This window comes from Paraburkholderia sp. J10-1 (assembly GCF_905220165.1).
Taxonomy (GTDB): Bacteria; Pseudomonadota; Gammaproteobacteria; order Burkholderiales; family Burkholderiaceae; genus Paraburkholderia.
In genome coordinates this window covers 1,086,148-1,308,596 of record NZ_CAJMYW010000002.1, presented here as the reverse complement: position 1 = coordinate 1,308,596, position 222,449 = coordinate 1,086,148, and the positions used below count along the sequence as shown (strand labels likewise).

Annotated in this window: 198 protein-coding genes and 1 pseudogene (1 of these 199 running past the window's edge); 85 read left to right on the top strand and 114 right to left on the bottom strand. The window is 64.7% G+C overall.

Annotated features, from left to right (window positions below; translation table 11 throughout):
* The first annotated feature begins 645 nt into the window (after positions 1-645).
* Positions 646-1,860 carry a mechanosensitive ion channel family protein gene (locus U5A65_RS12620; protein WP_321916453.1) on the top strand — a complete coding sequence of 405 codons (1,215 nt, stop codon included), beginning with the start codon at positions 646-648 and terminating at the stop codon, positions 1,858-1,860.
* 105 nt (positions 1,861-1,965) lie between these two features.
* Here U5A65_RS12620 and U5A65_RS12615 read toward each other — a convergent pair whose 3' ends face one another.
* Together U5A65_RS12615 and bktB are read right to left on the bottom strand one after the other, a co-directional pair.
* A complete protein-coding gene (locus tag U5A65_RS12615) occupies positions 1,966-2,817 on the bottom strand; it encodes a 3-hydroxybutyryl-CoA dehydrogenase (RefSeq protein WP_321916451.1) in 852 nt (283 codons plus the stop codon).
* 37 nt (positions 2,818-2,854) lie between these two features.
* Positions 2,855-4,042 (bottom strand): beta-ketothiolase BktB, encoded by a 1,188-nt coding sequence (gene bktB / locus U5A65_RS12610; protein ID WP_321946423.1) that lies wholly within the window; start codon positions 4,040-4,042, stop codon positions 2,855-2,857.
* 370 nt (positions 4,043-4,412) lie between these two features.
* Here bktB and U5A65_RS12605 point away from each other — a divergent pair, with 370 nt between their 5' ends.
* Positions 4,413-5,015: a phosphatase PAP2 family protein gene (locus U5A65_RS12605; RefSeq protein WP_321946422.1), complete on the top strand. Its 603-nt coding sequence runs from the start codon at positions 4,413-4,415 to the stop codon at positions 5,013-5,015.
* Positions 5,016-5,064: 49 nt separating this feature from the next.
* Here the strand turns inward: U5A65_RS12605 and U5A65_RS12600 are convergent, their stop codons facing one another.
* Entirely contained in the window at positions 5,065-5,811 is a 747-nt protein-coding gene (locus tag U5A65_RS12600) for a carbonic anhydrase family protein (RefSeq protein ID WP_321916446.1), read from the bottom strand.
* Between the two features lie 331 nt (positions 5,812-6,142).
* Between U5A65_RS12600 and U5A65_RS12595 the strand changes: the two genes are divergently transcribed.
* Positions 6,143-7,849 carry a site-specific integrase gene (locus U5A65_RS12595; protein WP_321946421.1) on the top strand — a complete coding sequence of 569 codons (1,707 nt, stop codon included), beginning with the start codon at positions 6,143-6,145 and terminating at the stop codon, positions 7,847-7,849.
* Between the two features lie 24 nt (positions 7,850-7,873).
* Here the strand turns inward: U5A65_RS12595 and bfr are convergent, their stop codons facing one another.
* Positions 7,874-8,350: a bacterioferritin gene (bfr, locus tag U5A65_RS12590; RefSeq protein WP_254336224.1), complete on the bottom strand. Its 477-nt coding sequence runs from the start codon at positions 8,348-8,350 to the stop codon at positions 7,874-7,876.
* 282 nt (positions 8,351-8,632) lie between these two features.
* Here bfr and chrA point away from each other — a divergent pair, with 282 nt between their 5' ends.
* Entirely contained in the window at positions 8,633-9,868 is a 1,236-nt protein-coding gene (gene chrA, locus U5A65_RS12585) for a chromate efflux transporter (protein WP_321946420.1), read from the top strand.
* 10 nt (positions 9,869-9,878) lie between these two features.
* Here chrA and U5A65_RS12580 read toward each other — a convergent pair whose 3' ends face one another.
* From U5A65_RS12580 to U5A65_RS12535, 10 genes are all read right to left on the bottom strand, one after another.
* Positions 9,879-10,502 carry a DAK2 domain-containing protein gene (locus U5A65_RS12580; RefSeq protein WP_321933252.1) on the bottom strand — a complete coding sequence of 208 codons (624 nt, stop codon included), beginning with the start codon at positions 10,500-10,502 and terminating at the stop codon, positions 9,879-9,881.
* Positions 10,499-11,527 carry a dihydroxyacetone kinase subunit DhaK gene (locus U5A65_RS12575; protein ID WP_321946419.1) on the bottom strand — a complete coding sequence of 343 codons (1,029 nt, stop codon included), beginning with the start codon at positions 11,525-11,527 and terminating at the stop codon, positions 10,499-10,501. Before U5A65_RS12575 ends, U5A65_RS12580 begins: the two co-directional genes overlap by 4 nt.
* A 57-nt stretch (positions 11,528-11,584) precedes the next feature.
* The gene (locus U5A65_RS12570; protein ID WP_233271699.1) at positions 11,585-12,589 is read right to left on the bottom strand and encodes an ABC transporter permease; all 1,005 of its coding nucleotides are present in this window, start codon (positions 12,587-12,589) and stop codon (positions 11,585-11,587) included.
* Positions 12,586-14,124 (bottom strand): sugar ABC transporter ATP-binding protein, encoded by a 1,539-nt coding sequence (locus U5A65_RS12565; protein ID WP_321946458.1) that lies wholly within the window; start codon positions 14,122-14,124, stop codon positions 12,586-12,588. Before U5A65_RS12565 ends, U5A65_RS12570 begins: the two co-directional genes overlap by 4 nt.
* 91 nt (positions 14,125-14,215) lie before the next feature.
* Complete coding sequence (locus U5A65_RS12560) at positions 14,216-15,325, bottom strand: sugar ABC transporter substrate-binding protein (protein ID WP_321946418.1); 1,110 nt, start codon at positions 15,323-15,325, stop codon at positions 14,216-14,218.
* Between the two features lie 135 nt (positions 15,326-15,460).
* The gene (locus U5A65_RS12555; RefSeq protein WP_321946457.1) at positions 15,461-16,096 is read right to left on the bottom strand and encodes a class II aldolase/adducin family protein; all 636 of its coding nucleotides are present in this window, start codon (positions 16,094-16,096) and stop codon (positions 15,461-15,463) included.
* A 71-nt stretch (positions 16,097-16,167) separates the two neighbouring features.
* Entirely contained in the window at positions 16,168-17,244 is a 1,077-nt protein-coding gene (gene mtnA, locus U5A65_RS12550) for an S-methyl-5-thioribose-1-phosphate isomerase (RefSeq protein WP_321946417.1), read from the bottom strand.
* Positions 17,245-17,314: 70 nt separating this feature from the next.
* Positions 17,315-18,574: an S-methyl-5-thioribose kinase gene (mtnK, locus tag U5A65_RS12545; RefSeq protein WP_321946416.1), complete on the bottom strand. Its 1,260-nt coding sequence runs from the start codon at positions 18,572-18,574 to the stop codon at positions 17,315-17,317.
* Between the two features lie 35 nt (positions 18,575-18,609).
* A complete protein-coding gene (locus U5A65_RS12540; RefSeq protein WP_321916428.1) occupies positions 18,610-19,323 on the bottom strand; it encodes a GntR family transcriptional regulator in 714 nt (237 codons plus the stop codon).
* Between the two features lie 126 nt (positions 19,324-19,449).
* Positions 19,450-20,130 carry a MarC family protein gene (locus tag U5A65_RS12535; RefSeq protein ID WP_321916427.1) on the bottom strand — a complete coding sequence of 227 codons (681 nt, stop codon included), beginning with the start codon at positions 20,128-20,130 and terminating at the stop codon, positions 19,450-19,452.
* Positions 20,131-20,481: 351 nt separating this feature from the next.
* On the opposite strand from U5A65_RS12535, the gene U5A65_RS12530 reads away from it, so the two are divergent.
* Entirely contained in the window at positions 20,482-21,417 is a 936-nt protein-coding gene (locus U5A65_RS12530; protein ID WP_321946415.1) for a serine hydrolase, read from the top strand.
* A gap of 20 nt (positions 21,418-21,437) precedes the next feature.
* Here U5A65_RS12530 and U5A65_RS12525 read toward each other — a convergent pair whose 3' ends face one another.
* The 6 genes from U5A65_RS12525 to cyoA all read right to left on the bottom strand — a co-directional run bounded on the left by U5A65_RS12525 (position 21,438) and on the right by cyoA (position 26,517).
* On the bottom strand, positions 21,438-22,055 hold the full coding sequence (locus U5A65_RS12525; protein ID WP_321916425.1) for a histidine phosphatase family protein: 618 nt from the start codon (positions 22,053-22,055) through the stop codon (positions 21,438-21,440).
* A gap of 255 nt (positions 22,056-22,310) precedes the next feature.
* Complete coding sequence (locus U5A65_RS12520; protein ID WP_321916424.1) at positions 22,311-22,508, bottom strand: CsbD family protein; 198 nt, start codon at positions 22,506-22,508, stop codon at positions 22,311-22,313.
* Between the two features lie 136 nt (positions 22,509-22,644).
* A complete protein-coding gene (cyoD, locus tag U5A65_RS12515) occupies positions 22,645-23,019 on the bottom strand; it encodes a cytochrome o ubiquinol oxidase subunit IV (protein ID WP_321916422.1) in 375 nt (124 codons plus the stop codon).
* Positions 23,016-23,615, bottom strand: a complete 600-nt coding sequence (cyoC, locus tag U5A65_RS12510; RefSeq protein WP_321916420.1) for a cytochrome o ubiquinol oxidase subunit III — start codon at positions 23,613-23,615, stop codon at positions 23,016-23,018. The genes cyoD and cyoC overlap by 4 nt, the downstream gene beginning before the upstream one ends.
* Before the next feature lie 3 nt (positions 23,616-23,618).
* A complete protein-coding gene (gene cyoB, locus U5A65_RS12505) occupies positions 23,619-25,628 on the bottom strand; it encodes a cytochrome o ubiquinol oxidase subunit I (protein ID WP_321946414.1) in 2,010 nt (669 codons plus the stop codon).
* A gap of 7 nt (positions 25,629-25,635) precedes the next feature.
* Positions 25,636-26,517 (bottom strand): ubiquinol oxidase subunit II, encoded by an 882-nt coding sequence (cyoA, locus tag U5A65_RS12500; RefSeq protein WP_415764732.1) that lies wholly within the window; start codon positions 26,515-26,517, stop codon positions 25,636-25,638.
* 316 nt (positions 26,518-26,833) lie between these two features.
* Here cyoA and U5A65_RS12495 point away from each other — a divergent pair, with 316 nt between their 5' ends.
* From U5A65_RS12495 to U5A65_RS12480, 4 genes are all read left to right on the top strand, one after another.
* On the top strand, positions 26,834-28,228 hold the full coding sequence (locus tag U5A65_RS12495) for a PLP-dependent aminotransferase family protein (RefSeq protein ID WP_321946412.1): 1,395 nt from the start codon (positions 26,834-26,836) through the stop codon (positions 28,226-28,228).
* 133 nt (positions 28,229-28,361) lie between these two features.
* Positions 28,362-29,480 carry a porin gene (locus tag U5A65_RS12490; protein WP_321916415.1) on the top strand — a complete coding sequence of 373 codons (1,119 nt, stop codon included), beginning with the start codon at positions 28,362-28,364 and terminating at the stop codon, positions 29,478-29,480.
* Between the two features lie 286 nt (positions 29,481-29,766).
* Positions 29,767-30,663 carry a fructose bisphosphate aldolase gene (locus U5A65_RS12485; RefSeq protein WP_321946411.1) on the top strand — a complete coding sequence of 299 codons (897 nt, stop codon included), beginning with the start codon at positions 29,767-29,769 and terminating at the stop codon, positions 30,661-30,663.
* A gap of 150 nt (positions 30,664-30,813) precedes the next feature.
* Positions 30,814-31,518, top strand: a complete 705-nt coding sequence (locus tag U5A65_RS12480) for a transglycosylase SLT domain-containing protein (protein ID WP_321946410.1) — start codon at positions 30,814-30,816, stop codon at positions 31,516-31,518.
* 23 nt (positions 31,519-31,541) lie between these two features.
* On the opposite strand, the gene U5A65_RS12475 is transcribed toward U5A65_RS12480, so the two are convergent.
* From U5A65_RS12475 to U5A65_RS12450, 6 genes are all read right to left on the bottom strand, one after another.
* Positions 31,542-32,903 (bottom strand): DUF1254 domain-containing protein, encoded by a 1,362-nt coding sequence (locus tag U5A65_RS12475; protein WP_321946409.1) that lies wholly within the window; start codon positions 32,901-32,903, stop codon positions 31,542-31,544.
* A gap of 56 nt (positions 32,904-32,959) precedes the next feature.
* Positions 32,960-34,279 (bottom strand): DUF1254 domain-containing protein, encoded by a 1,320-nt coding sequence (locus tag U5A65_RS12470; RefSeq protein WP_321946408.1) that lies wholly within the window; start codon positions 34,277-34,279, stop codon positions 32,960-32,962.
* Between the two features lie 51 nt (positions 34,280-34,330).
* Positions 34,331-36,445 (bottom strand): acetate--CoA ligase family protein, encoded by a 2,115-nt coding sequence (locus tag U5A65_RS12465; protein WP_321946407.1) that lies wholly within the window; start codon positions 36,443-36,445, stop codon positions 34,331-34,333.
* A gap of 32 nt (positions 36,446-36,477) precedes the next feature.
* Positions 36,478-37,818 carry an MFS transporter gene (locus U5A65_RS12460; protein WP_321946406.1) on the bottom strand — a complete coding sequence of 447 codons (1,341 nt, stop codon included), beginning with the start codon at positions 37,816-37,818 and terminating at the stop codon, positions 36,478-36,480.
* A gap of 136 nt (positions 37,819-37,954) precedes the next feature.
* Entirely contained in the window at positions 37,955-38,872 is a 918-nt protein-coding gene (locus U5A65_RS12455) for a LysR family transcriptional regulator (protein WP_321916405.1), read from the bottom strand.
* Between the two features lie 232 nt (positions 38,873-39,104).
* Positions 39,105-40,052, bottom strand: a complete 948-nt coding sequence (locus tag U5A65_RS12450; RefSeq protein ID WP_321916403.1) for a ProQ/FINO family protein — start codon at positions 40,050-40,052, stop codon at positions 39,105-39,107.
* Positions 40,053-40,263: 211 nt separating this feature from the next.
* On the opposite strand from U5A65_RS12450, the gene U5A65_RS12445 reads away from it, so the two are divergent.
* Positions 40,264-41,040 (top strand): SDR family oxidoreductase, encoded by a 777-nt coding sequence (locus U5A65_RS12445; RefSeq protein WP_321916401.1) that lies wholly within the window; start codon positions 40,264-40,266, stop codon positions 41,038-41,040.
* 70 nt (positions 41,041-41,110) lie between these two features.
* Here U5A65_RS12445 and U5A65_RS12440 read toward each other — a convergent pair whose 3' ends face one another.
* Positions 41,111-42,199, bottom strand: a complete 1,089-nt coding sequence (locus U5A65_RS12440; RefSeq protein ID WP_321916400.1) for an OpgC domain-containing protein — start codon at positions 42,197-42,199, stop codon at positions 41,111-41,113.
* Positions 42,200-42,738: 539 nt separating this feature from the next.
* Between U5A65_RS12440 and U5A65_RS12435 the strand changes: the two genes are divergently transcribed.
* The 9 genes from U5A65_RS12435 to U5A65_RS12395 all read left to right on the top strand — a co-directional run bounded on the left by U5A65_RS12435 (position 42,739) and on the right by U5A65_RS12395 (position 52,388).
* Positions 42,739-45,099: a bifunctional salicylyl-CoA 5-hydroxylase/oxidoreductase gene (locus tag U5A65_RS12435; protein ID WP_321933278.1), complete on the top strand. Its 2,361-nt coding sequence runs from the start codon at positions 42,739-42,741 to the stop codon at positions 45,097-45,099.
* A 2-nt stretch (positions 45,100-45,101) separates the two neighbouring features.
* Positions 45,102-45,881: an SDR family NAD(P)-dependent oxidoreductase gene (locus U5A65_RS12430; RefSeq protein ID WP_321946405.1), complete on the top strand. Its 780-nt coding sequence runs from the start codon at positions 45,102-45,104 to the stop codon at positions 45,879-45,881.
* Positions 45,878-46,441, top strand: a complete 564-nt coding sequence (locus tag U5A65_RS12425; protein ID WP_321916394.1) for a MarR family transcriptional regulator — start codon at positions 45,878-45,880, stop codon at positions 46,439-46,441. Before U5A65_RS12430 ends, U5A65_RS12425 begins: the two co-directional genes overlap by 4 nt.
* 35 nt (positions 46,442-46,476) lie before the next feature.
* Positions 46,477-47,331 carry an enoyl-CoA hydratase family protein gene (locus U5A65_RS12420; RefSeq protein ID WP_321946404.1) on the top strand — a complete coding sequence of 285 codons (855 nt, stop codon included), beginning with the start codon at positions 46,477-46,479 and terminating at the stop codon, positions 47,329-47,331.
* A 1-nt stretch (position 47,332) separates the two neighbouring features.
* Complete coding sequence (locus U5A65_RS12415; protein WP_321946403.1) at positions 47,333-48,520, top strand: acyl-CoA dehydrogenase family protein; 1,188 nt, start codon at positions 47,333-47,335, stop codon at positions 48,518-48,520.
* Positions 48,521-48,560: 40 nt separating this feature from the next.
* A complete protein-coding gene (locus U5A65_RS12410; RefSeq protein WP_321916388.1) occupies positions 48,561-48,977 on the top strand; it encodes a RidA family protein in 417 nt (138 codons plus the stop codon).
* Positions 48,978-49,026: 49 nt separating this feature from the next.
* Positions 49,027-50,664: an AMP-binding protein gene (locus U5A65_RS12405; RefSeq protein WP_321946402.1), complete on the top strand. Its 1,638-nt coding sequence runs from the start codon at positions 49,027-49,029 to the stop codon at positions 50,662-50,664.
* A 204-nt stretch (positions 50,665-50,868) separates the two neighbouring features.
* Complete coding sequence (locus tag U5A65_RS12400; RefSeq protein ID WP_321933287.1) at positions 50,869-51,156, top strand: helix-turn-helix domain-containing protein; 288 nt, start codon at positions 50,869-50,871, stop codon at positions 51,154-51,156.
* Positions 51,153-52,388 carry a type II toxin-antitoxin system HipA family toxin gene (locus U5A65_RS12395; protein ID WP_321933289.1) on the top strand — a complete coding sequence of 412 codons (1,236 nt, stop codon included), beginning with the start codon at positions 51,153-51,155 and terminating at the stop codon, positions 52,386-52,388. The genes U5A65_RS12400 and U5A65_RS12395 overlap by 4 nt, the downstream gene beginning before the upstream one ends.
* Before the next feature lie 38 nt (positions 52,389-52,426).
* Here the strand turns inward: U5A65_RS12395 and U5A65_RS12390 are convergent, their stop codons facing one another.
* Positions 52,427-55,117, bottom strand: a complete 2,691-nt coding sequence (locus U5A65_RS12390; protein WP_321916383.1) for an ATP-dependent Clp protease ATP-binding subunit — start codon at positions 55,115-55,117, stop codon at positions 52,427-52,429.
* A 198-nt stretch (positions 55,118-55,315) separates the two neighbouring features.
* Positions 55,316-56,398, bottom strand: a complete 1,083-nt coding sequence (gene ydiK / locus U5A65_RS12385; RefSeq protein WP_321916458.1) for an AI-2E family transporter YdiK — start codon at positions 56,396-56,398, stop codon at positions 55,316-55,318.
* A gap of 174 nt (positions 56,399-56,572) precedes the next feature.
* On the opposite strand from ydiK, the gene surE reads away from it, so the two are divergent.
* On the top strand, positions 56,573-57,361 hold the full coding sequence (gene surE, locus U5A65_RS12380) for a 5'/3'-nucleotidase SurE (protein ID WP_321916381.1): 789 nt from the start codon (positions 56,573-56,575) through the stop codon (positions 57,359-57,361).
* Positions 57,362-57,384: 23 nt separating this feature from the next.
* On the opposite strand, the gene U5A65_RS12375 is transcribed toward surE, so the two are convergent.
* Positions 57,385-57,822, bottom strand: a complete 438-nt coding sequence (locus U5A65_RS12375; protein WP_321916379.1) for a thioesterase family protein — start codon at positions 57,820-57,822, stop codon at positions 57,385-57,387.
* Between the two features lie 35 nt (positions 57,823-57,857).
* The gene (locus U5A65_RS12370; RefSeq protein ID WP_321916377.1) at positions 57,858-58,448 is read right to left on the bottom strand and encodes a YSC84-related protein; all 591 of its coding nucleotides are present in this window, start codon (positions 58,446-58,448) and stop codon (positions 57,858-57,860) included.
* A gap of 445 nt (positions 58,449-58,893) precedes the next feature.
* On the opposite strand from U5A65_RS12370, the gene U5A65_RS12365 reads away from it, so the two are divergent.
* The 3 genes from U5A65_RS12365 to U5A65_RS12355 all read left to right on the top strand — a co-directional run bounded on the left by U5A65_RS12365 (position 58,894) and on the right by U5A65_RS12355 (position 63,479).
* Positions 58,894-59,292, top strand: a complete 399-nt coding sequence (locus U5A65_RS12365) for a hypothetical protein (protein WP_321916376.1) — start codon at positions 58,894-58,896, stop codon at positions 59,290-59,292.
* Positions 59,293-59,475: 183 nt separating this feature from the next.
* Positions 59,476-60,138 (top strand): response regulator transcription factor, encoded by a 663-nt coding sequence (locus U5A65_RS12360; protein ID WP_321916374.1) that lies wholly within the window; start codon positions 59,476-59,478, stop codon positions 60,136-60,138.
* Positions 60,138-63,479 (top strand): hybrid sensor histidine kinase/response regulator, encoded by a 3,342-nt coding sequence (locus U5A65_RS12355; protein ID WP_321946401.1) that lies wholly within the window; start codon positions 60,138-60,140, stop codon positions 63,477-63,479. Before U5A65_RS12360 ends, U5A65_RS12355 begins: the two co-directional genes overlap by 1 nt.
* 23 nt (positions 63,480-63,502) lie before the next feature.
* On the opposite strand, the gene U5A65_RS12350 is transcribed toward U5A65_RS12355, so the two are convergent.
* Complete coding sequence (locus tag U5A65_RS12350) at positions 63,503-63,826, bottom strand: hypothetical protein (protein ID WP_321946400.1); 324 nt, start codon at positions 63,824-63,826, stop codon at positions 63,503-63,505.
* A 210-nt stretch (positions 63,827-64,036) separates the two neighbouring features.
* Between U5A65_RS12350 and U5A65_RS12345 the strand changes: the two genes are divergently transcribed.
* The 4 genes from U5A65_RS12345 (at position 64,037) to U5A65_RS12330 (ending at position 68,935) form a co-directional block, all read left to right on the top strand.
* Positions 64,037-64,408 (top strand): DUF2946 domain-containing protein, encoded by a 372-nt coding sequence (locus tag U5A65_RS12345; protein ID WP_321916370.1) that lies wholly within the window; start codon positions 64,037-64,039, stop codon positions 64,406-64,408.
* 194 nt (positions 64,409-64,602) lie between these two features.
* A complete protein-coding gene (locus tag U5A65_RS12340) occupies positions 64,603-66,903 on the top strand; it encodes a TonB-dependent receptor (RefSeq protein WP_321934141.1) in 2,301 nt (766 codons plus the stop codon).
* A 67-nt stretch (positions 66,904-66,970) separates the two neighbouring features.
* Positions 66,971-68,485, top strand: a complete 1,515-nt coding sequence (locus tag U5A65_RS12335) for a PepSY domain-containing protein (protein WP_321946399.1) — start codon at positions 66,971-66,973, stop codon at positions 68,483-68,485.
* 102 nt (positions 68,486-68,587) lie between these two features.
* Positions 68,588-68,935, top strand: coding sequence for a hypothetical protein (locus U5A65_RS12330; RefSeq protein WP_321916367.1), 348 nt, complete (start codon positions 68,588-68,590; stop codon positions 68,933-68,935).
* A gap of 61 nt (positions 68,936-68,996) precedes the next feature.
* Here the strand turns inward: U5A65_RS12330 and U5A65_RS12325 are convergent, their stop codons facing one another.
* Together U5A65_RS12325 and U5A65_RS12320 are read right to left on the bottom strand one after the other, a co-directional pair.
* On the bottom strand, positions 68,997-69,707 hold the full coding sequence (locus U5A65_RS12325; RefSeq protein ID WP_321933295.1) for an SDR family NAD(P)-dependent oxidoreductase: 711 nt from the start codon (positions 69,705-69,707) through the stop codon (positions 68,997-68,999).
* 116 nt (positions 69,708-69,823) lie between these two features.
* Entirely contained in the window at positions 69,824-70,750 is a 927-nt protein-coding gene (locus U5A65_RS12320) for a sterol desaturase family protein (RefSeq protein WP_321946398.1), read from the bottom strand.
* Positions 70,751-71,084: 334 nt separating this feature from the next.
* On the opposite strand from U5A65_RS12320, the gene U5A65_RS12315 reads away from it, so the two are divergent.
* The 5 genes from U5A65_RS12315 (at position 71,085) to U5A65_RS12295 (ending at position 75,610) form a co-directional block, all read left to right on the top strand.
* On the top strand, positions 71,085-72,089 hold the full coding sequence (locus U5A65_RS12315) for a hypothetical protein (protein WP_321933299.1): 1,005 nt from the start codon (positions 71,085-71,087) through the stop codon (positions 72,087-72,089).
* Between the two features lie 114 nt (positions 72,090-72,203).
* The gene (locus U5A65_RS12310; protein WP_321916360.1) at positions 72,204-72,527 is read left to right on the top strand and encodes an EF-hand domain-containing protein; all 324 of its coding nucleotides are present in this window, start codon (positions 72,204-72,206) and stop codon (positions 72,525-72,527) included.
* Between the two features lie 16 nt (positions 72,528-72,543).
* Entirely contained in the window at positions 72,544-73,257 is a 714-nt protein-coding gene (locus U5A65_RS12305) for a response regulator (protein ID WP_321946397.1), read from the top strand.
* Positions 73,257-74,654, top strand: coding sequence for an ATP-binding protein (locus U5A65_RS12300; protein WP_321946396.1), 1,398 nt, complete (start codon positions 73,257-73,259; stop codon positions 74,652-74,654). The genes U5A65_RS12305 and U5A65_RS12300 overlap by 1 nt, the downstream gene beginning before the upstream one ends.
* A 188-nt stretch (positions 74,655-74,842) precedes the next feature.
* Positions 74,843-75,610, top strand: coding sequence for a DUF4410 domain-containing protein (locus tag U5A65_RS12295; protein WP_321946395.1), 768 nt, complete (start codon positions 74,843-74,845; stop codon positions 75,608-75,610).
* An 82-nt stretch (positions 75,611-75,692) separates the two neighbouring features.
* Here U5A65_RS12295 and dld read toward each other — a convergent pair whose 3' ends face one another.
* The 5 genes from dld to U5A65_RS12270 all read right to left on the bottom strand — a co-directional run bounded on the left by dld (position 75,693) and on the right by U5A65_RS12270 (position 82,720).
* Positions 75,693-77,435 (bottom strand): D-lactate dehydrogenase, encoded by a 1,743-nt coding sequence (gene dld / locus U5A65_RS12290; protein ID WP_321946394.1) that lies wholly within the window; start codon positions 77,433-77,435, stop codon positions 75,693-75,695.
* Positions 77,436-77,560: 125 nt separating this feature from the next.
* Positions 77,561-78,460, bottom strand: a complete 900-nt coding sequence (locus U5A65_RS12285; RefSeq protein WP_321946393.1) for a LysR family transcriptional regulator — start codon at positions 78,458-78,460, stop codon at positions 77,561-77,563.
* Positions 78,461-78,538: 78 nt separating this feature from the next.
* Positions 78,539-80,083, bottom strand: a complete 1,545-nt coding sequence (gene hpnR, locus U5A65_RS12280; RefSeq protein WP_321946392.1) for a hopanoid C-3 methylase HpnR — start codon at positions 80,081-80,083, stop codon at positions 78,539-78,541.
* Positions 80,084-80,174: 91 nt separating this feature from the next.
* On the bottom strand, positions 80,175-81,665 hold the full coding sequence (locus U5A65_RS12275) for a GntP family permease (protein WP_321946391.1): 1,491 nt from the start codon (positions 81,663-81,665) through the stop codon (positions 80,175-80,177).
* Positions 81,662-82,720: a patatin-like phospholipase family protein gene (locus U5A65_RS12270; protein WP_321916347.1), complete on the bottom strand. Its 1,059-nt coding sequence runs from the start codon at positions 82,718-82,720 to the stop codon at positions 81,662-81,664. The genes U5A65_RS12275 and U5A65_RS12270 overlap by 4 nt, the downstream gene beginning before the upstream one ends.
* Before the next feature lie 248 nt (positions 82,721-82,968).
* Between U5A65_RS12270 and U5A65_RS12265 the strand changes: the two are divergent.
* Positions 82,969-83,550 (top strand): annotated as a pseudogene (locus U5A65_RS12265) (uracil-DNA glycosylase family protein); the annotation flags it as partial.
* A gap of 42 nt (positions 83,551-83,592) precedes the next feature.
* Positions 83,593-83,958 carry a DUF488 domain-containing protein gene (locus U5A65_RS12260; protein WP_321916455.1) on the top strand — a complete coding sequence of 122 codons (366 nt, stop codon included), beginning with the start codon at positions 83,593-83,595 and terminating at the stop codon, positions 83,956-83,958.
* Positions 83,959-83,991: 33 nt separating this feature from the next.
* Here the strand turns inward: U5A65_RS12260 and U5A65_RS12255 are convergent, their stop codons facing one another.
* Positions 83,992-85,314 (bottom strand): TIGR00366 family protein, encoded by a 1,323-nt coding sequence (locus U5A65_RS12255; protein WP_321916345.1) that lies wholly within the window; start codon positions 85,312-85,314, stop codon positions 83,992-83,994.
* A 271-nt stretch (positions 85,315-85,585) separates the two neighbouring features.
* On the opposite strand from U5A65_RS12255, the gene U5A65_RS12250 reads away from it, so the two are divergent.
* The gene (locus U5A65_RS12250) at positions 85,586-86,389 is read left to right on the top strand and encodes an SH3 domain-containing protein (RefSeq protein WP_321946390.1); all 804 of its coding nucleotides are present in this window, start codon (positions 85,586-85,588) and stop codon (positions 86,387-86,389) included.
* Between the two features lie 70 nt (positions 86,390-86,459).
* Here U5A65_RS12250 and U5A65_RS12245 read toward each other — a convergent pair whose 3' ends face one another.
* From U5A65_RS12245 to U5A65_RS12210, 8 genes are all read right to left on the bottom strand, one after another.
* Entirely contained in the window at positions 86,460-87,449 is a 990-nt protein-coding gene (locus U5A65_RS12245) for a hypothetical protein (protein ID WP_321946389.1), read from the bottom strand.
* A gap of 244 nt (positions 87,450-87,693) precedes the next feature.
* On the bottom strand, positions 87,694-87,855 hold the full coding sequence (locus U5A65_RS12240; protein ID WP_321917868.1) for a hypothetical protein: 162 nt from the start codon (positions 87,853-87,855) through the stop codon (positions 87,694-87,696).
* Positions 87,856-88,014: 159 nt separating this feature from the next.
* Entirely contained in the window at positions 88,015-88,227 is a 213-nt protein-coding gene (locus tag U5A65_RS12235; protein ID WP_321917866.1) for a hypothetical protein, read from the bottom strand.
* A gap of 248 nt (positions 88,228-88,475) precedes the next feature.
* On the bottom strand, positions 88,476-88,907 hold the full coding sequence (locus U5A65_RS12230; RefSeq protein ID WP_321917864.1) for an Hsp20/alpha crystallin family protein: 432 nt from the start codon (positions 88,905-88,907) through the stop codon (positions 88,476-88,478).
* 251 nt (positions 88,908-89,158) lie between these two features.
* Positions 89,159-89,905, bottom strand: a complete 747-nt coding sequence (gene phbB / locus U5A65_RS12225) for an acetoacetyl-CoA reductase (RefSeq protein ID WP_321917863.1) — start codon at positions 89,903-89,905, stop codon at positions 89,159-89,161.
* Positions 89,895-90,443, bottom strand: coding sequence for a hypothetical protein (locus tag U5A65_RS12220; RefSeq protein WP_321917861.1), 549 nt, complete (start codon positions 90,441-90,443; stop codon positions 89,895-89,897). Before U5A65_RS12220 ends, phbB begins: the two co-directional genes overlap by 11 nt.
* Positions 90,444-90,863: 420 nt before the next feature.
* On the bottom strand, positions 90,864-91,325 hold the full coding sequence (locus U5A65_RS12215) for a universal stress protein (protein ID WP_321917860.1): 462 nt from the start codon (positions 91,323-91,325) through the stop codon (positions 90,864-90,866).
* Positions 91,326-91,483: 158 nt separating this feature from the next.
* The gene (locus U5A65_RS12210; protein WP_321917859.1) at positions 91,484-92,470 is read right to left on the bottom strand and encodes a zinc-dependent alcohol dehydrogenase family protein; all 987 of its coding nucleotides are present in this window, start codon (positions 92,468-92,470) and stop codon (positions 91,484-91,486) included.
* A 343-nt stretch (positions 92,471-92,813) separates the two neighbouring features.
* Between U5A65_RS12210 and U5A65_RS12205 the strand changes: the two genes are divergently transcribed.
* Positions 92,814-95,249 (top strand): phosphoketolase family protein, encoded by a 2,436-nt coding sequence (locus U5A65_RS12205; RefSeq protein WP_321946388.1) that lies wholly within the window; start codon positions 92,814-92,816, stop codon positions 95,247-95,249.
* Between the two features lie 27 nt (positions 95,250-95,276).
* Here U5A65_RS12205 and U5A65_RS12200 read toward each other — a convergent pair whose 3' ends face one another.
* Positions 95,277-96,254, bottom strand: a complete 978-nt coding sequence (locus U5A65_RS12200) for an acetyltransferase (protein ID WP_321917856.1) — start codon at positions 96,252-96,254, stop codon at positions 95,277-95,279.
* A 206-nt stretch (positions 96,255-96,460) separates the two neighbouring features.
* On the opposite strand from U5A65_RS12200, the gene U5A65_RS12195 reads away from it, so the two are divergent.
* Positions 96,461-98,128, top strand: a complete 1,668-nt coding sequence (locus U5A65_RS12195; RefSeq protein ID WP_321946387.1) for an AAA family ATPase — start codon at positions 96,461-96,463, stop codon at positions 98,126-98,128.
* Positions 98,129-98,177: 49 nt separating this feature from the next.
* Here the strand turns inward: U5A65_RS12195 and U5A65_RS12190 are convergent, their stop codons facing one another.
* Positions 98,178-98,582: a transposase gene (locus U5A65_RS12190; RefSeq protein WP_321946386.1), complete on the bottom strand. Its 405-nt coding sequence runs from the start codon at positions 98,580-98,582 to the stop codon at positions 98,178-98,180.
* A 185-nt stretch (positions 98,583-98,767) separates the two neighbouring features.
* On the opposite strand from U5A65_RS12190, the gene U5A65_RS12185 reads away from it, so the two are divergent.
* Both U5A65_RS12185 and U5A65_RS12180 read left to right on the top strand, forming a co-directional pair.
* Positions 98,768-99,595, top strand: coding sequence for a DUF72 domain-containing protein (locus tag U5A65_RS12185; RefSeq protein WP_321946385.1), 828 nt, complete (start codon positions 98,768-98,770; stop codon positions 99,593-99,595).
* 259 nt (positions 99,596-99,854) lie between these two features.
* Positions 99,855-101,156 carry a cation:proton antiporter gene (locus U5A65_RS12180; RefSeq protein WP_321933321.1) on the top strand — a complete coding sequence of 434 codons (1,302 nt, stop codon included), beginning with the start codon at positions 99,855-99,857 and terminating at the stop codon, positions 101,154-101,156.
* A 31-nt stretch (positions 101,157-101,187) separates the two neighbouring features.
* Here U5A65_RS12180 and U5A65_RS12175 read toward each other — a convergent pair whose 3' ends face one another.
* From U5A65_RS12175 to U5A65_RS12165, 3 genes are all read right to left on the bottom strand, one after another.
* Positions 101,188-101,823 carry a TetR/AcrR family transcriptional regulator gene (locus U5A65_RS12175; protein WP_321946384.1) on the bottom strand — a complete coding sequence of 212 codons (636 nt, stop codon included), beginning with the start codon at positions 101,821-101,823 and terminating at the stop codon, positions 101,188-101,190.
* Positions 101,824-102,006: 183 nt separating this feature from the next.
* Positions 102,007-103,551 carry an RNA polymerase factor sigma-54 gene (locus U5A65_RS12170; protein WP_321933324.1) on the bottom strand — a complete coding sequence of 515 codons (1,545 nt, stop codon included), beginning with the start codon at positions 103,549-103,551 and terminating at the stop codon, positions 102,007-102,009.
* A gap of 142 nt (positions 103,552-103,693) precedes the next feature.
* On the bottom strand, positions 103,694-103,891 hold the full coding sequence (locus tag U5A65_RS12165) for a hypothetical protein (RefSeq protein WP_321946383.1): 198 nt from the start codon (positions 103,889-103,891) through the stop codon (positions 103,694-103,696).
* On the opposite strand from U5A65_RS12165, the gene U5A65_RS12160 reads away from it, so the two are divergent.
* On the top strand, positions 103,890-104,237 hold the full coding sequence (locus tag U5A65_RS12160; RefSeq protein WP_321917870.1) for a BON domain-containing protein: 348 nt from the start codon (positions 103,890-103,892) through the stop codon (positions 104,235-104,237). The genes U5A65_RS12165 and U5A65_RS12160 overlap by 2 nt on opposite strands.
* A 94-nt stretch (positions 104,238-104,331) precedes the next feature.
* On the opposite strand, the gene U5A65_RS12155 is transcribed toward U5A65_RS12160, so the two are convergent.
* On the bottom strand, positions 104,332-105,381 hold the full coding sequence (locus U5A65_RS12155) for an aldo/keto reductase (RefSeq protein WP_321946382.1): 1,050 nt from the start codon (positions 105,379-105,381) through the stop codon (positions 104,332-104,334).
* Between the two features lie 176 nt (positions 105,382-105,557).
* Here U5A65_RS12155 and U5A65_RS12150 point away from each other — a divergent pair, with 176 nt between their 5' ends.
* Positions 105,558-110,249, top strand: coding sequence for a DEAD/DEAH box helicase (locus U5A65_RS12150; protein WP_321946381.1), 4,692 nt, complete (start codon positions 105,558-105,560; stop codon positions 110,247-110,249).
* A gap of 33 nt (positions 110,250-110,282) precedes the next feature.
* Here the strand turns inward: U5A65_RS12150 and U5A65_RS12145 are convergent, their stop codons facing one another.
* Entirely contained in the window at positions 110,283-112,484 is a 2,202-nt protein-coding gene (locus tag U5A65_RS12145) for a heavy metal translocating P-type ATPase (protein WP_321946380.1), read from the bottom strand.
* An 81-nt stretch (positions 112,485-112,565) separates the two neighbouring features.
* Here U5A65_RS12145 and U5A65_RS12140 point away from each other — a divergent pair, with 81 nt between their 5' ends.
* A complete protein-coding gene (locus U5A65_RS12140) occupies positions 112,566-112,856 on the top strand; it encodes a hypothetical protein (RefSeq protein WP_321914638.1) in 291 nt (96 codons plus the stop codon).
* A gap of 37 nt (positions 112,857-112,893) precedes the next feature.
* Positions 112,894-113,379, top strand: coding sequence for a Cd(II)/Pb(II)-responsive transcriptional regulator (locus U5A65_RS12135; RefSeq protein ID WP_321914622.1), 486 nt, complete (start codon positions 112,894-112,896; stop codon positions 113,377-113,379).
* A gap of 4 nt (positions 113,380-113,383) precedes the next feature.
* Here the strand turns inward: U5A65_RS12135 and U5A65_RS12130 are convergent, their stop codons facing one another.
* Positions 113,384-114,844, bottom strand: coding sequence for a M20 family metallopeptidase (locus tag U5A65_RS12130; protein ID WP_321933333.1), 1,461 nt, complete (start codon positions 114,842-114,844; stop codon positions 113,384-113,386).
* Positions 114,845-115,015: 171 nt separating this feature from the next.
* Here U5A65_RS12130 and U5A65_RS12125 point away from each other — a divergent pair, with 171 nt between their 5' ends.
* Positions 115,016-115,336: a superinfection immunity protein gene (locus U5A65_RS12125; protein ID WP_321914620.1), complete on the top strand. Its 321-nt coding sequence runs from the start codon at positions 115,016-115,018 to the stop codon at positions 115,334-115,336.
* Between the two features lie 192 nt (positions 115,337-115,528).
* Positions 115,529-116,161, top strand: a complete 633-nt coding sequence (locus U5A65_RS12120) for a LysE family translocator (RefSeq protein WP_321914619.1) — start codon at positions 115,529-115,531, stop codon at positions 116,159-116,161.
* A 98-nt stretch (positions 116,162-116,259) separates the two neighbouring features.
* On the opposite strand, the gene U5A65_RS12115 is transcribed toward U5A65_RS12120, so the two are convergent.
* The 8 genes from U5A65_RS12115 to U5A65_RS12080 form a co-directional block, all read right to left on the bottom strand.
* A complete protein-coding gene (locus U5A65_RS12115) occupies positions 116,260-116,547 on the bottom strand; it encodes a YodC family protein (protein ID WP_321914618.1) in 288 nt (95 codons plus the stop codon).
* Positions 116,548-117,170: 623 nt separating this feature from the next.
* On the bottom strand, positions 117,171-117,737 hold the full coding sequence (locus tag U5A65_RS12110) for a carboxymuconolactone decarboxylase family protein (protein WP_321933336.1): 567 nt from the start codon (positions 117,735-117,737) through the stop codon (positions 117,171-117,173).
* 115 nt (positions 117,738-117,852) lie between these two features.
* The gene (locus U5A65_RS12105) at positions 117,853-119,199 is read right to left on the bottom strand and encodes an aspartate aminotransferase family protein (protein WP_321933338.1); all 1,347 of its coding nucleotides are present in this window, start codon (positions 119,197-119,199) and stop codon (positions 117,853-117,855) included.
* 28 nt (positions 119,200-119,227) lie between these two features.
* Positions 119,228-120,307, bottom strand: coding sequence for a C45 family peptidase (locus U5A65_RS12100; RefSeq protein WP_321933340.1), 1,080 nt, complete (start codon positions 120,305-120,307; stop codon positions 119,228-119,230).
* Positions 120,308-120,506: 199 nt separating this feature from the next.
* Positions 120,507-121,367 (bottom strand): MurR/RpiR family transcriptional regulator, encoded by an 861-nt coding sequence (locus U5A65_RS12095; protein WP_321946379.1) that lies wholly within the window; start codon positions 121,365-121,367, stop codon positions 120,507-120,509.
* Between the two features lie 114 nt (positions 121,368-121,481).
* Entirely contained in the window at positions 121,482-121,997 is a 516-nt protein-coding gene (locus U5A65_RS12090; protein WP_321946378.1) for a gamma-glutamylcyclotransferase family protein, read from the bottom strand.
* A gap of 124 nt (positions 121,998-122,121) precedes the next feature.
* The gene (locus U5A65_RS12085) at positions 122,122-122,772 is read right to left on the bottom strand and encodes a DUF429 domain-containing protein (protein ID WP_321946377.1); all 651 of its coding nucleotides are present in this window, start codon (positions 122,770-122,772) and stop codon (positions 122,122-122,124) included.
* A 67-nt stretch (positions 122,773-122,839) separates the two neighbouring features.
* Positions 122,840-123,583: an H-NS family nucleoid-associated regulatory protein gene (locus U5A65_RS12080; RefSeq protein WP_321934143.1), complete on the bottom strand. Its 744-nt coding sequence runs from the start codon at positions 123,581-123,583 to the stop codon at positions 122,840-122,842.
* Positions 123,584-123,774: 191 nt separating this feature from the next.
* On the opposite strand from U5A65_RS12080, the gene U5A65_RS12075 reads away from it, so the two are divergent.
* The 3 genes from U5A65_RS12075 (at position 123,775) to U5A65_RS12065 (ending at position 126,666) form a co-directional block, all read left to right on the top strand.
* Positions 123,775-123,993 carry a hypothetical protein gene (locus U5A65_RS12075; protein WP_321914636.1) on the top strand — a complete coding sequence of 73 codons (219 nt, stop codon included), beginning with the start codon at positions 123,775-123,777 and terminating at the stop codon, positions 123,991-123,993.
* A gap of 357 nt (positions 123,994-124,350) precedes the next feature.
* The gene (dinB, locus tag U5A65_RS12070) at positions 124,351-125,511 is read left to right on the top strand and encodes a DNA polymerase IV (protein ID WP_321914635.1); all 1,161 of its coding nucleotides are present in this window, start codon (positions 124,351-124,353) and stop codon (positions 125,509-125,511) included.
* Positions 125,512-125,646: 135 nt separating this feature from the next.
* Positions 125,647-126,666: an AraC family transcriptional regulator gene (locus U5A65_RS12065; RefSeq protein WP_321933348.1), complete on the top strand. Its 1,020-nt coding sequence runs from the start codon at positions 125,647-125,649 to the stop codon at positions 126,664-126,666.
* Positions 126,667-126,692: 26 nt separating this feature from the next.
* On the opposite strand, the gene U5A65_RS12060 is transcribed toward U5A65_RS12065, so the two are convergent.
* Together U5A65_RS12060 and U5A65_RS12055 are read right to left on the bottom strand one after the other, a co-directional pair.
* Positions 126,693-127,217 carry a hypothetical protein gene (locus U5A65_RS12060; RefSeq protein ID WP_321946376.1) on the bottom strand — a complete coding sequence of 175 codons (525 nt, stop codon included), beginning with the start codon at positions 127,215-127,217 and terminating at the stop codon, positions 126,693-126,695.
* Positions 127,218-127,301: 84 nt separating this feature from the next.
* Entirely contained in the window at positions 127,302-129,077 is a 1,776-nt protein-coding gene (locus U5A65_RS12055) for a phospholipase D-like domain-containing protein (protein ID WP_321946375.1), read from the bottom strand.
* A 134-nt stretch (positions 129,078-129,211) separates the two neighbouring features.
* Here U5A65_RS12055 and lhpH point away from each other — a divergent pair, with 134 nt between their 5' ends.
* From lhpH to U5A65_RS12040, 3 genes are all read left to right on the top strand, one after another.
* Positions 129,212-130,219, top strand: coding sequence for a trans-3-hydroxy-L-proline dehydratase (gene lhpH / locus U5A65_RS12050; RefSeq protein ID WP_321946374.1), 1,008 nt, complete (start codon positions 129,212-129,214; stop codon positions 130,217-130,219).
* A 147-nt stretch (positions 130,220-130,366) separates the two neighbouring features.
* A complete protein-coding gene (locus tag U5A65_RS12045; RefSeq protein WP_321933353.1) occupies positions 130,367-130,618 on the top strand; it encodes a hypothetical protein in 252 nt (83 codons plus the stop codon).
* Between the two features lie 123 nt (positions 130,619-130,741).
* On the top strand, positions 130,742-131,083 hold the full coding sequence (locus tag U5A65_RS12040) for an H-NS family nucleoid-associated regulatory protein (RefSeq protein ID WP_321914633.1): 342 nt from the start codon (positions 130,742-130,744) through the stop codon (positions 131,081-131,083).
* 6 nt (positions 131,084-131,089) lie between these two features.
* On the opposite strand, the gene U5A65_RS12035 is transcribed toward U5A65_RS12040, so the two are convergent.
* The 3 genes from U5A65_RS12035 to U5A65_RS12025 all read right to left on the bottom strand — a co-directional run bounded on the left by U5A65_RS12035 (position 131,090) and on the right by U5A65_RS12025 (position 133,735).
* On the bottom strand, positions 131,090-131,728 hold the full coding sequence (locus U5A65_RS12035; protein WP_321914605.1) for an NUDIX hydrolase: 639 nt from the start codon (positions 131,726-131,728) through the stop codon (positions 131,090-131,092).
* 38 nt (positions 131,729-131,766) lie between these two features.
* Positions 131,767-132,492 carry a haloacid dehalogenase type II gene (locus U5A65_RS12030; protein WP_321946373.1) on the bottom strand — a complete coding sequence of 242 codons (726 nt, stop codon included), beginning with the start codon at positions 132,490-132,492 and terminating at the stop codon, positions 131,767-131,769.
* Between the two features lie 67 nt (positions 132,493-132,559).
* On the bottom strand, positions 132,560-133,735 hold the full coding sequence (locus tag U5A65_RS12025) for an MFS transporter (RefSeq protein WP_321946372.1): 1,176 nt from the start codon (positions 133,733-133,735) through the stop codon (positions 132,560-132,562).
* A gap of 95 nt (positions 133,736-133,830) precedes the next feature.
* Here U5A65_RS12025 and U5A65_RS12020 point away from each other — a divergent pair, with 95 nt between their 5' ends.
* Positions 133,831-134,739: a LysR substrate-binding domain-containing protein gene (locus tag U5A65_RS12020; RefSeq protein WP_321946371.1), complete on the top strand. Its 909-nt coding sequence runs from the start codon at positions 133,831-133,833 to the stop codon at positions 134,737-134,739.
* 23 nt (positions 134,740-134,762) lie between these two features.
* Here the strand turns inward: U5A65_RS12020 and U5A65_RS12015 are convergent, their stop codons facing one another.
* The 4 genes from U5A65_RS12015 to U5A65_RS12000 form a co-directional block, all read right to left on the bottom strand.
* On the bottom strand, positions 134,763-135,983 hold the full coding sequence (locus U5A65_RS12015) for a PLP-dependent aminotransferase family protein (RefSeq protein WP_321946370.1): 1,221 nt from the start codon (positions 135,981-135,983) through the stop codon (positions 134,763-134,765).
* Positions 135,984-136,162: 179 nt separating this feature from the next.
* Positions 136,163-137,335 (bottom strand): FAD-binding oxidoreductase, encoded by a 1,173-nt coding sequence (locus U5A65_RS12010; protein WP_321946369.1) that lies wholly within the window; start codon positions 137,333-137,335, stop codon positions 136,163-136,165.
* A gap of 116 nt (positions 137,336-137,451) precedes the next feature.
* Positions 137,452-138,951 (bottom strand): aldehyde dehydrogenase family protein, encoded by a 1,500-nt coding sequence (locus U5A65_RS12005; protein WP_321946368.1) that lies wholly within the window; start codon positions 138,949-138,951, stop codon positions 137,452-137,454.
* Between the two features lie 250 nt (positions 138,952-139,201).
* A complete protein-coding gene (locus U5A65_RS12000) occupies positions 139,202-140,299 on the bottom strand; it encodes a branched-chain amino acid ABC transporter substrate-binding protein (RefSeq protein ID WP_321934144.1) in 1,098 nt (365 codons plus the stop codon).
* A gap of 536 nt (positions 140,300-140,835) precedes the next feature.
* Between U5A65_RS12000 and U5A65_RS11995 the strand changes: the two genes are divergently transcribed.
* A complete protein-coding gene (locus U5A65_RS11995) occupies positions 140,836-141,459 on the top strand; it encodes an XRE family transcriptional regulator (protein ID WP_321914598.1) in 624 nt (207 codons plus the stop codon).
* Between the two features lie 10 nt (positions 141,460-141,469).
* Here the strand turns inward: U5A65_RS11995 and U5A65_RS11990 are convergent, their stop codons facing one another.
* A complete protein-coding gene (locus U5A65_RS11990; protein WP_321946367.1) occupies positions 141,470-142,495 on the bottom strand; it encodes a DUF1338 domain-containing protein in 1,026 nt (341 codons plus the stop codon).
* A 162-nt stretch (positions 142,496-142,657) separates the two neighbouring features.
* Between U5A65_RS11990 and U5A65_RS11985 the strand changes: the two genes are divergently transcribed.
* The 4 genes from U5A65_RS11985 to U5A65_RS11970 all read left to right on the top strand — a co-directional run bounded on the left by U5A65_RS11985 (position 142,658) and on the right by U5A65_RS11970 (position 147,043).
* Positions 142,658-143,569: a LysR family transcriptional regulator gene (locus tag U5A65_RS11985; RefSeq protein WP_321946366.1), complete on the top strand. Its 912-nt coding sequence runs from the start codon at positions 142,658-142,660 to the stop codon at positions 143,567-143,569.
* A 103-nt stretch (positions 143,570-143,672) separates the two neighbouring features.
* Positions 143,673-144,914 carry an FAD-binding oxidoreductase gene (locus tag U5A65_RS11980; RefSeq protein ID WP_321946365.1) on the top strand — a complete coding sequence of 414 codons (1,242 nt, stop codon included), beginning with the start codon at positions 143,673-143,675 and terminating at the stop codon, positions 144,912-144,914.
* A gap of 60 nt (positions 144,915-144,974) precedes the next feature.
* The gene (lhpI, locus tag U5A65_RS11975) at positions 144,975-145,883 is read left to right on the top strand and encodes a bifunctional Delta(1)-pyrroline-2-carboxylate/Delta(1)-piperideine-2-carboxylate reductase (protein WP_321946364.1); all 909 of its coding nucleotides are present in this window, start codon (positions 144,975-144,977) and stop codon (positions 145,881-145,883) included.
* A gap of 80 nt (positions 145,884-145,963) precedes the next feature.
* Positions 145,964-147,043, top strand: coding sequence for an asparaginase (locus U5A65_RS11970; RefSeq protein WP_321946363.1), 1,080 nt, complete (start codon positions 145,964-145,966; stop codon positions 147,041-147,043).
* 47 nt (positions 147,044-147,090) lie between these two features.
* Here U5A65_RS11970 and U5A65_RS11965 read toward each other — a convergent pair whose 3' ends face one another.
* Positions 147,091-149,361 carry an amylo-alpha-1,6-glucosidase gene (locus U5A65_RS11965; RefSeq protein WP_321914592.1) on the bottom strand — a complete coding sequence of 757 codons (2,271 nt, stop codon included), beginning with the start codon at positions 149,359-149,361 and terminating at the stop codon, positions 147,091-147,093.
* Between the two features lie 249 nt (positions 149,362-149,610).
* Positions 149,611-150,912: a citrate synthase gene (gene gltA, locus U5A65_RS11960; protein WP_321914591.1), complete on the bottom strand. Its 1,302-nt coding sequence runs from the start codon at positions 150,910-150,912 to the stop codon at positions 149,611-149,613.
* Positions 150,913-151,294: 382 nt separating this feature from the next.
* Here gltA and U5A65_RS11955 point away from each other — a divergent pair, with 382 nt between their 5' ends.
* Complete coding sequence (locus tag U5A65_RS11955; RefSeq protein WP_321914590.1) at positions 151,295-151,696, top strand: hypothetical protein; 402 nt, start codon at positions 151,295-151,297, stop codon at positions 151,694-151,696.
* 115 nt (positions 151,697-151,811) lie between these two features.
* On the opposite strand, the gene U5A65_RS11950 is transcribed toward U5A65_RS11955, so the two are convergent.
* From U5A65_RS11950 to U5A65_RS11940, 3 genes are all read right to left on the bottom strand, one after another.
* Positions 151,812-152,597 (bottom strand): alpha/beta hydrolase, encoded by a 786-nt coding sequence (locus tag U5A65_RS11950; RefSeq protein WP_321946456.1) that lies wholly within the window; start codon positions 152,595-152,597, stop codon positions 151,812-151,814.
* Between the two features lie 237 nt (positions 152,598-152,834).
* Positions 152,835-153,890 carry a rod shape-determining protein gene (locus tag U5A65_RS11945; RefSeq protein ID WP_321914589.1) on the bottom strand — a complete coding sequence of 352 codons (1,056 nt, stop codon included), beginning with the start codon at positions 153,888-153,890 and terminating at the stop codon, positions 152,835-152,837.
* Between the two features lie 348 nt (positions 153,891-154,238).
* Positions 154,239-154,889 (bottom strand): alpha/beta hydrolase, encoded by a 651-nt coding sequence (locus tag U5A65_RS11940; RefSeq protein WP_321946362.1) that lies wholly within the window; start codon positions 154,887-154,889, stop codon positions 154,239-154,241.
* Positions 154,890-155,158: 269 nt separating this feature from the next.
* Here U5A65_RS11940 and U5A65_RS11935 point away from each other — a divergent pair, with 269 nt between their 5' ends.
* A complete protein-coding gene (locus U5A65_RS11935) occupies positions 155,159-156,730 on the top strand; it encodes a DHA2 family efflux MFS transporter permease subunit (RefSeq protein WP_321946361.1) in 1,572 nt (523 codons plus the stop codon).
* A gap of 10 nt (positions 156,731-156,740) precedes the next feature.
* Here the strand turns inward: U5A65_RS11935 and U5A65_RS11930 are convergent, their stop codons facing one another.
* Positions 156,741-157,985, bottom strand: a complete 1,245-nt coding sequence (locus tag U5A65_RS11930; protein ID WP_321946360.1) for an FAD-binding oxidoreductase — start codon at positions 157,983-157,985, stop codon at positions 156,741-156,743.
* Positions 157,986-158,016: 31 nt separating this feature from the next.
* Positions 158,017-158,814, bottom strand: a complete 798-nt coding sequence (locus U5A65_RS11925; RefSeq protein ID WP_321946359.1) for an ABC transporter substrate-binding protein — start codon at positions 158,812-158,814, stop codon at positions 158,017-158,019.
* A 166-nt stretch (positions 158,815-158,980) separates the two neighbouring features.
* On the opposite strand from U5A65_RS11925, the gene U5A65_RS11920 reads away from it, so the two are divergent.
* The 4 genes from U5A65_RS11920 to U5A65_RS11905 all read left to right on the top strand — a co-directional run bounded on the left by U5A65_RS11920 (position 158,981) and on the right by U5A65_RS11905 (position 162,228).
* Positions 158,981-159,952: an ornithine cyclodeaminase family protein gene (locus tag U5A65_RS11920; protein WP_321946455.1), complete on the top strand. Its 972-nt coding sequence runs from the start codon at positions 158,981-158,983 to the stop codon at positions 159,950-159,952.
* Between the two features lie 64 nt (positions 159,953-160,016).
* Positions 160,017-160,694, top strand: a complete 678-nt coding sequence (locus tag U5A65_RS11915) for a transcriptional regulator (protein ID WP_321934146.1) — start codon at positions 160,017-160,019, stop codon at positions 160,692-160,694.
* Positions 160,695-160,781: 87 nt separating this feature from the next.
* The gene (locus U5A65_RS11910; protein ID WP_321946358.1) at positions 160,782-161,708 is read left to right on the top strand and encodes a glutaminase; all 927 of its coding nucleotides are present in this window, start codon (positions 160,782-160,784) and stop codon (positions 161,706-161,708) included.
* A 16-nt stretch (positions 161,709-161,724) separates the two neighbouring features.
* The gene (locus U5A65_RS11905; RefSeq protein ID WP_321946357.1) at positions 161,725-162,228 is read left to right on the top strand and encodes an N-acetyltransferase; all 504 of its coding nucleotides are present in this window, start codon (positions 161,725-161,727) and stop codon (positions 162,226-162,228) included.
* 8 nt (positions 162,229-162,236) lie between these two features.
* Here the strand turns inward: U5A65_RS11905 and yfcF are convergent, their stop codons facing one another.
* Positions 162,237-162,869, bottom strand: coding sequence for a glutathione transferase (yfcF, locus tag U5A65_RS11900; RefSeq protein WP_321933374.1), 633 nt, complete (start codon positions 162,867-162,869; stop codon positions 162,237-162,239).
* Between the two features lie 76 nt (positions 162,870-162,945).
* A complete protein-coding gene (locus U5A65_RS11895; protein ID WP_321933376.1) occupies positions 162,946-163,173 on the bottom strand; it encodes a hypothetical protein in 228 nt (75 codons plus the stop codon).
* 28 nt (positions 163,174-163,201) lie between these two features.
* On the opposite strand from U5A65_RS11895, the gene U5A65_RS11890 reads away from it, so the two are divergent.
* On the top strand, positions 163,202-163,495 hold the full coding sequence (locus U5A65_RS11890) for a hypothetical protein (protein ID WP_321946356.1): 294 nt from the start codon (positions 163,202-163,204) through the stop codon (positions 163,493-163,495).
* Positions 163,496-163,757: 262 nt separating this feature from the next.
* Here U5A65_RS11890 and U5A65_RS11885 read toward each other — a convergent pair whose 3' ends face one another.
* The 3 genes from U5A65_RS11885 to U5A65_RS11875 form a co-directional block, all read right to left on the bottom strand.
* Positions 163,758-164,753, bottom strand: a complete 996-nt coding sequence (locus U5A65_RS11885) for an AraC family transcriptional regulator (protein WP_321946355.1) — start codon at positions 164,751-164,753, stop codon at positions 163,758-163,760.
* Positions 164,754-164,780: 27 nt separating this feature from the next.
* On the bottom strand, positions 164,781-165,566 hold the full coding sequence (locus tag U5A65_RS11880) for an SDR family oxidoreductase (protein ID WP_321914577.1): 786 nt from the start codon (positions 165,564-165,566) through the stop codon (positions 164,781-164,783).
* Between the two features lie 132 nt (positions 165,567-165,698).
* Positions 165,699-167,165, bottom strand: coding sequence for a PLP-dependent aminotransferase family protein (locus tag U5A65_RS11875; RefSeq protein WP_321946354.1), 1,467 nt, complete (start codon positions 167,163-167,165; stop codon positions 165,699-165,701).
* 150 nt (positions 167,166-167,315) lie between these two features.
* On the opposite strand from U5A65_RS11875, the gene U5A65_RS11870 reads away from it, so the two are divergent.
* The 4 genes from U5A65_RS11870 to U5A65_RS11855 all read left to right on the top strand — a co-directional run bounded on the left by U5A65_RS11870 (position 167,316) and on the right by U5A65_RS11855 (position 171,282).
* Positions 167,316-168,722 carry an APC family permease gene (locus tag U5A65_RS11870; RefSeq protein WP_321946353.1) on the top strand — a complete coding sequence of 469 codons (1,407 nt, stop codon included), beginning with the start codon at positions 167,316-167,318 and terminating at the stop codon, positions 168,720-168,722.
* Between the two features lie 2 nt (positions 168,723-168,724).
* A complete protein-coding gene (locus tag U5A65_RS11865) occupies positions 168,725-169,759 on the top strand; it encodes a flavin reductase family protein (RefSeq protein ID WP_321946352.1) in 1,035 nt (344 codons plus the stop codon).
* Complete coding sequence (locus U5A65_RS11860) at positions 169,756-170,445, top strand: M24 family metallopeptidase (RefSeq protein WP_321946351.1); 690 nt, start codon at positions 169,756-169,758, stop codon at positions 170,443-170,445. Before U5A65_RS11865 ends, U5A65_RS11860 begins: the two co-directional genes overlap by 4 nt.
* 93 nt (positions 170,446-170,538) lie before the next feature.
* Positions 170,539-171,282, top strand: coding sequence for a glutamine amidotransferase (locus U5A65_RS11855; protein ID WP_321946350.1), 744 nt, complete (start codon positions 170,539-170,541; stop codon positions 171,280-171,282).
* Positions 171,283-171,295: 13 nt separating this feature from the next.
* Here the strand turns inward: U5A65_RS11855 and U5A65_RS11850 are convergent, their stop codons facing one another.
* The 3 genes from U5A65_RS11850 to ligD all read right to left on the bottom strand — a co-directional run bounded on the left by U5A65_RS11850 (position 171,296) and on the right by ligD (position 175,653).
* Complete coding sequence (locus tag U5A65_RS11850; protein WP_415764726.1) at positions 171,296-172,102, bottom strand: tetratricopeptide repeat protein; 807 nt, start codon at positions 172,100-172,102, stop codon at positions 171,296-171,298.
* 29 nt (positions 172,103-172,131) lie between these two features.
* Complete coding sequence (locus tag U5A65_RS11845; protein WP_321946348.1) at positions 172,132-173,058, bottom strand: Ku protein; 927 nt, start codon at positions 173,056-173,058, stop codon at positions 172,132-172,134.
* 78 nt (positions 173,059-173,136) lie between these two features.
* The gene (gene ligD, locus U5A65_RS11840; RefSeq protein WP_321946347.1) at positions 173,137-175,653 is read right to left on the bottom strand and encodes a DNA ligase D; all 2,517 of its coding nucleotides are present in this window, start codon (positions 175,651-175,653) and stop codon (positions 173,137-173,139) included.
* A gap of 238 nt (positions 175,654-175,891) precedes the next feature.
* On the opposite strand from ligD, the gene U5A65_RS11835 reads away from it, so the two are divergent.
* Together U5A65_RS11835 and U5A65_RS11830 are read left to right on the top strand one after the other, a co-directional pair.
* A complete protein-coding gene (locus U5A65_RS11835) occupies positions 175,892-177,682 on the top strand; it encodes a nitrite/sulfite reductase (protein ID WP_321946346.1) in 1,791 nt (596 codons plus the stop codon).
* Positions 177,679-178,074 (top strand): DUF934 domain-containing protein, encoded by a 396-nt coding sequence (locus tag U5A65_RS11830; RefSeq protein WP_321946345.1) that lies wholly within the window; start codon positions 177,679-177,681, stop codon positions 178,072-178,074. Before U5A65_RS11835 ends, U5A65_RS11830 begins: the two co-directional genes overlap by 4 nt.
* Before the next feature lie 8 nt (positions 178,075-178,082).
* Here U5A65_RS11830 and scpA read toward each other — a convergent pair whose 3' ends face one another.
* Genes scpA through U5A65_RS11785 form a run of 9 tightly spaced genes read right to left on the bottom strand, consistent with a single transcriptional unit; the run spans position 178,083 to position 186,761 of the window.
* A complete protein-coding gene (gene scpA, locus U5A65_RS11825; RefSeq protein ID WP_321946344.1) occupies positions 178,083-180,161 on the bottom strand; it encodes a methylmalonyl-CoA mutase in 2,079 nt (692 codons plus the stop codon).
* The gene (locus U5A65_RS11820; RefSeq protein WP_321946343.1) at positions 180,154-181,017 is read right to left on the bottom strand and encodes a Pnap_2097 family protein; all 864 of its coding nucleotides are present in this window, start codon (positions 181,015-181,017) and stop codon (positions 180,154-180,156) included. Before U5A65_RS11820 ends, scpA begins: the two co-directional genes overlap by 8 nt.
* Complete coding sequence (locus U5A65_RS11815) at positions 181,001-182,284, bottom strand: MSMEG_0569 family flavin-dependent oxidoreductase (RefSeq protein WP_321933400.1); 1,284 nt, start codon at positions 182,282-182,284, stop codon at positions 181,001-181,003. Before U5A65_RS11815 ends, U5A65_RS11820 begins: the two co-directional genes overlap by 17 nt.
* Before the next feature lie 19 nt (positions 182,285-182,303).
* Entirely contained in the window at positions 182,304-182,585 is a 282-nt protein-coding gene (locus tag U5A65_RS11810) for an MSMEG_0570 family nitrogen starvation response protein (RefSeq protein ID WP_321914563.1), read from the bottom strand.
* Between the two features lie 22 nt (positions 182,586-182,607).
* On the bottom strand, positions 182,608-183,624 hold the full coding sequence (locus U5A65_RS11805; RefSeq protein ID WP_321933404.1) for a sll0787 family AIR synthase-like protein: 1,017 nt from the start codon (positions 183,622-183,624) through the stop codon (positions 182,608-182,610).
* Positions 183,621-184,166 (bottom strand): MSMEG_0567/Sll0786 family nitrogen starvation N-acetyltransferase, encoded by a 546-nt coding sequence (locus U5A65_RS11800; RefSeq protein WP_415764642.1) that lies wholly within the window; start codon positions 184,164-184,166, stop codon positions 183,621-183,623. The genes U5A65_RS11805 and U5A65_RS11800 overlap by 4 nt, the downstream gene beginning before the upstream one ends.
* Positions 184,163-185,284: an MSMEG_0568 family radical SAM protein gene (locus U5A65_RS11795; RefSeq protein WP_321946342.1), complete on the bottom strand. Its 1,122-nt coding sequence runs from the start codon at positions 185,282-185,284 to the stop codon at positions 184,163-184,165. The genes U5A65_RS11800 and U5A65_RS11795 overlap by 4 nt, the downstream gene beginning before the upstream one ends.
* Positions 185,235-186,260 carry a Nit6803 family nitrilase gene (locus U5A65_RS11790; RefSeq protein ID WP_321914560.1) on the bottom strand — a complete coding sequence of 342 codons (1,026 nt, stop codon included), beginning with the start codon at positions 186,258-186,260 and terminating at the stop codon, positions 185,235-185,237. The genes U5A65_RS11795 and U5A65_RS11790 overlap by 50 nt, the downstream gene beginning before the upstream one ends.
* A gap of 18 nt (positions 186,261-186,278) precedes the next feature.
* Positions 186,279-186,761: an MSMEG_0572/Sll0783 family nitrogen starvation response protein gene (locus tag U5A65_RS11785; protein ID WP_321946341.1), complete on the bottom strand. Its 483-nt coding sequence runs from the start codon at positions 186,759-186,761 to the stop codon at positions 186,279-186,281.
* A gap of 367 nt (positions 186,762-187,128) precedes the next feature.
* Between U5A65_RS11785 and U5A65_RS11780 the strand changes: the two genes are divergently transcribed.
* On the top strand, positions 187,129-188,520 hold the full coding sequence (locus U5A65_RS11780; RefSeq protein ID WP_321934148.1) for a PLP-dependent aminotransferase family protein: 1,392 nt from the start codon (positions 187,129-187,131) through the stop codon (positions 188,518-188,520).
* Positions 188,521-188,608: 88 nt separating this feature from the next.
* Here U5A65_RS11780 and U5A65_RS11775 read toward each other — a convergent pair whose 3' ends face one another.
* The 12 genes from U5A65_RS11775 to U5A65_RS11720 all read right to left on the bottom strand — a co-directional run bounded on the left by U5A65_RS11775 (position 188,609) and on the right by U5A65_RS11720 (position 204,138).
* A complete protein-coding gene (locus U5A65_RS11775; RefSeq protein WP_321914558.1) occupies positions 188,609-189,247 on the bottom strand; it encodes a hypothetical protein in 639 nt (212 codons plus the stop codon).
* Between the two features lie 129 nt (positions 189,248-189,376).
* Positions 189,377-190,336 (bottom strand): universal stress protein, encoded by a 960-nt coding sequence (locus U5A65_RS11770; protein WP_321914557.1) that lies wholly within the window; start codon positions 190,334-190,336, stop codon positions 189,377-189,379.
* Between the two features lie 261 nt (positions 190,337-190,597).
* Positions 190,598-191,926, bottom strand: coding sequence for a cytochrome c (locus tag U5A65_RS11765; protein WP_321946340.1), 1,329 nt, complete (start codon positions 191,924-191,926; stop codon positions 190,598-190,600).
* Positions 191,927-191,942: 16 nt separating this feature from the next.
* Complete coding sequence (locus U5A65_RS11760) at positions 191,943-193,718, bottom strand: GMC family oxidoreductase (protein WP_321933413.1); 1,776 nt, start codon at positions 193,716-193,718, stop codon at positions 191,943-191,945.
* Between the two features lie 3 nt (positions 193,719-193,721).
* Positions 193,722-194,444, bottom strand: coding sequence for a gluconate 2-dehydrogenase subunit 3 family protein (locus tag U5A65_RS11755; RefSeq protein ID WP_321914554.1), 723 nt, complete (start codon positions 194,442-194,444; stop codon positions 193,722-193,724).
* Between the two features lie 97 nt (positions 194,445-194,541).
* The gene (locus U5A65_RS11750) at positions 194,542-196,095 is read right to left on the bottom strand and encodes a methyl-accepting chemotaxis protein (protein WP_321914553.1); all 1,554 of its coding nucleotides are present in this window, start codon (positions 196,093-196,095) and stop codon (positions 194,542-194,544) included.
* 334 nt (positions 196,096-196,429) lie between these two features.
* A complete protein-coding gene (locus U5A65_RS11745; protein ID WP_321914552.1) occupies positions 196,430-197,902 on the bottom strand; it encodes an NAD-dependent succinate-semialdehyde dehydrogenase in 1,473 nt (490 codons plus the stop codon).
* A gap of 105 nt (positions 197,903-198,007) precedes the next feature.
* Entirely contained in the window at positions 198,008-199,060 is a 1,053-nt protein-coding gene (locus U5A65_RS11740) for a cyclase family protein (RefSeq protein WP_321946339.1), read from the bottom strand.
* Positions 199,061-199,082: 22 nt separating this feature from the next.
* Positions 199,083-200,384 (bottom strand): MFS transporter, encoded by a 1,302-nt coding sequence (locus U5A65_RS11735; RefSeq protein WP_321914550.1) that lies wholly within the window; start codon positions 200,382-200,384, stop codon positions 199,083-199,085.
* Positions 200,385-200,432: 48 nt separating this feature from the next.
* Positions 200,433-201,224 (bottom strand): 4-hydroxy-2-oxoheptanedioate aldolase, encoded by a 792-nt coding sequence (hpaI, locus tag U5A65_RS11730; RefSeq protein ID WP_321946338.1) that lies wholly within the window; start codon positions 201,222-201,224, stop codon positions 200,433-200,435.
* Positions 201,199-202,533 (bottom strand): MFS transporter, encoded by a 1,335-nt coding sequence (locus U5A65_RS11725; RefSeq protein ID WP_321946337.1) that lies wholly within the window; start codon positions 202,531-202,533, stop codon positions 201,199-201,201. Before U5A65_RS11725 ends, hpaI begins: the two co-directional genes overlap by 26 nt.
* Positions 202,534-202,590: 57 nt before the next feature.
* The gene (locus U5A65_RS11720) at positions 202,591-204,138 is read right to left on the bottom strand and encodes an altronate dehydratase family protein (protein WP_321914547.1); all 1,548 of its coding nucleotides are present in this window, start codon (positions 204,136-204,138) and stop codon (positions 202,591-202,593) included.
* A 203-nt stretch (positions 204,139-204,341) separates the two neighbouring features.
* Here U5A65_RS11720 and U5A65_RS11715 point away from each other — a divergent pair, with 203 nt between their 5' ends.
* On the top strand, positions 204,342-205,394 hold the full coding sequence (locus U5A65_RS11715; RefSeq protein WP_321914546.1) for a LacI family DNA-binding transcriptional regulator: 1,053 nt from the start codon (positions 204,342-204,344) through the stop codon (positions 205,392-205,394).
* A gap of 81 nt (positions 205,395-205,475) precedes the next feature.
* Here the strand turns inward: U5A65_RS11715 and U5A65_RS11710 are convergent, their stop codons facing one another.
* The 3 genes from U5A65_RS11710 to U5A65_RS11700 all read right to left on the bottom strand — a co-directional run bounded on the left by U5A65_RS11710 (position 205,476) and on the right by U5A65_RS11700 (position 209,199).
* Positions 205,476-206,663, bottom strand: a complete 1,188-nt coding sequence (locus tag U5A65_RS11710) for a porin (protein WP_321914545.1) — start codon at positions 206,661-206,663, stop codon at positions 205,476-205,478.
* A gap of 108 nt (positions 206,664-206,771) precedes the next feature.
* Positions 206,772-208,103 carry an MFS transporter gene (locus tag U5A65_RS11705; protein WP_321914544.1) on the bottom strand — a complete coding sequence of 444 codons (1,332 nt, stop codon included), beginning with the start codon at positions 208,101-208,103 and terminating at the stop codon, positions 206,772-206,774.
* 226 nt (positions 208,104-208,329) lie between these two features.
* On the bottom strand, positions 208,330-209,199 hold the full coding sequence (locus U5A65_RS11700; protein ID WP_321946336.1) for a LysR substrate-binding domain-containing protein: 870 nt from the start codon (positions 209,197-209,199) through the stop codon (positions 208,330-208,332).
* A gap of 227 nt (positions 209,200-209,426) precedes the next feature.
* Here U5A65_RS11700 and U5A65_RS11695 point away from each other — a divergent pair, with 227 nt between their 5' ends.
* From U5A65_RS11695 to metC, 7 genes are all read left to right on the top strand, one after another.
* Positions 209,427-210,251, top strand: a complete 825-nt coding sequence (locus U5A65_RS11695) for a transporter substrate-binding domain-containing protein (protein ID WP_321946335.1) — start codon at positions 209,427-209,429, stop codon at positions 210,249-210,251.
* 99 nt (positions 210,252-210,350) lie between these two features.
* Complete coding sequence (locus tag U5A65_RS11690; protein ID WP_321914541.1) at positions 210,351-211,043, top strand: amino acid ABC transporter permease; 693 nt, start codon at positions 210,351-210,353, stop codon at positions 211,041-211,043.
* Between the two features lie 3 nt (positions 211,044-211,046).
* Positions 211,047-211,739: an amino acid ABC transporter permease gene (locus U5A65_RS11685; protein WP_321914540.1), complete on the top strand. Its 693-nt coding sequence runs from the start codon at positions 211,047-211,049 to the stop codon at positions 211,737-211,739.
* Between the two features lie 28 nt (positions 211,740-211,767).
* A complete protein-coding gene (locus tag U5A65_RS11680; protein ID WP_321914626.1) occupies positions 211,768-212,529 on the top strand; it encodes an amino acid ABC transporter ATP-binding protein in 762 nt (253 codons plus the stop codon).
* Positions 212,530-212,556: 27 nt separating this feature from the next.
* Complete coding sequence (locus tag U5A65_RS11675; RefSeq protein ID WP_321946334.1) at positions 212,557-213,153, top strand: cysteine dioxygenase family protein; 597 nt, start codon at positions 212,557-212,559, stop codon at positions 213,151-213,153.
* Positions 213,154-213,302: 149 nt separating this feature from the next.
* A complete protein-coding gene (locus U5A65_RS11670; RefSeq protein ID WP_321946333.1) occupies positions 213,303-214,913 on the top strand; it encodes a rhodanese-like domain-containing protein in 1,611 nt (536 codons plus the stop codon).
* Positions 214,914-214,997: 84 nt separating this feature from the next.
* Positions 214,998-216,191 (top strand): cystathionine beta-lyase, encoded by a 1,194-nt coding sequence (metC, locus tag U5A65_RS11665; RefSeq protein WP_321946332.1) that lies wholly within the window; start codon positions 214,998-215,000, stop codon positions 216,189-216,191.
* Here the strand turns inward: metC and U5A65_RS11660 are convergent.
* Positions 216,175-216,375 carry a hypothetical protein gene (locus U5A65_RS11660; protein WP_321914536.1) on the bottom strand — a complete coding sequence of 67 codons (201 nt, stop codon included), beginning with the start codon at positions 216,373-216,375 and terminating at the stop codon, positions 216,175-216,177. The two genes, metC and U5A65_RS11660, sit on opposite strands and share 17 nt — an antisense overlap.
* A gap of 2 nt (positions 216,376-216,377) precedes the next feature.
* Here U5A65_RS11660 and U5A65_RS11655 point away from each other — a divergent pair, with 2 nt between their 5' ends.
* The 6 genes from U5A65_RS11655 to U5A65_RS11630 all read left to right on the top strand — a co-directional run.
* Complete coding sequence (locus tag U5A65_RS11655; RefSeq protein ID WP_321946331.1) at positions 216,378-217,370, top strand: hypothetical protein; 993 nt, start codon at positions 216,378-216,380, stop codon at positions 217,368-217,370.
* Positions 217,371-217,678: 308 nt separating this feature from the next.
* On the top strand, positions 217,679-217,981 hold the full coding sequence (locus U5A65_RS11650) for a hypothetical protein (protein WP_321914534.1): 303 nt from the start codon (positions 217,679-217,681) through the stop codon (positions 217,979-217,981).
* A 182-nt stretch (positions 217,982-218,163) separates the two neighbouring features.
* Positions 218,164-219,471, top strand: a complete 1,308-nt coding sequence (locus U5A65_RS11645; protein WP_321946330.1) for a hypothetical protein — start codon at positions 218,164-218,166, stop codon at positions 219,469-219,471.
* Between the two features lie 54 nt (positions 219,472-219,525).
* Positions 219,526-219,717, top strand: coding sequence for a hypothetical protein (locus tag U5A65_RS11640; RefSeq protein ID WP_321914532.1), 192 nt, complete (start codon positions 219,526-219,528; stop codon positions 219,715-219,717).
* Positions 219,710-220,102 carry a hypothetical protein gene (locus U5A65_RS11635; protein ID WP_321914531.1) on the top strand — a complete coding sequence of 131 codons (393 nt, stop codon included), beginning with the start codon at positions 219,710-219,712 and terminating at the stop codon, positions 220,100-220,102. The genes U5A65_RS11640 and U5A65_RS11635 overlap by 8 nt, the downstream gene beginning before the upstream one ends.
* An 81-nt stretch (positions 220,103-220,183) precedes the next feature.
* A protein-coding gene (locus U5A65_RS11630) for an LPS-assembly protein LptD (protein WP_415764628.1) crosses the window boundary here: on the top strand, positions 220,184-222,449 show its 5' portion. Its footprint extends 71 nt past the window's final position; the window shows 2,266 of its 2,337 coding nt (coding positions 1-2,266); it begins with the start codon at positions 220,184-220,186; its stop codon lies beyond the right edge, outside the window.

The window sequence follows — 222,449 nt, the reverse complement described above, 5'->3', positions numbered from 1 at the left end:
ACCAGGCCGCCACCGCATCAAGCGCCCACACTTATCGGCTGTAAATTTTTAAAGAGCAATTCGTCTTAATCGCTTCGTTTTCGTTCGCAGCGATCAGCGAAGGAGGCGAATTATGCAGGCCCAAGAACCACTCGTCAAGAGAATCTGGAATATTTATTTCTGGGGCCGCTACACTGATTATTCGACGCGAAGTCAGCGAGTGGTTTCCCTCTACAGAAATAGCGTTGTCGATCTCGTCCCGGTGCAGCCCGCCTGCGCTGATTTTGCAACGCAAGCGCTGCTCGCCAGCTTCCTGCTGCAATCACGAAAAACCCGCGAGCGGAACCGCGAGATGCCGGCATCCGGACGTCGGGATACGAAAGCGCCCTTGTCGGCCGACGCTGCCACAGGTGATGGCGGCGGTCTGCCAAGGGGATCCGGGCCATGCCGGTGGATCGTACAAACCATGAAATGTATGATGCCGCTTAGCACGACAAGGCGACGTCACTACATTGACGCTCGGACAACGCGCTAGCCGAGCCAGACCGCGTACGCACTGGACCCTCCCCTCCGGCAGGCTTCGCGCCGCAGCCGCTGTGTCGTCCTGTATTACCGGTTTGAACGGGGCTTGTCCGCAGAAACGGCTTACCGGCACTGGAGGGATCCATGTTCGACAAGGCGCTACGTATCGAGGGCGGTCCGGACTGGCATCACTTCCACATTTACACCGACAGCACGCTTGTGGCGGTGCTGCTAATCGCAGCCTTGCTGCTCGCGATCCTGCTGGCGAGCGCGATCTGCTACTACGTCACGCGCTCGATCATGCTGATGATCGTTGGCCGCCTTGCGCGCGAGCCGCAGCGCAAGTGGCTGCGTGCCGCCGAATCCCACAAGGTATTCCATCGGCTCGCGCCGCTAGTGCCCGCCTTGATCCTCTATGTTTCCGCCCCGCTGATCTCGGGGCTCACGTTCCCGCTGGTTGCGGCGCTCGGCCATCCGCTGGCCGTGCTCGCGGCGTGCTTCATGGTGTATACGCTCCTGCGCGCCGCGCTCGCGTTCCTCGAAAGCGTGGGTGAGCGCTACAGTCACTTCCCATCCGCAAGCGAGCGCCCGATCAAAAGCTTTTTGCAGACCGCAACCATCGCGCTCTACGTGATCGCGTTGATCGCGGGGATTTCGGTTTTGCTGGAACGCTCACCGGCCTACTTCCTCACCGGCCTCAGCGCAATGACGGCGCTTCTGATCATCATTTTCCGCGACTCGCTGCTCGGCTTCGTGGCCAGCATCCAGCTCACCGTCTACGACATGGTGCGGGTGGGAGACTGGATTGAAGTGCCCGGCTTCGTCGCCGATGGCACCGTGATCGACATTGCACTGAACACGATCAAAGTCCAGAACTTCGACAATTCGATCGTCATGCTGCCAAGCTACGTCCTTCTCACGAACAGCGTGAAGAACTGGCGTGGGATGACCGAGTCCGGCGCTCGGCGCGTCAGGCATGCGATACATTTCGATGCCGACACCGTCTGCTTTCCAGGCGAGGCACTGCTCGCCCGGCTAGGCAACGCCCCCGAAGGGCCACTTGTGCGAGTGGCGCCCGGCCACACCCAGCGCCGCACGAACCTCGGCCTGTACCGCCTCTATCTGGACGCGTATTTTCGCGATCATCCGTCGGTCCACAAGGACATGCCGATCGTTATCCGGCAGGTGCAGTCGAGCCAGCCCGTCATCGCACTTGAAATATTTCTCTATGTCGACGAAACGCGCTGGGAACCGTACGAAAACCTGCAGTCGGACATGCTCGATCATGCCTACGGGGTCGTGTCGCAGTTCGGCTTGCGCTGCTGGCAGGAGCAGCGCGCGTCACCGCGGCAGCTGTAATCTGCCCGACGCGACCTGCCGCCCCTGACCGTGCATTGGAATCCGGCGACACCGGTCATCGGCTGTCTTGATGCCGACCACGACGCCGATTCCCTCGAAGCAATCCTAGTCGTAACTGTAAACGCCGCGCCCAGTCTTGCGGCCCAGACGTCCGGCGGACACCAGTTCGCGAAGCAGCGGGCACGCGCGGTATTTCGAATCGCCGAAGTCCTTGTAAAACACGTCCAAGACCGAAAGGACCACGTCGAGCCCGACGAGGTCGGCCAGCGCCAGCGGGCCAATTGGCTGATTCGCGCCAAGACGCATGCCGGTGTCGATATCCTCGGCTGGCGCGACACCTTCGGCCAACAGGAAGAAAGCCTCGTTGATCATCGGCACGAGAATGCGATTGACCACGAAACCCGGCGAATTGCGCACACTGATTGGCGACTTGCCGAGCCGCAATGTCAGTTCGCGAACCGCCTCCGCGGCGGCGCTGCCGGTTTCGAGGCCCTCGATGATTTCAACAAGCGGCATCAGCGGCACTGGATTGAAGAAGTGCATGCCGACGAGGCGCGACGGGTCGGCGAGCGCCGCGCCAAGCGTGGTGATCGAGATTGACGACGTATTGGAAGCGAGAAAGGCGCCGGGGCGCGCAACCGCTTCGATCTGCTTCAAGATGCGCAACTTCAGATCGAGGCTTTCGGTGGCCGCTTCGATAATGAGCCCGGCAGCACCGAGCCGCTGATAGTCCGTAGACGTCTCGATGCGCGCAAGCGCGGCGTTGCCCGCCGCTGCGTCCAGCTTGTCTTTCGCTACGAGCCGATCGAGGCTTCCCCTCACCGCGGTGAGGCCTCTGTCGAGCGCCGCGTCGCTAACGTCGACCACGATCACGCGCAGGCCAGCGAGTGCGGCGACCTGCGCGATGCCGGAGCCCATCGTCCCGGCGCCGACGATTCCCAATGTTTCGATTTGCATTGCGTTTTTTTCGCGCGACCGAAGTCGCTTTCAACGATTACTGCAAGTTTTCGAAAATGGCGGCGATACCCTGCCCGCCTCCAATACACATCGTGACGAGCGCATAGCGGCCACCAATGCGCTTGAGTTCGTGCAGCGCCTTCACGGCAATCAGTGCGCCCGTCGCGCCAATGGGATGGCCGAGTGAAATACCCGAACCATTCGGGTTGACCTTTTCAGGATCGAGGCCCAGTTCCTGCGTGACCGCGCACGCCTGAGCGGCGAAGGCCTCGTTCGACTCGATCACGTCCAGGTCCGCGACGGTCAATCCCGCGCGCTGCAACGCAAGACGCGTAGCCGGCACCGGGCCAATGCCCATGTAGAGCGGATCGACGCCTGCGTGCGCGTACGCGACGAGTTTCGCCATCGGCGCGAGGCCGCGCGCCTCGGCCGCTGCGCGCGACATCAGCAGGACGGCTGCGGCCGCGTCGTTGATGCCCGAAGCGTTGCCCGCCGTGACCGTACCGTTCTCTTTCGCAAATACGGGCTTGAGTTTCGCGAAGTCGTCGATCGTTGCATCGTGGCGCAAGTGTTCGTCGGTATCGAAAACGCTCTCGCGCCCCCTCACCGTGCGCTTGACCGGCACGATCTGGCTGGCGAACCGGCCTTCGGCGATAGCGCGCGCAGCACGGCGATGCGACTCGAGCGCGAGGTTGTCCTGGTGTTCACGCGTAATGCCATAACGGCCCGCGACATTTTCGGCGGTGACACCCATCGGCACCGTGTGGAACGGGTCGTTGAGCGCACCCAGCATCATGTCGATGAGCCGTGCATCGCCCATCCGTGCGCCGAAGCGCGCCTCGGTCGTGATGTAGGGCGCGCGGCTCATGTTCTCGGCGCCGGCGCCGATCGCTACCTCAGCGTCGCCTAGCAAAATGGTTTGCGCCGCGGAAACGATCGCCTGCAAACCCGACCCGCACAGCCGGTTGACGTTGAACGCAGGCGTCGATTCAGGAATGCCGGCGTTGATCGCGGCGACGCGAGACAGGTAGAAGTCCCGCGGCTCTGTGGCGATCACATTGCCGAACACCACGTGCCCCACGTCCTTTGCTTCGACGTGGCTGCGCGCGAGCAGTTCACGCACGACGATTGCACCGAGTTCGGTTGGCGGCACATCTTTCAGGCTGCCGCCGAATTTTCCGATCGCGGTCCGCACACCGCCCACCACCACGACTTCCCTGCTCATATGGATTCCTTAGTGATCTGTTAGCTGCCCGTGAAGCGGCGGCGCAGCGCGTTGCTACGCCTCGCCCCGACCTGTTTTTCAGGTATTCAAGGCACGGCACGCGAATCGTAGCGCCAACAGAAGCTGGACAGACTGATGAAACCGGCCGACATACTGACAAAACTGGCCATGTCATACCGTCAACGGCAGCCACGCGATGGACCTCGGGCGCGCCTGTCTGTTAGAGCACTCGTGGAGCGCGTGATTTCGTCAAGGCCGATCCGGCACCGGTTAAGGTTTCGTTAAGCGGCCCGTGCGTAGAATCGATTTCGCCAACCGGAACCGCTCTCCAGCGGTGAGACAAGAACGCACGTGTAAGCAAAGGGCTCTTATGGATGCAGTCGAAACATTGAACCGAACCCTCTTTCTCATACTCAATGCCACACCCGCGACGCCGCACTGGCTTGTCGTTTCGGGCATCCTGATTGCCGACTATGCGATCCTGCTTGTCCCCGCCATGCTCGTGGCACTATGGCTGACAGGCGCAGACGAGCGTCGCGCGTTGGCCGTGCGCGCTTGCCTAGCAGGCTTGCTTGCCCTCGGCGTCAACCAGTTGATCGGTCTGACGTGGTACCATCCGCGCCCTTTCGCAAGCGCAACGGGTCATACGTTCCTCGCCCATGTGCCAGATTCTTCGTTTCCTAGCGATCATGTGACGTTGCTGTCCGCCGTTGCGTTCACGTTCCTGTATGGCGGAAAGCGAGGAATCGGCTTGCTTGCCGTGTTCGTCGATATCGCCGTTGCCTGGGCTCGCATATTCGTCGGGGTGCACTGGCCGCTCGACATGATCGGTGCGGCGATCGTTGCGTGGTCGACCTACGTGGTTAGCAGCCCCCTCTGGCGACTCGGGGGCATGGCACTGACCCGCGCGCTGATCGCGCTCTACAGGAAGGTTCTCGCCGTGCCGATTGAGCTGCGGTGGTTACGGCCGTAGCGAGACGCACTGGCCGCGAGCGCGGCCATCGACGTGCCCGTTCGAATTCTCACAGGAAGGTTAGCTTGCCGTTCTTGATGTCATACATCGAGCCCGCCATCTTTACGCTCCCTTTGTTTTCCAGATCAGACAGAATCTGGCTTCCGCTGCGGATTGCGGCTATCGCACCCTGAACATTCGATCGCGCTACGGCATCGACAAACGCTTCGTTTTTACTGGTTCGTTCTCCAGAATATTGCGTTGCCGTGATCGCCGGCTGAATCTTCTGGAGCAAACCCGTCAAATTTCCTAGCTGAACGTTATCGATTGCCCCCTTTATCGCTCCGCATGCGGTGTGCCCCATCACCAGAATCACCTTTGCGCCAGCGACGGCACAAGCGAACTCCATACTCCCGAGTATGTCCTGGTTTGCGATGTTTCCCGCGATCCTGGCATTGAAGGTGTCGCCGATTCCCATATCCAGAATGATCTCGGCTGGCGCGCGCGAGTCGATGCAACTGAGGACGATCGCAGCAGGATACTGCCCGGCCGCGCTCGCTCGTTTCTGCGCGAGAAAATCCTGTTTTTTCATCTTGCCGGTGCGAAACCGCTCGTTGCCGGCCTTCATCATTTCGATGATTTGATCTGGAGTCAGCGCGTTGCGCTGCGATTCGGACAGCGCCGCCGCCTGCACATCGCCCGCGGCGAACTGGGCACCTGCAACGAGCGTAGCCACACTGATGCCGGCCTTGATCCACTTGCGTCTGCCGCCATCCTCCGGGTCGTCCGGGACATCAATCGCCGTGTTTGCAGACATTGGAAATCTCCTTCATTTGCGGGGCTCGAGCCGTGGCTCGGGGAGAAGTCTGGGCCGATGTTCGCTAACAGCCTGAAATCAGCACGTAGGCAATGTGAAGACGGCTGGTCAGCAGTATAGGCGGCACGTGAAATCGTGATAGTTGGCTGCGCCTGCGCCGGGAGGATTGAGCTTCCTTCCAGCGCCCGATTTCAGCGGCCGCGAAACGCCCCCCGTAATCGACGTCGGCCCGGAACGCCCCCCGTTTTTCGTGAAAAATTGCCGTGGTTTGCAGCTATAAAGATAATCCTTCTTATCATAAGGTGCTAATTTTTACGCTAAACTACGAGACATGAAAACGCGCCACACGCCCTTGCCAGCCCCCGCACCCAGCGCACCGCCCGGGTTCCCCGACGCCGACGAACTCGCCATGCTGCGCGCGTGGTACGCGGGCCTCGCCGTGCGCCCGGCCGTAGAGCGCTATTTGCCCTCGGCACTCGGCGACGGAAAATCGGCACGTGGCGTGCTCGGGCGCATCCGGCGCAGGCTGGTCGCCATCGCGCGCGCAGCGCATCGCGACGATCTGGTGGCGCTGTTCGAGCATCCGGTTGAAGAGCGCGAGCGCCACGCCAAGGCTGTCGCGCAGGCAATCGACAGCCTGCGCACCGCCCGCCCCCCCGAACCCCAGATCGCCGACGACATCGCACAGTGGTTCGCCCCGCGCGCCGTGCGGGTGCTGTACGCGCACGGCATTACCACGCTCGCCGACCTTACCGTGCGCATTCCGCGCCGCCGCCAGTGGTGGAAGGCAGTGGCAGGACTCGGCATGGCGAGCGCCCGCGCAATCGAAGCGTTCTTTGCGGCGTGGCCCTCACTCACGGAAAAGGCGCGCGCGCTCATCGTGGCGAGCCAGCGCGGCGACATCGCGCCATGGGAAGCCCTGAAGCTGCCGCACGAAGTCGATGGCTCCGAAGGCGCGTTCCGTGCGCCGCGCGCGACCTGCACGCTGGACGCCTCGAACGACTATGAAGCCGTGCAGACCTGGCTTGCGTTGCATGAATCGCCCGCCACGCAGCGCACCTACAAGAAGGAAGCCGAACGCCTGATCCTCTGGGCGATCGTCGAGCGCGGCCGCGCGCTCTCTTCGCTCACGACCGAAGACGCCATCGCCTACCGCGCGTTCCTGCGTCATCCCTCGCCGCGCGGCCGCTGGGTCGGCCCCGTGCGTGCGCGCACCTCGCCAGACTGGCGGCCGTTCAACGGCAGCCTCTCGGCGCGCTCGGTCGCGCATGCGCTGTCGATCCTTGGCGCGCTGTTTCGCTGGCTCATCGAGCAGCGCTACGTGCTCGCCAATCCGTTTTCCGGCGTGAAAGTGCGCGGCGCGAGCGGCGCGCAGGTTCTCGACACCTCACACGCATTCAGCGAAGGGGAATGGGCGCTCACGCGCACGATCGCGGACGGCCTGGAGTGGTCATACGGCTGGTCGGCGCCGGCGGCGCAGCGGCTGCGCTTCCTGCTGGATTTCGGTTATGCGACCGGCCTGCGCGCGAGCGAGCTGGTTGGGGCCACGCTCGGGCACGTCGAGACGGATGCGCGCGGCGATCACTGGCTGCGCGTCACGGGCAAGGGGAAAAAGCTCGCGCGCGTCGCCTTGCCGCCGCTCGCCTGGGATGCGCTCGCGCGCTATCTGGCCGAACGTGACCTGCCGGTCGTGCCCCAGCGCTGGAATCCGGCCACGCCAGTCATCGGCAGTCTCGAGGCCGACAGCGACGCCACGATCAGTAGCGCGCGCTTGTGGGGCGTGCTTCGGCGTTTCTTCGTGCTGGCCGCAAAAGCCATCGAGGCCGATCACGCGCCGCTCGCGGACAAACTGCGCCGCGCGAGTCCGCACTGGATGCGCCACACGCATGCGACGCACGCGCTCGGGCGCGGCGCGGAACTCACCACGGTGCGCGACAACCTGCGGCACGCTTCTGTCTCGACCACCTCGATCTATCTGCACAGCGACGAGGTCAAGCGTGCACGGCAAATCGCAGACGCATTCGCCAAGCCAAAATGAGCACGATCCACGCGAGCTTGCGTTTCAGCTGACCGACCCCATTGCCGACTGTTGATAGTTTTCAAGGCCGATCTTGTCGATCAACCCAAGCTGGATTTCGAGCCAGTCGATGTGGTCCTCCGTGTCGTCCAGGATCTCGACGAAAATCTCTCTCGACACGAAATCCCGCACAGATTCGCAGTACGCAACGGCTTCCTTGCACTGTGCCTGCGCGGTGCGTTCGAGCTTGAGGTCGCACTCGAGCACCTCGCGTACGTCCTCGCCAATCAAAAGTTTGCTAAGGTCCTGCAGATTGGGCAGGCCGTCGAGCATGAGAATGCGCTCGATCAGTTTGTCGGCATGCTTCATTTCCTCGATCGACTCGTCGTATTCGTGTTTGCCGAGTCCTGCGAGGCCCCAGTGGCCGTACAGCCGCGCGTGCAGAAAATACTGATTAATCGCCGTCAGCTCGTTCTTGAGTTCCGCATTGAGATATTCGATAACTTTTGGATCTGCTTGCATGACTCCCTCCTGGGTGCTGCGCCGTTCCCGCGTCGAGACAATTAGAACGAGCATAGACATTCGGCGCGCGCGACGCACGAACGAGAGTGTCAATGAGAAGGATTCCGCGTTTTATCGGCCCTATTTAAGCAGAGGAATGACGTTTTGAACCGCTTCCTCAATCGGAGATCATGTTTGCGAACAACGGGATCAGCGCGGGACTTTCTCGACGCGGCCTGGTCGCTGTCGGCACGATCGGCGGCGGCATCGAATACTATTCGTATTCCTTATAAATAAATTACCATGAAAACAAGGATGTCGACGTCACAGCCGGCCCGTGCGGGAACCGCGTTTGAAGTCCTGCGAGTCTTTCTGATACTCGGCCTGACGTCCTTTGGCGGCCCCATCGCCCATATCGGCTATTTTCGTCGTGAGTTCGTCGAGCGGCGGCGTTGGCTCGACGACGAAACCTTCACGGATCTGGTCGGCCTCTGCCAATTTCTCCCGGGTCCGGCCAGCAGCCAGACCGGATTCTCAATCGGTCTGCTGCGCGCCGGCTGGCTCGGCGGCCTCGCAGCCTGGTGCGGATTCACGTTGCCATCCGCCGCGCTGCTGATCGCCTTTGCCGTCGTGGCGCCCGAACTCGGTGGCCCTGCGGGAAGCGGGCTCATTCATGGCCTGAAACTCGTTGCCGTTGCCGTCGTCGCGCAAGCCGTCTGGGACATGGCGCGGCGCTTATGCCCCGACTACCGCCGCGCCGGCATTGCACTCGTTGCGCTCGTGCTTCTCGCTGTGATGACGACGGCCTATGCGCAGTTGATCGTTATCGTGCTTGGCGCGGTGCTCGGTATCGTGCTGTGCCGGTCCACGCCCTCGGGAACCGTCGTCGGCACGCGTGGGCATACGCAGGAATTTCATGTTTCGCGTACCACAGGTCTGTTCGCGCTTGCCCTCTTTTGCGCGCTGCTTTTCGGGCTTCCGGCGCTTGCCGCATTCGACACGACTCACACCATCCGCGTGTTCGACGCCTTCTACCGCTCGGGCGCTCTCGTCTTCGGCGGCGGTCACGTCGTACTGCCGCTGCTGCAGCGTGAGACCGTAGCGACCGGCTGGGTATCGCCTACCGATTTTCTTGCTGGCTACGGCGCTGCGCAAGCTGTGCCTGGTCCGCTTTTCACGTTTGCCGCTTTCCTTGGATGGATCATGAGCGGCCCATCCACTCACGCGCTGGGTGCGACGGTGGCCCTGGCAGGCATCTTTCTGCCAGGCCTGCTTCTCGTGCTCGCTGCGCTGCCATACTGGCTAGCGCTGCGCGCCCACCCGTCGATGGCGGCCATGCTTGCGGGCGTCAACGCAGCCGTGGTCGGCCTGCTTGCCATGGCGCTCTACTCGCCCGTCTGGACGAGCGCCGTCCAGACGCGAATCGACTTTGCGATCGCGGCCATCGGCTTCTTGTTGCTCACACGCTGGAAAGTGCCGCCACTCGCTGTCGTGGTGCTTTCAGCAGTGGCTGGCGTCGCTGAAATGCTGTTGCGGTAAGCGGCAAACCTCAACCTCGCCAGGCTTGAAGAAACCTGAGCCACGCGGTCGCGCCAGGATCGGCGTGACCGATACTGCGTTCCTGCACCCACGCCGCGCGCCCCTTCTTCGACTGCAACGCGGCAGTCGCACGAACCTGTCGATCAGCCGTGTCGATCATCGCGTCGAGGAGCGCGCGCTCGTCAACACTGCCTGATTCAAACGCTTCAAGCGTATCGAGGCTCGGGACGAGTGCATCGAGCAGCGTCTTGTCACCGAGCTGCGACTTGCCCCGCTCGGCAATGCGCGCGGCCACCGCGCGCCCCATGGCGAGCGCTTCGGCCCTGCCCGCCTCCTGCCGGCCCGCCACGGTCTTCGCAGCCGCGAGCAGCCCGCCGCCCACGAGCGCGCCGAACGTCGACGGGTTCGCCGTAGAGAACGCCTTGCCCACGGCGATCAGCACGTCGCCCAGCGCGGCGTCGGGGGGCAGCTTCGCGATGGCATCGGCCGCCGCGAGCGAGCCCGCCTTCACGGTCACGCCCAGGTCGCCGTCACCGAGTGCGGCGTCGAGTTCGCGCAATTCGTCCGCGCTCGCAGGCATGGCGTTCAATGCGCCAATGAGCCGCGCCTTGATTTCGCTTACCGAAAGAGTCATCCCTGACCTCCCTCGTCAACGCGCCATCCTTCGCGCCAGAACGGCGAACACACCGGTGCGTCGAGCAGCGTGTCGAGTTCTTCGTCGAGTTGCATCACGGAGATCGAGGCGCCCGCCATTTCGAGGCTCGTGACGTACTCGCCCACGTAAGCGCGCGCCACGCGCAGCCCTGCTGCGGCAACGGCCTGTTCGGCGCGCCGATACAGCAGATACAGTTCTTCGAGCGGTGTCGCACCGAGTCCGTTGACGAGCAGCGCCACGCTCGCGCCCGCCTCGGCCCGCAGGTCGCCCAGGATCGCCCCCGCGAGCCGCTCGGCTATGGCATTTGCGCTCTCGAGCTTGCCGCGATGCGTACCCGGCTCACCATGAATGCCAATGCCGATCTCCATCTCGCCATCGGGCAGCGTGAAGGTGGGCTTGCCTGCCGCCGGCAGGATCGTTGGCGAGAGGCCCACGCCCATGGTGCGCGTCGCGCCGTTCGCCTTCGCGGCAATGCGCGCGACTTCGTCGAGCGTGTCGCCGCGTTCGGCCGCCGCGCCCGCGCACTTGAAGCCGAACACCATACCCGCCACACCGCGGCGATCCGAGGCCCGTTCGGGCGGCGCAGACGCCACATCGTCGGCCACGAGCACAGTGCGGGTCTCGATGCCGTCTGCGTCTGCAAGATCCGCGGCGAGATCGAAGTTGAAGACGTCGCCACCGTAGTTGCCGTACAGATAGAGCACGCCCGCGCCGCCGTGAACAGCCTTGGTGGCTTCGTAGATCTGCTCCGACGATGGCGAGGAAAACACGTTGCCCACGGCCACGCCGCTTGCGAGCCCCTTGCCTACGTAGCCCAGAAAGGCCGGCAGGTGCCCGGACCCGCCGCCCGTCACAATCCCGACCTTGCCGGCGTTCGGCGCATCGGCGCGCACGAGCGCGCGCCGGTCTGCGGTGACCGGCTTGAGCCAGCCCGGATGGGCGAGCAGCAAGGCGTCGATCATCTCGTCGACAAAATGATCAGGATGATTAATGATTTTTTTCACGTGTCGCGTCTCCTGTATGGATGGCCTTCGCACCACCGCTAACGTTGACTTCTGCGTTCAAAGCTTGCGCCGTTGGCTCAGCGCGTCGAGCAAAACGGCTGCGAGAATCACGCCGCCCTGGATGAACTGCGTCCAGAACGGATTGACGCCAAGCAGCGAGAGCCCGACATTGATCACGCCGATCAGCACGACGCCGATGAAGGTGCCGACAATCGAGCCGCGGCCGCCCGCGAGCGAGGTGCCGCCAATCACCACGCCTGCGATCACCTGCAGCTCCAGCCCGTTGGCCGCCGACGGCAACGCCGAATTGAGGCGCCCCGCGAGCACGATGCCCGCAATCGCGGCGGTCACGCCCGCGAACATGTAGGTCAGAAAGATCACGCGGCTGACCGGAATACCCGCGAGCCGCGCCGCTTCCTTGTTGCCGCCCACAGCGAACACCTGGTGACCAAATTCGGTTTTTCGCAGCAATACGTGCCCAATGACGAATACGGCCAGCATCACGAGCATCGGCGCGGGCAAGCCTGCAAACGTCTTGGCGCCGAACGCGGTAAACACATTGGGGAAGTCGAATTTCGTGCGGCCGTCCGAAATGGCAAGCGTGAGGCCCCGCCCCATCGCCATCATCGCGAGCGTGACGATGAACGGCACGAGCCGTAGCCACGCAATGCCGAAGCCGTTGAGTGCGCCCACGGCCGCACCGGTTACGAGCGCGATGACGAGGCCCGCCACGCCAAGGCCAACGGCGTCGGGGCTCGCCCCGGCCATCACCGTCGCCGCCACCATGCCGCTCAGCGCGACGAGCGAGCCCACGGAAAGATCGATGCCCGACGTGATGATCACGAACGTGCCGCCCACCGCCGCGATGCCGACCACGGACACCTGCACCATGATGTTGGTGAGCGTGCTCGTGGTGAGAAACTCCGGCGAGGCCAGCGAGAGCGCAACGCAGATCAGTACGAGCGCCGCAATGAGCGGTCCGAGGCCGCTGCGCATCTGGCGCAGCACGCGCTGTTGCAGGGTGGGTGTTTCTTCACGCGGTCGAACCGTGGTGGACGTCATGCTGCAACTCCGGTGGTAGCCCATTGAATGATCGTCTCCGAGCTGGCGTGCTCGCGCGCGACCTCGCCGACGATGCTGCCGCGATACATCACGAGCACGCGGTCGGACATGCCGAGCAGTTCAGGCAGTTCGGAGCTGACGAGCACGACGGCTGCGCCCGCGCGCGCCATCGCGACGATATGCGCATAGATCTCGGTCTTCGCGCCGACGTCGATGCCGCGCGTGGGCTCGTCGAGCAGGATGACTGCCGGCGACGTGGCGCTCGCGCGCCCGAGAATCACTTTCTGCTGATTGCCGCCCGAAAGATTGCCCGTGAGCGACGTGACCGACGGCGCGCGCACCGCGAAGCGCTCGACCGCCTCGCGCGCGAGCCGGCGTTTTTTCGCGGCGCTAACAAAGCCGCCGCGCACCAGCGCGCGCAAGCTCGAAAGCGCGACGTTTTCCTCGATGCTCGCTTCGAGCACGAGTCCTTCGAGCTTGCGGTCCTCGGCGGTGTAGACAATGCCTGCGCGCATGCCTTGCGCGGGCGAGCGCAGCGCGATCCTGCGCCCGCGCAGCCGCAGTTCGCCACCGGTGAGCGGCAGCGCGCCGCATAACGTTTTCAGAAGCTCGGTGCGTCCCGCGCCCGCAATGCCGCCTATGCCCACGATCTCGCCCGCGCGAATGCTGAAACTCGCGTCGCGAAGAACAGGCGCGCTCGCCAAGTTGTGCGCTTCCAGGACCACGTCCCCATAGGGACGCGCCTCCCATGGATAGAACGAGTCGAGATTGCGCGCGACCATGGCCTGCACGAGCGCCGGTTCGTTCCAGTCAGCCATCGGCCGCGCGCCGACCGTTGCGCCGTCACGCATCACCACGGCCGAATCGGCGAGTTCGAACACATCTTCGAGATGGTGCGAAATGAAGATGATGCCCATGCCCGACGCGCGCAGGCGCCGCACCACGGCGTAGAGATGTTCGATATCGTGATGCTGGAGCGCGGCCGTGGGCTCGTCCATCACGAGAATGCGCGCCTCGCGCGCGAGCGCCTTCGCCACCTCCACGAGCTGACGCTTGTTGAGCGGCAGATCGCCCAGGCGCATGGTCGGCGGCACGCCTTCCAGCCCCACCTGGGCGAGCGCTTCGCGCGCCATGGCGTTCGCGCGGCGATGATCGACGAGGCCATGGCGCCGCGGCATGCGGCCAAGAAAGAGGTTTTCGGCCACCGTCATGTCGTTGACGAGCGAAAGCTCCTGATAGATCACGGCCACGCCGGCGTCGATCGCGGCCTGTGTGCCGCGCGCGAGACGCACGCCGTCGATCTCGATCGTGCCTTCGTCCGGCTCGTAAGCGCCGGAAAGCGTCTTGATGAGCGATGACTTGCCCGCGCCGTTCTCGCCGACGATCGCCATCACGTGCCCCGCATGCAGTTCGAGGCTCACGCCTCGCAGCGCCTTCACGCCGGGAAAACTCTTGACGATGCCGCTCATGCGCAAAAGCGGCGGCGCGCCTGTCCTGCCGTCCGCGCGAGTGTTCTCTTGCTGCGATACGTGCATTGCGTGCATTGCCGAACCTGATTCGCGTTTCATCCGTTCATCCCGGGCGCCGGCGCACGCAACGCATGCGGCCGGCGCTTAAGACCGCCCGTTACTGCTTGACTTCGAGCGCCCACAAGCCGTATTGCTTCACGCCATCCGAATCGATATTCGACTTGTCGATCAGATAGGTCGGCCACGCGTAGTTCGCGGGCACGTCCTTCTTCGTCTCGTAGTCGGTGATGAACGTCATCGCCTTGGCGGACATGCCGATCGGGTTCTGCGAAATCGTCGCGTCCTGCTTGCCCGCACGGATCGCCGAAAGCGCCTGCGCCGTGCCGTCCGCACCGATCACCATGATGTGGCCCGGGTCGCCGAGCGGCTTGTAGCGGCCCGCATTGTCGATGGCTTTTTCCGCGCCCACCGTGTTGTCGTCGTTCGCGCCGAATACCGCATCGATCTGCGGATATTTCTGCAGGATGCTCGTCATCGCGTTGAGCGACTTCTCCTGATCGAAGCCGCCTTCCTGGCGCGCGACGACCTTGATGTCGGGATACTTCGCGATCTCTTCCGAGAAGCCCTTTTCGCGATCCGTCGCCGCCGTCGTGCCGATGAGGCCGATCAGGTCCACCACATTGCCCTTGGGCGAGCCGTAGCGCTTGCTCAACTGGTCGGCGATCCACTTCGCGCCGGTGGAGCCAAGCGCTACGTTATCCGAAGCGACGAACGAGGTGACCTTCCCGCCGTCCGAGCCCCGGTCGAGCATGAAGACCGGCACGTTCATCGAATTGGCTTTCTCGACGGCCGGGATAATCGCCTTCGAATCGATCGGATTGAGCACGATCGCCTGCACGCCCTGGCTCAGCAGGTTGAGCGTGTCGTTGACCTGCTGCTGGGCGTCGCCGTTTGCGTTGGTCTGCACGAGATCGAAGCCCTGCTTTTCCGCGCCACGCTCCACGCCATTCTTCAGGCCTACGAAGAATGCGTTATTGAGCGTGGCGATCGAAAAGCCCACCTTGATCTTCGTGACCGGCGCCGCCGCGGCTTGCGCCGGTGCGCTCGCGGCAGCGGCGTCGCTTGCCGCCGCCGTGGTCGAAGGCGACTCGCTCTTCGAGCAGCCTGCCAGCATTGCGGCGGCGGCGAACATTGTCACGCCGGCCGTTGCGCCCATGCGCGCGCTGCGCGCCACCCATCTGTCGAACCCTGCTGAACTCCACGCCATCACCGTCTCCTGTTTTTGATCTGCTGGTTTTTGACTGACCTGCGAACCGCCAACCGACTGCGTAATCGTTTTTACCGCGTGTGTATCGCGTGTGTTGCATCGCCGCGACTGCACGGGCGCGCGAACGCCCGCGCATTACTTGCGCGGGCCGTAGCCCTTGAACTTCTCGATGACCTCCTCCATTTGCGCATCCGAAAGCAGCGGCGGCTCGCCCAGTTGGCACGCCAGCAAATACTGCTTCGCGAGCACTTCCACTTCGTGGGCGAGCCACAGCGCCCGCGCGAGATCGCGCCCAAGCGCAATGACCCCGTGATGCGCGAGCAGGCATGCGAGCCGCTCGTGCAGCGCTTCGAGCGCGTGGTCGGAGAGCGCCTGACTGCCGAAGGTTGCATACGGTGCGCAGCGAATCGAATTGCCGCCCGCCGCGGCCACCATGTAGTGATGCGCGGGAATGCCCCGGCTGTGAATTGCAAGCGCCGTGGCGGCTTGCGAATGCGTATGGACCACGGCGTTCACGTCGGCGCGCGCGCGCAGAATGTCGCGATGAAAACGCCACTCCGAAGAAGGGCGTTGTGCTTCGAACAGCGGATCGTCGTCGCGCACATCGAGCGGCATCCACACGATGCGCTCGCGCGTAAGCGCGGCGCTCGGCACGCCACTCGGGGTAATCAGGAGGCCGTCATGCCAGCGCGCGCTCACGTTGCCCGACGTGCCCTGATTGATGCCGAGACGCTCCATCTCGCGCGAGGTGTCGACGATCTGCTGGCGCATTTCGGTCTCCGCCCGCACATCGCGCGCGCGTTGCGCCGTCTCGCCCGCACGGCGCGCTTCGCTCGCGCCGCTCACGCTGCCGCTCCGGTCGCGAAAAGCGCCGCCAGATTCGCCTCGAATGGTGCGCGTACGATACCGCGCTCCGTCACGATGCCGGTCACGAGCGCATGCGGCGTCACGTCGAACGCCGGGTTGCGTACCTGGATGCCCTCGGGCGCGGTGCGTTGCCCCGCGAGATGCGTCACCTCCGCGGCGCCGCGCTCCTCGATCACGATGTCCGCGCCGCTCGCAGTACGCAGATCGAGCGTGGACGAAGGGCATGCCACGTAGAAGGGAATACCGAAATGCTTCGCCGCGATCGCCACGCCGAGCGTGCCGATCTTGTTCGCGACGTCGCCATTCGCGGCCACGCGGTCGGTGCCGACGATCACGAGGTCGATGAGCCCCTGGGCCATCAATGTGGGCGCCATGCTATCGGTGATCAACGTCACGTCGAGCCCCGCCTGCTGCAACTCGTAGGCGGTGAGCCGCGCGCCTTGCAGGAGCGGTCGCGTTTCGTCCGCATAGACACGAAACGCCACGCCGTCCCGATGCGCGCAGTAGAGCGGCGCGGTCGCCGTGCCGATGCCGGCCGTGGCCAGCGCACCGGCATTGCAGTGCGTAAGCACGCCGCTGCCGGGTGTGATCAGCGCGCGCCCCGCTTCGCCGATCTGCGCGCACAACTCGATATCCTCTTGATGAATGCGCTTGGCCTCGGCAACGAGCGCTTCGTACTGCGCTGTTCCCGTCGCGCCCGGCGTGGCGCGTGCGCGCGAAAGCATCCGCTCTAGCGCCCAGCGCAGATTCACCGCTGTGGGCCGCGCGCTGTCCAGATACGCGGCGTGCGCTTCGAGCCGCGCGAGAAAAGTATCGCGTGAATCGGCCGGCTCGCGCCGCATCGCCACGCACAGCCCGTAGGCGGCGGCGACACCGATCGCGGGTGCGCCGCGAACGCGCAGTTCGTGTATCGCGCGCCAGACCGCCTCGACCGTGTCCACGGTTTCGACCACGCACTCGCGTGGCAAACGTGTCTGGTCGAGCAGATAAAGGGTGCCGTCGCGCCACTCGATGGTGGGGGGAAGACTCGATTGTTGCGCCTGCAACGTCATACTTTCTCCGTCGATGCGGGTTGTCCGGACTGTTCGGGCTGCGCCGCTCATTGTGGCAGCCGGTTTGCGCTTACGCCGATTCCGCGAGTACCTGAGCGGCCAGCGCGGTGACCGCCTCGATCGAAGCCAGCTCGCGACGCCGCACCAGCAGCGCTTCGGCAAGTTTCAGGCAACGCACTTCGATCTGCGCCCGCACCATTTCGTCCTTGATACTCGTAATTTCCGCCACCTTCGCCATACCCACGATGCGGCGGATCATCTTGCAGCCCGCAAAGCCGAGCGTATCGGCGAAGAGCCGCCTGATAAAAACGTCGCGGAAGGCCTCCGCCGCAGGCGTGCCTGCCGGACCGCCAATGTACGCCTGGCCCGTCTCGCGCTCGTGCGTGCGCCAGATCTGCCCGAACTTCTGCGCGAAAGCGTTCCATACGGCCTCGACTTGTTCGAGCAGCCAGCCCTGGTATACGGCGGGCTCACGCCCTGCCTCGCGGTCGTGCCAGTCGCGCGCGTAATACGCGAGCAGCAGGTTCGCAATGAACGCGCCGGTATCGAAGCCCATCGGCCCATAAAAAGCGAACTCGGGGTCGATCACATAGGTCTCGTGTTCGTTCGCCATGATCGAGCCCGTATGCAGATCGCCGTGCACGAGCGTTTCCGCATGGTTCATGAAGGCCCACTTCATTTCGCCCGCCGCAATGCGCAACGGCTCGTGCGTGCGCAGCCGTTCGATCGCCGCCGCAGGCAGCGCGGGGCTGTAGACGTTCGAAGGATGATCTTCGAACGGGAACGTGAAGACGAGTTCCTCAGTGATCTTGCACAATTCCGTATTGATGTCGCCGCCCACCGCCGCTTTCTTTGCATCCGGCGCAAGATAGAGGTCGGAGCCATGGAACAGTGTGCGCGCGAGATACGTGGTAATGTGCTCGGCGAGCCGCGGATACACGACGCCGTCGATCAGCCCCCCACGCAGCACGCGATGCGAATCGAGCCGCTGCATGACCATGAGGAACTTCTCGTTGTCCGCGTGAAAAACGCGTGGCACGTGCTCCGGGCACAGTGCGCCGAAGCGCCGCAACGCCGCCACTTCGCGCTCCATGCGCTCGCGCGGCAAGGGCCACGCTTCGCCAACCAGCCGCAGGTACGGCGGCGCCTGCTTCACAACGACGCTCAGGCGCGGGTCGCGCGCGCTGCTCACGAAGTAGACGTAGTTGAGGTTGCCGTCGCCCACTTCGACGACCTGCAATTCGCTGTCGTCGCCAAGCCTTGCGCAAACGGCCGGAATACCCAGCAGGTATTCGGTCAGTTCGGAAGAGCTGAAAGCTTCGAAGTGCATACGTTTCCTGTCGGGAAAATGGGCCGCTGGCCCGCCTAACGTCGCTTGCGCACGAGATCGAACTTGAAAATGCTGGCGTTGTAATAGTCGTTGCTGTAGCAGACCGCGCGACCGGTCTCATCGAAATCCACTTCGTCGATCAGCAGAAACATGCCGATGTTCTCCTGCAATTCCGGCAAATCGCGCGGGGTGAGAATGGTCGGCTGGATCGAACTATGGGTGTGGGAAAGCCGCACGCCCGCGCGCTCCAGCGTGCCGAACAGCGACTCGCCCAGTTCATGCCCTTCCAGCAACGCCTTCGGAACGATATCGATGCAGTACGCGGCAATCGCATCGTCGGCGCGACGCACGCGCTCGAACCGCACGCAGGGATCGCCTTCGGCGAGGCCGAGTTTTAGCGCGAGACTGCCGGAAGCCGCGATCGTCCTCACCTGCAAGCGGCTCGTGGAAGGCACCGCCCCGACACTGCGTATCATGTCCGTCACAGACATCAGATCATCCAGACCGCCTTGCAGCTTGAGCGTAATTTGTCTGACGAAGGTCCCCTTGCCGTGCACACGCGTGAGAAGACCGTGGGAAATCATCTGCGCGACCGCCTCCCGCAGGCTGGAGCGGCCCACGCCCAACAGCTCGCAAAGTTCGGGCTCCGGCGGGATTTGATCGCCCGGCTTGAGCGAGCGCTCGCGGATCATTTCCAGCAGCGAATCCTGGATTCGCTCGCACATCGACTGATCGACGCTCAGGCGCATGTTTGCCGCATCGTTGCGTGGGTTGGGTACATAGGGCTCCAATCTACATCAGACGTCTGATGTCTTGGCTCGTGGTTTTCCCTCTCATGCGGCGCAACATGACGATGGCCGCGGCGGCGCGCGGCGTTATTTGATACTGACCGAAAGCGCCGCGGACTCGAGCAGTTCTTCGAGCCCGAGCCACAAAATCTGCAGGCCGATGCACAGCAGCACGAATGCGAGCAGCCGCATCAGTACTTCGGTGCCAACCGGCCCGAGCCGCTTGCCCACGTGCCCCGCGAAACGCACGCACAGATAAATGCAGCCGCAAAGCACGATCAGCGCGAGCAACACGCCCACGACATTGACGAGTTGCACGTGACCGCGCGGCCGGCCGGTGCCCAGCGCAATCGCGACCGCAATCGACCCCGGCCCAACGGTGACCGGCAGCGTGAGCGGATAAAACGCCGTGGCGCGCAGCGTCGCTCTGCGCACCGGGTCCGGCGGCGCCTGCGAGGCCGAGCTATCCCCGCCATCGGACGACTTGTGAAGCAGATTCCAGCCCGCGAACGCAATGACCAACCCGCCCGCGACCCGCAAAACCGGTATCGATATGCCGAAAAACGAGAGCACATAGGCCCCCATGATCAGCGAGCCGAGCAGGATGAACAGGCTGTTGATGGCGATGATGCGCGCGAGAAATGCGCGGTCGCTGGCGCTCGCATGCGGCAGCATGCTCAGCACGATGAACCCCGCCGCCGGCGGATTGAGCACAGGAAAGAGCCCGGCGAAGACGAGGAGGAACGTGTCGGAGAGTTGATTGAGCATCTCTGCGCTCCCTTGGCTTCGCGAAGTATATGGGCCCGCTCGAGGCCCGTTCCATACGACGATGGTCCCACTGAACGATCATTATGGAGCCGGAATGGAACTTCATCGTCCAATGTGGCTCGAACAAAGCCGCCAAAATCCCAAAGCACGCTGCGCAAAGCCGGCGTTCAAGCCCATTTGTCGATGCCTCTTGTTTCCCGACTTCGGTTGCTGCCCAGTCTGCTCGTGCTGATTGCCGCAGGCCTCGCGGCTGGCGCGTCTCCCGCTTCGGCTCGCGCTACCGTTCATCACACGGCGGCCGAAGGAACTGCCCACGCACCGTCCAAAAAGAAAAAGAGAGTCGCGCACAAGATGAAACCGGCACATCGCTCGATGCCTGCCGATGCGACCGCCACCAGACTCTCGGGACCGAAGCGCCGTACCAAACGTGCGAAACCGAAGCTCAGCTCGCCGCCGGTTCCTCAACACACGGCATACGCGAGCGCCAAGAACGCGCACACCCCTCGCCTGCTCGCGCGCTGCGGCTTCACGCCGGCGTCGCGCAAGCAGCTCTTTTCGCATGCGATCTACGTTGTCGACGAAAACACCCACACGCCGCTCTACGCGCGCAACGCCGACGCAGTCGCGCCGATCGCGTCGGTGTCGAAACTCATGACGGCGATCGTCTGGCTCGACAGCGCGCATGCGCCGCTGCAACAACAACTCTCGGTCACGACCGCCGATCTCGACACGCTCAAATTCACGCATTCGCGCCTTGACGTCGGAGCCTCACTCACGCGTGCCAACATGCTGCACGTCGCGCTGATGTCCTCGGAGAACCGCGCGGCTGCGGCGCTCAGCCGCGACTATCCGGGTGGGCGGCCTGCGTTCATCGCGGCGATGAACGCGAAAGCACAGCGTCTGGGCATGACGCACACGCATTTCGTCAACGGGACCGGGCTTTCGCCGCAGAACGTTTCAACCGCGAGCGAGTTGGCGAGCCTCGTGCAGGCGGCCAATGGCTATCCACTCATTCGCCGCTATTCGATCGACCATGAGGAACGCGTGCCCACGGGCCACGGACAGTTGCAGTACGTGAACAGCAATCGGCTGGTGCGCTACGGTCAGGTGCGCGCGAGCGTGCAGAAAACCGGCTTCATCAACGAGTCCGGCCACAATATGGTGATGCGCGTGATGGTGCACGGGCGGCGGCCCGTGATCGTCACACTCCTCGGGAGCGCCACGCCGGAGGGTTCGCGCCTGGACGGCGTGCGTGTTGCGCATTGGCTGTCGTGTTCCTTGCGCTGAGCAAACGCGCCAGGGCTACTTCACATCAACGCCCTGCGTTCGCCGAGCGCATTCCAGCGGCGTATGGCGCGGCTTTCGTGGTCGAAGCCGAGAATGCTCACCGAAGCCGTGTCGAGATACAGATGCTCGCCTAGCGCCGCCGAACCCGAAATCCAGCAGCCCCCCAATGCGCGCAGGAAATGCGCGTGCGAAAACAAGGCCACGCGGCCATGCATGGCCAGCAAGCCGTCGATCACCGCCGCGGCGCGCGCCTGAACGCGCGCGAGATCCTCGCCCTGCGCGATGGGCGAATGCCACACGCTCCAGTCCGGTTCGGTCTTGCGGATGTCGGCGGTCTTGAGGCCTTCGTAGATCCCGTAGTCCCATTCGTGCAGGTCGGCCGAAATTCTCATCTCGCCGCCAAGGCCCGCGAGCTGGCACGTCTCGATGGCCCGTGCCATCGGGCTGCAAAGCACCGCGTCGAAGCGCTGCGTGGCGAGCGACGGCGTCAGCGAGCGCGCCTGCTCGCGTCCGTGCTCGGTGAGCGCAATATCGGTGCGCCCGGTGTGCTGCCCAGATAGGCTCCACTGCGTTTCGCCATGACGGATCAGCCAGACTTCGCGCAGTCCGGAGGACACGCTGGCAGGATTGGCAGACATCGGAAACTCCACGTTCGCGCCCCGCGCGGGACACACGGGATGCCTGCAGCATACCTGTTTCGAGGACATTTCGCCGCGCCGCGGCCACCGTGTTTCACACGGAATAATGAAGGCATATCGAAAGCGGCGAGGCCACCGTGCCACGCCGTCGCACCATCGATTTGCACTCCGTATCGATTCGCTTTCGCCGCATGCGCACAACATGACGCCGCCGCCTCTTGCGAGACGGCGGCGCCGTGGGTTAGCGATCGTTCATCAGTGATGGCGCTTGATGTCCTTCGCCATGTCCTTTGCGGCCTCCTTCATGTCACCGACGTTCTTGCGTGCCTGGCCGGCTTCCTGCTGGAGGTCGCCCTTCAATTCACGCGCCGGGTTGTCGGTTGCGCGGCCCACGGCCTCGTTGATCTTGCCCTTCACCTTTTCAGCCGTGCCCTTCACCTGGTCCTTGTTCATGGTCCCACTCCACGTAAAAGCGACGGTGTGTCGCGACGCTTCGTATAGCGCATGCACTGTGCCCGAGGTGCCCGGTGGCCGCGCGCTGTCGTATTCCGCAGCGCGCTGATTCAGGGACGCAACGTCAGGTCGGCCGTCAATCGTGCGCCATGGCCCGGTCGATCGAGATCTGCGTGGGCATCATGTTGACGTTCGCGTTGTGCATGACCCACAGCGAAAGCCCGACGATCACCGCAATCAGAAACGCCGTGCAGATAAAGATCGCCGTATTCGAACGCTGCTCGCGCGACGCGCCGATGTGCAGGAAATACACGAGTTGCACGACAAGCTGCGCAATACAGAGCACGACGATGGCGGCCAGCCCGAAGCCCGGCGAAACGACTCGAAACATCACGACGCCGAACGATGCCAGCGTGAGCACGAGCGAGAGCACGGTGCCGATCATGTAGCCCTTGAGGCTGCCGTGCGACGCGTCATGCACGGCGTGATGAGTGGCATGAGATTGGCTCACAGGAAACCTCGCAGATAAACGAACGTAAACACACAGATCCACACGAGATCGAGAAAGTGCCAAAAGAGGCTCAGGCACGCGAGGCGGCGGCGGACCGTGCCGGTCAGGCCAAACTTGAAGGTCTGGTGCATCATGATCGCGATCCACAGCAGACCCGCGGTGACATGCAGTCCGTGCGTGCCGACCAGCGTGAAATACGCCGAAAGGTACGCGCTCGTGCCGGGCCCCGCGCCATCGGCGATGAGTTTGGCGAACTCGTTCAACTCCATCGCGACAAAGCCCGCACCGAACAGGAACGTCACCGCGAGCCACGCAATCACCTGGCCGCGCCGCTGCGCGTAGAGACCCAGCATGGCCATGCCGAACGTGACGCTGCTCGCCAGCAGCAGCAGTGTTTCGCCCAATACGTACGGCAGTTCGAACAGATCCTTCGCACCCGGACCGCCTGCCGTCGCATTCGCGAGCACGCCGAAGGTGGCGAAGAGCGTCGCGAAGATGAGGCAGTCGCTCATCAGGTAGATCCAGAAGCCTAGTGTGGTCTTGGCGCTGTCGTCGTGACCATGACCATGGGCGTGAGTAATAGCAGCGTGAGCCATGGTTTAAGCCATCTCCTCGAGTTGCTCGGATTGATCGAAACGCCGGATGCCGAGTTGCCTGAAGCGCGCGTTTTCAATGCGCTCGACCTCGGCCGCCGGGACCCAGTAATCCACATCCTGGTCGTAGGTGCGCACGATGAACGTGGCGATCATGCCCACGAGCCCCACCGCCGCGAACAGCCACATGTGCCACACGATCGCGAAGCCGAACAGCAGGCTGAACGCGGCGATGATGAAGCCCGCGCCCGTGTTGCGCGGCATGTGGATGTCTTCGTACTTGCGCGGCTGCACGTAGGCGCGGCCGGCTTCCTTGTTGTCCCAGTGCTGCTCCATCGAGGTGATCTCCGGCAGCACGGCGAAGTTGTAGAACGGCGCAGGCGAAGCGGTCGACCATTCGAGGCTGCGGCCGTCCCACGGGTCGCCGGTCACGTCGCGGTTCGCTTCGCGATCACGCAGGCTCACCACGATCTGCACGATGAACGCAAGAATGCCGAGGCCCACGAACACTGCGCCCACGAGCGCCACTACGAGCCACGGATGCCACTCGGCCACTTCGTAGTGGTTCATGCGGCGCGTCATGCCCTCGAAGCCGAGGATGTAGAGCGGCGTGAACGCGAGCCAGTAGCCGATCAGCCAGCACCAGAACGACACCTTGCCCCAGAACTCATTGAGCGTGAAACCGAACACCTTGGGGAACCAGAAGCTCACGCCTGCGAGGCAGCCGAACACCACGCCGCCGATGATCACGTTGTGAAAGTGCGCAACGAGAAAGAGCGAGTTGTGCAGCACGAAGTCCGCGCCCGGCACGGCCAGCAGCACGCCGGTCATGCCGCCCACCGCGAACGTCACCATGAAGCCGATGGTCCACAGCGTGGCGCTGTGATAGCGAATGCGGCCGCGATACATCGTGAAGAGCCAGTTGAAGAGCTTCACGCCGGTCGGGATCGAAATGACCGTGGTCATGATGCCGAAGAACGCGTTGACGTTCGCGCCCGAGCCCATCGTGAAGAAGTGGTGCAGCCAGACGAAGAACGAGAGAATGCCGATCGACGACGTGGCATAGACCATCGACTTGTAGCCGAATAGCGGCTTGCCCGAAAACGTCGCGATGATTTCCGAGTACGCACCGAACGCAGGCAGGATCAGGATGTACACCTCCGGGTGACCCCAGACCCAGATCAGGTTGATGTACATCATCGCGTTGCCGCCCAGCTCGTTCGTGAAGAAATGCATGTCGAAGTAGCGGTCCATCGTGAGCAGCGCGAGCGTGCCGGTAAGCACCGGGAACACGGCGACGATCAGGATGTTGGTGATGAACGCCGTCCACACGAACACCGGCATCTTCATCATGTCCATGCCCGGCGCGCGCATGCGCAGGATCGTGACGATGAAGTTGATGCCCGAGAGCGTGGTGCCTAGACCCGATAGTTGCAGCGACCATATGTAGTAATCCATACCAACGGTCGGACTATAGCCAAGCTCCGATAGCGGTGGATACGCCACCCACCCCGTGGCCGCGAAATCGCCCACGAACATCGAGACCATCACGAGCACCGCGCCCACCACGGAGAGCCAGAAGCTCAGCGAGTTGACGAACGGATAAGCCACGTCGCGCGCACCGATCTGCAGCGGCACGACCACGTTCATCAAGCCGAGAATGAGCGGCGTGGCCACGAAGAAGATCATGATGACGCCATGCGCCGTGAAGATCTGGTCGTAGTGATGCGGCGGCAGATAGCCCGCCGAGTCGCCGTAGGCAATAGCTTGTTGCGCGCGCATCATGATCGCGTCGGCGAAACCGCGCAGCAGCATGACGACCGCAAGAATGATGTACATGACGCCAATGCGCTTGTGATCGACCGAGGTGATCCACTCGCGCCACAAATAGCCCCACTTGCCAGCGATCGTGATCGCGGCGAGCAAGGCGAGGCCGCCGAGCGCGACGACAGCGCCCGTGCCCATGATGATCGGCTCGTGCCAGGGAACGGCGTCGAGCGTGAGTTTTCCGAACATGGTGTGATTACTCCGCTGCCAGGATGGCGCTACGGTTGAGCTTGAGCGCCGAGGCGCTCGCGCCAGGGGGCGCGCTGTGAGCCGCGCTGGGGACCGTGCCGCAAATCGGGTTGCCGTGCACGTCGCGCATGTATTTGCCGACCACGCCGTCGAACAGGCCCGGCGCGACATTCGAATAGAGCGTCACGGGCGTCTTTTCGCCAGGTTGCGCGAGCTGTTCGTAGGCTGCGCGGCTCAGCATCGTGGGCGACGCCTTGGCTTGCGCGATCCACGCGTCGAAATCGGCGCGGCTCTTGGCTAGCGTGTCGAAATGCATGTCGGAGAAGCCCGGGCCGCTGAAGGCCGCCGAGCGGCCCGCATACACACCGGGCTCGTTCGCGATGAGGTGCAGCTTCGTCTGCATGGCCGGCATCGCATACACCTGGCTGCCCAGTTGCGGAATGAAGAACGAATTCATCAGCGACTCGGCGGTGAGGTTGAACTCAACGGGCGTGTCCACGGGAATCGCGAGCTGGTTCACGGAAGCCACACCGTAATCCGGGTAGATGAACAGCCACTTCCAGTTGAGCGCGACCACGTCCACGCGCACCGGCTTCGTTTGCGATTCGATCGGGCGATACGGGTCGAGCGAGTGTGTGGTGCGCCAGATGAGCACGGCGAGCGTGAGCACGATCACGCAGGGAATCGTCCACACCACCACTTCAATGGCCGTGGAATGCGACCAGCGCGGCGCGTAGGTCGCACTCGTATTGGAAGCCCGGTAGCGCCACGCGAACCACAGCGTGAGCGCGATCACGGGAATCACGACGAGCAGCATCAGCCCGAGCGCGATCAGAATCAGATTCTTTTCCTGCACGCCGATATCGCCCTTCGGGGCGAGCAGCGCCATGTTGCAGCCGCTGAGCAGCACGAGCGGCGCGGCCACCGCGGCGAGGGCCGCGCGGCGCGCGAGGCGGGCAAGAAGCGGAGGATGTGATGAAGAAGGCGGGCCGGCCGTAGCGGCCCGCCCTGAGCGAGGGTCTGGATTGCGCATGTCTGGTTCCAAGGTTGACGTTCGCGCAAACCCATCCATACGTGCTCACTCTGCTGCCGCACGAACCGCCCCGCAGGGCCGTCACAGAAGCCATACATAGCCTATATGTATGGATTTACGCGCTTCATGCACGCATGCTAGAGTAAGACATGACGCATACATCCGCGACACAATGACACACAACCACCCTGCCGAAAGCGGCGGCGAGATCAACGTATGGGCCACGGCAATGCAGTCCGGCAACGGCCCGCGTTATCTGCGGCTCGCCGAATTCATCGAAGGTGCGGTGGCGCAAGGCACGCTGCGCCCCGGCGAACGCGTGCCCGCGCAACGCAGCCTCGCCACTCTGCTTTCAGTCGATCTGACCACCGTCACGCGCGGCTTCAACGAAGCGCGGCGACGCGGGCTGATCGAGGCGCGCGGGCCACTTGGTACGTTCATCGCCGCGCCACGCGCCGAGTGGCTGCAGCGCGTGGACCTCAGCATGAACATTCCGCCCGCACCCGCTGGCCTCGACATGAACGCGCTGCTGCGCGAAGGCATGGCGCGCGTGCTGGTACGCAGCGACGCCGATCTGCTGATGACCTACCACATGGGCGGCGGCGGCCGCGCCGACTGGCAAGCGGGCGCGAAGTGGCTGCAGCCCATGCTCGGCCCCGTTGCGCCGGAGCGCGTGGTGGTCTGCCCAGGCGCACAAGCGGCGCTCGCCGCGCTCATCCTCGCCTTCACGCAGCCTGGCGACGTCATCCTCGCAGAGCCGCTGCTCTACCCGGGCCTGCCGCACGCGGCGGCGCAACTGGGCCGCCGTATCGAGCCCATTGCCGTCGATGCCCACGGCATGCGGCCCGACGCGCTGGAAGCAGCTTGCCGCGAGCACGCGGCGCGGCTCATCTACCTGAACCCCACGCTGCAGAACCCGACCACGGCGACCATGCCAGAGGCGCGCCGCCTCGAGATCGTGCAGGTCGCGCAGCGCTGCGGCGCGCGCATCGTCGAAGACGATCCTTATTGGCGCTTCGCGCCCGATGCGCCCGCGCCGCTCGCGCGCATCGCGCCCGCTCAGGTCTGCTATCTCGCAACGCTGTCCAAAACGCTCTCGCCTGGTTTGCGCACGGCCTATCTCGCGCTGCCCGATGAAGAGGCACATACGCGCCTCGTGAGCGCGCTGCGCACGTTCTCGCTCATGGCCGCACCGCTTACCAACTCGCTCGCCACGCACTGGATCGAAGAAGGCATCGCCGAGCAAATCTTTGCCGATGTGAAGACCGAGGCGCGCGAGCGCCAGCGCGTCGCGGCGCACACGTTGGGATCGTCGGCGGGCGCGGGAATTCATCTCTGGTACACGCTGCCGCGCTACTGGCAGGCGCGCGAACTGGCCGTCGCCGCGAGCAGCGAAGGCCTCGCCGTCGCGCCCTCCACGGCCTTCCAGCAAGGCCCGGAAACCGCGAACGCGATCCGCATTTCACTAGGCGCGACGGGCGGCCGCGAACCATTGCAGGCCGCGCTGCGCAAGCTCTCGGCACTGCTCGCGAACGACCGCGGCACGCAGACGCAAGTGATCGTGTGACGGCCATGATTCATGCAAAAACTGCAATTTCGCCATGAAAACAATGCAGTAGACAGCTAGTTTTGGCGCCCCTCTAATTAGCACGGTCATGCTTTTTTGATGACTTTTCACACAATTAGAGGAGGAGACTTTCATGCGGGCACGCGTGCATGGAATGTGTGGCATCGCGCTGGCGCTGGCCGCCGGCGGCGCAGCGGCAGCCGATTCGAGCGTCACGTTGTACGGCGTTGCCGACACGTATCTGCAATACCTTGGCAACGGCGGCAGCCATACGTTCGCCATGAAAAGCGGCGGCTCGACGGGCTCGCTGTTCGGCCTGAAGGGCGTGGAGGATCTGGGCGGCGGCCTCACGGCGCAGTTCACCGTGGAGTCGGGCTTCAATATCAACAACGGCGGCCTGTTCGCCGACACCAGCACGCTCTTTTATCGCCAGTCGTGGGTGGGCCTCAAGGACGAGCGCTACGGCTCGCTCACGTTCGGCCGGCAGTACGACGCGAGCTTTCGCGTGGTGTATCCGACCGACCCGTTCAAGGTCGACGAAACGCTCTCGCCGTTCGCCGCTTTCGTGCTCACGCCCGAGCGCAACACGCTCTCCACGCAGTACGACGGCGGCCGCCTGAGCAACTCCGTTCTGTATCAAACGCCCAAATTCTACGGCGTGCAGGCCTACGCCATGTACGCGTTCCCGGCCACGGTTACGCAGCCCGTGACGGCGACGACGGGCAACGTGCTGAACCTCGGCATCAACTATTCGGGCGCGGGGCTTTATGCCGGGTTCGCCTACCTGTATCAGCATCCCGGCCAGGAGACGATCACGGGGCTGCCGGGGCCGCTCACCCTGCTCGGCACCGAGCATTTCATCGGCGCGCTCGCCTATCGCATCGGCATCGTCAATCTTCAGGCGAACTACTCGTACCAGCGCGCGAACGATCCCGCGCCGCACACGCTCGCCGCAGTGCTCGGCACGGCGCATTCGCTGAGCATCGCCGAGGTCGGCGCGACGATCCAGGCCACGTCAGTCGACGAGATCCAGCTCGCGGCGCTGTATCGCAACGTGCGCGGCGCGCATGACAACACGCCAGGCTTCCAGATCGGCGCCGACCATTGGATTTCGAAGCGCACGAGCTTCTACGTGCGGGCGGGCTACTTCAAGAACAATGGCAGCGCCACCGTGAGTTGGCCCGGCGTGAGCGTGACCCAGGCGGGCACGAAGCAGTACATGGCGGCGCTCGGCATGACGCATCGGTTCTGAGCGGTCGCGGCGGCGCGAGCCACGTCGCGCACCGGCAGCAAGCGCCGGCAGGAATCGACACGCGCAAGCGCGGCTTTCTCGGCCCGCGCTTGCGCTTTTTTGTGGCTTGCCCTGGCATCGCAATTGCTACGGTCTACCGTTTCGCTTCTTCGGTGCGGCTGCGCGGCCGCACCCACATAATGGCAAAGACGCAGCTTTACGGCGCAAGTACACTCGGCGGAGGAGCCGACGGCCGGATTCGAGTAACCGCGCCCGCAAGGGCGCTCCAATTGCGGGAGAGACGAGAATGGCAAACGAGCAAATGCTTGCGCAGATGCGCGACAAACCGGGCTTCATCGCGGCGCTGGACCAGAGCGGCGGCTCGACGCCTGGCGCGCTGCTTCAGTACGGCATCCCCGAAAGCGCGTATAGCGGCGACGCCGAAATGTTCCGCCTGATGCACGAGATGCGCGTGCGCATCATCAGCGCCCCCGCATTCACGGGCAAGAAGGTGATTGGTGCGATCCTCTTCGAAGCGACCATGGATGGCAAGGCGCAAGGCAAGCCCGTGCCCGACTTTCTCTGGAACGAGCGCAGCGTCGTGCCGTTCCTCAAAGTCGACAAGGGTCTGGAGGCCGAAGCCGACGGCGTGCGCCTCATGAAGCCGATTCCGGGCCTCGACGCCCTGCTCGAGCGCGCGGTGAAAGCGGGGATTTTCGGCACCAAGATGCGCTCTGTGATCGAGCATGCCTCGGCTTCGGGCATTGCTTCGATTGCCGCGCAGCAATTCGCCTTCGGTGCGCAGATATCCGCTCACGGGCTTGTGCCGATTCTCGAACCCGAAGTCTCGATCAAGGCCCCCGACAAGGCCAAGGCCGAGAAGCTCCTGCGCGACGAACTGCTCAAGGGTCTCGACGCACTGCCCGCCTCGCAGAACGTGATGATCAAGCTCACGATTCCCGATACGCCCGACTTCTATCTGCCGCTCATCGAACATCCGCGCGTGGTGCGCGTCGTGGCGCTGTCCGGCGGCTATTCGCGCACCGACGCGTGTGCGCGCCTCGCGAAGAACCATCGAATGATTGCAAGCTTTTCGCGCGCGCTCATCAACGACCTCACGAAATCGATGAGCGACGCCGAGTTCGACGCCACGCTCGCCGCGAGCATCGACGAAATCTGGAAGGCATCCGTGCAGAAGGGCTGAACCCGGCCTGAACGCGGCCCGAAGCCACGCCGGGCGCGACGCCCGGCCCTGACGCCGATCGGGTACGTAAAAACGCGATGACACGCAGCCGGCCTCATTAATCGGGGCCGGTTATACTTGCGCCTTCGTTTTTCTTCTTATGCACCGGCCATGAGGCAGTTACTCTGCCTGCTCGCCCTGTTGCCGGCCCTCGTGCAAACCGCGGCCGCGCAGGCGCAGCAGCAGGCGCCCGCTAGCGACACCGTCAGCGCATCGGCGGCGAGCGCGGTTGATCCCGCAAGCTCGCCCGCCGCTTCCAGCGCCGTTTCGAAATACCTCACGCAAAAGTTCGGTCTCGCGAAAGAAAAGGCCGCGCAGATTTCGCTCGCCGTGACCGGCGCCGCCGAGAAGTATTCGCTGCCGCCTGCGGTATTGCTCGCCATCATCTCGATCGAGTCGCGCTTTCGCGAAAAGGCGCATGGGGCGAACGGCGCAACCGGACTCATGCAGGTCGTGCCGTCAGCGCATCGCAATATCCTGCATAACAAGGACCTCACCGACCCCGAGGTCAACATCGACGTCGGCTCGTCGATCCTCTATGGCTACGAGCGGGCCGCGGGCGGCGACCTCAACGCCGCGATGAAGAACTACGGCGGCTCGAAAGCCTATGCGGAAAAGATCCGCACGCGCGCCATCGAGTTCAGCCGGGTACTCGACACGGCGAGCGCCCCTGCCGCAAGCGATGCACCCGTAAGCGCCGGGCTCGCGGCTTCGGCGGCCGGGGCCGCCTCCGCGCCTGTGGCGGCGCCCGCGCCGATGTCGGCGGCATCGGCTCAGGCTGCCGTGCCCGGCACCGCTTCCGGCAGCGCGCGCTAACACCGCCGCGCGCGCCGCCTGGATCACACGCCCTCGGCCTCACGCTGGATCGCCGGATAGACGAAGGTGCGCGCGAGATGCGTTTCGCGCGGCACATACAAGCGCAGTGCGAGATAGAAGCGCTCCGCCGGCGCAGGCAGCCAGTTGCGGCGCAAGGTCGGCTCGTCCGGCACGCGCGCCGAGATGGCAATGCGCAGGCCGCCGTCGGCGTCGTATTCCAGGCCGCTCGTGCGGTCGCCGATCGAGTAACGCCCAATGGCATTTTCGGCCAGCATGTACGTCGCCTTTTCGTAGGCGGTCAGCGACCAGAAAGCGTCGACTGCTGGCAGGTTGCCCGGCGCGAAGTGCAGTACATACGATGCGTTGCCGTCGAGCACGGCGCCCTGTGCGTCGGTATCGGCGGTGATGTACATCGCCTCCTGAGCCCCTAGCACGCCGATATAGCAAAGCGCCGCCTGTGCACGCGTGCGGTAGTCCTCGCCAAACGTTGCGCGCACATCCACCGGCAACGCCCACCCTCCACCCAAGGCGAGCGGCGGCTCGCCGGCAAGCTCATGCGTGACGTGCGCAAGCGCCCTTTCGAGCAACGCGCGCTGTTCTTCATCGAGCGTCTTGTCAACGCAGGCAGCGCCGATTCCGCATGCCTCGAAGCGCGCGACATGCGCGCGCGCCTCACGTGGCGGCGGCTCAACAGCAAGCAGGCGATTCACGACCTGCGCAAAACGGTTCACATCTCCGAGCTTTTCGCCTGGCTGCATAGCGGCGTCGATCAGCTTGGGCACCTGCGCCGCGCTGCCGGGCGCCGGTTCGACCGTGAGCTGGTCCTGCAAGTGGTTGGCTGCCTCGAGATCCGCTTCACCGTCCACCAGAATGCGGCCGATCAGCCACACCGTGCTGGTCGGACACGGTATCGCTTGCATGCCCTCGGGCACGTCTGCGCTCCAGTCCGGTCCATGCAGAAAGAATGCACCCGCGTCGCTGCCGGTGGTGCGCGTGCCGATATAGCCAAACGGATTGGTATAGAGGTCGAGCAGGCCCAGCACGTAGTAGCGCGCTTGCATGGCGGGCACGCGGATGACGATTGGCCCGTCGCTCAGATCGAACCACGCACAGGAATAGAGCGTGTCGTTATTGGGCGTCACCACGCGGCGGTTCTGAGGGCCCTGCAGCACACGCGTATGAAACCATTCGTTAGCCCAGCGGTTGGGCGATTCCGGCGACTCGCCCGCGGGGCGCCCCGTGCGATCCACGCGCGGGCCGGTGGCAGAACGCATGCGCGCCATTTCATAAAGCGGAAGCGCGAACTGGACCGCCTCGACGGCCAGATCGAAGCGGGACTGATCGGATGAAAGCGCGGTAATTTCGGGGGATTCGAGTGAAGACATGATATTTCGTATGGCGAATTAATGTGAATCGATGGAAGTGAGCTTTCGGGCGCGAGTCAGGCCGCGACGGCGCGCACCGGCGCAATGGCATAGCGTCCTTCGAGAAACGATGCCTGCGGATGGTAGAAGCGCAGGATCAGATAAAAGCCCCCTGCCGGCGCGGGAAGCCAGTTCGACTGCGAGCTCGGCGCTTCATGCTGGATCTGGATGCGCAGGCCTCCGTCCGCGTCGTATTGCAGGCCGGGCGTGCGATCGCCTATTGCGTAGCGGCGTATCGCGTTGTCGGCAAAGTAGCGGTCCGCGCCATAAAGCGAGAGCGACCAGAGCGCGTCGACGGGCGGCAATTCGCCAGGCGGAAAATAGAGTTCATAGCGGCGGCGGCCCGTTAGGCGCTCACCGGCTTCGTCGAAATCGGCCGTTGCATAGACTGCCTCGTCGGCCGCAAGCGCGCCCAGCCCCTTCATGGCGATGCAGGCGCGCAGCACGTGGGCGTGGCCGTAGCGGCCAAGTCCGAGGCTGTATGTCCAGCTGCGCCGCGCGCGGCTTTCCGTGAAGGCGAGAATCAACCGCTGGGCGTCGGCGTAGGCAAGCCGCAGGCCTTGCTGCACGGTCTCGGGCAACGCCGCCGCGCCGCGCCCGTTCAATGCGCGCACGCCCGCGCGTTCGAGTGCACTGAGCATCGCGGCTTCGTCGTCTTGCGGCGGAAAATCCGCGACCGACTCAAGAACGTTGTCGAAGAAGTCGAGCGCGGCGTCACCGCTTTCGTGCCATTGCCGCACGCAGGCCGGGCCCGCGCCCTGCGCGCCAGCGAGCCGGAAAGCCGCAGCCACATGCTGCGCTCGCGCGAGATCGTCGTCGCCTTGCACGAGTACGCGGCCCAGCATCCACACGAGTTTCGAGGGGCACACGAGCGGGGCTCCGTCGCCAGTCGGGCGCTGTTCCGGCGTGTGCAGAACGAAGCGGCTCCCTCGCGTGCCGGCATTGCGCGGGCTGAGGTTCGTGAAGTTGTTCGTGAAGGCGTCGAGCAGTTCGACCACGTAATAGCGGTCGTCCTCTACGGCTGGAATGTCGAGCACCACCGGCCCGTCGGAAAGATCGATCCACGCATTCAGATAGAGAAAATCGTTGGCGGGCGTCACGATGTCACGGTCTTCATGCGTCCAGCGCTGCATGCTCGCGTGAATCACGTTGAAGGGCCGGCGCAGCGGGCTGGTGGACTGCGCCAGCGTATGCAGCGCACAGGTGCGCATGACCTCGACGACAGGATAACGTGCGATGGCGAGCGGCCCCGCGTACATACGCACCAGTGCGGCGACAGGGTCTTCATGCAGTTTTTCTGGGTTCGCTTCTACAACACTCATTGTTTGGTTGTACATATCAAGATGCCTTGCAAGGATGCTCGCGGAATAAAAATGGCTGCGATTTGTCTACACTGCGCGCGCTAATGTGATGACAGCATCGGACGCAACGAGGCCCTGCGGCGTCACGATGAGCGGATTGATTTCGAGCGTTTGGAGCGCATCGCCAATTGCCGCGGCGAGGCGTGTGAGCGCGACCAGCGTGGCCGCGGCTGCGTCGAGCGGCAGAACAGGGTTGCCGCGATGGCCGCGAAAGAGCGCGGCCACGCCGCTCGTTTCAAGCATCGCCATGGCGCGCTCGCATGTGAGCGGCGCAAGCCCGAAGGCCACCTTGCGGCACAATTCGACGCCGGTGCCGCCCAACCCCGCCATGGCAACGAGACCGAACACGGGGTCTCGCTTCACGCCGACGATGATCTCGCCCCATCCCTTCACCATGCGCGCAACCACCACGCCTTCGAAGCCGCCCGGCACATCCGCTTGCACAGCGGCATGCGCAATGGCTTCGAATGCATGACGCACGGCCGCCGCGTCGCGCAGATCGAGCCGCACCCCGCCGATATCGCTCTTGTGCAGCACATGGCGCGAGCGCAGCTTGAGCGCGACGGGAAAGCCCAAAGCCTGCGCCGCTTCGACGGCTGCGCTCGCCGTGCGTGCCACGCGATGCGGTGCGACCGCCACGCCGGCTTCACCGAGCAGCGCCATGGCTTCGGCCTCGTCCAGTGAGACGGCGTTCGGCGGCACGCTCGCGGGGAGCGCGACATGCGCCGGCTCGGTCTCGACATGGGTGGATTTTCGTGCGGCGTCATTCTGTTGCGCACGCAACAATGTAGCGATGGCCTCCATGGCATGCGCAGGCTCGCGATAGACGAGCACGCCGCGCGCTTCGAGCCACTGCCGTTTGGCGTCGTCGACAAGGCCCGCGAGCACGAGCGGCGCGCTCGCGCTGCCTTCGGCTGCGCGCTCGACCGCCCGCTCGATCGCCGCCCATGTCGCGGGCACGTTGCCAGCACCGGCGATGAACGCGGCCACGCTGCCGAATGCGCCACAGGTGGCGGTATCGACGAGCGTGTCGGCAAGCACCTCGGGCTGGGCGACGATCTGGCCGGTCACGTCGATGGGGTTGGCCGTGGAAGCGAACGCAATACGCTCGCGCAGCCGCGCGCCGCTCGCTTCGGGCAGCGACGGCAGTTCGAGGCCGAGCGCTTCGGCGCGGTCGGCCATCATGATGCCAACGCCGCCCGAGACGGTGACAATGGCGCTGGCGGCCGACTGCGGCCGGCGGCCTTTCGAGAGCGCGTAGCCGAGCCGGAAGAAGGCCTCGAGCGTATCGGCACGAAACACGCCGTATTCGTCGAACACGGCTTGATAAACGGCGTCCTCGCCCGCGAGACTCGCGGTGTGCGACTGCGCGGCGCGCGCGCCCGTCGCCGTGGTGCCGACCTTGGCAACGACCACGGGCTTGCCCGCCGCGCGCGCGGCGGCGAAGGCCCGGCGCAGCTTCGCGCCGTCCGTGCAGCCTTCGAGGTAAGCGAGAATGACCTTCGTATCCGGATCGGCGGCGAGCCACGCAATGGCGTCCGCCACCTGCACACCGGCCTCGTTGCCCGTCGTGATCCAGTGGCTCAGGCCGAGCCCCGCCTCGCGGGCAAGCGCAAACGCGTAGGCGCCGAACGCCCCGCTCTGGCTCACGAGCGCGACGTCGCCTCTGGGCGGCGCGCCTGCGAGCGCCACGGGCGAAAACGTTGCGTAGACCCGCTCGCGCAGATTCATCAACCCGAGGCAATTGGGCCCGAGCAGCGTCACGCCGCCTTGGGCCGCCGTGTGGGCGAGGTCGCGCTGCGCCGTGCGTCCCGCCTCGCCCGTTTCGGCAAAGCCCGCTGTGAACAGGACGGCCGAGCGCGCTCGCCGCCGCACGAGCTGCGCCATCACTTCCGGTACCGCGTGCGCGGGCACTGCGACGATCGCGAGATCGACAGGCTCCGGCACACTGTCGAGCGTGGCGTGGGCGGGTACGCCCTGCACGTGCGCCGCCTTCGCGTTGATCGCGTAGATGCGGCCTGCATAGCCGTGCTCGCGCAGCAGCCGCAAAGGCATGCCGCCAACCTTGGCGGCATCGGCCGAGGCGCCGACGATGGCAATCGATGCGGGACGCATGAGTGGCGTGAAATCGGCGTTTTTCATGGACGTTAGCATTCCTTTCTATTTCAGCAGGTTCATTGCTCGCCCGAAGCCAGCGACCGGGCAACGCAAGCATCCTCGGTGACATCTGCGAGCGCCGCAAAGCGACGGCGATCGGAAGCGGGATCGATCAGGCAGGCCGCGATCACACCCGCCACGACCGAGAACACGCCGGCCAGCATCATGCCCGTGCGATAGCCGTCGACCTGTGCCGCCGCATGGTCGATCACCTGCCCCATTACCGCCGGCGTCACGAGCCCGGCCAACGTAGTGATGCAGATGTTGATGCCGAGCACGCCGCCGCGCTGGGCGGGCGGCACGATCTCGCCGGCCAGCGTCACGCCGCTCACGAACGTGAACGAGGCGAGCGAGAATGCGATCGACACCGCAACGATGAGGAGCGGCCCCGCCGGCAGCAGCGGCATGACCGCGAGCGCCGCGCCCGATGCCACGACCGACGCCGCCCCAAGCGTGCCGCGCGCATGTCGGCTCGACACGCCGCGCGCCATCAGCCGCTGCGACCACCAGCTGAAAAGCGGCGAAACCACCATCTGCCCAAATGCAGGCAGCACGACAATCCAGCCGACTTCCGTGAGCGAATAGCCCGCCACGCGCACGAGATAGCTCGGCAGCCAGATCGTCGACATCGTGAGGATCACGTAGGCCGCGAAGCCGCTGAGATCGCTCCCGACGCAGGTGCGCGAGAGCAGCAGTGCGCCGAGGGGAATCTTGTGCGGCAACGCAAGCGCAGATGGGTGAGCGCGCAACGAACCCGTATCGCCCACGGTGTGCGTACCAAGCGGCCCCTCCTTGCCGATTAGCAGCCAGATCACGCTCCAGATCATGCCGACCACGGCCAGCATGACGAACGCCGCATGCCAGCCGAAATGCACAATCACGCCGGTAATGACCGGCGCGATCAGGCCGGCGCCGAACGATGCCCCAATAGTGAGCACGGCGGAAGGCACCGCGCGCTCGTGGTCGGGGAACCACTTGTAAAGCGCATGCACGGCCACGGGATACGCGGGCCCTTCGCTCGCACCTAGCAGCACGCGCGAGACGATCAGCGTAAGCGGCGTTGCAAATACGAGCAGCGGCACCTGCGAAACCGACCACGTGATCGCCATCGCCAGCAGCAGCCAGCGCGCCTTCACGCGGTTGGCGAGCAGGCCGACAAGCAGCGCGGAAATGGAAAAAAACGTGAAGAAGCTGGCCGCGATGCGCCCGAACTGGGTGTGCGTGAGCCCAAGCTCGCGCATGATCGGCTCGGCGGCGAGTCCGATGAGCGCCTTGTCGGCGAAATTGATCGCGAGAAAGAAAAACAGGCCGACGACGATTACCCATCGCTGGCGCTTGCTGCGTGTCTCTGGTGTCATTGTGTCTCCGTGCGCGGCTATACGTTGGGCGCCGCTACGTGCGGGGCGCCGAAAGCTGCCGCGTTCGGGACATTGAACGACGCGGAAATCAATAAGACAACTGCATAATTTGCATCGAATCGATGCAATCAGCACATCAATCGATTTGCGGCTGAATGGCTTCGGCCGCGTCTTGCACGGCGCGAATGGCTTGTTCCGCCGCCGGCGACAGCGTGCGGCCCGCGAGATGGACGATGCAGAACTGCAGCCAGAGCGGTGAGTGCGCGGGTAGCGAAAGCGGCACGAGACCGGCCATGCGTGCCGGATTCCAGAACGCGTGGCTCGTGAGCAGCAACAGCGCGTCGGTCTTGCGCGCGTACTCCTGCAGCACGTTCACGTCGTTGCAGACGAGATGAAACTCGAGTTCGTGGCCGGGCGCGTAGCGCAGCCATTTGCGCAGCGCGTTGCGCATGGTGTCGGGCAACGGCACGGCGATGATCGGAAACGCCTGCAACTGGCGCGCCTCCAGCGTTTCGAGCTGCGCGAGCGGATGGCCTTCGCGCACATACCAGGCCACGCGATGCCTGGGCAGCGGGATCACGCTGATTTCACTCACGGGCGGCGCGCCGCGAATGTCGACGATCAAAAAATCGAGCGTCTCGCTGGACAGCGCGTCGAGCAAATTTTTCCAGTTGTCGATTCGGGCATCGATGCGCAACTGAGGATGGCGCTGCGCGAGCATATCGAGCACGGCCGGCAGGAGCATGGCCGCGGGATACGGCCCCGCCCCGAAACTCACCGAGCCGATGCAGTGATTGCGCAACAGGTCCACGTCGCGCACGAGGCAGCGGGCCTCGAACAACACCTTCTTCGCCCGGCGCACGACGGTCTCTCCCGCTGGCGTGATCTGCACTTCGCGGGTCGTGCGGTCGAAGAGCACCATGTCGAGCTTTTCCTCGATGGCCTGGATGCTTCGGCTCAGGGCAGGCTGGCTCAGGTGCACGCGCTGGGCCGCGCGGGCGAAACTGCCCTCTTCCGCGAGGGCGACCACGTGTTCGAGTTGGCGTAGGTTCATGGCGGGCGCGCCTGGCGCGACAGGCGCAAAGTGTTCAGATTGCCTGAGGTTCGGCGCAGGAAGACGCTGCGCGGCAACACAGCATAGCCTGGCCCGGCAGTCCGGCAGCGCGCGCAGTCATCGCCCGGCCCTCACCAGGCGGACGCCCTACGCACGCCAGACGTGCAAAAACCCTCGCGCGGCGGCACCGCGAGAGGGTTGTTTCTGACCGGATCGCTCCGGCGCGCGGGCTTCAGGCGCCGGCTGCGGGCGTCTCGCCGCTTTCCGGTTGCTGTACCGCTGCTTCCGGCACGTTGGACGAGGCCTGCGTTTCTGCGCTCTGGGCTTCCGGCTGGGGCGCGGTTTCGGTCTTCGCCTCAGCCTTCACTTCGGGCTTGGCCTCCGGCTGCGCCTTGCCCTCTTCGCGCGCCTTGGCTTGCGCTTCGGCCTTGGCCTTCTGGCGCGCAAGCGCCGCATTGGCGCGGCCGACGTGCGACGGATCGATGCCCGGGCCTTCCGAGGCCGTGCCGTCGAGTTCGTAGCGCGAGCCGCCCGCTGCCACACGCTCGTGATAGCGCGGATGGTTCACGTGGCGCTTGAGCACGGCGACGATCATCGTGCGTTCGTACTCGGGGTGACGCGCAACGAGATCCTCGGCCACGCCGATCTTGAGCGGCAAACGGTCGCGGAAAGCCGGATAGTGCTTCGCGAACACATTCCAGACCGTGTTGAGCTGGCGGTTGCGCTCGATGCGCGCCTTTTCGGCCTCGCTCAGATTCGCTGCCGGCGGCTGCTGGGGACGCGCCGGACGGCGCCGCTGCTGCCCCGAACGCTCGCCTGCCTCCGGACCGCGAGCCGGCTTCGGCTGTTGCGGCCGGCGCGGCTGCTGGGCGCGCTGCCCCGGCTCCCCCGGGTTCTGCTCCTGCGCTCTCGCGCCCTGAGGGCGGCCGTGGCGCGAGCGCGAGCGCTCGTCCTTGCCGCCGGCCGCGCCCGCAGCCGCCGAACCGTCTTTCGGAGCACGCGGGCCCTTCGGGGCATGCGAGCCACCATGGCCCTTCGCGCCCTTGTGAGCGGGCTTGCCTTGCGATTTTTGCGCCTGTTCTTCGGCGGGCTGGCCTGCGCCGCCCCCCATGGACTTCTTGATCTCAAGAAGACCTTCCTTGAAGCTCAGGGTACGGCGTTGTTGCGATGCGGCTTTCACGTCCAGATCTCTTCCATATGGAACCGGACGCTATGATACCGAAAACGCGGCCGACCCAACCGGGCAATCAATTGCCACGGCCGGTTTTGAGTCCAATTTCGCACGCCGCGCCGCGCTGCAAATCCATGCGGCGTGCGGCAAAATCCCTCGAATTTCACGCGTCAACCCCTTGCGTGCGCAAGGATCGCATCCCTTTTTTCATCACGACACCATGACGATTTCGACATCCGCCCCCCGTTCTGCCATTCGCGCCATCGTCACCGGCCATACGCGCGGATTGGGTGCGGCGCTCGCGCAATCGCTGCTGCAACGGAACATCGAGGTGCTCGGCCTTGGCCGCGGCGCGCACGAGGAACTGGCCGGCCTCCATCCTGAGCGGTTCTCGCAAGCTGTCGTGGATCTCGCCGATCCCGCCGCGCTCGAGCGCTGGCTGGCCGGCGACACGCTGAATGCGTTTGCGCGCGGCGCGCAATGTGTGCTGCTCTTCAACAACGCGGGCACCGTAGAGCCCATCGCGCCGCTCGGCGAACAGGACGCGCTCGCCATTGCCCGAGCCGTCACGCTCAATGTCGCCGCACCGTTGATGCTTGCAAACGCGCTCGCCGCCACGCAAGCCCTGAGCGCGAATGCGTCGCGCCGCATCGTGCACGTTTCGAGTGGCGCTGCGCGCAACGCGTATCCGGGCTGGAGCGTGTACTGCGCGACCAAGGCCGCGCTCGACCACCACGCGCGCGCCGTCGCACTCGATGCGCCAGCCGGCCTACGCATTTGCAGCGTCGCGCCGGGCGTGATCGACACCGGCATGCAGGAAACGATCCGCGCGACGAGCCTCGACCAGTTCCCGATGCGCGAGCGCTTCGAACAACTCAAGCAGAACGGTCTGCTGTCCACGCCCGAAGCCGCGGCACAGCAATTGGTCGACTATGCGTTGAGCGATGCATTCGGATCGGTGCCTGCGACCGACGTGCGCGAACTCGTCAAGGCATGAGCGCATCGCGCAACGCATGCGTTCATAGGCCTCCCGCAAACCCTCACCTTTGAATGTACGCCGTCGCGCTTCACGTGAGCGCGACGCGCGGCCGTACCGCTTTCAGGCGCCGCACGCTACCCGCGAGCATGAGCAGCGCACCGACCGCAAGCACGTCGCCTGCAAGCCGTGCCGGCAGTGAATCCGTCACATGCGTGGCACGCAGCAGCGTGTCGATGACATTCGAAGCCACCGCGCCACCCACGAAACAAACGAGGCCCTGCTGCCCCACGGTGACGACGGCGGGCAGCCGCTGCGCGAGCCACGCTATCCAGCCTTTGCGCACCGCCTGCGCGGCGAGCCAGGCCACAGCAGCGAAATTCACGATGCGCACGCTCGCGAGGTTCTGCTTCATGTAGCCCGGCTGAGGGTCCAGATCGGCGAACAACTGGATGAACGCGAACGTGGCAACGAGCACCAGCGCGAACGCTGTCACGGTGCGGCCGGCAAACGAAACCTGAAACGCGCGCGACACAGGATAGAGGCGACACAGCAGGCCCAGCATGAACATGGCCTGCCAGGCAAACGGGTTGAAGGGCCATATGGCGCCGGGTGCGGCAGGCAGATACCCCACGAGCCAGCACCCGCCGAACCACAGCACGAAGCTGCCCACGAGCACGAGATCGGGCGAGCGGCGCGCAAACGGCATCACGAACGGCAAGGCCATCACGAGCACGATGTACATGGGCAGCACGCCGGCCAGATAGGGCTGATCGCGAAACACGGCGATATTCGCAAGCATCGTGAACGGATGTGCGGCAAAGCGCAGATAGCCCGACTCGGCAACCAGTGGCGAATCCACACGCAGCATGACCGCTGCGGCGCCCGAAAGCAGCATGAGCGCTGCCGTGCATAGATAGGCGGCGTAGATCTCGCGCCCGCGACGCCAGAAGCGGTGGTTGGCCGCGCCCGCTCCGTTGCGCCCGGCGATGGCAAGCCAGCTCGCCGCGCACACATAGCCGCTCACGAACACGAACACTTCCGCTGAGTCACAGAACGCGAAGTTGTGCAGCATCGCATGCGAGAGCACGCTGGACGGAATGTGATCGAGCGCGATGGAAATCAATGCGAAACCCCGGAAAAAGTCGATTTCGATCGATCGCTTCGCTGTTTGATTCATTGGTGACGACTCCCGTTCGTGTCGAAGATTACGATTGAAGGGATACGCGACCTCGACTCGATGAAGCTGTCAGCTTTATCGACCTTTTTGTAAGGATAACTGATCGATTCGTGGCCACACGCGCTACGCATGAAAGGGTTCCGTAAAAGGCTGCGCCCGAGCGCCGCCTCCATAAGCGACTTTAATGCCAGTTCAATACGAAATGGGCCTGCGTAACCCATGGTAAGCAATTCGCGCGCTTGACGCGTTCACGCAGTCGCACGCGCACGCCCGGACGGTGCGCGCCATGCACATCTAGCCAGCGCCCGCCCTTTTCTGGTGCCACATCGCGGAAAGCCGCGCGAAAGCCTGCGCGGTTACTTTTCTTGCGTCATGGCCAGTTGACGCGTGGGGGCGCCAAGGGTTCCGGAAAAATTCAGATGTTTCGCGCTCGCGCGCTGGATGATCCCGGCTTCATCGGCAAAACGCAGCGGCAAATTACTTGACACCTAAAGTAATTAGACCTACATTGCCCTTGCAGACCGAACGAAGGAGCGAGCATGCGCATTGTTTGCATTGGCGGCGGGCCGGCAGGCCTCTATTTCGCCCTCTTGATGAAGCGCCGTCACCCTGACTACGAAATCACCGTGATCGAACGGAACCGGCCGTACGACACGTTCGGCTGGGGCGTGGTGTTCTCGGACCAGACGCTCGGCAACCTGCGCGCGGCCGACCCCGAAAGCGCAGACGAAATTCTCGACGCCTTCAATCATTGGGACGACATCGAGATTCACTTCCGCGGCAGTGCGATCCGCTCGTCGGGCCATGGCTTCTGCGGCATTGGCCGCAAGCGTCTGCTCAACATCCTGCAGGCGCGCTGCGAAGCGCTCGGCGTAAAGCTCGTGTTCGAATCGCAGATCACCGACGACGACGTGACCCACGCCGACCTCATCATTGCGAGCGACGGCCTGAACAGCGCCACGCGCCAGAAGTACGCCGCTACCTATCAACCCGATATCGACTTGCGCAATTGCCGCTTCGTGTGGCTCGGCACGTCGAAACTCTTCGACGCCTTCACGTTCGCGTTCGAAGAAACCGAATGGGGCTGGTTCCAGGCGCACGCCTACCGCTTCGACGACAACACGTCGACGTTCATCATCGAAACGCCCGATCACGTGTGGCGCGCGGCTGGCCTCGACACCATGAGCAAGGAAGACAGCATCGCGTTCTGCGAGAAGCTGTTTGCGCGCTATCTCGACGGCCACGCGCTGCGCTCGAATGCGTCGCATCTGCGCGGCTCGTCGCAATGGATCCGCTTTCCGCGCGTGGTCAATCGCGAATGGGTGCACTGGAAAACCGCGGCCGACGGCAAGGAAATTCCCGTCGTGCTGATGGGCGACGCGGCGCACACCGCGCACTTCTCGATCGGCTCGGGCACGAAGCTCGCACTCGAAGACGCGATCGAGCTCGCCAACAGCATGGAAGAGCACCCCGCCGATCTGCGCGCGGCGCTCACGCACTACACGAACGTGCGCAGCGTGGATGTCCTGCGTATTCAAAACGCCGCGCGCAATTCCACCGAGTGGTTCGAGCACGTGGACCGTTACGCAAAGTTCGATCCAGAGCAGTTTGCTTATTCCCTGCTCACGCGCTCGCAGCGCATTTCGCATGAAAATCTGCGCGAGCGCGACGCGGGCTATCTGTCCGGTTTCGAAGCATGGCTCGCGCAGCGCGCGGGTGGCGAGGCACGTGCAGTGCCGCCCATGTTCACGCCTTATACAGTGCGTGGCGTGACGTTGAAAAATCGCGTGGTCGTCTCGCCGATGGCCCAGTACTCCGCGCATGACGGCGTAGCCGGAGACTATCACCTCATGCATCTCGGCGCGCGAGCAATGGGTGGCGCCGCGCTCGTCATGACCGAGATGACCTGCGTCTCGCCCGAGGCGCGCATTACGCCCGCCTGCCCCGGCATGTATGCGCCCGAGCATGTGCAGGCGTGGAAGCGTATCGTCGATTTCGTGCATACGAACTCGGACGCGAAAATCGGCATGCAGCTCGGCCATTCCGGCGCCAAGGGCTCGACGCGCGTGGCATGGGAAGGCATCGACCAGCCGCTCGACGATGGCAACTGGCCGCTCGTCTCCGCTTCGCCACAGCAATATCTGCGCGGCGTGAGCCAGTGGTCGCACGAAGCGAGCGCGGAGGAACTGCGCGAGATCCAGGCGCAATTCGTGCACGCCACGCAAATGGCGAACGATGCGGGCTTCGACTGGCTCGAATTGCACTGCGCACACGGCTATCTGCTTTCGAGCTTCCTCTCGCCGCTCACGAACCAGCGTACTGACGAATACGGCGGCTCGCTTGAAAAGCGTCTGCGTTATCCGCTCGAGGTTTTCAAGGCGATTCGCGAGGTGTGGCCCGAGGACAAACCGATTTCGGTGCGCGTCTCGGCACACGACTGGGTGGAAGGCGGCAACACGCCCGACGACGCCATCGAGATCGCGCGCGCCTTCAAGGCGGCCGGCGCGGACATGATCGACGTCTCGTCGGGTCAGGTCAGCAAGGAGGAAAGGCCCGTTTTCGGCCGCATGTTCCAGACACCGTTCGCCGACCGCATCCGCAATGAAGCAGGCATCGCGACGATCGCCGTGGGCGCGATTTCCGAAGCGGATCACGTAAACGGCATCATCGCGGCCGGGCGTGCCGACCTGTGCGCCGTTGCGCGGCCGCATCTGGCCAATCCGTCGTGGACGCTCACCGAAGCCGCACGCATCGGCTACCTCGACATCAAGTGGCCGAATCAGTACACAGCCGCCAAAACGCAACTCGAACGCAATATCGAGCGTGAGCGCGCGGCCGCAGCAGCGGCGGCAGGTCTCTCGCCGCTGGAGCGCGCGCAACGCGCCGAAGGAACCGTGTAAGCATGAACCAGGCAATCCTCAACGATCGTCACGCCGTCGTGACCGGCGGCGGCAGCGGCATTGGCGCGGCGACCGCCGCTGCGCTCCTGCAGGCCGGCGCGCGCGTCACGCTGATGGGCCGCGACGCCGCGCGGCTCGTGGCGCAGCGCACCGCGCTCGGCGGCGGCGAAAACGTGGCCTGCGTGAGCGTGGACATCACCGACGAAGACGCCGTGAATGCCGCGTTCGCACGCGCAGCCGAAACGCTCGGCGCCATCGATATCCTCGTGAACAATGCAGGCCAGGCCCAGGCCGCACCATTCGCGCAAACCGACCTCGCGCTCTGGAAACGCATGCTCGACGTGAATCTCACGGGCGCCTTCCTCTGCACGCGCGCAGTACTGGTCGCCATGATCGCACGCAAGAGCGGGCGTATCGTCAACGTCGCGAGTACGGCAGGCCAGGTGGGCTACCCGTACGTCGCCGCCTATTGCGCCTCGAAGCACGGCGTGATCGGCATGACGCGCGCGCTCGCGCTCGAAGTCGCCACGCAAGGCGTGACCGTGAACGCCGTGTGCCCCGGCTACACGGAAACGGAGCTGCTGCAGGCGTCGCTCGAGCAGATTACGCGCAAGACCTCGCGCAGCGAAGCCGAGGCACGCAGCATTCTCGTGCGCCACAACCCGCAGCAGCGCTTCGTCACGCCGGATGAAGTCGCGAACGCGGTGCTGTGGCTTTGCGCGCCTGGATCGTCTGCGATCACGGGCCAGTCCATCTCCGTTTCCGGTGGAGAAATCACATGACATCGCCAGCATCCACGCGCAAGAGCGCCACCACGAAAGCCGCAACGAAAGCGCCGCGCAAAGGCGTTGAAAAGCCAGCCGAGAACGTCGTCGACATGGAAATGAGCACGGGCGCCGACAGCCACATGGGCCTGCGCCTGTGGCTGCGCCTGCTCACCACGACGAACCTCGTGCAAGCCGAGCTGCGCCGCCGCCTGCGTGTGGAGTTCGATACGACGCTGCCGCGCTTCGACCTGATGGCGCAGCTCGAGCGCCACCCTGAAGGCCTGCGCATGACGGAGCTCTCGCGCCGCCTCATGGTGACGGGCGGCAACGTCACGGGCATTACCGATCAGCTCGAAAAGGAAGGCCTCGTCGTGCGCGACGTCGCCCCCGACGACCGCCGCGCCTTTGTGGTGCGCCTCACGGCCGAGGGCCGCGCCCTCTTCGACCGCATGGCGGCCGCCCACGAGCAATGGGTAGTCGAATTGTTTGGCGGCCTCTCGCTCGACGAGAAGTCGAAGATGCACGAGCGGCTCGGCAAGCTCAAACAACATCTGCGCAACGGCCTGGAAGGCTGATACCACTGAAATTGCAGAGATCCGGGAGACATATCTTGACGACACGTTCCAGCGCCGAAGCGCTCTTCGCGGGCAACCGCGTGACGCTTTCTGGTTATGAGGCGCAACACTTCAGCTGGTCGGTACAAGGCCGCGTGGCGACCATCACGCTCAATCGCCCCGAGCGCAAGAATCCGCTCACGTTCGAATCGTATGCAGAACTACGCGATCTGTTTCGCCAGCTTGCCTACGCGACCGATGTGAAAGCGGTCGTGCTGCATGGCGCGGGCGAGAACTTCTGCTCGGGCGGAGACGTGCACGACATCATCGCGCCGCTCATCGATCTGCCGATGCCCGAACTGCTGATGTTCACGCGCATGACCGGCGACCTCGTGAAAGCCATGCGGCACTGCCCGCAGCCGATCATCGCCGCCGTGGATGGCGTATGTGCCGGCGCGGGCGCCATTCTCGCTATGGCCTCCGACATGCGCTACGCCACGGCACGCAGCAAGCTCGCATTTCTGTTCACACGCGTGGGGCTCGCGGGCTGCGACATGGGCGCGTGCGCGATCCTGCCGCGCATCATCGGTCAGGGCCGCGCGGCCGAGCTGCTCTATACGGGGCGCTCGGCAAGCGCAGAAGAAGGCCACGCGTGGGGCTTCTACAACCGCATTTGCGAGCCCGAAGCGCTGCTCGCCGATGCGCAGAAGCTCGCCGCCGATCTCGCTTCCGGCCCGACGTTTGCGCACGGCATCACCAAGACGATGCTGCATCAGGAATGGACCATGAGCATCGACGAGGCCATCGAGTCTGAAGCGCAGGCACAGGCGATCTGCATGGCCACGCGCGACTTCGGCCGTGCCTATGAAGCGTTCGCGGGCAAGACGCGTCCGGTTTTCGAAGGGGACTGAATTGAACGCTGCCGTTGAAACCCATCTCCACGACGCGCTTGCGTGGCCGTTCTTCGAAGATCGCCATCGTGCGCTTGCCGCGGGAATCGAAGCGTGGTCGCGCGAGCATCTCGCGCACGTGCCGCACGATGATGTCGATGCAACCTGCCGCGCGCTCGTGCGCCAACTGGGCGAAGCCGGCTGGCTGCGCTACGGCGTGGGCGGCACCGCTTACGGAGGTCACGGCGACACTATCGATACGCGCGCCGTCTGCCTGCTGCGAGAAACGCTCGCCAAGCACTCCGGCCTCGCCGATTTCGCGCTCGCCATGCAGGGCCTGGGCTCCGGAGCCATCTCGCTGGCTGGCAACGACGCGCAAAAGTCGCGCTATCTGCCAGGCGTGGCGCGCGGCGAAGCAATCGCCGCGTTCGCGCTCTCCGAACCGGAAGCGGGCTCCGACGTCGCCGCGATGGCGCTCGCCGCTCGCGCCGAGGGCGACGATTACGTGCTCGACGGCGAAAAAACCTGGATCTCGAACGGCGGCATCGCCGACTTCTACGTGGTGTTCGCCCGCACCGGCGAAGCGCCGGGCGCACGCGGCATCAGCGCGTTCGTGGTCGATGCCGGCACGCCTGGGCTCGAAATCGCGGAACGCATCGACGTGATTGCGCCGCACCCGCTCGCGCGCCTGCGCTTCACCGGCGCGCGCGTGAAGCGCAGCCAGATGCTTGGCGCCCCCGGCGAGGGCTTCAAGATCGCCATGCGCACGCTCGATATTTTCCGCACGTCGGTCGCGGCGGCTTCGCTGGGCTTCGCGCGCCGCGCGATGGCCGAAGGGCTCGCACGCGCCGCTTCGCGCAAGATGTTCGGCCAGACGCTAGGCGATTTTCAGTTGACCCAGGCAAAGCTCGCGCAAATGGCGCTCACCATCGACAGCAGCGCCCTGCTCGTCTATCGCGCCGCGTGGCTGCGCGACCAGGGCGAAAGCGTGACGCGCGAAGCCGCCATGGCGAAGTGGCACGCAAGCGAAGGCGCGCAACAGGTGATCGACGCGGCCGTGCAGCTTTGGGGCGGCATGGGCGTGCAAAGCGGCAATGTCGTCGAATCGCTCTACCGGGAAATTCGCTCGCTGCGCATTTACGAAGGCGCGACGGAAGTGCAACAGCTGATCGTCGGGCGCGACTTGCTCAAGGCATACCACGCCGCGTAAGCGACTGCTGCGCGACGCTCTCTACGGAACCGGACGAAACATGAAACAAGCCCTTCTTCCCGCAGGCTGGGTCAAGCCGCGCGGTTATGCCAACGGCGTCGCCGCTTCCGGCACGCAGGTCTATATCGCCGGGCAGATCGGCTGGGACGAGAACGCGCGTTTCACGAGCCGCGAATTCGGCGCGCAGGCCGTGCAGGCGCTGCGCAATATCGTCGCCGTGCTCGAAACGGCGGGCGGCAAGCCCGAGCACCTCGTGCGCATGACCTGGTACGTGACCGACAAAAAGGAGTACCTGGCATCGCTGAAGGAAATCGGCGCGGCGTTTCGCGAGCTGATCGGCGACTACGACATCGCGATGAGCGCGGTTCAGGTGGTGGCGCTCATGGAAGACGACGCAAAAGTGGAAATCGAAGCGACGGCCGTGATTCCCGACGGCGCACGCCTCACGCGCCAATAAACCGCCCACGCAACGGAACGATCAGCTCATCTAGCCAGCCGGAGACGCCATGCAACCCACCGCCCATGTCGATACGTTCGCACGCGATCATCTGCCGCCCGAGTCGCAGTGGCCCGACATGCTGCTCGACAATCCCGACGTCGCCTACCCCGCACGCATGAATTGCGCCGTCGAGTTGCTCGACCGTGCGATCGAGGCCGGTCACGGAGAGCGCCCGGCCATCTGGTCGGATGTCGACGGCAAGCCGCAAGCGACCACCTATGCCGAGTTGCTCGCGCTCGTCAATCGCAGCGCGCGCGTGCTGGTGGAAGACATGGGGCTGCAGCCGGGAAATCGTGTGCTGTTGCGCGGACCGAACACACTGCAGATGGCGGTGGCGTTTCTCGCGTCGCTCAAGGCAGGCCTCGTGGTGATTCCCACCATGCCGCTGCTGCGCGCGAAGGAGCTCAAGCAGATTGCAGCCAAGGCGCAGGTTTGCGCGGCTTTGTGCGACGTGCGGCTCACCGAAGAACTCGCGCGCTGCATGGACCCCGCCGACGAATTCTTTTACGAAGGCATCAACCAGGTCTGCTATTTCCACGACGACTCGCCTGGCACCCTGGAGGCGCTTGCTGCAGGCAAGCCGGCGGACTTCACGGCCTGCGACACGGCCAGCGACGACGTCTGCCTGATCGCCTTCACGAGCGGCACAACGGGCATGCCCAAGGGCTGCATGCACTTTCACCGCGACGTGATCGCAATGTGCGACCTGTTCCCGCGTTATGTGCTGAAGCCCACGGCCGAGGACGTGTTCTGTGGCACGCCGCCGCTCGCGTTCACGTTCGGGCTGGGCGGCCTGCTGTGTTTTCCGCTGCGCGCCGGCGCGTCGACCGTGCTGATCGAAAAGCTCACGCCGGCGCTGCTGCTCGACACGATCCAGCGCTTTCACGCGACGATCGCCTTCACCGCGCCCACGTTCTACCGGCAGATGGCGCCGCTCGTCACGCAGTATGACCTTGCCAGCCTGCGCAAGACGGTATCCGCCGGCGAGGCGCTGCCGCAGGCCACGCGCAACCTGTGGCGCGACGCGACGGGTATCGAGATGATCGACGGCATTGGCGGCACCGAACTGATCCATATCTTCGTCTCGTCCGCGGGGGCCGATGTGCGTCCCGGCTCGATCGGCCGCGCGGTGCCCGGCTACGTCGTGCAGGCGCTGGACAACGACCTGCAGCCTGTGCCGCCCGGCGTGACGGGCAATCTCGCCGTGCGTGGCCCGACCGGCTGCCGCTACCTCGCCGACGAACGCCAGACGGTGTTCGTGCGCGGCGGCTGGAACCTGCCCGGCGACGCGGTTTCTATCGACGCCGACGGCTATGTGTTCTATCAGGCCCGCTCCGACGACATGATCGTTTCGTCGGGCTACAACATCGCGGGGCCCGAAATCGAGACGGTACTCATGCAGCACCCTGCCGTGGCCGAGTGCGGCGTAACGGGCGTGCCCGACGAAGTGCGTGGGCAGGTGGTGAAGGCGTTCGTCGTCTTGCGCCCCGGCTTCAGCGCTGGCGACGCGCTGGTTGCCGAATTGCAGGAGTTCGTGAAGAACGCCGTGGCGGCGTACAAGTACCCGCGCCTGATCGCGTTTATCGACGCGCTGCCGCGCACCGAGACCGGCAAGCTCAAGCGCTCGGCGTTGCGGTCGATGTGAGGCGGCATTGGACCAAAGAAATACTACGTAAACCGTCAATTTCTTAACATCTTTGATCTGTCGCTCGCTCGCAATATGTGCGTTATTTTGCTCATATTGAGAGACAATTGCAGTTTTGCGCAAAATTGCGCGCATTCTTCGCTGGTGGACGGCTGCCGTTTCGATGCGCAAAATTATGCGCAAAGAGTCCAGTCCCAACCTATAATGCGCACCATGATGCGCAAAAAAACCGCAAATCTCTCGATTTCCAACGTCGAGCGCTTGTCAGAAGGCCTGCGCGCGACGCGCCGCGAGCGCAAGCTGACCCAGCAGGCCTTGGCGGAGCAGGCGGGCGTTGCCCGCCGTACCGTCACGAACGCTGAGCACGCAGGCAACGTCGGCATACGTGAACTCTGCCGTCTCGTCAACGCGCTCGGCTATGAAGTCGTGCTCCGCCCCATGGACACCGTGATCCTCGAGGACCTGAACGACATCTTCAAGGACGACGAATGACCGCCGACGCATCATTCGACCTCGAGCGGCTCCTGCGCGAAATCCGCAGTCTGGAGGTCCATACGCCGCAGGGCCCGAGCGGTCTGCTCGCGCGCGAAAGCCGCTTCGTCTTCAATTACGGCGACGTCGCGGACGTGGCCGCGGTGTCGCTCACCATGCCGGTGCGGCGCCAGAGCTATGCGAGCGGCGACCTGATGGGCGTCTTCGCGATGAACCGGCCAGAGGGCTACCTGCGCTTCGTCATCGAGGAGCGGCTCGCGCGCTACGGCGCGCCAGGCGACATGTTTCTGCTCTTTCTCGCTGGCACCAACCAGATCGGCCGGCTCACCTATTCCGTGCCGGGCGAGCGTGTGCCGCACAGCGACGGCGAGCGTCTGGACGAATTGCTGTCGTCGCCCTCGGGCCGGCTGTTCGAGCGCCTGATCGACCGCTATGCGCTCGGCTCGGGCATCTCCGGCGTGCAGCCAAAGGCCGTTGTGCCGCTCGCCGCCGAGGCCGCCTCGCGCCCCGCGGAACACACGGCACTGCCCCTGCGCACAGTGATCGTGAAGGCCGAAGGCGATGACTTTCCCGGGCTCGCGCGCAACGAATACTTCTGCATGTCGGTGGCGAAGGAGGCGGCGCTGGAAGTCCCCGACTTCTGGCTTTCCGACGACGGCAAGCTCTTCGTGATGTCGCGCTTCGACCGCACGGCGAACGGTACGCCCCTCGGATTCGAAGACATGAGCGTGCTCACCGGCAAGGCGAAGTACGAGGGCAGCTACGAGATGATCGCGAAGGCCGTGGACATCTATACGCGTTCGGACCCGGCGCAAAAGCGGCGCCTGTTCGAGCGCATCGCTCTCTCGTGCCTGTTACGCGACGGCGATGCTCATATGAAGAACTTGGGAATCCTCTATATCGATCCGACCGGGCCGCGCCGTCTTGCTCCGGTGTTCGACGTGGTCTGCACGGACATCTATCCGGATCTCGACGGGCGCATGGCGCTGAGCCTGAACCGCAGCAAGACTTTTCCGCTGCCGGCGGAACTCCATGCCTTCGCCCGGCGCCTCGATCTGCGGCAGACCGAAAGCGAGGAGATCATGAAGCGCCTGCACGACGCCTATCGCACAGTCGCCGAGCGCCTCTCAGACGACCCGCGATTCCACGAGGGCGATCTGCTCGCGAGGATCCGGCGAGCCGTCGAGCGGCCGGGCGTGAAACCCATCTCACGCCCGAAGCTCGTGCGTTAGGCGCGCGAACACGGACATCGACGCGCCGGGCGCCCGCATCAGCTCTTGCCCGCCTCCTGCACCGCGAACGCCATGCGTTTGTCCACGGCGTCGTAGCGGCACACGACTTTGGCGCCCTCCTTCACGCCGCCCTTGAGCATTTCCTTCGCCAGCTCGTTCTCCACCGCCTGCTGCATCTTGCGCTTCAACTCGCGTGCACCGAATTCCGGCCGATATCCCTCCGATGCAAGGTGATCGATCACGCTGTCGTCGAACGTCAGGTCGATATCCTGGCTACGCGCCATGCGCCGGACCTGCTCGAGCTGCAGCCGCACGATCGAGCGCAGCTCGTCGCTGTTGAGCGGCTGGAACACGATGATTTCGTCGATGCGATTCAGGAACTCGGGCCGGAAGTGCTGGCGCAGCTCGCCCATCACGGCACTCTGCATCGACCCTTCGGCGCTGGAGAGGAAACCGGGCCCCGAGCGCTTTTGCCCCGAGACCACGTCGGAGCCAAGATTGCTCGTCGCGATCACGACCGTATTGCTGAAGTCGACCACGCGTCCCTTGCCGTCGGTGAGCCGCCCGTCGTCGAACACCTGCAGCAGCACGTTGTAGACGTCGGAGTGGGCCTTTTCGATCTCGTCGAGCAGGATCACGCAATAGGGGCGGCGGCGCACCTTCTCGGTCAACTGGCCGCCTTCGTCATAGCCGACATAACCCGGCGGCGAGCCGATCAGCCGCGACACCGCATGGCGCTCCATGTACTCGCTCATGTCGATGCGCACGATGGCGTCTTCGTCGCCGAACACCACTTCGGCCAGCGCCTTCGCAAGCTCGGTCTTGCCGACGCCCGTCGGCCCGAGGAACAGAAACACCGCCGTGGGCCGCCGCCCGCGCCGCAGCCCGGCGCGCGAGCGGCGCACCGCGTCGCTGACCGCGACGATGGCCTGCTCCTGGCCGATCACGCGCTCATGCAGCCGCTGTTCCATTTCGAGCAGTCGCGTGCGCTCCTCGGCGGTCAGCTGCGTGACCGGCACGCCCGTGAGCTTCGAGACGATCTCCGCGACATCTTCGCTCGTCACGTCGGAGGTCACGGTGCCGAGTTGGCCTTTCCAGTCATTGGTGGCCTGCGCGAGCGCCTTTTCCTTGTCGGCGATCGGCTCGTCCAGCGTGTGCGCCCGCTCGAAATTCTTGCGCGTCGCCGCGTAATCCTGCTCGCGCCGCAACTGCGCCAGTTCGGCTTCGAGCTCGAGAATCGCCGCGGGCCGCGAGGTGGCCGAAAGATGCACGCGCGCCGCCGCCTGGTCGACCAGATCGATCGCCTTGTCGGGCAGGAAGCGCCCCATCACGTAGCGGTCCGACAGCTCGGCTGCCGACACGAGCGCGTCGTCGCGAATGGTGACGTGGTGATGCACCTCGAGCTTGTCGCGCAAACCTCGCAGGATGTTGATCGTCTGATCGACGCTCGGCTCGGAGACGAACACCGGCTGAAAACGCCGCTCGAGCGCCGCGTCCTTCTCGATGTACTTCTGGTACTCCGAGAGCGTCGTCGCGCCGATCAGGTTCAGTTCGCCGCGCGCCATGGCCGGCTTGAAGACGTTGGCGATGTCGAGGCCGCCTTCGCCGCCGCCCTGGCCCGCGCCGACGATCATGTGCACTTCGTCGATGAAGAGCACGAGACTCTCGCGCTGCGCCGCGATTTCCTCCATCACGCCTTTCACGCGCTCTTCGAATTCGCCGCGGTATTTCGCGCCCGCAATCAGACCGTTGACGTTCAGCTCGACGAGCCGCCGCCCGCGCAGCGATTCGGGCACGTCGCCGTTGAGCATGCGTTGAGCGAGGCCTTCGGCGATCGCCGTCTTGCCCACGCCCGGCTCGCCGATCAGCACCGGGTTGTTCTTGCGCCGGCGCGCGAGCACTTCCACCACGGTCTCGATCTCGCTCGAACGGCCGATCACCGGGTCGAGCTTGCCCTCGCTCGCGAGCGCGGTGAGGTCGCGGCTGTATTGATCGAGCTGCGGCGTCGCGCTCGGGCCTTTCGCGGCGGGCCGCTCGCGCTTGTCGCCCTGGGCCTCCACGAGCCGCTGCAGCACCTTTTGCGGCGTGACGCCATAGCGGCCCAGCAGATGGCCCGCAAAACTCTCCGGCACCTGCGTGAGGCCGAAGAGCAAATGCTCGGGCGCGACGTAGCTGTGACCCAGTTCGCGCGAAACAAGAAATGCGCGGTCGAGCGCGCCCTTCAGGCGTGGCGAGACGCCGATGCGGCCGTCTTCGGGCACACCCGCGCCTTCGCGCTTCTGTGCATTGGCGTCGATGAACGCGCGCACGTCGTCGGGCTGAATGCCCAGACGCTTGAGGATCGCCGCGCCGGCGTCGTTGCCCGCGAGTTCGTAAAGCAGATGCTCCGTGTCGACCTCGCGCCGCCCGAACTGCACCGCCCGCTCTGCCGCGCGCTGCAGCAATTCGCGCGCCACGTCACTGAAATAGCGCTCGACGATGGCGCCGTCGCCGGCTTCCATCGCCTGCGGCGCGGGTTCGCCCGCCGCCTCGCCGGCGTCGCCTGTGCCATCGGCCTGCTGCGAGGCGCGAAACAACGCCTCCAGCGGGCTCAAGGTGCGTTGATGCCGTGTCAGTTGCGCGTAGTGATAGTCGCAGACATCGAGAAAACGCCGCCTGCCGTCCTGCAATACGGCGACCCGCACCGTCGCGGGGCGCACGCCGCAGATATCGCAGTTGAACTGAGCCATTTCGTCTCCTTGGAAGCCGTGCGCAACGCGCGCGGATGCGCCGCCCGCGACCAGAAATGGCACGAGGCATGCCCACGCGAGCGCTGCATAAATGCTCTAACGAATGCCGAAGCGAAGTTCAGACGTCATCGTAACGTCGAATCGAACTGCGCGTCGTCAAGGAGACGTTTGCGAATCGATGAAAGGACTTGCGCCGCCTCAACCGTCCTGGCGGGCTGAGGAGTTGGCCGCATCGCGGGCTTGCGCCGCCGGGTCGCGTATCCATGCGCTCAGCAGGGTGGACGAAACGGCGAGGATCACCGGCCCGATGAACAGCCCGACGATCCCGAAGGCGAACAAGCCGCCGAGCACGCCGGAGAGAATCAGCAGCATCGACAGATTGACGCCGCGCCGGATCAGCACCGGACGCACAAGGTTGTCGAGCATGGCGACCATCACGGACCACACCGCGAGCAGGATGGCCGCAACATGCGCGTCATGCACGAACAGCCAGATCACGCCGCCGAGCAGCGGCAGCGTCGGGCCGATCTGCGCGAGGCAAAACATGAGCATCACGGCGGTGAGCACGCCCGCTCCCGGCACCCCGGCCACCCACAGGCCAATGCCGCCGAGCGCCGACTGCAGGATCGCCGTCACGACGATGCCCAGCGCCACCGCGCGAACCGAAGCGCCCGCGAGCTTGACGGCCTGCTCGCCATAAGCGGGCGCCACGCGAATGGCGAAGCGCGTGACATAGTCGGCGGCCTGCTCGCCGCTGCTGTACAGAATGCCCGTGATGATGATCGTGATGAACATGTGCATGACGAACACGCCCACCGATGCGGCATGCCCGATCAACCAGTGCGCTGCGATCGAAACGTACGGTTCGAGCTGCGCGAGCAGGCCGCCAGGACCGGCGTCCGAAAACTCCTGCCACTTGCTGGCAATGCGGCCGCCCACCACGGGAATGTCACTAACCCACTGCGGAGGCGCCGTCAACGCGTAGTCGGGCAGCTTGCGGATCAGCTCCATGATCTCGCCGCCGTGCAACGCGAGCGTCGAGATGGCTTCATAGAGCGGCAGCACGATCACGACCAGCAGAATGAGCAGCATCACGAGGGTGGCGAGCCAACGGCGGTTGCCGCAGCGCCGCTCGATCGCTCTCATGGCGGGCCAGGTCGCGACGACGATCGTCGTCGCCCAGATCAGGCCCGGAAGGAACGGGCGCATGACGTAGAGGCTGCCGGTCGTCAGCGCGCAGAGTATGGCAACAACGAACAGGATGCGTGCCAGGTCAGGCATGGCTTGCGGCTTCACGTACTTCTCCTCACAGCAGGGCGCGCCTCATGGCGCCGACGCGCTAGTCTATATCGGATACGCTACGAATCCCTTTTAAAAGTGCCGCAGCGCTGCCGCCCGGAATGCACTCTGGAATAATGGCCCTTTCCCCGACCTTGCAACGAAGAAGAGCCAGCCATGACCGCAACCGATAGCAAACTGCCCTGCGTGCTCCTGACCAACGACGACGGCATCGACGCGCCCGGCCTCGCCGTGCTCGAAGCCGTGGCCGCCGAACTCGCGCACGAGGTCTGGGTCGTCGCGCCCGAACACGACCAGAGCGGCACCTCGCACTCGATCAGCCTGCATACGCCGCTGCGCGTCTCCCGGCACGGCGAACGGCGCTTCGGCGTGCTCGGCACGCCCGGCGACTGCGTGGTGATGGCCGTGCGCCAGCTCATGGGCGATGTGCGCCCTTCGCTCGTACTCTCGGGCATCAACCGCGGCGGCAACCTCGGCGTGGAGACGATGTTCTCCGGCACGGTAGGCGCAGCCATGACGGGCCTGCTGCTCGGCCTGCCGTCCATCGCGTTGAGCCAGACCTTCCGCGACCGCGAGCGGGTGCGCTGGGACACCGCCCGCGCGCTCGCACCGGACGTGATTCGCCGCCTCGCCGCCGTCGCGCACGATGCGCCGGTCTGCCTGAACGTGAATTTCCCCGATATCGACGCGAGTGCGGCGGGACCGCTCACGGTCACGCGCCAGGGCGTGGGGCTCGTGCAAGGCATCGACGTCGTGCCGCAGATCGACCCGCGCGGCATGGACTACCATTGGCTGCGCTTCAATCGCGGCCCGCGCGAAAACGGGCCCGACAGCGAAACGGCCGTGGTGAACTCAGGCCGCGTTTCAGTCACGCCGCTGCATTTCGAGCGCACCGACGAAAAAACCTTTGTCACGTTGCAGGCGGCGCTCGGCGCTGCCGCCTGAACATGGCTCGATCATCGTGACGATCATGCGCGCGCGGCGGACTCCATCGCCCGCGCGATGGCGTCGCGCATGTCCTCAGGAATGCCAATCGACTTGTGGGTGTCGAGCGAGGTCGTCACGATGGTCTGGCGCGCCGCCATGCGCAGCACGCCGTCCACGCCCGTGCACGCCCACGCGAGCGTGAGCGACGCCCCGCCGAGACGCTCGACGTCGAGCGAAAGCCAGACCTCGTCGCCCATCTTGCTCACCGCCTTGAAATCCACTTCGAGCCGCACGGTCGGCATGCCCACGCGGCGAGCGCCGATCACACCGTGATAACCCTCTTGCGGCAGCAACTCGTCGATCCACGACTCGACGAGATCGTTGAAGAGCACGAAATACTGCGGATAGAACACGATACCGGCGGGATCGCACTCCGAGAAGTGAATCTTGTGTTTGCGGCGGTACGTGGGCGTCGCCATGCGTGGGTCTCCTGTCATGCCTGCTCGCCGCAGCGTCAAATCACGAGCCGCGACACTTTCACGCCTTCCAGCGACACCCCGGCCATGAGGCCTGCGTTGGTCAGCACGAACGCCTCCACGGGGCTCGTGGCGGTCGAGGTATCGACGTTGCCGTTCGCGCCTACCGTGACGAGCGCAACCGTGGCGTCCGCGCCGGCCGACCAGCCCTGGCTGCTCGTGAAATCGTTGAGCGCGACCGGGTTCATGAACGCGAAGATGATGGCCTTGGACTGCGCGCCGATCTGCAGACCGAACGAACCCGCAATGGTGCTGTAGTAGCCCGTCGTGCGGCCATCCACGCGCAGCGCGCCGGTGCCGTATTGCCCGCCGATCCAGAAGCCTGCCGACAGCACCTGCGGAAAGACGAGCACGCCGCTCGACTTCGAAATCAGTTCCTGCGACCCGCTCACCGTGTTGTAGAGGCGCGTGAGCGTGGCGTCGACGCCCGCGTCGATCGAATTGCGCTTCGCGGTGTTCTGCGCTGCGCTGCTCTGCGAGCCCGGCGGCGTTGTCGTGCAACCGGCAAGCGCAAGGCCGCTGGCGGCGAGAGCGGCACTGGAGCTGAGAAGAAATTGACGTCGGCGCATGAGAGGGTTCCTGTGCAAATGGGACTTCGAATGTCCGCGCCGGCCCGATCGTGGATATACGTGCCGCGCGCAAAGCGCTACAGGATAGCGCGCATGGCCGCCGCCGGGGCAAACCCGCAATCCGGTGCGTGGACACCCGATCTCCCGGGCGCCCGGCCGGCTGCGGCGGCCATGACCGCTCATCCTTGGGGGTATAGGACCATGCAGCGGGCATCGAGTTCGCACAGAGATGTAAGGAAATGCTCAACCGCAGGCGTTTCGATGCAACGCAACATCGTCGGGCTTTTCGAATCCGTTCGATATCGGCAGGGCGGCCGCGTCGCTAAATTGTGGACATACCAGGGCGCAAGTTGCGATTCCCCATGCAGCGGCGCCCGGCCTGATCACAAAGAGTCTCGCCATGCTCCCCACCACGCCAGATCGATCGCCACAACCGCGCACCCCAATGCTCACGCGTGCCTGCGACCGCCTGAGCGGCGCCGGCGTCTATCTGCTGCCGCCGCTGTATGTGGGCTTCGTCGCCATGCTGTTCCTGCTCTGCCGGGCGCCGGTCGGCGCCTTCTGGCTGCTGGCCGCGGCCGGCGCGCTCGCGGGGGCCATGGGCATCTGCGCGCTGGTCTTCTATGCGGCCAGCGCCCTGCACGTCGCCCCGCCCCAACCGGCGACCACACGCGCCGCCGTTTCCCGCGGCACGGCCCGCCCGATGCCGCAGCGTTTCGTGCAGATGACCACGCGCACGTGCAGCCAGCACTGCGCCGGGACCGATGGCGCTCGCACGCGGTTCACGGTGTCGTGCTTTCACGCACATTGCCACTCAGGCAGCGCAAGCAAAGAGACCCACTGAGCGGTGAATTGAGCGGCGAACTGCGCGGCCACGCCCGACTTCACGGTCAGGCAAACTCCGACAACCATAAGTAATCCCTGACTTATAATGGCCAAAACCATGACAGAGCAACGCGCGCGCTAAATCCGGCTCTGCATGTCTCGCCCTCCGGCTCATCCGATTTCAGGCGACACGCTCACGACCATGACGAAAGCAACGCAAGATGTGCGGATCGTGGTGGCCGACGACCATCCCGTCGTGCTGACGGCGATCAGCGATTATCTCAACACCACGCCGGGCTTCAGGGTAGTCGCGAAAGCCGCCACCGGCGCGGGACTCATCGACGCCTTGCGCGACACCGAGTGCGAGCTGATCATCACCGACTTCTCGATGCAGGGCGACGTCGAAGATGAAGACGGCCTGCGGCTCGTCAGCCGCTTGCGGCGGCTCTATCCCGATACGCCCGTGATCGTGTTCACGATGGTCACCAACGGCGGCATCCTGCACCAGCTTGCGCAGCTCGGCGTGGCCGGACTCATCGGCAAGGATGAGCCGATTCCCGCGCTCGGCGAAGTCTGCCGGCGCGCGCTCGCGGAACCGGGCACGGCGCTTTCCGCGCGCATTGCCGAACGCCTTGCGAAAGAAGGCTCGACCGTCGGCGAATTTCAGCGCAACCAGCCGCTGTCGCCGCGTGAACTCGAAGTGGTGAGGCTCTTCGCGCTCGGCCTGAGCGTCACCGAAATCTCGAAGCGCTTGAACCGCTCGGTCACCACCGTCGCCACCCAAAAACGCGCGGCCATGCGCAAGCTCCACCTCGAATCGAATGCCGATCTGATTCGTTACGCCGGCGAACACGGATTCGCGTAATGCCACGCGCCTCCCGCAGGGACGCTTTCACGCAGGCCTCGCCTTATGAAGCGCTCAGGGCGCTCGAGCGCAACCTGAAGCGGGAAAGACGCGTCTTCGCAATGCTCACAGGCCTGCTGATCTTCGCGGCGCTGTGCATGGCGGCCGTCGCGATCGGCAGCCTGGGGTTCGCCGCGCTGCGCGTGCAGGCGCTAGAGGCGATCGCCTTGAGTGCGAACGCCAACGCGCGGCTCGAACGGCAGGTCACGATACTCGGAAGCGCGGCGGTTCTCCTTGTGAGCGCAGACTCGTCCACACTCGCCCAGCCCACGAACGCCACAGCAATGCAGCACTGCTCCCCGGTGTTCAGCAACGGCATGGATGACGCATCGGATCTGAGTGCGGCCTGCGATCGCTTCGTGGCAGCCGCCACGACCGTTGCGCCAGTCGTCCCGGTCATATTGTTGAAGGTCGACGGCAGTGCCGCGTACGGGCACGACATCGCGCCGAAGGGTTTCCAGTTGCCTTCGGGCGACGCCACGCGCCTGCTGGCCGACACGGTGCTCCTGCGCATCGCGGCGCGCGGGCAGGATGTCACCGCCCTGGCCCGCGCGGTAAAAGTCGTCTGGTTCCGGCCGCCGACGACACTCGGTTTTGCTCCCAATCTCGCACTCGGTGCGCTGCCGGTGCTAAGGGACGGCAAGCCCTACGCGTTCGTCATCACGAGCGTGGATGTCGATACGCTCAACCGCACGCCCGCAGGCGCTCCCCCCTTGATTGCCGCCACGCTGTTCAACGTGGACGGCGACGTACTCACCGGCCCGCTGACACCCGCTGCGGCACAGTATCTCGACCGGATCGTCGCGCCACTGCCGCGCAGCACCTTCCACGTCCTGCCGCGCTTCGGCTACGTATGGCGCGAGCCGCCGCTCGCGCATGCCTTCGGGCACTACACCGTGGCCCTCTCGTGGCGCGACTTCTTCACGCTGATCCGCACGCCCGCCCTGATTGTTCTCGCGCTCACGGCGGCACTCATCGCCATGCTCTTCGCGCTCTCGCGCTACTGGAATCGCCGCGTGCTCACGCGCAACTACGACGAAGCCACCCGCGCGCTAGAAGGCGAGCTGCTCAACCATTTGCTCGTTCACGCCACGCCGGTTGGCCTGTGCATCGTCAGGCGCAGCAACTTCGAGATCGTCGTGGCGAATCAGATCGTGCGCAACGTGCTAGGACTCGACGAGCATGCCACGCGTCTGCCGAGCGCCCTGTGCGCGGAATTCGAGAAGCACTCGCCGTGGCCAGAAGCCGCGAGTCACATTGAAAAGACGCCGATGTACGAGTTGCCTTACTCGCTCGAGCGCCCCGATGGAGAGGGCCTGCATCTCGCCATCACCTACGCGCCCGCCACCATGAACCGCGAAGACGTGATGTTCTGCGCAGTCGCCGACATGTCCAAGCACTATGAAGTCGAGCGGCTGCTGCGCGAAGCGAAGCGCCTGAGCGACGAAGCCGCGCGCGCGAAAGTCAGCTTCTTTGCGGCGATGAGCCACGAGATCCGCACGCCGCTCGGCTCGCTCGTCGGCAATATTGAGTTGATGGCGCGCGGTCCGCTCGCGCCGGAACAAGGCGCGCGCGTGCAGGCCATGCAGATTTCCGCGGCCGAACTGCTGCAGATCGTGAGCGACGTGCTCGACTTTTCGAAGATCGATGTCGGCCAGATGAAGCTGGTCGAAGAAGCCGGGTCGATTGCAGGACTGCTCGTGCGTATCGCGCTCGCCCACGCCCCGCTCGCCGTGCGTCAGCGTTTGCCGTTCTATCTCGTGATGGACCGCACCATTCCGGCTCAGCTTCACTTCGACGCCATGCGGCTCGCGCAGATCGTCAACAACCTGCTCAGCAACGCGTTCAAGTTCACGCGCTCCGGCAAGATCGTGCTGCGGGCGCACTGGCGCGAAAGCGCCCTGGAGATCAGCGTGAGCGACTCCGGCGGCGGCATTGCCGAAGACCTCAAACCGCTCCTGTTCCAGCCCTTCACGCAGGGCGACGCCCACAAGCTCACGCAGGCGCGTGGCACCGGGCTCGGGCTTTCCATCTGCGCGCGCCTGACCGAGTTGATGCACGGACGCATCGCGCTCGACAGCGCGCTCGGCGTGGGCACGCGCGTCACGGTCACGCTGCCGTTGCACCCCGAGGGCCAGGCCACGGCAGGCGAAGCATGGACGCTGCCCGAAGCGCATCCCGCCATCTTGTGCCGTGCGCCCGAAAACCACGAATGGCTCGCCAATCTGTTCGATGCGCGTGTGAGCACGCCAACCTTCCTGAGCCTCGACGAACCGCAGCGCGAGGGCACGTTCGACTATGTGCTCGTGACCGACGAGTTCTCGCGTGACGATGTTGCGCGGCTCCGGCCCGCCGGCATGAAAATCGTGTGGCTGCGCCAGGACGGCCCACTCGTGCCTCTCGAACTCGCCGACGGCGCTGTCGAAGTGAGCCTGTACAGTTTGAGCGGCATCCGCGCGGCGACACAGTTGCTGGGGCGCGGCGCGGCGGCGGCTGAGGCGGCAGCCGTTGAGACGCCGCGCCCCAGCCCCGCCAACAGTGAACGCTTCGCAACCCTGAATGTTCTGATCGCCGAAGACAACCTGCTCAATCGCGGCCTGCTGCGCGACCAGCTGCGCACGCTCGGCGCAAGCGTGGTTGAAGCGAAAGATGGCGAGGAAGCTCTGGTGCGGCTGGGCGAGCATCAAGTGGATCTCGTGCTGACCGACCTGAACATGCCGGGCATGAACGGCAGCGCGCTGCTCAAGGCGACGCGCGCGAAGTTCCCTTCGCTGCCGGTCTACGCGCTGAGCGCCGACGCGCTGCCCGAGCAGATTACCCAAGGGCGCGCGCTGGGCTTCACCGATTACCTCACCAAGCCGCTCGCGCTCGCGGAACTCGCGCGCGTGCTGGCCACCGTGTCAGAGCGAAGCCGCGCCAACGAGGCCGCAGCAGGAACTGGACGACCCAGCCATGCAGCCGAAGAGGATACCGAAGTACCTGAAGACGAAGAGCCGCCTCGCTTCCCGACACTCGCTCCGGCGTTCGCCGACCTCTTCATCGAGCAGGCCGACCGCGACATCGCCGAGTACGCCCACATCGCGCAGCAGCGCGATTTCAATCGCCTGCGCGAGTGGGCGCACCGCGTGTCGGGCGGCCTTGCGGTGCTGGGCCCCTCGATGCTCAACGAAGCCTGCCTTGAATTGCGCGCAACGCTGCGCGATGCAGGCGAATGGACCGGCGACGTGAGCGAGCTGTCGGCGGCCGTCGTGGAGGAACTCGAAGCCATGCGCGCGCTCGCGGCGCACCGCGACGCCGTGTGACCGCCAAAGGATTCGCGTCGCGCTCAGCGCGTGCGTTGCAGGAATACGGGGGCTTCAGCGGGCGCATCCATCGGGCAAGCTTCGTTCTGCAGACGTACGCACCACTGACGCAACGCGGTGTCCTCGAGCGGGCAGCACACCGGGTTGCGCGGCGTGACGTGCCGGTGCGCACCAAGACGCAGCGCGAAGCTCTCCGGAAGCACAAGGCCGCAAGACGTTTCGCTCGTGCCACGCGCAAGCGGCGCGAACCCGGAAGCCGCATGCGGTTCATCCTCCATGGATTGATGCTGGGGCAGGCGCGGTGCCCAGCGCATGCCGGGCGCACGTCGGAAAGAAAATGCAGACATGGACGTTTCCGCCCTTCGCGGGCGGCTCCTGGGTCATATCGGACAGCTTCGATATTCGTCCGAGTCTTGCGCCCGATCCATAGAATCCCTTCTAAATGCGCCCAAGACCGCGACATCGCGCCGCGCTTATGACCGCCCTCAGATCTGCGGGCTCCCTGCGCAAACGTGAAATGCCGTGTTAGACTCCGCCGCGCAATCATTCTCATTCTCATGAATTCACGCAAGCATTCACTGCTGACCGCATGGCTTGGCCTCGTCGCCATGTGGCTCATCGTGCTTGCACCGCTCGTGAGCCAGCTCGTCGCCGCGCAGCACGCGCACGAGCCGGACGCCACGCTCTGCTCGGCCATGCAACCGGCCGGGGCCGGGAGCACGCCGCATCTTTCGCACGACGATGCATTCGGCGCATGCGGCTACTGCCACCTGCTCGAGCATCATGTGGCGATGCCTTCGGTTGCCGCGCCCGGGCCGCTGGGCGCACTCGCTCTCGCGCGCGACACGATCGCGCCGCCCGTCACGCACGACCTCCCCTTAGGCGCCTTCCCGTCGGGCAGGCCGCGCGCTCCCCCCGTCCTCTCCTGAATTACGCCGTCATCGTCCCGCCGATCGTGATCTGATTGCGTGCGCAACGAGCACGCATGACGCGCGCGGCGGCTCGTTTCCCGTTTTCAGGAAAGCATCTCATGTCCACGCTCGCCACGCGTGGCGCTGGCGTTCGCTTGCGCGAACGCGCAACGCCGCGCGCGCTTCGGCACGCCGGGCGCCTCGCGCTCGCCATGCTGCCGCGCGTCTTGCCGCTGCCTCTCATTGCGCCCATCGCCGTTCAGGCAGCCCATGCCGCCGAGGCGCAAACCGACGCCGCCTCGGCCGCCACGCTGCCCGCGGTCACAGTCAGCGCCACCGCTAGTACCGCGGCAGCGCCCGCCGTCGACCCGAACCTGCCCGCGACGGTGGAAACCGTCACGCCCGCGCAATTCGGCAACTGGAACGTCGTCAACACCGAGGACGTGCTCAAGTACCTGCCCAATCTCGCCGTGCGCAAGCGCTACGTGGGGGACTTGAATTCGATCATCGCCGTGCGCGGCACGAGCAATGCACAGAGCGCGCGCGGCCTCGTCTATGCCGACGGTCTGCTGCTCTCCAATCTGCTCGGCAACAGTTACAGTTTTCCGCCACGCTGGTCGATGGTGTTCCCCGACCAGATCCAACAAGTGGATGTGATCTACGGACCATATTCCGCGCTCTATCCGGGCAACTCGCTCGGCGCCACCGTGCTCATCACTACCCGCATGCCGAAAACGTTCGAAGCGAACGCGGACGTGAAGGCGTTCACCCAGCATTTCAGCCTTTACGGCGTGAACCAGAACTTCAACGGCAGCGAGACAAGCGCCTCGATCGGCGACCGTATCGGCAAGTTCTCGTATTTGCTTGGCGTGAACCATCTGGAGAACACGAGCCAGCCGCTGCAATTCGCCACGCTCGCGCAGTCGATGAAACCCGCTCAGCCGGGCGACGTGCCCGTGCATGGCGCGTACTTCTACAACAACCAGACGAACACGCCCACGGTCGTGCTCGGCGTGAACGGCGAAGGCATGCAGCATACGGTGCAGGACCAGTTCAAGCTGCGCATGCAGTACGATTTCACGCCCACCGTGCAAGGCGGCGTGACGCTCGGCTACTGGCACCAGACCTACAACAACGCCACTTCGACCTTCCTTTACGACGCGAACGGCAACCCCGTGTATAGCGGCAAGGTGTCGATCAACGGCTACGAATACACGATACCCGCCGCCGCGTTCGCACCGAGCCGCGGCTGGAGCGAAAACTGGCTGTATGGCGCGACGCTGCGCACCCACCAGGCCACCGGCTGGAACGCGCAAGCCATTGCTTCGTACTACGACGTGAGCAACAGCGTGGCGCGCACGGCAAACGCGGGGGGGCCAGGCAACGGCCCCGGTGTCATGACGCTCGGCGACGGCACCGGCTGGAAGACGCTCGACCTCAAGACGACGTGGACGCCCGCCACGCCCGATGCCGGCCTCGCCGCGCACTGGCTCACGTTCGGCTATCACTACGACGACTACGCGCTCGACAACCGCACATACAACACGCTCGCTTGGCGCGACGGCGGCGCGAACAGCTTTGCCAATGCCTTCGCGGGCAAGACCGAAACCCAGGCGGTCTACGCACAGGACGCCTGGCGGTTTCTCCCGCGCTGGAAGTTCGTGTACGGCGTGCGCTACGAGAACTGGCGCGCGTACGACGGCTATCAGGCGCTCGGCAGCGTGAATGTGCCTTACGCGAACGTGGGCGACCATCACTTCTCGCCGAAAGCTTCGCTCTCGTTCGACGTGACCGACGACCTCACGCTGCGTGCATCGATTGCGCGCGCCTACCGCTTCCCGAGCGTGAGCGAGTTGTTCCAGGGGCAGGTAAATGGCTCCTCCATCGTCAACAACAACCCGAACCTGCGCCCCGAGGACGATCTCTCGAAGGAACTGAGCGCCGAATGGGCGCACTGGAACGGCCTCTTTCGCTTGACACTCTTTCAGGACGACGTAAAAAACACGATCTTCAGCCAGACCGATACGACGGTCATTCCGAACGTCACGAACTTCCAGAACATCGGCAAGGTGCGCTCGCGCGGCGTGGAAACGAGCTACCAGGGTGAAGACGTCATGCTGCACGGGCTCGATCTTGCGGCGAGCGTGGCGTACACGCAGTCGAAGATTCTGGAGAACGCGCAGAACCCGGCGAGCGTGGGCAAGTACTTCTATCGCATTCCGCTGTGGCGCGCGAATCTCGTCGCGACGTACCGCTTCGACGCGCGCTCGGCGCTCACGCTCGCCGCGCGCTACTCGGGGCGCCAGTACAACACGCTCACCAACACGGACACGAACCCGAACGTGTTCGGCGGCACGAGCACGTACACGGTCGCCGACGTGAAGTACACCTTCCGGCCGACGAAAAAGAGCGAGATCGGCGTGGGCGTCGACAACCTGTTCGACGCGCGCTACTTCGTCTATCACCCGTATCCCGGCCGCACGTACTACCTCGAAGCGAAGCTCGGCATTTGATCGCGTCCGCGTTTTCGTTTGAATCATCCATGCGTTCGAGCCGCGCTGGCTCGACAAGGAGTCCCCGATGTCCACGATATCCGACCCGGTGAGCGCGCCGCCTGTCCGCGCAGCCCAGCCCGGCTACCGCACGCTGTGGCGCTGGCATTTTTACGCAGGCCTCTTCGTCATGCCCCTGCTGCTCGTGCTCGCCATCACGGGCACGATCTACTGCTTCCAGCCGCAGATCGAACCGCTGCTCTACCCGCAACGGCTGGTGGTCGCACCGGCGGCAACACCGCGCCTGCCCGTGGATGCGCTGCTGGCCCGCGCGCGCGCCGCGATGCCAGCGGATGCGCGTGCGTTGCGCGCGCACGTCGAATCGAACCCCGCGCGCAGCGCCGAGTTCGTTTTCGCGCTGCCTGGCGGGACCAAAGAGAGCGTGTACGTGAATCCGTACGATGGCGCGGTGCTCGGTACGCTCGACGTCGATCGCCGCTTCATGCAGGTCGTCCGCATGCTGCATCGCAAGCTCCTGCTCGGCAAGCCCGGCGAATTGCTCATGGAACTGGCCGCCTGCTGGACGCTCGTGATGATCGCCACCGGCATTGCGCTCTGGTGGCCGCGCGCGGGCGCTTCGTGGCGCACTGCGCTGCTGCCTCGCTTTAGCGCGAGCGGAAGGCCATTCTGGAAGAGCGTGCACGCGAGCGTCGGCATCTGGCTCGCTGTGGGCGCGCTCGCGTTCGTGTTGAGCGGCTTGCCGTGGACGGGCTCGTGGGGCAAGCAGTTCAAGGCGCTCGCCACGCGCGCGAGTCTCGGCGCGCCGCGCGGCGCGTGGGGCGGCGGCCTCGCGCTGAAGTCTGCGCTGCCCGGTGTACCGGCCGCCGTCGCGTCCGCCGCTAGCGCAGCCGCGGCGCAGCCTCGCGCAAGCCGCGCCGATCGTCAGGAACAGGGAGAGCACGCGGGCCACGACATGGCGTCGATGCCTGGCATGGTGATGGACGACATGCCGCTGCCGCTCGTGCCCTGGGCGGTCGGCGCGGTTCCCGTGCCGCACTCGCCAGAAGCGGCCGGCGCGCCGCAACACTGGACGCTCGCTCAGGTGGTCGCCCAGATGCGCGATCTCGGCGTGCGCGACGGCTACGACATCGTGCTGCCCGCCGCGCCCGATGGCGTCTACACGGTTTCGTACTTCCCGGCCGATCCGAAAGCGGAGCGCACTGTGTATATCGACCAGTACAGCGGCGCCGTGCTAAAGGACATCCGCTATGAGGATTACGGCGCAGTCTCGCAAGCCATTTCGTACGGGACGTCGCTGCACATGGGCCGCTACTTTGGCCTCGCGAACCAGCTGATCTGCGCGGCGATCTCACTGGGCCTCGGCGCGCTTGCGGCAACCGGCTTCGCGATGTGGTGGATGCGCCGTCCCGCGCGCAAGATGGGGGTATCTGGCACGCTGGCTGCGCCACCGCGCGAGCACGCCGCGCCACCGTTGCGTGCCTGGAAAACCGCTCTCGTGCTGCTCGGCATCGTGTTTCCGCTGATGGGCGCGACGCTCGTGGCGGTCTGGCTGTTCGACCGCGCCGCCTTCCGGCGTCCGTAGAGGCAACGGCACCGTGAACGGCCCCGCGGTAATCTGCGGACACAATTGCGTCTGAACCTGGCTGCCCCAAACGGTTTCAAACGTATATATGCGGAGATCATTGTGTTGCGCCTAATTTCGGCTCTTGGCGCGGCCGCGGTGCTTGCGGGCTGCGCGGTCGCGCCTTATCCGGCTTACCCCGGCTACTACGGCTATGGCTACCCCTACTATTCAGGCTATCCGTACGCCTACGGTTACGACTACTACCCCGGTTATTTCGGCGGCGGCTATGGCGGCATCACCATCTGGGGCGGTGGCGGCGGATGCTGCTATCACCACGGCTGGCACGGCGGCCATGGTGGGGGCTGGCACGGCGGCGGTGGACACGGCGGCGGGTGGCATGGAGGCGGTGGCGGCACGTGGCAAGGCGGCGGCGGTGGCATGGGGGCGGGCGGCGGCCACGGCCACTAACCGCTCACACCGGAACCGGCCTCTTCAACCGGCCCCTGCGCCCCACGCGCGGCCGTAGCGCCTACACGCGCCCGTTCACGGGAATCAGCGCGCCCGTCACTGCCTGTGCGTCGGCGCTCAGCAAAAACGCAATCACCGTCGCGATCTCGCGCGGCTGCACCCAGCGCGTGAAATCGGCGTCCGGCATGTCGGCGCGGTTTTGCGGCGTGTCGATGATGCTCGGCAAAATCGCATTCACCGTCACGCCCTTGTCCTTCAGCTCTTCCGCGAGCGCTTCCGTCAGGCGCGCCACACCCGCCTTCGACGCCGAATACGCGCCCATTCCGAGTCCTGCCTTGAGCCCCGCGCCCGCGCCGATGTTGACCACCCGCCCCGCGCCGCTCTTCACGAGATCAGGCAGCGCGGCCTTCGAGGCATTGAGCGCCGTCTTCACGTTCAGATCAAACATCAGATCCCACGTGCGCGGGTCGCCGTCACCGATGGTTTCCCACCGGAACGCGCCCGCCACATTGACGAGCGCGTCGAGGCCGCCGAGCTTCTCATGCAGCGTGCCGAACGCCGCCTGTGCCGCCTGCGCGTCGACGAGATCGACGCCGCCCATGCACAGCGCGCCCGCGAGCGCGGCGGGCAGCGCTGCCGCGTCGGGCGCTGCGCCGCGGCCGATCAGCGCCACGCGCGCGCCGCGTTCGGCCAGCAATTGCGCCGTCGCCAGACCCAGGCTGCCAAAACCGCCCGTTACCGCGACCACCTTGCCGTTCAAACCGTTTTCCATGTGCTTGTTCCTTTCGTTGCTTCACTAACCTGAATTCGATGCCGTCCGCGCGATCCGTGCGGGCGCCGCTCGCGCCACGTTACGCGAGGCGCGGCCTTCCATCAACCCGCGCGCATTCATCCGTGGCGCGCATCCGTGCGCACCGTGGCGAGCGCGCGCTGCTTGCGCAGGTTCTCCGTGGTTTCGCCGCCGCCGTCCGCGCGCCAGCCCGGCGGCAGGAACACGTAGCGCACGGCGGTCCAGAGGGTCTTCGCCGTCACGACATCGCGTGCGAGCGTCGCCCAGTGTTCGAGTTCGACGACGAACGGATTGCGCGAGCGCACGGGCGTCACGAGGCCGTAGCGGCACGGCTCTTCGGCGCGCTCTTGCACATATGTGCCGAACAGCCGGTCGAAAACGATCAGGACTCCGCCATAGTTCGCATCGAGGTAGTCGACGTTCGAAGCATGATGCACGCGATGGTTCGACGGCGTGTTGAACACGTACTCGAGCCAGCCGAGCTTCGGAATCCACGTGTTGTGCAGCCAGAACTGATAGAGCAGGTTCAACGAGAGGATGGCGAGCACGACTTCGGGCCGCACGCCGAGCCATACGAGCGGCGTGAAGAACATGGCCGGCCCGGTGAGCTTGCCGGTCCAGCCGAGCCGGTACGCCGAAGAAAGCGTCAGCTGGTTCGGCGAATGGTGCACGGCGTGCGTCGCCCAGAAGAAGCGGATGCGGTGCGACGCGCGGTGATACCAGTAATAGCAGAACTCCTGACCGATGAAGACCAGCAGCGCAAGCGCAACGGTGTCGATATTCAGCGTGAAGAGGCGGTGCTCCCAGGCGAAGTCGAAGATGGGCGTGGCGAGCGAGAGCGGCAAGAGCGCGAAGAGCTTGCGGCCCGCCAGATCGGCGAGCGAGAGCCAAACTTCAGACCAATCGAAGGGAGCCTCTCCTTTCGTTTCGCGGCGCTTCCTGAAGGTGAGCACGCATGCCTCGATCAGCGAGACAGCGACGACGAACAGCGTGACATAGAACGCGAGTTTTCCTGTGGTGAGCATGATGGATCGTGTGCAATAGGCGCGTCTTGCGCGGTGAAGAAAGACGCGTTTTGCACGGGAAACAGCACCTGCAGCGCGTCGGATGAAGGGCACTGTAGTGGCGCTCGCGGGGAAAGACCACGCGCAAAGTATGTCGGGATATGTCACGCGCGCGGCGCGCGAAACCCGCCGGCACGCCCGCCGCCCCGCGTGCGCGGGATGACGCCGGCGAGAGCCTCGCGACGTGTAACACCGCGACATGGTTTATGACGCGACTTCAAAAGAGCGCAGCCCTATAGTTCGTTCCGCTGACACGCCACAGCGTGCCCTACGAAACGAACCGCAAGGACCTCTGATGAAAACGCTCCCTCTCGTCGTCGCCGCAATCATCGGCTTCGCCAGCGCCCCCGCTTTCGCCGGCTGGTCCGGCCACGGCACGGCGTACACACCCCACGGCACGTACAACGGCGCGCACTACGGGTCCTGCGGCGGCGGCACCTGCTCGCATGCGGGCGGCGTGGCCGGTCCCTGGGGCGGCGTCGCCACCAACAGCGGCTCCGTGACCCGCACCGCGCCCGGCCAGTTCAGCAACAGCGGCACGGCCTACGGTCCGAACGGCCGCTCGGTCCAGCATTCGGGCGATACGAGCTGCGCGAGCGGCACCTGCTCGCACACCGGCTCGCTCGACGGCTCGGACGGCCGCAGCGCGAGCACCTCGGGCAGCGTGACGCGCACGGCGCCGGGCCAGTACTCGTCGACGGGCACGGTGACGACCGGCAACGGCAACACCTACGGGCACACGGCGTCCACCTCCTGCGCGGGCAGCACGTGCAATCGCTCGGGCACTGTAACGGGCACGCAGGGCGGCAGCGTCTATCACTCGGGCAGCGCCACGGGCGTCGGCACCGGCGTCGTCACGACGGGCGGCGGCACGACCGTCGTTCACGGCGGCACGGTGACCACGAGCGGCACGACGGTGGTGCATGGCACGGTCGCGACAACCGGCACGACGGTCGCCGTCGTGGGCGCCCCGGCTCCCGCCCCCGTGCCGGTGGTCGTGACGCCGCCGCCGCCCAGCACCACGGTGTACGTCGCTCCGCCGCCGCCCGCGCCCAAGACGGTGGTTGTCGCACCCGCGCCGGCACCTGCGCCGCAGACGGTTTATGTCGCGCCGCCCGCACCGAAAACCGTCTATGTCGCGCCGCCCGCTCCGAAGGTCGTCTATGTGGCCCCGCCGGCACCGAAGGTCGTCTACGTGGGCCAGCCGCTGCCGCGCGCCGTGTACATCGCGCCGCGCCCCGCCGTGTGGATTCCTGGCCACTGGGTCGGCCGCGTGTGGATTCCCGGCCACTGGGCCTGAATCGCCACGGGCGGCTGCGCGCTCGCTTGACCGGCAGCCGCTGCTCGTTTCACCGGTTTCATTCGCTTTATCAACCGGCCGGCAAGCTACGTCGGCCACCTCACGGAGAACACCATGAAGAAGATGATCGCTGCCCTCGTTTTGTGTATCGTTTCAGCAGCGGTTTGCGTGCCGGCATCGGCTCAGGCCTTGCCAGGCGGTACAGGCGCGCCGACCAGTGCGGCAAACAGCGCGCGAGTCGAACGCATGATGGCGCAGTTGCAAGGGCGCTTTGCCGCCGCGAACACGACGCACGACGGCAAGCTCACGCGCGAACAAGCGCAGGCGGGCATGCCGATGGTCGCGCAGCACTTCGACGAAATCGACGCGCAAAAGGCCGGCTTCGTCACCCTCGCGCAGATCGAGGACTTCATGCGAGCGCGCGCAGCAGCCCGATGAACGCCGGAGGCGTCAGATGGAGCAGGCAAACAGGATCATCGTGCTCGACGACGAGGCCGAACTGCGCAACATGCTGCAGCGCTTTCTCACGAGCCAGGGTTTCGAGGCGCGCGCCGTTGCCGACGGCAAGCGCCTCGACCGCCTGCTCCAGCGCGAGCCCTATGACCTGCTCGTGCTCGATCTCATGATGGAGCCAGAAGACGGCCTCACGGTCTGCCGCCGCCTGCGCGCCGAAGGTCAGACGTTACCGATCCTCATGCTCACGGCAAAGGGCGACGCCGCCGACAAGGTAATCGGCCTGGAAACGGGCGCCGACGACTACCTCGCGAAGCCCTTCCTTCCCGACGAACTGGTCGCGCGCATTCGCGCCCTGCTGCGCCGCCAGAAGATGGCCGCAGGCGAGCCCACGGTCACCTCGCAGAGGCTGCGCTTCGGCGACTTTCAGTTCGACGTTGGCAAACAAACGCTCTACCGCGGCGGCGCGCCAGTCGAAGTCCATTCCGCGCAAATGTTGCTGCTTCACGCGCTCGGCTCGTCGCCGAACCGCGCCGTGAGCCGCGAGATACTGCTCGCGCGCGCACGCGGGCGCGACCACAACGCGCTCGACCGCAGCGTGGACGTGCAGATCCTGCGCCTGCGCCAGATCGTCGAGGACGATCCCGCCAAGCCGCGCTTCATCAAGACCGTCTGGGGCATCGGCTACATGCTGGTGGCCGGCGTCGAATCGTAATGCGCTTGCGGCTGCCGCGCTCCCTCCTCTCGCGCAACATCGCGCTGCTGGTGGCGCTCGTCGCGCTGTCGCAAGTCTGCTCGCTCGCCGTGCTTCTGCACTTCGTGCAGCGCCCGCGCATCGAGCGCGCGTCGATCATCTTCGCCGATTACGTGAAGCTGCTCGATACCACGCTCGCCGCCATGCCGCCCGCTGAGGGGCGCGCGGCGGCCGCTCGGCTCGAGACACGCAATACGGCGCCGCCGCAGGCGCCCGCTGAAACGCACCCGAGTCTCGTCGACTTTTTCCGCACCTGGCAGCGCGATGTGTTCGTCGAAGCGCTGCAACGGCATCTGCCGCCCGACCTGCTGGTGCGCTGGGAGGCGAGCGACGACGACGCCGAACCCGCGGCGGATGGCAAAGGCGCGCAGGAACGGCTGTGGATCCGCCTTCACGCGGCGGGCGAGCCGGTATGGGTCGCGCTTCCCATGACGGCAGACGCGCGCGCGAGCGGCATTACCACGGCGCTGGTCCTCTCCGCCGCGCTCGCGCTGCTCGCGGTGCTCACGGGCTATCTGTTGCAGCGCCACATCAACCAGCCGCTGCGCAAGCTCGCGCGCGCGGCGCGGCGCGTGAGCGCCGGCGAAACGCCTCCGCCGCTACCCACGAACGGCCCCACCGAAATCGCCCAAGTGAGCCGCGCCTTCAACCAGATGACCGAAGCGCTGAAGCAGGCCGAGGCCACGCGCGCGCTGATGCTGGCCGGCGTGTCGCACGACATCCGCACGCCGCTCACGAAACTGCGCCTCGCGATTGCGATGGCACTGCCGCGTGGCAGCAACGACGCGCTCGTGGCCTCGTCCGAGAGCTATCTGGACCAGATAGACACGATCCTCCAGCAGTTCATGGACTACGCGGGCAGCGGCGAGCGCGAAGCGCCGCAGCCGGGCGACCTCAATGCGCTCGCCGGGCAACTCGTTGCCGACTTCGCCGGGCTCGGCCATGAGTTCGATTTCGACGAAGGCGAACTGCCGGTGTTCGCGTTTCGGCCCATCGCCGTTATGCGTCTGCTGATGAATCTCATGCAGAACGCCGTGAACTATGGGCGCACAGGTCTGACGATTCGCACCTGGCGCGACGGCGACGACGCCTGCGTGATCGTTGCCGATCGCGGCAACGGCATCCGCGCCGAAGAGCTGGAGCGCCTCAAATCCCCCTTCAGCCGCGGCGCGAACGCCCGCACGCACTCGGGCGGCTCGGGTCTCGGCCTTGCCATCGTCGAGCGGATCGCACGGCTGCACGGCGGTTCGCTCACCTTCCGCGACCGCGAAGGCGGCGGCCTCGAAGCCGTCGTGCGCCTGCCGCTGAACCGTCCCTCAGCGGGTCAGAACGGCGCGCCGCACGCCACGCGCGCATGACATGACTCGACATAATTTGCGCGTGGATTTCGCGCGCCCTTCCCCCCATACTTGCGCCTGAGCCTGAGCAACGGAACGAAGCAAACCGGAGCCCAGACGCCGAAGCACCAAGGTCGATAGTTCGCCATCCTGAATGATTTGCGAGTATCGGCAGACACGAGACACGCTTTCACGCAAAGGACATCGACATGCAATCGCTCATCAACTTTCTCGTCAACAAGGCCAAGCGCATCGTGGGCGCCACGTTTCTCGCCGGTTCGCTGTTCGCTAGCGGCTGCGCATCGGCGGCGCCTGTCGTGCAAACGAACGGGCCGCTCCCGCAACTGCACGCCGACGTCGTCTACGTCTACACGTTCGACGCCGCCGCCGACCAGGTGCAACTGGACAACACCGGCATGCTGCACAAGCTCAAGACGATGGCGAGCGGCGAGTCGTCGGCGCAACAGCAACAGCAGGCCGCGCTGCAAACGCGCGAGCATCTCGCCGATCAACTCGTGAGCGAACTCCAGAAAATGGGCCTGCCCGCCGTGCGCATGGACGGTCCCGCGCCCGCCGGCCGCAACGCGCTGATCGTGCAAGGCCGCATCGACACGATGGACGCGGGCAGCAGCCGCCGCCGCATGCTGATCGGTCTCGGCGCGGGCAAGAGCGAAGTCGGCGCGACGATTGCGGTACTGTTCCAGCCGGCCAACGGCGGCGAGCCGCAGCCGCTCCTGAGCTTCCAGACGACGGCGAATAGCGGTTATATGCCCGGCATGGCCGAAACGGCGGGCGTGGGCGCGGCGGCGGGCCACGTCGCGACGGCGGCGGTGGTGGGCGGCGGCCTGCACGGCGCATCGGAGGCGAAGCGCGACACGCTCTCGTCGGATGCCGGCAAGCTGGCCCGCTCGATCGCGAAAGCAGTCACACAGATCAGCACGCAGAACGGCTGGATGGCAACGACGACGAAGAGCTGATACGGGGGAAGCGCGCAGAGCAACGTAGCGCGAGGGCTCACGCCCTTTAAGGCGGCGGTTCGATACCGCCGCCGTTTTTTGCTTACTGCGCGAGCGGCTCGCCCTGTGCCTGCGGCTCTCGATAATGCGCGAACTTCGACGTGTGTCCGATACCCGGATTGAAGCAGTTGCACGGATCGAGCGTTTCGTAGAACGACTTCAGCGCAGGCTTCGCATCGTAGAGATGGCCCACATTGTGTTCGGCGGGATATTCGGCGCCACGCGCGTCGAGCAGCTTCCACATCTCGTGTTCGAGCGCGAGGCAATCATTGCCCTTGCGAACGATGTAGTCCTGATGAAACACATGGCAAAAGAAATGCCCGTAATACAGTTTGATCGCGATGGGCTTTTCCACCGCCTCGGGCAAATGCTCGAACCAGTCGCGATCGTTGCGCCGAAGCGCGATATCGAGCGCGACGATGTCCTCCACTTCGTCGGCATGCACCGCGCGATAGCGCACCGCCGCGCCCGCCGCCGCGAAGCGATGGAGAAACGCCTTGCTGCCCTCTTCATCGGTACACTCGAAATAATCGCCGCTCGCCGTGCCGAAAAACGTGCTCAGGTAAGCACGCGTTTCGTCCACCATATCGGCCGATACCTTGAGCATCAAATGATGCTCGTAGCGCTGCCGGTAGTCCTTGAGCCGTGCGGGCAGATGGGCTGGAAAGCACTGGCTCACCGCCTGCGCCACGCGGTCGGTGAAATGCGCAGGCAAGAACGGCAGCCGCTCGAAAAACGCGTCGCAGCGGCTCTTGAACGCAAACAGCGCGGGCAGGCGCCGCGTGCCGAGATGCTGGATCAGGAGAAACATGTCCTTGCCGTAGCGTTCGGCAATATCGAAAGCGTCTCGATGCAGGTATTCGCCCGCGACAGGCAGCTTCGAGAACTTGCCGAGTATGTCGCGGCGCAGGTCGGTCAGTTCGGCCGTTTCATTCGTGCCGATGTAGAACACTTTCGCGCCCCGCTCCATGGGAAACGTGTCGAGCCGCACCGCGAACACCATCACCTTGCCAGCCGACCCCGCCGCTTCGTGCAGTCGCAGCGGGTCGGCGTTATAACGCGCGGGCGTGTGAGCGTCGATGTCGCGCACGTGATCCGCGTAATCATGGTCGGAAGCCGCGCCCGCGTCGTGCAGGATATCGGCTTCGGGCAGCTCGCCGCGATCGAGGCGGCCGAGCACGTCTTCCGGTGTTTCGCCAAGCCGGATGCCGAGATGATTCACGAGCGCGAGACGCCCTGCCGCGTCCACCCGCGCGAACACGGTCATTTCCGTATAGGCCGGGCCGCGCCGCACGAGCGAGCCACCCGAGTTGTTGCACACACCGCCGACGACCGAAGCGCCCAGGCATGAGGAGCCAATGACCGAATGCGGCTCGCGCCCGAGCGGCTTGAGCGTCTGCTCCAGCTGATCGAGCGTCGAGCCCGGCAGACAGACCACCTGCTTGCCGCCGTCGATCACATAGACCTTGCGCATGCGCGTCATGCTCACGATCACGACCTCGCGGTCGTAGTCGTCGCCGTCGGGCGTGGAGCCGCCCGTGAGGCCCGTATTCGAAGCCTGCGAGATGACGATTGCATTCGCGGCCACGCAAGCCTGTAGCACCCGCCACTGTTCGACGAGCGTGCCGGGCCGCACGACCGCCGCCACGCTCCCCTCGCCGAAGCGAAAGCCCTTGCGGTAACGCCGCGTGGCTTCGTCGCCGGTCAGTACGTGCTGGCGGCCGACGACGGCGCGCAACGACGCGACAAGCGGCTCGCGCCCCGCGCTCCGGTTCGTGGTGGACATGCGAACGGCTCCTGCAGAGAACGATGATCGCGCAAGGATAAAACCCGCGACCCACGGCGTCCAATATCGCAACCACGCTCGATCAAGACGAAAAAGATATCGATCGTCTTCGGTGCCAGGCAGGATCAGCCCTGCGGCACATGCCGCGACGCATCGCGCACGATGCGCACGAAGTTCTGCACTGTGGGCGCCTTTTCGCGCGGACGGTGCACGAGTGCGATGGTCGTGTGCAGCGTGCCGCCCTTGAGATCGTGATACGTCACGCCTTTGGCCTGGATCTGGCGCATCGAAGCAGGAATGAGCGTGACGCCGAAGCCCGCGGCCGCCATGTTGACCGTCGAGGAAATCTGCGGCGACTCCATGCTGATCACCGGATTGAAGCCCGCTGCGTGGCACGCGCTGATGATCGAGTCGTAGAGATCGGGGCCGATCGGGCGTGGAAACAGGATGAGCGGGTCGCCCGCCAGGTCGCCGAGATCGACGCTGCGGCGGCGCGCGAGACGATGGCGCGGCGGCAGCACGGCGAGCACGTCCTCTTCCACGAGCGTCTGGGTGGCGAGGCCGCGGCAATCGAGCGGCAGGCGCACGAACGCGGCATCGACCTTCGCCTCGCTCACGCGTTCCAGCAGCACCGAGCTATTGCTCTCCTCGCACCCGATCGCGACACCCGGATACGCGCTGCGAAAGCGTTGCAGCACGGTCGCGACGAGCGGATGAAACACCGTGGAACCCGCGAAGCCGAGCACGAGCCTCCCAGACTCGCCACGCCCCGCGTTTTGCGCCTCCGCGAGCGCCAGTTCCGCGTCGTCGACAATGCGTTGCGCGCGCTCGCGAAAGAGCCGCCCGGCCTCGGTCAACTCCACGCGCCGGGAGTGGCGGATAAAGAGCCGCGTGCCGATTTCCTTTTCGAGCTTGAGGATCTGCTGGCTGAGCGGCGGCTGCGCAATGCCGAGAGAGGCGGCAGCCTCACTGAAATGCAGATGCTCCGCGACGGCGAGAAAGTAGCGTAGTTGCCGGAATTCCATATCTTTTTCGTCTTGATGCAACCGGTGGATTGTGAACCGGCTACCGGTATGCATCAAGACGGCGCGCACACCCAGATCTCACCCAAGCCCCATGCGCGTCTCGTCGACAAACTTCTCCGTGGCATCGTCGATCTTGCGGCCCTTACGGCCGGCGGGCCCATGAATGTAGACGGTCTTCATGTCGGCCTGCGGCGCGCCAGTCATGCCAGGCGGCGGCGTCATCTCGTAGCGGACCTCCCGCGCATGATCGGCCATTTGCAGGCGCGGATCGAACACCGAGTTGAAGCGCCACAGCATGCGCACGAAATTGGTCTGGCCGCGCAACAGCAGGTGCGTGGCCTGCCCGGCCGCGCCGCGCAGCGCGGTCCAGCCCATGTGCTTGCGATTGAGCACCTGCTGCGTTTTCACGAGTTCCGCGTAGAACTCGGGCAGCGGCAGCTTCGTCGGCACCACGGCGTGCTGGATGTCGTAGAGCCGGTAATCGAGGCTCGTGAGGCGCCGTGCTTCGCGCTGCCAGTTCTCCGTGCCCGGATACGGCGTATTCACGCTGATATTGACGATCTCCGGAATCTCCAGGCACCACTGACGGATCGTCTCGAAGCGTTCGCGGTCCCAGTCGGGATCGGCAATCAGGTTGATCGCGACGGTAATCCCCATCGAACGCGCGAACTCGAGCGCCTCGAAGTTGCGGTCGAGGCTGATCCGCTTGCGAAACGCCTTGAGCCCCTCCTCGTCGATCGCCTCCAGACCGAGGAACATGTACTTCAGCCCAATGGACTCCCACAGGCGGAACACGTCCTTGTTGCGTAGAAGCACGTCGCCGCGCGTTTCCAGGTAGTAGCGCTTCTTGATGCCGCGCCGCTTGATCGCCTCGCCGATCGCCATGCCGTGTTCGGCATGCACGAACGCCACGTCGTCGACGATGAACACGCCCGGTTCGCGCAGCGCGGCCAGTTCGTCCACGACGACTTCGGGGCTGCGCGTGCGATAGCTGCGTCCATAGAACGTCCACGCGCTGCAGAACGTGCAGTCCCACGGGCAGCCACGTGCGAATTCAATGGAGGCACAAGGATCGAGCGTGCCGATGAAGTACTTGCGGCGATGGCGCAGCAGGTCGCGCGCGGGCCGCACAGGATCGAGATTCTCGACGAAACGTGGCGGCGGTCCCGACCCGTGGCTCGTCAAGACGCCGGGCACGGCGAGCAGATCGGTGCCGTGCGTCACCGCTTCGAGCAGTTCGTTGACCGAAGCTTCGCCCTCGCCGCGCAGCACGCAGTCGATCGCGCCTTCGGCATGGCGCAGCAGATCGGGCGCGGTAAACGACACGCTGTGCCCGCCCACGAACACGAAGCACGAGGGCAGCGCGGCTTTCACGGCCTTCGACAGGTCGATGATCTCGGGAATGTTGGCCAGATAGTTGCCCGAGAAGCACAACGCCTCGGGCCGCCAGTCGCGCACCATGCGCATGAGGTCGCGGTGCGTCTGAACCTGCAGATCGAGAAGCCGCACATCGTGGCCCGCGTCGCGCGCCGTGCCGGCCACGGATTCGAGGCCCAGCGGCTCGAGCCGCAGGAACACGCGCGTGTACATCAGTCCGCTCGGGTGGACCGCAAGCAATTTCATGAAGCCTCCTTGCGAAGGACCGCTGCTTCGCGAGAGTCTACGCGCGTTGGCGGATCGCTGCCGCGCGGCGTGTCGCCCGCAGGAACAACGCTCAGAAACTGCCGAACAGCGAGCCGAGCACGATCACCACGGCGAGCGCAATGATCGCGCCAACGATGCTCACCACCACGAGGTCGCGGTAGCTTTCGCGATGCGTCGAACCGCACACGGCCAGCAGTGTGACCACGGCGCCGTTGTGCGGCAGGCTGTCGAGCGTGCCCGACGACATCACGGCAACGCGATGCAGCAAAGCGGGATCGATACCGTGCTGCGCGGCGAGCTGCATGTAGGTGCCGCCGAGCGCGTCGAGCGCGATGGTCAAGCCGCCCGAGGCCGAGCCCGTGAGCCCGGCGAGCAGGTTCGTGGCTACGGCGAGCGAAACGAGCGGGCCGCCGCCGATGCCGAGCACCCAGTCGCGCACGGCCTCGAACGCCGGCAAGGCGGCGATCACGGCGCCGTAGCCCACGAGACTGCCCACGCTCAGCACCGGCAGCACCGAGGCGTTGGCGCCCGCGTCGACGCTTTCGCGCAGCGCGGCGAGCCGCCCGCGATTCAATGCCACCAGCACGATAATGCCGAGCGTGAGCGCAACGCACACGCCCCATACCCCCGCCACCGCCGAAAGCGTGGTCGAGCCCCAGCGCGGTTCGGCGAGATAAGACGCGTCGATGCGCGGGAACACCACGACGTTCATCACGAAGTTCATCGCCACGACGACCACGAGCGGCGCGAGCGCGGCGAACGGCGACGGCGGCCCGGCATGGCCCGGTGCCGCTGCGCCATTGCCGATCTCGGCGGGGTCGAAGGCTTGCGCGAGGCTCGCGCGCTCACGCACGAGCGAGGACTTGCCGCGTTCTTCGTCATCGGCGCCGCCGTTGTCGGGCTCGACGAAACCTTCGCCGTTGCGCCGCGCCGCGGCCGCCGCGCGCCCGAGCCACCAGAGGCCGAAGCCCGCCATCACGACGCTCGCGATCACGCCAAGCCCCGGCGCCGCGAACGGCGTCGTACCGAAAAACGGCATGGGAATGGCGTTTTGAAGCGCGGGCGTACCGGGCAGCGCCGACATCGTGAAGGTTGCCGTGCCAAGCATGATCGCGGCGGGCATCAGGCGGCGCGGGATATCGGCGGAGCGAAAGAGCGCCTGCGCCATCGGCGCGAGCACAAAGAACGCAACGAAGAGGCTCACGCCGCCATAGGTGACGAGCGCGCCGCCCAGCACCACGGCCACGAGCGCGTGACGCGTACCGAGTTTGTCGATCATGAGGCGCGCCACGGCGTCCACCGAGCCGCTGTCCTCCATCAGCTTGCCGAACAGCGAGCCGAGCAGGAAAAGCGGAAAGAACTGGGCGAGAAAGCGGCCCGTGCTCGCCATGAATGTTTGCGTCCAATGCGCGAGCACCGGCTCGCCCGAAATGAGCGCGGCCAGCATGGCGCACAGCGGCGCGAGCAGCAGCACGCTCCAGCCTCGATATGCGAGCCAGATCAGCAGCGAGAGGCTCGCGAGCATGCCCGCGAGGCCGATAACCAGCGTGCCCGCGCTCATTGCAGCACCCCTTCGAGCAGCGCCTCGAAATCGAACGTCGACGCCTCGCCGAGCTGCGCGCCGTGCTGCGCGAGGAATTCGTCGGCGGTGCGGCGGCCTTCGTCGCGCAGCATCGTGATGAACGACCATTCGGCGTTCAGTTTCGACGACGAGCCCAGCGTGACGAGCTTCGCGCTATGCACGCGATGCAGGCGCATATGCGCCCAACGGCGGCCCTCCTCGCTGCCCGCATCGGCAACCTTGTGCAGCAGCGCCATCATGCGCAGCTCCTTGATTAGCGGCGAATTGAACGCGATCTCGTTCACGCGGTTGATGATGTCGCGCGCCGAGCGCGGCGTGCCCGCGCGCTCCACGGGGTTCACCTGCACGAGGATCGTGTCGATCGAATCGGTTTCGCGGATCAGCGGCGTCATGGTGGGATTGCCCGCGTAACCGCCGTCCCAGTAAGCTTCGCCGTCGATCTCGACGGCCTGGAAGAGCGTAGGCAGGCAAGCCGAGGCGAGCAGCGCGTCGGGCGTGACGTCGGCATTGCGGAACACGCGCGCCTGACCGTTGGACACGCGCGTGGCCGTGACGAAGAGCTTGATGCGCGACTGGCGCAATGCCTCGAAGTCGATGGTGTCGGCAAGGATCGTGCGCAAAGGGTTCACGCTCCCCGGATTCAGATCGTACGGGGAGACGACGCGCGCCATCATGTCGAGCGCGACGAACATGGGCGAATGATCGAGCGTCCAGCGGCCGAGCAGGATGTCGACGGGGCCGCGCCGGAACGGGCTGAAGCGCGCGGCGTCGGACACGCGGCGCCAGAAGCGCTCGAGCGCCTCGCGCGCGCCGGCCGCGCCGCCGCGCGCATGGCCGCTCGCGAGCACGGCGGCGTTCATCGCGCCCGCCGAGGTGCCCGAAATCCCTTCGATCTGCAACCACGGCTCCTCGAGCAGGCGGTCGAGCACGCCCCATGTGTAGGCGCCATGGGAGCCGCCGCCTTGCAGTGCGAGATCGACGAGCAAGGGCTCGGCGCGGGTCGTGCGGGTTGACGTCTCGGCTTCGGCGGGCATTGCGGCTCCGTTCCAGATCGACCACGGGCGAGATTACAGGAAAAGTTCAAATGGCCGCGCGAGAATGACGCAGCGCGCAATGAGGTTTCAGAAGCGGGTTTCAGGCACGCATTTCAGGCGCGCTTGCGCGGGCTCGAATCGTGCTGGGCGCGCCGGCGCGTAGCGGGGGCGTTTGGTAGACTGGATCTTCTGTCACGCTTTCCAGCCTTGCCGTGCCGAATGCCCATCCGCTTCATGGGCCGCTTTCGCTGTCGGGTCCGCTTCCCGCGCTGCTCGCCGAAATCCGCGCCTGCCATGCCTGCGCCGACGCGCTGCCGCTCGGCCCGCGCCCCGTGCTGCAGGCGAGCGAAACGGCAAGCCTGCTGATCGTTGGCCAGGCGCCCGGCGCGAAGGTCCATGCCTCGGGCGTGCCGTGGGACGACGCGAGCGGCAAACGCCTGCGCGCGTGGCTCGGCATCGACAGCGAAACGTTCTACGACGCCGCCCAGGTCGCGCTCGTGCCGATGGGCTTTTGCTACCCCGGCCGCGGCAGCGGCGGGGACAACCCGCCGCGCCCGGAATGTGCCCCGCTATGGCACGCGCGCCTCGTCAAACAGCTGCGCGGCGTGCGGCTCACGCTGCTTGTCGGCCAGTATGCCCAGCGCTATTTTCTGGGCAGCGAGCGTCGCGGCTCGCTCACTGAAACCGTGGCGGCCTGGCGCGACTACGCACCCAATTTCGTGCCGCTCCCGCACCCGTCGCCACGCAATCAGGCTTGGTTCAAGCGCCACCCGTGGTTCGAACACGATGTCCTGCCGGCGCTGCAAGCACGCGTGCAGGCGTTGCTGGCGCCTGGGCGCAGCCGCCCTCCATCCGCAACCGGAGAACCGACAATGACGAAACCGGCAATTGATATCCAGCGCGTCTACGAGCCGCTGCCCGAGGGCGGGCACCACTGCTTTCTGGTGGACCGGCTGTGGCCGCGCGGCATGAGCAAGGAAAAACTCGCGAATGTGGAATGGGCGAAGGAGGCGGCGCCTAGCACCGAACTGCGCCAATGGTTCCACAAGGACCCGGACCAGTGGGACGAATTCAAGAAGCGCTATCTGGCCGAACTGAACGCCAATCCTGAAGCCTGGCATCCGCTCGCCGAAGCGGCCGGGAAGGGGCACATCACCCTGCTCTACGGCTCTCACGACACGCAGCGCAATCATGCAATCGTGCTGCGCGACTATCTGGCGAAGCACGCGATCAAATAAGCGGGCGGCACCCAGGCGCCGCCCTTGTCACGCTCAAAAGAGATACATCCCCGCGACGAACACCACACCCGAGAACAGCAGCGTGGTCACGCAGTAACCCATGATGTCGCGCACGCCAAGGCCTGCGATCGCGAGCGCGGGCAGCGCCCAGAACGGCTGCGCCATGTTGGTCCACGCCTCGCCATAGGCAATTGCCATCGCGGACTTGCCGAGGTCCGCGCCGAGCGCCTGCGCCGCCGGCATCACGAACGGCCCCTGCACGACCCAGTGGCCGCCGCCCGAAGGCACCGCGAAGTTGATCACCGCCGAGCTGAGAAACACGAGCAGCGGGAACGTATGCACGTTCGCGATATCGACGAACCACTTCGTGATGACGCCCGCGAGACCCGAGTGGTCCATCAGCGCCTGAATGCCCGCGTAGAACGGAAACTGGATCATGATGCCCGAGGCGCCCCTCGCCGCGCCGGCCACGGCACGCGCGTAGGCCATCGGCGTTTTATGCAGCACGAGACCCGCCGCGAGGAACACGAGATTGACCGTGTCGATGTCGAGCGCGAAGCCTTTCGTGTGAAAGCGGATACCGAGGAACACGAAACACAGTGCCGCCACCAGCAGCGAGAGCGCGCGGCTTTCCTCGATGCGCTCGGCGAAGGTCGCGTCCGGGCCGAGCTTGCGCTCGACGCTCGGCGGATCTTCGAGCAGCGCGGGGTCGACCGAGACGACGTCTTCGGGCTTCGGCATCATGAGACGCACGAGAATCGGCAGCAGCACGATCAGTCCGAGCGTGATGAACGCGTTATAGCCCGTGAAGATGGTTTGCGAGACCGGGATCAGGCCCACGGCCTTTTCCATCGGGTTGCCCTTTGTGGCCGCCACGAGCGGCACCGAGCCGGAAAGGCCGCCGTGCCACGTGAGAAAGCCCATGTACGCAGCGGCAACGAGCAGCCGGTAGTCCGCGCCGCGCACCCGCCGCGCCACTTCGCGCGAGAACATCGCGCCGAGCACGAGGCCGAAGCCCCAGTTGATCGCGCAGGCAATCGCGCCCACGAACGCAACCAGCATCACGCCCTGGCCCGGCGTACGCGCGCAACTTGCCAGCGCAACCAGCATGCGCTTGACCGGGCCGGAGCTGGCGAGCGCGTGGCCGGTCACGAGAATCAGGACCATCTGCATCGCGAACGCGAGCAGGTTCCAGAAGCCCGAACCCCACATCATGACGAGCGCTTCGGGCGGCTGCGGCGTGAGCGCGAACGCCAGCACGAAGGTCACGACGGTGAGGAGAATGGCGAAGATGAGCGGGTCCGGCAAGATCCGATGCACCACGCCGGTAAAGAAATGGGAAATACGCTGAATCACGTTGGTCTGCTCCTCGTCTGCTGATACGGAATCGGCCGCCTGTTTTCTTGGATGCGAACCGAGGCCGCGATTTTTGCACAGCGCGGCACAATGCGTGCGCCTCGCCGGCAAATCGCTCTACGCGCGCCCGACGTCCTGCCTGGCCCGTGATTGTGCGTCCGCACGAAATAAGCCGTTACATGCTCAAAGGCGCCCTAAAAGTCTTATCTGCTACCGTTAACGTCGCTATCTCAATAAACGTCCGGGTGGCTCCACCCAGCGGGAGGCAGGAATGCGCAAGCAGTTTCTTGGTGTCGTGCTCGCCGCGCTAGCCGGCATATTCGTGGCTTCACCGCCCGCGCACGCCCAGTCGCAGGCATTCACGAATCAGACCGTCAATATCTACGCAGGACCCGCAGCAGACTTTCCTATCGTCGCCCAGATTCCGGGTGGCGTGGCCGTGACGGTGTGGGGCTGCGTCGCCGGCTTCAGTTGGTGCGATATTGGCTTTCCGGGCCTGCGCGGCTGGGTCTACGGCACCTTCATCAGCTATCCATGGCAAGGGCAGCGCGTGCCGGTGATGAGCTATGGCCCGCGAATCGGTCTTCCCATCGTGACGTTCTCGCTCGGCGCGTACTGGGGCTCCCATTACCGCGACCGTCCGTGGTACTCGAATCAATCGCGCTGGGCGCGCCATCCGGGCCCGCGGCCCGTAGCGCCGCCGCCCGTGCGCCCGCGTCCGCCGAGTAGCCGTCCGCCTGGCGGCGCCCGGCCGCCCAACCAGGGCGGCGGGAATCGTCCGCCCCACAACAACGCAGGACCGGGAAACCGGCCACCCGGCGCGGGCTCCGGCAATAACAACGCGCGGCCACCGGGGCAAGGCAATGCCCGGCCACCCGGCCAGGGCGGCGGACGGCCGCCGGGACAAGGCGGCGGGCGACCACCCGGTGGTGGAAATAATCGACCGCCGGGTGGTGGCGCAAGCGGAGGCGGTGGTGGACCGGGCGGCAGCGGCGGCGGTGGCGGCCCTGGCGGCGGCGGCGGCGGTGGCGGTGGCGGTGGCGGTGGTGGCGGTCGTCCCCCTCCGGGCGGTTGACCCCGAGACGAGCGCGCGGGCAAGTCCGTGCCGAAGCACGGCATGCTCGCGCTGGCTACTTCACCACCGTTTAGAACCGATAGCCAATACCACCGAGGATCACGTCCGTATCGCGGCTATAGCGCGTGACCACGCGATTCCACGTAACGCGTGCGGCCCAATGCTGCGTCAAGCGGTATGAAGCCGAGACGGAAACGAGCCCCGACAGAATGCCGTCGCCGGTATCGCGTTCGTCGGGGTGCTCGCCGTGATGAATCGCAGCATAGAGGCCCGCGCCGAACCCCAGCGTGAGACGCTCGTCGAAGAACGCGCGTGTGAGCCAGAGCTGCGCCGTCGCGCCATCTCGCCGCGCCGAAATGCCGTTGCCCTCGTGCAGATAGCCCACGGTAGCGTCGAGAAAGGAGTTGATGCCGCGCCGGTACTCGATCGCCTCCGCCGCCGATGTCTGCGATTCGAGGCTGTTGAGGATCGTCTCGCCCGCCATCAGCGTGATCTCGTTGTTCGTCACTTTCTGCGTGCGCGGCAATGCGAAATCGCGCGGGCCTGGCGTGTCGGGCGCGTCGAGCTGATAACCGATGCCCAGCATGAGCGAGGTGGTCGATGGACCGCGCGACACCTGGATGCGATTGAGCTGCAGGTTCGCCGTCCAGCGATTCGCGGCGTACCACGTGGCGCGCGCGCTATAGAGCACGCCCCAACCGTGCGTGTCGGACCAGCCTTGCCCCTGGGACGCGGCTTCGGTGTCGAAATAGCGATACGGTCCGACGCCTACCGCGAACACAAAGCGGCGCTGCGCAAGCGGCAGGCGCGCCCACGCCTGGATGGTCTGGCCGTCGCGGTGATGATTCGGAATATGGCCTTCGTTCAACCACGCAATGCTGCCGGCAAAATACTGGCCAAAACCTTCCGTGTAATCCATCTGCCACGAATAGGTATGATCGTCGCCGCTTTTGAGCGGCCCTGCATAGAGCGTGAATTCCTGCGCGCAAACCGACCCGCAAGCAATAGCGAGCGCGCTGGCGGCAACACCGGATGCGGCTAGCGACGTGATGTTTTTCATTGCGTGCGTTGTTGCCTTGCGCTTTGGGTGTGAGACTCGCCGCAAGCAGAATGTATGCAACGAAACGCGGAGCATACCCCGGCGTAATATTTCTTGTGTGACCCTGGTCTTTCAATTCATTACGAAATGCCGCAGTACAAATTTCCGGTTTTTATTTCGCAATCCTAATTACATGAGGAAAAAAGAAACGCCGCACGTAAGTGCGGCGTTCTGCCCTGCAGTCAGTTTCGCAGTAGGCCCACTATTAGCGCACGTGATGGCAGACGCGCTCAGCGTGATGGTGAACGTGTTCGACGTGGCACACCTCGTGGTGATACGGTGCGGCGACAGCCGCGAGCGGCGCGAACAGCGCGGCGCAGGAAATCAGGGCGAACAGGCGGACAGCAGGCTTGAAAACGGCGTTCATGACTCGGCTCTTGCGTGTGAAAACAGCGTGGGTTGGAACCAAAAGCCAGCACTGTATCGCAGAGTGGTCAGTGGCGTATTACACGAATGTAACGGGCGTAGCGCTCGATGAAACGCTCTTGACACGTCTTGCTGCACAACACCAGGTCGCGGAGGCCGCTCAAATACTGCGCTCGTCGCCCTCTTCATGCGTGAGACGCCGCAACAGTTCACGACCGCGGGTCGTGAGGCGCAGCGTGGGGTCGCCGCCCGCTTCGTCCATCTCGACGAGACGGTAGCGCTGCAGCGCGAGGAAATCGGAATCGAGCGTCTGAATCGGCGCGTCCGCATCACGGATCAGCAGCAAGGTCGCTAGTTCGTGGTGACTGAGCATCGGGTCTCTCCAGTGGTTGGCCGGAGTCGGCGTTTGCGCGCCAGTTCCCGCCACAAGCCCGAAAAGCATCCGACCGAAGGGCCGTGGGCTTAAGTCTCCCCAGCATAGCGAGTCAATCGTACAGTTTCGCTACAGTCGTGTTTCGCTGTGTTACGTGTCGATGAATCGGCAACGTCCTGCCCCATAAAAACGGCGCGCAGCTGCACGATATGCAGTCTGCGCGCCGCCCGCTCAAAGCGTCCTCAACCTTAGTTGATTTCCAGGCGCTTGCTCGCGGCCGCGGCCCGCTTCGGCAGCGCCAACGTCAGCACGCCATCTTTGTATTGCGCGCTCGCCTTTTCGTCGTCGATTTCCGCTGCGAGCGTAAATGCGCGGCTCACGCTGCCCGAATACCGCTCGCGACGCACAACGCGCTCGCCTTCCTTCAGCTCGCTGCCCCGCTCGACCTTTGCTGCAATCGACACGAGATTGCCATCGATTTTCACGTCGATGTCCTTGCGCTCGACGCCCGGCATTTCGGCCTTTACCGTGAAGCCAGCTTCGTCTTCCGTCACGTCGATCCGGATGCTGGCCGCCTGCCCTTCCACGCCACTCGTGGCACGCAACGGCCGGAACAGCCCGTGAAACAGATCGGGCACACTTTCCATCGAAAACGGATCGTAACGCGAGATATTGCTCATTGATGCCTCCATGGGATGAACGTTTTCCTTGTCGATGCAATGACCCACATTTCATCGGACTCCTGAATTCCCTGTCAGTTACCGCAGGCGCATGATGCCTCTGCGGTCGACCACGGGGAACCGCCGCAACGCATCGCACCGCCTGCGCGGCGCGGTCGCTGCCGCTTACCGTTCCAACATGAAGGCGCCTCGCGCGTTTGCAAGACCCTTTTTTCGCCGGGCGAGAAAATTTTGCATCGCCGCGCGGCGCGTCATTGCATGTGCATGCCGCCGTTGATCGCAATATCGGCGCCGGTGATGAACGCCGCGTCGTCCGAGCAGAGGAACGCCACCAGTGCGGCGACCTCATTCGGCTGGCCGAGGCGGCCTACCGGAATTTGCGGCAGGATGCGCGCGTCCAGCACGTCCTTCGGCACGGCTTCCACCATTTGCGTGGCGAGGTAGCCCGGCGACACGGTGTTCACCGTCACGCCTCTCTTCGCCACTTCGAGTGCGAGCGCCTTCGTGAAACCATGCATACCCGCTTTCGCCGCCGAATAGTTGGTCTGCCCGAAAGCGCCGCGCGAGCCGTTGACCGAGCCGATATTGATGATGCGCCCGAAGCCGCGCTCGATCATGCCGGGCAAGAACGGCTTCGTCACATTGAAGAGCGCGTCGAGATCGGTGCGCAGCACCGAATCCCAGTCGGCTTTCGACATCTTGACGAAGCTGCGGTCGCACGTGATGCCCGCATTGTTGATGAGCACGTCCACCTGGCCGAGATCGTCGAGCGCTTGCTGCGCCGCGCGCTCGCAGGCATCGCAATCGGCAACGTTCATTTCATGGCAGCCGAAATCGCGGCCCGCCGCGCGTTCAGCGGCAAGCCACGCATCGGCTCGCGTGCTCGCCGCCGAGCATGAGACCGCGACGGTCATGCCCGCGTCGTGCAAGCGCCGGCTGATCGCTTCGCCGAGTCCGCCCATGCCACCGGTGACGAAGGCAACGCGCTTAGTGGCCATGCTGGCCTCCGCCCGCGCTCGCGCGCTGTGCGTGGCCAGCACCCGCGGCCTTGCCCGGATGCGCGGCGCCATTGGCAGCGCTGCTCATCGCACGCTCGAAAGCATTCATCCACTCGCGCATCGGCAACGCGCCGGGCACCTTGGACGCGCCCGCTTGCGCACCCGCGCAAGCCTCCTGCCACTGCTGCGTGAATTCGCGCGCGCTTTCGGACCATGTGCTCGTGCTCTGCATCGCCGCCGCCATGCCCTCTTGCCAGAGCGTGGTGCTCGCGCCGAGATAGTCGCGCCAGACCGATTGCGTGGCGACCGCAAAATCGGTCCAGTCGCGCGCGGTGCGCAGCGATTCGAGCAAGCCTTCGACCGCCTCGCGGTCGCGCGCGATGCGGCGCTGCTCCAGCTTCACCAGCTGCTCGCGCCATTGCTGCTGCCCGAGGAGCAGGCGCAGCGCGGCCGATGTATTGGTGCGATACGTTTCGAATGAGGCGCCCAGGGCGTTGCCGAGCGAGGCGTCGAATGGGGGATGAGAAGCGGTAGCCATGATCAATCTCCTCCGTATGTAGCTTTCGCCCGGCGCGTGCCGGTGCGGCTGGGGCGTTTGCTGCCAGGGTGACAGCGTCGAGCGCGATTGAACGTGCTCTGCGGCGAGCGAAATGTAAGCGCTTCACGCGCGACGATGAGCGTCGAGATGCTTCGGAGTGCCGTGCTTTCGCAATACAGTTGGCTCAAGCCAACATCATAGGCAGGAACGCGGGCTCCCGCGTAACGAATGGGCGTTTTGCCGCTTGATAAATGTCACAAATCGAGACATCTGATGCGCGGTGATTCAAAACCGGGTTTGTTGTTGCGGATATTTCGAGACGGATCAGCGAATCGTTGGGGTGACCGAACAACCCGCGCAAAGGCTGCCCGGCCGATCTCGCCTTCGCGGCGCACCGGCCGGCGGAACCGGGTGCCCCGCTCAGGCCACCGGCGCCTCTTCGTCGCGTACCAGCATGACCGGCCGGTCTGCCATACGCAGGAACGATTCGGCCACGCTGCCAAGCAACAAGCGCTTCATGCCCGACAAGCCACGTGTGCCCATCACCACGAGGTCCGCGTCTTCCTCGGCGGCAATGCGCGCGATGACGGCGGCAATCTCCTCGCCACTCGCGTCCGCTGCGCGCGTGCTGCCCGGCACCTGGGCCTGCGCGAACACCCGTTTCGCTTCTTCGAGCGCCGCCGTTGCGGCGTCGTTCTCCGCCGAGTGGCGCGCCTGCTCCTCGGCGAAGCCCGAACTCACGTCCACGAGCCGCGCAGGATGCCGCACGACACACAGCGCCTGAACGGCGCCGCCGGTCGCCTTTGCAATCTTCACGGCCTCGTCGAGCGCGCGCCGGCCGCTGCGGCTGCCATCGACCGCTACCAGAATCTGCTTGTACATCGTTGACCTCCCGGGTCTTGCCCAAATTGCGCGCCGGGTTCCCGGCACGCGCTATCTAAATATGTTGTAGCGCATTTGGGTACGGATGCGCGCCGCAGGCGGTGCGACCCGTTGTCTCCATTCCGTCAGAATCTCCGTCCTCCTGAGCGCAGGCACACTCACCGCATCGTCAACACGGCCGCGCCCGTGAGCCGCCCCTCGCGCAAGTCGGCCAGCGCCTCGTTCGCACGCGCGAGCGGGTACGGCGTGGTCTCGATTTCGAGTTTGTGACGCGCGGCGATGGCCATGAAGGTCGTCCCGTCCTCGCGCGTGAGATTGGCCACCGAAACAATGCGCCGCTCCTCCCACAGCCATGCGTAAGGAAACGAGGGAATGTCGCTCATGTGGATGCCGCCGCACACGACCGTGCCGCCCTTCGTCAGCGCTCGCAGCGCGGCGGGCACGAGCGCGCCGACCGGTGCGAACAGCAGCGCCGCGTCGAGTTCCGCGGGCGCGCGCTCGTCGCTGCCGCCGGCCCACGCTGCGCCCAGGCGCCGCGCGAACTGCTGCGCCGCAGTATCGCCGGGACGCGTGAACGCGTAGACCGTGCGCCCCTGGTGACGCGCGACCTGCGCGACGATATGCGCCGCCGCGCCGAAGCCGTAAATGCCGATGCGCCGCGCCTCGCCCGCCATCGCGAGCGAGCGATAGCCGATGAGTCCCGCGCAGAGCAGCGGCGCGGCTTCGACGTCGCTGTACTGGCGCGGCAGATGGAAGCAGTAGCGAGCGTCGGCGACGGTGCGCGTGGCGTAGCCGCCGTCGATCGTGTAGCCCGTGAAGCCGGGCGCGTCGCAAAGATTCTCGCGCCCGTCGGCGCAGAAGCGGCAGTGGCCGCAGGTGTGGCCGAGCCACGGCACGCCCACGCGGTCGCCCAGCGCGAAACCCGTTACGCCGGCGCCAAGCGCCGCGACCGTGCCGACGATTTCATGACCGGGAATGACGGGCTTTTTCGGGTGCTCGAGATCGCCGTCGACGACATGCAGATCGGTGCGGCACACGCCGCACGCGCGCACGTCGATCAGCAGTTCGCCGGCGCGCGGCGCCGGGTCGGGTAAATCGGCTTCACGCAGCCACGGATTCTCGCCGTCGAACACCATCGCCCGCATCGCCATCCTCCTCGCCGGAACGCGGCTGACGCGCCGCATCGATCACCATAAAACCATGTTATGCAATCGGGCCGCGGGCTGTCGTGCATCGCGCGCTGCATCGCAACTTCACGACGCGATGCGACGCACAGCCGCGGGACATTCAGGCGTGGCGCAGCGCGCGATCGTGGCAACATAAGACGAATCCCGCAGGACCACGAGGCACCGCCGCCCGGCCATGCGCCCGGCATACGCCACCGCGCACCTTCGGCCAGCGTCAGCCGCCAATCGCCACGCGCGCCGTCGCGCCGCGCACGCAGTCCGCCTCGGTCCGTCTTCCGCCGCCGCGCAACCGGAGCCCCGCATGAACGCTACCGACACCCCTGCCCACCCGCCGCTTTCCGACGACCTGCTGCGCCGCATGGACGCCTGGTGGCGCGCCGCCAACTATCTCTCGGTCGGCCAGATCTATCTGCTCGCCAATCCGCTCCTGCGCGAGCCGCTGCAGCTCGCGCACGTGAAGCCGCGCCTGCTCGGCCACTGGGGCACGACGCCGGGCCTGAATTTCCTCTACACGCATCTGAACCGCATCATCAGCGCGCGCGATCTCGACGTGCTGTTTCTCGCGGGGCCTGGTCATGGCGGCCCGGCCGTCGTCGCGAACACCTGGCTGGAAGGCACCTACAGCGAGACCTGGCCGAACGTGCCGCACGACGAAGAAGGCATGGCGGCGCTCTTCAAGCAGTTCAGTTTTCCGGGCGGCATTCCGAGCCACGTCGCGCCGCAAACGCCGGGCTCGATCCACGAAGGCGGCGAACTGGGCTACGCGCTCTCGCACGCCTACGGCGCGGTGTTCGACAACCCGGATCTGATCGTCGCCTGCATGGTGGGCGACGGCGAAGCCGAAACGGGCCCGCTCGCCACGTCCTGGCACTCGAACAAGTTCGTCAATCCGGCCACCGACGGCGCCGTGCTGCCCATTCTCCATTTGAACGGCTTCAAGATCGCGGGGCCGACGGTGCTCGCGCGCATCGGCGACGACGAACTCGCCTCGCTCATGAAGGGCTACGGCCACGCGCCGATCTTCGTGGAGGCCGAGGAGCCCGCCGTTGCGCATCGTCTGATGGCCACCGCGTTCGATACGGCGTTCGACGAGATCGCACGCATTCAGAAGGCCGCGCGCGAACTCGCCGACGAACACGGCAACCTGCCGCCCGGCTACGAACGCCCGCGCTGGCCGATGATCGTCATGCGCACGCCCAAGGGCTGGACCGGTCCCAAGACAGTGGATGGCCAGAAGACCGAAGGCTCGTGGCGCTCGCATCAGGTGCCGCTTGCAAACATCTCGAAGCCGGGACATCTCGCGCTACTCGAAAGCTGGATGCGCAGCTACAAGCCCGAAGAACTGTTCGACGCGCAAGGCCGCCTCGTGCCCGAAATCGCCGCGCTCGCGCCGCAAGGCGAAAAACGCATGAGCGCGAACCCGCGTTCGAACGGCGGCGGCCGTGTGCGCGAACTGCGCGTGCCGCCATTCGAGCACCACGCCGTGGACGTGCCCGCACCCGGCCAGGTGGATGCCGAAGCCACGCGCGTCATGGGCGCGTTCCTGCGCGAAGTCATGCGCGTGAACGACCCCACGCGCAACTTCCGCATCTTCGGGCCCGACGAAACCGCGTCGAACCGCTGGGGCGACGTATTCGACGTGACGTCGCGCACCTGGCTGGCCGAGTTCACGCCCGACGACATCCAGCTGGCCACCAACGGCCGCGTGATGGAAATGCTCTCCGAGCATACCTGCCAGGGCTGGCTGGAAGGCTATCTGCTCACCGGGCGACACGGCTTCATGTCGTGTTACGAGGCATTCATCCACATCATCGATTCGATGTTCAACCAGCACGCGAAGTGGCTGAAGGTGATCCGCGAAATTCCGTGGCGGCGGCCGCTGCCCTCGCTCAACTATCTGCTCACCTCGCACGTGTGGCGCCAGGACCATAACGGCTTCAGCCATCAGGACCCGGGCTTCATCGACTACGCGGTGAACAAGAAGTCGGACACGGTGCGCGTGTATCTGCCGCCAGACGCCAACACGCTGCTTGCCGTGACCGACCACGTGCTGCGCACCTGGAACCGCATCAACATCATCGTGGCGGGCAAGCAGCCGCAGGCGCAATGGCTCGACATGGACGCCGCCATACGCCACTGCGCAGACGGCATCGGCATCTGGCAATGGGCGAGCAACGACGACGGCGGCGAGCCCGACGTGGTCATGGCCTGCGCCGGCGACGTGCCCACCATGGAAACGCTGGCCGCCGTAGACCTGCTGCGCACCTGCCTTCCCGACCTGAAGGTCCGCGTGGTGAACGTGGTGGACCTGATGACGCTCGAACCCGCCGACCGCCATCCGCACGGCCTGCCCGACGCCGATTTCAACGCGCTCTTCACCACCGACAAGCCGGTAATCTTCGCGCACCATAGTTACCCGACGCTGATCCACAAGCTCACGTACCGGCGCGCCAATCACGCGAACATTCACGTGCACGGCTTTATCGAGGAAGGCACGACGACCACGCCGTTCGACATGACCGTGCTCAACCGGCTTGACCGCTACCACCTGTGCGAAGCCGTGATCGACCATGTGGACGGGCTCGCGCAGCGCGCGGCGCACCTGCGCCAGACGCTGCACGACAAGCTGGCCGCACACCGCCGCTACGTGGACGAGTACGGCGACGACATGCCTGAAATTCGCGACTGGCGTTGGCCCGCCGCGCGCAACACACAGGGTGGCGGTGAAAAAGCTTAGTGGCAGTGCATTGACGCGTTGGGTTGCTCAGACTGAAGCCGGCTTCGTGCGTCCGAACACGCGCGCGAACGCGGTAACGAACGCGTCGAGCCGGTTCGATTCGAGGCAGTCGATGCCTGCCGCGCCCACCCGGCCGTTTCCGCCGGGGAACGCGCGGCAGAGTTCGTCCGCGCCGCGCGGTTCGGTGAGCGGCGCGCGCACGCTCACCGCATAGTTGCCGTCGGCGTTCACGCTCAGCACCGCGTGCGCACGCGAGGGTTCTTCGTTCGCAAGCACGTTGGCGAACACGCCGCGCACCCGGCGCGCCCACGGCTCGTCGGGCAGCACGCAAACGCTGCCGTACTGCAACGCGATGAGCGGCGCGATGGCCTGGGCCAGTTCGAGATCGTCCTGGCGGCAACGGGCGAGTTGACCGACGATCGGCTCCGAGGCGATGAAATCGAACGGGTTGTCATAAGGTTTCATCGCCGCATACAGATCGAGCGGCGCGATCACGAGATCATCGACGCAGTCGCCATAAGCGTTGTAGTTGATCGACTCGCCAAGCTCGCGCAGCTGTTCGGTCTGCGCGGCGTCCAGCCCGGCCTGTTGCGCAAGCGCTTGCGCCGTGCCGGGCAGGTTGTCGCCCCAGGCCGCCGCGATCGCCCAGAGACGGTAGCGGCCCGCGAGGTGCCGGTCGACGAGCACGCTCGTGCAGACCTGCGCCGTGGTGTCAATATGCGCGACCAGATTCCTGGACATAGGCAGGTCGCCTGCGTGGTGATGGTCGAAATATTCGACCGCGACGTCCTTCGCGAGCAGCGCGGTGAGCGCCTTGCGGTTCACGTCGAACGAAATGTCGAGCACGGTGAGCGAGTCGCCGGGCTGCGCGGGCACGCGCTCGACCAGTGCGATGTCTCGCTTCGCGCCGGTGATGAGCGTCGCTTCGCGCGGCCTTGCGAGCCGAAGTTGATGCAGCGCGCAGATACCGTCTGCGTCGCCGTTGAATACGTCGAAATGCGCCATGTCTCCGAAATCCCGTTAGGTTGAACTCGACAGTATCGCGCAGCCTCGCCGGATTGCACAAAAGGTGCAATATGCCGATGCCCATGCAGGCCGTTTCGATCAAGGCAGTAAGATGCCGTGCAGCGGGCGTCCCGCGTTTGCTCGCGTGTATGCTGGTTGCGACGATTTGCGCCCCGTAGACCTTCATTCCCACAATCGCCACGCCGATGTCCGACACGCCGATCTCACGCCACGCCGCCAACCGTCTGCGCGCGGCACGGCGCCACAGCCGCCTCGTGAACGCCGCGCTCTCGCGCGCCTCGACCTACGCGCACCCGGCTGGGCGGATCGTACGCATCGAAACGCATATTTCCGTGGTGTATCTCGCTGGGCGGTACGCGTACAAGATCATGAAGCCCGTCGATTTCGGGTTCGTCAATTTTGTGCGGCTCGATGCCCGATTCCGCTGCTGCGAAGCTGAGATTCGTCTGAATGCGCCGTTCGCGGGACCGATTTATCGCGAAACCGTTGCGCTATTTTTTGACGGTCGGCGTTGCAAGCTCAAGCGCGGCATGCGCGGCAACGTAAAAGTGGTCGAGTACGCGGTTCGTATGCGCCGCTTCGACCAGCGCCTGCTGTTTTCGAACCTGCTCTCGAACGGCGACCTGAGCACCACCGATATCGATGCAGCCGCAACCAGGCTCGCCACGGTCCATCGCCATGCACGCCGGGCCGGCCACGGGCCGCTGGCGAGCGCGGCGCGCTTCGGCTCGGCGGCGCTGCTGCGCGAACAGGTGCTCGCGGCGCTCGCGCCCCTCGAAGCGGATCCGCGCACGGCGCACGCTGTAGAGCACGCTGGCTTGCGCGCGATCTGCGAAAGCGAAATCACGCGTCTGGCGCGGCACGTCGATGCACGGCGCGCGAACGGATTCGTGCGCGCCTGCCACGGCGATCTGCATCTCGACAATATCGTGCGGCACGGGCGGCACGCGTTGATGTTCGATTGCATCGAATTCAGCGACGCGCTGCGCTGGATCGACGTGACCTGCGACCTCGCGTTCATGCTGATGGATCTGCGCGCGCACGGCCAGGCGGTGTACGCGCACCGCATGCTCAATCGCTACCTGGAAGCCACGGGCGATTTCGCGGGGCTCGCTGCGCTGCGGCTTTATGTCGTCTATCGCGCGCTGGTGCGCGCACTCGTGGCGAAGCTCAAGGCAGGATCGCCTGCGCCACACCATGCGCCAGCGCTCGGCGGCGACGTCGCGCGCTACCTCACGCTCGCGGCAAGCGAAGCGCGCATCATGCACGAAGCCGCGCCCTGGCTGATGCTGTGCCACGGCTTTTCGGGGTCGGGTAAGTCAGTGGCGAGCCGTGCGCTCGCCGAACTGAGCGGGGCGATCCGTGTGTCGAGCGATCTCGAACGCAAGCGCCTCGAACCCTTCGCGCCGCCCTCGCTCGGCGCGCTGCCGGCAAGCGCGTACACACAAGCTGCACTCGACGCGCACTACGAACGCCTGGTCGCTCATGTGCGCGACGTGCTGAACGCGGGCTACACCGCGATCGTCGATGCGACGTTTCTCAAGGCTGCACATCGCGCGCGCTTCGCGGCGCTCGCGCGTGAGTTGAACCGGCCAATGCTGATCCTGAACTTTCACGCGCCGCAAGTGCGGCTCGCCGAGCGCGTCAACGCCCGCGCGCGCGGGCCGCGCGACGCGTCCGACGCGGGCGCCGAAGTGCTTGCCAAACAGTTCGCGCAAGCGGACCCACTCGATGCGCGCGAGCGGCAGCGCACCGTTGATCTCAACACCGACATGGAAATCGAGGCCTTCTCGCACGAGCCGTGGTGGGCACCGCTGTTCGCGCGTTTGCATGCGGAGGATGGGGAGATTTGATTCTGCGGCGGACTCATTATCCGCCGCCACAGCCCTGCGCCCTGCTTGCTTATCGCTCGACGAAAGGCCGCACGAGCGGCCAGCGCAGCGTGGACGCCACCGGATAGCGCGGCTTGCGGCCAACCGGTGCGCGCCACGGCTGCATGCGCGCGGCCATTGCCGTGCACAGGGCAAGGCCTTCCTGGCCGTGCAGGCGCTCCATGGCGTGATGCACGAGTCCGGCGTCGAACCACAGCTTGAAGCGGCGATGGCAGGTGCGGAAATCGGGATACTGCTCGGGCAACTTCGACCAGACCGAGCCGGTGGCCAGGACCCAGAGGATGCCGGAAAAAACGAGACGAGGATTATGTGCTGGGCGCCCGCGGCGACGACCGTCAACGCGGATTTCGTGAAACATAGGCTCGATGCTGCGCCATTGCGCATCGGTGAGTTCCGGAGATATGCGGGAAGACATCTGATGGTCCCTGTGAGGTTATCTGACACAACACGACTAAAGTAGCCTCACAGCCCGCAAGAAAATATCGGACTATGCTTAAAAATCGAGATGAATTCGCAAGTCGCGATCCGGCACGCTAACCGGCGGCCGTGGCCAGTGCCGCGCTACACTGCTCGTTTCGAGGCTTCGACGGCGGATTTCCGATGGCGCCCTCATCCAGTTCAAAAGCCCGGCACGGCCGGATACGCGTTGGTGTGGGCGGCTGGATCTATGCGCCCTGGCGGGGCGCGTTCTACCCCAGCGGCCTGGCGCAACGCCGCGAGCTGGAATATGCGAGCCGCCATCTCTCTACGCTGGAAATCAACAGTACCTACTACGGCGCGCAGCGCCCGGAAAGCTTCACGCGCTGGCACGACGAAACGCCCGAAGACTTCGTGTTCTCGCTGAAGGCCCCGCGCTTTGCGATGAATCGCCGTGTGCTGGCCGAGGCCGGGGCCACGATCGAGCGCTTCCTGAGCGGCGGCGTATTGAACCTGCGCGACAAGCTCGGGCCGATCAACTGGCAACTCACGCCAGGCAAACGCTTCGATCCAGAGGACTACGCACGATTCCTGGAACTGCTGCCAGGCGAGGCCGAGGGCCGTCCTCTGCGCCATGCGCTCGAAGTGCGCGACGAGAGCTTTTGCACGCCGGAATTCGTCGCGCTCGCGCGCAAGCACAAGGCGGCGATCGTCGTCTCCGGTGACTCCAGTTACCCGCTGATCGGCGACACGAGTGCGCCGTTCGTTTATGCCCGCATCATGGGGACCGCACAGGATCACCCGCAGGGCTACGCCCCGGCTGACCTCGACCTGTGGGCCAGCCGCGCGCTCGCCTGGTCGCGCGGCGAATCCCCGGGCGATCTTGCCACCTACGCAAAGCCGCTCGCCGCGAAGGCCGGCCGGGACGTGTATCTCTACGTCATCAGCGGCTTCAAGGAACGCAACCCGGCGGCGGCCATGGGGCTGATCGAGCGCCTCGCCGCGAACTAGCCGCGCACGGCGCATCGAGCACGGCTTCGACTATTGCGCCCCAAAAAATCGCCGTCACCGTTTGCGAGCGCCTTTTGGGGGCCGGCGGGGATCGGCATTGCCTCTGATCCGGCTCGTAAAAACCCGTAATGGTGTCGTAATGACTCTGTCAGCGACAAATTGATATACGTCAACCTGCAATGCTGCATCGCAGCGAGATACTGCATCGATGCGGTGCGGGCCCTCCCGCCGCCCCGCCGCACCTCGGAGTTTCCCGCCTTTGCAAACCGCAATCGAATTCACCATCCGCACCGGCGTCCTGCTGCTCATCATCGCGCTCTGCCATGCCGCCGCACAGCGCTTTCGCCTCTCCGATTCGTTCGGCCTGACCAGCGCCGGCGTGCTGCTCGGCACCGGATACCTCGCCCTGCTTCACTTCGCCCCTGGCTTCACGGCTTCGAGCGTCATACCTTTCCTCACGCCGTCGCTTCCTCCCGAGGCCTATCTCTGGATATTCCTGCCGCCCATCCTCTTCGAAGCGGCGTTGCAGGTCGATACGCGCGGTCTTCTCGCCGATCTCGCGCCTATCCTCTTGCTCGCGATTGGCGCAGTGGCGGCCGCCGCGGCAGGCGTTGGTGTCGCCACGTGGATCAGCAGCGGCGAGAGCCTGATCGTGTGCCTGCTGCTCGGCGCAATCGTCAGCACGACGGATCCTTCCACCGTCATCGGGCTCTTTCGCAACAGCGGCGCGCCCGAACGCCTGATCCGGCTGATCGAGGGCGAAAGCCTGCTCAACGACGCCGCCGCCATCGCCATCTCCACACTCCTCACCAGCGCGCTGGCGCTCGCGCCGTCCGCCGCGCACACGCACGGCCATCCGCTCGCATCCTTCGTCGTTTCCCTTGTCGGCGGCTGCGCGTTCGGCGCGCTTGCGGGCGCGCTTTTCGTCACCGTCTCGAGCGCGTTGCGCAGTCTGCCCTTTTCCGAGTACGCGCTCTCGCTCGCGCTGCCCACGCTGCTCTATCCCGCCGCGGAACGCTGGCTTCACGTTTCCGGCGTGGCCGCTGTCGTGTGCGCGGGTCTCGCGGCCAACCGGCTCATGCAAACACGCCGCCCCGCCGCGAGCCAAACCCTGTTTCGCCAGCTATGGGCGTACCAGGCTGGCATCGCCTCTGCCGCTGTTTTTCTGCTCGCGTCGGCGCGCGTGCCCGGTTTGCTGGACAAGCTGAATATGCGCGACACCCTTCCGCTCGCGCTCGCGCTGGTGGCCGCCATTCTGAGCCGATTCGGCATCCTTACGATCTTCGTACCGCTGCTGAGCCGCCTTGGCATCTGTGAGCCGCTGCCGCGCGCGCACCAATGGCTGATCGCATGGGGCGGCGTGCGCGGCCCCGTCACGCTTACGCTCGCCGTTTGCGTCGCGCGCAACGATGCGCTTTCGCCCGGTACCCGCGCATTCGCTGCCGCCATGGCAGCGGCCTTCGTGCTGCTGAATCTGCTGTGCAACGGCCTCACGTTAGGGCGTGTCGCGCGATGGCTCGGCATCGCACCACGCACTTCGAGCGAACGCGCCGCACCCTGAGCGCCAACGCAGGCAAACGGGGCCGCTTACGCTACTCGCCGCGCTCGGTGCGCCACAAATAACCGATCGCTGCACGCGTGACGCGCGCCTCCAGCGCCTGAGCGTTGGTTTCGCCGCGCTCGCCCGCTGCGTCGACCATGCCGCGCACGATGGCGATCACGTCGTGCGCGGTGGTCTGCCGGTCGTCGATTCGTGGCGCATCGGCGAGTTCGAACGCGCCGACGAGCACCGCGTGAATGCGCTCGCTCACGCGTGCGTCGCGCTCGCCAAGCGGCAGTCGCCGCTCCTCGAAATCGAGCAGACGCGCCAGTTCCGGGCGTCGCATCTGATGCGCGACCGCCGCACGAATCAGCCTGAGCATCGCCGCCTCGCAGCTCGACGCCGCAGCGGCGGCCTCGACCTCGGCAAGGAGCGGCGCGCTCTCACGGTCGATCAAGGCGGCGGTCAGCGCGTCGCGGTTCGGAAAATATTGATAGAGCGAGCCGACACTCACACCCGCGCGCGCCGCGATGGCGTTCGTGGTGTAGCCGGCCAGGCCGGCGCTTTCGAGAATGCGCGCGGCGGCTTCGAGTATCGCGTCGACAGTGGCGGCGGAACGGCGCTGCACGGGCCGCTTGCGCGCCTCTAGTGCCGCGGCGCGGCTTTTGCCGCGTGGCGTTTGAGTCATGGCGGGAAGGGAAAGGACGTCGAATATGAGCAATGGCTCGTATTCTACCGATGACCGGGCATGCCCGCCCGAGATGCGTTGAAGCGGCGCGCGTGACGATACGCGTCGTCATGCATATCGTCACGCCGGTCACGCGCCGCTGACCTCCCCCCGTCTTTTCGCACGCAGATGAAACCGCGCGCCTCAAATCTGCCGGCGCATTTCCGCCGCCGGCAGCTTCATCATCTGCCGATACTTCGTGACCGTGCGGCGCGCCACCTGCACACCCTGCTTTTCGAGTTCCTGCGTGAGGATTACGTCGGAAAGCGGGTCGCGCGGATCTTCGGCGTCGATCATTTCCTTGATGAGCGCGCGCACCGCGGCCGCCGAGCAGGTGCCGCCCGTGCGTGTTTCGAGTTCCCGCGGGAAAAAGCGCTTGAACTCGAAGATGCCGCGCGGCGTGGCCATGTACTTGTTGCCCGTGGCGCGTGAGACGGTCGATTCGTGCAGGCCCAGTTCGTCGGCGACGTCGCGCAGCAGCATGGGCCGCAGCGCAATCTCGCCATACTGGAAAAACGCCTTTTGGCGCGCGACGATGCACTCGCCCACACGCAGGATCGTCTCGCAGCGCTTATGCGCGTTGCGGATCAGCCAGCGCGCTTCCTGCAGCTGTTGCGCGAGTGGCGAGCGGCTCGTCTGGTCCGAGCGCGCGAACATCTCCGCATAGAGCTTGTGGATGCGCGCGCGCGGCTCGATGGCCGGGTTCACGCTCACCACCCACTTGCCACGCACCTGGCGCACGATCACGTCGGGAACGACATAGCCGCCGTCTGCGCGACCATAGTGGTTGCCCGGCTTCGGATCGAGGCGGCGCACGAGTGCGCTCGCGGCCTGCAGCGAAGCGGCGTCGCAGCCGAGCTGGCGCTGCAGCTCGCCGTGTTCGCGGCGCGCGAGGCGCTCGAGATGCTGCGTGACGATCTGCAGCGCCAGTTCGCGATGCGGCGTGTCGGAAGGCATCGCATCGAGCTGCAGCGCAAGGCATTCGGAGAGCGAACGCGCGCCGATGCCGGGACGATCGAGCGTCTGCACCACGCGCAGCGCCACCCGCAAGCGGTCTTCGTCGAGCGTGTCAACGCCGCCCTCTTCATCGGCAAGATCGGCGAGATCCTGGCGTAGATAGCCGTCGTCGTCGAGCGCCTCGATCACGACCTGCACCGCGATACGGTCGAGGTCCTCGAGCGGCGCGAGGCGCAAGGCCTCATGCAGCTGCTCGCGCAGCGTAACCGGCACACGCACCCAGTCGGAGGCTTCGGAATCGCTGTCCTCGCCGCCGCGATAGCTCGACGTGCGCAAGGCGCCCGGTGTCGGCATCTCGGCGGTGTAGCCCGAGCCTTCGTCGCTGTAGCTGCTCTCGGCGTATGACGTCTCGCCGTATGGGGAAGCGTCCTGACCCATGCCGGCGTCGAGGCCGCCTTCGAAGCTCGATTCACCCGCGCCTTCTGTCGCCATGGCGGGGGCTTCGGCCGCGGGCGCCGCCGCGGAGCCGATGCCCGCCGCGCCATTGGCCGCTTCGGCGGCCTCGCCGGTGTCCGAGGCGGGCGGAACGTATTCGAGGAACGGATTGGTGTCGAGCGCTTCGCGCAGCTCCTGCTGGAACTCGAGCGACGACAGTTGCAGCAGCCTCACCGCCTGCTGAAGACGCGGCGTGAGCGCCAGATGCTGGCGCGCGTGTAACGCGATGGAAGGCATGGCAATCCCGTTTTGTTGAATTGAGTGACAGCCCTCTCATGCAACAGCCATGCCAGTTTTTACAACACCCTGTTTTGAAACGGGATCGACGCTTGCAACAGCGGCTAAGCGAGCCTCTTTTCCGACCCCACAGTGGAGATTTTTACAAAGGTGCGGAAAAATTGCGGCGCATGCCGGTTGGGAAAATCGTGGCCGCATGGACGAACCGTGATCCCGCATCGAAGCCGGCTCCGGTCGCTTCCGGGGGGCTTTCCAATAACATGCAGCGCGAGCACGAACGCGGCGAGGCACGCACCTTGCGAAGGCAGGCCATGACCACAACCAGAAAGGGAGTAGCCATGAAGCGCATCCTGATCCTCAAGACCGCGGCTGGCGCCGCCTGCATGACGTTCGCACTGCTGGCCGGTGCGCAGACCACGACGAACAGCGCCGCGCCTTCGGGCAGTTCGGAATCCGTGGGCCAGCACGTTGACGACGCAACCATCACGACCAAGGTCAAGGCCGAACTGCTCGGCGCGAAGAACGTGAAGTCCGAGCACATCCACGTGAAGACGCGTAAAGGCGTGGTCTCGCTCACCGGCACGGTGCCGAGCGCCGAAGACCGCGACAACGCCAAACAGGTCGTGGAAGGCGTCTCGGGTGTGACCTCAGTGAAGAACCATCTGAAGGTCTCGGTGGCGAGCTAAGAGGTCTAACACACCCCGCCAGACCGCAACAACGAGCCAATTCCAGACCGGATCGCGCCGGCGGCCGCCACCGCCGGCGCTCCTCATGCCTGCCTCACTCCTGCTCGCGCGATTGGCTGAGCTGCGCGCGCCGTTGCTCGCCCTGGCGCGCGAGCATCCAGCCCGGATACTCGGCGGGCAATCCGCTCGCCTCACCCAGCACACCTAGCTCTTCGACACTGAGCTTCACTTTCGTCGCGGCGATGTTGTCGTCGAGTTGATCGACACGTTTCGCGCCGATGATCACCGATGTCACCACCTTCTGATGCAGCAGCCACGCGAGCGCGATTTGCGCGACCGACACGCCTTTGGCTTGCGCGATCGGCCGCATCGCGTCCACGCAGTCCCATGCGCGCTCGCGGTTCACGGGCGGAAAATCGAAGGTCGTGCGCCGGCTGCCCGCCTCGCCTTGCTGGTCGCGACCGTACTTGCCGCTCAAGAGTCCGCCCGCGAGCGGACTCCAGACCATCAGCCCGAGGCCCTCGCTTTCCAGCATCGGCACGAGTTCGCGCTCGAGATCCCGTCCCGCGATCGTGTAGTAGGCCTGCAGCGACTCGAAGCGCGCGAGCCCTTCGCGCTGCGCAATGCCGAGCGCCTTCACGATCTGCCAGGCCGCCCAGTTCGACACGCCGGCGTAGCGCACGTACCCCTGCTGCACGAGCGTATCGAGCGCGCGCACCGTCTCCTCGATGGGCGTCACGGGATCGAACGCGTGAATCTGGTAGAGGTCGATGTGATCGAGCTGCAGGCGCTTCAGGCTCGCCTTCACGCCATCCATGATGTGATAGCGCGTGGCGCCGCGCTCGTTCGGCGACGAGCCCATTTCGCCGAATACTTTCGTCGCGATCACGACCTGCTCGCGCGGGACCTTGAGGTTCTTGAGCGCCTGACCGGTGGTCTGCTCGGACACGCCCTGCGAGTAGACGTCGGCGGTATCGATGAAATTGATGCCCGCATCCAGCGCGCGGCCAACGAGACGTTCGGCGTCGGATTGCTGGAGATCGCCGATCTGGTTCCAGATGCCGGCGCCGCCGCCGAAGGTCATCGTGCCGAGGCAGAGTTCCGAAACGAACAGGCCCGTGCGGCCCAGGGGGTTGTAACGCATGGTGTGACTCCGTCGTGGTTCGAGGGAAAAGCCAACGCGGCGAGGATACTGCGTTCGCGTGACGCTTGCCGAACGCCGGCCCGGACCCGACCACCTCTCTCCCGCCTCTCCCGCCTCTCCCGCTTCTCTCCCGCCAGGCAGGCGCGCACGAAAGCTGCGAGACTGACGGACGTGCAATGCTGACTTCTCCGCCGCCTGACATCCGCATGACAACGTCTTCGCCCGTATCCGATTCGCACGCGCCTGGAGCCGCCGCCAGTCACGACGGCGCAGAAAGCGACGTGCTCGCGCGCTTTCATCCGGCCGTGGCCGACTGGTTCCGGCGCAGCTTCGACGCGCCCACCGCCGCGCAACGCGCCGCCTGGCCGCTCATCGCGAGCCGGCGCGCGACGCTGGTGGCCGCCCCAACGGGCTCGGGCAAGACGCTCACCGCCTTTCTCGCCGCGCTCGACGAGCTCGTGCGCGAAGGTCTCGCGAACGGCGGCGCGTTGCCCGACGCGACGCTCGTCGTCTACGTTTCGCCGCTCAAGGCGCTTTCCAACGACATCCGGCTCAATCTCGAGAGGCCGCTCGAAGGTATCGCTACGGAACTCGCGCGCCTCGGCTTGCCGCCGGTCGACATCCGCACCGCCGTGCGCACCGGCGACACGCCGCAGCCCGAGCGCGCGGCGCTCAGAAAGCGCGCGCCGCATATTCTCGTGACGACGCCTGAGTCGCTTTACGTGCTGCTCGGCTCCGAGTCAGGCCGCCGCATGCTGGCGAGCGCGCGCAGCGTGATCGTCGACGAAATTCACGCGCTCGCGGGCAACAAGCGCGGCTGCCATCTCGCGCTGAGTCTCGAACGGCTCGACGCGTTGTGCGGCACGCGCCTGCTGCGCATCGGCCTTTCCGCCACGCAAAAGCCGATCGAAACCGTTGCGCGCTTTCTGGTGGGCATGGGCGAGGCGGCGCAAGACGCGGACGCAAGCCCGCCCGCCTGCGATATCGTTGACGTGGGCCATACGCGCAAGCGCGACCTCGCGATCGAAGTGCCGCCCGTGCCGCTCGAAGCCGTCATGGCGAACGACGTGTGGGAGCGCGTGTACGACCGCATGGCCGAACTCGTCGCCTTGCACCGCACCACGCTCGTGTTCGTCAACACGCGCCGCATGGCCGAGCGCGTAGCGCGCCATCTCACCGATCGTCTGGGTGCCGAAGCCGTGGCCGCGCACCATGGCAGCCTCGCGCGCGAGCATCGTTTTCTCGCCGAGCAGCGGTTAAAGAGCGGCGACTTGCGTGTGCTCGTGGCGACGGCGTCGCTGGAACTGGGCATCGATATCGGCGACGTCGATCTCGTGTGCCAGATCGGCTCGCCGCGCTCGATCGCGGCCTTCCTGCAGCGCGTGGGGCGCTCGGGACACCAGGTCGGCGGCGTGCCCAAGGGGCGGCTCTTCCCCACTTCGCGCGACGACCTGATCGAATGCGCGGCGCTGCTCGACAGCGTGCGGCGCGGCGAACTCGATCGCCTTGTGCCGCCGCACGCGCCGCTCGACGTGCTCGCGCAGCAAATCGTCGCGGAAGTGGCCGGCGAATCCTGGGAAGAAGACGCGCTCTATGCGCTCGTGCGCCGCGCCGCGCCGTGGGCCGCGCTCGAGCGCGCACAGTTCGACGCCGTGCTGCGCATGCTCGCCGAGGGCTACACGAGCCGTCACGGGCCGCGCGCCGCTTATCTTCATCGCGACGTGGTCAGCCACACGCTGCGCGCACGGCGCGGCGCTCGGCTCGTCGCGCTCACGTCGGGCGGCACGATCCCCGACAACGCCGACTACTCGGTGCTGCTGGAACCACAGGGCGTGCAGATCGGCACCGTCAACGAGGACTTCGCCGTCGAAAGCCTTGCGGGCGACGTGTTCCAGCTCGGCAACGCGTCGTACCGCATTCTGCGCATCGAAGCGGGCCGCGTACGGGTGGAAGATGCCCAAGGGCAGCCGCCCAACATCCCGTTCTGGCTGGGCGAGGCGCCGGGCCGCAGCGACGAGCTTTCGTTCGCGATCTCGCGGCTGCGCAAGCAGGTGGAAGCGGCGCTGATCGATGCGAGTGCGGGTGCGGGTGCGGGTGCGGGTGCGGGTGCGGGTGCGGGTGCGGGTGTGAATGGGACTGCAATCGCCAGCGAGCATGCGGCAGGCGATGCCGCGTCGTCCGCCATAGTCGATCGCGCCACGGCTGCGCTCGCCGCATCGCTCGAGATCGACGACGCCGCGGCGCGCCAGATCGTCGAATATCTCGCGCGCGCCCGGGCGGCGCTCACGGTACTTCCCACGCAGGACACACTCGTCATGGAGCGCTTCTTCGACGAGGCGGGCGGCACCCAGCTCGTGATCCACACGCCGTTCGGCAGCCGCCTCAATCGCGCGTGGGGCCTCGCACTGCGCAAGCGTTTTTGCCGCCAGTTCAACTTCGAACTGCAGGCCGCCGCGACCGAAGACGCCATCATCCTTTCGCTCACCGGCGCGCACAGCTTCGCGCTGGACGAGGTGTGGCGCTACCTCCATTCGAATTCCGCGGAGCATCTGCTCGTGCAGGCGCTGCTCGACGCGCCGCTCTTCGGCGTGCGCTGGCGCTGGAATGCGACCACCTCGCTCGCGCTGCCGCGCCAGACCAGCGGCCGCAAGACGCCGCCGCAGATCCAGCGCATGCGCAGCGAAGACCTGCTCGCCGCCGTCTTCCCCGACCAGGTGGCGTGCGTCGAGAACATCGCGGGCGAGCGCGAAGTGCCGCGTCATCCGCTCGTGGACCAGACGCTCGACGACTGCCTGCACGATGCTATGGATACCGAAGCATGGCTCGCCCTCCTGCGCCGCATCGAGGCGAGCGAGGTGAAGCTCGTGGTGCGCGAGTTGCCCGCGCCCTCGCCGCTCGCGGCCGAGATCCTCACTGCGCGCCCGTATGCATTCCTCGACGACGCCCCGATCGAGGAGCGCCGCACGCAGGCGGTGCTCTCGCGCCGCTGGAGCGACCCCGAATCCACCGACGATCTTGGCGCGCTGGACCCCGAAGCCATTGCGAGCGTGCGCGAAGAAGCCTGGCCGCAAGTGCGCGACGCCGACGAAATGCACGACGCCCTCACGAGCCTCGGCACGCTAACTGAGAGCGAAGCGCAGCAGGCACCGCAGTGGCTCGCATGGCTCGCCGACCTGGCGGCGGCGGGCCGCGCCACGCGGCTGCCGGTCGCGGAACACGACGCGTTGTGGGTGGGCATCGAGCGGCTCGCGTGCGTGCAAGCCATTTATCCCCAGGCGCATTGCGAGCCGCCGCTCACGCCGCCGCCTGAATACGCGGATACGTGGACCGAAGACGCTGCGCTCGTCGAGATCGTGCGCGCGCGCCTGTCGGGCTTCGGGCCGCTTACGGTCGCGCAGGTCGCGCGGCCGCTCGCGCTGGAGGCGAGCGTAGCGGCGCTCGCGCTCACGCGCCTCGAAGCCGAAGGCACCGTCATGCGCGGACGCTTCACGCAGCAAGCCATGAGCGGCGGTCACGAGGAATGGTGCGAGCGCCATCTGCTTGCGCGCATCCATCGCTACACGGTGCGCAAGCTCCGGCGCGAAATCGAGCCGGTCGAGCGGCACGATTTCATGCGCTTCCTGTTCGAATGGCAACGCGTGGCGCCCGGTACGCGCGGCTCGGGCCGCGACGCGCTGGCCGCCGTGCTCGATCAGCTCGAAGGCTGGGAAGCCTCGGCGCTCGCGTGGGAAGACGAAATCCTGCCGGCGCGCATCGACGATTACACGCCCATGCTGCTCGACGAGCTATGCCGCTCGGGGCGTCTCGCCTGGGCCAGGCTGCCCGCGCGCGCGGCGTCCGCATCGACCGTGCGCAGCACGCCGGTCGTGGTGCTCGCACGTCGCGAACTCACGCGCTGGATGGCGCTCGTCGAAGCGCCCGACACTGCGGGACTGTCGGCGCGCGCGCAGCGTGTGTACGAGGCGCTGCTTCGCCACGGCGCGATGTTCTTCGACGAACTCGCCGCCGACGCGCATCTGCTCGGCGTCGAACTGGAAAACGCGCTTGGCGAACTGGTGGCGGCTGGTCTTGTGAATGCGGACAGCTTTGCGGGACTGCGCGCGCTCGTGAAACCAGCGGCGCAGCGCAGCGCGCATCACGGCAGACGTCGGCCGCGCGGCTTCGGGCCGCTCGCGGGCGGCATGGCCGACGCGGGGCGCTGGGCGACGTTGCGGCGCGTTCAGTTGGGCAGTGCGACCGATGCATCGACTGAGCCCCTGGTGGAGACGGACGATACGCAGGCGCTCGCCATGGCAGAACCGACTGCGTTGGATGCGCGCGTCGTAGCCGGTTCGCGATCGCAGGCGCTTGCGCGCGCAAGGCAAACGGGCACCAGCCCGTCACGCCGCTCACCCGCCGCACCGGAACTACTGGAGCACGTCGCCAATGTGCTGCTGCGCCGCTATGGCGTGGTCAGCTGGCATCTGCTCGGACGCGAGGCAGCGTGGCTGCCGCCCTGGCGCGACCTGCTGCGCGTGTTGCATCGCATGGAGGCGCGCGGCGAGGTGCGTGGCGGCCGCTTCGTCACCGGGATTTCGGGCGAACAGTTCGCGCTGCCTGAAGCCGTGGCGCTGCTGCGCGACGTGCGGCGGCGCGGACCGACGCAAAAAGAAGGCGACGCGCTCGTCTGCGTGAGCGCCGCCGATCCGCTCAATCTCCTCGGCACGGTGCTGCCCGGCGAGAAGGTGCCGGCGCTCGCCGGCAACCGCATCGTGTTCCGCGACGGCGTGCCGGCCGCGACCCTGATTGCTGGCCGCTTTGGCTTTCTCGGCGAGTTCGACGAGAGCACGCGCACCGAACTTCGCGCGCGCCTCGCCAGGCCTTGGTGAGGCGCGCCGGGCAGGCGCGGGCGGGATCGGCAGTTAGTTGCGTTGTACCGTCGATGCGGCAGGCTTCGCCACGTTGCGCGTGGCGTCGAAATGCCGGCGCACGCGCAGTCCGTTCGCAACGACGAGGAGACTCGCGCCCACGTCGGCGAACACGGCCATCCAGAGCGTGGCTTCGCCTGCCATCGCGAGCACGAGAAACACCGCCTTGATGCCGAGCGCGAGCGTGATGTTCTGCGTGAGCACGGCCGCGGTCTTGCGCGAAAGGCCGATGAACGCCGCGATCTTGCGCGGATCGTCGTCCATGATCGCGACGTCGGCGGTTTCGAGCGCAGTCGCGGTGCCAGCCGCGCCCATCGCAAAGCCGATGTCGGCGCGCGCGAGCGCGGGCGCATCGTTCACGCCGTCGCCGACCATCGCCGCCATGCCGTACTGTTGCGAGAGCGCGGCGATCGCGTCCTGCTTGTCCTGCGGCAGCAGATTGCCGCGCGCGTCGTCAATGCCGAGCTGATCGGCAATCGCACGCGCGGTCGACGCGTTGTCGCCGGTCAGCATGACGGGCGTCACGCCAAGCTGACGCAAGGCCTGCACGGCCGGGGCGCTTTCTGTACGGAGTGCGTCGGCCACGGCGAACACGGCAACCGCCTCCTGCGGCGCGCACAGCACGATCGCCGTCTTGCCGGCCTGCTCGAGCGTTGCCAGTTGCGCTTCGAGTTCGGGCGAGCACAAACCAAGCTCTTCCACCAGACGGTGATTGCCGAGGCTCCAGAGCGTGCCGTCGATGCGGCCCTGCACGCCGCGACCGTTTAGCACCGCGAACTGATCGACCGTGAGCAGGCGCGCATCCGGCTGACGTGCCCGCCAGCCTTCGACCACCGCACGCGCGACCGGGTGCGTGCTCGCATCGTCCAGGCTCGCAGCGATGTGCAGCGCTTCTTCGGTAGAAAGCTGAGCTTCGCCGGACGCCTCTGCGGTGACCGGCACGCGGACCGCCGCCGCGAGCGCATCGGTCAGGACAGGCTCGCCGCGCGTGAGGGTGCCGGTCTTGTCGAGCGCGACGGCTTTGAGCAGCCGGCCGCGTTCGAGCCACACGCCGCCCTTCACGAGCATGCCGTGGCGCGCGGCGGCGGCGAGGCCGCTCACGACCGTCACCGGCGTCGAGACGACGAGCGCGCACGGGCAGGCAATCACGAGCAGCACGAGCGCCTTGTAGAGCCACGCGCTCCAGGCGCCGCCGAACACGAGCGGCCCGGCAAGTGCGATGACCACGGCGAGCACGACCACGGCCGGCGTGTAATAGCGCGCGAACTGGTCGACGAAACGCTGCGTGGGCGCGCGTTGCGCCTGCGCCTCCTGCACTGCCGCGGCGATGCGCGCGAGCGTGCTGTCCTGCGCAGCCGCGGTGACGACCGCCTCGACCACGCCATCGACGACGATACTGCCCGCGTAGAGCGCCGCGCCGGTTTCCTTGTCGACCGGCAGGCTCTCGCCCGTGATCGGCGCCTGATCGAGCGCGGCGCGGCCGACGGCCACGCGCGCGTCGAGCGGCACACGCTGGCCGGTGCGCACGCGAATGCGGCTGCCGACAGCCACGTCACCCACCGCGTACTCGCGCCATTCGCCTTGCCCGGATGCGTCGTCGCCGGCTTGCCAGACCTCGGCGGTTTCGGGCGCAAGCGCGGTGAGCGCGCGGATGGCCTGACGGGCGCGTTCGAGCGAAAGCGCCTCGATTTCCTCCGCGAGGGCGAACAGGAAAACGACCATCGCCGCTTCGGGCCATTTGCCGATCGCAACGGCGCCGATCAAGGCAAGCGACATCAGGAAGTAGATGTTGATCGTGAAATTGCGCAGCGCGATCCAGCCCTTGCGCAGCGTGGGCAAACCCGCGCAGAGGATGGAGATGACCGCGCAGGCGAGTACGAGCAGGCTGGTCTCCTTGCCGGTGCTCCAGGCGAGCACCTCAGCGCCTGCGGCTGCCACGCCGCTCACCGCCAGCAACAACTTCTGACGCAGCGCAAGGCCAAGCGACGCAGGCGGGGCAGCTTGCGCGGAAGCGGTCTCGCCGAGTTCGCGCGGCGCCATGTCGAGGGCGCGCAGCGCGGCGACGACAGGCTGCGTATCGTCGAGTTGGTGATGCACGATCAGTTCGCGCGCGAGCAGGTCGAAGTCGAGGCGCACGACACCCGGCATCGGCTCGAGCCGGTTGCGGATCAGGCGCTCCTCGGTCGGGCAATCCATGTTTTCGATACGCCAGCGCGCGCGGCGCGTGCCTTCGGGCACCGGGGCTGTACGGCTGGGGCTTTGTCGCGGCGCGCTGTCATGGCAGCAGGCCTGGCCGTGCTGATGCGCCTCGCCGTGGTCGTGCTTGTGCTTGCGCTCTTCGCCATGGTCATGGCCGTGATCATGGTCGTGCCCTTGATCCAGGCCGTGGTCGTGCTTGTGCTCGTGGCCGCCGCACACGGCCGCCACGCCGCCATTCCCGTGAGCGCCGCCCGCAGCCCGTTCCTCATCACGCGCGCGCAGGCGCTGCGCAATGCCGGGCTGCGACAAGTAGCTCTGGTTCATAGCCGGTTTCTCCCAAAAGTGACACAATCATTGAACAGCCTGTAGCCGCTACAGGGTCAAGTCATTTGGGAGAGCCGCGACCATGCGAATTGGTGAACTGGCGCGCTGTGCGCACTGCGACGTCGAAACAGTGCGCTTTTACGAGCGCGAAGGCCTGCTGGACGAGCCCGCGCGTGAAACCAACGGATACCGCAGCTACACGGCCGTGCACGCCGCGCAACTCAACTTCATCCGCCATTGCCGGTCACTGGGCATCGGGCTCTCGGACATCCGCATGTTGCGTCGCTTTCAGGCCGACCCGAGCCAGCCGTGCGACGAAGTCAACGAGTTGATCGACAGCCAGATCGAGCGCATTCATCAGCAAATCGAATCGATGCGCGTACTCGAGCAGCAATTGCGCACGCTGCGCGAGAGCTGCCATGCTCATCAAAGCAGCAGCGCCGAGTGCGGGATCATGAAGAGTCTCGAGCAGCCCATGGACGACGAGAGCTGCTCATGCCATGGCGACGGGCATGCTACAGAAGGCGCACCGCCTGCCGACCGCGCGCCCTCTCTTCACCGCCATTAAAGACTCAAGGTGCCGCGGCGATCACTTCGGCCACCGTGGCCGTGAGCTTCTTCGCGTAAGGCACATGCAGGAACTCGTTCGGCCCGTGCGCGTTGGACTTCGGACCGAGTACGCCGCACACCATGAACTGCGACTTGGGAAACCCTGCTTGCAGCACGTTCATGAGCGGAATCGTGCCGCCCTGGCCGAGATACGCGCAGTCCGCGCCGAAATGGGTGCGAGAGGCGCCGTTGAGCGCTTCGGTAAGCCACGGGGCGAGTTCCGGCGCGCTCCAGCCGTTGGCCGCGCCCGCGTCGGGCTTGAAGGTGACCTTTGCGTTATACGGCGGATCGAGTTCGAGTAACGCCTTCAGTTCGGCCACAGCCTTGGACGCCTCGATGAGCGGAGGCAAACGCAGCGAGAGCTTGAACGCCGTGCGCGGCCGCAGCACGTTGCCAGCGTCGGCGAGTGCGGGCAGACCTGCCGCGCCCGTGACCGAAAGCGAGGGCCGCCACGTGGAATCGAGCAGCGCCTGCTGCGGGTCCGTGGTGGTAGGCAGCACGCGCCGGCCGTCCTGGCCGCACGCCCAAGGCATGGTCTTCCAGACACTTTCGCCCAGGATCTTCGCCGTAGCCTCGGCTTCGCTCAAGCGCTGCGAAGGGATCGCGCAATGGAAGCCTTTGGGCAGCAACGTGCCGCTCGCGGCATCTTCGAGACGCTCGAAGAGTTGCCGCATCACGCGGAAGCTGGAAGGCGCAATGCCGCCGTAAGAGCCCGAGTGAATGCCCTCCTCGAGCACTTCGACTTCGAGGTCGCCCGACACGAGCCCGCGCAGCGACGTGGTGAGCCATAGCTGATCGTAGTTGCCCGCGCCCGAATCGAGACAAACGACGAGGCCGACATCGCCGAGCCGATCGCGCAGCGCATCGACATAGGGCAACAGGTCGTAGCTGCCCGACTCCTCGCAGGTCTCGATAAGACCCACGCAGCGCGGACGCTCCACGCCTTGCGCGTCGAGCGCGGCGAGCGCCGTGACGCTCGCGTAGATCGCGTAGCCGTCGTCAGCACCGCCGCGGCCATAGAGGCGGCCGTCTTCGAGCTTCGGTGTCCAGGGGCCGAGGTCGTTGCGCCAGCCGGCGAATTCCGGCTGTTTGTCGAGGTGGCCGTAGAGCACGACCGTCTCGCTGCTGCCCGAGCGCGTGGCGGGCGCCTCGAAGAAAATCACCGGCGTGCGACCCGGCAGGCGCACGATCTCCAGCTTCAGGCCACGCACCGGCTGCTGCTCCGCCCACTTCGCCGCCTCCTGCACGACGCGCTCGAGATAGCCGTGCTGCGCCCACTGCGGGTCGAACGCCGGGCTCTTGGCGGGCACCGCGATGTAGTCGGTCAACGCGGGCACGATCTCGTCATGCCATTTACGTTCTACGAAGGCGCGCAATTCGTCGTGGTCGAGTTGGCGGGTTGCCTCGGACGGGTCGGAGATCATGGTGTGGGTTCCCAGCAATGAAAAACCCGATGATAGACCCGAACCCCCGCCCGCCGACACCCCTTGCAACCAGTGTTGGCCATTCGGTCAAGGCATGGCGTGCGCTTAGGTCCAATCCGCGCGACAATGAGCTGTCAGATATATTCCGCCCTTTTTTCTGGAGAATGAAATATGGTGAGCCGTTCCGTCTTCGAGATCGTCGTTCTCGCAGCGGTGGTTGCGCTCTACTTTCTCCCCGCGCTGATCGCTGACAGGCGCCAGCGTCACGACCTGCTGATCCTCGCCGTCTTCAACGCCGTACTCGGCTGGACATTGCTTGGCTGGCTGCTGGCGCTCTTCTGGGCGCTTCAGCCGAATCCGCCGAAGGATCTCGGCGGGCAGACCAAGATCCGCAGCCGCCGGCTGGGTATGCTGCTCTTCTCGCGCCGGCTCGACGATCGAGTCCACGCACGCGAAACGCGCACCGCCGAGCAAAAGCGCTCGCCGCATTGAGGCTTATCCGTCCGGCCAACGTTGCAAGCCATGGCGAGCACACGCCGCCCTCGCATGGAATAATCACCGGGGATCAAGCTGCTTTGGCCGCGCGGTTTTGACCACGCGATATGAGGCTGAAGCGCAAAGGCCAGTACCCGTCGCTCGATTCACCCTGACACCTATCAGCCACACCTGACACGGAGCCCCGTCATGCCACACGCCGCCCCGCTGTTCGCCTTTGCCGCCGTCGCACTCGGCATGGCGCTCACGCCCGGACCCAACATGATCTATCTGATCTCGCGCTCGATCTGCCAGGGCCACAAGGCAGGCCTGATCTCGCTGGGCGGGGTCGCGCTCGGTTTCGTGTTCTACATGCTGTGCGCCGCATTCGGCATTACCGCGTTGCTGATGGCGGTGCCCTTTGCCTATGACGCCCTGCGCCTGGGCGGCGCGCTCTATCTGTTCTGGCTCGCATGGCAGGCACTCAAACCGGGTGGCCGCTCGCCGTTCCAGGTGCGCGAGCTGCCCGCCGACCGCCCACGCAAGCTCTTTCTGATGGGCTTCGTCACGAATCTGCTGAACCCGAAAATTGCCATTCTCTATTTGTCGCTGCTGCCGCAGTTCATCGACCCGCATCACGGCAGCGTACTCGCGCAGTCCATCGTGCTCGGCAGCGTGCAGATCGCGCTTTCGATCAGCGTGAACGCAGCCGTTGCCATGACGGCTGGAACGATTGCAACGTTTCTCGGCGACCGACCGGGCTGGCTCAAGCTTCAGCGCTGGCTCATGGGCACGGTGCTGGCCGGGCTCGCCGTGCGTATCGCCGCCGAAGGCCAGCGATAAAGCAAACGGCCGGGCGCCTCTGGCCCGGCCGCAATTTCGTACGTGTCTGGCGCGCCTGCCGCGCGTTTGCGCGCCTGCAGGTCAGCCTGGGTCTGGCGTCAAATCCCGCCGAGGGCCCTTCCGCCGGCCGGGCTGCGCATTTTGACGAATGCCGCGGGAATCGAGCGGGGTTCGATTTGCACCATGTCCTGGGCGAACATATCCTGGCGCAGTTCGCCATGCTCGTCGAACCACTGGCAGATCAGCCAGTGACCGCTGGCAAAGCCAACCGGACCGGCATACATGACGGTCATGCGCGGACCGCCCGATTTCAGGGTGACAACGTCGCCAATTCCGGCCATGGCAGCGAGCGGCTTTTCGGCTACGTCGATGGTCGTATCAAGCATGATGTTCCCCGTTAAAAAAGTCGCACAGAGAAAAAAACCGGTGGGTTAGCGCCCCCGGCTCCCTACCGCCCTTTCGATAATGAGTATGGGGCGGTCATTAATGAGTTTCGCAAGACTAACAACTCGAATTAATGCGTGCAAGCGATTTTCATAACACCTGCTGAAAACCCTGTTATTCGCTGCATGGCAAAACACCGCCCAATCCTGCTTCGCACAATTTACACGGAAAGCCGGCCATGTCTGGCAAAAGCTACCGGGCAGGGCTTCCCCTTCAAACAGTCATATTATTTCGCATTCGCGACTGGAAAATGCCGCGTCGCAACTGCAATAAATATGGCAAGCCAGCAACTGGATTAACGATTACGTCCAAAAAATGAACGCCCGGGTGGCACGAGTGGAAACGTTTTCTGTATCAATAAACCGTCCGTTCGATTAATCCCCCTGCTGTGCCAGCGAACCTTGGCGCTCGAGAGTGAATCCTCATGTTTTAGCCGATGGATACCGAAAATTATGCGGCTGAAATACGGCTGTCACTTAACTGGAATTGCAGTGCAGTGCAAAAAAAAGCCCCATCCGAGAAACCGGATGGGGCGGCGCGTGTGCAGTGCGCGGTCGGGCCGCGCTTATTCCGCGAACGGCAGTGTCGTCTGGCCCTCGGCGCGCATGCCGAAGACGTTGAGCGTCATCGCGACGAGCGCGTAGTAGCCAAGCAGCCCGACCAGGTTAATCGTGGTTTCGTGGCCAAAGCGCTCCACCGCGCGCGCGTACGTTGCGTCGGAAACGCGCTTCGCGTCGTACAGCTCGGTCGTGAAGGCGTGGATCAGCGCGTCATCGGGCTCGTCGAACTGCGGTGTCGCGCCCGTGCGGATTTGCTCGGCCAGCGCCTCGGGCACGCCCGCCTTCAGCGCGATGGGATAGTGGATGTACCACTCGGCCTGCGCCTGCCAGCGTGCGGCCGTGACGAGAATCGCCAGTTCCGAGAGGCGTAGCGAGAGGCCCGTCTGATAGCGGCAGAACGCACCCAGGCGTTGCGCATGCTGCGCCAGTTCCGGGCTGTGGATCCAGCCGAGGAACGGGCCGTTCAGGTTGCCGCGCGGACCGGAAAGGATCTCGTCCAGCACGGCCTTCTGCTCTGGCGATGCCTGTGCAGCGTCGAAGGCGGGAAGCCGTGAAAGCGGGTTTTGCGTCATCGATGGACTCCGTTGGAGGTCATGGCCTGCCGCGCGCGACCGCTTGCGGTCGCAGCGCTTGCGGTGGGCGTGAGCGGCGGACAGTTAGTTGCACATCAATCAGTGACGGCAAAGCTTACGCCGGGCGTGCCGCACCCGTCGTGTCGAGCGCACCATCGACCGCGGCGGCAAGCCGCTCGACGATCGTGTCGATGTTCTGTTCGGTGCAAATAAACGGCGGCGCCAGCAGCACATGATCGCCGTTGCGGCCGTCCACGGTGCCGCCCATCGGGTAGACCATCAGGCCGCGCGCGAACGCATCGCGCTTGATCGCGGCGTGCAGCTTGAGCGCCGGGTCGAAGCTCGCTTTCGTGGCGCGGTCCTTCACCAGCTCGACGCCCACGAACAGGCCGCGGCCGCGCACGTCGCCCACATACGGATGGTCTGCAAAACGCTCGCGCAATCCTGCGCGCAGTTGCTCGCCGCGGGCGAGGACATTGTCGAGCAGCTTTTCCTCGGCGATCACGCGCTGCACTTCGAGCGCCGCCGCGCATGCCGTGGCGTGGCCAAGATAGGTGTGGCCGTGCTGGAAGTAGCCGCTGCCGCCCACGATCGTTTCGTAGATCCGCTGGCTCACGAGCGTCGCGCCGATCGGCTGGTAGCCCGCGCCCAGGCCCTTCGCGATCGTCAGCAGATCCGGCGAGACGCCGTCTTCTTCGCAGGCGAACAGATGTCCGGTGCGACCCATGCCCGACATGATCTCGTCGAGGATCAGCAGCACGCCGTAGCGGTCGCACACTGCGCGGATCTTGCGGAAGTATTCGCGCACGGGCGGCACTGCGCCGGCCGTTGCACCCACCACGGTCTCCGCAACGAAGGCCGCGACCGTGTCCGGGCCAAGCTCGAGAATCTTCTGTTCGAGTTCGTCGGCAAGGCGCTGCGCGTAGGCCTCGTCGGCTTCGCCCTCGTGGCGTTCGCGGTACGCGTAGCACGGGCTCACGTGATGCGATTCGATCAGGATTGGCAGGAACGGCTCGCGGCGCCACGCATTGCCGCCGATCGCGAGCGCGCCGAGTGTGTTGCCGTGGTAGCTCTGGCGGCGCGCGATGAAGTGGCGGCGCGCAAGCTCTCCCCTTTCCACGAAGTACTGGCGCGCGAGCTTGAGCGCGGCCTCGATCGCCTCCGACCCGCCCGACACGAAGTACACATGGTCGAGCCCCTTGGGCGCGGCGGCAATGAGATGTTCGGCCAGCTGTTCCGAGGCTTCGGTCGTGAAGAACGAGGTGTGCGCGTACGGCAGTTGTTGCGCTTGCCGCTTGATCGCCTCGATCACGCGCTGGTTGCTGTGGCCCAGGCACGAGACGGCGGCGCCGCCGCTCGCGTCGATGTAGCGCTTGCCAGTGGAATCGATGATTTCGATGCCCTCGCCCGCCACCGCGACGGGTAGGGTTTGCTTCGGCATTCGATGAAACACCTTGGTCATATGCGTCCTCGATGAAGTCCGTGAATGATTAACGGGTCGCGCCGTCTGCATGGCGCGCGTTCGAATCGATAAAGACGTCGAGCACGCGCTCGCCGCCCTGCCAGACGCCGAGCGCCACGCCGCGCGGTTCGACGCGCATGCAGGCAGTGGCGAGCGTGTTTTCGTCGTCCGGGTCGTGCGGGTCGTCGCGGAAAATCGGCAGGCCAGCGCCCGCGCGGTCTTGCAGTGCCTGCACGAACGCCGCGCTGTCGGGCTGCGTGCCAAGCGCGGGCAACAACTGGGCGAGACGGACCTGGCGATCACGCGACGATTCGGTGACGATCTGCGACTCACGCTCGCAGCCCGCGTGGATCAAGTGATTCGCATGGCCCGAGGGCGTGCTCACTTCGTGCACCGAAGCGCGCTGCGCGGTGGCTTCGACGCTATACACACGCACCTCGCCCGCCTCGTCTGTCCCGCCGATCGTGTGGTGGAAGCCGCTCGCTCGCGGCGTGTCGCGCAGCAGCGCGAGCGCGTCTGCCAGCGTCGCGCAATCGAGCACGGCGCGCGCGAGGATCATGCGCGGCACACCCACGCGCGGCTCGCGAATGCGCACATTGTTGATCGCTTGAGCAAGCCCCGCACGCGTGGCCGCAAAGGTATGTCCCGGCAGCGAGCCCGGATAGTAAAAGCTCACGAAACCGGGCTTTCCTTCCGGCTCGACCTCGACCACACTGCAGCGGCCGCGCAGCCAGGGGTCGCCGTCTTCGTTGTGCGCAATGAGGCCCGCGGCAGGCGTGCGCGCTGCAAGCGTCGTGCAGCCGTCCGGCGCGTTGTGGATCAGCTCGCCGCGGCAATTCCAGAGGAACAGGTCGTCTGCGGACCAGTCCAGCGCCTGTGCCATGGCGTCGATTTCCGCGACATAGGCCGGGAAATGCTGTGTGGCTGCGGCGCGCAGTTGCTGCGCGAACGCACTGCCGCGCCAACGGCTCACCGCCTGCCAGGCGCTGCTTTGCGCCATATAGTCGGCAAAGATAGGCTTCACGTGTGCGCCGAGCTGCCGCCCGATCGCCTCGGGCGAGCCAGCCGCCCGAATGGCCGGCCCCCGGAGGGTGTTTAGTTCCTGCATCGGTTTTCTCGCTTCGCTACCGCGATGGGTCTTCGGATAGTGTGCTTTATACGCCCCAACAACATATGTTGTCAATTTAAATATAAATCACAACAAATGCGATACAAACGGATAAAACAAGGCCGGATGCCGTTTTGCGACGGCATCCTCCTGCGGAAAAGCGAGTGTGAAAGGGTGCGGAAATGCCGGAGCGGCGCGCTCAGGGCACGTAAGCGCCGCGGGCGTTCAACGTACGCTCGACCTGCTCGAGCTGCGCGATCGCACCCGAGCCTTCGAGTGCCAGCAGATGGGCGACAAGCGACTCGGCCAGCGCCGTCGCCGCCACGAGCGAAGGGAAAAACGACGGGCTTTCGTGCGTGAAGATCAGCGCCTTGTCGGCGTTCAGCGCAATAGGCGAGACGGCACTATCGGTAATCGCGATCAGGCGGCTGCCTTTGGCAAGCGCGGCCTCGGCCACGCGCACCGCCTCGACCGAGTACGGTGCGAAGCTGACAACAATCGTTGCGCTGTCGCGCTCGATGCCGAGCAACTGCATCTCCAGTGTTCCCGCCTCGCCGCCGAGCAAGGAGACGGAAGGCCGGAACAGGCGGTAACCGTAGACGAGCCCGAACGCCACCGCATAGCACGAGCGGAAACCCGCCACATGCACGTGTTTCGCGCGGCGCAATACACGCGCCGCCTCGACCATCGAGCGTGTGTTGTGAGCAGCGCTCGCCTCCAGATTGTGCTGCTGCGCCACGAGCAGGTCGCGCGCGAGACCGTCCTTGGCGCTGCCCGCCACGAGTGAGCGCGCCCGCGAGGAAAGCGGCTCAGGCCGCGTTCGCACCCGCGCGACGAACAGGTCCCGCAGCTCGTTCCAGCCCGGAAAACCCAGTTGCTGGGAAAGCCGCACGAGCGAAGCGGGCTGCACGTTGGCGCGCTCGGCCACCTTGCGCATGGACGAGACGGCCACCTCGTCGGGGTGGTCGAGCAGAAAGGCAGCGCCGGTCTGGAACTGCGGGCTCAAGTCGGAGAAACGCGCGCGAATCAGCGCGGCGAGCTGGTCGAAACTGTCTGGCATGCGTCGCTCGGGCAGTGGGTGACAACAAATGTTACCACTCGTGTTGCCAGTTGTTGCAAGTCGGGACAGATTGGTGAGCGGCAAAGGAATTTTGCCGAATCGGCCGCTGCTTAATTAACTCGCCGAGTAAGTCCGAAGCTCCGCCTCAGTTCGAACCAGGTCGGGGTCGTCGATGGAGACAACCGCTTCGATTGCCCGCACATAATCTTCAGGCAGGTTCGCCTCCTTTGCGCCTACCAATACATGATGCTTGTACCAGTGGTATGGCAGCAGACCCGGTTGCTTTTTCGTGGCGACGTAGGTCAGTGCATACACTCCGCCAATCGCGGTCTCCACCCGAATACTTAATGGTTCGTAGCCCTTCCCCGCTCCCTCGAATGTGTCGAGCGCCTCTCGTTCGCTATGCACCACCGAGAAAATGACGCCATAGACTCTGTCACCAGCGTTTCCTGTGTGCTCACAATCGCATTTGCCAGAGCCGTCCTTTTTGCTCAATTTGTCGAACGCGAGTTTGTAGCCCGTTACGAACCCCGTGGTGACCACCTTCGCTGACGGCAGCCTCGCAGCGAGGCGTCGTACCGACATATTGGAGCCGTAAGCGAAATAAGAAAATTCGTTGCTCGAGTTCATTGCTGTGATTGCCCTCGTGACAATTGCAGCTCAGCAAGAAGAACACGGTGCCCATGTAGCTCAAACCGACCCTTCTGCTTCCGAAATGAGTTCGCAGCACGGTGCAAAGATGTACACGCCAGACTCATTGGTGGCGCTTATTTAAGGCAAGCGCAACCGGGACATGAATATAACCGCCTTCCGTGTCGCCGTACGCGTACGTCTGCCCTTCGATCAGGTATCTCGCGCACAGTGCACACAGTGCGGCATCGAAGTCGTCGATAGACTTCAATCCTGAGGCGTCGATTTTCGCGCTTTCCAGTACTTTGGGTCGTTGCCAGCGCTTTTGCCTCGCGGACGTTCCCTCCTTGCCCCGGAGCGCACAGGTCACGGCATGGGGAAACGTTTCGAAGCTGACACGCCCGCCTTCGAATTTGCGAGATGCCAGCAGCGGCCAGGTGGAAGAGAAGACTTCGTAAATCTGCTCTCCGTTGAACATCCACCGGTAGAAGCGACTCGAGTTCTCATCTGCCCGCCTTCGAGTTGGCGTGGCAAAGGAAAAGATATGTTGGCGCGCGAGTTCCCTTTCCGCACGCCGCCCTTCGCCTTCAACGCCCCACCGGCAAGGAGCGTCTATTCCAACGGCCTGAACGTCGTACTCAAGACACGCCTGCAGCATCTGCTGAGGAGTTTTCGCATCCGGAGGCCGGAACGCTCGACTGCCATCCAGAATGACTAGATGGCAGCCCTTTTTGTCTCCGCCCACATCGATGCCAGCGACCGTGCATGTGTTCAAGCGGTCCCCGCCACGCGTAACAAGCGTTGAACCGGGCTGTAAGCATGCTTGCAGCCCGGTGTGTCACTTAGGCTGCGGCGGCCGTGCCCGCACCTTCAGCAGCCGCCTGAGGCGCGGTAACTTCGACAGGCGCCGCCACTACGAGCTTCGGCGCTCGCACTTTTCGCGCGACGGGTGACTTCGCTGCTGCGCCGTTCCTCGCAGCAGCCTTGCGTGCCGGCGCTGCCTTCTTCGCAGATACCTTCCTGGTTGCCGTGCTCGTCTTTGCAGCAGCCTTCTTCGCTGTCGGCGCCTTGGCCGGCTTCGCAGCAGGCTCGGCCTTTTCAATCAGGAACTTCGACCGGTCCTTCGCGCCGGCGAGCCATGCCGGTGCGGTGCCACGACCAGACCACGTCGCGCCGGTTTTCGGGTCACGATATTTCGGCGGCTGCGGTCCACGCACGTAGTTACCCGCCTTAGGCGCTTTCACAGCGGCAGCCGATTTCGGTGCTGCATCGGCAACCAGGAACTTGCTTCGGTCCTTTGCCTTTGCAATCCACGCGGGAGCACGACCATGGCCAGTCCACGTCGCGCCAGTTTTGGGATCGAGATACTTCGCAGCGGACGAACCCTGCTTCGCCGTAACCGCTTTTCCCGGTTTGCGGCCGCGACGCTTGCCGACGAATGCCTCAATTTCGGCAAGCGTCACGGCATGCTTGTCCATCAAACCGCGAATCTTTTCGAGTACTGCCGTCGATTTCGTTGTCGCCAACGATTCTGCCTGAGCCTGCAACTTTGCGATTCGTGCCTGAATTGATTGGAGTGTGGCCATTCGTGGTTTTTCCTTTGATGAGATAGTTTTTCCCACTATGCCACATCGGACGACGAATACAACATTTGGTACCGAATTACTTTGCGTTCAGCAGTGAGAAACATTACTGTCTATTTCTGACCCGCTCGCAACGCCGCGTCCGAATCAGGCTGGTGAGTGAATTGGGTGCGACACCGACGTTTGGACAAGATATGGAAAGAGAAATATACAAGGGATATGTTTTGTGGGGCCACGCTATCGCGCAACAATCGGAGATCCTCACGCCTGAACGCTATGCGGGGAGCGGCACGGTGACCCGGGACAACAAACTCATCAACGCTTCAGGCGTTCTGGATTTGTTTAATTCCGAGGATGCTGCGCAGGAGGCAGGACTCGCATGGGCACGTGCCTGGGTGGATACCAACGGATAGCGCCAATCGTTGCGCAACGATAAAAACCCACGCCTGCCCGGCGTACTTCGCCCCTCCACTTCAATCCATCCCGTTCTTACGCGTTATTCAGAATCGGCGGCGTGCGCGAATTGATCATCGAAGCCCCTTTGCGCGACACAACCAGGATTTTTTCCCACTGAAAGAAGTTAGCGGTACAGCCGGAAGCATGCGGTAGAATACTGTGCAAACATACAGTACTATGGCGCAGTGAGTGCGCGGCTTGCCGAGCTTCCGACCGTGAACTTCGACTGGGAAAAAAGATGAACAATCGTGCGGGCACTGCGTTCCGGCGCAAACACTCAAGGACCGCCCGGACAATTCCACAGTAGTTGCAACGTGACAAGCCACCGCACACGCCGCATTGCGCATCTCGACATGGACGCTTTTTATGCATCCGTCGAACTGCTGCGCTACCCCGAATTGCGCGGCAAACCGGTCGTAATCGGCGGCGGGCGCAATGCGGCACCAGAAGTCCTGCCCGACGGCACGCGCCGCTTTGCGCGACTGCGCGACTATGTGGGCCGCGGCGTGGTCACGACTTCGACCTACGAAGCGCGCGCCCTCGGCGTTTTCTCCGCGATGGGCATGATGAAGGCCGCACAACTCGCGCCCGATGCCATCCTGCTGCCTACGGACTTTGATTCGTACCGGCGCTATTCGCGCCAGTTCAAAGACGTGGTGCGCACGTTCACGGACCAGATCGAAGACCGGGGAATCGACGAGATCTACATTGACCTCACGGGCATCGAGGGCGAATCGAGCGAACTTGGAAACCGGATCAAGACGGCCGTGCACGAAGCGACCCGCCTCACTTGCTCTATCGCCATCGCACCGAACAAGCTGCTCGCAAAAATCGGCTCGGAGCTCGATAAGCCGAATGGTCTCACCATACTCACGATGGACGACCTCGAGTCGCGCATCTGGCCGCTTCCGGCAAAGAAAGTGAATGGCATCGGCCCGCGTGCAAGTGAACGCCTGGCGAGCCTCGGGATCGGAACGGTCGGTGAGTTGGCCTCGGCTGACCTCGGACTATTGCAGGAGCACTTCGGGCGCACGTACGCCGCGTGGCTGGCCAGAATCGCCCGAGGCCTCGACGATCGCGCCGTCGTGGTTTCCTCCGAGCCAAAGTCCATGAGCCGGGAAACGACGTTCGAGCGTGACATGCATGTCGTGCGCGATCGTGCGGTCCTGACGCCGGCGTTGACACGCCTTTGCGAACGGGTTACCGAGGATCTTCAGCGCAAAGGGTACCGTGGCCGAACGGTAGGCCTGAAAATCAAGTTCGCCGACTTCAAGATCGTCACTCGCGACCTCTCGCTCACCGAACCGGTGGCAGATGTCGTGGCTATCCGGCGAGCTGTCGGCGAATGCCTGAAGCGCGTGTCGCTGGATCGGAGGATCCGCCTCATCGGTGTACGCATTGGCTCTCTCGAGCGCGCCACGGGTACTGCATCCGCCGCCGTGCCGACGCAGGGCGAGTTGCCTTTCGATTGCTGACGCTCGATCGCCGGCGTTCGATCGATCCGAAACAGGCCTTTTTCGAACAATTCACTACGGGCAGAATTTCGGTTAGATTCTCAAAGCGTCTATTCCAGAAGACTTTCAGGCACATTTCAGCAAAGACTTCTTCGCATGAGCTCGCGCGTACCCACGGTCGACGTCTTCCGTCCATTTGAACATGGCATTGCCCACAATCATTTCAGTGTGCAGGGCGAACCGCCGGAACGTCGCTTGCTCGCCTGGCGGGATCGAGTGGGCCATCTCATTGACGTGGTGCCCTCGCTATCCGCTCTGGAGAAGCCGTTTCAGGCCTCAATTGACCGCTATGCGGTGAATAACCTTGTATTTACGGATTGCCGGTCGGACCTGCTTGTGCTCGAACGCTCTCAGGCACGGATTTCGACAGACCGGGTACGCGACTTCGTCTTCCATGTGTTTCTGGAGGGTGGCGTTGAGAACGTGGTCACGCGCACCGCGCAGCGCGACAGCACTCCTGCGCCCGCCAGCATTCTTGCGCTCGATCTGAACCAGGCGATTCGAATGCAGCGCCAGGCATGCAGGGTAGTCACGTTTTTCGTGCCGGGCGAGTTGGTGCAAAAGGTGTTTCCTGATCCGGAAGCCATCCATGGCCGTGTGCTTCACGCGTCGATGCCACTTGTGCCACTGATTACCGAACACGTTGCGGCGCTCAGTGGGAGAATCGCAAGCCTGAGCGCCGCGGAGGCGGACGGCGCCATACGCGAGGCGGCGGAACTGCTTGTCGCAGCGTTTGGACGGCAAGCGGGCCTGAACGGCGACACTCGTGCGGCAGCCCGGGCGGCGATGTTCGCTCAGGTACGGCGCTATATTCAGGCGCACCTGACTGAAAGCGACCTCTCCCCTGAAAGTGTACTCAATGCGCTTGCACTTCCTCGCCCAACCCTCTATCGCCTGTTTCAGCACGAAGGCGGCCTTGGCGCTTATATCCGAAACCTGAGGCTACGTCGCGCAGCCGATGAACTGGTCCGGTATTCGCACGTCACGGTGATCGAGATTGCCTACGGACTCGGCTTCAAAAGCGCCTCCGATTTCACACGCGCCTTCCGGCGCGCGTACGACATGGCGCCGCAGGATTTTCGGGCGCTCGCTAGCAGGCGGCTGCAGTCGCGCTGACAGGCGTCGATGCCTGTGCGCCAGGTTCATGGTCCGACGCGCCGCTCCTTGAAAAACGTCAGCACGCAAAAGCTCACGCAACACGCGGGCGCAACATACCATGCCGCAGACAGGGATTGCCGCTCCATTTGATCAAACCGGTCACAATGAATTGAGCGGTGCTGCCTAATAGAGCAACACTCAACGCATACCAGCAGTAAAGCAGACAACGCGGAAGCCATGAATCCAATGATGGCGGGCGTGTGCATCACACGTGCCGCACAGCCCGGCATGAGGTAGACAATCGCGTACACCGGTATGGTTTGCCCCATGATCATCAGCGTCGCCAGCAGGATCGTCCTCCCATGTTCGCGACACAGTTGGGCAAGCGGTGTGCCGGCATGTCTGGCGCTGTTGGTGAAAATCGGTTCGTCGCGAAGCCGCAGGCGAACATAGAGGTCAACTGGTGCAATCAGAAGACCGATCAGGAACGGGATGCGCCAGCCCCACGAAGCGAGCGCTGCCGGCGACACCGTGCTGGTGACTAGCAGCCCCAGGGATGCGCCCAGCAACGCCAGATATCACGGGCGAGCCCATGCAGAATTCATCGACCGCGAAACGCGGGCGAGCGCCGTCGTGCGAATGCGTCATTGACTTCAGTTGGCCGGGCTTGCTGCCAATGCAATCCGCGCCTTCTCCTCCGGACTATTCGCCTTGTAGTATTTGTCCGCCCACTTGCGGTCGGGTTGCAGCATCAGCCGTTGAACGGTTCTACGCTGCTGCGCCTCGATGCCAATGGCGCGAGCCCGATAGTGCTCGTATAGCCGCATGAACTCGGCGAGGTAAATGGCGGCAATTCGCGTGTCCTTTATTTCGAGCAGGTTCTCGTCATTGAAATGCTCCGAGTTGTTGCTCATGTTTGCCGAGCCTGTGTAAACAATAGGATTGTCTCCCTCGGCATCGATGACAATGAATTTATGGTGGATGATGACCGGAGCGTAACCAGGCGCGACTTCGCCGGGAAAAAGCCGAAGCTCAGGCTCGAATCCTTCGGGCACCGTCGCCGGGGAGAAGTACGACGCGTCGATGACATCGCGGTTTTCCTTGCTTCGATGATAGAGCGCAAGGTTGGCCAGAGCCGTGGTACTCACCACTTCTCCCGCTTTTTGCGCCTCTTGCGCATTCTGAGCGGACTTTTCACTGATATTGTTGACGAGGCCGAACATCATTCGCCCCTTGTCGCCAGCCGCAAAGCAGGCGTCGCGAAGCGGCTCGTCAGTCGGCATGAAGAGGCAAAACAAAACGGAATGCCGCGCCTTGCCTATCGCTTCTACGATCGTGTCGATCTGGGTACGTTTGCTTTTCGCCTCCGGAGAAAAGCAAACGCGCACGGCTGCGCTTCCCACCATCACGGCGTCCGACCAACCATCCGCGAGTTCAGCGGTTTGATTGATGGGCGGATTGCTGGCTATGGCCTTCGTTCTGTCGTCATATCGTTTCGCGAGATTGGCCGAATCGAACAGGTGGAGCACGTTGGCCTGTTCCGTGATGCCTTCCGTTGTGAAATTCGCGGAACCCGCAAGGACGAATGCCGGATTACCTTGTCTATCGCCCCTATCCGTCACGATAAGCTTGTCGTGCATGATATGAGTCTTGTCACGGGGGCAGAAAGTCACAACGCTGTTCAGTGCATCGACCGTGGGTTGATTGGGTGACGGCGCGGGAGATTTGCCTTTTTCGCGAACCAGGTGCGAGTCGTAGACAACGGCAACATTCCCTTTTCCGTGGGCCGTTCCAAAATCCTTGAACGCCGGTATCGCCCAAAGCGGGTCCGTCAAGTGATAGACAGCTGCTGCAGCGTGGGACGAGTCCAGGAATATTTCCTTGAACACAAGCTGCATATCGTTAGCAAGCCATGTTCGAAGTTGAAGGGCCTCTGCGGCCGGCGGCGCGCTATGTGGGTCGATTCCCATGGCCTTGACCTGCCGCGCAAAGGCCTGCGAGCTGACCACCGCGCGGTTGAACCACGTACCCACGCCGTCTTCGATATGCGCCGGAAGCGTGACCTCACACGAACTCGCCTCTGCGTTCAGCAGATTCGGATTGTCCGGCGTACCGACTACCGGATAAACGGTGTACGTGAACTGCTTGCCCCTGTCGGCCTCCTCGATGCGCGCGTCCCACCACATAAATTTTTGAATCGGCGCGGTGTTCGAAGGCGCATCGGGCTTCCCATCCGGCACGGGCCCTTTGAACGTGATTCGATTGGGGAGCCAGTTGCTTGCCGCATGAGATTTTCCGTCCGGATTCGTGAAACCGGGGGCTCGCTCGATGGCGAAACCCAGGAAGTCGGCGCGTGTGGCACCTTCTGGCCAGTCGAAAGCGAGCAAAACCAACGTGGGGGAGAGATAACTGCGGATCTTCGTCGACATCGTTCACCTCGTCTGTGTTGGCCAAAATCTGGAGTTTCGACCAGCAGTTTGTTGAGACAGTGAATGGTGTATGTTACGTAGATGTCGTTTCAATGACGCAGCCCAAGGTCAGTGAGTCTACAGCGTAAAACATCATGAAACCTGTTCGTACCATTTCGACCGTCGAGGTCCATACCGGCGGCGAAGCCTTCCGTATCGTCACGAGCGGATTGCCGCGCCTGCCGGGCGACACGATTGTGAAGCGTCGCGCGTGGCTAAAAGAGAACGCCGACGAAATCCGCACCGCCTTGATGTTCGAACCGCGTGGTCACGCCGACATGTACGGCGGCTATCTGACCGAGCCGGTTAGCCCAACCGCCGACTTTGGTATTATCTTTCTTCACAACGAGGGCTATAGCGACCACTGCGGACACGGCGTGATCGCGCTGTCTACCGCGGCAGTCGAACTTGGCTGGGTTCAGCGCCATGTCCCGGAAACGCGTGTTGGCATCGACGCTCCCTGTGGCTTTATCGAAGCATTCGTTCAGTGGGATGGCGAACACGCCGGCAACGTGCGATTCGTGAATGTCCCGTCGTTCATCTGGAAGCGCGACGTGATTGTTCAAACGCCGTCCTTTGGTACGGTGAAGGGCGATATCGCTTTTGGCGGCGCCTTCTACTTCTATACCGACGGTCAGCCGCATGGACTCGCCGTGCGCGAGTCGTCGGTCGAGGAACTCATCCGGTTCGGCGCCGAGGTGAAGGAAGCCGCGAACAAGGCGTACCCCGTCGAGCACCCCGAGATCCCTGAAATCAATCACATTTACGGAACCATCATTGCCAACGCACCGCGGCACGAAGGTTCGACGCAAGCCAATTGCTGCGTGTTCGCGGACCGCGAAGTGGACCGCTCGCCGACCGGCTCCGGCACCGGCGGCCGCGTCGCCCAGTTGTACCTGCGTGGCGAACTTGGCAAAGACGAGACCCTTGTGAATGAGTCCATCATCGGCACGGTTTTCAAAGGACGCGTGCTCAGCGAAACGACAGTCGGCGACTTCAAGGCAGTGATTCCGGAAGTCGAAGGCAACGCGTTTGTTTGCGGCTTCGCAACCTGGATCGTGGACGAACGCGACCCGCTGACTTACGGCTTCCTCGTCCGCTAAGCGTTTCCCCCGATAACGCGCCGTTACGAAACTCGCACCGCCGTTGCACCTGTGTCCGGCCCCGCCGCCTACACTCCGAACCGCGCTCACCAGAAACGCATGATATTGAGTCAATTTTCAAGCTAAAATTTCCCGCAAGCGATTATCATGAACGTCAATAACCGAATCAGGATGTTTGCCGCGGCGGCCACTTTAGGACTGGCGGCAGCCGGAACCGCACAAGCCGCAGGCTGCCTCAAGGGGGCTGTCGTGGGTGGCGTAGCGGGACATTATGCAGGTCACCACGCCGTGGTTGGCGCCGTCGGCGGGTGTATCGTGGGGCATCACATTGCGAAGAAGAATGCGGAAGAACGAGCCGCACAACATGAAGCGGCCCGCTCCCAGAAACTCACTACCTGATTCCGGGCTGGGCCTTTCGCTACCGCCGCCAGAGCCGCCCTTTCAAGCTGTGATATCGTGGCGGCACGCGACTTGCGCTATATTCTGCTCAAGAGTTGCATTCAGAGCGAAGCACAACTAGAAATGGACGAACGAAAACGCGAAAGCATCGTGGCCTATCTGCAGCGTCGGATGGCCGAATATGGAATCGAACCGGACGATATTGCTGCCTCAATTGCTGCGGATGCCGCGCAATTGCGAGCCGCCCGTTACCGGGATGCGGCTGGCCACACGTGGGACGGCAAAGGCGACGCCCCGCGGTGGGTGGTGCAGGCGACAAGCGCGGGGCAGTCGCTCGAGCATTTTGCTATCGGCGAGACGGCCGAACAGCAGCCGGCCCAACCCCCGAAGGTGGACTGGCGGCAGGACCCGTTTGCCGGCAGCCGTTTGGCAACTGTAAGGACAGAGCATAGCGGCGCGGCTTGAAGCCTTTCAATCGAATTCGACGTCACCGTTATTGCGTAGTTCATCCAGTCGTCGAATTTGTTCCGGCAGAATTCGGCCTTGCGACAAGGCAGGAAGGTCGTCGACATCGAAGAAGTGAGCCGCATTAGTTTCGGCTCCGGATATCTCGCCCGCTCGAACGATCTCCCCAAGAAAAACCAGCTTCCAGATGTGAAACACGGAAGGCGGATGGCCGTGCTTGAGCATGTCCCACACTGCCAGCAGCCGAACGACGTTGACCGTGTACCCGCTTTCTTCAAGCACCTCTTTTGCCGCGTTTTCAGCCGGTGAGACACCTACGTCGGCCCAGCCGCCGGGTAAAGACCACAAACCGTCCACAGCTTCTCGCACGAGAAGAATTTGGCCAGCCGGATTGAATACGGCACATCGCACATCGAGTTTAGGATTGGCGTATCCCGTTTCGGAAGCAAAGAGCGCAGCAACTTCGCCCGATTGCAGGGATGCCATTTCCGCGAGTTGCTGATGCGCGATGCCGGCGATTTCAGCATACCTTTCCGTGTCGAAGGCGCTCGTCGCGTAGTGCAAACCCGATTGCGCAAGCGCCAATAGCCGGCGAGCCTGCGCGAGACGGGCTTTCAACAACTCATGGTCGGAAGGCGTGGGCATGGTTGCGTGATCGCGAATGGGAATGAAGCATCGCTGGTTTATTTTTTTGCCAGCACTTCCTGATGCGCCTTTACGAAGTCGGCCATGCTGTTGAAGCGGAAATCGACTTTCGGTTGCGAGCCGGGATTCATTGTCGCGCCAAAGCCGGGCTGCGCATAACGGCGGTAGATCCAGCACGACGCCAACCCGCATTCATTGGCAGGCTTGTGGTCGTGAAAGAGACTTTCGGCAGTGTGAAGGATTTTCGCCTTCTCGATGCCACGCTCGCCGAGTTTTTCGAGCATGTAGTCGAAGTTTCGCAACGAGGGTTTATACGAGCCCACGTCTTCCGCAGTGAAAATAGCGTCGAACTCAACCTGCAGCCTTGCGTTGCTATAGGTGAACGTCTCATTGTCGACGTTCGACAGAATCACCAGCTTATAGTGCTTCTTGAGGTACTGCAGCGCGGCAACGGTGTCCTCGAATGCCGGCCAGTTCCGCACCGACCGCCCGTATTCCACGCACTCCTCGTGCGTGAACGACAGTCCCCACTCCTCGGCCAGCCGCTTGTAGACGATGGACAGCAGTTCCTGGTATCGCCTGGCTGGCGTGTAGCGCTGCTGCGAGGACTCGTGACGCGCGTGGGCTTCCAGCACCTGGTCCTTCGTGAGCGGCGTGCCAGCGCGCTCGAGCAACGGTTCAAGGCCCTTGAAAATGCCGCTTTCCCAATCGATCAGCGTGCCGTAGCAGTCAAAAGTCAGTGTGTCGAAGTCAGTCAATTCCACGGTTACTCACTCCTCTCGGAAGTGCCGGACGAAGATCACAGTGTATAGGCCGCTTCGACATCATGAATCAAACAGTAGCGATCGCTTCCGGCCTGGCACGCTCCGGCCGCCAGAACGCGAATACAAGCACTCCAACCAGCGCCTGAGCGGCCACGACGAACGCCACGCACCCCGCCCAGCCCCAGCGATGCCAGGCCGGAATGGGCAGCACGGAGCCGAGGCTGCCGCCGAAGTAATAGCAGGAGAGATAGATGCCGATCGCCGTCGTCCTGGCCCCGGCGGCGGCATGGGAAATGAACGCATTGGCGCAAGCCTGCTCGACAAACACCGCCGTCGAACCGAGCGCGAGCCCGGCGAGAATCGCGCCAACGCTCTCGGAGAGCGTGAGCAAGCTCCCCGCGATGGCGAGGCCAACCGCCGCGAGCGCAAGGTCGCGCGGCCCGCGGTGTCTCGCCATACGGCCCGAAATGGGCGTGACGACCACCGCCACGAGAAAAACTGCATAAATCGCGCCGATGCCCGCCGTCGAGAAATCGAACGGCGCGCGCGTGAGCCGCAGACCGACGAAGGAGAACGTCGCGACCTGAGAGGCAAGCACGCATGCGCCCACGGCGAACGAGGCGAGCACCGGGCCGCGCATCACAGGCTTCCATTGCGTCCTCGTCGCGCAACCGCCCTCCACACGCACGGCCCCCGATGCGGGCAAGCTCGCGTAGATCGCGAGACCGGTGGTGAAGCTCAGCAGCGCCACGATGTCGAGCGCGTGGCGCCACCCGAGCATCGACGTGAGCAGGTTGGTGACAAAGCGCCCCGCGAAGCCGCCCAGCGTCGTGCCCGCCACGAAGATCGCGCTCACTTCGGTGGCGCGCTCATGGTGATAGCGTTCGCCGATATACGAGATCGACATGGCGAAAATGAACGGCATCAGCACGCCGGCGGCGAAGCGAGCCGCGAGGAATGACGCAAAACCCGACGCATGCGCGGACCAGACCACCGGCAGCGCCGATGCGAGCGCGGCGGCGACAATCACGGTGCGCCGGTCGAAACGCGCCGCCAGGGCGCCGACAAACGGCGCGATAATGGCGACGGCCAGCGTGGTTGCGCTCACACCCTGCCCGGCGCGTTCCGCACTCACACCGAACGCAACGGCGAGTTCGCGCAGAATGCCTTGCGTGGCGTAGAGATTGATGAAGGCCGCGAAGCCGCACAGGAAGAACGCGGCTCGAATGGATGGGTCTTTCACGCTTGACGCCCTGTCTGGTCCAACCGACAGTCTGAGGATCGGCCAACGCGTGCGCCAATACCGTTTTCGTCGCCATTGATACCGCCAGAACAAGAATGCTCGACCTGCGCCGCCTCCGCTATTTCGTCACCGTCGCCGAAGAATTGCACTTCGGGCGCGCAGCCGTGCGCCTGAACATCGCGCAGCCGCCACTCACGCGCCATATCGCGGCGCTCGAAGCCGAACTCGGCATTCGGCTTTTCGAGCGTTCGACACGCGCGGTCAAACTCACGCCCGAAGGCGTGTTGTTCCTCGAACGGGCGCGCAGCGTGCTCCACGCCGTTGGCGAGGCGCAGGCCACCGCGCGCAAGCTCGCACAGGGCGTGACTGGCCGTATTGCGATCGGTTACACGAGTTCGATTCCGATGTCCGATGCGTTCGCCGAAATCGTGCGCAATGCAGGCCGCGAACTGCCCGAGGTGGAGCTCACATTTTGCGAGGTCGCAACCGCGAGTCAGCATCGGCAGATCGTTGAGGGCGCACTCGATATCGGCTTTGGCTGGTCGGCAGCGAACGCGCTCGAAGACGGCTTGCGTTCGCTCGTGATCGCGCGCGAGCCGCTCGTCGCCGCGGTGCCGAGCGGCAGCGTGCATGCGCACAAGCCCTCGCTCGACTTCGCCGAGCTTCGCGACGAGACGTTTCTGATTTTTCCGCCGGGGTATGGATCGGCGTTGACTGCGGCGCTCGATTCGTTGTGCGCGCAAGCAGGTGTGGAGCCGCGTATCGGCCCCACCGCTTCGCAGACTGCGACGCTCGTATCGCTCGTGGCGGCCGAGCGCGGCGTCGCCATCGTGCCGGCCTTCACAATGGCGCTGCAACGCTCAGGCGTGGCCTATGTGCCGTTGAACGGCGCACCGGTGCTCGAACAGGCTGTCTCGTGGATCGAGCCGTTCACATCGACATGTGTCGAGCGCTTTGTCGAGCTTGCGCAGTCGGTTTCGCAACGGGAAACGCGCGGCGCTTGATCCGTTCTTGAGCCGCGCGCTTTTCAAACAGGTGCCGACGCCGCGCTCGCCGTTCGCGTGGCATGCGTGGCCCGCTCCAAGCGCGCCACGCCTTCGCGAATCTCATCCACGTTCGGCGCGGCGAACGAAAGGCGCAGCGAAGCGGTGTCCGGATCATCGGCGAAGAAAGCCTTGCCCGGAACGAAAATCACCTTGTTCGCTATCGCGTTCGGCAAGAGCGCGTCGATTGCCACGCCGGGAATACGCGCCCACACGAACATGCCGCCTTCGGGCTGATGAAACGCGATCGCATCACCGAGTTGCGCGCGCAATCCATCGCAAAGCGCTGCGCATTTACGCTGATACGCTCGCGTGATGTGCGGAAGATGCCGTTCGAGCGAACCCGCCTCCAGATAGTGCGCGGCGATCGCCTGGGTCCACGGCGTACTGCACAGGTCGACGGTCTGCTTGGCGATCACGCAGCGGCGCGTGATTTCGGCGGGCGCGATGGCCCAGCCTACGCGCAAGCCAGGCGCGACGACCTTCGAAAGACTCGAGAAATGCACGATCCAGTCACGTGCGCCCTGCACTTCGCTTGCCAGCGCCAGCATCGACGGCACCGCGTTGCCTGCGAAGCGCAGATCGCCGTACGGATCGTCCTCGACGATCACGAAGCGGTATTGAACGGCGAGACGCAAGAGCGCCAGGCGCCGCTCGCGCGTGAGTGTGGCTCCGGTAGGGTTCGCGAAGGTCGGCACCGTGTAGAGCAGCTTCGGCCGGACAACCGCGCCCGAAGCGAGCCGCGCGGCGAGGCTGTCCACGTCGATACCGTCGCCGTCTACCGGCACCGTCACGACATGCGCCTGCTGCAGCCTGAGCGCCTGCAGCGTGGCCGGATAGGCGGGCTGCTCGGTCAAGGCCGTGTCGCCCGGATTGAGCAGCACGCGTAGCAAGAGGTCGAGGCCTTGCTGCGAGCCGGTCGTCACGAGCATCTCCTCAGGCGCGCAAGTTACGCCGCGGCGCGCCATCAGCGCGAGCAATTGCGTCTTCAACTCGGGCAGGCCGTCGGTCGGACCATATTGAAGGCAGCGCGTGGAGGCTTGCCACGCTTTTGCCGCTGCCGCCTGCAGTCCGTCGGCGTCGAACAGATCGCTGGCCGGATAACCGCCAGCGAAGGAAATCATGCCTGGCTCTCCCAGGTACTTGAAAAGCTCGCGAATGGGTGAACCGGCGGGCTGCTGAAAAGGCGCGGTGAAATCGTACATGGCGTAATGGAGTCGATGACGGTTAAGCGCGGCAACGCACAAGCTTCGATTGTGGTCAGCCCTTACGGGCGTATCAAACGAAATCTAATCACGACATCATGCGGTTAGCTCATTAAGCCTTCGCGCCATAAAAAAAGCCCGTGAAATCACGGGCTTTTTGCGCGGCCTCACGGCCAGCATCAGACGACATTCTTTTCGACGATCGGCCGGTTTTCCAGCACACGCGACCAGTCGAGCGAGGAAAGATCGAGCGTGGTGTATCGGCCATTCAGAATCAGCTCGCTCACGCCACGCCCGGTTGCCGGCCCCTGTTGCAGACCGTGCCCGCTAAACCCATTGGCGAATATGCAATTGTCGATGGCCGGGTGATAACCGATGATGGCGTTCTGGTCGAGCACGTTGTACTCGTAGTAACCGGACCAGCAGTTCTCCACGCGCAGCGCCTCGAACCCCGGCACGCGATGCGCGAGCGTGGGCCAGATCACATCGTCGAAAATCGCGTGATCGACTTCGTCAAGCGGCAGATCGTTGGGATCGTTGTCCGCGCTCGGCGACGTGCCGGTGATATACGTATTGCCCTCGGGGCGGAAATACACGCCCGACGGATCGATCAACAGCGGACACGCAGTGAGCCGCGCCGGCGACGACACGTTGAAAATGCTGCGGCGGCGCGCATAAACCGGAATGTCGATGTCCATCATTTCCGCAAGCTTGCGCGCCCACGCACCGGCCGCGTTCACGACCGTGTCGCACGCATGGCGTTCGCCGTCGCTCGCGATCACGTGCGTGACCTTGCGGCCGCTGCGCACGACGCCGGTCACATCGGCCGCCACATAGCGCGCGCCGAGCGACTGCGCCTTCTTGCGCAGCGCCTGCACGAGGCCGTAACCGTCGAACCAGCCCTCGCCGCTGCGGCCGTACGTGCCGCTTGTCAGATCCTCGACGTTGAGCCAGGGAAACTTGGCATGCAGCGCGTCGCGCGCCATGAGTTCGATGTCCGCGCCAAGGCTCGTTTGCAGCGCGTGATTCTCGCGCAGCGTCGCGTCGCCCGCTTCCGTGGCGAGGAAAAGATAGCCGCCCTCATGCAAATCGATCGACGGGCGGCTGCCGTTCACTTCGAGCCGCTCACCAATGCCGCGCAGAAACTCGATGCCGAAGAGCGACATCTGGATCGACAACGGCGTGGAAAACTGCTGCCGGATCGACGCGGCCGAAAGCGCCGACGACGAGCGCGCATAACTCGGGTCGCGCTCGAACACGGTCACGGCAACCGTGGGGTCCGCCGCGCGCAGAAAATAAGCAATAGAACTACCGATTACCCCGCCGCCAACGATAACGACTTGAGAACTCACGACTTGCTCCAGATTGCGGATAACTGCGGCGCGCATTGATTTGTTTTGCGCGAATCGATCCATCGACCGGACGCGCAATGCGCCCGGTCTTGCCTGCTCAGCTCAGCGAAACGCGCTTATTCGACGTTGAAGTCGATGCCCTGTGCGAGCGGCAGCGCCGACGAATAATTGACCGTGTTGGTCGCGCGGCGCATATAGGCCTTCCACGCGTCCGAGCCCGATTCGCGGCCGCCGCCCGTTTCCTTCTCGCCGCCGAACGCGCCGCCGATCTCTGCGCCGCTCGGCCCGATGTTCACGTTCGCGATGCCGCAATCGCTGCCCGAGGCCGACGTGAAGCGCTCGCTCTCGCGCAGGTCCGTCGTGAACACGCACGACGAGAGGCCGTGGTGGGCGGCGTTGTTCGCTTCGATGGCGTCGCCGAAGTCGCTGTACTTGAGCACGTAAAGAATCGGCGCGAAGGTTTCCTTCAGGACCACTTCAGTTTGCGACGGCATTTCGACGATCGCCGGGCGCACGTAGAAGCCCTTTTCGTTGCCCGCCACGGTGTGGCGCTCGCCGCCGAACACCTTGCCGCCCTCGCGCTTTGCCTGCTCCAGCGCCGACTGCATGCGCGCGAACGACTGCTCGTCGATGAGCGGCCCCATCAGCGTGCCCTGTTCGAGCGGATTGCCGATCACGACCTTGCCGTACAGCGTCTTCAGGCGCTCGACGGCCTTGTCGTACACGCTTTCGTGCACGAAGAGACGGCGCAGCGACGTGCAGCGCTGACCCGCGGTGCCGACTGCCGAGAACAGAATGCCGCGCAGCGCGAGTTCCAGATCGGCGGTAGCGGAAACGATGCCCGCGTTGTTGCCGCCCAGTTCTAGCAGCGAGCGGCCGAAGCGGCGCGCGACTTCCACGCCGACCGTGCGGCCCATTTCGGTGCTGCCCGTTGCGCTCACGATGTTCGAACGCGGGTCGGCCACGAGCTTTGCGCCCACATCGCGGCCGCCAACGATCAGGCTCGTGAGGCCTTCGGGCGCGTCGCCGAACTCTTTCAGCACGTCCTGCATGATCTTGTTGACGGCAACTGCCGTGAGTGGCGTCTTTTCCGAAGGCTTCCAGACCACGGCGTTACCGCACACGAGCGCGAGCGCGGCGTTCCACGACCACACGGCGACCGGGAAGTTGAACGCGGAAATCACGGTACACACGCCCATCGGATGCCATGTTTCCGCCATGCGATGGCCCGGACGCTCCGAAGCAATCGTCAGACCATAAAGCTGACGCGAGAGGCCGACCGCGAAGTCGCAGATGTCGATCATTTCCTGCACTTCGCCCAAGCCTTCCTGGAAAATCTTGCCGGTTTCCAGCGACACGAGGCTGCCGAGCGCGCGCTTCTGTTCGCGCAGCTTGTTGCCGAGCAGGCGCACGAGTTCGCCGCGGCGCGGCGCGGGCACGTTGCGCCAGGTCTTGAACGCCTCCTGTGCCTTCGCGAGCACGGCGTCGACGTCCGCTGCCGACTGGCTCGCGACGCGGCCGATCAGCTCGCCGTTGATCGGCGAATGCACGGCGATGTCGCCCGCTTCGGCGAGATGGGAAATACCGAGATCCGAGAGGATGGAAGAGGCTTTCATAGGTAGAATCCCTTAAAAAATTTCCGATACGAAACATTGCTACTTTAGGAAACTATACACGCGCATTTTTCTGGCGACAACACAAAACCCAAGGGATTTTCGCCATGCCGCGTGCATCGCATCCGTGGGGCCTTCCGCCACGAAGATCGCATGGGGCCGCCCCGCCGGTGCGTCCTTGATTTCCTATTGGAAACAATGCATTGGGCGCCGACAGAAGCGGCGCCCTTCGAAGAAGCAACAGCGGTTCAGGTCAGTCGGTGGTTCGCGTCGTGACCGGCACCCACGCCACGTTCTTGACCTGATACAGCGTCGAACTCGGGCTCTTCAGGTCGCCCTGGGCATTGAACGCGATCTTGCCCGTAATGCCATCGTAGTTCGTGGCCTTCAGCGCGGCATTGAACTGCGCCGGCGTTGCGGAGCCCGCCTTCTCCATTGCCGAGATGGCGACCCACGCCGCGTCGTAGGCAAACGGCGCGTAGGCGAGCATGTCGATGCCGTACTTCTGCTTGAACTTCGCCTCGAAACCCTTGCCCTTGGGCAGCGTGCCGAGCGGCTGGCCGTATTCCCATACCGAAGCGCCATCGGCGGAATCGCCGGCGAGCTTGATGAAGTTCGCGTCCATGACGCCGCCGCCCGCAAGGAATTGCGCCTTCAGGCCAAGCTGACGCATGCGTTTGACGATCATGGCCGCCTGCGCGTCGAGTCCGCCGAAGAACACGAGATCCGGGTTCGTGCGCTTGATGCTCGTGAGCTGGGCGCTGAAATCCACGGCCTTGTCGTTCGTGAACTCGCGCGCGACGATCGTGCCGCCGCTCGCCTTCACGGCTTTCTCGAACTCGTCGGCCTCGCCCTGGCCGAAGGCCGTACGGTCGTCGATGATGGCAATGCGCTTGGCCTTCGTCACCGTCGCCGCATAGTTGCCCGCGTTGCCGGCGTTTTGCGAGTCGGTTGCGATCACGCGGTAGATGGTCGGGAAACCGCCCTGCGTGATGGCCGGATTGGTCGCCGCCGGCGTGATCATCGGAATGCCCGCCTTCGCGTAGATCTTCGAGGCCGGCAGCGTCGTGCCCGAATTGAAGTGGCCGATCACGACGGCCACGTTGTCGTCCACGAGTTGCTGCGCGACCTGCACGCCGATGCGCGGATCGCTCTGGTCATCCTGCGAGTCGATCACAAACTTGACCGGCTTGCCGCCGATGGTGGGATGCGAGGCATTCGCTTCGTCCACGGCCAAGCGCACACCGTTCTCGATGTCCTTGCCATACGCGGCGCCGCCGCCCGTGAGCGGGCTGGCCACGCCGATCTTCACCACCATTTCCTGCGCGCTCACCGCGCCGGCAACCAACATCAACGACGCTGCGATCGCGCAGCTACGACGAGAAGCGAGGAAACGAGAGTGCATGCGATATTCCTTCGGTATCTGAAGCCGGCACGTGATGCGTCCGAATAGTCGCGCGGACCTTCGGCGCACAGGATTCGTCTCGCGCCGCACGATGCCGGGCGGCGGGACGTGAACGGATTGTCTGCAGCGCTTACGCGTGCATCAAACGAAATCTAATCACCACGTAATGCGCTTTTCTCATCAAGCCCGCTCACGCGGGGAATCCGGCAACGCGTGGCGCACGCTCTGCAGACATTGGGAGATACCCGATAGCGCCGATCCGCCTGCTTGTGCATGAATGTTGTGAAAAGGCGGATTGTGCGGGCGCCCTGCCTTGCGCGAACTGGGTTTGCGTCAGAAATCATCAACTTGCAGATGACCAGATTACTTAGTCCTGCATACTGATAGGCGGCATGACACAGTCGACGCCACACAATACGCAAATGTTATGATCGGAAACATAGAGTACGATACGAACAACTAGCGAACACCCGAGTCCCCGAATGGAAACCTCGTCCCTCAAGCCCGCCGAGCCTGCTTCGGCGGAGCTGGGCAAGCGCGTCAAGGCGGCCCGGCTGAAGCACGATTACACGCTCGAGGCCGCCAGCCGCGTGTGCGGCGTGTCGCGCTCCACGCTCTCGAAGGTGGAAAACGGCGTGATGTCGCCGACGTTCGACGTGCTGCAGAAGATCGTTCACGGCCTGAAGATCGACCTCGGCGAACTGTTCGGCTCGGCGCCCAGGCCGCGCGCGAGCGGACGCCGCGCGCTCACGCGCAAGGGCGGCGGGCAGCAGCATGCAGCGGGCTGCTATCAAATGGAGTTGCTGGCAACGGAACTCGCGCACAAGGCGATGCACCCGTTTCGCATTCGCGTGACGGCGCACTCGCTGGACGAGTTCACGGAATGGGGCCGGCATGAAGGCGAAGAATTTCTCTTCGTATTGAGCGGCTCGGTTTGCCTCTACTCCGAGCTTTACGCACCGACGCATCTCGAAGCCGGCGACAGTATTTATTTCGACAGCCGCACGGGTCACGCGGCCGTCTCCACGAGCGAAGAAGACGCGGAAGTCCTCTGGCTCATCAACGAACCACACCCGGACACGCAAGACGGCGCGCCGGGCGTTTGAAACACCCGCTTTACGCGGCGTTCGCAGTCATTTTGAAAATGCCGGTGGCATTGCCCGCGTCGAAGCGCAAGTCGGTCTGCCAGCGGCGCGTGGCCTGATCGAACGTGCGCTTGCGCGTGATGAACTCGTAGAACGAACCCGGCACCTCGCGCGTCACGCGCTGGCCGTCGGCGGTTCGGAACTCGCGCGCCACAGTATCGGCGCGATACGCGGTTTGAAACACGCGGCCCGAGCGCGAAGTCTCGACGCTGGGCTTCATCGGGCGCCCCTTGGACTTCTCGTCGTCCGAGAGCTTGAAGACGTCTTCCACGCGGTCGGTCGCGTGATTGAAGGCGTTGCCCTCCGTTGCGATCCACGCCATTTCCGCCGATTCCTGCAACAACGTCTCGTAGTCCGAAACAGATGGCACATCGTGCTGTCGCGCGAATGCCCCGACGATCAAGGGCAGCAGCTGCAGTGCCGCATCGATGGGCAGCGAGCCGTCGCGTTCGAGCTCGGAAAGCTGCGCAATGGCCAGCGGCGTGAGCGGGTCCTTCGACGCGCCCACCACGTTCGTCACGGCTTGCTGGAACGCTGTCGAAAAGCGCTCGGGGTGCAGTTCGCTCACGAAGAACTGCGCGATCTCGTCGGGCGCGTCTTCGTGGGCATAGGCGCGCCCTGTCATGCCGAGCTTGTCGAGCGGATAGCGGCCGTTCAGGCGAAAGCCGAGCGGGCGCAGAATGCGCGTGAACGCCGCTTCGCCGGGCGGCAGCGCGCCGTTGTGCGCCCAGCGCACCGTGCGCAGCGCGCCATGGTCGAAGTACACCGACCCACCCTGCGCCACCGTATCGTTGGTGTACGTGCGCCCGTTGGGCGAACGCTCCAGCAGGTCTTCAAACAGCGCCATGTTCATGGCCTGGGAGAGTTCGGCGCGCGTGACGGTGCCGCTTTCCCAGTCTTCGAGCATCGAAGGAAAGTTCAGCGTGTCAAAGAGGGTTTCGGTTTTCTCGCGGCCAAGCAGCGCGGACAACAAGCGTTCTACGTTCGAATTGCGCATCACCAATCTCACAGGAAGCGACCGCCTGCCAACCGGCAGCGGTCATCAAACGGGCCGCTGGCCATCGGCTTCGGCCAGCTATACGTGAAACGCATTATTCGAATGGTTGCGCGCCGCGTAAAGCGAGATTAAATTGTCACTTGATGAGTTTCCGGAATCAACATGCGCAAGTTCAAGATCCCGAACATCGGCGCGCTCACGGCGTTCGAAGCCGCGGCGCGGCACGAGAGCTTCACGCACGCCGCCAAAGAGCTGTTCCTCACCGAAAGCGCGGTGTCGCGCCAGATCGCCACGCTCGAATCGAATCTCGGCGTGCGCCTTTTCGTGCGCGCCAAGCAACGGGTCGTGCTCACGCGCGCGGGCCGGCTCTACAGCACCCAGGTGCGCCGTGCGCTTGAAAATCTGGACCGGGACACGCTCTCCATCATCGCGCACGGCAGCGGCGGCGGTTATCTGGAACTCGCGGTGCTGCCGACCTTCGCCTCCGAATGGCTGATTCCGCGCCTCAAGGACTTCTACGACCGCACGCCCGACGTGCGCGTGAACATGGGTGTGCGCACCGAGACCTTTTCGTTCGAGGAATCGCATTTCGAGGCCGCCATCCACTACGGCAGGCCGACCTGGCCCGGCACGTCGTCCGATTTTCTGTTCGGCGAGGAAGTGGTGCCGGTGTGTTCGCCGTCGCTGCTTGCCCGGCCCATCAAGAAAGCGCATGAACTGCTCGCCTACCCGCTGCTGCACTCCACCACGCGCCCGGACGGCTGGACGCGCTGGTTCTCGGACCTCGGCGTGGAAGACAACGCCACCATGCACGGCGTGCGCTACGAACTGCACACGATGCTGATCGCAGCCGCCGCCGCCGGGCTCGGCGTGGCGCTGGTGCCGAAATTCTTCGTGGAAGGTCAGCTCGAACGGTTTGGCGTCGTCATTCCGTTCGAGGCGCCGGCTATTGCCGATGGCGGCTACTACTTCGTCTACCCCACCGAACTCAGCCACGGCAAGCCGCTGGAACTGTTCCGCGCGTGGCTGCTCGAGCAGGCAAGCGCCTACAGCGCCTCGCAAGGCCGCGACTGATCCGCAGGCCGCAGCGTGCACGATATACGATCAGAAAAAAGTTTCCTATAGGAAATAATTGGGTTAGCATCGGAAGAAATCACTTCTTCGTCGCGAGACAGACATGGAAGACGTCGTCGTCATCGGTGCGGGCATCGTCGGGGCCTGCGCCGCGCTCAACCTGGCGCAGCGCGGCCTGCGCGTGCGTATCGTCGACAGCGCGCCGCCCGGTTCGGGCTGCTCATTCGGCAACGCCGGGCTGATCGCGGTCGACCATGTCGCGCCGCTCGCGAGCCCCGAGACGATGGCCGGCCTCTCGCGCATGCTGCTGCGCCGCGACAGCCCACTGCGTCTGCACAAGCGCAGCTTGCCGCGCATGGCGCCGTGGATGCTGGAGTTCGCCGCCCAGGCGCAGCGCCCGCGCTTTCGGCGCAACACGCGCGCGCTCGCCAGTCTCGTAACGGGCGCGGCGCAAGCCTGGCGTCGTCTGCTGGATCGGCATATCGCCACCGAACTCTTTCGCGACATCGGCTCGCTCTACGTGTTCGAACAACCCGTTGCGCACGCAACGGAACGCGTGCAACTCGATCTGCTCGACCGGCACGGCGTGCGCTACGAGACGCTCTCGGCTGAGCAGGTTCGGCGCGACTATCTGCCTTCGCTCACACCGCATATCAGCCATGCGCGCTACTTTCCCGGCATGGCTTCGGTCACGAATCCGCAGCAGGTCGTCGTGCGCATTGTCGAGGCCGCGCTCGCAGCGGGTGCGAGTTTCACTTGCGCCGCCGTCGACGCATTGCGCGTCCTGCCCGACGGCCGCGTCGGCGTCACGCTGAACGGCGAGACGCACTCAGCGGCGAAGGTGTTGATCGCAGCCGGCTCGCGTAGCGCCGAACTCGCACAGCAACTCGGCGCGAGGATTCCGCTGACCAACGAGCGCGGCTATCACGTCCAGCTCGCCGCACCCTCGCAAGACACGCTGCGCGTGCCCGTGAGCTTCGTCGAGCGCGGCTTCACGTGCAATCCGATGGCGCAAGGCATCCGGCTTGCCGGCACCGTCGAGCTCGGCGCGCGCGGCGCGCCCGACTGGCGTCGCGCCGATCTGCTCGCCACGCAATTCCACACGCTCTTTCCCGGCGAGCCAGCCCCGCAGGTCGCGAGCCGCTGGTATGGCGAGCGCCCCACGCTGCCCGATTATCTGCCGATGATCGGAGAGGTCTCCGGCGCGCGCAATGCCTTCGTCGCGACCGGCCATCAGCATCTTGGCCTCACGCTCGGGCCGCTCACCGGCGAACTCGTCGCACAATTGATGGCGCGCGAGGCGCCCGCCGTCGATCTCGCACCGTTTCGCATCGACCGCTTTTGAGGCCGCGGCTGCCATTCACGCCGCCCCACCCACGCATCATTTGTCAGGAGAGACTCTTCGATGGAGCCCATCGCGATTTACGACGCAACCGCCACGGCGCGCCTGCTCGACTTCGGCGCGCTGCTCGACGCCCTCGCTACCGCCGCGCAAGACCATGACGCGGGCCGCATTCACGCACCCGTGCGCACGGGTGTGCCGCTCAAGGGCAACGGCGTCATGCTCTCGATGCCCGCCAGCGCCGACGACATCGCCATTCACAAGCTCGTGAGCGTGTGCCCCGCCAACACGGCGCTCGGCCTGCCGACCATCTTCGGCGCGGTGACGGTGTGCAACGGCGCGACGGGCCAGCCCGAGTTCATTCTCGACGGCCCGACCGTGACCGGGCGGCGCACCGCGGCGCTCTCGATGCTGGGCATGCGCGTCTTTCACCCAGGCGCGCCGCGTGCGTTTCTGTTGATCGGCACCGGCCAGCAAGCGCGTTTTCATGCCGAGGCAATCGGCCAGCTGTATCCAGCGGCAACGCTCTACGTGAAGGGCCGCACCGAGGCGTCCGAAGAGGCATTCCGCGCTCACCTCGCGCAATCCGGCGTGCACGCAACGCCCGCGCACGGCGCCGTGCCCGAATCAGTCGATGTGGTGATCGCCGCGACCACGAGCAAGACGCCCGTGTATGACGCCGAGGCCCGCAACGACCGGCTCGTGATCGGCGTTGGCGCCTTCACGCCCGACGCCGCCGAAATCGCGCAGGAAACGGTGCGCGCAAGCCGCGTGTTCGTGGACGATCTGGCAGCCGCGCGCGAAGAAGCCGGCGACCTGCTGCAGGCCGGCATCGACTGGGCGGACGTGCGCACGATCGGTTCCGCTGTGGCGGACGGCGCGAAGCAGGACGGCACGCCCGTGCTGTTCAAAACGGTCGGCAGCGGCGCGTGGGATCTCGCAGCGTGTCGAGTGGCGCGCGACAAGCGTTAGACCGCCAGCCGGATGCCCGGATTAGAATCGCACATCGATCGCGCAGCGCGATCCCATCCGAGGCACAAGGCAGACGAACCATGACGACGAGCGCTCCCCAACCCGCCGTAAAAGTCCTGCGCGGCGGGGTCATCGAAACCACGCATGTCGCCCACATTGCCGTGGTCGACGCCCAGGGCCGCCTGCTCTACACATTCGGCGACCCGCATCGCATGACGCTCGTGCGCTCGGCGGCCAAGCCCGCGCAGGCGCTCGCCGTGGCCGAGACGGGGGCGCTTGCGCGCTTCGGCTTCGACGACGCCGATCTCGCGCTCATGTGCGCCTCGCACAGCAGCGAGGACCGCCATATCGAGCGTACGCGCGCGATGCTCGCCAAGGTGTCCGCTTCGGAGTCGGACCTGCGTTGCGGCGGCCATCCGCCGTTGTCCGACGCCGTGTACAAGGCGTGGATCAAGCGCGACTTCACGCCGGGCGCAGTGTGCAGCAACTGCTCGGGCAAGCACGCAGGCATGCTTGCGGGCGCGCGCTCCATCGGCGCGGCGCTGGCCGACTACCATCTGCCTTCGCATCCCTTGCAGCAGCATGTGAAACGCGTCGTGGCCGAGGTTTGCGATCTCCCCGAGACGGGCGTCGAGTGGGGCATCGACGGCTGCAATCTGCCTACGCCGGCCTTCCCGCTCGACCGGCTCGCGCGGCTCTTTGTCAAGCTCGCAGACGCGCAGGATCACGTCACTATCGCGACCGACTCGCGCTCACAAGCGCTCGCCCACATCTATCGCGCGATGACGTCGTATCCGGAACTCGTGGCGGGCGAAGGCCGCTTCTGCACGGCGCTCATGAACGCGTTCGAAGGCGCGCTCGTCGGCAAGCTGGGTGCAGCGGGCAGTTATGCGATTGGCGTGCGCGCAAACGCGGCGACTGCGGCGCACACGGGCGGCCCGGCATTGGGTATTGCGGTGAAGATCGAGGACGGCGATCTGACCGCGCTCCATGCCACCGTCGTGGAAGTGTTGAGGCAACTGGGCATCGGCACAGCGGAACAGATTGCACAACTAAGCAAATTCGACGCCCCGCGCATCGTCAACACGATGGGTGTAGAGACGGGTTACGTTGCGCCACAGTTCACGCTGGAGCGCTTCGATCACCCATCCGGCAAGTAAGAATGGATGAGCCAGGCGCGGGCCTTGAAAGCCCGCGCCAAACTCACTCACAGCAACGCCACGACCTTCACATCGCTACGATCGGCCGACGCCACGACCTTGCCGTCCACGCGGCGGAACATCAGCGTCACCGTATTCTTGCCCACGCGCAGATCGCCGACTTCGAGCCAGTCGATGCCTTCGGGCAGCATGGGCTGCTCGACACGCACCTCGTTGCGCGCCGCGTCGATCGTCACGCCAAGACACGCTTCGAGCATCATGAACGGCGAACCCGCGGCCCACGCTTGCGGCAGGCAGGCCACCGGATACGCCGTGGGCGGCTCGCCGCGTCGGCGCGGGAACCCGCAGAAAAGCTCAGGCAAACGCATGTCGAACGTCACCGCGGCCTCGAACAGCGCCTGCAGCAAACGCACTGCCGCCGCCTTGCGGCCATAGCGCGCCAGGCCGCGCGCGCACAGCGCGTTGTCGTGCGGCCAAACCGAGCCGTTGTGGTAGGCCATGGGGTTGAAACGCGCCTGCCCCGCCGCGAGCGTACGCACGCCCCAGCCCGTGTGGAACAGCGCCGATTCGAGCACTTCCGCCACCGCGCGGCCGCGCTCCTCCTGCGGCAGCCCAAACGCAAGCAGATGCCCCGCATTCGAAGCGAGCACGCGACACAGTTCGCCGTGACCGTCGAGCGCAATGCCGTAGAACTCCGACTCCGGCATCCAGAACTTCTCTTCCACGCAGCGGCGGATTTTCGCGGCGCGCGCGGCGTAGCGCGCCGCGTCTTCCACCTGGCCGCGATGCGTGGCGAAGCGCGACATCGTCTCGAACGCCGCGCTCGCGTACGCCTGCACTTCGACGAGCGCGATCGGGCCATCTGGGAAACGGCCGTCCGCATGGAACACCGAGTCGTGGCTGTCTTTCCAGCCCTGGTTCGCGAGGCCGCCTTCCGATTCGCGCCGGTAGTCGAGCAAACCGAGTTTGTTGCGGTCGCACACACCTGCGACCCAGGCCGCTGCGCGCTCGAGCGCCGGCCACAACTCGTCGATCAGCGAGACGTCGCCGGTGCGTTCGACGTACGCGCCCGCCAGCACGACGAAGAGCGGCGTGGTGTCGACCCCGCCGTAGTAGAGCGCGAACGGCACTTCGCCCGTGGCGGCCATTTCGCTCTTGCGCATTTCGTGCATGATCTTGCCGACCGCCGCGTCGCGGAACGCGGAGTTCTCGCGCGCCTGATGCTCGGCGAGAAAACGCAGCACGCCGCGCGCGAGCGCGGGCGTGAGCCACAGCGTTTGCAGCGACGTAATGACCGCGTCGCGGCCGAACGGCGTGGAGAACCACGGGATGCCCGCATACGGATACGGGCCGGTCGGCAGGTCGGTGGTGAGCAGCCCCAGATCGGCAATCGAGCGGTTGATCCACGCATTGAAGAGCGGATTGCTCGAGCGCAGGCGCGCCGCCGCGCGGCGGCGTTCGCGCATCACGATATGCGAGTCGACCAGCGCGGCGCGCACGGCCGCGCGGCCCACGCGCTGCTCCTGCGAGTTCGCGAGGCAATGCGGCGGCTGGAAGATGCCCGCGCTCTGCGTGCCCGGTGCGGCGTCGGGCAGCGCCTCCACTTCGATCGCCACCGTGAGATAGATCGAGACGCACGCCTGCGCGGGCAGATCGACCGTAAAGTCCGCGCGGTCGGCGAGGAGCTTGCTCGGCGTGGGCGAGAACTCGATACGCACGCGCCGCGCCACGTGGTCGAGCCCGATGTATTCGAGCCGCACCTCGCCGTCTTCCACGCGCGGCGGCATGAGCGTGCCGCGTTTTTCCCGCTTCAGGCCACGCACTTCGAACATGTCGCGGAAGTCGCTCGCGAACGAGATGGAGAGCGGCACCACGGCGTCTTCGGTGCCGTAGTTCGTGAGTTCGATGGCCTCGGTCATCATCGTGCCGGAGAGCACGCGCTCGCGCTGCACGTGAATCACGCCTTCGGGCGTGGTGGTGCCGCCAAGCGGCGGCAGCGGACGATTGGTGAGGTGGGCCGTGAACACGGCGTTGTCGCTGCTCACGCTGCCCGAAAGCAGCGAGGGCACGCGCCCGCCGAAAGTGAGACGCAGCGACGAGAGCACGCGCGTGTCGTTGACGAAGAGGCCGTCGTCGATGCCGGTAATGTCGCCAAGCGGATCGTTGACGATGAAGGTGCCGCCCGACTTCAGCACATGCTGGTCGGCGCTTGCGACCTCGGGCGTTTCGGGCGCGATGAACGCGCCGTCGGTTTCTTGAGCGGGATGATCCACGCCGCTTGAGCGCGTGACGCCCCCGAGTGTTTCAGGATCCTGCATTGCGTGCCTCCTGGGTCCCATGCAAATGGTTACGGTACGGTTCGCTTGCGGATGATTGTAGTGGCTTCGGCGCACGCGTTGGCAGCCAATGCGTGAAGAATATGCGAAGGATACGCGCGAAATCGGTGGCAAATCCCGGCGCGAGCAAGGAACGTGCGCGGAAAAAATTGCGGGCGCCGGCACGACATAACGTGCAGGCGCCCGAGGAGGCACAGCATGGAGCACGCCGTAAGCGGCGCGCTCAGCGCATCAGCGTTGCGAAATCGGCTTGGCCTCACGCAGCGTTTCGCCGATGAACAGCTGACGCGGACGGCCGATCTTCTGCTCGGGGTCGGCGATCATCTCGTTCCACTGCGCGATCCAGCCCACCGTGCGCGCCATCGCGAAGATGCACGTGAACATCGCGGTCGGAATGCCCAGCGCGCGCTGCACGATGCCCGAGTAGAAGTCGACGTTCGGGTACAGCTTGCGCGACACGAAGTATTCGTCTTCGAGCGCGATCTTTTCGAGCTGCATGGCGAGCTTGAAGAGCGGATCGTCGTGCAGGCCCAGTTCGTTCAGCACTTCGTAGCACGTCTCGCGCATGAGCTTCGCACGCGGGTCGTAGTTCTTGTACACGCGGTGGCCGAAGCCCATCAGCTTCACGCCCGAGTTCTTGTCCTTCACCTGCTCGATGAACTTCGGGATGTTATCGACCGAGCCGATTTCTTCGAGCATGTTCAGTGCGGCTTCGTTCGCACCACCGTGCGCCGGTCCCCACAGACAGGCGATACCGGCCGCGATACACGCGAACGGGTTCGCGCCCGACGAACCCGCCAGACGCACCGTCGAGGTCGAAGCGTTCTGCTCGTGGTCGGCGTGCAGGATCAGGATGCGGTCGAGCGCGCGCACGAGCACGTCGTTGACCTTGTACTCCTCGCTCGGCGCGGAGAACATCATGCGCATGAAGTTCGCGCTGTACGAGAGATCGTTCTGCGGATACACGAACGGCTGGCCGATGGTGTACTTGTAAGCCATGGCCACGAGCGTCGGCAGCTTGGCGATCATGCGGATCGCAGACACCTCGCGATGCGTCGGGTCGTTGATGTCGAGCGAGTCGTGATAGAACGCGGACAGTGCGCCGACCGCCGCCACCAGAATCGCCATCGGATGTGCGTCACGGCGGAACCCCCGGAAAAAGAAGTGCATTTGCTCATGAACCATCGTGTGGTTCGTGACCATCGAGACGAATTCGTCTTTCTGCTGCTGCGTGGGCAGTTCGCCCTTGAGCAGGAGGTAGCAGCTTTCGAGGAAGTCGGCGTTTTGCGCGAGGTTGTCGATCGGGTAGCCGCGGTACAGCAGCTCGCCCTTGTCGCCGTCGATATAGGTGATCGCCGAGTTGCACGCCGCCGTGGACATGAAGCCCGGGTCGTACGTGAACATGCCGGTCTGGCCATACAGCTTGCGGATGTCGATCACGTCCGGGCCGATGGTGCCCTTGTAGACCGGCAGCTGAACGCCTTCAGCCTGGCCGGGGATCGTGAGCGTGGCGTGTGTCTTCGAGTCGATCATTGTGTGTCCTTGAATTGCTGTCACTTCGCAAAAACTTCGCAAAACTTCGCGCAACAGGACGCAGCCGCCGGGTACCCATTCGTCCGGGCCGGCAGTGCTGCGACCGCATGCCGCATTCTACGGCGCGGCGCAGCATCGATTGATAGCGCAGCCAGCAACAATCCCTCCTCAAGACCGCAACACTGCCAAGCTTGCGGCTTCCTTAACGCCGATTCCTGCAACAATATTTTTCTCTTGCAGCGCAACATGTCGCACCCTATCTTTGCGATACTGCTTGACATGCAAGGGTTTTCCATTACTTGCATTTTGTAATCTAGCCCGGTACCACTCGCGGGCTTTTCACCGCCACACGCGCTTAAAGCAAAACGTAAGGAAGCAACAGATGAACATCTCGGTCGATACCCTGTTCGCAGAAGACGAACAAGCAGAGGGCGCCGTCGTCACGGCACTCAATCATCAGGACATCGTTGTCGCACTCTCGGCGGCGCTCGCCAACGAACGCGTTGCCGTGCTGCACATGCTGTATCCGCGCACCGACGCGCGCACGCACCGCAGCCTCGATCACCTCGTGAACGCGCTCAACGGCCACGGCCTGCACCAGGTCGCCCGCCTCGTTTCGCAGGAAGCGCACTATCTCGTGTTCAAGGATCCCGCGAAGGCATGGAAGGCCTTCCACGAAATCCGCAACGATTCGCTCGCGATCGGCGTGCACCTCTACTATGCGGGCCTCGTGGGCGAGGCTGCCGAGCACAAGCTGGACGCACACGCGCACGGCCGCGACTAAGCACAGGTCGTTCGGACTGCGATATTTACCGCAGTTAAAAAATGGCGGCCCCATTGCGGGGCCGCCATTTTTGCATCAGCGCGCGTCTGCCTGGCTCAGTGTGCCTTAGTGTGCCTCAGCGTCCGTGCCCGCTCACGAATCGATCGATCATTTCGTTGAACGCCGCGGGCCGCGCCAGATTCATTCCATGCGATGCGCCCGCCACCGTCGCACGGCGCGCATCGGGCAGCCACGCTTCGAGCGCGGCCACGGCCCGGTGGAACACTTCGGGACTCAACTCGCCATCGATCAGCAGCACGGGGCATTGCACTTCGGCGGTGTGCTCGCGCGTGTACGCGGGCAGCGGATCCTGAAACTGCGGCCCAAGCGTGTGGGCGTTGTCGGTGGCCATGCGGCGAAACGCGTGCGTACTCTTCGCCCAGAAGCCGGGCCGGCTCACCGAATCGACGAACAGCTCCAGCCCCGAGTCCACCTGGCCCGACTCGATCAGCGCCACCGCGCGGGCGCGCAGCGCATTGACGGTCTCGGGCAGCGTGGCGAGCGTCTGGCCCGGCTGCTGCACCGGGCCGCCCGGGTCGGCGAGCGTGAGCGTGCGCACGTGCTGCGGATGACGCCGCGCGAACTGGAACGACACGAGGCCGCCGCGCGAATGCCCGATCACGTGTGCCGGGCCAGCACCCATAGCCTCGACGAACGCGGCAAGGTCATCCGCGTGCTGCCGCCAGCTGAAGGGCTGAGCGCGTGCGGCGTCCCCGGCGGGCCAGTAATGCGTGAGACTCACCGAAACACAGCGATAGTGCGGCGCGAGGCCGGCCAGCTGCGGCTGCCAGTAACGGTAGTCGCACAGCGAGCCGTGCACGAAGAGAAGGAGTTCGCCCTCGCCCCGTTCGATATAGGGCATAGGCAGGCCGCCAGGCAGTTCGATGAACGTACCGGGGGCCGGAAAAACGGCTGGATTCACGGCTGGACGATGTGGAGGCAACGGGACAGCGGGACAGCGGCGCACCGCGAAGGCTCGCGGGCAGCCCATCGCGGCGCACGCCGGCAAAGTGGCGTATTGTCCCACGCCCGCGCCGCGTGCGCCTGGCGCGGCGGCGCGCTCCCGCAGCGCCGCTTCGTCGCCAGTCGGCTGGCGCCGTTATTCGACGAATTCGAACACGTGCTCGTTCATGAGCGAGGCCGCCGCGCCCGCGCCGCGCACCGCGCAGGTAAGCGGCTCGTCGGCCACGCGCACGGTCACGCCGAGCTCGGCGGCGAGACACTGATCGAGCCGCTGGAGCAGCGAGCCGCCGCCCGTGAGCACGATGCCGCTATCGGCGATATCGGTGACGAGTTCGGCGGGCGCCGTCTCGAGCACCTGCCGCACCGCGTTGATCACGAGACGCAACGGCGCGGCCAGCGCGTCCGCCACGTCGTGGCTCGTGATTTCGACCGTGCGCGGCAGGCCGTCTTCCATGCTGCGCCCGGTCGCGCGCATGCGTTCGACGGGTTCGCCGTAGAGCGCGCAGCCAATCGACTTTTTCAGGTGTTCGGCGGTCTGGTCGCCCAGCACGACGCCATAGAGCGTGCGCACATGGTCGACGATCGCGCGGTCGAACTGGTCGCCGCCCACGCGCACCGACCCGCTGCACGCCACGCCGCCCAGCGCGACGATGCCCACTTCCGTGGTGCCGCCGCCGATGTCCACGACCATCGAGCCCGTTGCCGCATGCACCGGCAGCCCTGCACCGAGCGCCGAAGCGAGCGACTCGCCAATCAGGTTCACACTCGCGGCGCCCGCCGCGAAGGCCGCCTCGCGAATGGCGCGGCGCTCGACGCGCGTCGCCCCCGCCGGCACGCACACCGTGAATGCGGCACGGCGCCCGAGCAGACGGCGCGGCTGCGCCATCGCCACGAAGCGGCGCATCATGTGTTCGGCAGCGGAAAAATTGGCGATCACGCCGTGCGAAAGCGGCCTCACCGTTTCCAGATTGGCCGGCGCGCGACCGAGCAGATCCTTCGCCTCGCGGCCCACCGCGGCCACCGTCGTCTCGCTCGCGCCCGCGCGCCGCTCGAAGCAGACCACGGAGGGCTGGTTCAGCACGATGCCTTTGTCGGCGGTATAGATCAGCGTGTTGGCCGTACCGAGATCGAGCGCCACGTCCTGGCGGAACAGCCTTTTGGAAAAGAGAGAATGCGGCTTGGCTCGGGCCATATTGGTCTGATGTTCGGTTTCTTTGGCGACCCGGCAGACGATGCGCCGACGGATGGCATTCCCGATGGCAGCCTCATCCAGGCAGCGCGAACTAGCCGCGCGCCGGGCGGAACGGGCCTACGCGGCCGATAAGGTCGCGGCGACTCCCCGTATTAACGGCCGCGACCGGCGCGAACTTTAGCCGGTCCAGAAATAACTGCATAGGTTATCCGGAAAATATGGCCGAAATACGACACTGCGGGCTTATACGGCTGCCCTTTTATACCGATTTCCCTGCATTAAGGCATATTTTCGCGGCTTAACGGGGTCCGACCTCGTACCCCGCCAGCCATCCGGTAGACGGGGCAATCAGGCATGCGCGAGCGCGCGCACCAGCGCGTCGCGCCCGAGCATGACGCCCTGCGGCGTGATCGTGTGGCCCACGCCCGGCAGCGCGAAAGCGGTGACGGCAAAGCCCGCATCGCTGAAGGCGACGGCGGCGCGCTCCAGTTCGCTCGCCGGAATCACCTCGTCGTCCTCGCCGTGCACGAGCGTGAGCACCGTGCGGCTTTTTGCGACCACGGGCGTGACGAGCCGGCCCGCATAGGCGACCACGGCGGCCGCACCGGCCGCCTGCGTGGCCACGTGGTAGAGCGACATGATCGAGCCTTGCGAGAAGCCCACCAGCGCGAGCGCGTCGTGGCCGAGCCCCCAGTGGGCGAGTTCGGCCTCGAGCCGGCGCTCGAGCACCTGCGAAGCCGCCACGACGCGCGCCTCGCGATTGCTCTCGCTGATGTCGCGCAGGCTGAACCACTGGCGTCCGCCAAAGCCGCCGTCGAACGGTTCGCTGCCGTCGAGCGACACGAACGCGACGCCCGGCAGCGCATCGCGCCACACGTCGGCGAGCGGCGTGAGGTCCTGTGCGTTGCTCCCTACGCCGTGCAGCAGCACGACGAGCGCGCGCGCGGCGCCATCGGCCGGCGCGAGACGCCAGCCCCCTTCAAATGCTTCCCAGCTCATGGTCGGTCCTCCCCTGTGCTTACAAACGTATTGTGTGTCCAGTGCACGCTTTTTGCGCGGCGCGCGGCAGGCGCAAGGATACGCTCGCCACGCGCCGCGTGTATGAAAGACTCCATTTCCTGGCATTACATAAAGAGCCGCGCCATCGCGCGCGAAAGCCGTTCGCAAGCGCGATCACCCTGCACCGCATGGGGATGCTCCGCGGCCGGCGATGAGCCAGGACGATTGCAGGTATCCTGTGCCGCAAACCGAACACGCGGAGAACACGCTTGAACTCACCCGCCGCTGCATCGCCGCCGCCCGCGCCACCGCCGCCGCTCCAGGGGGGCAGGCTGCTCCTCGGCACCATCGCGGTGTCGCTGGCGACCTTCATGAACGTGCTCGACACGTCGATCGCCAACGTCGCCATTCCGACCATCTCCGGCGACATGGGCGTTTCCGTGGACGAAGGCACGTGGGTCATCACCGTGTTCGCGGCGGCCAACGCCGTTTCCATTCCGCTCACCGGCTGGCTCACGCAGCGCTTTGGCCAGGTGCGCCTGTTCATCACCTCGATCCTCTCGTTCGTGCTGGCGTCGTGGCTGTGCGGCATCGCGCCGACCCTGCCCTTCCTGCTCGTCGCGCGCGTGCTGCAAGGCGCCGTGGCCGGCCCGCTCATTCCGCTCTCGCAAGCCATCCTGCTCGGGTCCTGGCCGAAGGACAAATCGGCGAGCGCGCTCGCGTTCTGGGCCATGACGACGACCGTCGGCCCGATCGCGGGTCCGGCACTAGGCGGCTGGATCACCGATAGCTACAACTGGGCGTGGATCTTCTATATCAACATTCCGGTGGGCATTTTCGCGGCCTTCGTGACGTGGTCGATCTACCGCAACCGCGAATCGGCCACGCGCAAGCCGCCCATCGACGTGGTGGGCCTCGGCCTCTTGATCGCGTGGGTCGCCTCGCTCCAGATCATGCTGGACAAAGGCAAGGACCTGGACTGGTTCAACTCGCCCGTGATCGTCACGCTCGGCCTCGTCGCGCTCATCAGCTTCGCGTTCTTTCTCGTGTGGGAGCTGACCGAGGACCACCCGATCGTCGATTTGCGTTTGTTCGGACAACGGAATTTTCTGGGCGGCACGATCGCGATTTCCGTGGCCTATGGCGTGTTCTTCGGCAATCTCGTGTTATTGCCGCAATGGATGCAGGAGTACCTGAATTACCGCTCGGTGGATGCGGGCCTCGTCACCGCGCCGCTGGGCATCTTCGCGCTGCTGCTCTCGCCCGTGGTGGGGCGACTCCTGCCGCGCTCCGACGCGCGCATCATCGCGACGATCGCGTTCGTGCTGTTCGCCGGGGTGTTCTATATGCGCTCGCGGTACGTGCTCGAAATCGACACCTTCCATCTCGTGCTGCCCACGCTGCTGCAAGGCATCCCCATGGCGCTCTTCTTCGTGCCGCTCACGGCCATCATTCTCTCGGGACAGCCGCCGAGCCGCGTGCCGGCGGCGGCGGGCCTCTCGAACTTCGTGCGTGTGTTCTGCGGCGCGGTGGGCACGTCGATCGCGACGAATGCCTGGAATAACCGCACGATCCTGCATCACGCGCGGCTCACCGAGCAGGCTTCGGTCAGCAACCCGATTTTCGTCCAGGCAATCGAACAGACCCAGAAGGTGCTGAATCTGAGCGAGCCGTCCGCGCGCGCGCTGTTCGACTTCCAGCTCACTTCGCAGGCCGCCATGATGGGGCTCAACGACATTTTCTATATCTCGGCGGTCATCTTTCTCGTGATCATTCCGCTTATCTGGATCACGAAGTCGACGAGGGGCGGCGGAGGCGGCGGCGCGGCGGGGGCGCACTGACCCGCCGGGTTTAGCCGAAGCGCGCGGGCAAATACGGCGCGGGATCGATAAACGGCGTTTCGCCGACGATCTGCTCGGCAACGAGGCGCGCCGTGACCGGCCCGAGCGTGAGGCCATGGTGGTTGTGGCCAAACGCGAACCACAACCCGTTATGGCGCGGCGCGGGCCCAAGCACCGGACGCATGTCGGGCGTGCAGGGGCGCAAACCCATCCACGGCGTTTCGTCGAGCCGCGCGCCCAGGCCGAACACGGGGCGCGCCTCGCGCTCCGCCGCGTCGAGTTGCGCGTAGTTCGGCGGACGCTCGCGCGTGGCAAGCTCCACGCCCGTCGTGAGCCGCAGTCCGCGGCGCATCGGCGCGACCACATAGCCGCCTTCGATATCCACCACCGGACGCACGAGCGGCGCGCGCGCCTCGCTCGCGTAGTGCATGTGATAACCGCGCTTGACCATGAGCGGCACGCGGTAACCGAGCGGCTGTGTCACGAGATCCGACCACGGACCGAGCGCGACGACGGCAAGCTCGGCGCTCACCGGACCGTCGGCGGTCTGCACGCGCCAGCCCTTGCCGTCGGCTGCGAGCGTGCGCGCATCGCCGCGCACGAACGTGCCGCCGTCGCGCAGAAACAGTTGTGCGTAACCCTTCGTCAACGCGCCCGGGTCCGCCACGCTCGCGGGATCGATCCAGTGGATCGCGCCCGCATAGCCGTCAGCAAGCGAAGGCTCAAGCGCGCGCAAGCGCTGCGCGTCGAACATCTGCACATGCAGGCCGTGTGCGTCGGCCACGCCTTGCGCCGCATGCGTTTCACGCTCGAAGCCAGCGGGCGAGCGCCACGCTTCGAGCCAGCCGACGGGCCGCACGATGTCGCGCAGGCCCGCACGGGCGACGAGCGCGTCGTGCTCGGCCACGCTGCGCTCGATGAGCGGCAGCATGTCCCGCGCGGCCTGCGCGAGCCGCGCAGGCGACGACTCGCGCCAGAACGATGCGAGCCAGCGCGCGTAGGCGGGCAGCGAGCGCACGTCATAGCGCAGCACCGTCGAATCGTTGCGCACGAGGCGCAGCAGCGTGCGCCAGTCGCGCGGGAACCCGTAGGGCACCACCGACGACGACTCGATCAACCCCGCGTTGCCGTGGCTCGTTTCCTCGCCAGGCTCGCGGCGGTCGACGAGCGTGACCTGCACGCCTCGCGCCTGCAAATGCAGCGCGACGCTCACGCCCGCGATGCCCGCGCCGAGAACGATCGCGCTCCTGGTCATGAATCTGCCCTGAACACCGAAGTCATGACGATCACTTCGCGACGATATCGCGGCCGAAGTACTTCATCGACAGCTTCGTGAGCGTGCCGTCCTGGCGCAGCGAGTCGATGGCCGCGACCACCTTGGCCTTGAGCGCCGCGTCGTCCTTGCGCATGCCGAAGCCGGTGCCTTCGCCGAGCGTGGACGGGTCCTTGAGCGGCGCCCCCGCAAAGTCGAAGCCCTTGCCCTGGGGCTTCGAGAGGAAGCCGTCGGTGGCGGTCTGCACCTCCTGGACCGCGCCGTCCAGACGCCCGGCCGCGAGGTCCGCGAAAATCTGGTCCTGGTTCTCATACGTGACCACGTTCACGCCTTGCGTGCCCCAGTGCTTGCGCACGTAGTCTTCCTGCGTCGAGCCCTGCAGCACGCCCACCGACTTGCCCTTCAGGCTCGCGGGCGTGGGCTCGAGACCCGAGCCGCGTTTCGCGACCATCTGGATCGGCATGACGTAAATGGCGGGCGTGAACGCAATCTGCTGACGACGCTTGTCGGTGATATTCATCGCCGAATTGATGACGTCGAACTTGCGCGCCTCGAGCGCGGCGATCAGGCCGTCGAAGCTGTTCTCCACCCACACGCACTTCACCTGCAGCTTCTGGCACACGGCGTTGCCGATATCGATGTCGAAGCCCTGCAGATCGCCCGTGGGCGTCTTGCTCTCGAACGGCGGATAGGACGCCTCCACGCCGAAGCGCAGCGTTTTCGGGTCCTGCGCGTGCGCCGCGCCCGCCGTCAAACCCGCAAAGCACGCAAGGCTGGCCGCAGCCGCGAAGCGAATCGTCTTCCTGTTCATCGTCGTCACCCAAATCGTAATAAGTGTCTGTTCAAGCGCGGTGCGCTTTCGTGTGGCGCCCTTTCACGAGGGCCGCGGCCGCAGGAGGAATATAGACGAAAAATAAAAAGAAAGTCTAGAATGGACAAAAATGTCTACACCGTGATTCCGGAGCCCCAGCATGACCATGACGTCCCAACCTACCGCCGCGCCGCTCGTCGTCGATGCCGCCCAGGTGCGCGCCGCCCTGCCCAGCCTCGACGTGCGCGGCGAACTCGGCCGCCTGTTCGCCTCGCTGGGCCGCGGCGACGCCGTGCAGCCGCCGCAAACCCTGACCCTGTTTCCGAAGCAGGCTGGCGACTTCATCACCTATCTCGGCGTGCTGGCGCAAGCCGGCGTGTTCGGCGCCAAGCTCTCGCCGTACATCGCGGGCGCCGAAGGCCAGCCGCCCGTCATCACCGCCTGGACCGCGCTGATGTCGATGAAGACGGGCCAGCCGCTCATGTGGTGCGACTCGGCGCTGCTCACCACGGAACGCACCGCGGGCACCACGGCGCTCGCCGTCGACCAGCTCGCGCCGCGCGAGGCGAAGCGCCTCGCCGTGATCGGCTCGGGCGCCGTCGCGCTCGCGCACATTCGCCATGTTGCGCCGCTGCGCGCGTGGGAGAGCATTCGCGTGTATTCGCCAAAGCTCGCGGGCGACGCTGCGCGCCAGGCCGAACTGCGTGCGCTCGACCCACGCGCAAGCGTGGCGCAGACGACCGAAGCATGCGTGCACGACGCCGACGTGGTGATGCTGTGCACCTCGTCGGGCAAGCCGGTTCTCGCGCTGGACGCCCTCACGAAGCCCGCGCTCATTACGTCGATCAGCACGAACGTCGCGCAGGCCCACGAGATCGATCCGGCAGCGCTCCCCTCGCTCGACGTCTACTGCGACTATCGCCACACCACGCCGCAAAGCGCGGGCGAAATGGTGCTGGCCGCGCGCGAGCACGGCTGGTCGCCGGAATCGATCGTGGGCGATCTCGCGGAACTCGCCAACGACGCGTGCCCGCGGCCCGCGTACGCGCGGCATGCGTTCTTCCGCTCGATCGGCCTCGGTCTCGAAGACATGGCCGTCGCGCACGCGCTGTACGAGCATCTGCGCAACGTCCGTTGATACGCGGCGTCGAGCGATGGCAGTATCATCGACGTCCTTCCTGCCGCAACCCGGTCCCCGCCCGATGCCGAAACGAGAAAGCGACACCATCCGTGTGAAAAAAACCGCGAGCCCGCAAACGTCGCGCGACCTGCTGCTCGCGCGCTACGCGCACGTGGCGGACAGCATCACGACGCTGTTCTTCCCGTTCGCGGAAGTCGTGATTCACGACCTCGCGGACCAGACCGTGGCCTACCTCTCGAACAATCTTTCGAAGCGCGAGATCGGCGACGACTCGGCACTCGAAGACGTCGAGGAAACCACGCGCAACAAGCTGATCGGCCCCTACGAGAAGGTGAACTGGGACGGCAGGCGCATGCGCTGCGTGAGCACGGCGCTGTTCGACGACGAAGGGCGCGCCGCGGGCATCATGTGCATCAACTTCAACATCGCCGCTTTCCAGGACGTGCAGGCCACACTCGACCTGTTCCTGCGCGGCGCGGGCGTGATCGCGCAGCCCGACGAACTCTTCAAGGACGACTGGCAGGAGCGCATCAACACCTTTTTGCACGGCTGGCTGCGCGAGCGGCAGATCGCGCTCAATTCGCTCACGCGCGAGCACCGGCGTGAACTCGTTGAGGCGCTGTATGCCGAAGGCGCGTTCAAGGGCAAGAGTTCGGCCAACTACGTGGCGAAGGTGCTGGGCATGGGGCGGGCGACGGTCTACAAGCATCTGCGCGAAATGAAAGCAGACGGCGAGTAGCGCACAACGATGCCGTGGCGGTCGGTGCGAGCCGCTACAATCGCGGGACCGCGGCGGACGCTCCGCCGCGACTGCCCTGCGCCGCCCATGAATCACACGTTCGACTACACGCCCATCCTCGACGCGATCCATCGCGACCTGCAGCCGTATATCGGCACGGGCCGCGTTGCCGACTACATTCCCGAACTCGCCACGGTGCGCGCCGATCACTTCGGCATGGCCATCGTGACCGTGGACGGCCAGGTGTACCGCACCGGCGACGCCGACGTGCGCTTTTCCATCCAGAGCATTTCGAAGCTGTTCGCGTGCACGCTCGCGTTCCAGCTGCTCGGCGACGCGCTCTGGCAGCGCGTGGGCCGCGAGCCTTCGGGCACGGCGTTCAACTCGCTCGTGCAGCTCGAATTCGAGGGGGGCAAGCCGCGCAATCCGTTTATCAACGCGGGCGCGCTCGTCGTGACCGACGTGCTGTGCCGCCGTTTCGTGCAGGCGGAAACCGCGCTCGTCGATTTCATGCGGCGGCTCTCGGGCGAGCCCGGCATCGGCTACGACCTGCGCGTCGCGCAGTCGGAACTCGCGCACGCCGAGCGCAATCGCGCGATGGCGCATTTCATTGCGAGCTTCGGCAACCTGGAAATGCCCGCCGACGCCGTGATCGACGCCTATTGCCGCCAGTGCGCGATCTCGATGAGCTGCGTGGAACTGGCGCGCTCGGCGCTGTTCCTCGCGAACGGCGGCGTCTCGCCCGCAAGCGGCGAACCTGTGCTCGACGCGAGTTCGGCCAAGCGGCTTTCGGCGCTGATGCTGACCTGCGGCACCTACGACGCGGCGGGCGATTTCGTCTACCGCGTGGGCTTGCCTGCGAAGAGCGGCGTGGGCGGCGGGATTATCGCGGTGCTGCCCGGCGAATTCGCGGTGTGCGTGTGGTCGCCGGGGCTCGACGCGACGGGCAATTCGCTGGTGGGTTCGCTGGCGCTCGAGTGGTTGACGACGCGCACCGGACGCTCGATTTTCTGAATCTTCGGTGAACGCCATGCCACTCCATATCCGCGAAGAAACGCCTGCCGATCACGCCGCGATTCACGCGCTGACCGAGACTGCGTTCCGGCATGCGCCGCATACGAGCCACACGGAGCAGCGGATCGTCGATGCGTTGCGAGAAGCGGGGGCGCTTGCGATTTCACTGGTTGCCGAAGACGGCGGTGAGATCGTCGGGCACGTGGCGGTTTCGCCCGTCGCGCTTTCGGATGGTTCGACCGGCTGGTTCGGGCTCGGGCCGATTTCGGTCGCACCTGCGCGTCAAAAGCAGGGCATTGGCGCGATGCTGATGAAACTCGCCCTGGATGCGCTGCGGGCACGAGGCGCGGCGGGCTGCGTCGTGCTTGGGGACCCGGCGTACTACGCACGCTTCGGGTTCGTGCCTGAAGCCACGCTCGTGCTGCCGGGCGTCCCCGCTGAATACTTTCAGGCGATCGCGTTGTGCGGCGAAGTGCCCGCCGCGAATGTGCACTATCACACGGCGTTCGAGACGGGCTGACGCGCGCCTTAAAGCGGCGGCCTCTCGAGCCTGAGCCAGCGCTGAACCGAAGGCCGCTGCCACTGATTCAAGGCGTACTGCGCCAGCCGCTGCGGCACCGGATCGCCGTTCAGAACCAGACGGTTCAGCATCAACGCCAGGTCCACGTCGGCAATCGACCATTCACCGAAGAGATGCTTGTCGCCTTGCGCGAGCAGCGCTTCCGCCATCGCAAAGAGCTTGTCTGCCGCGAGTTGCGCCGCGCCGGAAAGTGGCGTCGCAGTCGGGCCGTAGAACACGACCTCGGTCGAGCGCTCCTGGCGAATTGGCATGAGATCGCTGCGCAGCCACGCCTGAACCTGCCGCGCGCGGGCGCGCTGTTGTCGATCCACCGGATAGAGCGCAACGCCGGGAAACGTTTCGTCCAGATACTCCGTAATCGCCGAGGACTCCGAGAGCGCGAAGCCGTCGTGGATCAGGGTCGGCACGCGCCGCGTGAGCGACTTCGCCGCGAAATCGGGCTGCTGGTGCTCGCTTTTGCCGAGATCAACCGTGGAAAGCTCGAACGCAAGCGCCTTCTCGTGCAGCGCGACGAACACGGACATCGCATACGGACTGGCGTATTGAGCGTCGGCGTAGAGGTGGAGAGTTGGATGGGTCACTGTGGGCTCCGTGGTTAGCGCCGAAGATAGTAGCAAGCGCGCCCGCCGTCCTGCTAATCTCCCCCGCCCGTGCCGCTCACGCCGTGCTCGAAACCAGCCCCGTAGTCTTGCCGCTGGCGACCATCAACTGGGCCAGCGAACTCTGCACGCTCTCCAGTTGCGACGCGATCTGGCTGACCTGGCTCGCATCCGATTGCGACGCCGAACTCAGCGCGCTTTGCGCGCTCTGGATCTGCGCCTTGAGCTGGCTGATCTCGCCCGAGTTCGAACCTTGCGCCGCCGCGCCCGACGTTTGCGACGACACCTGCGCGAGCTGCGCCTGAAGCGACGCGATGAGCGTATTCAGTGCATCGAGTTCGCTCGATGAAGAACTGCTGGAGGACGAAGCGCCGCCTCCGCCTCCGCCCCCGCCTGCCCGCGTGCCGGCCGACGTGCTTTGCGTGGAAGTCGATGCATTGCCGCTGCTGGACGCGCTCGAAGCGCTCGCCGTCGAGCCCGTCGTGCTGTCGGCGTTCGAATTCGACGATGCCGTGCCCGAGGACGCGCCGTTGCCTGCGCCGCTCGTCGAAGGCTGCGCGCCGGTGTTCGCATTCGAAGCGGCGCTGCCGTTCGTGCCGCTGCCGTAAGCGGTCGTCGTCGCACTAATGGGTTGAATCTGCATGTGATCTTGCTCGCCGTAAGTTGAGACGTTACGCGTCGCCGAATAACGCCGTACTCGTGTCTTATCGGCAAGCCTGAAGGGTTCTTGAGGCTGCCCGGCGGTTTTTTAATGCAGCATCAGATCGCCACCCTCTTGAGTCCGGCACCTATGGAGAGAAACAACGGTACTGTGGACGCTCGGCAATCAACCTGCCGACGAGTCGTGAAAAGGCTGGCGCAGACTGTAGATCAATGGACCTGCAATCGATAAGACCCCGGCGACATCCCTTTCCAGCCTTGATACGCGCGGATGAACGAGTTGGGTTCCTGAAACCCCAGCAGAAAAGAGATCTCGGCCAACGACAGCGCCGACTGCTTCAGGTAATGGTCGGCCAGTTCGGCCCGGGTCGACGTCAGGATGTGTTGAAAATTTTCGGCTTCGGCACTCAGCTTACGCTGCAGCGTGCGCTTGCTCATGGCCAGCCTGTCGGCGACCGCTTCGACGCTCGTCTCGCCGCTCGGCAGCGCCTCGACGAGCACCGCCCGAACCCGCTCGGTCGTGCTGGCGCGAGCGTCCATGTCGGCCAGCTTCTGGTTCAGCTTGTTTTCGAAGAAGTCCCACATGGCGGCATTCGAGGTCAGGAACGGCCTCGCTGCATCGGCGGCTGAGAAACGAACCTCGGTTCGATCACCCTGACGCAGTGGGCACCCGAAGTACGCTTCATAAGCCGCGAGGTTTCGCGGCAGTTCGGGTAGCCATGCCCCCTGCGGCACGATGTGCTCGCGCGTGCCGACCCGGATCAACTGGCAGAAGAACACCAGCTCGGCCAGGCAGAGCGAACGCGGGAGCGGGCCCTGTGCGCCATAAACGCTCAAGCTCAGGCGCGTCGATTCCGGGCCCTGATCCACGTCCAGCAGCATCGGACCAATCAACGGCTTGTAGTGGCGCAGCCGCGCGGCAGCGATGTTGAAGTTCGGGCTGCACAGGCTCGCGAAGATAGGGGCATCGAAGGCTTCGGCCTTGAAGTGCCCGGCAAAGAGCAGCGGCACTTCCCGCTCGCCCGCGGCCAGTTCCATGCCGCGCCACAGCCGGAAGTAGTCAGGCGCAGACAGCGCGATGTCGCCACGCTGGAACAGATCGGCGGGCAGCCCCGCATGGGCCAGCACGACGGCAGGGTCGATCTGCATGTCGCTCAGCATCGCCCTCCAGTTGCTGGCGATCACGAATCGGTTGGCTGGTTTCATTGTGTATTGCCTGATGCAACCGGGTGATCAGGCCTTTTCCATGGCCTGGCGCGACATCTTCAGCATGGTCTTGCGCGGCAGCAGCGGCACGACCCAGTTCAGCAGGAATTTGAGCTTGCCCTCATTGAACGCGACGAGTTCGCCGCGCTGCATGGCAGCGTAGCCGCACTGCGCCACCGACTGCGCCGACTTCGCCTGCTTCCAGATATCGACGCCTTCCAGGTTGCCTGCAGCGACGAATCCGGTGGCCACCGCCCCGGGGCACAGCGCGGTCGCCGTAATGCCAGAGACCGCCACCTCTTCGGCAATCGCCTGCGTGAATGAAGTCACATAGGCTTTGGTCGCGTAATACACCGCCTGCAGCGGGCCGGGCATGAACGACGCAGTCGACGACACATTCAGGATGCGACCGCGATTGCGCTGCACCATGCCCTTGAGATACAGGTGCGTAAGTTCGGTCAGCGCCACCATATTGACCTGCATCATCGCCTGAGCGGCTATCAGGTTTTGCTCGTGAAAGAGCCCATGCCCGCCAAAGCCGGCGTTGTTGATCAGCACGTCGATCGTGATGCCAAGTGCCTGCGTCTGCTCGAAGATACGTTGCGCGGCGCCCGGCTTCGACAGATCCTCGGCGATCACGGTCGCGGCGATGCCGTGCTGCACCTCCAGTTCGCGCTTGAACGCGTCGAGCTTGTCGCGCGAGCGCGCTACCAGCACGAGGTCGCCTTGGTTCTTTGCGTGAATCCTGGCCAGTTCCTGGCCGATGCCGCTGGATGCGCCGGTGATCAGCGCGGTGTTGGATTGCCGGGTCATGAATGCCTCAGTCGGTGGTGCTTCGATTGACGTCATCATAGGACTGCGGATCGCGCCAGGCACTGGCGAGCCGTGCCAATCTGCTATCCAGTCGCGTCATCAAGGCGTCTCGTTGCGGCGCGCACGAAAGCGCTAAGCCGCCAGAAACGCCCGCTGCAACCGTTGCACGCCATCCGTCAGCTCTTCGGCGTTCAAACTGCCAAAACCAAGCCGCAGAGCAGGCAAGGCGCGATGCTTTGCGGAAAACTGACCGGCGGCCAAAAACCGCACGCCCTCGCGAGCCGCAGCATCCTGCAGCGCGGCCATGTCGATGTCCTGCTTGCAGACCGTCCAGAGGGCAAGGCCTCCAATGGGAAGCTCGAAGGAGAGCCATTCGTACAGATGCGTCGCGAGCAGGCGCGCAAGAAGGTCGCGTCGCTCGGCGTAAATCTTCATCACCTTTTTCGTATGGCTGTGGATGACGCCGCTCGCCAGCAGATCCGAGACCGCCGCCTCCGTCGCGGGGTCGCCTTGCCGGTCGATGATGGTGACTTCCCCCGCCGCGCGGTCGATGAACGGCTGCGGCGCGATCAGGTAGCCAATGCGCAGCGACGGCGTAAGCAGCTTCGACATCGACCCGACGTAGACAACCTTACCTCTGCGGTCGAAGCTCGCGAGCGGCAGCATCGGCCGATGCGTGAAGTGGAATTCGTGGCTGTAGTCGTCTTCGATGATCGCGAAGTCGAACTGCTCGGCGAGCGCCAGCATCCGCATGCGCCGGGCAGCGGGCAGCAGGACCGTGGTGGGAAACTGGTGATGCGGCGTCACGTAGACAGCGCGCACGCGCTTGCGGTAGCAGAGCTTTTCCAGCTCATCGACCTTCAGGCCGTCTTCGTCCAACCCCACCGTGACGATCTCGGCGCCCGCGGCGCGGAACGCTTCGCGCGCCGGCGGATAGGTCAGCTCCTCGACCACGACGCAATCTCCCGGACGAATCAGCACGCGCGCGGCGACATAGATGCCCATCTGACTGCCGCGCACGATACAGATGTTGTCTTCGTTCGCCGTGATCCCCCGCTCGCTGCTCAGCATGCCGAGAATTTCGCGCCGCAGGCGCAGCGTGCCGCGAGGGTCGCCATAGCCAAGCCGGTTGCGCTGTGACGCCGCGAGCAGCGCCTTGCGCCAGGCCGCCGCCAGTTCGGCCACCGGCACGAGGCGGGTGTCCGGCGCGCCGTCGTCGAACGTGAGATAGCCGTCCTCGCCGTAAAGGCATTGAACGTCCGGGCCGCTGCCCGCCAGCCTCACACCCAGATCGCGAGCGATGCCCGAGTCGGCCGGCTTCACGGCCTCGATGCCTTTTTCCGGCAGCGCCGAGGACACGAACGTGCCGCGCGTCTTTTCCGAGGTCAGCCAGCCTTGCGCGGTGAGTTCTTCATACGCGAGCACCACGGTCTTGCGGTTCACATCCAGCGCCTTTGCCAGTTCCCGGGAGCCCGGCAACGGCGCGCCGGGCGTGAGGCGCCCACGCCGTATCTCCTGAATGATGGCCTGCACGATCTGGCGCGCCACCGGCCCGCCCTCGCGCTGGATCACGATTTTCAGATCCCACGTTCTCAGCATCGTCCGCTCCAACTGGACCCATGGAAATAAAAAAACTGGAGGTTTTATCTGGCCCAGTAGCGACCATACCATCCCCTCATCGAAATGCCTATTTGCCAATTGCGACGTTTTCTACCCACAACACAGGCTGTGCATCGAAAGGGGCTGAACATGAGTCACACGCAACTACGCTCGAACTGCCTAAGCTTTGTCGAGCTTCTGGCTCAAGGCATCGCCTTGATCTCTCCCACGATGACGGCGGCGCTGATCATCCCCGTCATGTATGGCAACACCGGCGAGTGGAGCTGGCTTTCCTACGTGCTCGGCACCGTCATGCTGCTGTTCGTCGCGCTGAACCTGAACCAGTTCGCCAAGCGCTCGACCTCGTCCGGCTCCATGTACAGCTATATCTGCCGCGGCCTCGGACTCACGTCAGGCGGCATTGGCGGTTGGTCGCTGATCTGGGCCTATCTCGGCATTTCGATGGCCGGCATCACCGGCTTTTCGATCTTCGCGGGCAAGCTGCTCGACATGGTCGGCCTCAGCGTACCCTCGGTCGTGCTGTTCGCGATCTGCTGCGGCGTGGCGTTCTACCTCGCTTACAGGAACGTGCAGCTTTCGGCCATGCTGATGCTGGTGCTCGAGGGCGTTTCGATGCTGCTCATTCTGGTGTTGTCGGTCATCGTGCTCGCCGAACACCATTTCGTCGTCGACACCGCGCAGTTCACGGTCTCGAAGCTTCCCTGGTCCAATGTCGGGCTGGGCGTTGTCGTCGCGATCTTCAGCCTGGTCGGCTTCGAGTGCGCCACGGCGTTCGGCGACGAAGCGCAGAATCCGCTGCGCAACATTCCGCGTGCGGTCATCTGGAGCCTGATTATCTCGGGGGCGTTCTTCGTCTTCGTGACCTACGCGATGATCATCGGCACGCGCGGCTATCACCAGCCGCTGGACCAGATCGATGCCCCGTTGAATGTGATGGCCCAGATGGCTCACGTCGGGCTGCTGCAAATTCCGCTGTCGGTCGGCGCGATGGTGAGCTTCTTCGCCTTGTGCCTGTCGTGCATCAACGCGGGTTCGCGGGTCATCTTTGCGATGGGCCGCCACGGCATTTTCCACGGCGCGATCGCCGGCACTCACCACAAGAATGCGACGCCGCACGTCGCCGTCGCGATCATGGCGGTCATCGCGTTCGCTGTCCCAACCGTGCTCGTGCTGTGCCATCAGGCGGCGCTCGATATCTTCAACTGGGCCGGCACCATGGCCGCGTTCGGGTTCCTCGTGCCTTACGTGCTCATCACGCTCAGCGCACCGTTCTATCTCCAGCGCCTGGGTGAGCTACGCGGCCGTGACTGGTTCCTGTGCGCCTGCTCGCTGCTGCTTCTGCTCATTCCCGCCGTCGGGTCGGTCTACCCGATCCCGCCTGCGCCGATCAAGTACTTCCCGTACGCCTACCTCGCCTATCTCGCCGCCGGTGCGCTCTGGGTGGGGTCGTTCCACAAGCGCAAGCCGCACGTGTCGATTTCGATCCGCGAGGATCTGGAGCGCATGCATGCGCAGTTTCAACTCGGCGAGCAATGACCATGCGGGCAACCTTGCATTCGAGCCGCTGGCTCTCGGACGACGTTCGGGAACTGGTTCTCAAGCCACAGGGCAGCTTTTGCTTCCGCCCCGGCCAGTACGTGGGAATTGGCCGATCCAGCGGCCCGAGCCGCTGCTACTCCATGGCGTGCGCGCCCTCGGCGGACAACCGGATTGCGCTGCACGTGCGCCGCTGGCCCGGTGGCGCGTTCTCGGACCGGGTCGTCAGCCGCACGCGTGTTGGAGACGAGTTCGACATCACGGGTCCGCTCGGGGCTTTCGCGTTCCCGGAGGGCGACGGTCCTGTCGTGATGCTGGCGACGGGAACCGGCGTGGCCCCGTTCCTCGCCATGCTCGAAGCGTTCCTGCCAGCGAACCCGCATCGTCGCGTCACGCTCTATTGGGGGGCGCGCGCGCAAGGTGACTTATACGCAACCGGCATGCTCAATGCCTGGCACGCGGCGCATGCGGGCTTCCGGTTCGTGCCGGTTCTGTCCGGCAGCCAGGCGGTCTATGTGCAGCACGCGGCGGCACGCGCCCTGAGCGAGCCCGCGCATACGCATGTGCTCGCCTGCGGCAACCCGCGAATGATTGAGGATGCCTACACAATTTTCGTGGCGGAAGCCACTGTTCCGGTCGACACGTTTGCCTCGGATGCATTCGAAGCAGCGTCGGACGTGACGCCCGTCGCGAACGATCCGTGCGCGCTGGATTCCGTTCGGCTGAGCGTCGACGGCCAGTTCGTTGTTGCCAGGGTCGGCGAGTCGGTCCTGAGCGCGCTCAAGTCTGCCGGGCTGCCCGTCATGTCGGTATGCGGCGGCAAGGCGTCGTGCGGGACCTGTCTGGTGGAACTCGAACCCGCATGGATCGAGCGCGTCGCGCCGCGCTCCCGAACCGAGCGCAATCTCCTCGCCTGCCTTCCGGAAGCCGGTCCGTCGAGCCGGCTCGGCTGCCAGCTACGCATCACCCCCGAACTCGACGGCCTGGCCATGCGCCTGCCGTCGATCAACCCCACAAAAAAGGAGTCGTCCGTATGAACGCAGTGCTCGAACAAGTGCAACTGGAACAGGTCGGTGCCGAATTCTCCGAAGCGCCGATGCTCATGGTGCGCGACAAGACGCGCAAGATCATCCACGAAATCGCGGCGCGTTGTCAGCCCGGCATGGTCGAGGAAGATGCGGTGGAAATCGCGAAGGAGATTCTCGCCGCCAACAAGATGCTGCGCGGCTGGCACGATGTCTATGTCCGCTTCGGCTCGAACACGACCAAAACGTTCGGCGCCGATTCCGAGCCGCGCGTCGTGCTCAAGGAAAACGACATCATGTTCGTCGACATCGGCCCCGTATTCGAGAAATGGGAGGGAGACGGCGGCGACACGTTCGTCTTCGGCAACGATGCCGACATGGCGCGCTGCGCCGAAGATGCGCGCAAGCTTTTTCATATCGTTCGCCAAAAGTGGCTCAGCGACGCAAGCACCGGGAAGGTCCTCTATGAGTTCGCCGTCTCGCAAGCGCAGGCGATGGGGTGGGAATTGAATCTCGACCTCTCCGGCCACCGGGTTTCGGACTTTCCCCACGCAGCAACGTACGAAGGCCCGATGGCTGACGTGGATTTTTGCCCGTCGCGACTGCTTTGGGTGCTGGAGATACACATTCGGCATCCGAAGTTGAACTACGGCGCGTTCTTCGAGGACATGCTGCTCGAAGACTCCTTCTTCGAGTAAGGAACGTCGCCAGTTTGCTCGCCTCATGAGCGCCCGCAGCGGCTGGATGGCTGCGGGCCGTCGCCCCCTGCTTTCATCGATATCTTCGTCCGTATGTCAATCACTCCAGTCCCGCCGCTTCGTGTAGTCGCAGTGCGACACGTCCACTTCGAAGACCTCGGAACATTCGAAGAGGTGCTTAGGTCTCGGGGCGCTGAGATTCAGTATCTCGACGCGGGTCTTGACGACCTCTCGGCAATCACGCCCGACGGTCCGGATCTGCTCGTCATACTCGGAGGGCCGATCGACGCCTACGAGGAAGACCGGTATCCGTGGCTAGGCAATCTGAAAGCCGTGCTGGCGAAGCGGATTGCACGAAATCTTCCGACGCTTGGCATCTGCCTCGGCGCGCAGTTGATCGCTGCGTCGGCCGGCGCGAAGGTTTATCCGGGAGGCAAACGCGAACTCGGATGGGGAACCATTGCTATCACGCAGGAAGGGATGAACTCGCCACTAAAGTATTTGCGTGAAGCGGCATGTCACGTGCTCCACTGGCATGGAGACACATTTGACCTGCCAGAAGGCGCGAGGCTGCTCGCATCGAGCCATGTCTATCCTCACCAGGCTTTTTCGATTGGCCCAAACGTGCTTGGCGTGCAGTTTCACCCAGAGGTAAAGGCGCATGGATTCGACCGCTGGCTCATCGGGCACGCAGTCGAGATTGGCATCACGCCGGGACAGAATGTGGCCAATCTCAGAAGAGGAACGGCCGGATATGCGACGACATTGGCTATTCAGGCATCCAGAATGTTCAACGACTGGCTTGATGGACTGAAGTCGCTTCCAACTCCACATTGAATACCGGGGCCTGTCAGCTCGTGAGGCGACGATACGCGCTTAGATGACGAACGAGGCCCTGTGGATCGCCGCGTTTTTCGAGCAGTATTGCCAGATTGTGGTGGGCATCCGCGTACGACGGATCGAGTTCCAGACAACGTTGATAGCTACGCTCAGCGTCCTCGAAGCGCCCCATCTCCTCGAATGCAATCGCGCGATTGAAGTGCAACACGGCATCGTCGGGGAAGTGAGCGAGCGCCTTGTCGAATACGCGCAGCGCATCTTCGCAACGCGCTTCGCGTTCGCACAGCAGCGCGCCGAGGTCCACGTAGGCAGCATAAAAAGGCTGCGGAGATAATTCGATGGCCTTCTTGTACGCCCGTTCGGCACCGTTCACATCGGAGGTCCGCAACTGTTCGCCGAGGTCGTACCACTCCTGGGCCTGGTGCGCGAGATCCTCGTGCGCAGGCGCCGAGTCGAGAAAGACGACATCGCCCTTGATTTGCGCGACTTCGAAATCCAGCAGGAACTGACCTGTAGCAGCATCCCATTGCGAAGGGCCGGTTCGAACGGCCACATCGTTGCCGACCGCCGATACGCGAATCCCAGTGAGCGGCAACTCATCGGGCAGTTCGTCTCGCAGCCGCGAGAGCGCCGTGATGATTTTGCGCGTCGGTATGCGGGCGTCGCGCAACTGCAACGCGGTGCGCAGCAGCACGACATCCTGGAACGTGAAGCGGTACGCGTTTCGCGGCCCCCGCGACGGTGTCACGAAGCCCGCAGCAATGAGGCCTGAAACCACGCTGCGCGAAACACCCAGCATGGCCTGCAACTCACGCATCGAAATCTCGCGCGCGGCGACTTGCGGCGTCACTTGCGTGCCCGGACCTTTGCAGGCGCTTCAGCGGGTGCTTTCGCTGCACGCGCCGGTGGCTTGCGCGTTTTAGGCGCGACAGGCAGCTCGGCAACGGGCTCCGCGCTCTTGCTGCGCCTGGGTGCCGGAGCCGCTTTCGCTTTCGCGCCGCCCTTGAGGCTGGCGCGCAAGGCATCCATCAGGTCGATGACCTGGCCGCCGCCGGCCAGTTCTTCCGCAGGCTCGTGAACGACGACCTGCTTGCCTGCAATTTTTTCGTCGATAGCCGCGAGAATGCGCTTCTTCTCTTCATCCTCGTACGCCTTCGGGTCGTAATTGTCTTCGGCGCCCTGCTCGATGATCTGCAGCGCGAGTTTCATCTCGGTATCGGACACTTCGACGCGTTCGACATGCAGGTCCGCCAGCGAGCGCACCTCGTCCGCATACAGCAGTTGCTGAAAGACGAGCCCGTCTTCCTCGGGGCGCACCTGCACGATCCGCGTCCTGCCTTTGGACGCCCATTTCGCCAATGCGCAGCGTCCGCTCTGTGCGAGCGCCTGCTGCAGCAGACTGTATGGTTTTCCGCCGCGCTTGTCGGGCGCGATGTAATAGGCCTTGTCGTAGAAGACCGGGTCAATCGCCTCCTCCGGAATGAAGGCCATGATCTCGACAACATGACTCGCAGCGTCCTCGAGCGCCTTTAGCTCATCGCTGGTGAAGACCACGAACCGGTCCTTTTCGAACTCGTAGCCCTTGTTCATGCTCGAGCGCTCGACGACATTGCCCGTCTTCTCGGAGACATACTGCTGCTTCACGCGCGAACCGTCGGGCGCGAGCATATGGAAGCGGACATCGGACGAACTCTCGGTCGCGGTATAGAGCTTCACCGGTATCGAAACGAGCCCGAAGGAGAGCGACAGGGAGGCAATTGAGCGGGCGGGCATGGACTTCTCCTCGCGGCATTGGCACATTCGGCACGGCGCTTGGCGCAAGGCCCGTGCCGCCGCCGGGCAGCGGTCGTTTCATTTTAGGAGCTTTATCGCCGATGCCAATGATTGCGCCGCCGCCCCGTAATCCGCCCACGGGTCCTGCTGCTGGAAGCTGAGGTAGTCGCGAGCCGTCTGCACCGTCCACTGCGCCCCGCTTTTCAGGTCGTTCAACTGCTCCCAGGCAACCGGCATCGAGACGCCCATTCCGGCTCGCGCCCGCGCAGAAAACGCCGCGGCGGTCGTCTGCCCCTTGCCATTGCGCAAGTAGTCGACGTAGACCTTGCCGATGCGGTTCGAAGCCCCGGCGGTCGCCGAAAAGCGCTCGGGAATGGTCTTCGCGAGATGCCGCACGAAGGCCTGCGAGAACGATTTGACCGCCTCGTAGCCCAGCCTTGGGGCCAGCGGCACGACGACATGCAACCCTTTCCCGCCGCTCGTCTTCAGCCAGGCTTCCAAGCCCAGTTCCGAGAGCAGCGTTTGAACGAGGAGCGCGGCTTCCTGAACGCGCCCCCATTTCACGCCCTCGCCTGGGTCCAGGTCGAAGATGACGCGGTCGGGCTTGTCGAGCCGTCGGACCGTCGAATTCCACGTGTGAAACTCGACGACATTCATCTGGGCCGCCGACAGCAGGGCGTCGACGGTGTCGACGGTTAGCAGCGGCGGATGATTCGGCCAAAGGCTGCGGTCATGGTCCGTCAGGCCGGGCATGTTCGTTCTCTCGGCATGCTTCTGGAAGAACAGCTGTTCCGCAATGCCGTCGGGGGCACGGACCATCGCGAGGGGCCGCGCCTTCAGATGCGGCAGTATCCGCTCCGCGATGCTCGCGTAGTAGCGCACCAGGTCTGCCTTCGTGATGCCGGTCGTCGGGTCGACGACGCGTTCCGGATGCGTGATCTTCAGCTTCGGCGAAGGTTCAGGCGCCTGTGTCCTTCCCCCCTCCCGGACCACGCCGCGTGGCGGCTTGTCGATTCGCAGCCCTCTGAACGAGGCCTGGCGGATGACGCCATCGGCGGTCCAGTCCGCGAATTCGACTTCCGCGACGAGTTCGGGGCGAACCCAGCGCTCGCTGCCGGCCGAGCGCCGGGACCACCGGCGCGACCTGGCGACATCGACATCAAATGGTGCCGCATCGGCTTCGAGCGGCGTCAGCCGCGTCCACAGGTCTTGCGCCGTCCGCGCGTTCCAGCCGGTGCCGACGCTTCCGGCGTCGCGAAGCTTGCCGTCTACGTAATAGCCCAGCAGCAGGCTGCCAATCTCGCCGTCCTTGCCGCCACGTGCGGTGAAGCCACAGATGACCAGTTCCTGGCGAAGCCGGGATTTCGCCTTGAGCCACGTTTGTGTGCGCCCCGGTTCATAGGGCGCGGCGCGGCGCTTGAGCATGAGGCCTTCCAGACCCAGGCCTGAGGCCGCTTCGAACAGCTGGGCAGGAGGCGCCTCGAAATGCTGGCTGAACCGGATGTGCTCACCCGCATTCTCAAGAATCTGCGCGAGAACTGCGCGCCTCGCCCAAAGGGGCACCTTTCTGAGGTCTTTCCCGTTCAGGTACATCAGGTCGAACAGGAAGTAGACGATGTCCTGTCTTGCCGCCCCGTCTATCGCATCTTGCAGCGCGGCGAAACTCGGAATGCCATTTTTGAGGACTGCGATTTCACCATCCAGCCATGCACTGTTGAGTGGAAGCTCTCCAACCTCTGCAGCAAGCTCAGGAAACTTCGTTGTCCAGTCTAGTCCGCCGCGCGTGATGAGTCGCACCTGCCCTTTGGCGACACGGCACAGCATGCGATAGCCGTCGAGTTTGGCTTCGGTTAGCCAGTCGCCGCTCGTGGGCAGCGTTGCCGCCAGGGTCGCGAGTTGCGGTTCGAGTTTGGCCGGCAGCGGCGCGGTCACCGCTGCGGAAAGGTCCACCTGGGGCGCTGCGCCGCGCGCAGGCCTCACCTCCCTCGGCTCGCGTTCTTCAATGAGCCCGAGTGGCTTCGCCGTCACGCTGTCGGGAAGCGCCTTGATGACATCGTATTGCGCGAGCGGTTGCGCCCACGCGTCGCGCTTCTTGAACAGCATCCACGGGTCCTGCTTGTCGCCGGGCTTCGAGATGCGAACCAGTTCCCAGAGTCCCGCGAGCTTTTCGCCGTGGAGCCGGAAGACCAGCTTGCCGGCCGTCATGCCCTCCTGCGGGTCGCCGACAGGCTCCCAGGTGCCACGGTCCCAGACAATGACGTCACCGGCGCCGTAGTGCCTGGGGGGAATCGTCCCTTCGAAGCGGGAATATTCGACCGGATGGTCCTCCACGTGAATGGCCATGCGCTTTTCCTTCGGGTCGTAACAAGGGCCCTTGGGCACGGCCCACGACAGCATCACCCCATCGAGTTCGAGCCGGAAATCGTAATGCAGCCGGCTCGCCCAGTGCTTCTGCACGACAAAGGTCAGAGGCCCGTGGTCGACGGACCGACTGGCAGCCGGCGGCGCCGGTTCGGGCGTGACACGGAAATCCCGCTTCTTGCGATAGCGGGAAAGCGGCGGAGACGACGGATCGCGGTCGCGGGTTGGGGCCATGACGATAGTCTAGGAAGAACGCTCGCCTGGTGCGTCGCAAACGCAACGCCTGAAGTGAAACCGCACGCCGCGTTCGTCGGGCGTTCGTCGGGCGGCCGAACCGTGCCGTGAATGCCACGCGTATGCGCTGCATCTGCTGCGCTCATTTAGGCGTCATCTGCTCATTGAGGCGCCTCCCTCGGCGCGATAACGTCTTCCCTCCGCGTCCACCGCACGCCCAGCCTATTCGCAGCTACCTATGTATCGCTACAACGAATTCGACAAAGCCTTCGTGGCGAACCGCGCCGCACAGTTTCGCGACCAGATCGAACGCTGGCAAAGCGGCCAGCTGAGCGAGGACGCGTTTCGCCCGCTGCGCCTGCAAAACGGCTGGTACGTGCAGCGTCACGCGCCCATGCTGCGTGTCGCCGTACCGTATGGCGAGCTATCGAGCGCGCAGCTTCGCGTGCTCGCGCGGGTTGCCCGCGAGTACGATCAGCCCGAAGCCGAGGTCTACCAACGCGCCATGGAGGCCCAGCGCAAGCTCGGCACCGTGCGCCTGCCAACGCACCACGCGCACTTCACGACGCGCACCAACGTTCAGTTCAACTGGATTCCGCTGTCGAAAGCCGCCGATGTGATGGATCTGCTCGCCACGGTCGACATGCACGGCATCCAGACGAGCGGCAACTGCATCCGCAATATTTCATGCGACGAGCGCGCAGGCGTGGCGCCCGACGAGATCGCCGACCCGCGGCCCTTCGCCGAAATCATGCGGCAATGGACGACGCTGCATCCCGAGTTCGCATTCCTGCCGCGCAAGTTCAAGATCGCGGTGACGGGCGCCACGGAAGATCGCGCGGCAACAGGCTGGCACGACGTCGGGCTGCGCCTCGTGCACGATGCAAACGGCGAACTGGGCTTTCGCGTCACGGTGGGTGGCGGCATGGGGCGCACGCCGGTCATCGGCATCGTGTTGCGCGAATTCCTGCCGTGGCGGCACATCATGAACTACATCGAGGCGGTCGTTCGCGTGTACAACCAGTTCGGCCGGCGCGACAACAAATACAAGGCGCGCATCAAGATTCTCGCGAAAGCCGAGGGTCAGCGGTTCGTCGACGAAGTCGAGGAGGAGTTCCGGCAGATCGTCGAACTCGACGGCGGCCCACATACGATCCCTCAAACCGAACTGGACCGCATGCGCGCGTATTTCGTCGTGCCGGAGCAAGCAGCCGCCTGCCGCCCCGCCAACGCCGCCGCAGCCGCCGCACGCGAGGACGCGGCCCGCCAAACGCCGCAGTTCCGGCGCTGGCTCGAACGCAACGTCGCGCCGCACAAAGACCCGGCGCTGCGCATCGTCACGCTCTCGTTCAAGCGCGTGCTGCAGGCGCCAGGCGACGCTTCGGCAGACCAGCTCGAGCGCGTGGCGGATCTCGTGGCCCGCTTCTCGGCCGGCGAAGCGCGTGTGACGCACACACAGAACATCGTCCTGCCATGGGTTCATGCCGACGACCTGCTGCCGCTTTGGCGTGCGGCTGTCGACACCCAGCTCGCCAGCGCCAACGTGCATCTGCTCACCGACATGATCGCGTGCCCCGGCGGCGACTTTTGCGCGCTCGCCAACGCGCGCTCACTGCCGATCGCGCAGAGCATCATGGAGCGCTACCAGGACCTCGACGAACTGAACGACATCGGCGAGATCGATTTGCATATCAGCGGATGCATCAATTCGTGCGGCCATCATCACAGCGGCCATATCGGCATACTCGGCGTCGACAAGGACGGCGCGGAGTGGTACCAGATTACGCTCGGCGGCGCGGACGGCTCCACGCGCAGCGGCGACGCGCGGCCCGGCAAGGTCATTGGCCCGTCGTTTGCCGCGCACGAGGTGACCGACGCCGTCGAAGCGGTGATCGGCTGCTATCTGGCGCTGCGCGAGCACAGCGGCGAACGCCGCGAGACGTTCATCGAAACCGTGCGCCGGGTCGGGCTTGAACCGTTCAAGGCGGCTGCGGACACCGTTCGCGCAATCGTGGAGGACCCGGCATGAAGACCGTTGCACGCATTCGCCTGCTCGGCGCACACGACAATGCCGCCGATGCAGCCACGCCGGTCCTCGCCTTGCCAAACGACGCGGACCCACTCGCCTATGCCGCCGATATCGCCGGCGCCGCGCGGGTCGAGCTGCACTTCCCCGCCTTCACCGATGGCCGCGCGTATAGCCAGGCTTATCTCGTGCGCCGCCGGCTCGGCTTCAAGGGGGACCTGCGGGCGACGGGCGAAGTGCTCGTCGACCAGGTGCTGCAGATGGAACGCATGGGCTTTTCGAGCGCGGTGCTAGGCACGGACCTCGCCCTCGCAGACGCACAGCGTCAACTCGAACGCTTCCCGGCGTTCTATCAGGGCGATCTCCTTCGCGAAGCGCCGTACCGGGAAGCTTGAACTACGCGTCATGGCGCGCAGCAATCCTGTAGAGACGATGTCACTTCATTCAGGATTCCAATGAGATCTAGTGCGATCTGATCGAGCGGCGTGTCCGGTCCGAATATCTTCAGCACACCGCAAGTGAACAGCGATTCGTGATGCGCCTCCGGCACGATGCCGCCAAGCACCACAGGAGCGCCGCAGCCGCGCTCTCGCAACGCGCCGAGCAGCGCGGGCACCAGCGTCGCGTGCGCACCCGCGAGCGTCGAAACCCCGACGATATCGGGCTCGCGCGCGTGCGCCCAACCAGCCGCCTCGTGTGGCGTCGCAAAGAGCGGTCCGAGGCTGACTTCGAAACCTGCGTCGCCAAGCGCCGCCGCCACGACACGCGCGCCGCGATCATGGCCGTCCTGCCCTAGCTTCACGACCGCCATGCGCGGCTTGCGTCCATACGCTGCGCACCAGTGTTCGACCGCATCTTGCGCCTTGCGCCACGCGGCGTCGCGCTCGCGTGAGCCCGACCAGGCGTGAGCCTCGCAAGTGAGCGCGGCGTGCCAGCGTGGCCACACGCGCTCGAGCGCCGCGGTGCATTCGCCAACCGTCGCGCGCACGCGAATCGCGGCTATCGTCGCGGCGAGCAAATTGCCCTCGCCCGTGCGCGCGCATTGCGTAAGCGCATCGAGTGCGGTGGCCACTCGTAGCGCATCGCGGGTCGATTTCATCTGCCGCAAGCGCTCGACCTGCATCGCGCGCACCATGCGGGCGTCGACTTCGAGCCGCTCGCTCCCGGTGGCGTGCGCCTCGCGGCTATGATTCACGCCGACCACCACGCGCTCGCCCGAGTCCATCTGCGCCTGCATGCGAGCCGCGCCGCGATGCAAACGCGCCTGTACCCAGCCCGTTTCGATGGCGGCGATTACGCCGCCTTGACTATCGATTTCGGCGAGCAGCGCTTTCACGGCTTCCACCGTGCGCGCCGTGAGTGATTCGATCAAATACGAGCCACCCCATGGATCCACCACGTCGCACAGGCCCATTTCGTGCTGCAAGATCGCTTGCGTGTCGCGCGCGAGCGTAGCAGCCGCCTCGCCCGGAAGCGAAAGCGCTTCGTCCCACGCGTTCGTGTGCAACGACTGCGTGCCGCCGAACACGGCTGCCATGGCCTCCACGGTCGTACGCACGACGTTGTTCTGCGCTCGCTGCGCGTGCAGGCTCGACCCGGCGGTCTGGCAATGCATGCGCAGTTGCATCGCGCGCGGCGAGTGCACGCCGAGTGCCTGCGTGAATTCGGCCCACAACACCCGCGCCGCGCGCAGCTTGGCGATTTCGCCAAAAAAGTCTCGCCCCACAGCGAAAAAAAAGCTCAGCTGCGCGCATACGCTTTCTGCATCGGCCCCTTGTTCGATCAGCCGCCGGACGTATTCGCGCGCGTTGGCGAGCGTGAGCGCAAGTTCGAGCACGCCATCCGCGCCCGCTTCGTGCAGGTGATACCCGGAAATCGACATCGCGTTGAAATGAGGCAAATGCGCGAGCAGGTAGTGCACCACGTCGGTCGCAATCCGCAACGAGGGCTCGGGCGCAAAGATATACGCGTTGCGCGCCATGAACTCCTTGAGAATGTCGTTCTGGATCGTGCCGCGCAGTTGCGCCACGTCGAGGCCCGACTCCTCGGCCGCGACAATGAAAGCGGCGAGCACGGGCAGCACCGCCCCGCTCATCGTCATCGATACGGAGACTTCGTCGAGCGCCACGCCGTCGAAGAGCCGCTTCATGTCCTCCACGGTGTCGATCGCAACGCCCGCCATGCCCACCTCGGCGGCTGCGCGCTCATGGTCCGAGTCGTAGCCGCGATGCGTGGGCAAATCAAACGCGACTGACAAACCCTTCGCGCCACTTTCGAGCGCCGCCCGGTACGCGAGATTCGAGGTGGCGGCGTCGGCGTAGCCCGCGTACTGGCGAATAGTCCATGGGCGCTGCGTGTACATCGTCGCGTGTATGCCGCGCTGGAACGGAGACTCGCCAGGACGCGCGTCGAGCCACGGCACGTCGGCTAGATCGGTCTGCGTATAGAGCGCCTTGCGCGGCGCGATAGCGGCTTCATTCATGCGACCACCGTTTATGTGTGACGACGTCGGCAATGCGCACACCATCCGCCGCGCGCGAAATGGCGCACCAGTGCGAGAGCCCGTCGTGGCCCGCATGGCGCGCGCCGAACGACAGCGTGAGCCGGTCGCCGACATTCGCGTTGCCATAGAACGCCATGTCGCGCTCGACGAGGGTGGGCGGCGCGGAATGCGGCGCGGACCGCCAATGCCATTCGGCACGCTCGACCATCGACTGGAAGCTCGCGAAATACAGCAGATGCGCGCCATTGAAATCGAGCGAGGGACAAGGCAGATAGTCGACCCCATGTTCGACCGCATGCGCCGCGCGATCGAGACGGCCATGCCGCGTCCAGTCGCCCGAGCGCAGCCGCTTTACTTGCGCGATCAGTTCATGCGCGGCGGCGGGCGTCGCCGGTGCGGGCGCACCAGCGAACATCGCTTTGCATACCGAACGGTTGTCGCCGGCCTGCTCGCGCCGCACGAACGTAGACATCATCTCGACTTTCGCAATCGCGCTCTCGGTGGTGAAAACGCGAAACTGGCCGAAGTGGCGCGCGCCCGCAATCCGTTTCACATCCGCTTCGATCGCGAAGCGCTGGTTCTCGCTCACGTCTTCGAGGCGCGCTTCGCACACGCGAATTGCCGTGAAGGCCGCATACGATTTGCGGCCTTCGTCGTCGTAGAAGTCCGGCGTGTTCAGTTGCGCCTGTGCCGCCAGCGCGTTCCAGTGCAGTTGCCCGCATGTGCGCAGGAGCCACTGCTCGGAGAGCCCTGCGAACGCCAGCTCCGGCATGCCCGCGACGTAATGCGTGCGGGTTTGCGCGGGCACACGCTCGCTGTCACGCCGCGCGCGCATCGAGCCTCGCAGGCGCTGAAATGCAGTCGGCCAGATACGCGGCGTCGCGCGCGATGCCCGAGAAGCGCCCCGAGCCCCATGTATGCAGCCACGGCAGGCCCAGAAAATAGAGCCCCTCCTGCACCGTCACGCCGCGCGCGTGGCCCGGATAGCCGCGCCCGTTGAAGACCGGCAGATCGATCCAGCCGAAGTCGGGCTGAAAGCCGATGCACCAGATAATGCTGCCGATGCCGCTCGCGGCGAGATCGAGCGACGTGCGCTCCTGCTGCGGCGTCCAGACCGGACGATACGGTTCGCCCGGCGGCGCGTCGATACCGTTCTGCACGATGAAGCGATCGATCGATGTGTTGATGCGATTGTACGTGTCGTCGGCGCTGTCGAGATTGGCGCGCAGATTCCCTTTGAAGCGCAACTTGCCGTCGGCGAAATCCTCGAGCACGCCGTACAGTTCCATGCCTTCGCTCGCGAACCTGCGCAGGTCGATATCGCGCCCGCCGTCGCGGCCCGTGACGTAGTGATTCGTGTTGTCACGCACGCCTTCGCGCAGCGGATGTTCTTCGACCGGCATGTCGTAGTACTTCATATCGGCGAGCCAGTCGACCACGTCGCGGCCGCGATAGAAGCGTGCGCAGCGCGGCGCTTCGCCGACCGCGAGCACGACCTTGCGCCCCGCGAGATGCAGGTCTTCGGCGATCTGCGCGCCCGACTGCCCCGAGCCGACCACGAGCACCGCGCCCTCGGGCAACGCCGCCGGATTGCGATACTCCGACGATTGCATCTGCACGATTGAAGCGGGAAGCCGCTCGGCCATGCGCGGCACGATCGGTGTGTGATAGCCGCCCGAGGCGATCACGACCTGGTCCGCGCTCAATGCCCCCTCGCTGGTCTGCACGAGAAAGCCGCCGTTGGGCCGCTTCGACACGCGCGTGACGGCCACGCCTTCGCGCACCGGGGCATCGACATGGCGTATGAAGCCGTCGAGCCACGCGATGATTTCGTCCTTCTTCATGAAGCCGTGCGGTTCGTCGCCGCGATACGGGTAGCCCGGCAGCGCACATTGCCAGTTCGGCGTGACAAGCGAGAACGCGTCCCAGCGCTGTTCGCGCCACGTATGCGTGACAGTGCGCTTTTCGAGCACGACGTGGTCGATGCCGCGTTGCTTGAGGTAGTAGCTCATCGACAGGCCGGCCTGGCCGCCGCCGATGACCGCCACGCTGAAATGCGCTTCGGGAACCGGCGGGTTGGCCGCGTTCGTCTGGGTGGACATGCGAATCTCCTTGATAGGTTCAGTCGACGCTCACGACGGTCACCTGGGCCGCCGGCTGCGAACGGAATGGCTGTGCAGCGAGTTCGATCGCGGCCCACTGGTCTTGCGCCGACGAACACGCGTAGCCGAACTTCTCGCGCACGCGCTCGGACGCCGCGCACAGCGCGTCGTGCGCCCTGGCGAGAAAAAGCTCGAGCGGGTAGACGCCGGGCTGCAGATGCTCGCGCACGATGGTCGAGGGGGAATAACAGCGCGCTTCGTGGCCGTCGGGCCAGCGCACCACGAAATGGGTAACAGGCATGGTTGCTCTCCGGGAGGGGCGCTCAGGTAGACGTGCAAACGGTTGGCTGCTCGAACGCGCGCGTCGCGCGCCGGTCGGCGGGCACGATGAACGGCTGCGCGTCGAGACGCCAGACGCTGCGCGTTGCGCCGCCGAGTTGCAGGTCGATGGACGGGTCGCCGTGAATTTCGCCGATCTGCGCACACGCGATGTCGCGCGCCTGAAAACGCGCGATGACCGCATCGACATGCTCGTCCCGTACGCTCAGCAAATAGCCGAAGCTCGGGAAAATCTCGAGCCAGCGCGCAAGCGGCACGTCCGCAGGCTTGGGCAATCGATCGAGATCGATGCGTACACCCACACGCGAGCACTCGGCCAGCATCATTGCCGTTCCCGCGATGCCCGCCATGCTGATGTCCTTCGCAGCCCCGCAGAGCCCGCTTTCTGCAAGCTCCGCGAGCACCGCCAGGTCGCCGCGCAAACGGTGTGCGGGCGCTTCGGTCGCGGCATTCCAGTACGGATACGGCTCCACGAACGCGCCGCGCAAGTCCACGGCCATGAGCAGCTTCTCGCCGGCCCGGGCCGCAAAGCTCGAAAGCAGATGCTTCGCACGACCGACGATTGCCACCGCGAGTTGCGTGCGCTCGCTGCGCGCGTTGCTATGGCCGCCCACGATCGGCACGCCCAGTTGCCGCGACGCCGCCGCCATGCCTTCGAGCACCGGCGCGGCGGGTTCTACGCCATCGCTCCAGATCACATCGACGACAGCAATCGGCCGGCCGCCCATCGCGCATACGTCGCTCACGTTCACGAGCACCGAGCAGTAACCCGCGAACCACGGCATCGCCTCGATCAGGTCGCTCACCATGCCTTCGGCGGCGAAGAGCAGATACCCGTCGCCGTCGGGTATCGCGGCGCAGTCGTCGCCTGCGGCCATCATCGCGGAGTCTGCGTTGTCCTTGCTACCTGCGTCGAGCACGGCCAGCACAGGCGCGATATCGGATTTGTGCGCAACGCCGCGGCCCACGCGCAGTTTCGCAACGAGTTCGTCGAGCGTCATGCCGCCCTCCGCTGATCGATAACGAAGCCGTCGAAAGGCGTGGCGCAAGGCGGATAGTGGGCGAGATCGGCGCGCATGACGTGATGCGCGCGCCCGAAGACCATCGCCTCTTCGACCGTGTGCCAGTGCAGACGGCGAAAGAGCGGCGCATTCTGCGCCTGAACGTGCGCGAGGAACGTCTCGCAGCCGAACGCATGAGCGCTGCTCACGGCAAGACGGATCAAGGTTGCGCCAATGCGGCCGTGACGCCGGTATGGCGCGCTCACCGCGAGGCGCGAGCCGTACCATGCCGCTTCCGTCGCGTGGTCGCGATGAATGCGTACTGTGCCGACCACCTGCGGCGACTCGCCGTGCGGATTGACAACGGCCACGAGCAGTTGCGCGTGTGCGTCGATCTCATCACGATCGTCGTGCGCGAAGATGCCCTGCTCCTCGCAGAACACGGCGCGGCGAATGGCAAATGCGGCTTCGCGCTCCCATGCGTAACGCGCCCAGCGCACGACCATGAGCTCGTCCCCGGCACCAGGATGCATCGCGTTCATGCCGCCACCTTTTCGAACGAAGAGAGCGAAGAACACGCGCCGCATTTTCCGCAGCCTGCCTTGATATCGGCCGCGCGCAAGCCCGCCTCGCGCACCATCGCGCCGAGTGGCGCGAGTATCGAGCGCATGAATTCCGGTGTGGGCGGCGCATGATCTTCGAGCGGCGTGCCGGAGATGGGCACGAACGGCACGACGAACGGATACACGCCGATCTGCAGCAGTTGCTGCGCCATCTCGAGCACACGCTCGGGCGAATCGCCGAGGCCAGCGAGAATATAGGTGCTCACCTGGCCGCGCCCGAACACCTCGACCGCCGCTTCGAACGCCGACATGTAGCGGCTCACCGGCACCGCCGCCTTGCCCGGCATGATGCGCGCGCGCTCGGCCTCCCCCAGCACTTCCAAATGCATACCGAGCGTATCGATGCCCGCCTCGCGCATGCGCGCGAACCACGCATCGTCGTCGGGCGGCTCGCATTGCGCCTGAATGGGCAGGTCGACTGCGTGCCGGATCGCACGCGCGCTGTCGCACAGAATGGCCGCGCCGCGATCGGGCGTGGGCGGCGTGCCAGTCGTGAGCACCATGTGCTTCACGTTGTCGAGCAGCACGGCCGCGCGCGCCACTTCGGCCAATTGTTGCGGCGTCTTGTGCGCGACCGTGCGCCCCGCGGCAAGCGACTGGCCAATCGCGCAGAACTTGCACGCCTTCTTGCGGCTCTCGTAGCGAATACAGGTTTGCAGCACCGTGGTGGCAAGCACATCCGTGCCGTGCAGCGTGGCAATGTGCGAATACGGCACGCCGTCGAGCGTTTGCAGCTTGTAAAAGCGCGGCTGCTTTGCGAACGCGATCTGCGCGATCGGGATGCTGCCGCGCGTGAGCACGCTCACGCCGTTGGCGTCGGGCGCATTCGCGACGAACGCGGACTGATGCGCGCCGTGCGTATGCACGGGCACCATCAGCGTGACGCCGTCGATGACTACGGCCTTGTGATCGGACGGCCCCGCGCCGCCACGCCTCGACAGCCCCTCGTGATCGGGCGCGGCAAGGCGCAGGCCGCTCGACTGCAGCTCAGTCAAGAGTTGCAGGCTCGATTCCGGGAAATTGACGCTGGCATTCATCGTGGGAACTCCATGAAGCGGTGACGGGCGTGTCGTCGAAAGAGAAAACCGGCGTGGCGGGCCGCTCGTTGATCGCGAGACTCAGCAGTTCGGGCCGCGCGTAGTGGCCAACCGAATCCATCATCCGTTTGCGCTTGGTGATGAGCGCCATGTCGAGATCGGCGATCACCATGCCCTCGCCTTCGCGCAGCGGCGCGGCCAGATGCTGGCCCTCGGGTGAAACGATCGCCGCGTTGCAGCCGCCGCGCAGCGCCTTTTGCAACTTCGGGTCGCTCGTGACGGAGGTGATTTGCGCGTCGGTCAGCCATCCCGTTGCGTTCACAACAAAACAGCCCGATTCGAGCGCGTGATGACGGATTGTCACTTCGATCTGCTCGGCAAAGATCGGCCCGACGAGCGAACCCGGAAACTGGCTGCAATGAATCTCTTCGTGCTGCGTCATCAGCGCGTAGCGCGCGAGCGGGTTGTAGTGCTCCCAGCAGGCGAGCGCGCCCACGCGGCCCACGGCCGTGTGCGCGACCTTCAGGCCGGCTGCGTCGCCCTGCCCCCAGATCATGCGTTCATGGAACGTGGGCGTGAGCTTGCGCCGCTTCACCTTGATCTGGCCGTCCGTATCGAAGATCAACTGTGTGTTGTAGAGGCTGCCGTGATCGCGCTCGTTCACGCCGAGCACGATCACCATGCCGTGCTCGCGCGCGAGCGCGCCGATGGTTTCCGTCACGGGGCCGGGTATCGTCACCGCCTGCTCGTACAGCCGCAAATGTTCCGCGCCCGACTGCACCGGCGGCAGCACGAACGAAAAGTACGGGTAGTACGGCAGAAACGTTTCGGGAAACACGGCTAGCTGCACGCCCTCGCGCGCGGCGCTGACAATCGCGTCGCCAACACGCGAGAGCGTGCCCGTGCACGATTCGAGATCCGGCGCGATCTGCACGGCGGCAGCGCGAACGATGCGCTTTGTGGATGTGGTCGACATGGCGATACCCGTGCGAAATCAAACCGTCCAGGTGTCGATCACGAGCGCGTTCGACTTGCGATGCAGCAGCTTCAAGTCGAGCACGTCGAGCGGATTGATGGCCCGCACGCCTTCGATCAGCGCGGCTTCGGTCTGGCCGTAAAGCGCTTGCAGCGCGAAGCGGCACGCGTAGACCTTGCCGGCTTCCGCCATGAACTTCATCAGCTGGTTGTTGAAGTTCAGATGGCCCGGAAAGGCTTCGGCCCCGAGCGTCGGGAAGCCGCGCTGCACGCCGAGCATCACGCCCGGGCCGTAGAGCAGGATCGACGTTTCAAAGCCTTTGCGCTGCAGGCGTGTGGCCTGGAGCATGTTGACGAAGCCGATGGAACCTTCGAACGCGACGGTATGGAACGTGACGAGCGCTTTCTCGCCGCGTTCTGCCTTGACGTCCTCGAAGACCTTCTCTTCGTAGTCGACGAGGTAGTCACCGGTCTTGTGGGCGGGCGTGGTGATGGCGGGCATTATGACTCCGTTCAGTGATTGGGGACTGTGGCCGACCGGTGGCCGGCGTCTCTCATTTCGCAACGGATATGCCATCAAGTGGCACGCGCCATGCGATCAATTGCCAATCAATGCCGCGTGCCGCGATTGATCCAGGTGATTTTTTCTCGCGAGGCGCGAGCGAGGCCTGCGTGGACGATGTGGCCCGTCATCCGCGCAGCACCGGGTTCGCCCCGGCACTGGGCAACACGCATGCAATTCAGGTGCATGCATGCATCATTTCGGATCATTAGATGCGATCACCTGCGATCAATTGTTTTATTTTTCGCCGCGCATTCTCACTAGAATGAATCAGCCCATTATCGAAGGCGCTTTCGCGCAACGCCCCATGTCGAACGTCACCGCCCACTGGCTCAAACGGCTTGCCGAAAGCGACAAGCCCGTTTATCAGACCATTCCCGATCTCATCGAAGAAGACGTCGCGAGCGGCCGCCTGCGGCCGCGCGACCGACTGCCGGCGCTGCGCGATCTCTCCGACGCGCTCAAGATCAACTACACCACGCTCGCGCGCGGCTATGCCGAAGCGCGCAAACGGGGCTTGATCGATTCGCGCGCGGGCAGCGGTTCATACGTGCGCGGAAGGCCGCCCGCGGTCCCGCTTCGCGCAGGCACCGCGCTGGAAATGACCATGAACATGCCGCCCGAACCGGCGGAATTGACTGCGCTGCTCGCGGAATCGGCGGCGCAGATCATCGGCACGGCCGACCCGTGGTCGATGCTGCGTTATCAGGATTTTGGCGGCTCGCAGTACGAGCGCAGCATGGCGAGCCAGTGGCTGCGTCACACGCTGCCTTCGCATCGCACAGACGCGCTGCTGGTCTGCCCCGGCATACACAACGCGCTGGTCGCTTTGCTGCTCAGGCTCGTCAAGCCAGGCGAAGCGATCTGCACCGATTGCCTCGCGTACCCCGGTTTGAAGGTGATCGCGAATCAGCTTGGCATGCCGCTCGCGCCGTTGCCGCGCGACGACGAGGGCCTCAACGCCACAGCGTTCGAAGCGCTCTGCAAGACGCGCAAGCCCGGCGTGCTCTACTGCAATCCCACGCTGCAGAATCCGACCACGCGCACGCTCTCGCAAACCCGCCGCGAGCATATTGCCGATATCGCGCTTCGCTACAACGTGCCCATCATCGAGGACGACGCCTACGGCATGCTTTGCGAAACGCCGCCCGTCGCGCTCGCCACGCTCGCGCCCGAACTCACCTACTACGTGACGGGCATGTCCAAGTGCTTCGGCGCGGGCTTGCGCGTGGCCTTTGTCGTCGCGCCGGGCGCGCGTCATGCGGAGCGCCTTTCCGGCGCGCTGCGCGCGACCACCGTGATGGCGAGTCCGTATATGTCGAATCTCGCAGCGCGCTGGATCGAGAACGGCGTTGCACAGCAGATGCTAGAGGCCATTCGCAATGAGTGCGCGGTACGCCAGCATATTGCGGCACAGGTCTTTGCCGCGCGCGAAATCGAAGCGTCCAGCGACTGCTTTCATCTTTGGCTCACGGTGCCTTCGGAAACGGGCTGGAGCGCGTCGGAACTCGCATCGCATCTGCGCACGAAACAGATTGGCGTGGTCTCCGGCGCCGCATTCAGTACCGATGGCAATCCGCCCAATGCCGTGCGCATCTGCCTGGGCGGGCCAGGCGACGCAAGCGCGATGGAAGAGTCGCTGCACCTCGTGGCGGACATGCTCGATCATCCCGACCATCTGCATTCGCCCATGCTTTGAAGCGAGGCTTGTCCCGTGAGGGGCCAGTGCAGAATGTCCTGACGCAATGTTTACTTTCCTGCCAAGCTGTTACTCCTGATTGCCTCTTTCAGAAATCTGCAGAACCCTCGTCTCTTCTGCCCGACTGCTTGATCGGTCGTCGCCATCTCAACTTGCGCTGCTCTATCAGCATCTTCCAGTCGAGTTTCATGAACGCGTAGACCGACGCCAGCAGTGCCAGTTGCGAGAGCGCGAAGCCGATTCCAAGATACTGCCCGTCGAGCAGGGCTTCAGGATCGACGACCTCCGATGCAAACCGTCCGAGACGAGCCCAGATCACGTAGCTCACCGTGCGCCCTGCGAAAAACGCTGCGCCGATAAACCTGAGAGGCAAGCCCGACAGCCCGTAAGCGATGAACAGATAGTTGGACGGAAACGGGCTAAGCGCATAGAGCACAAAGGCTCCGGCCGTTTTCTTCTTATGCTTCTTGAGCCACGCGCTGACCACGTCTATGTTTTGTCGATCCGCCTCGCGAATCCAGCGCCTTCTTACCAGTGAACGAGAGAAGCCGGCCAGCGCGAGTCGACCGAGCGTCGCCGCACTGGCCGCTACAAGGGCAAAGAGCAGCGGGCTGCCCTCGCGAACATTGAAGCCGACCCACGACATGGCCATCCACGTTGGCGGCGCAAACGCCGGCATGAGATTGATGAGCAACACAATCAGAAACAGGATCGCGAGGGTCTTCACGCCGCTCCTCCATGAGCGCACTTGCGCACGCTTCGGGCTTCGGCAACTTCGCCGGCACCGAACTCCGTTTGCTGTTGCGACAGTCTCCGACGTGCGCCGCCGACCGGCGAAATGCGTCCTGCCGCGGGATTAACCGGCCGATTCCGGTACGAGTAGCAGCGGCACCGCGCTCAAGCGCACCTCCCGTTCCGCGACGCTGCCGAGCAGCCAGCGCGTGAGACCGCGGCGCCCGTGCGTTCCCAGTACCACGAGCTGCGCCTTCCAGTGCCGCGCCTCCCGGTCGATCGTGTGAGGCACGTCATCATACGTATTCCTCGTCTTGATGAGCGCCGTCTCCACCACCCATTCCTTTTGCTGGCCGTGCGCGGCAAGCTCGTCTGCGGCCGCCTTGACGGCAATATGCCCGCTCTCGGTCAGCACGGTTTCGAGTTGTCTTTCGAAGGGCCCTGTCCCGGATGCGAGTAGCCGGTCAACAACGTAAATGACGCGGCAATCCGCCCGCGGCGCGACCAGCCGGGCACCCACACGCAAAGCGGCCACGGACGCGGCGCTCCCGTCGGTCGCAAAAAGAACCCGGGACGGCAACGCGTCCGACCCGGCCTCATGGCCGACCGGCACGATCAGGACTGGCCATTGAAGCAGCCGGGCAAGCGGTGCGGAAACCTCGCCTTCCACCCAGCGCAACAGCGCCCGGTGATGCCGCGTGCCGAGGACAACAAGGTCGGGGGACCATTGCGACATCGCTTCGGCGAGCGCGTGTACGAGGTCTCCCCCTTCCTTGCAAAGGTCGATCAGTTGCGTCTCCAGCTGAGATCCGCAGCCATCCAGCGCGGATCGTGCCGCCTCAATCGCCTCCCCGGCATCACGCCGTAGCTCCTCTCGCGCAGCCTCGAGCCGCGACCCAACCCACGCTCCGAGTGGCACGAGCGTGCGTGGATTCTCGGCGACGGAAACGATGCACAACGTTGTGCCGGGATGCAGGAGCCGCCTCAGATACCCGATTGCCGCGGCCGAGGCCGGGGTGGAATCGACGGCGACCATGATCCTCGCGAAGGGCACGGAAGCATTCGTGGCAGATTGCTGGGTCATTTCGCACCTCGCGGTCAATGACGAAATATCATCCCCTACGGTACTTGGGGTAACGCGCTGACGTTTGATGCAGATCATCCTGCTTTGCGCTTGAACGATCAAGGTGAGCCGTAGTAATAGGGCACGGAGAATCCGTTTCGCAGGCTGCCCCCCATGGCAGAAGCTATTCGTTTGCAGTGCCCCCTGGCTTGCAAGCGGCGAGGCGGTGCTCAGCCTTCCTCGCCTACGAACAAACGGTTGACAACGGTTGACCACACAGCGCTACGGATTCTCGGCTCGTGACGGTTGAGCGGCAGCCCCGGACGACTTGCGTACTTTGGCGACCTGCTCGGCTGTTACTGGCGAAGCATGATTTCCCCAGCTCGCACAGACGAACGTCAGTACATCTGCGACGTCACGGTCCGTCAGTCGCGCGTCGAATCCGGGCATGGCGTAGTGCGTCGGACCCGCCTTGGTCCACGGCATTTCTCCGCCTTGCAGCACGATGTGGATCAGCGAGGTCGGATCGTCCGTGTTCACGACCGTCGACAGTGCCAACGTCGGGAACGTGCTCTCGTAGCCGCTGCCGCTCGTACGGTGGCACGCCGCGCAGTTGTCGACGAACGTCAGCGCACCGTTGCTGCGGTCAGTGCCGGCGCGCAACGCGTTGGCCGAGGCAGGATCAGCCGCGAGTGTGCTACCCGATGTGTTGGCCGGCGCGAGCGTTTTGAGGTACGCGGCGATCGCAGCAAGGTCCTGATCACTCATATGCTGCGTGCTGTTCTGCACGACTTCCGCCATCCCGCCGAACGCCGCCGAATGCGCCGTGCGTCCGCTCTTCAGGAACGCGACGATGTCAGCTTCGCTCCAGTTCCCAAGGCCATCCTTGCGATCGCCACGCAGATTCTTCGCGAGATAGCCGTCGACCACGCCGCCCGACAGGAACAGGTTGCCGTCATCGGTCAGCGACTTCTCCTCCAGGCCATACCCTCTGGGCGTGTGGCACGCGCTGCAGTGCGCGAGGCCTTCCACGAGATAGCGGCCACGCGCAACCGGGTCGTTCGACAGCGGGCTGTCGTCGCTCGCGACTTCCGGTGCAAATGCCCCGCGCCAGAAGCGCAACGGCCAGCGCATCGAGAGCGGCCACGGAATGTCGGACGCACGATTGCCCTGCGAGACCGGCTCGACCCCATGCATGAAATACGCGTACAGCGCTTTCACATCCGAAGGTTTGATCTTTGCATACGAGACGTACGGCATGGCTGGGTACAGCGTCGAACCATCCTTCGCGACACCGTGGCGCACGGCGCGATCGAAGTCGTCGAGCGTGTAGGTGCCAATGCCGGTAGCCTTGTCGGGCGTGATGTTGGTCGAGTAGATCGTGCCGATCGGCGATGCGATGCCAAGACCGCCCGCGAATGGCTTGCCGCCCTTCGCCGTGTGGCAGGCAATACAGTCGCCTGCGGCTGCGAGGTAGCGGCCCTTCTGGATCAGCTGTGCGTCGGCGGCGGTTGGCGCGGCTGCAGCCACGGCCTGCGCGGATACACCGGCACTCGCTGCAGTCGTCACAAAAGCAACCGTACAGGCCATGGCAAACGTAATCTTTTTCATGATGTTTGCCCGCTCCTTATGCCTGCACCAGCGCAGCCGGGTTCTTCAGGTACTGCTCGCGAATCGCCTTGGCCGAGTGATACGCGAGTGCCGCGACAATGCCCGTCGGGTTATAGCCCATGTTCTGCGGGAACGCCGAGGCGCCCATGACGAACACGTTGGGCACGTCCCAGCTTTGCAGATACTTGTTGACGACGCTCGTCGCGGGCGATGCGCCCATCACAGCGCCGCCCGTGGTATGCGTCGACTGGTACACGCGCGTGTCGTAGTGCTGCCCTTTCTTGCGGATCGCGCGGAAATACTTCTCGGGATTCATCGCCTTCGCGACTTCTTCCATGCGCGTGCCGACGTAGTCGAGCATCGCGTACTCGTTGTCGTGCCAATCGAACGTCATGCGCAGCAGCGGCAAACCGTACGCATCGCGATAGGTCGGATCAAGGTCGAGGTAGGCATCGCGATACGGCATCACGGAACCCGAAATGCCGATCGTCATGTAACGCTGGTACGCATCCGAAATGCCGGCTTTCCATCCGCTGCCCCAGGTCGGCGTGCCCGGTACGGTCGCGGCCTGCTTGATCGGGCGGCCACCCGTGCGAATGTGACGCACGCTCGCGCCGCCGAGAAAGCCGAGTGGACCATGGTCGAACTGATCGCCGTTGAGATCGTCCATGCCCACGCCGCCCGCGCCACTGCCGATGAACGGATTGAGCTGCGTACCCTTCGGCAGAAGCACGTTGATGCCGCCGTTCATCTGATACGCGTAGTTGCGCCCCACCACGCCTTCACCCGTTTTCGGGTCGTACGGCTTGCCGATGCCCGAGAGCAGCAACAAGCGCACGTTGTGCATCTGGAACGCGGCGACGATGACCATATCCGCGGGCTGTTCGACTTCGCGTCCTTGCGCGTCGATGTAGGTGACGCCGGTCGCGCGCTTCTTGTCCGGCGAAAGCATGACCTTCGTGACGTACGATTTGGTGCGCAGCTCGAAATTGGGCTTCTTGAGCAGCACCGGCAAAATGGTGGTCTGCGGCGACGCCTTCGAGTACATGTAGCAGCCAAAGTCTTCGCAGAAGCCGCAGAAGTTGCACGGGCCAAGCCGCACGCCATACGGGTTCGTGTACGGCGCCGACGCGTTCGCCGCAGGCGCATCGTATGGATGAAAACCCACTTCGCGCGCGGCCTTTTCAAAGAGCGTGGCCCCGAGGCCGTTCTTCAGCGGCGGGGTTGGAAACTCGCTGCTGCGACGGCCTTCGAGCGGATTGCCGCCCGCCTGGATCTGACCGTTGAGATTGCCCGCCTTTCCAGACGTGCCGAACACTTTCTCCGCGAAATCGAAGAACGGCTCCATCTCGTCATAAGTGACGCCGAAGTCCTGAACCTGCATGCCTTCGGGAATGAACTTCTTGCCGTAGCGCTCTTCATAGCGCGTGCGCAACTCCAGTTCTTCGGGCAGCATCCGGTAGTGCATGCCGTTCCAGTGAAAACCGGCGCCGCCCACGCCATTGCCGAGCAAAAACGACGCGTGTTGACGGTACGGCACCGCGAGATCGTCAACGCCGTGCCGGATGGTCACGGTTTCCGTCGACAGATCCTGGAAAAGCGCGCCCCGCACGCCATATTTGAGTTCGTCGACGACTTTGGGATAGTTCGCATCGGTCGGCGTGTCGCGCATCGCGCCGCGTTCGAGCGCGACTACGTTCAAACCCGCATCGGTGAGTTCTTGCGCGAGAATCGCGCCGGTCCAGCCAAAACCTGCGATGACACAATCGACCTTGTTCTTCTTGATCGCCACTGCTTACCCCCGCCTGCCATTGATCGACACCGGACCGTACGGGTACTTCACGCCCGGTTGATCGATCCAGTCCATAAAGTCCGCGCGCGCGCCCGGAAAGCCGACCATCTTCCAGCCGGCCATGTCCTTGTTGCCGCCGTAGATCGGATCGGCAAGGAAGCCTTCCTTGGTGTTGCCCAGCAGGAACGAGAAGAAGGTGCGCGAGGGCACGGTTTCAAACGCGAGCTTGCCGTGCTCCATGTCGTGCAGCACCGCTTCCTGCGCCGCCACGTCGAGTTCGGCGAAGGTCTTGCCGCCATGGTTCCTGGCACAGTACGCATCGCAGGCCTGGATGCCGTGACGGTAGACGTCACGCGGCGCGAGGTTGATCTGGTAGCCCATTTCCGGCACGGCGTCGGGATGGAACGGCCCCTGCATGTACCAGAGCTTGCCGTGGCCATACGGCATTTCCATCTGGCGATCGATGTATTCGGGCACGCCGGCCTTCACGGCACCTGGGCCGTGTTCATCTTCGGGAATCAAACGGTCCACGGCTGCATGCAGAAATTTCCATTCCGCAGCCGTGAAATACGTGGGCTGGTAGTTTTCGCTGGCGGTCGCAGCGGGGGACGCATTGCTGCTGCAGGCACTTTGAGTGAGCGTTGCACCCGACGCGACCGTTGCGGCGGGCACGATGGCCAGCACCTGCCGCAGGAAGCGGCGGCGCGGCTCCTGTTCTTGGGACATGGGATTTTTTCTCTGTTGAATAATTATGTTTTTACTTAATTATATGCGGCGCTTTGTCGCAACGCAGCGAGCCCGGCACCGCCGGGCTCAACACAAGTCAGGCTGCCTCGTCGCCGAGCGAGAACTGCGCCGCCGTCGCCGCGAGCATGCGCGCCTGGTCCTCGAGTGAACTCGCCGCCGCAGCGGCCTCCTCGACGAGGGCGGCATTCTGCTGCGTGGCGTTGTCCATGTTGTTCACGGCAATGCTGACCTGGCTGAGCCCATGGCTCTGCTCCTGTGTCGCTGCCGCGATCTCCGACATGATGGAGTTGGTGCGCGCGACCGCGTCGATCAGTTCGCTCATGGTGTCGCCGGCTTCGTTGACCTGCCGCGCGCCATCGTCGATACGCGTCGTCGACTGCGCGATCAGCTCGCGAATTTCCTTCGCAGCGGCGGAAGAGCGTTGGGCGAGCGTGCGGACCTCGCCCGCCACGACCGCGAAGCCGCGCCCCTGATCGCCGGCACGTGCGGCTTCGACTGCCGCGTTGAGCGCGAGGATGTTGGTCTGGAACGCGATCCCTTCGATGATCGAGGTGATCTCCGCCACCGACGCAGAGCTTTGGCTGATGTCGCCCATCGTCTTCACGACGCGCGAAACGACTTCGTGCCCGCGCCGCGCGATATCCGATGCCGATGACGACAGCTCGCTCGCGCGCTGCACGTTGTCGGCGTTTTGGCGCACGGTGCTCGACAACTGCTCGGCGCTCGTTGCCGTCTCCTGGAGCGATGCCGCCTGCGATTCGGTGCGTGCCGACAAGTCGGCGTTGCCTGCAGCAATCTGGCGGGTCGCGGTCGCGATAGCGTTGCTGCCTTCACTCAGCGTGCGCACCGTGCGTCGCAGGTTCGCCTGCATCTCCACCAGCCCGCCGAGCATGCGGCCCATTTCATCGTTCGTGCGGACCTCGATCTTGCGACCGAGATTGCCCTGCGCGATCTGCCCGAAATGCGTGATGGCATCGTTCACGGGCACGAGAATCGCCTTGCGCAGGAAATACCAGCTGGCCGCCGCTGCGCAGAGTCCCGCGATGATTGCGACAATGCTCGCCGCAAGAAATAGCTGGTAGCGGCGCTCGGTCGCTTCGTACTGCTCTTTCGATTGATCGAACTGATACTTTTTCAGTGCGTTCGCAGCGTCCTGCATGCTCGTATAGACCTTCCCCACGCTGAACATCAGCTTGAGAATTTCGTCGCGATTGCCGCGCTGCGTGGCTTCACGAAAACGCGCCAGCTCCGCTTCAGTCGCCTGGTACTGCTGAGTCACGCCGGCAGCCAGCCGGTCCTCCTCCGCATCGCGCGGCAGGGAAAGATATTTTTGCCATGCTGCATCGGCGGCATCACGGACCTCCTTCTCTTTCCCGTACATGTTCTGCGCGTCATCCGAGCCTGGATTGATCGCGGAGCGGTCGAGCGATGTGCGCTGGCGCCCGACCATGATGGTCATTTCCCCAACGGCAATTGATTTCGGCAATTGTTCCGAGTAGGTATGGCGGTTCGCATCGTTGCTGGCCACCATGCCCGCGAGCCCGAACCCGCCAATTACAACCAGAAGAATGCTAAGGAACAACATGGCCGCAACGAGACGACCATTGATTGAAAAGTGGGTGCGCTGCATCGTCGAGGAGTGGCTCTGCCGTAAACAAGGAAATTGAAGTTTGTCGCGAACTGAAAACCGGACAAGCACCAGATTGCATTATCGACACTCAAAACATCGACTTTAGTGTTTACTGAAAAATGAAGAAATTATTCAGTCGTCAAGCCAGCTTCACGGCGATGAACAGACAGCGAAAAGAATAATATGTGCGATCGTTCGTATATTTACGTGGCATCTTTTACGCAGCGCAAATTGATAAATTGGCTGCCTATTGTTCTGCTCCCGATACTCCGAAGTGCGATCGAATCAACCGGCCACGTGGCCGGTCTTCGCACACCGCAGCGCGCCGCGAGTTTCAGTCGAGCCCACCCTGGCACAGATACTTGATGCTGAGGTAATCGTCGAGGCCATACTTCGAGCCTTCGCGCCCATAGCCGGACTCCTTCACGCCGCCGAAAGGCGCTGCTTCGCTGGCCACGGCGCCCTCGTTGATGCCGACGATACCGACTTCCAGTTTTCGCGCCACACGATCGATTCGGCGCACGTCGTTTGTGTAGAAGTAAGCAGCGAGACCGAATGGCGTATCGTTTGCAATCCTGATTACATCGTTCTCGTCCGTGAAGCGGAATAGCGGCGCCACAGGCCCGAACGTTTCCTCGCAGCACAGCACCATCGCGTCGGTCGCGTCGGCGAGCACGGTGGGCGCGTAATAATTCGGTCCCAGTTCGCCAAGTCGCTTGCCGCCCGTGAGTACGCGCGCGCCGTTCGCCACGGCGTCGTCGACGTGCTTTGCGATCTTGTCGATCGCGCGCTCGTTGATCATCGGGCCGATTTGCGCCTTCAGGTCCGTCGCCGGTCCAACGTGAAGCGCAGCCACACGCTGCGCGAGCAGATGCCCAAATCGTTCGTACACCGATTCATGCACGTAGATGCGGTTGGGACAGACGCAGGTCTGGCCGCCGTTGCGGAACTTGGCCGCCATCAGGCCGTTGACGGCCGCGTCGAGGTCGGCGTCCTCGAACACGATAAACGGCGCGTTGCCGCCCAGTTCCAGCGAGAGCTTCTTGAGCGTGCCTGCCGACTCGCGCGCCAGATGCTTGCCCACCGCCGTCGAGCCCGTGAAGGTGATCTTGCGCACGCGATCGTCGGCGAGCCAGTCGGCCACAGCGGCAATACCTTCGTCACGCGCGGCCGAGATCATGTTGAGTACGCCGTCGGGCAAGCCCGCCTCCTGCGCAAGCGCGGCGAGCGCGAGTGCCGTGAGCGGCGTGTCTTCGGCGGGCTTCGCCACGACGGTGCAGCCGGCAGCGAGCGCCGGGGCGATCTTGCGCGCGATCATTGCGAGCGGGAAATTCCACGGCGTGATCGCGGCGACCACGCCAATCGGCTCCTTGATCGCGCTCATGCGCTTGCCGCGCTGCGTCTGCGGAATGATGTCGCCATAGACCTTCGTCGCCTCTTCGGCAAACCACGCAACGTACGAAGCCCCATACGCGACTTCGCCGCGCGCCTCCGCGAGCGGCTTGCCCTGCTCCATAGACATGAGGCGGGCCAGATCCTCGCTGTTCTCGATGATGAGCGCGTGCCAACGGCTGAGCACCTGCGCCCGCTCGCGGGGCAGCTTGTCGCGCCAGGCGGGCAAGGCGCGGCTCGCCGCTTCAGTCGCCGCGCGGGCATCGCGGGCCGAGCTGTTGGCAACCTGCGCGAGCGTGTCCTGCGTCGCGGGATTCGTCACACCGTAACGGCTGCCTCCGGCGGCGGCGATCCACTTGCCGTCGATGAAATTTTCCTGTCGAAGCAGTTCGCCTCGCGTCAACTCCAAACTCACTGCATGCTCCTTTCTACAAGGGATTTCGAGTATCGAAATCGTCAGATGTCCAGCGCCTGCGCGTGCTGTACTTCTGCTCGCGCACGCAAATATGTCCGTAAGCCGCTAGACCGTCGCGACGGGTGTGACCGGCGAGCCGACCGCGCGCGGCAGCCGCAGCGGCGGCGCGGTCAACAGAAAACGGTTGCGGCCGTGCGCGTGCAACCAGTCTGCGAGTTCGCTCAAATGCCAAAGCTCGCCCAGATGCACGCCAAGCCGGAACAAGCACAAATCGTGCAACGGATGCGAGGGATAGCGCGCGTCGTTGCAAGGCGCCGCGGGCAGGCATTCGACGGCCACGTTATCGGAGATCAGAGCGGCCACATTCGATTCGATGATCCAGCGGCGCAGCGCTTCATCGCGGCCGTCGAGACCGGCAAAACCGCCTTCGAGCGCCTGCTCGTTCTGCGTGCGATAGACATCGAGCAACGCTTCGTCCATGCCCGTTCGCAGGCAGAGCATGTCGCCGGGTTCGACAACCACGCTCTGCGCCTTCATCGCTTCCATCAACTCGCGATAGCCAATGCGCAACGGCCCCGTGCCGAACTGCCGTTTGATATCGACCATCACCGCTCGCCCCTGCACACAGGTCGCTGCCATGTTGTCGATGCCGAGCCGCCAGGCGCCGCTCGCGCGACCCGTCTCGGGCAACGTCTCGTCGCGGTAATCGAGCGGTCCGACGATGTCCTCGCCCGCGCGAAAGCCGTTGTAGAAGCACATTTCCGGCTTGCCGTCGCCGTCGGCGTCGAACCATTGCCCCATGTGCGCGAGGCTGTCCCACTGCGTCGAATACTGCAGCGCGAGCGTGACCACGTCGTCGCAGATCACGTCGGTGAGGGCCGCGTTGTCGCGTGAGAGCGGGTAGGTCATGTTCGGCTTGTCGCCGCGCATCGTCGGTTCGACACGCGGCGGCGCACGGCGCGGGTTCAGCACGCGGTTGCCGGGGCAATCGAGCGGCAGGCTCAGGCAGAACGTCCGGCCTTCGCGCGCTTCACGCAACCCTTCGAGCACCTTCGCGGGCGTGATCAGATTCAGGCGGCCGAGTTGATCGTCGGCGCCCCAGTCACCCCAGGTGGAATCTTCGGGTCGCCGGGTCCAGCGGCGTGAGGTTGTGTTCATCGGTGTGCTCCTGTTGGCCCGTTCAACGCGTGGCGCTGCCGGCCGCCAGCATCGGCGTTCCTGTTTCGCCGGGCTCCGTGCCGCCTTGAGTCGCGCCTTCGGCCGCTTCGCCGCGCGGCATCCAGCGCGAAGTATCGAACACGCTGATCGCGATCAGCAGCAGCGCGCCGCCCGCGATGAACGACGCCATCCCGAACTTGAGCCCGAGCGAGGGCGTGACGAGCGCGATTGCATACGGGGCGACCACGCTTACCGAGGTCATCGCGTAGCTGATGCCAATGCCGGTCGCGCGCCCTTCAACCGGGAAACGCCGTGATTGATAGAGCGGCATGATGCCGAACAGGCCGTTCGCGAACATGCCCATGCAGAACGCGCCCACGCCGAGCAGGAAGTGGCTCTGCACCATCGTATAGAGCACCGTCGACGGGATCACGACGCCGAGGAACATGCAGATCGTGCGGCGCTCGCCGAAGCGGCTCGCGCTATAGCCCGAAAGCGGCTTGCCGATGACCGAGCCCACCGAATAAGCGATGATGAACGGAAAGATCTGGCTCGAGTCGAGATGTTGCGTCGTGAGCAGGAACGTGGGATACAGCACCTGCACGGCCCACAGCATGAAATTGATCGCGGCCGAAAAAAGCCACGCCTGCAAGACGGCCGGATTGAAGATGAACACTTCGCGCGCGCGGCGGCGCACCTTCGACTGCCGTTCACGCTCCCAGTCCGGCGACTCGCCCACGTTGCGGCGCAGGAAGAGCGTCAGCAGCGCGGGCAGCACGCCAAGGAAAAACATCCAGCGCCAGCCCGTGACGGGAAACAGAAAGTGGAATGCGAGCGCCGCGAGCAGATAGCCGAACTCGTAGCCCGCGACCATGATGCCCGAGGCGAGCGGACGAATTTTCGCGGGCACGGTTTCCATCAGCAGCGCGACCGATGCGGTCCACTCGCCGCCGAAGCCAATGCCGAACAATACGCGCATGGCCATGAACGACGCGTAGCTCCATGCGAGGCCGCTCAAACCCGCGGCGCATGAAAACCACAGCACGGCGGCCATGAACACGATCTTTCGACCGAAGCGGTCCGCGGCGAACCCCCAGCCGATCGTTCCCGCCACTTTCGCGAAGCCGGTCGCGGTCACCACGAACGCCATTGCGGGCAAGCCCACGTCGAACACCTTGCCCAGATGGGGAATCAGAAACAGCAGAATCGTAAAATCGAATGCGTCGAGCGCCCATCCCGCCGTCGCGGCAAAGATGATGCGCCAGTTCTCGCGCAGGGCCCGGATATGCTCAGCCGCCCCGCTTTTCGCTGCGAAATCGTTCATGTCGCGTCTCCTCCTCCATCGCTTTGCGCGGTCTTTTGGCGCGCTGCTTCAGTCCGCTGTGCGCACGTCCGCGAAATCACGCGCGAGCTTGCGCGCCGCGTTCGCGAACATCAGGATGTCCACCCCCGTCGCGACGAACGTGCAGCCAAGCTCCAGGTAGTGACGCGCGAGTGCCGGGTCGGACGTGAGTGTTCCCGCTGCTTTGCCCGACGCGACGATCGTGCGGATCGCCCCGTCGATCGCCTGCTGCACTTCGGGATGCGTGGCCCGGCCGCGATAACCCATGGAAGCCGCGAGATCGGCCGGCCCAATGAATACGCCGTCCACGCCGTCCACGGCGCAGATCGCTTCGAGGTTGCCAAGCGCCGTCGTCGTTTCCGCTTGCACGAGCAAGCATACTTCGTCATCCGAAATATCCAGGTAGTCGGTACGCAGGCTCCAGCGCGACGCGCGGCCCACCGCGCTGCCCACGCCGCGAATGCCATGCGGCGGATAGCGCACGGCCGCGACGAGCGCGCGCGCTTCGTCGGCGGTATCGACCATCGGCACGAGCAGATTGCGCGCGCCGATATCGAGCAGACGCTTGAGCAGCGCCGGGTCGCCGTTCACGGGGCGCACGACCGGTTCGCCCGGGTACGGCGCCACGGCCTGCAGTTGTGCGAGGATCGTGCGCAGTTCGTTCGGTGCGTGCTCGCTGTCGATGAGGAGCCAGTCGAAGCCGGCCGTCGCGCTCACTTCTGCGAGATACGGATCCGCCATGGAAAGCCAGAAGCCAACCTGCTTCTTGCGCGCGGCGAGCGCCGCCTTGAACGGATTAAGCGCTGAAGTCTGCGGGTTCATGAATGCGTGTCTCCTGTGAAGGGTCGCCGAATTGAATGGGTTCCACCTTCCCGAGGAGGAACAGATAGTTGATGATCGCAATGCCGATCAGCGCCGCCGAGAACAGCAGCGCGGCAACGAACGAACCGGTCGCGCCAACAATGGCGCCCGTGACGATCGGGCCGACCACGCCGCCGAGATTCGACACGGAGTTTTGCAGGCCCGCGATCATCGAAACGGCATTGGGCGGCGCGACGTCGCCGGGTAGTGCCCACACCTGCGAAGCCGCGACCGTGGTGCCTGATTTCGCGACGCACAGCAGCAGCACCGCTACGAGCGCCGAGTGCGCAAACGCCGCGAAGCCGATGCTCGACGCCATCACGAGCCCGACCACGAGAAAGAGCTTGCGCGTGGCAGTGAGCGAGAGCTTGCCACTCGCGAATACGCGATCCGAGGCCCACCCCGCGAAAATCTCGACGACGATCGACACGAGCAGCGGCAACGAGGCCATCCAGCCCATCTGCAGCACGCTCATGCCGCGCTCCTTCATCAGATACGTGGGCAGCCACGTGATGAAGAAGTACGAGTTGTAATTGATCATGAAAAAGCCGATGCACATCGCCCACACGTTGCGGTGCGCAAGCAGCTTGCGCCACGGCGGACGCGCGACGGGCTGCGCGCGTTGCGCGCTTTTATCGCTTTCGATGTGCGCGAGTTCCGCCGCATTCACGCGCGGATGCGCGGCGGGTGAGTCGGTGAAGCTCACGAGCCACGCGACGAACCACACGATGCCGAGCAGGCCCGTGAGCACGAAGGTCATCTTCCAGTCGAACACGGCCAGCATCCACGCGATCAGCGGCAAGGCGATCGCGCCACCGAGCTTCGAGCCACTGTCGAAAATGCCCGCAACGGTCGCGCGCTCCTTGCGCGGAAACCACCGCGTGGCAATACCCGCGTTGCTCGGGTACGCGCCCGCCTCGCCCACGCCCAGCGCCACGCGCAAACCGACGAGCGAGCGAAAGCCGGTCGCGAGGCCCGTCATCGCGGTCGCGAGCGACCACCAGAGCACCGCGAAACCCAGCACTTTCTTCTGGCCCAGCCGATCGGCGAGCAAGCCCGCCGGCAATTGCAGCAGCGCATACGACCAGAAAAACGCCGACATGACGATGCCCATCTGCATCGCGTCGAGATGGAACGCGGACTGAATTTTCGGCGCCGCCGCCGAGAGCACCGTGCGATCGATATAGTTGATCGCAATCGCCGCCCACATGAGGCCGGCAACCCACCAGCGCATCTTCGAGCGGCCGTGCCGCTGCGCAGATTCGAACATCTGCTGTCTCCCTACCTGTTCTATTGATGCCGGCCCTAGGCGCGCAGTCGCGCGCCCTCAGCTCACGATGCCCATGTGCCAGGGCACGAACTCGTTGTCGCCGAGTCCGAGCAACTCGCTCTTCGTGCGCGCGCCCGAAGCCGCGCGAACGATCAGATCGAAGATGTCCTGACCCATTTCCTCGATCGTGCGCTCACCGTCGATCACGCGACCGCAGTTGATGTCCATGTCCTCTTCGAGACGCGTGAACATGGGCGTGTTGCTCGCGAGCTTGAGCGTCGGCGCGGGCTTCGAGCCGAACATGGAGCCGCGGCCCGTGGTGAAGCAGATCAGGTTCGCGCCGCTCGCGATCTGCCCCGTTACCGCGACGGGATCGTAGCCGGGTGAATCCATGAATACGAAGCCTGCGCGATCGATCGGCTCCGCGTATTCGTAGACGGCTTGCAGCGGCGTCGTGCCGCCCTTCATGGCGGAACCGAGCGACTTTTCGAAGATGTTGGCGAGACCGCCCTGCTGGTTGCCCGGCCCGACCACGCCGTTGAACTGGCCATTCTGGCCGCGCGTATACCGCTCCCACCACGCGAGCCGGTCAAGCAGTTTCTGGCCGACTTCGGGCGACACGGCGCGGCGCGTGAGCATGTATTCGACGCCGTGAATCTCGGGCGTTTCGGAGAGGATCGCGGTGCCGCCGTGACGCACGAGCAGGTCCATCGCGGCGCCCAGCGCCGGATTCGCGGTGATGCCCGAGAAACCGTCCGAACCGCCGCATTCGAGACCGATCTTCAGATGGCTGACCGGCACCGGCGTACGCACGATGTCGTTTGCCGCGGGCAGCATCGCCTGCACGGCCTGGATGCCGGCTTCGATCGTTGCACGCGTGCCGCCCGTGTCCTGCATCACCAGCGCGTGCACGGCCTTGCCCGTCTTCAGCCCCTGCGAGTCGAGCAGATCGCCGACCTGGTTGCGCTCGCACCCCAGCCCGACGATGAGCACGCCACCCAGGTTCGGGTGGCGCGCGTAGCCCGCGATGGTGCGGCGGAGCACGTCGAAGTGCTCGCTCGGCGAGGACATGCCGCAGCCACTCGTTTGCGCGAACGCGACCACGCCGTCGACATTGGGATAATCGCGCAGCCGCTCGGGTGTGAAGTAGTCGGCGATATGGCGAATGACCGTGGCCGAACAGTTGACCGACGCGAGGATGCCGATGAAGTTGCGCGTGGCGACGCGACCGTCGGGCCGCACGATGCCGTCGAACGTCGCGCGCTGCTCCGGCGCGACGTAGTCGACGGGCTTCACATCGAGACCGAAACCCGGATCGCGATCGAAGTCGACGAGCGTGATGTTATGCGTATGAACGTGCTCGCCAGGCTCGATGTCGCGCGCAGCCACGCCGATCACGGTGTCGTATTTGCGGATGGGCTCGCCCGACGCCATGCGCCGCGCGGCCACCTTGTGGCCCGCCGCGACCTGCGCGCGCAGGCGAATCACTTCACCTTCGATCAAGACTTGATCCCCGATCGTCAGCGACTCGCGCGCGATCAGGACGTTGTCGTTGGGGTTGAGCCGGATCAACGGCCCGTTATAGGACTTGTTGGATTGGAGCATTCGCCTGTCTCCGCTGACGATCCGAAGGGCGCGCAGCGGCACCTGCTCCGGTCCCATGCGAAATTGTTGCTGGCTGCGCCGGGGAACGCGCGCCTTTCGTTTGGAACAGCGTTACCGGTTAATGTAACCGGTAACATAGGTGCCATCGTAGTACAGTTTTGGGATAATGCCAACACCTTTTTGCCGCAGGAGCGCGCGCGCCCGTGACCAAGACCTCGACAGAATTCGCCCAGCCCGCCGCCGGCACCGCGTCGCGGCGTGCCCGCAAGAACACCGGCCGGGTCACGCTCAGCGACCTGGCCCGACTGACGGGGGTCACGAAGGTCACCGTTTCACGCGCCCTCAACAATCCCGAACTGGTTTCGGTTGAAACGCTGGAACGCGTGCGCGAGGCCGTGCGGCAAACGGGCTACACACCCGATCTGATCGCGGGCTCGCTTGCCTCGAATCGCAGCCACCTCGTCGTTGCGCTGATCCCGGCGATGGCGGGCAGCGTGTTCCAGGAAACGGTCGCCGCCCTGACCGCGGAACTCGAGACGGCCGGCTATCAGTTGCTGCTCGGCCAGAGCGGCTACGACGAATCGCGCGAAGAGGCGCTGCTGGACGCCATCATCGGCCGGCGGCCGGCAGGCATCGTGCTCACCGGCGTGATTCACTCGGAGGCGTCGCGGCAGAAACTGCGCGCGGCCGGCATTCCCGTGGTCGAAACGTGGGACATCACGCGCTCGCCGCTCGACATGTTGATTGGCTTCTCGCATACGCGCGTAGGCGAAGCGGCGGCGCGCTACCTGCGCGAGCGTGGCGCGCGGCACCCGGCCATCGTCACGCCGGGCGACCGCCGGGCGACGCTGCGCGCCAACGCGTTCATCGACGCCTTCGGCGGCGAGCGCGAGATTCCCGTGGCCGCCGTGCCCTCGCCCGCCCATCTCGGCGACGGACGCCGCGCGCTCGCGAAGCTGCTCGACGAGCATGCGCAGATCGACGCGATCTTCTGCGGCGCGGACATCATGGCGCTCGGCGTGCTCATGGAAGCCCGTGCGCGCGGGCTCGACGTGCCGGGGCGCCTCAAGGTGATCGGCTACGGCGACCAGAATTTCGCCGCCGACACGGACCCGCCACTCACAACCATTCGGATCGACGGCACGAAGATCGGCAAGCTCGCGGCGTCCATGCTGATGGAGAAAATCGAGACCGGCGCGAGCAAGCGCGCAAAAGTGGACGTCGGCTTCACGCTGATCGAGCGCGGCTCGGCTTGAGCGTGATCGCGTCGCGACGGCAACGCAAAAAGGCCTCGCACACATGGCGAGGCCTTTTTGCTTCCAGCGCGTAAAGCGCGATCAGAACTTCGTGCGGATGCCCGTGAACACGTCGACCTGACGATTGGTGGACGATGCGCCGCCCGCATACGCGATCGCCGCGATCCGGCTGTACGACGAACCCACGCGCGTCGATGCGTCGCCGGCCGCGAGCTGATACGTGCCCGAGAGGTAGACGTCCGTCCGCTTGGAGAGCGCATAGTCCACGCCCAGCGTGAACTGATGCCACTTCGGCTTGAGCGTCGCGCCGCCCGTGCCAGCCAGCCCGTTCGCGCGGCCGTCCGTGAACGTGTAGACGCCGATCAGCGTCGTGGCGGGCGTGAGCAGGTAGCGCAGGTTCGCGTCGTAGTTGTTGAACTTGCGGGAGGACCCGTCGTTATAGTCGAGTTCCGTGTGGCTGAACGCAAAGCCCGCAATCGCGCTGCCGATCTTGTAGTTCGCGCCGGCCGCCGCAATTTGCTGACGGGCCACGCCGCCGTCGAGGTTGTAGAAGAACCCGCCGCTGTAGTCGTCGCCGCTCGTGGTCGACGCGCCACCAATCGCGCCGCTCGTGTTGGTCGTCGTGTTCGGATGATCGAGCAGCACGTAACCGCCGCCGATCGAGAGCGGCCCGTTCACGTAGTTCGCGGCGAGGCCCCAGGCGCGGTTGTTTCCAAAGCCTTGACCGCCCGCGCCGCTCGCCTGGTTGCTGAACGCGTACATGCCGTCGACGGTGAAGCCCGCAATGGTGTCGCTGCGGAACTTCACCGCGTTGTTGATGCGGAACGTCTGGTTCAGGTTGTCGTTGTCGCCCACGTGGGTGGACGGCGACCAAAAGCCCGAACCGGCGTATTGCGCGACGAGATCCGCTAACGGCTCATACTGGCGGCCGAGCGTGAACGTGCCGATGCCGCTCTTCGCAATGCCCACGAACGCGCTGCGGCCGAACAGACGCCCGCCTTGTGCGGCGGTGCCGTCGCTGGGCTTGAAGCCGCCTTCGAGCGTAAACACCGCGCTCAGGCCGCCGCCGAGATCCTCGTTTCCTTTCAGGCCCCAACGGCTACCGCTCAGGCGGCCGCTCGTCAACTGGAACGCCGAACCGCCCTTGATGTTATTGACATAACCGATACCGGCATCGACGAGACCATACAACGTGACGGAGCTCTGGGCCTGCGCCATGACGGGTGCGACGGACAAAAGCCCGGCCGCTGCGAAAAGTGCTTTTTTCATACAGGTGACCTGTCTGGTTTTAGTATTTAGAGGACTACTATGTATTACCGCCTGAGAGAAAACGGCGGGAATGCTTCCGGCGAAACCGCGTAGGTTGATCCGGTGGTATTACGGGGCGTTGCTGTACTCGCGCGCCTGCGGCTGCGGCGAAGCACCGTCGAGACGAATCGGCTCGACCTTGCCCAGCAGGAACAGATAGTTGACGATCGCCACGCCGATCAGCGCCGACGACACGACGAGCGCTGGCACGAACGAACCCGTCGCGCCAACAATCGCCCCTGTGACGATCGGGCCAACCACGCCGCCGATGTTCGATACCGTGTTCTGAACGCCCGCTACCATCGACACGGCGTTGCGCGGCGCGACGTCGGCCGGCAGCGCCCAGACTTGCGAAGCCGCCACGGTCGTGCCCGACTTCGCAATGCACAGCAGCAGCACCGCAACGGCAGCCGAGTCGGCGAACGCGGCGAAACCGATGCTCGATGCCATCAGCAAGCCGATCACGAGAAAGAGCTTGCGCGTAGCGGTGAGCGAAAGCTTGCCCGAGGCGAACACGCGATCCGACGCCCAGCCTGCGAAAATCTCGACCACTATCGAGACGAGCAGCGGCAGCGACGCCATCCAGCCCATTTCCATCATCGTCATGCCACGCGCCTTCACGAGATACGTGGGCAGCCAGGTGATGAAGAAGTACGAGTTATAGTTGATCATGAAGAAGCCAATGCACATCGCCCAGATGTTGCGGTGTGCGAGCAGCTTGCGCAGCGCGGGGCGCTCTGCGTTGTCGCTTCGCTCTGCCAATGAATCGCTCTCGATGTACGCGAGTTCCTCGGCATTGACCCGCTTGTGATCACGCGGCGAATCGCTGAACGTGAACTGCCACACCACGTACCAGATCAGACCGAGCAAACCGGTGAGCGCGAACGTGATCTTCCAGTCGAACGCCGTGAGCATCGCGGCAATGAGCGGCAGCGCGATGGCGCCACCCAGCTTCGACCCGCTATCGAAAATGCCCGCGACCGTCGCGCGTTCGCTGCGCGCAAACCACTTCGACGCAATGCCCGCGTTGCTCGGATACGCGCCCGCCTCGCCCGCGCCAAGCGCCACGCGCAACGCGACGAGCGACTTGAAACCGCTCGCGATGCCCGTGGCCGCCGTCGCCAGCGACCACCAGAGCACCGCGAAACCCAGCACCTTTTTCTGGCCCAAACGGTCGGCAAGAAAACCCGCGGGCAGTTGCAGCAGTGCGTACGACCAGAAGAACGCCGACATGACGACACCCATTTCCACCGCGCTCAGGTGGAATTGCGACTGGAGGCGCGGCGCCGCCGCCGACAGCACGGTGCGGTCGATGTAGTTGATCGCGATCGCCGCCCACATGAGGCCCGCAACCCACCAGCGAATCCTCGACCGGCTCCGCACGTTGGTGGCCAGATTCATCTCGTGTCTCCTGTTTTATTAATCATGGTCGCTCCCGGCCGCGCCGGGGTGAAGCGCGACTCCGCAGCCGGGATGTTACCGTTTACTGTAACCGGTAACATTGGGCGCAATCCTAGTCTGTCCGCAAGAGAAATGCCAGTGTCTTTTCCTTGGGGTAAATGCCAATATCCTGCAATCGCAAGGTGGCCGTAACGCGAACGAAAGCGCCAGACCCGAACGCGGCCGGTTATGCGAACGAAGGCCCGAAGCGCGTCGCGATGCGCTCCGTCGACTCGAACAACTCGCGCAGCACGGCGCTCGTACAAGTCGGCTGCACGTACAGATAGAAGGCGACCTCCGGCAGGCGCGGCAAGCCATCGCCTTCGGTCAGGACGCGCATATTCGCGTCGAGCAGTTCGGTGGTCCGTGCCGTGACGCCGAGGCCAGCACTGATCGCGGCCTTGATGCCCGTCAGCGTTGGAGACATGAAGCTCGTCCGCCAGGGAATGTCGTTCGCGTCGAGTTCAGCAATCGACAGCTTGCGAAACAGGCTCAGCTCGTCGGCCATCACGAGTGGAACGGGCTCGCCCGGATTGAACGTGAAATCCTCCGCGCAGATCCAGACCATTGGCGACGTGCGCAGCGTGACGCCCGGGAACGCATCGTCGTAGCGCGTCGAGATCACGAGATCGAGTTCGCCATCGCGCAACGCATCCATCAGGAACGGGCTGCGTCCGACGTTGATTTCCATTTGCAGTTCAGTCGACAACTTCGACAAACGCCGCAGCATGTTCGGCAGGATCGAGTCCGCCACGTCGTGCGGCGATCCTATGCGGACTTTCTCGCCAGGGCCCCGCGAATACGCCAGTTGCACCGCCTGATCGTTGAGCGCGAGGATCTTGTTTGCGTAAGCGAGCAGCCTCGCCCCGTCCGTCGTCATCATCTTCTGCCGCCCCCGCTTCTCGAACAGGATGCAGCCTACTTCCTGCTCGAGCCGCTGCATCTGCTGTGTGATCGCAGACTGTGTGCGGCCGACCTGCTCGGCCGCCGCAGCGAACGTTTCGCGCTGGGCGATGGCGACGAACGTGCGCAGCAGATCGATATCGAGGTTTCGCATTCCGGGCATCCGATAGTTCAATTTCGCTAATGCTTTTCGGCAAATAATTAAATTGTTCGCCAAAATTTTGACCGATAAGCTTGTCAACACTCAAGCACAATTTATGCAACCGGAGACATGTGCGTGCGTCGACGCGTGCCCTCAACGTACAGGTGGGCACAGGCGGGCACGCTCGACCGCGGCACCCGTCATCGCAGAGACTTCCTTTCTGGAGGAGACCCCGCTTTATGTGGCAACGAAAACTGGCCGTTCTGACGATCACCTTCCTCGCCACCTTCGGCCGGGCGAATGCGGACGAACTGGCCGACATCAAGGCCCGCGGCACCCTCGTATGCGGCACGCAAAACGCCAGTGAGCCGTACGCCTTTCCCGATCCCGCCACGCGCCAGATCGTGGGCTTCGACGTCGACGTATGCCGGGTGCTCGCGCAAGGACTGGGCGTGAAGCTCGACCATCGCACGCTGTCGACCGACGCGCGCATTCCCGAACTGAAGACGCACCGCGTCGACGTGCTCGCCGCCGCGATGGCGTGGTTGCCGGCCCGCGCCGCACAGGTCGACTACAGCGACCAGTACTACGTCGCGCCGATCCGGGTGCTGGTGCGTGCCGATTCCTCCATCCAGAATCTCGATCAGCTCAACGGCAAGAAGATCGCGGCGTCGGAAGGTTCGAGTTCGGCGGCGGTATCGGTCACACGCCTGCCGAACTCGAATCTACTCACGTTCCACGATATTCCGTCGGCGTTCCTCGCGCTCCAGCAAGGCAAGGTGGACGGTCTTGTCGCTGGTCAGAACATCCTCGCGCGCTTTGCGAACGAGGCCGCGCAAAAGGGCGGCCAGCAATACCGGATGCTCGCTGCGCCCGTCTACGAGGAGCGCTGGGGTGTGGTCATGAACAAGAGCGAACCCGCGTTGATGGCGGCGGTGAACAAGATCCTGCACGACTACGACAAGTCGAGCGGACTTCAGCAGAGCTTCGACAAATGGCTCGGCGTGAACTCGCCGTACAAGTTCACGCGCGACTATAAGGTCGAACCGATCAGGACGCAGTGAACGCACGCGCTTCGCGCGGAAGTCACCGGGACGGAACCCCTGCGCAACGCACGCCGTCCCCGTCATTTTTCTTATCGACTCCTGACGACCTGCCCCAGCATGTTCGACTTCTCCTTTCTGCTCGACGACGGCTACCTGCCTTTGCTGCGCAACGGCGTACTCACCACATTGCAGCTGTTCGTCGTGTCTGGCCTGTTCGCCATCGTCGTAGCCGTCGTGCTCGCAACGCTGCGTGCGCTGCCCATCAAGGCGTGCAAGACGTTCGTCGTTGCCGTTGTCGAATATCACCGCAACGTGCCGATGCTCGTACAGATCCTCGTGTGGTATTTCGGCGTCCCTCAACTGTTGCCCGCGCCGCTTTATCACTGGGTCAACGCCGGAAACACGGAGTTCTTTTTCGCCACGATCGCGCTGGCGCTCAACTACGGCGCATTCATGTCAGAAGACCTGCGCTCCGGTTTGCGCACGATTCCCTATACGCAGCAAGAGGCGGCGTGTTCGATCGGTCTCACGTACCTGCAGGCGTTTCGCTACGTGATCTTGCCGCAAGGCATGCGCGTGGCGCTGCCGGGGCTGCTGAACCAGGCGTTGCGGCTCTTCAAGGACAGTTCACTCGCCATGGCGATCGGTGTGCACGAACTGCTGTACAACACGCGCCAGATCGACAACCTGACGTTTCGCACCTTCGACATCTTCCTCGTCGCAACCGTTCTCTATCTGATCGGCACGCTGGCGCTGATGGCGCTCTCGGACCACTTCGCCAAACGTCGCACGACGCCGCTCGGAACCTGAGCCATGTTCGATATTCTGCACAACTATCTTGGGCTGTTTCTTGTCGGCAACTGGCCGCACGGGCCGCTCGGCGGCGTGGCGATCACGCTCGTCATCTCGGCGCTGGGCCTCGCGATGTCGTTCCCGATTGCCGTCGCGATCGGTCTCGCGCTCGTCTCGCCGTTGCGTGGACTGCGACGCGCCGCCAGCATCTGGACACGTCTGATCCGTGGCATTCCGCTGCTGATGCTGATTTTCTGGGCCTATTTCGCGGTGCCGCTGCTGGTGGGCGCGCAGGTGTCGGCGGTTACGACGGCCGTGTGCGCGATCGTCGTCTACGAAAGCGCGTTCCTTGCGCAAATCGTGCGCGCCGGACTCGAAGGGCTGCCGCGCGGTCAGATGGAAGCCGCGCGCTCGAACGGGCTCTCGTGGCTGCAGAGCATGCGCTACGTGCAACTGCCTCAGGCGCTCGCCAACATGCTGCCGTCGATCGTCAACCAGTTCGTCTCGATCATCAAGGCGACCTCGCTCGCGTATGTGATCGGCGTGCCCGAGCTGACGTATTCGGCGGCGCAGGTCAACACGATCACGCTGACGCAGCCGTTTCAAACGTTCCTCGTGCTTGCCGCTTTCTATTTCATCCTGTGCTTCGCCGTCTCGCGCTTTGCGGGGCAGCTGGAGCGCCGCATCGCTCGCCGGCGCGCGGGCCTCGCTTGATATCGCAGGAGCAAAAGAGACCATGACCATGCTCGCTTTCGAGAACGTGCACAAGCACTACGGTCAGCACCATGTGCTCAGGGGCATCGACGCCATAATCGAGCGCGGCGAAGTTGTCGTCGTATGCGGGCCGTCCGGCTCCGGCAAGTCGACCTTGATCCGCACCGTCACGCGGCTCGAAGCCATCGAGCAGGGACGCATCCTGTTCGAAGGCTGCGACGTGAATGCGCGCAACGTCAAGCTCAACCGGCTGCGCGCCCGCATCGGCTTCGTGTTCCAGAGCTTCAACCTGTTCCAGAACCTGTCGGTGCGGCAAAACCTGATCCTGGGCCCCACCCGGGTGCTCGGCATGTCGCGCGACGAAGCCATCGCCCAGGCCGAGAATCTGCTGGCCAAGGTCGGCCTCGCGCACAAGATCGACGCGATGCCCGCGAACCTGTCCGGAGGCCAGCAGCAGCGCGTGGCGATTGCACGCGCGCTTGCGATGAAGCCGCCATTGATGCTGTTCGACGAACCGACGAGCGCGCTCGATCCGGAGATGGTGCAGGAGGTGCTGCAGGTAATGCGAAGTCTCGCCAACGACGGCCTGACGATGGTGATCGTCACCCATGAAATGGGCTTTGCGCGCGAAGTGTCGAGCCGCGTCTGGTTCATGGACCAGGGCCAGTTGCTCGAAGACGCGCCGCCCGACAGGTTTTTCACCCGGCCCGCACACGAGCGCGCGCAACGCTTTTTACATGACGTACTGCGCCCGTCGCCGCGCGAGCTTGCCGAGTATCGCGCCGCTTAACCTACTTTCAATCCCGGAGACCCATTCATGTCAACACCGTCCCTGTCCGCACAACGCGATACTGCCGTCGCTGAAGCGATTGCCGCCATGAAATCCGAGCTTGCGCCCGCGGGCGAGACGCGTCCGGCGCTCACCGCGGTGCTCGATCAGGTCAAGTCGCTCGCGGCGCGCCGCGAGCTGTGGCAGGACGCGGACTTCCCGCCGCCCGCCGATGGCGAGCTTCAGGCGCGCTACCTGATTCACGAAGACGCCGACCAGACCTACGCGCTGTATCTGAATGTCATGCGCCCCGGCAAGAAGATCACGCCGCATAACCACACGACATGGGCCTGCATTGCGGCGGTCGACGGCATCGAGCACAACTTCCTCTATCGGCGCACCGACGACGGCAGGACGCCGGGCGTGGGCTCCGTCGAAGTGACGCAGACCGTCGTCGTCGAACCCGGCCACGGCATCGCGCTTGCCTCGGACGATATTCACGCCGTCGAGATCAAGGGCGACACGCCGATCCGCCACCTGCACATGTATGGCCGCGCGCTGGAAACGCTCACCGAGCGCATCACGTTCGACCTCGAAAACGGCACGTATCAGGTGATGAACATCGGCGTGAAGACGCGCCGCTAACGCAAAGCCCACTCCCGAATCCTGCCCGGCGCCGTGGCGGCGCCGTGTCCAGCACAGGTCCGCCCACATGGGGCTGGGACCGAGGCACCGTTTTGCCCCGGCAATCGGTGGGGATTCGTTCAACCCTACGAAACGGCAACGCTTTCGACATGACCTCATTGCTCCCTTCGTTTATCGACGCCTCGACGCTCAAGCGCTGGCTGCGTGACGGCGCCGAGATCGCTCTCATCGACGTGCGCGAGCACGGGCAGTACGGCGAAGCGCACCTCTTTCACGGCGTGCCGCTCCCCTATAGCCGGCTCGAACTCGAGATCGGGCGGCTCGTTCCCCGCCGCACCACGCGCCTCGTGCTCTACGACACCGATGCGACCGTCGCGCTCGACGCGGCGGCTCGCCTCTGCGAGCGTGGCTATACGAACCTGCACGTGCTCGAGGATGGCACCGAGGGCTGGCAGCGTGCCGGCCATACGCTGTTCGCGGGCGTGAACGTGCCGTCGAAGACGTTCGGCGAGCTGGTCGAGCACGCGTATCACACGCCGCACATTACGGCGCGCGAACTCGCGGCAAAGCGCGAACGCGGCGAGCCGGTCGTCATTCTCGACGGCCGCACGCTCGGCGAATACCGGAAGATGACGATCCCTTCGTCGATCTGCTGCCCCAATGGCGAGCTTGGCTATCGCATCCGCGAACTCGTTTCCGATGCGACGACGCCGATCGTCATCAACTGCGCGGGTCGCACGCGCAGCATCATCGGCGCGCAGACGCTGATCAACCTGGGCATCGCCAACCCCGTGATGGCGCTCGCAAACGGCACGCAGGGGTGGTACCTGGAGGACCTGCCGCTCGAGCACGGCAGCACCCGCCGCTACCCGGAAGCGGTGCCGCTCGCCGCCCTCGAGCCGATGCGCGAAGCGAGCCGCACACTGGCCGAACGCTTCGCGGTGCCACATGTGGACGCGGCCACGTTCGCACAGTGGGCGTGCGATGCGTCCCGCACGCTCTACCTGTGCGACGTGCGCACGCCGGAAGAATTCGCTTGCGGCTCGTTGCCGGGCGCGCAACACACCCCGGGTGGACAGCTGATACAAGCTACGGATCAATACGTCGGCGTGCGTCATGCGCGTGTCGTGCTGTTCGACAGCGACGGCGTGCGCGCGCCGATCGTCGCCAGCTGGTTGCGTCAGTTGGGCCACGACGCTTACGTGCTACCCGACGCGTTCGCGAGCGGCGCGGCGCTGCCGGTCCTGCCTGCGGCTGTGGAAGCGACCCTGCCCGAGATTGACGCGGCAACGCTTGCCGAAGCGCTCGCGACCAGGCCAATGCAAGTGGTCGATTTGCGGCCGAGCATGAGCTATCGAAGCGCCCATATTCCGGGCTCGCAATGGGCAATTCGCCCGCGTCTGCCCGATCCGCCAGATGTGCCCGCGGACCGGAACATCGCGCTCGTCGCGGATGAGCGCGGCGTCGCCGAGCTGTTCGTCGCGGACTGGCTGCGACGCCGGCCTCACGATACAGGCCGTTTCGTGCTGCTCTCAGGCGGCCTTGGCGCGTGGACGGCGGCCGGACACGCCGTAAGCGCCACGCCCGCCATGCCGCCCGACGAAGCCTGCATCGACTACCTGTTCTTCGTGCATGATCGTCACGACGGCAACAAGGCAGCGGCGCGTCAGTATCTCGCGTGGGAAACCGGCCTGCTCGCCCAGCTCGACGCCGATGAGCACAGCACGTTTCGAATCGGCGCAGCAGCCGCGACGAAGTGAACGCAGGATGCGCGGGCGATGCCCGCACATCAGGCAACCACGAACCTGCCGGCGAACGGCACCCGCTTCAAGGCACCTATTCACATGTCCCACGATTCGCGCGCTCCGCGCCTTGCCACCCGTCTTGTCAAAGGCGGCACGTCCACGGTCGTCGACGGCGGGCGCGCGGTCAACCCGCCGGTCGTACGCGCGTCGACTGCGCTGTTCGAAACGATGGCCGATCTGAACGATGCACGCAGCCGGCGCAGTACCGAGCGCTTGTTCACATACGGCGCGCGCGGCAATCCTACCGGCTTCGCCCTCGAAGATGTCGTGTCGGGACTCGAAGGAGGCTATCGAACGCGCCTCTTCCCCACTGGCCTCGCGGCCATAACGATGGTGTTCCTCGCCTACCTTCGCCCTGGCGACCACGTGCTGATTTCCGATTGCGTCTATCAGCCGCTGCGCCACTTCGCCAGTACGTTCCTCGAGCCGTGGGGTATCGACGTCACGTATATCCGGGCAGACGGCTCGGATGTCTCGAGCCGCATGACGCCCCGCACGAAGCTCGTCTACGTCGAGTGCCCGGGCTCGCTGCTCTACGAACTGTGCGATCTGCCCGCGCTCGCCGAACTGGCGCATCGCCACGGCGCGCTGCTGGCCGCGGACAATACATGGGGCTCAGGCGTGCAATATCAGCCGTTGCGGCTCGGTGCTGACATTTCCATCATGGCCGCGACCAAATACCTGAGCGGCCATTCCGATGTGATGATGGGCACCGTTACAACGACTGAGGCCGCCTGGCGGCCTCTCGCGACAATGAGCGATGCGCAGGGCGTCGCCGTCAGCCCCGACGATGCGTACCTGGTGCTGCGCGGCACGCGCACGCTGGGCGCCCGGCTCGCGCTGCACGAGAAGCATGCGCTCGAAGTTGCACACTGGCTCACTACGCAGCCTGCCGTCGCGCGCGTCTTCTGTCCTGCGCTGCCGGAACATCCGGGTCATGCGCTATGGCAGCGCGACTGCACCGGCACCAACGGACTGATCTCATTCGAACTCTCGCAAGTGTCGGCTGAAGCGGCCGATCGCTTCGTCGATGGGCTGTCGCTGTTCGGGATAGGTGCGTCATGGGGCGGCTTCGAAAGCCTCGCGACTGTCGTCAACGTCGCGAGCGCCAGAACCTGCGAGGACTGGAGGAACACCGGGCCGATCGTGCGTCTGCATGTGGGGCTTGAAGACCCGCGTGATCTCATCGACGATCTCGCGCACAGTCTCGGCGCAATCAGTTCCGGCCAATAATCTGGCGATACTGCGCGGGCGTCAAAGCCGTCAACGCCTTGAACATGCGCCGCATGCCCGAGCCGCCGGTCAAACCGGGGGCCTTGCGTTCTATCGCGCAGCAGTAACAATCGGTAAATTGCTTGTCGGGGCGCTGAAGTCGCCGTGCCGTAAAATCGGTCGCGCTCACTTGCCCCTTTTTCAACGATGCCCCGCTCTTTCGAATCGACTGCGCGTCGCGGCGCACGCTGGCTCACCACCGTGCTGGCGCTGCTCGCGGGTTCCTATGTGCCGCTAGCGCACGCCGAATGCCGACCGACCGCGGACCCCGGCGTGCTGGTGCTGCCGCTTTCTCCCGTGCATCTCTCGGTGCCGCTCAATGCGCCGGTGGGAACCACGGTCGGCTCGGCCCATGTGGCCGCGCTCAACGACATTCCCTTCACGTGCAGCGGCCCGGACAACGTGCGCGAATTGCGCGTGCTCGCGCCCGCCGACACGAGCGCTGGCCTCGGCAACGTCTACGCGACGAGTCTTCCGGGCATCGGCTTCCGGATCGTGACGCGCGGCGGCAGTTTCGCGGGCATCGACGACGGCCCGCGCAATGCGGCGTACCGTGTCACGCTGCCGCCTCATGCGGCGCACCTCACGGGTTTTGCCGCCGATGTCGAGTTCATGACAACCGGTCCGAGTCACAGTGGTGTGCTCGCGCCTGGCAAGCTCGCGAGCGTATTGATTGGCGGTACCGAATTCATCGACGTGAGCGTGCCGGAGAACGGCGTCCTGGTCGACGCCATGCAATGCGCGCCGGTTTCGGCGAGCGGCGAGATGTCGGCGGGCGTGGGGACGATGGGGTCCTTCACGCAGGAAGCCGCGGTGATCAGCACGGGATGCGGTCCGGTTGGCGTGAGTCTCGCGATCGGGGTGGGACAGGGCTACGTGTATGGCGCGCATCCGTCGCTGAATGCGAATGCGCCGCCCGAGCACCACGCCCACGTTGCTGCCGGTTTAGCCGCGCTGGACACCACACCTGGTCCGGGCGCGGCGGGCGTGACGCTCACGCGCAACCGCAACGCCGCACGCACGTCAACGCTCGACGACAGCCAGTTGGGCAGCGTCGAAACGGGCACGGTACAAGGTTCGAGTGCGGGCGGCTGGTCCGGCGGCGGCTTCAGTGCAGGCGGCGGCGGAATGCGGCGCTGAGCCGGTCACTGCTGTTTTTTTACGTGTGCGTTGCGTAATCTTTGTTTCGAGATTTTCTTGCCGACTATTGACGGCGTACGCGTTGTTTGAAATCGGCCCGGTCATCTTCTACCCCACAGCTACGCGTTGACAAGGTTTGCAGCCACCCGCCCCGACCAAACAGCCGTGGCGCTTTCATCGGCATCCGAATCACGTCTCGATGTTTAGTTATGAAGAATAGACTCGCCGCTGCCATAGAATCGGCGTCGGCCACGATATCAAGCCGGAGACAATCAACCATGTTGGAAACGAAAGGAAGGAATATGAAGATGGACAAGCTCGCGGCAGTCGCGCTGATCGCCGCCGCGTTGTCGTTCGAGGGCTGCACGTCCGTAGCCCAAAAAAATACCGACCAGTGTGTGGAGAGAATGCAGAGATCCGCGGAACCCGCGATCGTCTCGGTCAGTGACACGCGGCCGTCGCCGGATGGCCGCTCGTTCACCGTGAGCGGCATGATGGAGGACCGGAGCACGCATGCGCTCGTGCCCGCGCAAGTCGAATGCCGGTTCGAAGGCAAGGTCCTGACGGGCTTCCGTTGGCTCGCGCCCGCCAATTTCGCATCGAAGTACTGAGCGTCGCGATGCGCCGTGGTGCCCAAACAGCCACGACAGCCTGATGAATTGAAAATCGTAATCGACTGTAATGCTTTATGTAACCTGAGAAACTTTGACTCGCCCTACACTCCAGCGTCTCAGCGTTGGTCTGTCGGCGGTTGCGTTCGGCCACGGGCATTTGAATTCACTACCGAGGTCGCATGAATCCCGAATCGAAAGCCATTTTCCTGCACACCGGATATCGAACGGCGGGCACGTGGTTATGGTCCTGTTTTCGCAGTCTGGATCAAGTGACCGCGTACTATGAACCGCTGCATGAAATGCTGGCGAGCATCGATCGGGACATGCTCAACACAAGCACGGCGAGCAGTTGGCGTTCGGGGCATCCCGATCTGGAGAGCCCCTATTTCGCCGAGTTCGCGCATCTGCTCGATGGTGAAAAGCGGGGAATCGCCGGTTATGAAGCGGTCTTTTCTGTCGATAGTTTTTCCGGCGATGCACCCGAAGCCGCGCCCCGTATTGCCGAGTACCTGAATACGCTCACGCGCACGGCAAGCGCCGCCGGGCGCACACCGGTTTTCAAGTTTTGCAGGTCGTTGGGGCGGCTCAACTGGTTCTACGATACGTTTCCCGATGCGGTGCATATCGTTGTCCTGAAGAACCCGGTCACACAATGGCAATCGTGCTGGGAGCTGTTCGCCTGGCACCGCAACGCGCATTTTGTCGCCATTCCGTTTGCCGTGCTCGATATGAACCGGCACGTTCCGCTCGCGCGCAAAGTGATTGAGGCTTTGCGGGTCACGTTGCCGGAGATGCCCGAGAGCGGCACGCGTGTCACGCTTGAAGCGCGCCTCACGTTCTGGAAACAGTACGTTGCGCAGATCGATCCCGCCGACGCGTATCGCGGCTTTCTCGCGCATTGGCTGTTGACGCTCCGGCACGCCTTCACGTCATCCGATGCGGTGTTCGATTGCGATCTCGCCGCGCGCTCGCCCGCTTATGCCCAGGCGGCGGAACAATGGATCGCGGAGATGTCGGGCTTGAATCCATCGCTTGGCAGCGTGGAATCCGCCGATGGTCCTCGCCAATGCGGCTTTGACGCGATGCGCGGCCTGGCGATTCACCTCGACGCGCTGGCGCTTTCGAAAGCGCTCGTCGAATCGCGCGAGATTAGTGATGAAACGCATTCGTTCTGGTCCAGCAAGCTCGCGCAAGCGACCCAGGTGCTCGCATTCGGTCCCGACGTGAACTGGCCGCAAGGCCCGGTTTCCCTGCATCGCTCGACGCGTGTCGTGAATATTGCGTTGATCGACGGCATTGCGGCGGACGCCGCGCTAGTGAGCGAACTCGCTGCCACGCGCAGTGCGCTGGAGCGGGCAAAGGAACAGGTCAAGGCGCTCAAGCGTGCCCCGTTGCGGCGGCTCGGCACGAAGGTGCGCAAGCTATTCGCGCCGAAACCACGCCGCTCTGAAACATACATTAAGAAGTGGCGCTCGCGCGGTAACTAAAAAACACGCGCCTTCATTTATGGTGGCGGGATCGACTCACGGAACCCGTCCACCATGTCCACGACCCTTTCCTTTCTCAGTGAACGCGTCTCGCGCGCGGTCCTCGAAGCCAGTTCAGCGCCGCTATGGTCCGCCTGCATGGCCGAAGCCGCGCACGTGTGGATGCCGTCGCGCGATCGTGCGTTGATCACGCCAGCCGCTGGCATGATCGCAGTGCAAGATGCTGGAGCGCGCGCGCATGGCTGAGAACGTCACGGCTATCGTGCGTCAGATCAGTTCGGCCGACCTGAGCGCGGACGGCGAATTCCTTCTGATTCACGATGGAAGCGCCACGGCGGCACTACACCGTTCGGTATTCAACGACCTGCTGGTTGCGCTGCCCAACGCGATGGAAAAGATCCAGCGCATCAACAAGAGCGAAGCGCCATCGTTCGCGCTCATGCACGCGCGCGGCTGCGAGATCGGGCGGCTCGACGGTACTCGCCATGTTGTGATCCGCTTTCGGCTATCGCAAACTGCCTGCCTGTCGTTCACATTGCCCTGCGAGCACATTCGCGGCATTGTCGACGCGCTCGAGTCCGCATCTCATCAAGAAGCCGTGCTGTCTTCCCGCACCGCCTGGCTGCAATAAGCAGGCGCCCCGCACGCGGACGCGCTCCCAGCGAGCCGCACACACATTTTCATCCGCAAACCCTGGTTTCCCTGGCCTATCTTGATCCTGCGTGACGCATTGCGCGGCTTACGTCTAAAGCCGCTGATTTCCCTGTTGCTGGTCGCGCCCGGATTCGCGCCACCCGCCGCACTCGCTCAACTCTCCGGCGCGGCATCGCAGCCCGCATCGCTCGGCGACGACTCGGCCTTGCGCGTCGATCCGCAGTTGCAGGAGCATCCGCTGCAATCGGGCGACAAAGCCGCAACGACCGCAATCGCCCGGTCCATGAACGGCACGACCGACACCGACCTCTCGCTACATGGGGAGGCCGAGTTGCGGCGTTACGCGTCGGCCATCAAAGGCGACTCCATTCACTACTTCGAAGACGCGGACACCGCCGACGCGTATGGCCACGCGAGCCTCACGCAGAACGGCATCACGTTCTTTGGACCCTATGCGCATATGCGCGTCGAAGCGGAGCAAGGCTATATCAACACGCCGCGCTACCGCTTCGTCATCAATGGCGGATGGGGTTCGGCCGCACGCGCCGACCTGATCGACAACGAGCGCGCGGTGATCCACAACGGCACCTATTCGACCTGCCAATGCAGCGGCGAGCCCGCGTGGTACCTGCGCGCCTCGCAGTTCGAAATGGACAACGGCACGAATACCGGCGTTGCGCGCAACACGGTGCTTTTCTTTCAGGGCGTGCCGATATTCGCGAGCCCGTGGCTCTCGTTTCCGCTCTCGAACGACCGGCGCAGCGGCCTGTTGCCGCCAACGTTCTCGTTCAGCTCCACGGGTGGCTTCGACCTGGCGACGCCGATCTATTTCAATCTCGCACCGAACTACGATCTCACGCTGACACCCCGCACGATCAGCCGCCGTGGTGAGATGATGAGCGCCGACTATCGCTACCTGGGCAGCGACTACAGCGGCGAATTCTCGGCTCTGGTTCTGCCGCACGACGCACTCACGAAGACCGACCGCTATTCCCTCTCGCTCAAGCACGACTGGAATATCGGCTCCGGCTTCTCCGGCTACGTGAACTACAACCGCGTTTCGGATTCGAATGTCACCACCGACCTGAACGCCGACAACCAGCTTCTGTTGGGGTCGACGACACTCTATGACCAGGAAGCGGGCCTGCGCTATGCGAACGGACCGTGGTCGGTGCTGTTGCGCGAGCAGCACTGGCAGGCCTATTCGAACGATACGGTCTACAACCGCGAGCCGCAATTGAACGTGCAATACGCGCGCTATAACGTGGACGGATTCGACTTCGGTGCGCAAGCGGATGCATCGCGCTTCACGATGTCGAGCAGCGACGTTGCGCAGGGCAATCGCTTCGTATTCAATCCCTACGTGTCGCTGCCCGTCGTGCGCCCGTCGTGGTACATCACACCCAAAGTGCAGTGGCACTTCGCGGCCTACGACCTTTCCTCGCTCGGCAGCGACGCCGTGGCCGGACAGCCGCGCAATTTCCAGGTCAACGTGCCGACGGTGAGCCTCGACTCCGGCATGACGTTCGAGCGTTCCATCACGCTATTCGGCCACGCCTATATTCAAACGCTCGAACCACGGCTTTATTACGTCTATACGCCGTACCGGAACCAGAGCTTCGCGCCGCTGTTCGACACCGCCGAGAGCGATTTCGGCCTCGCCGAGATCTTCACGGCCAATAGCTTTGTCGGCAATGACCGCGTTGCCGACGCCAATCGCGTCACCGCAGCCATCACCACACGTTTCATCGATGCCGCGACGGGTTCGGAGGCAGGACGCTTCGTGCTCGCGCAGCAATACAACTTCACCACGCCGCGCGTGACCCTGGATGCCGACGGCACCGCCACGGACATGACCCGCACGGGCGTGATCGCGGGTGCCTCGCTCAACATCGGCAGCGCGTTCAAGGCCGAGCAGGCCATCGAATACGACGAGGCGAATGCTTACCTTTCCCATGCGAGCACGGGTTTTTCGTGGGCGCCCGCAGCGGGCAAAGTCTTGAATATGGCGTATCGATATACGCGCGCCAACGCGTCCGAGGACGACGAGCCGGTCAGCCAGTTCATCGTCTCGGGCCAATGGCCGCTGAGCCGCCGGCTTTCCAGCGTCGCCCGCGTGAACTACGACATGCATTTGCACCGGCTCATTGCGGGGTTGGTCGGCTTTCAGTACGACGCGGATTGCTGGTCGATCGGCGTTGCCTTCGAAAAATACACGAATGAGACCAGTTCCACGGTGCCGAGCAGCGGCAGCCGCGTACTGATGCAGTTGCAGTTCAAGGGTCTGTCGAGAATCGACAACGGCCTGCTCAATCAGTTCAGGG

Excerpts from the sequence above, each read along its gene's own strand:
- ydiK (WP_321916458.1), bottom strand. The coding sequence starts at position 56,398 with ATGCCTGACCTGGCACGCATCCTGTTCGTTGTTGCCATACTCTGCGCG.
- U5A65_RS11705 (WP_321914544.1), bottom strand. The coding sequence starts at position 208,103 with ATGAATCTGGCCACCAACGTGCGGAGCCGGTCGAGGATTCGCTGGTGG.
- U5A65_RS12065 (WP_321933348.1), top strand. The coding sequence starts at position 125,647 with ATGAGCTCGCGCGTACCCACGGTCGACGTCTTCCGTCCATTTGAACAT.
- U5A65_RS12620 (WP_321916453.1), top strand. The coding sequence starts at position 646 with ATGTTCGACAAGGCGCTACGTATCGAGGGCGGTCCGGACTGGCATCAC.
- U5A65_RS11855 (WP_321946350.1), top strand. The coding sequence starts at position 170,539 with ATGTCAATCACTCCAGTCCCGCCGCTTCGTGTAGTCGCAGTGCGACAC.
- U5A65_RS11680 (WP_321914626.1), top strand. The coding sequence starts at position 211,768 with ATGCTCGCTTTCGAGAACGTGCACAAGCACTACGGTCAGCACCATGTG.
- U5A65_RS11655 (WP_321946331.1), top strand. The coding sequence starts at position 216,378 with ATGCCCCGCTCTTTCGAATCGACTGCGCGTCGCGGCGCACGCTGGCTC.
- U5A65_RS12125 (WP_321914620.1), top strand. The coding sequence starts at position 115,016 with ATGGTGAGCCGTTCCGTCTTCGAGATCGTCGTTCTCGCAGCGGTGGTT.
- U5A65_RS11930 (WP_321946360.1), bottom strand. The coding sequence starts at position 157,985 with ATGACCAGGAGCGCGATCGTTCTCGGCGCGGGCATCGCGGGCGTGAGC.
- U5A65_RS12615 (WP_321916451.1), bottom strand. The coding sequence starts at position 2,817 with ATGCAAATCGAAACATTGGGAATCGTCGGCGCCGGGACGATGGGCTCC.
- U5A65_RS11670 (WP_321946333.1), top strand. The coding sequence starts at position 213,303 with ATGACCTCATTGCTCCCTTCGTTTATCGACGCCTCGACGCTCAAGCGC.
- U5A65_RS12210 (WP_321917859.1), bottom strand. The coding sequence starts at position 92,470 with ATGCGGGCGATGGTGTTCGACGGCGAGAATCCGTGGCTGCGTGAAGCC.
- U5A65_RS12370 (WP_321916377.1), bottom strand. The coding sequence starts at position 58,448 with ATGCGCCGACGTCAATTTCTTCTCAGCTCCAGTGCCGCTCTCGCCGCC.
- U5A65_RS12270 (WP_321916347.1), bottom strand. The coding sequence starts at position 82,720 with ATGCCCGCCGAAGCCGAGACGTCAACCCGCACGACCCGCGCCGAGCCC.
- U5A65_RS12000 (WP_321934144.1), bottom strand. The coding sequence starts at position 140,299 with ATGTTGGTTGCCGGCGCGGTGAGCGCGCAGGAAATGGTGGTGAAGATC.
- U5A65_RS11645 (WP_321946330.1), top strand. The coding sequence starts at position 218,164 with ATGAATCCCGAATCGAAAGCCATTTTCCTGCACACCGGATATCGAACG.
- U5A65_RS12205 (WP_321946388.1), top strand. The coding sequence starts at position 92,814 with ATGAACGCTACCGACACCCCTGCCCACCCGCCGCTTTCCGACGACCTG.
- U5A65_RS12565 (WP_321946458.1), bottom strand. The coding sequence starts at position 14,124 with ATGCACGTATCGCAGCAAGAGAACACTCGCGCGGACGGCAGGACAGGC.
- U5A65_RS11800 (WP_415764642.1), bottom strand. The coding sequence starts at position 184,166 with ATGAACGCGATGCATCCTGGTGCCGGGGACGAGCTCATGGTCGTGCGC.
- U5A65_RS11915 (WP_321934146.1), top strand. The coding sequence starts at position 160,017 with ATGCCGAAACGAGAAAGCGACACCATCCGTGTGAAAAAAACCGCGAGC.
- U5A65_RS12375 (WP_321916379.1), bottom strand. The coding sequence starts at position 57,822 with ATGGCGACGCCCACGTACCGCCGCAAACACAAGATTCACTTCTCGGAG.
- scpA (WP_321946344.1), bottom strand. The coding sequence starts at position 180,161 with ATGAATGAAGCCGCTATCGCGCCGCGCAAGGCGCTCTATACGCAGACC.
- U5A65_RS12250 (WP_321946390.1), top strand. The coding sequence starts at position 85,586 with ATGCGCAAGCAGTTTCTTGGTGTCGTGCTCGCCGCGCTAGCCGGCATA.
- U5A65_RS12130 (WP_321933333.1), bottom strand. The coding sequence starts at position 114,844 with ATGATCTCCGACCCGTCCGAGGCAACCCGCCAACTCGACCACGACGAA.
- cyoA (WP_415764732.1), bottom strand. The coding sequence starts at position 26,517 with ATGGCGCTGCTCGCCCCGAAGGGCGATATCGGCGTGCAGGAAAAGAAT.
- U5A65_RS11955 (WP_321914590.1), top strand. The coding sequence starts at position 151,295 with ATGAACATCTCGGTCGATACCCTGTTCGCAGAAGACGAACAAGCAGAG.
- U5A65_RS12405 (WP_321946402.1), top strand. The coding sequence starts at position 49,027 with ATGCAACCCACCGCCCATGTCGATACGTTCGCACGCGATCATCTGCCG.
- U5A65_RS12360 (WP_321916374.1), top strand. The coding sequence starts at position 59,476 with ATGACGAAAGCAACGCAAGATGTGCGGATCGTGGTGGCCGACGACCAT.
- U5A65_RS11795 (WP_321946342.1), bottom strand. The coding sequence starts at position 185,284 with ATGAATGCCAGCGTCAATTTCCCGGAATCGAGCCTGCAACTCTTGACT.
- U5A65_RS11885 (WP_321946355.1), bottom strand. The coding sequence starts at position 164,753 with ATGAAACCAGCCAACCGATTCGTGATCGCCAGCAACTGGAGGGCGATG.
- U5A65_RS12275 (WP_321946391.1), bottom strand. The coding sequence starts at position 81,665 with ATGAGCGCGGGCACGCTGGTTATCGGCCTCGCGGGCATGCTCGCGAGC.
- U5A65_RS12110 (WP_321933336.1), bottom strand. The coding sequence starts at position 117,737 with ATGACGCAAAACCCGCTTTCACGGCTTCCCGCCTTCGACGCTGCACAG.
- U5A65_RS12595 (WP_321946421.1), top strand. The coding sequence starts at position 6,143 with ATGAAAACGCGCCACACGCCCTTGCCAGCCCCCGCACCCAGCGCACCG.
- U5A65_RS11880 (WP_321914577.1), bottom strand. The coding sequence starts at position 165,566 with ATGACCCGGCAATCCAACACCGCGCTGATCACCGGCGCATCCAGCGGC.
- U5A65_RS12580 (WP_321933252.1), bottom strand. The coding sequence starts at position 10,502 with ATGACTCTTTCGGTAAGCGAAATCAAGGCGCGGCTCATTGGCGCATTG.
- U5A65_RS12460 (WP_321946406.1), bottom strand. The coding sequence starts at position 37,818 with ATGACACCAGAGACACGCAGCAAGCGCCAGCGATGGGTAATCGTCGTC.
- U5A65_RS12285 (WP_321946393.1), bottom strand. The coding sequence starts at position 78,460 with ATGGAATTCCGGCAACTACGCTACTTTCTCGCCGTCGCGGAGCATCTG.
- U5A65_RS12345 (WP_321916370.1), top strand. The coding sequence starts at position 64,037 with ATGAATTCACGCAAGCATTCACTGCTGACCGCATGGCTTGGCCTCGTC.
- U5A65_RS11815 (WP_321933400.1), bottom strand. The coding sequence starts at position 182,284 with ATGTCCACCCAGACGAACGCGGCCAACCCGCCGGTTCCCGAAGCGCAT.
- U5A65_RS11780 (WP_321934148.1), top strand. The coding sequence starts at position 187,129 with ATGTCGAACGTCACCGCCCACTGGCTCAAACGGCTTGCCGAAAGCGAC.
- phbB (WP_321917863.1), bottom strand. The coding sequence starts at position 89,905 with ATGGCCACTAAGCGCGTTGCCTTCGTCACCGGTGGCATGGGCGGACTC.
- U5A65_RS12150 (WP_321946381.1), top strand. The coding sequence starts at position 105,558 with ATGCTGACTTCTCCGCCGCCTGACATCCGCATGACAACGTCTTCGCCC.
- bfr (WP_254336224.1), bottom strand. The coding sequence starts at position 8,350 with ATGCAAGCAGATCCAAAAGTTATCGAATATCTCAATGCGGAACTCAAG.
- U5A65_RS12300 (WP_321946396.1), top strand. The coding sequence starts at position 73,257 with ATGCGCTTGCGGCTGCCGCGCTCCCTCCTCTCGCGCAACATCGCGCTG.
- gltA (WP_321914591.1), bottom strand. The coding sequence starts at position 150,912 with ATGATCGACTCGAAGACACACGCCACGCTCACGATCCCCGGCCAGGCT.
- U5A65_RS12335 (WP_321946399.1), top strand. The coding sequence starts at position 66,971 with ATGTCCACGATATCCGACCCGGTGAGCGCGCCGCCTGTCCGCGCAGCC.
- U5A65_RS12485 (WP_321946411.1), top strand. The coding sequence starts at position 29,767 with ATGGCAAACGAGCAAATGCTTGCGCAGATGCGCGACAAACCGGGCTTC.
- U5A65_RS12075 (WP_321914636.1), top strand. The coding sequence starts at position 123,775 with ATGGAAAGAGAAATATACAAGGGATATGTTTTGTGGGGCCACGCTATC.
- U5A65_RS12155 (WP_321946382.1), bottom strand. The coding sequence starts at position 105,381 with ATGCGTTACAACCCCCTGGGCCGCACGGGCCTGTTCGTTTCGGAACTC.
- U5A65_RS11870 (WP_321946353.1), top strand. The coding sequence starts at position 167,316 with ATGAGTCACACGCAACTACGCTCGAACTGCCTAAGCTTTGTCGAGCTT.
- metC (WP_321946332.1), top strand. The coding sequence starts at position 214,998 with ATGTCCCACGATTCGCGCGCTCCGCGCCTTGCCACCCGTCTTGTCAAA.
- U5A65_RS12555 (WP_321946457.1), bottom strand. The coding sequence starts at position 16,096 with ATGCGCCAGCAGATCGTCGACACCTCGCGCGAGATGGAGCGTCTCGGC.
- U5A65_RS12305 (WP_321946397.1), top strand. The coding sequence starts at position 72,544 with ATGGAGCAGGCAAACAGGATCATCGTGCTCGACGACGAGGCCGAACTG.
- U5A65_RS12310 (WP_321916360.1), top strand. The coding sequence starts at position 72,204 with ATGAAGAAGATGATCGCTGCCCTCGTTTTGTGTATCGTTTCAGCAGCG.
- U5A65_RS11890 (WP_321946356.1), top strand. The coding sequence starts at position 163,202 with ATGAGCGTATTCAGTGCATCGAGTTCGCTCGATGAAGAACTGCTGGAG.
- U5A65_RS12015 (WP_321946370.1), bottom strand. The coding sequence starts at position 135,983 with ATGTACGATTTCACCGCGCCTTTTCAGCAGCCCGCCGGTTCACCCATT.
- U5A65_RS12160 (WP_321917870.1), top strand. The coding sequence starts at position 103,890 with ATGAAGCGCATCCTGATCCTCAAGACCGCGGCTGGCGCCGCCTGCATG.
- U5A65_RS12530 (WP_321946415.1), top strand. The coding sequence starts at position 20,482 with ATGAAACCGGCACATCGCTCGATGCCTGCCGATGCGACCGCCACCAGA.
- U5A65_RS11995 (WP_321914598.1), top strand. The coding sequence starts at position 140,836 with ATGGAAACCTCGTCCCTCAAGCCCGCCGAGCCTGCTTCGGCGGAGCTG.
- dld (WP_321946394.1), bottom strand. The coding sequence starts at position 77,435 with ATGTCCACCACGAACCGGAGCGCGGGGCGCGAGCCGCTTGTCGCGTCG.
- U5A65_RS12430 (WP_321946405.1), top strand. The coding sequence starts at position 45,102 with ATGAACCAGGCAATCCTCAACGATCGTCACGCCGTCGTGACCGGCGGC.
- U5A65_RS12390 (WP_321916383.1), bottom strand. The coding sequence starts at position 55,117 with ATGGCTCAGTTCAACTGCGATATCTGCGGCGTGCGCCCCGCGACGGTG.
- U5A65_RS12215 (WP_321917860.1), bottom strand. The coding sequence starts at position 91,325 with ATGTACAAGCAGATTCTGGTAGCGGTCGATGGCAGCCGCAGCGGCCGG.
- chrA (WP_321946420.1), top strand. The coding sequence starts at position 8,633 with ATGAAAACAAGGATGTCGACGTCACAGCCGGCCCGTGCGGGAACCGCG.
- U5A65_RS12200 (WP_321917856.1), bottom strand. The coding sequence starts at position 96,254 with ATGGCGCATTTCGACGTATTCAACGGCGACGCAGACGGTATCTGCGCG.
- U5A65_RS11905 (WP_321946357.1), top strand. The coding sequence starts at position 161,725 with ATGCCACTCCATATCCGCGAAGAAACGCCTGCCGATCACGCCGCGATT.
- U5A65_RS11750 (WP_321914553.1), bottom strand. The coding sequence starts at position 196,095 with ATGCAGCGCACCCACTTTTCAATCAATGGTCGTCTCGTTGCGGCCATG.
- U5A65_RS12445 (WP_321916401.1), top strand. The coding sequence starts at position 40,264 with ATGACGATTTCGACATCCGCCCCCCGTTCTGCCATTCGCGCCATCGTC.
- U5A65_RS11650 (WP_321914534.1), top strand. The coding sequence starts at position 217,679 with ATGGACAAGCTCGCGGCAGTCGCGCTGATCGCCGCCGCGTTGTCGTTC.
- U5A65_RS11685 (WP_321914540.1), top strand. The coding sequence starts at position 211,047 with ATGTTCGATATTCTGCACAACTATCTTGGGCTGTTTCTTGTCGGCAAC.
- U5A65_RS12410 (WP_321916388.1), top strand. The coding sequence starts at position 48,561 with ATGAAACAAGCCCTTCTTCCCGCAGGCTGGGTCAAGCCGCGCGGTTAT.
- U5A65_RS12540 (WP_321916428.1), bottom strand. The coding sequence starts at position 19,323 with ATGCGCCTGAGCGTCGATCAGTCGATGTGCGAGCGAATCCAGGATTCG.
- U5A65_RS11925 (WP_321946359.1), bottom strand. The coding sequence starts at position 158,814 with ATGAACAGGAAGACGATTCGCTTCGCGGCTGCGGCCAGCCTTGCGTGC.
- U5A65_RS11700 (WP_321946336.1), bottom strand. The coding sequence starts at position 209,199 with ATGCGAAACCTCGATATCGATCTGCTGCGCACGTTCGTCGCCATCGCC.
- U5A65_RS12165 (WP_321946383.1), bottom strand. The coding sequence starts at position 103,891 with ATGGCTACTCCCTTTCTGGTTGTGGTCATGGCCTGCCTTCGCAAGGTG.
- U5A65_RS12495 (WP_321946412.1), top strand. The coding sequence starts at position 26,834 with ATGACACACAACCACCCTGCCGAAAGCGGCGGCGAGATCAACGTATGG.
- U5A65_RS12035 (WP_321914605.1), bottom strand. The coding sequence starts at position 131,728 with ATGCCCACGCCTTCCGACCATGAGTTGTTGAAAGCCCGTCTCGCGCAG.
- U5A65_RS12525 (WP_321916425.1), bottom strand. The coding sequence starts at position 22,055 with ATGTCTGCCAATCCTGCCAGCGTGTCCTCCGGACTGCGCGAAGTCTGG.
- U5A65_RS11820 (WP_321946343.1), bottom strand. The coding sequence starts at position 181,017 with ATGCGCGCGCGGCGTGACAGCGAGCGTGTGCCCGCGCAAACCCGCACG.
- U5A65_RS12350 (WP_321946400.1), bottom strand. The coding sequence starts at position 63,826 with ATGTCTGCATTTTCTTTCCGACGTGCGCCCGGCATGCGCTGGGCACCG.
- U5A65_RS12235 (WP_321917866.1), bottom strand. The coding sequence starts at position 88,227 with ATGCTCAGTCACCACGAACTAGCGACCTTGCTGCTGATCCGTGATGCG.
- U5A65_RS12185 (WP_321946385.1), top strand. The coding sequence starts at position 98,768 with ATGGCGCCCTCATCCAGTTCAAAAGCCCGGCACGGCCGGATACGCGTT.
- U5A65_RS12475 (WP_321946409.1), bottom strand. The coding sequence starts at position 32,903 with ATGTCTTCACTCGAATCCCCCGAAATTACCGCGCTTTCATCCGATCAG.
- U5A65_RS11850 (WP_415764726.1), bottom strand. The coding sequence starts at position 172,102 with ATGCGTGAGTTGCAGGCCATGCTGGGTGTTTCGCGCAGCGTGGTTTCA.
- U5A65_RS12230 (WP_321917864.1), bottom strand. The coding sequence starts at position 88,907 with ATGAGCAATATCTCGCGTTACGATCCGTTTTCGATGGAAAGTGTGCCC.
- U5A65_RS12175 (WP_321946384.1), bottom strand. The coding sequence starts at position 101,823 with ATGACTCAAACGCCACGCGGCAAAAGCCGCGCCGCGGCACTAGAGGCG.
- U5A65_RS12135 (WP_321914622.1), top strand. The coding sequence starts at position 112,894 with ATGCGAATTGGTGAACTGGCGCGCTGTGCGCACTGCGACGTCGAAACA.
- lhpH (WP_321946374.1), top strand. The coding sequence starts at position 129,212 with ATGAAACCTGTTCGTACCATTTCGACCGTCGAGGTCCATACCGGCGGC.
- U5A65_RS11640 (WP_321914532.1), top strand. The coding sequence starts at position 219,526 with ATGTCCACGACCCTTTCCTTTCTCAGTGAACGCGTCTCGCGCGCGGTC.
- U5A65_RS12120 (WP_321914619.1), top strand. The coding sequence starts at position 115,529 with ATGCCACACGCCGCCCCGCTGTTCGCCTTTGCCGCCGTCGCACTCGGC.
- U5A65_RS12115 (WP_321914618.1), bottom strand. The coding sequence starts at position 116,547 with ATGCTTGATACGACCATCGACGTAGCCGAAAAGCCGCTCGCTGCCATG.
- U5A65_RS11785 (WP_321946341.1), bottom strand. The coding sequence starts at position 186,761 with ATGCCCGCCATCACCACGCCCGCCCACAAGACCGGTGACTACCTCGTC.
- mtnA (WP_321946417.1), bottom strand. The coding sequence starts at position 17,244 with ATGACGTTGCAGGCGCAACAATCGAGTCTTCCCCCCACCATCGAGTGG.
- U5A65_RS11710 (WP_321914545.1), bottom strand. The coding sequence starts at position 206,663 with ATGAAAAAAGCACTTTTCGCAGCGGCCGGGCTTTTGTCCGTCGCACCC.
- U5A65_RS12320 (WP_321946398.1), bottom strand. The coding sequence starts at position 70,750 with ATGCTCACCACAGGAAAACTCGCGTTCTATGTCACGCTGTTCGTCGTC.
- U5A65_RS12520 (WP_321916424.1), bottom strand. The coding sequence starts at position 22,508 with ATGAACAAGGACCAGGTGAAGGGCACGGCTGAAAAGGTGAAGGGCAAG.
- U5A65_RS11875 (WP_321946354.1), bottom strand. The coding sequence starts at position 167,165 with ATGCTGAGAACGTGGGATCTGAAAATCGTGATCCAGCGCGAGGGCGGG.
- U5A65_RS12245 (WP_321946389.1), bottom strand. The coding sequence starts at position 87,449 with ATGAAAAACATCACGTCGCTAGCCGCATCCGGTGTTGCCGCCAGCGCG.
- U5A65_RS11990 (WP_321946367.1), bottom strand. The coding sequence starts at position 142,495 with ATGCGCAATTCGAACGTAGAACGCTTGTTGTCCGCGCTGCTTGGCCGC.
- U5A65_RS12170 (WP_321933324.1), bottom strand. The coding sequence starts at position 103,551 with ATGCCTTCCATCGCGTTACACGCGCGCCAGCATCTGGCGCTCACGCCG.
- U5A65_RS12220 (WP_321917861.1), bottom strand. The coding sequence starts at position 90,443 with ATGGCTACCGCTTCTCATCCCCCATTCGACGCCTCGCTCGGCAACGCC.
- U5A65_RS12315 (WP_321933299.1), top strand. The coding sequence starts at position 71,085 with ATGAAAACGCTCCCTCTCGTCGTCGCCGCAATCATCGGCTTCGCCAGC.
- U5A65_RS12355 (WP_321946401.1), top strand. The coding sequence starts at position 60,138 with ATGCCACGCGCCTCCCGCAGGGACGCTTTCACGCAGGCCTCGCCTTAT.
- U5A65_RS12365 (WP_321916376.1), top strand. The coding sequence starts at position 58,894 with ATGCTCACGCGTGCCTGCGACCGCCTGAGCGGCGCCGGCGTCTATCTG.
- cyoC (WP_321916420.1), bottom strand. The coding sequence starts at position 23,615 with ATGGCTCACGCTGCTATTACTCACGCCCATGGTCATGGTCACGACGAC.
- U5A65_RS12435 (WP_321933278.1), top strand. The coding sequence starts at position 42,739 with ATGCGCATTGTTTGCATTGGCGGCGGGCCGGCAGGCCTCTATTTCGCC.
- U5A65_RS12020 (WP_321946371.1), top strand. The coding sequence starts at position 133,831 with ATGCTCGACCTGCGCCGCCTCCGCTATTTCGTCACCGTCGCCGAAGAA.
- U5A65_RS12395 (WP_321933289.1), top strand. The coding sequence starts at position 51,153 with ATGACCGCCGACGCATCATTCGACCTCGAGCGGCTCCTGCGCGAAATC.
- U5A65_RS11755 (WP_321914554.1), bottom strand. The coding sequence starts at position 194,444 with ATGTCCCAAGAACAGGAGCCGCGCCGCCGCTTCCTGCGGCAGGTGCTG.
- U5A65_RS12440 (WP_321916400.1), bottom strand. The coding sequence starts at position 42,199 with ATGAATCAAACAGCGAAGCGATCGATCGAAATCGACTTTTTCCGGGGT.
- U5A65_RS12190 (WP_321946386.1), bottom strand. The coding sequence starts at position 98,582 with ATGTCTTCCCGCATATCTCCGGAACTCACCGATGCGCAATGGCGCAGC.
- U5A65_RS11690 (WP_321914541.1), top strand. The coding sequence starts at position 210,351 with ATGTTCGACTTCTCCTTTCTGCTCGACGACGGCTACCTGCCTTTGCTG.
- U5A65_RS12005 (WP_321946368.1), bottom strand. The coding sequence starts at position 138,951 with ATGAAAGCCTCTTCCATCCTCTCGGATCTCGGTATTTCCCATCTCGCC.
- U5A65_RS11865 (WP_321946352.1), top strand. The coding sequence starts at position 168,725 with ATGCGGGCAACCTTGCATTCGAGCCGCTGGCTCTCGGACGACGTTCGG.
- surE (WP_321916381.1), top strand. The coding sequence starts at position 56,573 with ATGACCGCAACCGATAGCAAACTGCCCTGCGTGCTCCTGACCAACGAC.
- U5A65_RS11725 (WP_321946337.1), bottom strand. The coding sequence starts at position 202,533 with ATGTTCGAATCTGCGCAGCGGCACGGCCGCTCGAAGATGCGCTGGTGG.
- U5A65_RS11860 (WP_321946351.1), top strand. The coding sequence starts at position 169,756 with ATGAACGCAGTGCTCGAACAAGTGCAACTGGAACAGGTCGGTGCCGAA.
- U5A65_RS12600 (WP_321916446.1), bottom strand. The coding sequence starts at position 5,811 with ATGTCTGCAAACACGGCGATTGATGTCCCGGACGACCCGGAGGATGGC.
- U5A65_RS11950 (WP_321946456.1), bottom strand. The coding sequence starts at position 152,597 with ATGCCCTATATCGAACGGGGCGAGGGCGAACTCCTTCTCTTCGTGCAC.
- U5A65_RS12425 (WP_321916394.1), top strand. The coding sequence starts at position 45,878 with ATGACATCGCCAGCATCCACGCGCAAGAGCGCCACCACGAAAGCCGCA.
- U5A65_RS12195 (WP_321946387.1), top strand. The coding sequence starts at position 96,461 with ATGTCCGACACGCCGATCTCACGCCACGCCGCCAACCGTCTGCGCGCG.
- U5A65_RS12080 (WP_321934143.1), bottom strand. The coding sequence starts at position 123,583 with ATGGCCACACTCCAATCAATTCAGGCACGAATCGCAAAGTTGCAGGCT.
- U5A65_RS11980 (WP_321946365.1), top strand. The coding sequence starts at position 143,673 with ATGGAAGACGTCGTCGTCATCGGTGCGGGCATCGTCGGGGCCTGCGCC.
- U5A65_RS12055 (WP_321946375.1), bottom strand. The coding sequence starts at position 129,077 with ATGTCGACGAAGATCCGCAGTTATCTCTCCCCCACGTTGGTTTTGCTC.
- U5A65_RS12090 (WP_321946378.1), bottom strand. The coding sequence starts at position 121,997 with ATGAACTCGAGCAACGAATTTTCTTATTTCGCTTACGGCTCCAATATG.
- U5A65_RS11985 (WP_321946366.1), top strand. The coding sequence starts at position 142,658 with ATGCGCAAGTTCAAGATCCCGAACATCGGCGCGCTCACGGCGTTCGAA.
- U5A65_RS11835 (WP_321946346.1), top strand. The coding sequence starts at position 175,892 with ATGTATCGCTACAACGAATTCGACAAAGCCTTCGTGGCGAACCGCGCC.
- U5A65_RS11830 (WP_321946345.1), top strand. The coding sequence starts at position 177,679 with ATGAAGACCGTTGCACGCATTCGCCTGCTCGGCGCACACGACAATGCC.
- U5A65_RS11910 (WP_321946358.1), top strand. The coding sequence starts at position 160,782 with ATGAATCACACGTTCGACTACACGCCCATCCTCGACGCGATCCATCGC.
- U5A65_RS11735 (WP_321914550.1), bottom strand. The coding sequence starts at position 200,384 with ATGAACGATTTCGCAGCGAAAAGCGGGGCGGCTGAGCATATCCGGGCC.
- U5A65_RS12105 (WP_321933338.1), bottom strand. The coding sequence starts at position 119,199 with ATGACCAAGGTGTTTCATCGAATGCCGAAGCAAACCCTACCCGTCGCG.
- U5A65_RS12480 (WP_321946410.1), top strand. The coding sequence starts at position 30,814 with ATGAGGCAGTTACTCTGCCTGCTCGCCCTGTTGCCGGCCCTCGTGCAA.
- U5A65_RS12040 (WP_321914633.1), top strand. The coding sequence starts at position 130,742 with ATGGACGAACGAAAACGCGAAAGCATCGTGGCCTATCTGCAGCGTCGG.
- U5A65_RS12490 (WP_321916415.1), top strand. The coding sequence starts at position 28,362 with ATGCGGGCACGCGTGCATGGAATGTGTGGCATCGCGCTGGCGCTGGCC.
- hpaI (WP_321946338.1), bottom strand. The coding sequence starts at position 201,224 with ATGAACCCGCAGACTTCAGCGCTTAATCCGTTCAAGGCGGCGCTCGCC.
- U5A65_RS11970 (WP_321946363.1), top strand. The coding sequence starts at position 145,964 with ATGACGACGAGCGCTCCCCAACCCGCCGTAAAAGTCCTGCGCGGCGGG.
- U5A65_RS11720 (WP_321914547.1), bottom strand. The coding sequence starts at position 204,138 with ATGCTCCAATCCAACAAGTCCTATAACGGGCCGTTGATCCGGCTCAAC.
- lhpI (WP_321946364.1), top strand. The coding sequence starts at position 144,975 with ATGGAGCCCATCGCGATTTACGACGCAACCGCCACGGCGCGCCTGCTC.
- U5A65_RS12100 (WP_321933340.1), bottom strand. The coding sequence starts at position 120,307 with ATGCAGGAACTAAACACCCTCCGGGGGCCGGCCATTCGGGCGGCTGGC.
- bktB (WP_321946423.1), bottom strand. The coding sequence starts at position 4,042 with ATGAGCAGGGAAGTCGTGGTGGTGGGCGGTGTGCGGACCGCGATCGGA.
- U5A65_RS11740 (WP_321946339.1), bottom strand. The coding sequence starts at position 199,060 with ATGAACACAACCTCACGCCGCTGGACCCGGCGACCCGAAGATTCCACC.
- U5A65_RS12045 (WP_321933353.1), top strand. The coding sequence starts at position 130,367 with ATGAACGTCAATAACCGAATCAGGATGTTTGCCGCGGCGGCCACTTTA.
- U5A65_RS11810 (WP_321914563.1), bottom strand. The coding sequence starts at position 182,585 with ATGCCTGTTACCCATTTCGTGGTGCGCTGGCCCGACGGCCACGAAGCG.
- U5A65_RS12240 (WP_321917868.1), bottom strand. The coding sequence starts at position 87,855 with ATGAACGCCGTTTTCAAGCCTGCTGTCCGCCTGTTCGCCCTGATTTCC.
- U5A65_RS11965 (WP_321914592.1), bottom strand. The coding sequence starts at position 149,361 with ATGCAGGATCCTGAAACACTCGGGGGCGTCACGCGCTCAAGCGGCGTG.
- U5A65_RS12260 (WP_321916455.1), top strand. The coding sequence starts at position 83,593 with ATGACGAAACCGGCAATTGATATCCAGCGCGTCTACGAGCCGCTGCCC.
- U5A65_RS12340 (WP_321934141.1), top strand. The coding sequence starts at position 64,603 with ATGCTGCCGCGCGTCTTGCCGCTGCCTCTCATTGCGCCCATCGCCGTT.
- hpnR (WP_321946392.1), bottom strand. The coding sequence starts at position 80,083 with ATGAAATTGCTTGCGGTCCACCCGAGCGGACTGATGTACACGCGCGTG.
- U5A65_RS11845 (WP_321946348.1), bottom strand. The coding sequence starts at position 173,058 with ATGCCCGCCCGCTCAATTGCCTCCCTGTCGCTCTCCTTCGGGCTCGTT.
- U5A65_RS12295 (WP_321946395.1), top strand. The coding sequence starts at position 74,843 with ATGCAATCGCTCATCAACTTTCTCGTCAACAAGGCCAAGCGCATCGTG.
- U5A65_RS12605 (WP_321946422.1), top strand. The coding sequence starts at position 4,413 with ATGGATGCAGTCGAAACATTGAACCGAACCCTCTTTCTCATACTCAAT.
- ligD (WP_321946347.1), bottom strand. The coding sequence starts at position 175,653 with ATGGCCCCAACCCGCGACCGCGATCCGTCGTCTCCGCCGCTTTCCCGC.
- U5A65_RS12465 (WP_321946407.1), bottom strand. The coding sequence starts at position 36,445 with ATGAAAAACGCCGATTTCACGCCACTCATGCGTCCCGCATCGATTGCC.
- mtnK (WP_321946416.1), bottom strand. The coding sequence starts at position 18,574 with ATGCACTTCGAAGCTTTCAGCTCTTCCGAACTGACCGAATACCTGCTG.
- U5A65_RS12095 (WP_321946379.1), bottom strand. The coding sequence starts at position 121,367 with ATGCCAGACAGTTTCGACCAGCTCGCCGCGCTGATTCGCGCGCGTTTC.
- U5A65_RS11635 (WP_321914531.1), top strand. The coding sequence starts at position 219,710 with ATGGCTGAGAACGTCACGGCTATCGTGCGTCAGATCAGTTCGGCCGAC.
- U5A65_RS12140 (WP_321914638.1), top strand. The coding sequence starts at position 112,566 with ATGGCAGCAGGCCTGGCCGTGCTGATGCGCCTCGCCGTGGTCGTGCTT.
- U5A65_RS11675 (WP_321946334.1), top strand. The coding sequence starts at position 212,557 with ATGTCAACACCGTCCCTGTCCGCACAACGCGATACTGCCGTCGCTGAA.
- U5A65_RS11790 (WP_321914560.1), bottom strand. The coding sequence starts at position 186,260 with ATGTCGACCACATCCACAAAGCGCATCGTTCGCGCTGCCGCCGTGCAG.
- U5A65_RS12570 (WP_233271699.1), bottom strand. The coding sequence starts at position 12,589 with ATGACGTCCACCACGGTTCGACCGCGTGAAGAAACACCCACCCTGCAA.
- U5A65_RS11770 (WP_321914557.1), bottom strand. The coding sequence starts at position 190,336 with ATGACCCAGCAATCTGCCACGAATGCTTCCGTGCCCTTCGCGAGGATC.
- U5A65_RS12470 (WP_321946408.1), bottom strand. The coding sequence starts at position 34,279 with ATGTACAACCAAACAATGAGTGTTGTAGAAGCGAACCCAGAAAAACTG.
- U5A65_RS11805 (WP_321933404.1), bottom strand. The coding sequence starts at position 183,624 with ATGACGCTCGACGAACTCGTTGCGAAACTGCGCGTGGGCCGCGGCGTT.
- cyoB (WP_321946414.1), bottom strand. The coding sequence starts at position 25,628 with ATGTTCGGAAAACTCACGCTCGACGCCGTTCCCTGGCACGAGCCGATC.
- U5A65_RS12535 (WP_321916427.1), bottom strand. The coding sequence starts at position 20,130 with ATGCTCAATCAACTCTCCGACACGTTCCTCCTCGTCTTCGCCGGGCTC.
- U5A65_RS12560 (WP_321946418.1), bottom strand. The coding sequence starts at position 15,325 with ATGGCGTGGAGTTCAGCAGGGTTCGACAGATGGGTGGCGCGCAGCGCG.
- U5A65_RS11695 (WP_321946335.1), top strand. The coding sequence starts at position 209,427 with ATGTGGCAACGAAAACTGGCCGTTCTGACGATCACCTTCCTCGCCACC.
- U5A65_RS12145 (WP_321946380.1), bottom strand. The coding sequence starts at position 112,484 with ATGGATTGCCCGACCGAGGAGCGCCTGATCCGCAACCGGCTCGAGCCG.
- U5A65_RS12455 (WP_321916405.1), bottom strand. The coding sequence starts at position 38,872 with ATGAACCTACGCCAACTCGAACACGTGGTCGCCCTCGCGGAAGAGGGC.
- U5A65_RS11945 (WP_321914589.1), bottom strand. The coding sequence starts at position 153,890 with ATGGCCCGAGCCAAGCCGCATTCTCTCTTTTCCAAAAGGCTGTTCCGC.
- U5A65_RS12400 (WP_321933287.1), top strand. The coding sequence starts at position 50,869 with ATGCGCACCATGATGCGCAAAAAAACCGCAAATCTCTCGATTTCCAAC.
- U5A65_RS11920 (WP_321946455.1), top strand. The coding sequence starts at position 158,981 with ATGACGTCCCAACCTACCGCCGCGCCGCTCGTCGTCGATGCCGCCCAG.
- U5A65_RS11940 (WP_321946362.1), bottom strand. The coding sequence starts at position 154,889 with ATGAGCTGGGAAGCATTTGAAGGGGGCTGGCGTCTCGCGCCGGCCGAT.
- U5A65_RS12325 (WP_321933295.1), bottom strand. The coding sequence starts at position 69,707 with ATGGAAAACGGTTTGAACGGCAAGGTGGTCGCGGTAACGGGCGGTTTT.
- U5A65_RS11765 (WP_321946340.1), bottom strand. The coding sequence starts at position 191,926 with ATGAAAAAGATTACGTTTGCCATGGCCTGTACGGTTGCTTTTGTGACG.